This window comes from Psychrobacillus sp. FJAT-21963, from assembly GCF_001420585.1.
Lineage (GTDB): Bacteria > Bacillota > Bacilli > Bacillales_A > Planococcaceae > Psychrobacillus.
On the sequence record NZ_LJIY01000002.1, the window covers coordinates 552,865 to 757,296 of the forward strand.

The 204,432-nt window shown below is 34.4% G+C and carries 216 protein-coding genes and 6 pseudogenes (1 of these 222 only partly in view); 58 read left to right on the top strand and 164 right to left on the bottom strand.

What is annotated here, in order from left to right; all coding sequences use genetic code 11:
- Nucleotides 1–365: the final stretch of an alpha/beta fold hydrolase gene (locus AN959_RS08540; protein ID WP_056829894.1), read on the top strand. The gene continues 385 nt to the left of window position 1, outside the view; the window shows 365 of its 750 coding nt (coding positions 386–750); its start codon lies beyond the left edge, outside the window; its stop codon occupies nucleotides 363–365.
- Between the two features lie 196 nt (nucleotides 366–561).
- Entirely contained in the window at nucleotides 562–1,530 is a 969-nt protein-coding gene (locus AN959_RS08545; protein ID WP_056829896.1) for an NAD(P)-dependent alcohol dehydrogenase, read from the top strand.
- 280 nt (nucleotides 1,531–1,810) lie between these two features.
- On the opposite strand, the gene AN959_RS08550 is transcribed toward AN959_RS08545, so the two are convergent.
- On the bottom strand, nucleotides 1,811–2,095 hold the full coding sequence (locus tag AN959_RS08550) for a hypothetical protein (protein WP_056829898.1): 285 nt from the start codon (nucleotides 2,093–2,095) through the stop codon (nucleotides 1,811–1,813).
- 321 nt (nucleotides 2,096–2,416) lie between these two features.
- Nucleotides 2,417–3,289, bottom strand: coding sequence for an LppY/LpqO family protein (locus AN959_RS08555; protein WP_056830305.1), 873 nt, complete (start codon nucleotides 3,287–3,289; stop codon nucleotides 2,417–2,419).
- A 520-nt stretch (nucleotides 3,290–3,809) separates the two neighbouring features.
- On the opposite strand from AN959_RS08555, the gene AN959_RS08560 reads away from it, so the two are divergent.
- The 4 genes and pseudogenes from AN959_RS08560 to AN959_RS08570 all read left to right on the top strand — a co-directional run bounded on the left by AN959_RS08560 (nucleotide 3,810) and on the right by AN959_RS08570 (nucleotide 8,657).
- Nucleotides 3,810–4,085 carry a hypothetical protein gene (locus tag AN959_RS08560; RefSeq protein WP_056829900.1) on the top strand — a complete coding sequence of 92 codons (276 nt, stop codon included), beginning with the start codon at nucleotides 3,810–3,812 and terminating at the stop codon, nucleotides 4,083–4,085.
- 590 nt (nucleotides 4,086–4,675) lie between these two features.
- Nucleotides 4,676–4,789, top strand: a pseudogene (locus tag AN959_RS21670) (ArsR family transcriptional regulator); the annotation flags it as partial.
- Nucleotides 4,790–4,927: 138 nt separating this feature from the next.
- Entirely contained in the window at nucleotides 4,928–5,344 is a 417-nt protein-coding gene (locus AN959_RS21675; protein WP_056830307.1) for an SRPBCC domain-containing protein, read from the top strand.
- A 142-nt stretch (nucleotides 5,345–5,486) separates the two neighbouring features.
- A complete protein-coding gene (locus AN959_RS08570) occupies nucleotides 5,487–8,657 on the top strand; it encodes an ATP-binding cassette domain-containing protein (protein ID WP_056830309.1) in 3,171 nt (1,056 codons plus the stop codon).
- Between the two features lie 182 nt (nucleotides 8,658–8,839).
- Here the strand turns inward: AN959_RS08570 and AN959_RS08575 are convergent, their stop codons facing one another.
- A complete protein-coding gene (locus AN959_RS08575) occupies nucleotides 8,840–9,115 on the bottom strand; it encodes a hypothetical protein (protein ID WP_053589526.1) in 276 nt (91 codons plus the stop codon).
- A 376-nt stretch (nucleotides 9,116–9,491) separates the two neighbouring features.
- On the opposite strand from AN959_RS08575, the gene AN959_RS08580 reads away from it, so the two are divergent.
- The 9 genes from AN959_RS08580 (at nucleotide 9,492) to AN959_RS08620 (ending at nucleotide 17,301) form a co-directional block, all read left to right on the top strand.
- Nucleotides 9,492–9,836 (top strand): helix-turn-helix transcriptional regulator, encoded by a 345-nt coding sequence (locus AN959_RS08580; RefSeq protein WP_056829902.1) that lies wholly within the window; start codon nucleotides 9,492–9,494, stop codon nucleotides 9,834–9,836.
- Complete coding sequence (locus tag AN959_RS08585; protein ID WP_371256521.1) at nucleotides 9,836–11,146, top strand: arsenic transporter; 1,311 nt, start codon at nucleotides 9,836–9,838, stop codon at nucleotides 11,144–11,146. The genes AN959_RS08580 and AN959_RS08585 overlap by 1 nt, the downstream gene beginning before the upstream one ends.
- 100 nt (nucleotides 11,147–11,246) lie before the next feature.
- Nucleotides 11,247–11,666, top strand: a complete 420-nt coding sequence (gene arsC, locus AN959_RS08590) for an arsenate reductase (thioredoxin) (protein ID WP_056829906.1) — start codon at nucleotides 11,247–11,249, stop codon at nucleotides 11,664–11,666.
- Nucleotides 11,667–11,794: 128 nt separating this feature from the next.
- Nucleotides 11,795–12,478 carry a hypothetical protein gene (locus AN959_RS08595; RefSeq protein ID WP_056829909.1) on the top strand — a complete coding sequence of 228 codons (684 nt, stop codon included), beginning with the start codon at nucleotides 11,795–11,797 and terminating at the stop codon, nucleotides 12,476–12,478.
- A 217-nt stretch (nucleotides 12,479–12,695) separates the two neighbouring features.
- Nucleotides 12,696–13,733: a serine hydrolase gene (locus tag AN959_RS08600; RefSeq protein WP_056829910.1), complete on the top strand. Its 1,038-nt coding sequence runs from the start codon at nucleotides 12,696–12,698 to the stop codon at nucleotides 13,731–13,733.
- A gap of 22 nt (nucleotides 13,734–13,755) precedes the next feature.
- Complete coding sequence (locus tag AN959_RS08605) at nucleotides 13,756–14,169, top strand: GNAT family N-acetyltransferase (RefSeq protein ID WP_056829912.1); 414 nt, start codon at nucleotides 13,756–13,758, stop codon at nucleotides 14,167–14,169.
- 224 nt (nucleotides 14,170–14,393) lie between these two features.
- Nucleotides 14,394–14,969, top strand: a complete 576-nt coding sequence (locus AN959_RS08610; RefSeq protein ID WP_056829913.1) for a LysE family translocator — start codon at nucleotides 14,394–14,396, stop codon at nucleotides 14,967–14,969.
- 17 nt (nucleotides 14,970–14,986) lie between these two features.
- On the top strand, nucleotides 14,987–15,763 hold the full coding sequence (locus AN959_RS08615) for an AraC family transcriptional regulator (RefSeq protein WP_056829915.1): 777 nt from the start codon (nucleotides 14,987–14,989) through the stop codon (nucleotides 15,761–15,763).
- Nucleotides 15,764–16,239: 476 nt separating this feature from the next.
- Complete coding sequence (locus AN959_RS08620) at nucleotides 16,240–17,301, top strand: NAD(P)/FAD-dependent oxidoreductase (protein WP_056829917.1); 1,062 nt, start codon at nucleotides 16,240–16,242, stop codon at nucleotides 17,299–17,301.
- A 124-nt stretch (nucleotides 17,302–17,425) separates the two neighbouring features.
- Here the strand turns inward: AN959_RS08620 and AN959_RS08625 are convergent, their stop codons facing one another.
- On the bottom strand, nucleotides 17,426–17,935 hold the full coding sequence (locus AN959_RS08625) for a GNAT family N-acetyltransferase (RefSeq protein ID WP_156350748.1): 510 nt from the start codon (nucleotides 17,933–17,935) through the stop codon (nucleotides 17,426–17,428).
- Between the two features lie 106 nt (nucleotides 17,936–18,041).
- On the opposite strand from AN959_RS08625, the gene AN959_RS08630 reads away from it, so the two are divergent.
- From AN959_RS08630 to AN959_RS08650, 4 genes are all read left to right on the top strand, one after another.
- Nucleotides 18,042–18,488 carry a MarR family winged helix-turn-helix transcriptional regulator gene (locus AN959_RS08630; protein ID WP_056829919.1) on the top strand — a complete coding sequence of 149 codons (447 nt, stop codon included), beginning with the start codon at nucleotides 18,042–18,044 and terminating at the stop codon, nucleotides 18,486–18,488.
- Nucleotides 18,489–18,592: 104 nt separating this feature from the next.
- A complete protein-coding gene (locus AN959_RS08635) occupies nucleotides 18,593–19,972 on the top strand; it encodes an NAD(P)-binding domain-containing protein (protein ID WP_056829921.1) in 1,380 nt (459 codons plus the stop codon).
- A 12-nt stretch (nucleotides 19,973–19,984) separates the two neighbouring features.
- Nucleotides 19,985–20,209: a hypothetical protein gene (locus AN959_RS08640; protein WP_053589515.1), complete on the top strand. Its 225-nt coding sequence runs from the start codon at nucleotides 19,985–19,987 to the stop codon at nucleotides 20,207–20,209.
- A gap of 841 nt (nucleotides 20,210–21,050) precedes the next feature.
- Nucleotides 21,051–21,260, top strand: coding sequence for a hypothetical protein (locus AN959_RS08650; RefSeq protein ID WP_056829925.1), 210 nt, complete (start codon nucleotides 21,051–21,053; stop codon nucleotides 21,258–21,260).
- On the opposite strand, the gene AN959_RS08655 is transcribed toward AN959_RS08650, so the two are convergent.
- Genes AN959_RS08655 through parE form a run of 3 tightly spaced genes read right to left on the bottom strand, consistent with a single transcriptional unit; the run spans nucleotide 21,257 to nucleotide 26,850 of the window.
- Nucleotides 21,257–22,441, bottom strand: a complete 1,185-nt coding sequence (locus AN959_RS08655) for an MFS transporter (RefSeq protein ID WP_056829928.1) — start codon at nucleotides 22,439–22,441, stop codon at nucleotides 21,257–21,259. The two genes, AN959_RS08650 and AN959_RS08655, sit on opposite strands and share 4 nt — an antisense overlap.
- 9 nt (nucleotides 22,442–22,450) lie before the next feature.
- Entirely contained in the window at nucleotides 22,451–24,883 is a 2,433-nt protein-coding gene (gene parC, locus AN959_RS08660; RefSeq protein WP_056829931.1) for a DNA topoisomerase IV subunit A, read from the bottom strand.
- On the bottom strand, nucleotides 24,880–26,850 hold the full coding sequence (gene parE, locus AN959_RS08665) for a DNA topoisomerase IV subunit B (protein ID WP_056829933.1): 1,971 nt from the start codon (nucleotides 26,848–26,850) through the stop codon (nucleotides 24,880–24,882). The genes parC and parE overlap by 4 nt, the downstream gene beginning before the upstream one ends.
- A 437-nt stretch (nucleotides 26,851–27,287) precedes the next feature.
- Between parE and plsY the strand changes: the two genes are divergently transcribed.
- Nucleotides 27,288–27,893, top strand: coding sequence for a glycerol-3-phosphate 1-O-acyltransferase PlsY (plsY, locus tag AN959_RS08670; RefSeq protein ID WP_053589448.1), 606 nt, complete (start codon nucleotides 27,288–27,290; stop codon nucleotides 27,891–27,893).
- A 69-nt stretch (nucleotides 27,894–27,962) separates the two neighbouring features.
- On the top strand, nucleotides 27,963–28,256 hold the full coding sequence (locus tag AN959_RS08675; RefSeq protein WP_053589447.1) for a HesB/YadR/YfhF family protein: 294 nt from the start codon (nucleotides 27,963–27,965) through the stop codon (nucleotides 28,254–28,256).
- A 9-nt stretch (nucleotides 28,257–28,265) separates the two neighbouring features.
- Here AN959_RS08675 and AN959_RS08680 read toward each other — a convergent pair whose 3' ends face one another.
- The 13 genes from AN959_RS08680 to AN959_RS08740 form a co-directional block, all read right to left on the bottom strand.
- Nucleotides 28,266–28,568: a hypothetical protein gene (locus AN959_RS08680; RefSeq protein ID WP_056829935.1), complete on the bottom strand. Its 303-nt coding sequence runs from the start codon at nucleotides 28,566–28,568 to the stop codon at nucleotides 28,266–28,268.
- Nucleotides 28,568–28,993, bottom strand: coding sequence for a thioesterase family protein (locus AN959_RS08685; RefSeq protein ID WP_056829937.1), 426 nt, complete (start codon nucleotides 28,991–28,993; stop codon nucleotides 28,568–28,570). Before AN959_RS08685 ends, AN959_RS08680 begins: the two co-directional genes overlap by 1 nt.
- A 111-nt stretch (nucleotides 28,994–29,104) precedes the next feature.
- On the bottom strand, nucleotides 29,105–30,604 hold the full coding sequence (locus AN959_RS08690; RefSeq protein ID WP_056829939.1) for an AMP-binding protein: 1,500 nt from the start codon (nucleotides 30,602–30,604) through the stop codon (nucleotides 29,105–29,107).
- Between the two features lie 19 nt (nucleotides 30,605–30,623).
- Nucleotides 30,624–31,364, bottom strand: a complete 741-nt coding sequence (fabG, locus tag AN959_RS08695) for a 3-oxoacyl-ACP reductase FabG (protein ID WP_056829941.1) — start codon at nucleotides 31,362–31,364, stop codon at nucleotides 30,624–30,626.
- Nucleotides 31,348–32,259, bottom strand: a complete 912-nt coding sequence (locus tag AN959_RS08700; RefSeq protein WP_082460891.1) for an alpha/beta fold hydrolase — start codon at nucleotides 32,257–32,259, stop codon at nucleotides 31,348–31,350. The genes fabG and AN959_RS08700 overlap by 17 nt, the downstream gene beginning before the upstream one ends.
- Nucleotides 32,259–33,281 (bottom strand): 3-oxoacyl-ACP synthase, encoded by a 1,023-nt coding sequence (locus tag AN959_RS08705; RefSeq protein WP_056829945.1) that lies wholly within the window; start codon nucleotides 33,279–33,281, stop codon nucleotides 32,259–32,261. The genes AN959_RS08700 and AN959_RS08705 overlap by 1 nt, the downstream gene beginning before the upstream one ends.
- Nucleotides 33,278–34,291: a branched-chain amino acid ABC transporter permease gene (locus tag AN959_RS08710; RefSeq protein ID WP_053589440.1), complete on the bottom strand. Its 1,014-nt coding sequence runs from the start codon at nucleotides 34,289–34,291 to the stop codon at nucleotides 33,278–33,280. The genes AN959_RS08705 and AN959_RS08710 overlap by 4 nt, the downstream gene beginning before the upstream one ends.
- A gap of 6 nt (nucleotides 34,292–34,297) precedes the next feature.
- On the bottom strand, nucleotides 34,298–35,158 hold the full coding sequence (locus tag AN959_RS08715) for a branched-chain amino acid ABC transporter permease (protein WP_053589439.1): 861 nt from the start codon (nucleotides 35,156–35,158) through the stop codon (nucleotides 34,298–34,300).
- Between the two features lie 12 nt (nucleotides 35,159–35,170).
- On the bottom strand, nucleotides 35,171–35,878 hold the full coding sequence (locus AN959_RS08720) for an ABC transporter ATP-binding protein (protein ID WP_056829947.1): 708 nt from the start codon (nucleotides 35,876–35,878) through the stop codon (nucleotides 35,171–35,173).
- Nucleotides 35,862–36,629, bottom strand: a complete 768-nt coding sequence (locus tag AN959_RS08725; RefSeq protein ID WP_053589437.1) for an ABC transporter ATP-binding protein — start codon at nucleotides 36,627–36,629, stop codon at nucleotides 35,862–35,864. Before AN959_RS08725 ends, AN959_RS08720 begins: the two co-directional genes overlap by 17 nt.
- A 100-nt stretch (nucleotides 36,630–36,729) precedes the next feature.
- Nucleotides 36,730–37,980, bottom strand: coding sequence for a substrate-binding domain-containing protein (locus AN959_RS08730; RefSeq protein WP_053589436.1), 1,251 nt, complete (start codon nucleotides 37,978–37,980; stop codon nucleotides 36,730–36,732).
- Between the two features lie 213 nt (nucleotides 37,981–38,193).
- Nucleotides 38,194–38,805: a hypothetical protein gene (locus AN959_RS08735; RefSeq protein WP_056829949.1), complete on the bottom strand. Its 612-nt coding sequence runs from the start codon at nucleotides 38,803–38,805 to the stop codon at nucleotides 38,194–38,196.
- A 43-nt stretch (nucleotides 38,806–38,848) separates the two neighbouring features.
- On the bottom strand, nucleotides 38,849–42,058 hold the full coding sequence (locus tag AN959_RS08740) for a BTAD domain-containing putative transcriptional regulator (protein WP_056829951.1): 3,210 nt from the start codon (nucleotides 42,056–42,058) through the stop codon (nucleotides 38,849–38,851).
- Nucleotides 42,059–42,201: 143 nt separating this feature from the next.
- On the opposite strand from AN959_RS08740, the gene AN959_RS08745 reads away from it, so the two are divergent.
- Nucleotides 42,202–42,765: a GNAT family N-acetyltransferase gene (locus AN959_RS08745; RefSeq protein ID WP_056829953.1), complete on the top strand. Its 564-nt coding sequence runs from the start codon at nucleotides 42,202–42,204 to the stop codon at nucleotides 42,763–42,765.
- Between the two features lie 179 nt (nucleotides 42,766–42,944).
- Here the strand turns inward: AN959_RS08745 and acnA are convergent, their stop codons facing one another.
- Both acnA and AN959_RS08755 read right to left on the bottom strand, forming a co-directional pair.
- Entirely contained in the window at nucleotides 42,945–45,653 is a 2,709-nt protein-coding gene (gene acnA / locus AN959_RS08750) for an aconitate hydratase AcnA (RefSeq protein ID WP_053589432.1), read from the bottom strand.
- A gap of 115 nt (nucleotides 45,654–45,768) precedes the next feature.
- Nucleotides 45,769–46,272 (bottom strand): DinB family protein, encoded by a 504-nt coding sequence (locus AN959_RS08755; protein WP_056829955.1) that lies wholly within the window; start codon nucleotides 46,270–46,272, stop codon nucleotides 45,769–45,771.
- A gap of 118 nt (nucleotides 46,273–46,390) precedes the next feature.
- Between AN959_RS08755 and yfkAB the strand changes: the two genes are divergently transcribed.
- From yfkAB to AN959_RS08770, 3 genes are all read left to right on the top strand, one after another.
- Nucleotides 46,391–47,500, top strand: coding sequence for a radical SAM/CxCxxxxC motif protein YfkAB (gene yfkAB / locus AN959_RS08760; protein ID WP_056829957.1), 1,110 nt, complete (start codon nucleotides 46,391–46,393; stop codon nucleotides 47,498–47,500).
- Nucleotides 47,501–47,851: 351 nt separating this feature from the next.
- Complete coding sequence (locus AN959_RS08765) at nucleotides 47,852–48,400, top strand: cysteine hydrolase family protein (protein WP_056830313.1); 549 nt, start codon at nucleotides 47,852–47,854, stop codon at nucleotides 48,398–48,400.
- 80 nt (nucleotides 48,401–48,480) lie between these two features.
- Complete coding sequence (locus tag AN959_RS08770) at nucleotides 48,481–48,729, top strand: GlsB/YeaQ/YmgE family stress response membrane protein (RefSeq protein WP_053589429.1); 249 nt, start codon at nucleotides 48,481–48,483, stop codon at nucleotides 48,727–48,729.
- Nucleotides 48,730–48,745: 16 nt separating this feature from the next.
- Here the strand turns inward: AN959_RS08770 and AN959_RS08775 are convergent, their stop codons facing one another.
- Both AN959_RS08775 and AN959_RS08780 read right to left on the bottom strand, forming a co-directional pair.
- The gene (locus AN959_RS08775; protein ID WP_056829959.1) at nucleotides 48,746–49,441 is read right to left on the bottom strand and encodes a lytic transglycosylase domain-containing protein; all 696 of its coding nucleotides are present in this window, start codon (nucleotides 49,439–49,441) and stop codon (nucleotides 48,746–48,748) included.
- Between the two features lie 25 nt (nucleotides 49,442–49,466).
- Nucleotides 49,467–50,954, bottom strand: coding sequence for a bifunctional diguanylate cyclase/phosphodiesterase (locus tag AN959_RS08780; RefSeq protein ID WP_156316766.1), 1,488 nt, complete (start codon nucleotides 50,952–50,954; stop codon nucleotides 49,467–49,469).
- A 135-nt stretch (nucleotides 50,955–51,089) separates the two neighbouring features.
- Between AN959_RS08780 and mscL the strand changes: the two genes are divergently transcribed.
- Nucleotides 51,090–51,467 (top strand): large conductance mechanosensitive channel protein MscL, encoded by a 378-nt coding sequence (gene mscL, locus AN959_RS08785; protein WP_056829961.1) that lies wholly within the window; start codon nucleotides 51,090–51,092, stop codon nucleotides 51,465–51,467.
- Nucleotides 51,468–51,521: 54 nt separating this feature from the next.
- Here the strand turns inward: mscL and AN959_RS08790 are convergent, their stop codons facing one another.
- The 4 genes from AN959_RS08790 to AN959_RS08805 all read right to left on the bottom strand — a co-directional run bounded on the left by AN959_RS08790 (nucleotide 51,522) and on the right by AN959_RS08805 (nucleotide 53,215).
- Nucleotides 51,522–52,112 carry an SCO family protein gene (locus AN959_RS08790; protein ID WP_056829962.1) on the bottom strand — a complete coding sequence of 197 codons (591 nt, stop codon included), beginning with the start codon at nucleotides 52,110–52,112 and terminating at the stop codon, nucleotides 51,522–51,524.
- Between the two features lie 104 nt (nucleotides 52,113–52,216).
- A complete protein-coding gene (locus AN959_RS20635; RefSeq protein WP_082355352.1) occupies nucleotides 52,217–52,339 on the bottom strand; it encodes a YvrJ family protein in 123 nt (40 codons plus the stop codon).
- Nucleotides 52,340–52,765: 426 nt separating this feature from the next.
- Nucleotides 52,766–52,978, bottom strand: coding sequence for a DUF2922 domain-containing protein (locus AN959_RS08800; protein ID WP_056829966.1), 213 nt, complete (start codon nucleotides 52,976–52,978; stop codon nucleotides 52,766–52,768).
- A 21-nt stretch (nucleotides 52,979–52,999) separates the two neighbouring features.
- Nucleotides 53,000–53,215 (bottom strand): DUF1659 domain-containing protein, encoded by a 216-nt coding sequence (locus AN959_RS08805; protein ID WP_053589422.1) that lies wholly within the window; start codon nucleotides 53,213–53,215, stop codon nucleotides 53,000–53,002.
- Nucleotides 53,216–53,331: 116 nt separating this feature from the next.
- Between AN959_RS08805 and AN959_RS08810 the strand changes: the two genes are divergently transcribed.
- Nucleotides 53,332–53,787, top strand: a complete 456-nt coding sequence (locus tag AN959_RS08810; RefSeq protein ID WP_053589421.1) for a DUF2621 domain-containing protein — start codon at nucleotides 53,332–53,334, stop codon at nucleotides 53,785–53,787.
- Nucleotides 53,788–53,842: 55 nt separating this feature from the next.
- Here the strand turns inward: AN959_RS08810 and AN959_RS08815 are convergent, their stop codons facing one another.
- The 6 genes from AN959_RS08815 to AN959_RS08840 all read right to left on the bottom strand — a co-directional run bounded on the left by AN959_RS08815 (nucleotide 53,843) and on the right by AN959_RS08840 (nucleotide 59,403).
- A complete protein-coding gene (locus AN959_RS08815) occupies nucleotides 53,843–54,322 on the bottom strand; it encodes a CcdC family protein (RefSeq protein ID WP_056829968.1) in 480 nt (159 codons plus the stop codon).
- Nucleotides 54,315–54,644 carry a thioredoxin family protein gene (locus tag AN959_RS08820; RefSeq protein WP_056829970.1) on the bottom strand — a complete coding sequence of 110 codons (330 nt, stop codon included), beginning with the start codon at nucleotides 54,642–54,644 and terminating at the stop codon, nucleotides 54,315–54,317. The genes AN959_RS08815 and AN959_RS08820 overlap by 8 nt, the downstream gene beginning before the upstream one ends.
- A complete protein-coding gene (locus AN959_RS08825; protein WP_053589418.1) occupies nucleotides 54,644–55,015 on the bottom strand; it encodes a response regulator in 372 nt (123 codons plus the stop codon). Before AN959_RS08825 ends, AN959_RS08820 begins: the two co-directional genes overlap by 1 nt.
- Nucleotides 55,016–55,033: 18 nt before the next feature.
- Nucleotides 55,034–55,744, bottom strand: coding sequence for a cytochrome c biogenesis CcdA family protein (locus tag AN959_RS08830; RefSeq protein ID WP_056829972.1), 711 nt, complete (start codon nucleotides 55,742–55,744; stop codon nucleotides 55,034–55,036).
- Nucleotides 55,745–55,864: 120 nt separating this feature from the next.
- Entirely contained in the window at nucleotides 55,865–57,649 is a 1,785-nt protein-coding gene (locus AN959_RS08835; RefSeq protein ID WP_056829974.1) for an ABC transporter ATP-binding protein, read from the bottom strand.
- Nucleotides 57,646–59,403 carry an ABC transporter transmembrane domain-containing protein gene (locus tag AN959_RS08840; protein WP_056829976.1) on the bottom strand — a complete coding sequence of 586 codons (1,758 nt, stop codon included), beginning with the start codon at nucleotides 59,401–59,403 and terminating at the stop codon, nucleotides 57,646–57,648. The genes AN959_RS08835 and AN959_RS08840 overlap by 4 nt, the downstream gene beginning before the upstream one ends.
- 244 nt (nucleotides 59,404–59,647) lie before the next feature.
- On the opposite strand from AN959_RS08840, the gene serC reads away from it, so the two are divergent.
- Complete coding sequence (gene serC / locus AN959_RS08845; RefSeq protein WP_056829978.1) at nucleotides 59,648–60,745, top strand: 3-phosphoserine/phosphohydroxythreonine transaminase; 1,098 nt, start codon at nucleotides 59,648–59,650, stop codon at nucleotides 60,743–60,745.
- 50 nt (nucleotides 60,746–60,795) lie between these two features.
- Here the strand turns inward: serC and AN959_RS08850 are convergent, their stop codons facing one another.
- The gene (locus AN959_RS08850) at nucleotides 60,796–61,251 is read right to left on the bottom strand and encodes a GNAT family N-acetyltransferase (RefSeq protein WP_056829980.1); all 456 of its coding nucleotides are present in this window, start codon (nucleotides 61,249–61,251) and stop codon (nucleotides 60,796–60,798) included.
- A gap of 133 nt (nucleotides 61,252–61,384) precedes the next feature.
- Between AN959_RS08850 and guaD the strand changes: the two genes are divergently transcribed.
- Complete coding sequence (gene guaD / locus AN959_RS08855; protein ID WP_056829983.1) at nucleotides 61,385–62,752, top strand: guanine deaminase; 1,368 nt, start codon at nucleotides 61,385–61,387, stop codon at nucleotides 62,750–62,752.
- A 354-nt stretch (nucleotides 62,753–63,106) separates the two neighbouring features.
- On the opposite strand, the gene AN959_RS08860 is transcribed toward guaD, so the two are convergent.
- The 9 genes from AN959_RS08860 to AN959_RS08900 form a co-directional block, all read right to left on the bottom strand.
- The gene (locus AN959_RS08860) at nucleotides 63,107–63,415 is read right to left on the bottom strand and encodes a hypothetical protein (protein WP_056829985.1); all 309 of its coding nucleotides are present in this window, start codon (nucleotides 63,413–63,415) and stop codon (nucleotides 63,107–63,109) included.
- A gap of 392 nt (nucleotides 63,416–63,807) precedes the next feature.
- A complete protein-coding gene (locus AN959_RS08865) occupies nucleotides 63,808–64,269 on the bottom strand; it encodes a DinB family protein (RefSeq protein ID WP_253278900.1) in 462 nt (153 codons plus the stop codon).
- Between the two features lie 25 nt (nucleotides 64,270–64,294).
- Entirely contained in the window at nucleotides 64,295–64,696 is a 402-nt protein-coding gene (locus tag AN959_RS08870) for a DUF6157 family protein (RefSeq protein ID WP_056829989.1), read from the bottom strand.
- Between the two features lie 3 nt (nucleotides 64,697–64,699).
- Nucleotides 64,700–65,140, bottom strand: a complete 441-nt coding sequence (locus AN959_RS08875; protein ID WP_056829991.1) for a hypothetical protein — start codon at nucleotides 65,138–65,140, stop codon at nucleotides 64,700–64,702.
- Nucleotides 65,141–65,308: 168 nt separating this feature from the next.
- On the bottom strand, nucleotides 65,309–65,986 hold the full coding sequence (locus AN959_RS08880) for a GDSL-type esterase/lipase family protein (RefSeq protein WP_056829994.1): 678 nt from the start codon (nucleotides 65,984–65,986) through the stop codon (nucleotides 65,309–65,311).
- A 282-nt stretch (nucleotides 65,987–66,268) separates the two neighbouring features.
- Nucleotides 66,269–67,522, bottom strand: a complete 1,254-nt coding sequence (locus AN959_RS08885; protein WP_053589405.1) for a UV damage repair protein UvrX — start codon at nucleotides 67,520–67,522, stop codon at nucleotides 66,269–66,271.
- A 248-nt stretch (nucleotides 67,523–67,770) separates the two neighbouring features.
- Nucleotides 67,771–68,223, bottom strand: a complete 453-nt coding sequence (locus AN959_RS08890; protein ID WP_056829996.1) for a VOC family protein — start codon at nucleotides 68,221–68,223, stop codon at nucleotides 67,771–67,773.
- Between the two features lie 100 nt (nucleotides 68,224–68,323).
- Nucleotides 68,324–69,193 carry a GNAT family N-acetyltransferase gene (locus tag AN959_RS08895; RefSeq protein WP_053589403.1) on the bottom strand — a complete coding sequence of 290 codons (870 nt, stop codon included), beginning with the start codon at nucleotides 69,191–69,193 and terminating at the stop codon, nucleotides 68,324–68,326.
- A 150-nt stretch (nucleotides 69,194–69,343) separates the two neighbouring features.
- Nucleotides 69,344–69,883, bottom strand: coding sequence for a hypothetical protein (locus tag AN959_RS08900; protein WP_056829997.1), 540 nt, complete (start codon nucleotides 69,881–69,883; stop codon nucleotides 69,344–69,346).
- Between the two features lie 406 nt (nucleotides 69,884–70,289).
- On the opposite strand from AN959_RS08900, the gene AN959_RS08905 reads away from it, so the two are divergent.
- Entirely contained in the window at nucleotides 70,290–71,189 is a 900-nt protein-coding gene (locus AN959_RS08905) for a DMT family transporter (RefSeq protein ID WP_056829999.1), read from the top strand.
- A gap of 38 nt (nucleotides 71,190–71,227) precedes the next feature.
- Nucleotides 71,228–71,557 carry a tRNA-binding protein gene (locus AN959_RS08910; RefSeq protein WP_053589399.1) on the top strand — a complete coding sequence of 110 codons (330 nt, stop codon included), beginning with the start codon at nucleotides 71,228–71,230 and terminating at the stop codon, nucleotides 71,555–71,557.
- Between the two features lie 640 nt (nucleotides 71,558–72,197).
- Here the strand turns inward: AN959_RS08910 and AN959_RS08915 are convergent.
- The 8 genes from AN959_RS08915 to AN959_RS08950 form a co-directional block, all read right to left on the bottom strand.
- The gene (locus tag AN959_RS08915) at nucleotides 72,198–73,058 is read right to left on the bottom strand and encodes a DUF421 domain-containing protein (RefSeq protein WP_056830002.1); all 861 of its coding nucleotides are present in this window, start codon (nucleotides 73,056–73,058) and stop codon (nucleotides 72,198–72,200) included.
- A 23-nt stretch (nucleotides 73,059–73,081) separates the two neighbouring features.
- Nucleotides 73,082–73,288 (bottom strand): DUF1657 domain-containing protein, encoded by a 207-nt coding sequence (locus tag AN959_RS08920; RefSeq protein WP_056830003.1) that lies wholly within the window; start codon nucleotides 73,286–73,288, stop codon nucleotides 73,082–73,084.
- Between the two features lie 12 nt (nucleotides 73,289–73,300).
- Nucleotides 73,301–73,651: a stage V sporulation protein AE gene (spoVAE, locus tag AN959_RS08925; RefSeq protein ID WP_056830005.1), complete on the bottom strand. Its 351-nt coding sequence runs from the start codon at nucleotides 73,649–73,651 to the stop codon at nucleotides 73,301–73,303.
- Between the two features lie 2 nt (nucleotides 73,652–73,653).
- The gene (spoVAD, locus tag AN959_RS08930) at nucleotides 73,654–74,667 is read right to left on the bottom strand and encodes a stage V sporulation protein AD (protein ID WP_056830007.1); all 1,014 of its coding nucleotides are present in this window, start codon (nucleotides 74,665–74,667) and stop codon (nucleotides 73,654–73,656) included.
- Nucleotides 74,667–75,146 (bottom strand): stage V sporulation protein AC, encoded by a 480-nt coding sequence (gene spoVAC, locus AN959_RS08935; RefSeq protein WP_056830009.1) that lies wholly within the window; start codon nucleotides 75,144–75,146, stop codon nucleotides 74,667–74,669. The genes spoVAD and spoVAC overlap by 1 nt, the downstream gene beginning before the upstream one ends.
- A 20-nt stretch (nucleotides 75,147–75,166) precedes the next feature.
- Nucleotides 75,167–75,733: a YhcN/YlaJ family sporulation lipoprotein gene (locus AN959_RS08940; RefSeq protein WP_371256530.1), complete on the bottom strand. Its 567-nt coding sequence runs from the start codon at nucleotides 75,731–75,733 to the stop codon at nucleotides 75,167–75,169.
- Nucleotides 75,718–75,924 carry a DUF1657 domain-containing protein gene (locus tag AN959_RS08945; protein ID WP_053589392.1) on the bottom strand — a complete coding sequence of 69 codons (207 nt, stop codon included), beginning with the start codon at nucleotides 75,922–75,924 and terminating at the stop codon, nucleotides 75,718–75,720. The genes AN959_RS08940 and AN959_RS08945 overlap by 16 nt, the downstream gene beginning before the upstream one ends.
- Nucleotides 75,925–76,482: 558 nt before the next feature.
- Nucleotides 76,483–77,607: a hypothetical protein gene (locus AN959_RS08950; RefSeq protein ID WP_056830014.1), complete on the bottom strand. Its 1,125-nt coding sequence runs from the start codon at nucleotides 77,605–77,607 to the stop codon at nucleotides 76,483–76,485.
- A 140-nt stretch (nucleotides 77,608–77,747) separates the two neighbouring features.
- Here AN959_RS08950 and AN959_RS08955 point away from each other — a divergent pair, with 140 nt between their 5' ends.
- The gene (locus AN959_RS08955) at nucleotides 77,748–78,326 is read left to right on the top strand and encodes a hypothetical protein (protein ID WP_056830016.1); all 579 of its coding nucleotides are present in this window, start codon (nucleotides 77,748–77,750) and stop codon (nucleotides 78,324–78,326) included.
- A 92-nt stretch (nucleotides 78,327–78,418) separates the two neighbouring features.
- Here AN959_RS08955 and AN959_RS08960 read toward each other — a convergent pair whose 3' ends face one another.
- Nucleotides 78,419–78,640 carry a hypothetical protein gene (locus AN959_RS08960; protein WP_053589389.1) on the bottom strand — a complete coding sequence of 74 codons (222 nt, stop codon included), beginning with the start codon at nucleotides 78,638–78,640 and terminating at the stop codon, nucleotides 78,419–78,421.
- Nucleotides 78,641–78,835: 195 nt separating this feature from the next.
- On the opposite strand from AN959_RS08960, the gene AN959_RS08965 reads away from it, so the two are divergent.
- On the top strand, nucleotides 78,836–79,654 hold the full coding sequence (locus AN959_RS08965) for a metallophosphoesterase (RefSeq protein WP_056830018.1): 819 nt from the start codon (nucleotides 78,836–78,838) through the stop codon (nucleotides 79,652–79,654).
- Between the two features lie 299 nt (nucleotides 79,655–79,953).
- Here AN959_RS08965 and AN959_RS08970 read toward each other — a convergent pair whose 3' ends face one another.
- From AN959_RS08970 to norA, 8 genes are all read right to left on the bottom strand, one after another.
- Complete coding sequence (locus AN959_RS08970; protein ID WP_056830020.1) at nucleotides 79,954–80,142, bottom strand: DUF2975 domain-containing protein; 189 nt, start codon at nucleotides 80,140–80,142, stop codon at nucleotides 79,954–79,956.
- Nucleotides 80,143–80,333: 191 nt separating this feature from the next.
- Complete coding sequence (locus tag AN959_RS08975) at nucleotides 80,334–81,809, bottom strand: serine hydrolase (RefSeq protein ID WP_056830021.1); 1,476 nt, start codon at nucleotides 81,807–81,809, stop codon at nucleotides 80,334–80,336.
- 241 nt (nucleotides 81,810–82,050) lie between these two features.
- Nucleotides 82,051–82,809 (bottom strand): ABC transporter ATP-binding protein, encoded by a 759-nt coding sequence (locus tag AN959_RS08980; protein ID WP_056830023.1) that lies wholly within the window; start codon nucleotides 82,807–82,809, stop codon nucleotides 82,051–82,053.
- Between the two features lie 4 nt (nucleotides 82,810–82,813).
- Nucleotides 82,814–85,120 (bottom strand): ABC transporter permease, encoded by a 2,307-nt coding sequence (locus tag AN959_RS08985; RefSeq protein WP_056830026.1) that lies wholly within the window; start codon nucleotides 85,118–85,120, stop codon nucleotides 82,814–82,816.
- A 1,070-nt stretch (nucleotides 85,121–86,190) separates the two neighbouring features.
- The gene (locus AN959_RS08990; RefSeq protein WP_056830028.1) at nucleotides 86,191–87,768 is read right to left on the bottom strand and encodes a DUF4179 domain-containing protein; all 1,578 of its coding nucleotides are present in this window, start codon (nucleotides 87,766–87,768) and stop codon (nucleotides 86,191–86,193) included.
- On the bottom strand, nucleotides 87,746–88,312 hold the full coding sequence (locus AN959_RS08995; RefSeq protein WP_053589383.1) for an RNA polymerase sigma factor: 567 nt from the start codon (nucleotides 88,310–88,312) through the stop codon (nucleotides 87,746–87,748). The genes AN959_RS08990 and AN959_RS08995 overlap by 23 nt, the downstream gene beginning before the upstream one ends.
- Nucleotides 88,313–89,590: 1,278 nt before the next feature.
- A complete protein-coding gene (locus AN959_RS09005; protein ID WP_056830033.1) occupies nucleotides 89,591–90,031 on the bottom strand; it encodes an NUDIX hydrolase in 441 nt (146 codons plus the stop codon).
- Nucleotides 90,032–90,354: 323 nt separating this feature from the next.
- A complete protein-coding gene (gene norA, locus AN959_RS09010; RefSeq protein ID WP_056830035.1) occupies nucleotides 90,355–91,560 on the bottom strand; it encodes a multidrug efflux MFS transporter NorA in 1,206 nt (401 codons plus the stop codon).
- 119 nt (nucleotides 91,561–91,679) lie between these two features.
- Between norA and AN959_RS09015 the strand changes: the two genes are divergently transcribed.
- Nucleotides 91,680–92,513, top strand: a complete 834-nt coding sequence (locus AN959_RS09015) for a MerR family transcriptional regulator (RefSeq protein WP_056830037.1) — start codon at nucleotides 91,680–91,682, stop codon at nucleotides 92,511–92,513.
- Between the two features lie 122 nt (nucleotides 92,514–92,635).
- Here AN959_RS09015 and AN959_RS09020 read toward each other — a convergent pair whose 3' ends face one another.
- From AN959_RS09020 to AN959_RS09030, 3 genes are all read right to left on the bottom strand, one after another.
- Complete coding sequence (locus tag AN959_RS09020; protein WP_056830315.1) at nucleotides 92,636–93,208, bottom strand: GNAT family N-acetyltransferase; 573 nt, start codon at nucleotides 93,206–93,208, stop codon at nucleotides 92,636–92,638.
- 57 nt (nucleotides 93,209–93,265) lie between these two features.
- Complete coding sequence (locus AN959_RS09025) at nucleotides 93,266–93,715, bottom strand: GNAT family N-acetyltransferase (protein ID WP_056830039.1); 450 nt, start codon at nucleotides 93,713–93,715, stop codon at nucleotides 93,266–93,268.
- Between the two features lie 143 nt (nucleotides 93,716–93,858).
- Complete coding sequence (locus AN959_RS09030; RefSeq protein ID WP_056830040.1) at nucleotides 93,859–94,365, bottom strand: nucleoside deaminase; 507 nt, start codon at nucleotides 94,363–94,365, stop codon at nucleotides 93,859–93,861.
- 626 nt (nucleotides 94,366–94,991) lie between these two features.
- On the opposite strand from AN959_RS09030, the gene AN959_RS09040 reads away from it, so the two are divergent.
- From AN959_RS09040 to AN959_RS09050, 3 genes are all read left to right on the top strand, one after another.
- Entirely contained in the window at nucleotides 94,992–95,216 is a 225-nt protein-coding gene (locus AN959_RS09040) for a hypothetical protein (protein WP_056830043.1), read from the top strand.
- A gap of 179 nt (nucleotides 95,217–95,395) precedes the next feature.
- Entirely contained in the window at nucleotides 95,396–95,599 is a 204-nt protein-coding gene (locus AN959_RS09045; protein WP_056830045.1) for a hypothetical protein, read from the top strand.
- A 20-nt stretch (nucleotides 95,600–95,619) separates the two neighbouring features.
- Nucleotides 95,620–95,913 (top strand): spore coat protein, encoded by a 294-nt coding sequence (locus tag AN959_RS09050; protein WP_056830047.1) that lies wholly within the window; start codon nucleotides 95,620–95,622, stop codon nucleotides 95,911–95,913.
- A gap of 211 nt (nucleotides 95,914–96,124) precedes the next feature.
- Here the strand turns inward: AN959_RS09050 and AN959_RS09055 are convergent, their stop codons facing one another.
- Both AN959_RS09055 and AN959_RS09060 read right to left on the bottom strand, forming a co-directional pair.
- On the bottom strand, nucleotides 96,125–96,346 hold the full coding sequence (locus AN959_RS09055; protein ID WP_053589371.1) for a helix-turn-helix transcriptional regulator: 222 nt from the start codon (nucleotides 96,344–96,346) through the stop codon (nucleotides 96,125–96,127).
- A 10-nt stretch (nucleotides 96,347–96,356) separates the two neighbouring features.
- The gene (locus AN959_RS09060; protein ID WP_056830050.1) at nucleotides 96,357–96,839 is read right to left on the bottom strand and encodes a DUF2975 domain-containing protein; all 483 of its coding nucleotides are present in this window, start codon (nucleotides 96,837–96,839) and stop codon (nucleotides 96,357–96,359) included.
- A 220-nt stretch (nucleotides 96,840–97,059) separates the two neighbouring features.
- On the opposite strand from AN959_RS09060, the pseudogene AN959_RS09065 reads away from it, so the two are divergent.
- Both AN959_RS09065 and AN959_RS09070 read left to right on the top strand, forming a co-directional pair.
- Nucleotides 97,060–97,494: pseudogene (locus tag AN959_RS09065) on the top strand (GyrI-like domain-containing protein); the annotation flags it as partial.
- 191 nt (nucleotides 97,495–97,685) lie between these two features.
- A complete protein-coding gene (locus AN959_RS09070) occupies nucleotides 97,686–98,063 on the top strand; it encodes an SET domain-containing protein (protein ID WP_056830055.1) in 378 nt (125 codons plus the stop codon).
- 364 nt (nucleotides 98,064–98,427) lie between these two features.
- On the opposite strand, the gene AN959_RS09075 is transcribed toward AN959_RS09070, so the two are convergent.
- The 16 genes from AN959_RS09075 to AN959_RS09150 all read right to left on the bottom strand — a co-directional run bounded on the left by AN959_RS09075 (nucleotide 98,428) and on the right by AN959_RS09150 (nucleotide 111,292).
- Nucleotides 98,428–99,165: a hypothetical protein gene (locus tag AN959_RS09075; protein WP_056830057.1), complete on the bottom strand. Its 738-nt coding sequence runs from the start codon at nucleotides 99,163–99,165 to the stop codon at nucleotides 98,428–98,430.
- Nucleotides 99,166–99,368: 203 nt separating this feature from the next.
- Nucleotides 99,369–99,791, bottom strand: coding sequence for a hypothetical protein (locus AN959_RS09080; RefSeq protein ID WP_056830059.1), 423 nt, complete (start codon nucleotides 99,789–99,791; stop codon nucleotides 99,369–99,371).
- 161 nt (nucleotides 99,792–99,952) lie between these two features.
- The gene (locus AN959_RS09085; RefSeq protein WP_056830061.1) at nucleotides 99,953–100,471 is read right to left on the bottom strand and encodes an NUDIX domain-containing protein; all 519 of its coding nucleotides are present in this window, start codon (nucleotides 100,469–100,471) and stop codon (nucleotides 99,953–99,955) included.
- A gap of 492 nt (nucleotides 100,472–100,963) precedes the next feature.
- Nucleotides 100,964–101,710, bottom strand: coding sequence for a carboxylesterase (locus tag AN959_RS09090; RefSeq protein WP_253278893.1), 747 nt, complete (start codon nucleotides 101,708–101,710; stop codon nucleotides 100,964–100,966).
- A gap of 282 nt (nucleotides 101,711–101,992) precedes the next feature.
- A complete protein-coding gene (locus AN959_RS09095; protein ID WP_056830063.1) occupies nucleotides 101,993–102,181 on the bottom strand; it encodes a hypothetical protein in 189 nt (62 codons plus the stop codon).
- Between the two features lie 633 nt (nucleotides 102,182–102,814).
- Complete coding sequence (locus tag AN959_RS09100) at nucleotides 102,815–103,582, bottom strand: ABC transporter permease (RefSeq protein ID WP_056830065.1); 768 nt, start codon at nucleotides 103,580–103,582, stop codon at nucleotides 102,815–102,817.
- Between the two features lie 5 nt (nucleotides 103,583–103,587).
- Nucleotides 103,588–104,505: an ABC transporter ATP-binding protein gene (locus AN959_RS09105; protein WP_056830067.1), complete on the bottom strand. Its 918-nt coding sequence runs from the start codon at nucleotides 104,503–104,505 to the stop codon at nucleotides 103,588–103,590.
- A gap of 13 nt (nucleotides 104,506–104,518) precedes the next feature.
- Nucleotides 104,519–104,833 (bottom strand): DUF1048 domain-containing protein, encoded by a 315-nt coding sequence (locus AN959_RS09110; protein ID WP_056830069.1) that lies wholly within the window; start codon nucleotides 104,831–104,833, stop codon nucleotides 104,519–104,521.
- A complete protein-coding gene (locus AN959_RS09115) occupies nucleotides 104,826–105,155 on the bottom strand; it encodes a PadR family transcriptional regulator (protein WP_056830072.1) in 330 nt (109 codons plus the stop codon). The genes AN959_RS09110 and AN959_RS09115 overlap by 8 nt, the downstream gene beginning before the upstream one ends.
- A gap of 253 nt (nucleotides 105,156–105,408) precedes the next feature.
- Nucleotides 105,409–105,699 (bottom strand): RNA polymerase alpha subunit C-terminal domain-containing protein, encoded by a 291-nt coding sequence (locus AN959_RS09120; RefSeq protein ID WP_056830073.1) that lies wholly within the window; start codon nucleotides 105,697–105,699, stop codon nucleotides 105,409–105,411.
- Between the two features lie 297 nt (nucleotides 105,700–105,996).
- Nucleotides 105,997–106,380, bottom strand: a complete 384-nt coding sequence (locus tag AN959_RS09125; protein WP_056830075.1) for a VOC family protein — start codon at nucleotides 106,378–106,380, stop codon at nucleotides 105,997–105,999.
- Nucleotides 106,381–106,483: 103 nt separating this feature from the next.
- Nucleotides 106,484–106,762, bottom strand: a complete 279-nt coding sequence (locus AN959_RS09130; protein WP_056830077.1) for a helix-turn-helix transcriptional regulator — start codon at nucleotides 106,760–106,762, stop codon at nucleotides 106,484–106,486.
- Between the two features lie 388 nt (nucleotides 106,763–107,150).
- Complete coding sequence (locus tag AN959_RS09135) at nucleotides 107,151–108,074, bottom strand: alpha/beta hydrolase fold domain-containing protein (protein ID WP_056830079.1); 924 nt, start codon at nucleotides 108,072–108,074, stop codon at nucleotides 107,151–107,153.
- Between the two features lie 335 nt (nucleotides 108,075–108,409).
- Nucleotides 108,410–108,814 (bottom strand): GNAT family N-acetyltransferase, encoded by a 405-nt coding sequence (locus tag AN959_RS09140; protein ID WP_056830081.1) that lies wholly within the window; start codon nucleotides 108,812–108,814, stop codon nucleotides 108,410–108,412.
- A gap of 229 nt (nucleotides 108,815–109,043) precedes the next feature.
- Nucleotides 109,044–110,261, bottom strand: a complete 1,218-nt coding sequence (locus tag AN959_RS09145; RefSeq protein ID WP_056830083.1) for an MFS transporter — start codon at nucleotides 110,259–110,261, stop codon at nucleotides 109,044–109,046.
- On the bottom strand, nucleotides 110,258–111,292 hold the full coding sequence (locus AN959_RS09150; RefSeq protein ID WP_056830086.1) for a helix-turn-helix transcriptional regulator: 1,035 nt from the start codon (nucleotides 111,290–111,292) through the stop codon (nucleotides 110,258–110,260). The genes AN959_RS09145 and AN959_RS09150 overlap by 4 nt, the downstream gene beginning before the upstream one ends.
- A gap of 217 nt (nucleotides 111,293–111,509) precedes the next feature.
- Between AN959_RS09150 and AN959_RS09155 the strand changes: the two genes are divergently transcribed.
- A complete protein-coding gene (locus AN959_RS09155) occupies nucleotides 111,510–111,872 on the top strand; it encodes a VOC family protein (RefSeq protein WP_056830088.1) in 363 nt (120 codons plus the stop codon).
- Nucleotides 111,873–112,167: 295 nt separating this feature from the next.
- Here AN959_RS09155 and AN959_RS09160 read toward each other — a convergent pair whose 3' ends face one another.
- Nucleotides 112,168–112,569, bottom strand: coding sequence for a hypothetical protein (locus AN959_RS09160; protein WP_056830090.1), 402 nt, complete (start codon nucleotides 112,567–112,569; stop codon nucleotides 112,168–112,170).
- 222 nt (nucleotides 112,570–112,791) lie between these two features.
- On the opposite strand from AN959_RS09160, the gene AN959_RS09165 reads away from it, so the two are divergent.
- Nucleotides 112,792–113,304: a DUF3231 family protein gene (locus AN959_RS09165; protein WP_056830092.1), complete on the top strand. Its 513-nt coding sequence runs from the start codon at nucleotides 112,792–112,794 to the stop codon at nucleotides 113,302–113,304.
- 167 nt (nucleotides 113,305–113,471) lie between these two features.
- On the opposite strand, the gene AN959_RS09170 is transcribed toward AN959_RS09165, so the two are convergent.
- From AN959_RS09170 to AN959_RS09180, 3 genes are all read right to left on the bottom strand, one after another.
- Entirely contained in the window at nucleotides 113,472–113,873 is a 402-nt protein-coding gene (locus AN959_RS09170) for a hypothetical protein (RefSeq protein ID WP_056830094.1), read from the bottom strand.
- 1,118 nt (nucleotides 113,874–114,991) lie between these two features.
- Nucleotides 114,992–115,609, bottom strand: a complete 618-nt coding sequence (locus AN959_RS09175) for an NUDIX hydrolase (protein WP_056830096.1) — start codon at nucleotides 115,607–115,609, stop codon at nucleotides 114,992–114,994.
- Nucleotides 115,610–115,797: 188 nt separating this feature from the next.
- Entirely contained in the window at nucleotides 115,798–116,022 is a 225-nt protein-coding gene (locus tag AN959_RS09180; RefSeq protein ID WP_156350750.1) for a hypothetical protein, read from the bottom strand.
- Nucleotides 116,023–116,756: 734 nt separating this feature from the next.
- On the opposite strand from AN959_RS09180, the gene AN959_RS09185 reads away from it, so the two are divergent.
- Nucleotides 116,757–117,587: a glycerophosphodiester phosphodiesterase family protein gene (locus AN959_RS09185; RefSeq protein WP_056830101.1), complete on the top strand. Its 831-nt coding sequence runs from the start codon at nucleotides 116,757–116,759 to the stop codon at nucleotides 117,585–117,587.
- A 496-nt stretch (nucleotides 117,588–118,083) separates the two neighbouring features.
- On the opposite strand, the gene AN959_RS09190 is transcribed toward AN959_RS09185, so the two are convergent.
- The 6 genes from AN959_RS09190 to AN959_RS09225 all read right to left on the bottom strand — a co-directional run bounded on the left by AN959_RS09190 (nucleotide 118,084) and on the right by AN959_RS09225 (nucleotide 121,954).
- Nucleotides 118,084–118,596, bottom strand: a complete 513-nt coding sequence (locus tag AN959_RS09190) for a DinB family protein (RefSeq protein ID WP_056830103.1) — start codon at nucleotides 118,594–118,596, stop codon at nucleotides 118,084–118,086.
- A gap of 341 nt (nucleotides 118,597–118,937) precedes the next feature.
- A complete protein-coding gene (locus AN959_RS09195) occupies nucleotides 118,938–119,414 on the bottom strand; it encodes a hypothetical protein (RefSeq protein ID WP_056830105.1) in 477 nt (158 codons plus the stop codon).
- A 322-nt stretch (nucleotides 119,415–119,736) separates the two neighbouring features.
- Nucleotides 119,737–119,946, bottom strand: a complete 210-nt coding sequence (locus AN959_RS09205; protein WP_056830109.1) for a hypothetical protein — start codon at nucleotides 119,944–119,946, stop codon at nucleotides 119,737–119,739.
- A gap of 515 nt (nucleotides 119,947–120,461) precedes the next feature.
- Nucleotides 120,462–120,788 carry a hypothetical protein gene (locus AN959_RS09215; protein ID WP_056830113.1) on the bottom strand — a complete coding sequence of 109 codons (327 nt, stop codon included), beginning with the start codon at nucleotides 120,786–120,788 and terminating at the stop codon, nucleotides 120,462–120,464.
- Nucleotides 120,789–121,004: 216 nt separating this feature from the next.
- The gene (locus AN959_RS09220) at nucleotides 121,005–121,313 is read right to left on the bottom strand and encodes a DUF3221 domain-containing protein (protein ID WP_082460893.1); all 309 of its coding nucleotides are present in this window, start codon (nucleotides 121,311–121,313) and stop codon (nucleotides 121,005–121,007) included.
- Between the two features lie 320 nt (nucleotides 121,314–121,633).
- Nucleotides 121,634–121,954: a MazG nucleotide pyrophosphohydrolase domain-containing protein gene (locus tag AN959_RS09225; protein WP_056830116.1), complete on the bottom strand. Its 321-nt coding sequence runs from the start codon at nucleotides 121,952–121,954 to the stop codon at nucleotides 121,634–121,636.
- 92 nt (nucleotides 121,955–122,046) lie between these two features.
- On the opposite strand from AN959_RS09225, the gene AN959_RS09230 reads away from it, so the two are divergent.
- On the top strand, nucleotides 122,047–122,628 hold the full coding sequence (locus tag AN959_RS09230) for a TIGR00730 family Rossman fold protein (RefSeq protein ID WP_056830118.1): 582 nt from the start codon (nucleotides 122,047–122,049) through the stop codon (nucleotides 122,626–122,628).
- Nucleotides 122,629–123,134: 506 nt separating this feature from the next.
- Here the strand turns inward: AN959_RS09230 and AN959_RS09235 are convergent.
- A complete protein-coding gene (locus tag AN959_RS09235; protein ID WP_056830120.1) occupies nucleotides 123,135–123,572 on the bottom strand; it encodes a general stress protein in 438 nt (145 codons plus the stop codon).
- A gap of 648 nt (nucleotides 123,573–124,220) precedes the next feature.
- Nucleotides 124,221–124,781 carry a hypothetical protein gene (locus tag AN959_RS09240; protein WP_056830122.1) on the bottom strand — a complete coding sequence of 187 codons (561 nt, stop codon included), beginning with the start codon at nucleotides 124,779–124,781 and terminating at the stop codon, nucleotides 124,221–124,223.
- Between the two features lie 409 nt (nucleotides 124,782–125,190).
- Here AN959_RS09240 and AN959_RS09245 point away from each other — a divergent pair, with 409 nt between their 5' ends.
- Nucleotides 125,191–126,645, top strand: a complete 1,455-nt coding sequence (locus AN959_RS09245; RefSeq protein ID WP_056830124.1) for a sorbosone dehydrogenase family protein — start codon at nucleotides 125,191–125,193, stop codon at nucleotides 126,643–126,645.
- A gap of 405 nt (nucleotides 126,646–127,050) precedes the next feature.
- Here the strand turns inward: AN959_RS09245 and AN959_RS09250 are convergent, their stop codons facing one another.
- Nucleotides 127,051–128,418 (bottom strand): MATE family efflux transporter, encoded by a 1,368-nt coding sequence (locus AN959_RS09250; RefSeq protein WP_056830126.1) that lies wholly within the window; start codon nucleotides 128,416–128,418, stop codon nucleotides 127,051–127,053.
- Between the two features lie 207 nt (nucleotides 128,419–128,625).
- Nucleotides 128,626–129,099, bottom strand: a complete 474-nt coding sequence (locus AN959_RS09255) for a hypothetical protein (RefSeq protein WP_056830128.1) — start codon at nucleotides 129,097–129,099, stop codon at nucleotides 128,626–128,628.
- Nucleotides 129,100–129,295: 196 nt separating this feature from the next.
- Here AN959_RS09255 and AN959_RS09260 point away from each other — a divergent pair, with 196 nt between their 5' ends.
- Nucleotides 129,296–129,832 (top strand): HXXEE domain-containing protein, encoded by a 537-nt coding sequence (locus AN959_RS09260; protein ID WP_056830130.1) that lies wholly within the window; start codon nucleotides 129,296–129,298, stop codon nucleotides 129,830–129,832.
- Nucleotides 129,833–130,036: 204 nt separating this feature from the next.
- Here AN959_RS09260 and lepB read toward each other — a convergent pair whose 3' ends face one another.
- The 5 genes from lepB to AN959_RS09285 all read right to left on the bottom strand — a co-directional run bounded on the left by lepB (nucleotide 130,037) and on the right by AN959_RS09285 (nucleotide 133,895).
- Nucleotides 130,037–130,606 carry a signal peptidase I gene (gene lepB, locus AN959_RS09265; protein WP_056830132.1) on the bottom strand — a complete coding sequence of 190 codons (570 nt, stop codon included), beginning with the start codon at nucleotides 130,604–130,606 and terminating at the stop codon, nucleotides 130,037–130,039.
- 192 nt (nucleotides 130,607–130,798) lie between these two features.
- Nucleotides 130,799–131,299 carry a hypothetical protein gene (locus tag AN959_RS09270; protein ID WP_056830133.1) on the bottom strand — a complete coding sequence of 167 codons (501 nt, stop codon included), beginning with the start codon at nucleotides 131,297–131,299 and terminating at the stop codon, nucleotides 130,799–130,801.
- Between the two features lie 174 nt (nucleotides 131,300–131,473).
- Nucleotides 131,474–131,821, bottom strand: coding sequence for a hypothetical protein (locus tag AN959_RS09275; protein ID WP_056830135.1), 348 nt, complete (start codon nucleotides 131,819–131,821; stop codon nucleotides 131,474–131,476).
- A gap of 286 nt (nucleotides 131,822–132,107) precedes the next feature.
- On the bottom strand, nucleotides 132,108–132,689 hold the full coding sequence (locus tag AN959_RS09280) for a sugar O-acetyltransferase (protein WP_056830136.1): 582 nt from the start codon (nucleotides 132,687–132,689) through the stop codon (nucleotides 132,108–132,110).
- 165 nt (nucleotides 132,690–132,854) lie between these two features.
- The gene (locus AN959_RS09285; RefSeq protein WP_056830138.1) at nucleotides 132,855–133,895 is read right to left on the bottom strand and encodes an NAD(P)-dependent alcohol dehydrogenase; all 1,041 of its coding nucleotides are present in this window, start codon (nucleotides 133,893–133,895) and stop codon (nucleotides 132,855–132,857) included.
- Between the two features lie 274 nt (nucleotides 133,896–134,169).
- Between AN959_RS09285 and AN959_RS09290 the strand changes: the two genes are divergently transcribed.
- On the top strand, nucleotides 134,170–134,583 hold the full coding sequence (locus tag AN959_RS09290) for a MerR family transcriptional regulator (RefSeq protein WP_053589330.1): 414 nt from the start codon (nucleotides 134,170–134,172) through the stop codon (nucleotides 134,581–134,583).
- A gap of 358 nt (nucleotides 134,584–134,941) precedes the next feature.
- Here AN959_RS09290 and AN959_RS09295 read toward each other — a convergent pair whose 3' ends face one another.
- The 11 genes from AN959_RS09295 to AN959_RS09345 all read right to left on the bottom strand — a co-directional run bounded on the left by AN959_RS09295 (nucleotide 134,942) and on the right by AN959_RS09345 (nucleotide 143,862).
- The gene (locus AN959_RS09295) at nucleotides 134,942–135,511 is read right to left on the bottom strand and encodes a dihydrofolate reductase family protein (RefSeq protein ID WP_056830140.1); all 570 of its coding nucleotides are present in this window, start codon (nucleotides 135,509–135,511) and stop codon (nucleotides 134,942–134,944) included.
- Nucleotides 135,512–135,746: 235 nt separating this feature from the next.
- Entirely contained in the window at nucleotides 135,747–136,016 is a 270-nt protein-coding gene (locus tag AN959_RS09300) for a hypothetical protein (RefSeq protein WP_056830142.1), read from the bottom strand.
- Nucleotides 136,017–136,176: 160 nt separating this feature from the next.
- Entirely contained in the window at nucleotides 136,177–136,647 is a 471-nt protein-coding gene (locus AN959_RS09305) for a DUF3291 domain-containing protein (RefSeq protein ID WP_056830144.1), read from the bottom strand.
- 179 nt (nucleotides 136,648–136,826) lie between these two features.
- Nucleotides 136,827–137,351, bottom strand: a complete 525-nt coding sequence (locus AN959_RS09310) for a GNAT family N-acetyltransferase (protein WP_056830146.1) — start codon at nucleotides 137,349–137,351, stop codon at nucleotides 136,827–136,829.
- Between the two features lie 123 nt (nucleotides 137,352–137,474).
- Entirely contained in the window at nucleotides 137,475–138,305 is an 831-nt protein-coding gene (locus tag AN959_RS09315) for a sugar nucleotide-binding protein (RefSeq protein ID WP_056830148.1), read from the bottom strand.
- A 379-nt stretch (nucleotides 138,306–138,684) separates the two neighbouring features.
- Complete coding sequence (locus AN959_RS09320) at nucleotides 138,685–139,101, bottom strand: VOC family protein (RefSeq protein ID WP_056830150.1); 417 nt, start codon at nucleotides 139,099–139,101, stop codon at nucleotides 138,685–138,687.
- Between the two features lie 500 nt (nucleotides 139,102–139,601).
- Nucleotides 139,602–140,081, bottom strand: coding sequence for an N-acetyltransferase (locus tag AN959_RS09325; RefSeq protein WP_056830152.1), 480 nt, complete (start codon nucleotides 140,079–140,081; stop codon nucleotides 139,602–139,604).
- A 1,095-nt stretch (nucleotides 140,082–141,176) separates the two neighbouring features.
- Nucleotides 141,177–141,899, bottom strand: coding sequence for an anti-sigma factor (locus AN959_RS09330; RefSeq protein WP_056830154.1), 723 nt, complete (start codon nucleotides 141,897–141,899; stop codon nucleotides 141,177–141,179).
- Nucleotides 141,896–142,441, bottom strand: coding sequence for an RNA polymerase sigma factor (locus tag AN959_RS09335; RefSeq protein ID WP_053589320.1), 546 nt, complete (start codon nucleotides 142,439–142,441; stop codon nucleotides 141,896–141,898). The genes AN959_RS09330 and AN959_RS09335 overlap by 4 nt, the downstream gene beginning before the upstream one ends.
- A 96-nt stretch (nucleotides 142,442–142,537) precedes the next feature.
- Nucleotides 142,538–143,020, bottom strand: a complete 483-nt coding sequence (locus tag AN959_RS09340) for a hypothetical protein (RefSeq protein WP_056830156.1) — start codon at nucleotides 143,018–143,020, stop codon at nucleotides 142,538–142,540.
- A 38-nt stretch (nucleotides 143,021–143,058) separates the two neighbouring features.
- Entirely contained in the window at nucleotides 143,059–143,862 is an 804-nt protein-coding gene (locus AN959_RS09345) for an extracellular solute-binding protein (RefSeq protein WP_056830158.1), read from the bottom strand.
- Between the two features lie 766 nt (nucleotides 143,863–144,628).
- Between AN959_RS09345 and AN959_RS09350 the strand changes: the two genes are divergently transcribed.
- A complete protein-coding gene (locus tag AN959_RS09350; RefSeq protein WP_056830161.1) occupies nucleotides 144,629–146,086 on the top strand; it encodes a polysaccharide deacetylase family protein in 1,458 nt (485 codons plus the stop codon).
- Nucleotides 146,087–146,588: 502 nt separating this feature from the next.
- Here AN959_RS09350 and AN959_RS09355 read toward each other — a convergent pair.
- The gene (locus AN959_RS09355; protein WP_056830163.1) at nucleotides 146,589–146,993 is read right to left on the bottom strand and encodes a DUF1259 domain-containing protein; all 405 of its coding nucleotides are present in this window, start codon (nucleotides 146,991–146,993) and stop codon (nucleotides 146,589–146,591) included.
- Nucleotides 146,994–147,631: 638 nt separating this feature from the next.
- Between AN959_RS09355 and AN959_RS09360 the strand changes: the two genes are divergently transcribed.
- Nucleotides 147,632–149,224 (top strand): GMC family oxidoreductase, encoded by a 1,593-nt coding sequence (locus AN959_RS09360; protein WP_056830165.1) that lies wholly within the window; start codon nucleotides 147,632–147,634, stop codon nucleotides 149,222–149,224.
- Between the two features lie 377 nt (nucleotides 149,225–149,601).
- Here the strand turns inward: AN959_RS09360 and AN959_RS09365 are convergent, their stop codons facing one another.
- From AN959_RS09365 to AN959_RS09375, 3 genes are all read right to left on the bottom strand, one after another.
- Nucleotides 149,602–150,309, bottom strand: a complete 708-nt coding sequence (locus tag AN959_RS09365) for a B3/4 domain-containing protein (RefSeq protein ID WP_056830167.1) — start codon at nucleotides 150,307–150,309, stop codon at nucleotides 149,602–149,604.
- A gap of 88 nt (nucleotides 150,310–150,397) precedes the next feature.
- On the bottom strand, nucleotides 150,398–151,036 hold the full coding sequence (locus AN959_RS09370) for a LysE family translocator (protein ID WP_056830169.1): 639 nt from the start codon (nucleotides 151,034–151,036) through the stop codon (nucleotides 150,398–150,400).
- An 80-nt stretch (nucleotides 151,037–151,116) separates the two neighbouring features.
- Nucleotides 151,117–151,731: an FMN-binding negative transcriptional regulator gene (locus tag AN959_RS09375; protein ID WP_056830171.1), complete on the bottom strand. Its 615-nt coding sequence runs from the start codon at nucleotides 151,729–151,731 to the stop codon at nucleotides 151,117–151,119.
- Nucleotides 151,732–151,846: 115 nt separating this feature from the next.
- Here AN959_RS09375 and AN959_RS09380 point away from each other — a divergent pair, with 115 nt between their 5' ends.
- The gene (locus AN959_RS09380; protein ID WP_056830173.1) at nucleotides 151,847–153,226 is read left to right on the top strand and encodes a PLP-dependent aminotransferase family protein; all 1,380 of its coding nucleotides are present in this window, start codon (nucleotides 151,847–151,849) and stop codon (nucleotides 153,224–153,226) included.
- A gap of 177 nt (nucleotides 153,227–153,403) precedes the next feature.
- On the opposite strand, the pseudogene AN959_RS20645 reads toward AN959_RS09380, so the two are convergent.
- From AN959_RS20645 to AN959_RS09390, 3 genes and pseudogenes are all read right to left on the bottom strand, one after another.
- Nucleotides 153,404–153,555, bottom strand: a pseudogene (locus AN959_RS20645) (MarR family transcriptional regulator); the annotation flags it as partial.
- A gap of 14 nt (nucleotides 153,556–153,569) precedes the next feature.
- Nucleotides 153,570–154,496 (bottom strand): phosphotransferase family protein, encoded by a 927-nt coding sequence (locus tag AN959_RS09385; protein ID WP_056830175.1) that lies wholly within the window; start codon nucleotides 154,494–154,496, stop codon nucleotides 153,570–153,572.
- Nucleotides 154,497–154,638: 142 nt separating this feature from the next.
- Nucleotides 154,639–155,097 carry a hypothetical protein gene (locus AN959_RS09390; RefSeq protein ID WP_056830176.1) on the bottom strand — a complete coding sequence of 153 codons (459 nt, stop codon included), beginning with the start codon at nucleotides 155,095–155,097 and terminating at the stop codon, nucleotides 154,639–154,641.
- Between the two features lie 215 nt (nucleotides 155,098–155,312).
- Here AN959_RS09390 and AN959_RS09395 point away from each other — a divergent pair, with 215 nt between their 5' ends.
- The gene (locus AN959_RS09395; RefSeq protein ID WP_053589310.1) at nucleotides 155,313–155,504 is read left to right on the top strand and encodes a hypothetical protein; all 192 of its coding nucleotides are present in this window, start codon (nucleotides 155,313–155,315) and stop codon (nucleotides 155,502–155,504) included.
- A gap of 199 nt (nucleotides 155,505–155,703) precedes the next feature.
- Here the strand turns inward: AN959_RS09395 and AN959_RS09400 are convergent, their stop codons facing one another.
- On the bottom strand, nucleotides 155,704–156,435 hold the full coding sequence (locus AN959_RS09400; RefSeq protein ID WP_056830178.1) for a bifunctional 2-polyprenyl-6-hydroxyphenol methylase/3-demethylubiquinol 3-O-methyltransferase UbiG: 732 nt from the start codon (nucleotides 156,433–156,435) through the stop codon (nucleotides 155,704–155,706).
- Between the two features lie 50 nt (nucleotides 156,436–156,485).
- Nucleotides 156,486–157,268 carry a CPBP family intramembrane glutamic endopeptidase gene (locus tag AN959_RS09405; protein WP_056830180.1) on the bottom strand — a complete coding sequence of 261 codons (783 nt, stop codon included), beginning with the start codon at nucleotides 157,266–157,268 and terminating at the stop codon, nucleotides 156,486–156,488.
- Between the two features lie 308 nt (nucleotides 157,269–157,576).
- On the opposite strand from AN959_RS09405, the gene AN959_RS09410 reads away from it, so the two are divergent.
- Nucleotides 157,577–158,116: a GNAT family N-acetyltransferase gene (locus tag AN959_RS09410; protein ID WP_056830182.1), complete on the top strand. Its 540-nt coding sequence runs from the start codon at nucleotides 157,577–157,579 to the stop codon at nucleotides 158,114–158,116.
- Nucleotides 158,117–158,544: 428 nt separating this feature from the next.
- On the opposite strand, the gene AN959_RS09415 is transcribed toward AN959_RS09410, so the two are convergent.
- The 5 genes from AN959_RS09415 to AN959_RS09430 form a co-directional block, all read right to left on the bottom strand.
- On the bottom strand, nucleotides 158,545–158,817 hold the full coding sequence (locus AN959_RS09415; protein ID WP_253278895.1) for a GNAT family N-acetyltransferase: 273 nt from the start codon (nucleotides 158,815–158,817) through the stop codon (nucleotides 158,545–158,547).
- Nucleotides 158,818–158,830: 13 nt separating this feature from the next.
- Complete coding sequence (locus tag AN959_RS09420) at nucleotides 158,831–159,037, bottom strand: (4Fe-4S)-binding protein (protein ID WP_056830184.1); 207 nt, start codon at nucleotides 159,035–159,037, stop codon at nucleotides 158,831–158,833.
- A gap of 100 nt (nucleotides 159,038–159,137) precedes the next feature.
- Nucleotides 159,138–160,229 (bottom strand): low temperature requirement protein A, encoded by a 1,092-nt coding sequence (locus AN959_RS09425; protein WP_056830186.1) that lies wholly within the window; start codon nucleotides 160,227–160,229, stop codon nucleotides 159,138–159,140.
- A gap of 23 nt (nucleotides 160,230–160,252) precedes the next feature.
- Nucleotides 160,253–160,393 carry a hypothetical protein gene (locus AN959_RS21010; RefSeq protein ID WP_156350752.1) on the bottom strand — a complete coding sequence of 47 codons (141 nt, stop codon included), beginning with the start codon at nucleotides 160,391–160,393 and terminating at the stop codon, nucleotides 160,253–160,255.
- A gap of 188 nt (nucleotides 160,394–160,581) precedes the next feature.
- Complete coding sequence (locus AN959_RS09430; RefSeq protein ID WP_056830188.1) at nucleotides 160,582–161,184, bottom strand: GNAT family N-acetyltransferase; 603 nt, start codon at nucleotides 161,182–161,184, stop codon at nucleotides 160,582–160,584.
- 320 nt (nucleotides 161,185–161,504) lie between these two features.
- Here AN959_RS09430 and AN959_RS09435 point away from each other — a divergent pair, with 320 nt between their 5' ends.
- Together AN959_RS09435 and AN959_RS09440 are read left to right on the top strand one after the other, a co-directional pair.
- Entirely contained in the window at nucleotides 161,505–162,005 is a 501-nt protein-coding gene (locus tag AN959_RS09435) for a DinB family protein (protein WP_056830190.1), read from the top strand.
- 592 nt (nucleotides 162,006–162,597) lie between these two features.
- Nucleotides 162,598–163,254, top strand: coding sequence for a CatB-related O-acetyltransferase (locus AN959_RS09440; RefSeq protein ID WP_056830192.1), 657 nt, complete (start codon nucleotides 162,598–162,600; stop codon nucleotides 163,252–163,254).
- 762 nt (nucleotides 163,255–164,016) lie between these two features.
- Here AN959_RS09440 and AN959_RS21020 read toward each other — a convergent pair.
- The 6 genes and pseudogenes from AN959_RS21020 to AN959_RS09460 form a co-directional block, all read right to left on the bottom strand.
- The gene (locus AN959_RS21020; RefSeq protein ID WP_156350754.1) at nucleotides 164,017–164,154 is read right to left on the bottom strand and encodes a YfhE family protein; all 138 of its coding nucleotides are present in this window, start codon (nucleotides 164,152–164,154) and stop codon (nucleotides 164,017–164,019) included.
- Between the two features lie 283 nt (nucleotides 164,155–164,437).
- Nucleotides 164,438–164,675 (bottom strand): annotated as a pseudogene (locus AN959_RS21680) (hypothetical protein); the annotation flags it as partial.
- 93 nt (nucleotides 164,676–164,768) lie between these two features.
- Complete coding sequence (locus AN959_RS09445; protein ID WP_056830194.1) at nucleotides 164,769–165,383, bottom strand: N-acetyltransferase; 615 nt, start codon at nucleotides 165,381–165,383, stop codon at nucleotides 164,769–164,771.
- Between the two features lie 401 nt (nucleotides 165,384–165,784).
- Nucleotides 165,785–167,251, bottom strand: a complete 1,467-nt coding sequence (locus AN959_RS20650; protein ID WP_253278896.1) for a serine hydrolase — start codon at nucleotides 167,249–167,251, stop codon at nucleotides 165,785–165,787.
- 421 nt (nucleotides 167,252–167,672) lie between these two features.
- Complete coding sequence (locus AN959_RS09455) at nucleotides 167,673–168,197, bottom strand: GNAT family N-acetyltransferase (RefSeq protein WP_056830196.1); 525 nt, start codon at nucleotides 168,195–168,197, stop codon at nucleotides 167,673–167,675.
- A gap of 403 nt (nucleotides 168,198–168,600) precedes the next feature.
- A complete protein-coding gene (locus tag AN959_RS09460; protein ID WP_056830198.1) occupies nucleotides 168,601–169,095 on the bottom strand; it encodes a DinB family protein in 495 nt (164 codons plus the stop codon).
- 330 nt (nucleotides 169,096–169,425) lie between these two features.
- On the opposite strand from AN959_RS09460, the gene AN959_RS09465 reads away from it, so the two are divergent.
- Nucleotides 169,426–169,896: a hypothetical protein gene (locus AN959_RS09465; RefSeq protein ID WP_056830199.1), complete on the top strand. Its 471-nt coding sequence runs from the start codon at nucleotides 169,426–169,428 to the stop codon at nucleotides 169,894–169,896.
- A 177-nt stretch (nucleotides 169,897–170,073) separates the two neighbouring features.
- On the opposite strand, the gene AN959_RS21685 is transcribed toward AN959_RS09465, so the two are convergent.
- The 3 genes and pseudogenes from AN959_RS21685 to AN959_RS20660 all read right to left on the bottom strand — a co-directional run.
- Entirely contained in the window at nucleotides 170,074–170,322 is a 249-nt protein-coding gene (locus AN959_RS21685; RefSeq protein WP_253278897.1) for a DUF4367 domain-containing protein, read from the bottom strand.
- Nucleotides 170,323–170,800: 478 nt separating this feature from the next.
- Complete coding sequence (locus AN959_RS21865; RefSeq protein WP_256363918.1) at nucleotides 170,801–170,932, bottom strand: hypothetical protein; 132 nt, start codon at nucleotides 170,930–170,932, stop codon at nucleotides 170,801–170,803.
- Between the two features lie 72 nt (nucleotides 170,933–171,004).
- Nucleotides 171,005–171,219 (bottom strand): annotated as a pseudogene (locus AN959_RS20660) (GNAT family N-acetyltransferase); the annotation flags it as partial.
- Here AN959_RS20660 and AN959_RS22025 point away from each other — a divergent pair.
- The gene (locus tag AN959_RS22025) at nucleotides 171,212–171,436 is read left to right on the top strand and encodes a winged helix-turn-helix transcriptional regulator (RefSeq protein ID WP_082460901.1); all 225 of its coding nucleotides are present in this window, start codon (nucleotides 171,212–171,214) and stop codon (nucleotides 171,434–171,436) included. The pseudogene AN959_RS20660 and the gene AN959_RS22025 overlap by 8 nt on opposite strands.
- Before the next feature lie 100 nt (nucleotides 171,437–171,536).
- On the opposite strand, the gene AN959_RS09480 is transcribed toward AN959_RS22025, so the two are convergent.
- On the bottom strand, nucleotides 171,537–171,980 hold the full coding sequence (locus AN959_RS09480) for an Lrp/AsnC family transcriptional regulator (RefSeq protein WP_056830205.1): 444 nt from the start codon (nucleotides 171,978–171,980) through the stop codon (nucleotides 171,537–171,539).
- Between the two features lie 121 nt (nucleotides 171,981–172,101).
- Here AN959_RS09480 and AN959_RS09485 point away from each other — a divergent pair, with 121 nt between their 5' ends.
- Nucleotides 172,102–172,653, top strand: coding sequence for a cysteine hydrolase family protein (locus tag AN959_RS09485; protein WP_056830207.1), 552 nt, complete (start codon nucleotides 172,102–172,104; stop codon nucleotides 172,651–172,653).
- A gap of 62 nt (nucleotides 172,654–172,715) precedes the next feature.
- On the opposite strand, the gene AN959_RS09490 is transcribed toward AN959_RS09485, so the two are convergent.
- The 11 genes from AN959_RS09490 to AN959_RS09540 form a co-directional block, all read right to left on the bottom strand.
- Nucleotides 172,716–173,105, bottom strand: a complete 390-nt coding sequence (locus AN959_RS09490) for a carbonic anhydrase (protein ID WP_253278901.1) — start codon at nucleotides 173,103–173,105, stop codon at nucleotides 172,716–172,718.
- 116 nt (nucleotides 173,106–173,221) lie between these two features.
- Entirely contained in the window at nucleotides 173,222–173,851 is a 630-nt protein-coding gene (locus AN959_RS09495; RefSeq protein WP_056830209.1) for a nitrite reductase, read from the bottom strand.
- Nucleotides 173,852–173,939: 88 nt separating this feature from the next.
- The gene (locus AN959_RS09500; protein ID WP_056830211.1) at nucleotides 173,940–176,357 is read right to left on the bottom strand and encodes a heavy metal translocating P-type ATPase; all 2,418 of its coding nucleotides are present in this window, start codon (nucleotides 176,355–176,357) and stop codon (nucleotides 173,940–173,942) included.
- Between the two features lie 80 nt (nucleotides 176,358–176,437).
- Complete coding sequence (gene copZ, locus AN959_RS09505; protein WP_256363921.1) at nucleotides 176,438–176,635, bottom strand: copper chaperone CopZ; 198 nt, start codon at nucleotides 176,633–176,635, stop codon at nucleotides 176,438–176,440.
- Nucleotides 176,636–176,751: 116 nt separating this feature from the next.
- Nucleotides 176,752–177,084 (bottom strand): metal-sensitive transcriptional regulator, encoded by a 333-nt coding sequence (locus AN959_RS09510; RefSeq protein WP_056830215.1) that lies wholly within the window; start codon nucleotides 177,082–177,084, stop codon nucleotides 176,752–176,754.
- A 467-nt stretch (nucleotides 177,085–177,551) separates the two neighbouring features.
- Complete coding sequence (locus tag AN959_RS09515; RefSeq protein WP_056830217.1) at nucleotides 177,552–178,823, bottom strand: MFS transporter; 1,272 nt, start codon at nucleotides 178,821–178,823, stop codon at nucleotides 177,552–177,554.
- A 192-nt stretch (nucleotides 178,824–179,015) separates the two neighbouring features.
- Nucleotides 179,016–179,912 (bottom strand): RCC1 repeat protein, encoded by an 897-nt coding sequence (locus AN959_RS09520; RefSeq protein ID WP_056830219.1) that lies wholly within the window; start codon nucleotides 179,910–179,912, stop codon nucleotides 179,016–179,018.
- A gap of 197 nt (nucleotides 179,913–180,109) precedes the next feature.
- Nucleotides 180,110–180,340, bottom strand: coding sequence for a hypothetical protein (locus AN959_RS09525; protein WP_056830221.1), 231 nt, complete (start codon nucleotides 180,338–180,340; stop codon nucleotides 180,110–180,112).
- A 143-nt stretch (nucleotides 180,341–180,483) separates the two neighbouring features.
- Nucleotides 180,484–181,077: a DUF2441 domain-containing protein gene (locus AN959_RS09530; RefSeq protein ID WP_056830223.1), complete on the bottom strand. Its 594-nt coding sequence runs from the start codon at nucleotides 181,075–181,077 to the stop codon at nucleotides 180,484–180,486.
- 199 nt (nucleotides 181,078–181,276) lie between these two features.
- The gene (locus tag AN959_RS09535; protein ID WP_056830225.1) at nucleotides 181,277–181,636 is read right to left on the bottom strand and encodes a hypothetical protein; all 360 of its coding nucleotides are present in this window, start codon (nucleotides 181,634–181,636) and stop codon (nucleotides 181,277–181,279) included.
- A gap of 272 nt (nucleotides 181,637–181,908) precedes the next feature.
- Nucleotides 181,909–183,366, bottom strand: a complete 1,458-nt coding sequence (locus tag AN959_RS09540; RefSeq protein WP_172794348.1) for a flavin monoamine oxidase family protein — start codon at nucleotides 183,364–183,366, stop codon at nucleotides 181,909–181,911.
- A gap of 557 nt (nucleotides 183,367–183,923) precedes the next feature.
- Between AN959_RS09540 and AN959_RS09545 the strand changes: the two genes are divergently transcribed.
- Complete coding sequence (locus tag AN959_RS09545; protein ID WP_056830227.1) at nucleotides 183,924–184,418, top strand: SRPBCC domain-containing protein; 495 nt, start codon at nucleotides 183,924–183,926, stop codon at nucleotides 184,416–184,418.
- 393 nt (nucleotides 184,419–184,811) lie between these two features.
- Here AN959_RS09545 and AN959_RS21870 read toward each other — a convergent pair.
- The 9 genes and pseudogenes from AN959_RS21870 to AN959_RS09585 form a co-directional block, all read right to left on the bottom strand.
- A pseudogene (locus tag AN959_RS21870) lies at nucleotides 184,812–185,093 on the bottom strand (SMR family transporter); the annotation flags it as partial.
- 22 nt (nucleotides 185,094–185,115) lie between these two features.
- Nucleotides 185,116–185,988: a Cof-type HAD-IIB family hydrolase gene (locus tag AN959_RS09550; RefSeq protein ID WP_056830229.1), complete on the bottom strand. Its 873-nt coding sequence runs from the start codon at nucleotides 185,986–185,988 to the stop codon at nucleotides 185,116–185,118.
- Nucleotides 185,989–186,116: 128 nt separating this feature from the next.
- A complete protein-coding gene (locus AN959_RS09555) occupies nucleotides 186,117–186,899 on the bottom strand; it encodes a DeoR/GlpR family DNA-binding transcription regulator (RefSeq protein WP_056830231.1) in 783 nt (260 codons plus the stop codon).
- Between the two features lie 27 nt (nucleotides 186,900–186,926).
- Entirely contained in the window at nucleotides 186,927–187,940 is a 1,014-nt protein-coding gene (locus tag AN959_RS09560) for an ABC transporter ATP-binding protein (protein ID WP_056830233.1), read from the bottom strand.
- A complete protein-coding gene (locus AN959_RS09565) occupies nucleotides 187,940–188,794 on the bottom strand; it encodes an ABC transporter permease (RefSeq protein ID WP_056830234.1) in 855 nt (284 codons plus the stop codon). Before AN959_RS09565 ends, AN959_RS09560 begins: the two co-directional genes overlap by 1 nt.
- Nucleotides 188,791–189,645 carry an ABC transporter permease subunit gene (locus AN959_RS09570; protein WP_056830237.1) on the bottom strand — a complete coding sequence of 285 codons (855 nt, stop codon included), beginning with the start codon at nucleotides 189,643–189,645 and terminating at the stop codon, nucleotides 188,791–188,793. Before AN959_RS09570 ends, AN959_RS09565 begins: the two co-directional genes overlap by 4 nt.
- 115 nt (nucleotides 189,646–189,760) lie before the next feature.
- Complete coding sequence (locus AN959_RS09575) at nucleotides 189,761–190,594, bottom strand: alkaline phosphatase family protein (protein WP_056830239.1); 834 nt, start codon at nucleotides 190,592–190,594, stop codon at nucleotides 189,761–189,763.
- Nucleotides 190,584–191,696 (bottom strand): ABC transporter substrate-binding protein, encoded by a 1,113-nt coding sequence (locus tag AN959_RS09580; RefSeq protein ID WP_056830241.1) that lies wholly within the window; start codon nucleotides 191,694–191,696, stop codon nucleotides 190,584–190,586. Before AN959_RS09580 ends, AN959_RS09575 begins: the two co-directional genes overlap by 11 nt.
- 600 nt (nucleotides 191,697–192,296) lie before the next feature.
- On the bottom strand, nucleotides 192,297–192,842 hold the full coding sequence (locus AN959_RS09585; protein WP_056830243.1) for a GNAT family N-acetyltransferase: 546 nt from the start codon (nucleotides 192,840–192,842) through the stop codon (nucleotides 192,297–192,299).
- A 557-nt stretch (nucleotides 192,843–193,399) separates the two neighbouring features.
- On the opposite strand from AN959_RS09585, the gene AN959_RS09590 reads away from it, so the two are divergent.
- Nucleotides 193,400–194,161, top strand: coding sequence for a glycosyltransferase (locus AN959_RS09590; RefSeq protein ID WP_056830245.1), 762 nt, complete (start codon nucleotides 193,400–193,402; stop codon nucleotides 194,159–194,161).
- A 799-nt stretch (nucleotides 194,162–194,960) separates the two neighbouring features.
- On the opposite strand, the gene AN959_RS09595 is transcribed toward AN959_RS09590, so the two are convergent.
- The 8 genes from AN959_RS09595 to AN959_RS09630 all read right to left on the bottom strand — a co-directional run bounded on the left by AN959_RS09595 (nucleotide 194,961) and on the right by AN959_RS09630 (nucleotide 203,732).
- Nucleotides 194,961–196,079 carry an endospore germination permease gene (locus AN959_RS09595; RefSeq protein WP_056830247.1) on the bottom strand — a complete coding sequence of 373 codons (1,119 nt, stop codon included), beginning with the start codon at nucleotides 196,077–196,079 and terminating at the stop codon, nucleotides 194,961–194,963.
- A 33-nt stretch (nucleotides 196,080–196,112) separates the two neighbouring features.
- On the bottom strand, nucleotides 196,113–196,346 hold the full coding sequence (locus AN959_RS09600; RefSeq protein WP_056830249.1) for a hypothetical protein: 234 nt from the start codon (nucleotides 196,344–196,346) through the stop codon (nucleotides 196,113–196,115).
- Nucleotides 196,347–196,348: 2 nt separating this feature from the next.
- Nucleotides 196,349–197,533, bottom strand: a complete 1,185-nt coding sequence (locus tag AN959_RS09605; protein ID WP_056830251.1) for a Ger(x)C family spore germination protein — start codon at nucleotides 197,531–197,533, stop codon at nucleotides 196,349–196,351.
- A 3-nt stretch (nucleotides 197,534–197,536) separates the two neighbouring features.
- The gene (locus tag AN959_RS09610) at nucleotides 197,537–199,150 is read right to left on the bottom strand and encodes a spore germination protein (RefSeq protein WP_056830253.1); all 1,614 of its coding nucleotides are present in this window, start codon (nucleotides 199,148–199,150) and stop codon (nucleotides 197,537–197,539) included.
- A 1,224-nt stretch (nucleotides 199,151–200,374) separates the two neighbouring features.
- Nucleotides 200,375–201,079 carry a bifunctional 2-polyprenyl-6-hydroxyphenol methylase/3-demethylubiquinol 3-O-methyltransferase UbiG gene (locus tag AN959_RS09615; protein ID WP_056830255.1) on the bottom strand — a complete coding sequence of 235 codons (705 nt, stop codon included), beginning with the start codon at nucleotides 201,077–201,079 and terminating at the stop codon, nucleotides 200,375–200,377.
- 215 nt (nucleotides 201,080–201,294) lie between these two features.
- On the bottom strand, nucleotides 201,295–201,807 hold the full coding sequence (locus AN959_RS09620) for a GNAT family N-acetyltransferase (protein WP_082460905.1): 513 nt from the start codon (nucleotides 201,805–201,807) through the stop codon (nucleotides 201,295–201,297).
- A gap of 456 nt (nucleotides 201,808–202,263) precedes the next feature.
- Nucleotides 202,264–203,100, bottom strand: a complete 837-nt coding sequence (locus AN959_RS09625) for a DUF4037 domain-containing protein (RefSeq protein ID WP_056830257.1) — start codon at nucleotides 203,098–203,100, stop codon at nucleotides 202,264–202,266.
- A gap of 158 nt (nucleotides 203,101–203,258) precedes the next feature.
- Nucleotides 203,259–203,732: a DinB family protein gene (locus AN959_RS09630; protein ID WP_056830259.1), complete on the bottom strand. Its 474-nt coding sequence runs from the start codon at nucleotides 203,730–203,732 to the stop codon at nucleotides 203,259–203,261.
- Nucleotides 203,733–204,432 lie beyond the last annotated feature (700 nt).

Consider the following 204,432-nt stretch of genomic DNA (forward strand, 5'->3'; position numbering starts at 1 on the left):
ATCTAAGTTTAAATGAATTTCAGGGTAAGGCAATTAAAACAATAAACAAATTGTTTACAATGTTTGATTCCTTGTCCTCTTATAAACAATACAATGAAGTTAATTTTGTAAAAGATACTGTAATTCAAATACAACAAAAAGATGCTTTTCCTGAAATACCTGTATATATTATTACAGGCGGTAAGGAAAACCGAATGATACCAGAGGAAGTTCGAACAAAAAGAGTAGAACATCAATTGGAATATCTTTCATTATCTAAAAAGAGCAAACATATAGTTGCTGATAATAGCGGTCATTTTCCACAATTATCTGAGCCAAGAGTCGTTATAAACACTATAAAAGATTGTGCAAACCAATTATTATAACTAACCACAATATATAATGACCCTAAATAAATTTGTTGAAATGGTTAACTTATAGCCCTTTGTTTCAGAACTAACGTGGCAGCTTAACTGAAGAAGGAATTAATTAAATTTAGTAGAAATATTTTAATAATGACACATATATATGGCGTTCTTAATAATTGACTTAATGAAATTCAAATAAAAAGGAGGATTCCTCATGAAAGCGATGGTTTACAATAAATATGGAACAACTGATGTTCTTAAACTAAGAGAAGTAGAAGTACCTACTCCGAAGGACAATGAAGTAAAGGTAAAAGTTCATGCTGTTTCCGTGAATTCTTGGGACTGGGATCTCTTGAGAGGTAAACCATTTTTGGCTCGTATTGGGGGACTGTTAAAACCAAAATACAAAATTCTTGGAGCTGACATAGCAGGGCAGGTTGAAGAGATTGGCAGAGACGTAAAGCACTTTCATCCAGGCGATGAGGTTTTTGGGGATATCTCCTGGTGTGGTTGGGGTGGTTTTGCGGAATATGTATGTGTTCGTGAAGATGCATTGACGTTGAAACCATCCAATATGACTTTCGAAGAAGCATCAGCTATACCACAAGCAGCAGTCCTCGCATTACAGGGTCTCCGCAAAGGACAGATACAGGAAGGTCTTAAGGTTTTAATAAACGGGGCCGGTGGAGGAGTGGGTACGTTTGCATTACAAATTGCGAAATTATACGGGGCTGAAGTAACATGTGTGGACAACACTGGGAAAATGGATATGCTACGGTCTATTGGAGCAGACTATGTCATTGATTACACTCAAGAAGATTTGAAAAGGGGATGTTATGACCTTATTCTTGATGTTGTAGGATCTCGGTCGATCTTTGATTACAAGCGTTTATTAAATCCCAATGGCACTTATGTTATGGTAGGGGGTTCCTTTTCTCTAATCCTCCAAATAATTTTCCTTGGACCATTAATTTCGAAAATTGAGAAAAAGACTATGAATATTCTTGTTCATAAACCAAATAAAAATGATCAAAATTTTTTAAAGGACCTTTTTATTGCCGGAACAATAGTACCAATAATAGATAAACGATATACGTTAAGTGAGGTTGCTGAGGCTATCCAATATCTTGGAGAAGGAAAAGCCAAGGGAAAGGTCGTCATCCATATAGAACAAAAAAATTAACAAAAAAAGTAATCTTAAACACAGTACCTTGCCAACGTTATTGCGACCTCTATACTTGAAAAGGAATGAATGGCAGTATTTCGTTCCTTTGAATCATCTTAATCCTCTAGGGATTGCATCAAATCTTATTTATAGCTATTTGTACTGAATTAAGCTTTGGTAGACTTTTTTCATAGCACTAATCTAATGTATTGTGTTTCTTCAACTAACAAGTGCTTTAGTTGAAGAATTCTAATATTATAATTCTCATAAAAAACATACCCATGGTTTGGTGTGATTTTTATAAATTATTGGCAGCGACAATCTTAGTAAAAGCACTTAATTGGGACTTGCTGAATTCCACAACCTCTTCTAAACCTTCGGCATTGGGATGAATAAAGTTTTGGGTACCCAAATTTTGTCCCTCCGTATGTTTAAGGATGGCAACTACTAAATTTTCTTGCTTAGGGTCAACAATCGAGTATATTTCCCATACAACGCCAGCTATTTCCGCAACATTTTTAAAAACTAAATCAAACTCTACCTCTTGTAGAATTTTTTTTACTTGATAAATGTATAGCCCCATACCTTCTAACTCCATTCCTTTACATTTACTATATTATATTTGTCTTCAATTCATATTGTTAAATTTTTTTATAAAAGAAAAATTATTTGTATGAGTAAACCGATAGAGGTAGCAAAGTTCATACTCGTAAAACATTTTCACATCAAAAAAATTAGCAAAGTAGGATGCTTCTTTATTTAATGGCGCTTAGTTACAGGTACTTTTTTATGGTTTAATTTACTGAATAATAAAACAAACCACTTCGGAGCCAATCATCTTTAACATCAAGATGTGATGAGGCAATAAAAAAGGATCTCCCACTGGAAAATCCTAATGTCCTCATTATTTAGTATCGAAGGATACCTTCTTTGTAGTCAACACTTCTAAAGCATCTTTTACCTCTTTCGCAAATCGAATTGGTTTTTCAATTTTTACAAAATGGATATACATCAGCCTTGGATCCTCAAACAACCAATGATTATGAAAGCCGGTAACAATAATATCATGTTTCAGAAGCTCATCAATGAATGGGTTGATTTCCTCTTGAAGGATCACCGTTTCCCCACTGCAAAGAGCTCTGCCATCAGAAGATAACGATTCAAAGGCAAACATTTGTGGAATCAATAAAAATGACGTTCCTCGCCTTCCTAGAGCTCGAGGCATAATATTTGTACGAGATTTCATCACAATACAAGCGCCACCTTCAAATGTATGCATGCTGCCATCTAAAACTCGATTGAACTCCTCACAAAGCTCTTCTCCCCGTCTATCCGATGTTCTTTGATTTCTTCGGGAACCTCCAATATTGCGAGTAGTTAAGACTTTTAAGGCACTTCTTACTTTTCTAGCAAAAGATAAAGGTTCATCAAGGGATTCAAAATGCATATACATCAATCGCGGGTTTTCAAACAACCAGTGATTATGAAGGGCGGTTACAATGATTCCTTCTTCACGCAACCTCGCCATAAATGGATTCGCTTCTTCCTGGAGGAGGACAGTTTCACCAAGACACAATGCCTTTCCGTTTTCATCAAGGTTTTCAAAAGAAAATGCCTGAGGCACAAACATAAAGGAATCAGCTCTCCGGCCTAGTACAACCGGATGAATATTTGTCCGGGATTTTGTTGCAGTACAAACCCCATTAATGATAGAGGGAGCTGCCCCCAAAATTTCCGCAAATTTCTCACAAAGGTCGTCTGGACGAATATTGTTCATGTTATCCAATTGCAAACCATCTCCCAAATACAATTTTCTAGTTATTGTATTCTTGAAGTCAAATAAAGGGACTGGGCTTGAAGTCAAATAAAGGGACTGGGTATATGCCCTAAAAGAAGATTAAAATGTTCCAATTATAAATGCAGATGGTTGGAATTTTACCAAATACTTTAATTGGCAAATGGAAGTAGGTGGGATCTAATGTTTAGGAAAATAAGAATCCTTATCGCTGGGGATTCTTTTTTTAGTTTTTTACCCAATAATAGTTTTGTCACGAGATTCACAATTATTCCCACAAAAATTGCAGAGGAATTAGTAGCGCCTTGTTATCTAATAATATTTAAATCTGCTTATCTATGTAAGACCGGAATGGTTTAGTTAGCTCCAAGTAGACTTAATTTTGTAGCAGTCCAACCATCAGTAGATTCTTCTTGCTAGAGAACCAAAGTTAAAGAAAAGAACTTATGAATGAAAAGTTATTTTATANAAAGATTAAATTTAGAATCTATAGGAGGAAATTATGTTTTTTTTATTCTTTGTATTCTTTTGCATTAGTTCTATTATTTTTGGACCTATATTTTATTTTGTATCAACAGAAAAACAAAAGAGATACAATCTATTTTTCCTAGTAGTAATGATTTTTTCATTCTTAACTATTCTTGTAATAAGTCCTTTTATGCAAATAGAAGAAATACTTCTTCTTATGTTTTTATCTATACTAGTAGCTTCGGTTTCGAGCTCAGGATATTTATTTTCTAAAACAAACCCTGAAAATGAAACTAAGTTAACGACGTAGATAAGTCTAGAAGAGATAAAGACTAGTATCAGAAACAGACTTTCCAGACTTATTTAGTTCTAGTTAATATAGTATCAGCTGCAAACTATACTTACCTCACGATGGCTTTTGCTAAAGAACATCAAGGTGCATAGGCAGCTGTTTTTTTTGACTATTAAAAAAATAAATTTCTTCTTGAAAAAAATAAAAACATTTTAAAAGCCTATGCACAATCGTTAAAAAAAGAGGAGAAAGTACATTAATAAGTCTATGGATTTCATTGAAATTGAAGTAATGTACCCTTATAACCATTTTCATTATCTTTGGTGAAGTATGATTTTGTGCTTCATGGATAGTGAAAGGGGCAGAAAAAAATAATCATTTCCAAGGAATCAGACAATGTAATAGCTAGAAATTTGACATGACACCTTTTAGTGTCCTATAATAAATAAGACAACAAAAGGTGTCATATTAGGTTATTAAGAATAAAAACGGTGATAATACAGAAATACTAGTGAAAAGAAAAGGTGGGAACTATTTCTAACGAAAAAGGTCAATCGAGGGATGTCTATGATGCAATTGCCGATCCAACTAGACGAGAATTACTTCGAATGTTGGCAGATGTTGAAGAATTACCCCTACATGAGATAACGGTTCATTTTCAAATGGGTCGTACAGCAGTATCTAAGCATTTGGCTATCCTTAAAGATGCTGATCTCGTAATTACTCGAAGAGTTGGTAGAGAAACGAGGTATCGGTTAAATGCCTCTCCGTTGAAAGAAATTCAAGATTGGATATCTTTTTACGAAGGATTTTGGATACGAAGAATGGTTAAATTAAATCTTTTATTGGAAGAAAAAAATATGAAATCAGACGTATCATTAGATTTTCAATTTACAAGTTCAATTGAGCAAGTATGGAACGCTTTAACAGATTCGGATACTCTTGCGAAATGGATATGGAATAATGACTTTAAACCAATCGTAGGACATAAATTTCAATTCCGAGTGGAGCCAAATGAATGGTGGGATGGAATTGTAGATAGTGAAGTATTAGTAGTGGATGAACCTAATAAGCTTTCTTACACATGGGTTAATGCCGGTGAAAGCACTACTGTTACATGGACTTTGAAAAAAGGTTCAGATGGAATTATCCATCTACATCTCGATCAAACTGGATTTAGTGAAGCAACAAAAGCTCGTGAGGGAGCAATTGAGGGAGCTAAATATGATTGGATGAAAATGGGTGAAAAGCTCGGAAAAGTGGTATCAGAACTGTAAAAATGAATTCTTCAACAATAGGGCGCAATTCGGTAATAAGAATTGTGCCCTTTCTTATTTATCTAATTTATCGGATAACAGACGAAGATGAAGTTTTACTAATATGGCAATACTAAATTTTGAGAATGGAGATGATACCACTATGAAAGTAAATCAATTAATAGCGAACAATATTAACAAACTAGATGTAGTACTACCTGTAGATAAATCGTTAGGAATTGCTGGTTTATCTGGATCAGGTAAAACAACATTTTGTCAAACTATTGGAGAAGAATCCAAGAAGCGTCTCGTTTCCTTATTACCAAAAGCTGAATATCAATATTTGTTTCCTAACATTATGGAAACTAATTTCAGTGCTATCAAAATGGAAGAAATGCCTCTAGTACTTTTTCTCGGAAAATCATCCATTTCTTCGAATCCACGTTCAACGATAGGCACCCATACGGGCGTTTTTAAAGAGATTCGCGTGCGACTTGCTGAAGAATTTAATCTTTCTCCAGAAGTTTTTTCATTTAATAATGAATTAGGTTGGTGTCCCGCATGTAAAGGGCGAGGCACTACGAAAAATATCGAATGTAAAAAGTGTGTGGGCAAGCGTTTTAATCCAGAAGTGGAGCAACATAAGATAGAAATATTGAATCAACCACATAGTATTTCCGATATTAACAACTTAAGTATTGAAACGATTCTTTCCCTAAGAGAAGAATTACATATTAGTGAAGCAAAACAACATATTCTTCAAAATATACTCAATATGAATATTGGTTATCTAACATTAAATCGTATTATGGGTACCTTGTCAGGTGGAGAAATAACACGACTTTACTTGGCAGAATTTATGGCAACAAGTGAAAATACTGTTATTATTATTGATGAAATTTCAGTAGGTCTAGACCACCAAACACTATTGAAAATTTTAGAAGAGATTAAACAATTGGGCTACAAGAATCAGATTTGGCTAATTGACCATTCTGACACGGTACTTAACACATCGGAAGAACAATTATTCTTTGGACCTGGTAGTGGAAAATACGGTGGTAAAATTGTAGAAGAATCCCCACGCCCACAACCAATCACTTCGGTAAGAAATAAAGAAATGCCAATAGAATACTATCAATTTCAAGATCTTTACTGCCGTAATATTCAAATGAAAGAAATTCAGATTCCTAAAAATAGAATTGTCACTTTTACGGGGGAATCAGGATGTGGGAAGTCTACACTTGTTAATGAGTGTATTGCCAAAGATTTTCAGAAGCGATATCCAAAAGATAAACTCGTAATAGTTGGGCAAGATCGAAATCAATCGATTACTAGTCGGTCTACAGTTGCAACGTTTCTTGATATTAAAAGGAAACTTACAAAATATAGTGAAGATATTGATGATATTTTTCAGCGTTCGATTGAAGATATTATTGAAGAACTGCCAAAGGAAGATATTGCTCATAAACGCTTGAGCTTATTTATCAAACTTGGACTTGGTTATTTGACGTTGGAAAGAAAAACGCAGTCTTTATCGACGGGTGAATTTCAATGTGTTCATTTAGTTTCTGAGCTGTTTGCTAACTCAAGAAACCCACATACGCTCTTTATTTTTGACGAGCCTTCCAAAGGTTTATCACAAAATATTTTAAATCAATTCATTGATAGTGTAAGGGTCATTCTGCAAGATGAATCTGTCTCTATTATGATGATTGAGCATAATGCTTATATGATAGACAACTCTGATTTTATCGTTGATTTTGGGGACAGGCAGATTGCACCTGTCGAGCGTCTTGATGTTGTCAGTCATGATGATTATTATCGCGGACAAAACGGTCCAGAACAGGTTGCACCATTGCAAATTTCTTCTACACTAAATCAACCAAATGGCATAAACTTTTTAACAGAAAACCATATTGCCTATTTTAAAAATGCAGAAAACGTCTATAAGGGCGGTATATTAAAAAGCTTATCCTCCATGGCCCGTTTGATTTATGGTGAATATGAAACAGACATAATTGCACCCGTTATCGCTTTAGACTTGGAACGTCACTTATATAGTCAATATAGTTTTCTTTATGAACTTGGCGGCGTGATCAACCATATTGTAGCAGCTCATCCGACCAATAAAGATACGAGAAGCTTTGATTTCTATCATCAAGACAATCATTGCCCATGCTGTTCGGGCCGTCGAATGATTGAAAAATTTGATTTTGAAGTTGTTCTTCAGGATAAAACCGTGCCATTTTGGGATGGTCAATTACATGCAGATGTAATGGAAGTTTTAAAATTTTATCAGTTTTCAAAATTAGAATTCCTTTTTGAAGAGATTAAAAATGAGCTCGGTCAGGATATAAGTAAAAGTTATAATGACATGTCTGAAGCAGAAAAGCATACCTTTTTATACGGGTATTGGGAAAAGTCATTTTATGATAAAGAAGGCAAGACAAGAAGGACTTGGGAAGGCTTTAATTTAATCATTGGGCGTTATATATTTGTATCGAAATCGATTATTAAAGAGCATATAAAAGAATCCAAAGAGATGATTACATGTCCCGTTTGCGAAGGAACCGTATTAAACCACCATAAAAAGCTGAAATTTGACGACTCGGATATACGTGAGATTATTAACCAGCCACTTGATCAAGCGATGAAAACAGTCGGGAAGTTACAGCAACTAGAAAAATTAAAAGACATTGTCGGCGGTGATATGACTTTAAGCGATGATGTGTCCTTATTACCGAGAGAAACACAAGTCGCTCTGAAAATGCTTGAACTAGAGCTTGCAAGCTTTGCTCACTATGAAATCGTTTTACAAAATGCCCTGCCATTCTGGGACATTATTAGCGGCAATATCGAAGCAATCAGCATTAATAATCGGATTACAATCTGTGATTTTGTCAATATCACAGAAACGAGAGAAACCATCATTGATAAGTATTTCACTAATGGAAAATACAAAAAACTAACATATGTTTATGAAGCATTTGGTTACAAAAAATTAGTTACCCAAATAAATAAAATTAAAAAATGCCATCCATGTCCATTCTGCCAAGGAAAGAAAGTTATTTCAGAAGATAACCTGCATGATGGCGTCTTTAAATTAACAATTCCGTGTGTTAGTTGTTATGCAAGTGGCATCAATGATGAAGGGCGTAAAGAAATCGTCGAGGGCATAGACGTGCACACATGGCTAAATGATAAAGTAAGTGATGTTGTTGCACAAAGCTTAAATCTTGAGCCTGTTGCAGATCTACTTATTTTCAAGCGTATTCGTGAGTTAAATAAACAAGAAATAATGGCGATTTACCAGTTCTTAGAGCAAAATAATTAAAGATGTATTAAAGTAAGGCATATTTCAAATTAAAACTAGATGTCAGCTAATAATTAAAAACTCATTTGCAAAAAAAAAATTGCAAATGAGTTTTTATGCTAAAAAATGTTAATTGTATTCAATTTAAGACTATTACATAAAAAAAGCCTTGAGGTTTTTAATTACCAAAGGCTTTTTGTATTTTAGTAAAGGGTAGGAGTAGGATAACAGGCAACAGCATCTATAAATCTTGGGTCAATTCCGTAGAATTGCCAGAAGGTACCGTTCCATCTATATCCAGATACTTCACCATATTCCACACGAGTTGGGTAGAACCAGTATTGGTCCCCATTTAAAAGCCATACATACGTGTTTTGATATAAACAGTCAATTATATAGGATACTGAAGGTTTTGGTGGTATGAAAGGTGGTGGAGGGGATTGTGGTGCCATTGTTCCCTCGGGCTGGAAAAATCCCATTGTGTTTCACTCCTTTAATTTTGATTCTCAACATTATATGTTGAAAAGAAGTAAAAGGATATTTAACTGGACATGTGAATAACAAAAGAGACTTAGAATAAGATTTTTTATAAGGAAGAGCCTTCAGAATGATTATAATAGAGTTAATAGGTGAATCAAGAAACATGCCCATTTTTTCTAAAATAAAGGTAAGGCTGGGGAAATCAATCTTTAAGGATTAATCTCCCATAAGTGCTACCCATACAGGGCGCGACAGTCAATCTAATTGATAATGGTCCAAGTTCTGTTCGAAGTATAGTTGTAAATATAATATAAGCATATTATTATATAAGTAAATCGTTATATACTAATAATTACATGGAAAGGAGGTACTTTTATGGAAACATCAACGGTTGAAATAGAAAAGGCAGCGACAATATTAAAACTGTTAGGTGATAAAACAAGACTTACAATGCTTAAAATGCTTGATACTCATGATTATTGTGTATGTGAATTTGTTGAAATATTTAAGGTTAGTCAGCCTGCCATTAGTCAGCACGTACGGAAGTTAAAAGATGCTGGATTGGTACGGGAAACTAGAAGGGGTCAATGGATTATGTATTCATTGAACAAAGAAAGTGAAGTTTTTTCAATGGTTCAAAGCTTAATTCATCATCTTCCAAACCAAGATTTTAAACTACAAGAATTAGAAGCACAGGGATTACGTATCTCGTGTGATTAATGGAGGTTAGCACTTTGTCGCCAATTATTTTAGCTTCAATTATTTTCATAGTAACGCTTGTTTTCGTTATTTGGCAGCCAAAAGGTTTGAACATAGGTTGGTCTGCCTGTGGAGGAGCAGTTATTGCCTTATTAGTAGGTGTTGTAGATTTTAATGATGTAATGGAAGTAGTAGACATCACTTGGAATGCAACATTATCCTTTATTGCAATAATCCTTATATCTCTAATTTTAGACGAGATTGGATTATTTGAATGGGCAGCCTTACATATGGCAAGGGCAGCAAAAAGTAATGGTATTAAAATGTTCATTTATATAAGTATTTTAGGAGCAATTGTTGCTGCATTTTTCGCCAATGATGGAGCAGCATTAATATTAACACCAATTGTCCTAGCAATGGTTCGTAATTTGAATTTCCAAGAAAAAATGATTTTTCCATTCATTATGGCGAGTGGATTTATAGCGGATACAACATCGCTACCATTCGTGGTAAGTAACCTAGTTAACATTGTATCAGCGGATTTCTTTAATATTGGCTTCGTGGAATATGCTTCGAAAATGATTATTCCTAATATATTTTCACTGATAGCAACTATTAGTGTTTTACTATTTTATTTTAGAAAAAGCATTCCAAGGACATATGATTTATCTAAACTACGAGAACCAAAAGAAGCAATTAAAGATATAAAAATGTTTCACCTTTCATGGTATGTTCTTGCCATATTGGTTGTTGGTTACTTCAGTAGTGAATTCATCAACATTCCTGTTTCAATTGTAGCTGGAATTATAGCGATTTTCTTTATAATAATGGCAAGAAGAAGTAACGTCGTTGACACAAAAACTGTTATAAAAGGCGCTCCATGGAATATTGTGTTTTTTTCCATAGGTATGTATGTTGTCGTATACGGATTAGGAAATGCAGGACTAACGAATGCATTAGCTGGAGTAATTGAAGTGGCTGCAGAACAAGGGTTATTCGTGGCTACGATGTCAATGGGATTCATTGCTGCCTTCCTATCCTCCCTTATGAATAACATGCCAACCGTTATGATAGATGCTTTAGCAATTGTAGAAACAAATACTTCCGGAACTATTCGTGAAGCACTAATTTATGCCAATATCATTGGATCTGATTTAGGTCCAAAAATTACACCGATTGGTTCACTTGCAACATTAGTTTGGCTTCATGTTTTATCTCAAAAAGGCGTAAAAATCTCGTGGGGCACTTATTTTAAAACTGGAATTATCCTAACAATTCCAATCCTATTCCTTACACTTCTAGGTTTATATATTTCATTATTATTTTTCTAATGGAGAGAAATTGATTAACCATCTTTATACCGATAATAGCAGAACAGTAATATAATTTTGAATTTTATTTAAAGAATAGTACAAAGGAGACTACTTAGAAATGACTAAAAAAACACTTTACTTTTTATGTACAGGAAATTCATGCAGAAGCCAAATGGCAGAAGGTTGGGGGAAAAAATATTTAGGTGATGAGTGGGAAGTTCTAAGTGCGGGTATTGAAGCACATGGCTTAAATCCGAATGCTGTTAAAGCGATGAATGAGATTGGAATTGATATTTCTGATCAAACTTCAGATATCATTGATATGGAAACATTAAATAATGCGGAGTTTGTAGTTACTCTTTGCGGGGATGCTGCTGATAAATGTCCAATGACACCACCTCATGTGAAACGGGATCATTGGGGCTTTGACGACCCAGCTAAAGCTCAAGGAACTGATGAAGAAAAATGGGCTACCTTCCAACGAGTTCGTGATGAAATTGGAGAAAGAATCAAGCATTTTTCTGAAACCGGCGAATAATTTAACATTACCAAGAGAAAATTCTCTTGGTTCTCTTTTCACTAGAATCCAATATTTACTTAAACTAAAGAGCAGGTTAGTTGAATAAGAAACCAACTTAGGGAACACTAAAATGAGGTGTTGAACTAATGAAAAGATACATCATTTTTATAATGGCATTTCTTCTTGTTGTTGTTGTACCTAATAACGCAAAGGCAGAAATTGAAGGATATGATATTGTTGCAAAATCAAATAAAGAGAATATAACCTTATATGCTAAAAAAATGAATGATTTATATTATGATTTCAAATTAGATTTCAAGGGGGAGGTTTACTCTAGACCTTTTTGGATAAACGTAGCTAATAATTTTACTTATGCCCCACAAATATTTTATGAAGACATTAACAGAGATCAAAAGAAAGAGTTAATAGTCATTCTGAATCAAGGATATGGTACTGGTGTATTGCAGCAAGAAATATATGTTTATGGATATACGAACGGATTGATTGACATACTTGTTGATAACCCTATCACAATTATCAATAAAAATGTAAAAACAAAGTTAACTACTGAAATAGCTGAAATAATAGTAGGTGACAAAGTATATAAGGTTGATATAAGACCTTTAGAAGTAAAACCTACCAACTTATTTCAAGACATTTCTTTTGGAAGTTCTATTAAGTATGAAGTAATAGACCAACTCCTTACTGCTACAATCTCAGCTCAAATTTCTCCAGCTGGCTTTGTTGGTCAACTTGTAATTGTGTATGAATATCGTGAGAAAATGTATCAAGCAAAATCAATTGAATTTCAACCTTCACCCGATTTATAAGTTATTCAACTAAGGAATTCTTTTGTAAAACAAGACCATCATTTTCGATGGTCTATTTTTATGTGGAAAATATTAAGTAGATTGCAATCCAATATGAAATGTTACACTTCAACTAACGCAGCAGTATAGTTGAAGAAAAATTTATTTTACATATAGTTATAATAGAACATATATTCGTGTTATAATTTATTTCATAATACAAACAAGGGGGATAATTGTGAAATTAAAGAACATTAACATTGAAGAACGAATGAAACATTATAATGTCCCAGGATTAAGTATTACATTGCTTGAGGGCTGTAAAATTAGTGGAACAGAAAATTATGGCTTATTAGAAGTGGAAAGCAATAGAAAAGTAAATGAAGATTCTAGTTTTAGTGCGTGTTCGATTAGTAAGTTCTTAACAGGGATGCTTGCTATGAAGTTAGTAGAGGAAGGACTTTTTAATTTAGATGTCGATGTAAATGAAAGTCTTGTATCGTGGAAAGTGCCAGTAAATGATTTTACTAAAAATAAAAAAGTTACATTGAGAAACTTACTAAGTCATCAATCTGGAATTAAAGACCCTAAAGGTAGTTTTTTTGAACTGAATTCCAATATAGGGATTCCTTCGATGGTTGAAATATTTGAGGGGGAAACTCCTTACTGTAAAGTTCCTATTGCCGTGAAGTGCGATCCAGAGAGTGAATTCCACTACTCAGATGCAGGTTTTTGTATCATTCAGCAACTGATAGAAGATGTTACGGAAAAACCGTTTCATCAAGTTATGAATGAGCAAATATTTGAACCATTAGGAATGGCAAATAGCCAATTCCATACAACAATGTTAGAAATAGATAGACAAAATTTTTCTTGTGGTCATAACAAAAACGGTGAATTAGAAGAGGGGAAATATCCTATATATCCTTATCCTGCAGCATCTGGTCTATGGACAACTTCTTTGGATTTAGCTGCATTAGTTCTAGAGCTAATGAATGCTGTAAAAGGTGAAAGCAAGGTTAGCATTTCGGAAAGTTTAGCAAAGGGAATGATAACCCCACAAAGAGGTAAAAGTTGGACTGGATTAGGAGTATTTCTTGAGGGCTCTGAAAAAGAATTAGAAATTACCTCTCTCGGTTGGGGTGTGGGATTTCAATGTATGATGATGGCGTTTCCCTATTTAGGGAAAGGTGCGGTCATAATGACGAATGCAGAATTGGGTGTTCATCAATTGGAAGGTATTATAGGGGAAATATATAAATCTCTTTTGTCTTAAAAAGCGGTAATGGGGGAGAAATATGCAGATAGCCTTAGCAAATCCAACTCATATATCTGAAGTTGTGTCGTTCTTCAACGAAAATTTAGACCGCAATAACAGCGCGGTTTATTCTGAAGAGTTTTTATGTCCTCTTGGAATTAATGCAGCCATAAGAAGAAAGCAAATGATAGTGGCAATAGTAGAAGGTCAAGTAGTAGGGGCATTTCGGTTTTACCGAAAAAAAACACAAAAAAATATATCTTTATACCAATTTGCGATTAGTGAAATTTATCGCGGTCAGGGGTTATTAAAAAAATTGTTAAAAACGATAAATGATTTACCTATCATTTCACTATGTCCGACTGATTCCTATTTAAATGATTATTATTATAAATCAGGATGGTATTTACAAGAACAAAATGAGGAATTTAATATGTGGATTTTTAATGACTGAATACGGTTTTTCTTTATCTGATAAGTAGTTTAGTCATTATCATCTTCAACTTACGAGTGCTTTAGTAAAGATCATAGTGTTGCTTAGGCAACTCTTTTTTCTTATTGAACTAATGAAGTAGGTTAGTTGAAGAAGAGCCTACCTAAATTTTGCAATAATATACTATATGAAATGTAATTGTCAGATGTATCATTTATGAGAATACATTGAATGGAGTGTACCTCATGAATATTACATCTTTTTTACTATACTGTTTTATTGTAACTTTTACACCAGGACCCACTAATATCGTTATATTATCCACAGTACATAATACTGGGACAAAAAAGGCAATGGAGTATACGTATGGGGCAACTATTGCATTTTGCTTTTTACTTGTTATTTCTGCTGTGTTGAATACGATACTGGTAACAATAATACCGAAGATCTTAATTGTTATGCAAATAATCGGAAGCTTTTATATGCTATATCTTGCTTATCAAGTTTACAAAACGGATACAACAAAACCAACTGTAAACCAATCTGGTACGTTTTTGTCAGGCTTCCTTCTGCAGTTCTTAAATCCAAAGGTGGTACTATTTACAATGACTGTAATTCCTACCTATATTATGCCTTATCATGTCTCAATGACCGCTGTTACAATAAGTGTTATAGCTATAACTGTAATTGGATTTTTAGCATTTATTACATGGGTACTTTTCGGTGCATTGTTCAAGGTGTTTTTACAGAAGTATCAAAAGTTTGTTAATGTACTTATGGCATTATTTTTAGCGTATTCTGCTATAATGATTTGGATGTAGATAAAGGGGTGGATTAAATGGACAAATTTATCTATAAAAAATCGGCAGGTATTACTGCGTTGTCAGCAAGTATCACTGATTTTACGTATAAAAAGCATTCTCACAAGGAGTATGCTATAGGTGTAACATTGCGGGGTATTCAAGAGTATAACTTGGATGGCAGTTTACAATTATCCTATCAAAATGGTGTAATGCTTTTTAATCCAGAACAGGCACATGACGGAATGGCACATGATAAATCAGGGCTTGATTATGTTATGTTATATATTGAGCCACAACTTCTTTTAGAGGTTATGGAGAAAAAGGAAATAGTGCGTTTTTCCTCCCCTATTGTATATGATTATAGACTTGAACAAAGAATATTAAGTCTTTCAAGTGCAATTCTAGGCGGAAAAGATGAAGCGTTGTGCAGTGAATTACTGTTATCCCTAGCAAACAGTCTTATGCAAACAAATCTTTCTAGCTACTCTAAGAAAGATAACGCTCTAATTAGAAAAGCAAAGGAAATGCTTCATACAAACTTAGAAAAAGTGATGAAACTGGACCACATATGCAAAGAGCTTAATATATCAAAATTTCAGTTTATCAGATTTTTCAAGGCTCATACTGGAATTTCCCCTTACCAATACTTTCTTAATTGCAAGATAGAACGTGCAAAGAGGTTGATAGAGAAAAATGGTGATATTTATTCAGCAGTAGCAGAATGTGGTTTTGTTGATTTAACCCATTTAAATAAACACTTTAAAAGCGTATATGGTACAACAGCTTATGAATATATGTCACATTTCAATTGAGGCGGAGTTTTTCCTACTATCTTTAAATGTATTTCAAATATAGGGGGAAAAAATTGACTTTAAAAGTAGGTGATATTATAGCCTAGCCTTTGATATGGCATTGTTTAGAAAAGTGTTATTCAACTAATGGGTGCTTTAGTAAATAACGGACAGGGATATACAATGAGCTTGGAGATACATTTCCCAGCTCATTTCTATTAATTATAATTGTAAATACATTAAACCAATCTTTTTTACATAACAAATGTTTGCATAATACAAATAAATAAAGTATAAATATCTTAAGAGAAAAATTGATAGCATAGTTATTTTTAAATAGATATTTTAGTTCAAACCCCTTTAATAAATTAGCAAATCGGTCACCCTTCCTCTTTACACTATCAAATTATTTAAAATAACACAGTTGCTCAAATGTTAATGATTAATTCTCTTTTCTAATACTTGTAATTTACAAATAAAAAGTGGAGAGTGTTTATGTGAAAGGTATTCTAGATTCAATAGTCATTGGAGGAGGGCAAGCGGGTCTTGCTTCTGGCTATCATTTACAGATAAAAGGGTTACGATATCTAATTTTGGAAGCAGGCAATCAGGTAGGTGGTTCCTGGCCAAGTTATTACGACAGTCTTAAACTATTCTCACCGGCAGGATATTCGTCAATGCCCGGTATGAAATTCCCAGGAGAACAAGATCGTTATCCGAGAAGAGATGAGGTCGTTCGTTATTTACAAGAATACAAGAAGAAATTTCAATTGAAAGTTGAAACCAACCAGCGTGTTGAATCTGTAGAAAAAGATAGGGAAGGATTTACGATTCGTACGATGACAGGGGATACATTTCATTCACGAACTATCATTAATGCAACTGGCTCGTTTAACAATCCATTCATACCAAATATAGCTGGGCAGGAAGTGTTTAAAGGTCTAAGTCTTCATTCCTCCAAATACAAAAATTTAGAGCCATTTATAAATCAAAGAGTGGTTGTTGTGGGACGTGGTAATTCTGCTATTCAAATTGCAGTTGAGCTAGCAGAGGTGAGTCAAGTGTCCTTAGCAGTATTACGACCTGTCCAGTTTGTTAAACAACGTGTATTGGGCAAGGATTTGCATTTTTGGATTAAACTAATCGGTTTTGATACCTTTCCATTTTGGAGATTTAGAAAAACTGCACCAAGTTCAAGCGCAGTGAACGATACTGGCCAATACAAAAAGCAATTAGCTGAAGGAAAACCAGATCAACATCAAATGTTTACTTCTTTTTATGAAGATGGCGTTATCTGGCCAAACGGAATAAAAGAACCGGTTGATTCAATAATATACGCAACAGGATTCAGACCACAGTTTCCATATCTTCAAGCCATTGGAGCACTGGATGTGGAAGGAAAGCCTTCACATGTAGCGGGAATAAGCGAAGTTCCCGGTCTCTATTATGTGGGGATGGAAGGGCAACGTTCCTTTGCTTCTGCCACCTTAAGAGGGGTGGGGAAAGACGCGCAGTATGTTGTGAAAAAGTTATTGCATTATCTTGATCGTTTAAATTAAATGCAAAGTGTTCTATTCGGGAGTTATTAAACTAAAAAAAGAATCCATTTAAGTTAGCCCATAATGGATTCTTTTCTTTTAATTCAGCAGAAATTCTTACACTTTATTGGCGTGTGAAAATAACTTAATAATTTTCTTCTAATCCGACTAAATTGCTTCTTCTCTCTAATAATATATTATCTCTCCATTTACCATTTAATTTCCCTATTTTTTCTCGTATTCCTACTGCTCTAAAACCATTTTTCTTGTGTAAATAAACGCTGCTATTATTTTCCCTAAAAATTGAAGCCTGTAAGGTCCAGTAACCTTGCTCTTCAGATAGAGTAATCAAATTTTTCAAGAGGAAATTACCAACACCTTTGCCTTGTGCATTAGGATGAACATATACACTAACTTCGCCTACTCCTGCATAAGCCAAACGTTCTGAAATCGGTGTAATTTTGCACCAACCTAAAACTTTATTTTCGTCATGTGCAATTAGAGTACATTCAGGATGAGCTTTTAAGACCCATTGTTCGTAAGTGGAAGGTGCTTTGGTTTCGAATGTAGCTAAACCTGTGGAAATCCCAGCTTCATAAATATATTTAATTTCATCCCAATCATCCTTTGTAGCATTTCTAACCAAAATAGTCATGTCCGATTCCCCCAATTTAAATAATAAAAAGTATTTAATGAAATTTTAAAGTTATTTGTTGCACATTGCAAGTAAATGTTGTATATATTATATAAGAGGTGAAAACATGGAAAACAAACGTGAACTATTTCAATTGCTTACTCGTAGGTTTGGACTTCTTAATAAAAATTGTTGTTCAATCGGAGCCGTGGAAATATCATCCGTACAAAGTCACATTCTTTATGAAATAGATAAACAAACATCACCATCCATGCAACAAATTGCTGAAACGATAGCAATGGATATAACGACTTTTAGTCGACAAATCCAGACGCTCATAAAAATGGAATTAGTAAAGAAAACTCCTTCCTTAACCGACAAAAGAGTATATATTTTATCTCTTACAGTGCAAGGTAAGTTTGTGGCTACAACCATTGATGAATCGATGAATGCATATTTAGAGGAAGTATTCTCCCATATGAATGAATTTGAAAGAGAAACAGTAATTCGTTCTATTAAATTACTAAATCAAGCTATGTCCAAATCAAGCGTTTGCTGTACACCTCTACTTTAAGCAAGAGTAAGTCTTGCTTAAAAAAATATACATTACTTGCAAAATGCAATTAATAAGCAATTTAATATTTGGTAATACAACTAAAAATTTATGGAGGTAAGAGAATGAATAACATTGAACTGAAACAAGTAAACACTGGGGGATGCTGCGCACCCGCGGCAAAAACAAAGGTAGATGTAACAACATCTTCAAACAAGGAATTACCAATAGCTATTATAGGTGCTGGTCCTGTAGGTTTAGCTGCTGCTGCCCATCTAGCGAATAAAGGTGAACGGTTTATTCTACTGGAGTCAGGTGATAGTGTTGGTAGCAATATTCTAAACTGGGGACATGTGCGGTTATTTTCACCATGGCAATACAACATCGATAAGATAGCTAAAAAAACTCTAGAAAAACACCATTGGAATGCACCTGATTTAGATCAACTTCCATTTGGAAGTGAATTAGTTAACGAGTATTTGAAGCCATTAGCAAATTTACCTGAAATACACCCTTTTTTATCACTGAATACAAGAGTTGTTTCGATTAGTAAAAAAGGGTTAGATAAAATGAAGACTGCAAATCGTGAAAATTCTTCCTTTGTTATATACATTGAACAAAACGGGATGTCAAAAAGAATAGAAGCAAGGGCAGTTATAGATGCTACTGGAACTTGGTCACAACCAAATCCAATAAATGCAGATAGTATTTGGACAAAAGAAGAAAGAGAATTAAACCAACACATTTATTATGGAATTCCTGATATTAAGGGAAAGCATAAGGAAAGATACAAAGGCAAAAAAGTTGCTGTTGTAGGTGGCGGTCATTCAGCCATTAACACAATTTTAGAACTATCACAGTTAAATGATGAAGTAGAAATTACTTGGATCATGAGAAAGAAAAACGTAGAAGATGCGTACGGTGGAGAAGATAAAGACGCTCTGGAAGCAAGAGGTGAATTAGGTAGCCGTATACATCAATTAGTTGATGCTAGTCATGTAAAAGTCTATACTCCTTTCCTTATTCACCAATTAACTAAGACAAATGATGGAATCGGAATTACTGGGGAATCAGAAGGTAGTGAAGTAACAATTTCTCCGGTTGATGAAATCATTGCAAACACAGGCAGCCGTCCAGACTTTTCATTTATAAGAGAAATCAGACTTAGTATAGATTCTGCTACAGAGAGCGTTGAAGAACTTGCTCCTTTAATTGATCCTAACCTTCACAGTTGCGGAACAGTACGACCTCATGGTGAAGAGGTATTAAGACAGCCAGAAAAAGACTTCTATATAGTTGGAATGAAAAGTTATGGTCGAGCTCCAACATTCTTAATGGCTACCGGTTATGAGCAAGTTAGATCTATTGTTGCTCATCTTTCGGGTGACTTTAAATCAGCTAAAAAGGTTGAACTTGATCTACCGGAAACTGGTGTATGTAGTATTAATTTAACATCACAAATTTCTACTCAATCATGTTGCGGAATGGAAGCGTCTAAATGTTAGGGGTGAAGGTATTTGACTGTAAATAATGGGTCTAATTTGTCTAAAGAATATTTTATTTCCTATCTAAAACTGGTTATGGAAGCTAGATCTTATTCTTTAGAACAAGCAAAAACCTATATGTTCAACAACTTTTTTAAAAGTAGTAAAGAAGTGTACGGAAAAGAAAGTTACTGTAATTTTTTATTAGCTATTGAAAAATTAAAGGAAGGAAGAGTTTTACAGTCAATTCAAAGTTAAAAAGAAAGCTCTTAGATTATTAGAAGAGAAACAACACCTTTCATATTCTAGATGGGGGTGTTGTTTACATTTAACAATGGGGAAAATATACAGTCAAAATGTTTATATATTCTTTCATTACACAAACGAACGTTCGTGTAATGAAAAGGAAAGAGGGAACAAGTATATGTGAAAAATATATTCAATTTGAATTGCTTTTTATACGAGAAGGACTATTTGATAAAATTAGTGATCACCAATTAAAGATCTATACTAAGCGAAGTCGGGTATTCGTAATGCTATCGGAACATTTGAATTATATAGATGAACAAATTAAAGTTCAAATTCCACTAAAAGGAGATAATTATCTATATTTAATTTACAATAANATACGAAGTTATATTTCATTGAAGAAGTATACTTGAAACAGTGAGATATCAGAAAGAATTTTGTATCTAATATCAATTTTATTACTTAATACTACAAACAATATTTTTGTTTATATTTATTTTCATTGCATCCAATTGATCTCACTCACTAATTAAACACTAAAAGATTTTGTATAGCTTTTCATCTTAATATATTATATCTGGTCAGATTTGTTTATTTTAAAAAAAATTAAGTTCTTTTAGATTTCATTTTGTTGTTTTTAGCTTTAGTCAGTATTTTTTCCAATATCTAACTACTTATGCATGATTATTTAAACACTATTTTCTACAACAACTTGGGATTCATTGCTACCACTTCCCCATTTGCTCCATACATACTAATAGATATCATTCTTACATTCATTTTCTTGTGTTTTTGTATAAAATAATATACTCTGTTTCTTGTAAGATATAAATTTTTAAGGAGTGGTTACATGGCTAAGTCTGCAGCACATAAAAAACGTTCTCACCAACTACGTAATACTGGTAAAGATGTTACAACTTTCCGAAATGATGTTGAATTTAGTATGCACGTGCGAAAAACGAAAACAAAGAAGGAAAAATTACAACAGTATCAGAACAAATATAAAAAGCATTTCCAACAAGGTATATTACCCGATGGAAATGCTTTTTATATTGCTTAATTGAATGCTAATTTACTTTTTTTCATTTGTAGCATGAAAATACATGTTAATGAAACACTAATTAGACCAAAAACAACTACCATATATTGCAATCCGATGATATCTAAAAGTGCACCGGTTGACAATAATACTACTTGAAAAGCTACACGGTCTAACATATTTCGAAACGAAAAGAATCTTCCGTGAAACTCTTTGGGTACTTGTTTTTGAAAGATTGTCATTGCAGTGGGAAAGAAACATCCAATGGAAAAACCAAAAAGAGCAAAAGTCGTTAGAGTCAATGCAGGACTTTCAGCAAAGTATAGTAATATCTCAGAAAGTCCAATTATTATTACAAAGCTGAATAGAATATTACTTACTTTCCACTTAGATCCAATATATTTAATGACCAACGTACCTAGCATGAAGGCAAAACCTTCTACTGCATATATGGCACCTTTGATGGAAGAGGAATCTTGAATTTCACTAATATTAATGACAATTAAATTAAACGATCCCAAAAACAATAATGGAATTAAAGTTAAGATAACTGTCATAAGAACTGCAGTATTATCCTTTAACATTGGAAAAATTTCTTTAAATCCGCTTTTTACTTTCTCCCCATTTACAGTGACAGCTTCTTTCTCCTCCAATTTGAGCATACACGTAAATACCAGTAATCCAGCATATGCAACCATGGAAAAAATATATAGATATTGGATTGACCAATAGACTAAAACAAGGCCAGCAATAGCTGTACCAGCTACACGTGCAATTGTAGCAATGTTCATATGCCAACTGTTTAATTGTAACAAGTCTTTCTCATTCACTATCATTGGTAATGTAGCTTGCAATGCAGGAAAATAAAACGCAGCGGATATTTGTAAACTAATTAAGAATAAAACCATCCACCAAATAGATCCTGTTGCAATTGCTACGAACATAAATAGAACACTTAATATCCTACCTACACTAGATACTATTAACACTGTTTTTTTCTTAGATTGATCAATTATCCTCCCTGCTAGTGGGCCCATTAGTACACCGGCCAATAGACCGCCTGCGAGGATTAACGATTTATGAAAATCGGATGGTACTTTCTCTTGCATAAATTCTAGATTGCCAATGACTCCACTCCAAAGACCAAGTCCCGCAATCATTTCCCCTACTAACACAATCCAAACATTTGCATTTCTCCACATATTATTCCCTTACTCTTTCTGTTCAATTGGTTGTTTCCAAACTCGAACAAGTTGACCGTCTTTTTCTGTATCTACGATAAAGGATCCATTTGAATAGCGATCAGTTGGACGAAGTGAATTCGTTTGAACAACTTCTTGAACACCTTTTTCTGTTTCTAAAACAATTTCATCTGCTTTATTCGTCAATATAACAGCGAAAACTCTGTGAGGGTTTGACTTTAGTTCACGTAGAGTCACGATTCCTCGCTTTGCGCGTCCGCCAGATTCTATTTCTTTAAGCCCCATTTTTTTCACTGACCCACGCTGTGTTATTAATGTAATATCTTCCTGACTATCTTGAGAAATAACATTTACACTTACGACAAGATCATCATCTTTTAAGTTTATAGCCTTCACACCACCAGTTTTTACCCCTGTAATTGGTACTTCATCAAGTGAGAACCGGACAGAATAACTGTGATATGTCGTCAACAATACATCATCTGACGGAGAAACAAGTTGTGCAAGGATTAATTCATCTTCTTTTTTCAAATTCATTGTTTTTATTGGACGTGCATAACGTTGAACAACATAATCAGAAAGTAATGATCGTTTAATCTGTCCTTCCTTGGTTGCTGTAAGGACACATAGATCAAGGTCAAACGTCTCAATTCCTATTACATTAATAAGTGATTCATTTGTATCTAATGGTATTATGCTTGAGATATGTTGGCCAAGATCTTTCCAACGGATATCCGGAAGCTCATGTACAGGCTGATAGATATAGTTACCTTTGGAAGTGAAAAGAAGTAGATGATGCTGCGTGTTGATAGGCTCCTGGTACAATAAGTAATCAGACTCCTTGATAGCAAAATCTTGTCCGTTGGATGCAGTAAACGAACGCATACTCGTGCGTTTAATATAGCCATCTTTCGTGACTGTTACAATTACTTCTTCACTTGGAATTAAGACATCAAGTGTAACTTTTATCTCTTCAATTTCATCTTCAATTATTGATTTACGTGGTTCTGCAAATTGTTTTCTTACCTCTTGTAGTTCTTTTTTGATAACTTTTAAAAGAACGGTCTCACTAGCTAAAATACTCTCTAACTTTTTAACTAATGCATTCAATGACTCCTCTTCTTTTTGAAGCTCCGTAATATCCGTATTTGTTAGACGATAAAGCTGTAAGGAAACGATTGCCTCTGCTTGCGCTTCAGAAAATTCAAAGCTAGCGATTAAATTGTTTTTCGCATCACGTTTATCTTTTGATGCACGGATCGTTTTAATAACTTCATCTAAAATAGATAAAGCTTTCATTAAACCTGCAACAATATGCAGACGTTCTTTTGCTTTTTTTAAGTCAAATGCAGTACGACGGGTTACTACCTCTTTTTGATGACCAATATAAGAGTCTAATAAGAGAGGTAATGTCATCATCGTTGGTCTACGATTATGAATAGCAATCATATTGAAATTGTAGGTAACCTGTAAATCCGTATTTTTAAATAAATATTGTAGTATACCGTGGGCATCTATATCTTTCTTCATTTCAATAACAATACGCAATCCTGTACGATCTGATTCGTCTCGCACATCGGCAATGCCTTCCAAACGCTTATCGTGACGTTGTTCATCGATTTTTTTAACTAAATTGGCTTTATTCACTTCATAAGGAATTTCCGTAATGACAATTTGTTCTTTGCCACCCTTAATAGATTCAATCTCTGTTTTAGATCGAACGACAATCTTACCTTTTCCTGTTTCATAAGCTTTTTTAATCCCATCTACACCTTGAATAATCCCTCCTGTCGGGAAGTCAGGACCTTTTAAAACAGTCATTAACTCATCCACTGTTGCAGCAGGGTTTTCTATACGCATTAATACAGCATCTAATGCTTCGTGAAGTGCATGTGGTGGTATATCCGTTGCATAACCGGCTGATATTCCTGTTGAGCCGTTCACTAATAGATTTGGGAAACGTGCAGGTAATACGACTGGTTCTGTATCAGAATCGTCGAAATTTGCAATATAATCCACGGTATTTTTGTTTATATCTCTTAGTAGCTCATGAGAAATGGCAGAAAGTCTTGCTTCTGTATAACGCATTGCTGCAGGAGGATCACCATCAACAGAACCATTATTTCCATGCATTTCTACTAACATATGTCTCAGTTTCCAGTCCTGACTCATACGTACCATTGCTTCATAAACGGAACTATCACCATGTGGATGATAGTTCCCGATTACATTACCAACTGTTTTAGCAGATTTACGGAATGGTTTATCATTTGTATTTCCCTCTTGAAACATTGCAAATAATATACGACGTTGAACAGGCTTTAACCCATCTCTCGCATCTGGTAGTGCACGGTCTTGAATGATGTATTTACTATAACGTCCAAACCGATCACCGATTACTTCTTCTAGTGGTAAATTTTGATAACGTTCGGTTTGTGTCATACTAATTCATCCTCCGTGTGTAATCTATCATTTTCTAAAATATTTGAATCATCTTCTAAGCTAAAGTTTACGTTTGCTTCGATCCATTTACGACGTGGTTCTACCTTATCACCCATAAGTGTTGTAACATGCCTTTCTGCTCTTGCGCCATCTTCAATCGTCACTCGAACAAGAGTTCTAGTTTCAGGATTCATGGTAGTATCCCATAATTGGTCGGCATTCATCTCCCCAAGTCCCTTATAACGTTGGAGCATGTATCCTTTCCCAATTTTATTGGCTGCAGCTTCTAACTCTTTTTCAGTCCATGCATATTCAAAAACTTCTTTTTTTCCTATTCCTTTAAATACTTTATAAAGTGGTGGTAAAGCAATATATATCTTTCCATTTTCAATCAATGGTTTCATATAGCGGTAGAAAAAGGTTAATAACAATACTTGGATATGTGCGCCATCCGTATCAGCATCGGTCATAATCACGACTTTATCATAAGCAATATCATCGATTTGGAACTCTGCTCCAACCCCGCCTCCAATAGCATGAATGATTGTTGCAATTTCTACATTTTTCATAATATCTGCTAGGTTTGCTTTTTCTGTATTAATAACTTTACCTCGTAAAGGAAGGATTGCTTGGAATGTTCGATCTCGACCTTGTTTTGCGGATCCTCCTGCTGAATCTCCTTCGACTAAATATAGTTCATTTTTGGCAGCATTTCTCGATTGTGCTGGCGTTAACTTACCAGATAACATTTCTGAAGGTTTTCGTTTCTTTCCGTTACGAGCATCCTCACGTGCCTTTCTCGCGGCTTCACGAGCTTGTTGTGCACGAATAGCTTTTCGAATTAGAGAAGAAGCTAACTCTGAGTTTTCTTCTAATATATACTGTAGTTTTTCAGAAATGACAGCATCTACAGCGCTTCTTGCTTCACTTGTACCTAGTTTGCCTTTTGTTTGGCCTTCGAATTGTAATATATTCTCTGGGATACGAACAGATATTACTGCAGAAACTCCTTCTCGTATATCAGAACCTTCCAAGTTTTTAGCTTTCTCTTTTAACAAATTAGTTTTACGAGCATAATCATTAAATACTCTTGTTAAAGCAGCTTTTGCACCTGTTTCATGCGTTCCGCCATCTCGAGTACGGACATTGTTAACAAACGACAGAATGGTTTCTGAATAACCATCATTAAATTGAAAAGCAAATTCAACTTCTATTTCATCATGAGAGCCTTCCATATAGAAAACCGGATGTAATACATCTTTTTCTTCATTAAGATATGCTACGAATGCTTCTATTCCTGTTTCAAAGTAAAAAATATCATGAGCACCTGTTCGCTCATCGATTAGTTCTATTTTTAATCCTTTTAAAAGAAAAGCAGATTCTCTTAATCTTTCGCTTAACGTCTCGTAATTGTATTTAATGACTGAAAATATGTTAGGATCCGGCAAGAAATGAACAGAAGTTCCTGTTTCTTTAGTAGACCCTATTTGAGTCAGTGATTGTACGACTTTACCACCATTTTCAAAGCGTTGCATGAACTTTTTGCCGTCACGATGGATAATTACCTCAACATATGAAGATAATGCATTCACGACGGATGCACCTACTCCGTGGAGTCCTCCACTCGTTTTATATCCACCTTGTCCAAACTTACCACCCGCATGTAACACTGTAAAAATTACTTCTGCAGTAGGTATTCCAGTTCTATGTGTACCTGTTGGCATTCCACGCCCAAAATCACGAACAGTAATGCTTTGGTCTTCATGTATAGTTACAATTATATGGTCCCCAAAACCAGCAAGACTTTCATCTACTGCATTATCTACTATTTCGTATACTAAATGATGCAATCCTCTAGTATCTGTTGATCCGATATACATACCAGGTCTTTTCCGAACGGCTTCTAACCCTTCTAATACCTGAATATCATCATCACTATAACTTGTTAATAGTTCATCTTTACGCAAAATATGTTCCCCTCCAAAAAAAACAAAACATCCGTTCTTAACTTCTATTTAAGCCTACAAACAGATTGTCGATGTGTCAATACTTACAGTACATAGGACAGAATTTAATTGTAAATAAATTTCTAGTGTAATGCAATCTGCCATACCATAGCTTTCTCTATTAAAGCTCCTTATTCCTTCATAGTGATACAATAACTTTTTAAACAAAGTTCATAATAGCATAATAATTTAGACATTTTTTCTGCATCAATTGACTATATATTACCTAACTCTAATGTTAGCTCATTATATATAATTAATTATACCGTTATAAAGTATTTTTTGGTTAGTATTATTAAATAGATATTTACTTACTAAACATTGAAGAGAGCTTTGTGTACATGGTAAACTAAGAAAAGTTCATTATATTATTAGTTTCATAATAAAAGGAGTATGCTATGACTACATTCATTTTACTTTTACTCGCTTATCTAATTGGTTCCATCCCTTCTGGACTTTGGGTTGGAAAGTTATTTTATAATACAGATATAAGAGAGCACGGAAGCGGTAATCTAGGTGGTACAAATACTTTCCGCACACTTGGAAAAAAAGCCGGTTTAGTAGTTACAATCATGGACATATTAAAAGGAACAGCTGCAACACTTTTAGGTGCGTTACCATTTTTTGAATCTGCTAATGTACATCCTTTAATTTTAGGTATCATTGCTGTTGTAGGACATATGTTCCCTATTTTTGCGAAGTTTAAAGGTGGAAAAGCAGTTGCCACTTCAGGTGGAATATTATTGGGATATAACTGGCCTATATTTGTGCTATTAGTTGTTGGATTTTTCATTATCCTAAAATTAACTAAAATGGTTTCTCTAACGTCGATGATTCTTTCTATCATTGCGGTTTTATATGCTATTATTTATCACTATACTGTAGACCACGATTTACCATTGATTGGTATAGTACTACTTCTTGCAATTTTCATCTTTTATAGACATCGTACGAATATAAAACGAATCAAAGAAGGAACAGAACCGAAAGTCAAATGGATTTAGCAACTACGCACTTATTACCATGAGATGTAATATGCTCGAATGATTTTAAAGAAAGCTTGGTGATTACACATGAAAATATTCATCTCCACTGATGCACTAAAATGGTTCCATGACGAAATGGAAGTACAGAATGGCGACACAATTCGTTTCTATGCTCGTTATGGCGGAACTAGTCCAATAAACGAAGGGTTCTCCTTAGGAATGACAATTGATACTCCCGTAATTCCATCAGTAACTGTAACGATAGAAAATATCTTGTTTTTTATCGAGGAGAAAGATGAATGGTTTTTCAATGGTCATGATCTTTATGTAGATGTAGACACCAAGACGGAGGAATTAGCCTACTCCTATAAAAAAGCGTGACATTTATTGTCACGCTTTTTTAAACCTCTTAAGCTGTTCAAGTTGACCTTCATTTTTCATAATGTCATATTCGTGTTTACCGAATAAGTCAAAATGAGGATATCCTTCTTTGAAATCAATCCATTCTTCTTTTAAACCGTACTGCTTACCCCACTCAATTAAAATGGAAAGATTACTACAGCCTACTTTTGTAACCGTATTACAACCTGGAAAACGTTTGTCGACCCAATAATGCGTTAAAAATGCAATTTGCTCATTATGTACATTTCGTTTCCATTCATTTAATTCATCACGTGTAATTCCAAAAGCCATTAAACAAGTTCCTTTGCAATTTCAGTATATTTCGAATCCCATTGCGGATTGATTTTTTTTAGTGAAACCGGTCGGAAATTATCTTTTTTGACGATAACATGCTCGGATGTAGCTTTTGATGCAATCGTTCCATCTTTATGTAAAATCTCGTATCCATAAGTAGTACGAAGTTTTCCATGGCTCTCAATCCAGGTTCTAACTGTTACTGTCTCTCCGTATTTTACAGAAGACATATAGTTAATATTGACATTCGTTACAGGGGAGATATATCCATCTACTTCAAGGCCTGCATACGTAAATCCCAAGTCTTGAATCAATTGAGTTCGTCCAATTTCTAACCAAATAACATAATTTGCATGATAGACAACGCCCATTTGATCTGTTTCTGCATAGCGCACTTCTATTTCTTTTTCACTTATATACATCTTTCATGTCACCTCTATATATATTATACAGAAAAGTAACATAAAAAGCTGAAAAGTAAACCTATGAATGAACATAGGAAGGAGTCAGTTATCGGAATAACTGACTCCGTGTTAACAGATTTCACTTTTTTTTTCGTTACTAGCTAATTGTTGTAATTTCTTTTTGTCTATTTTGCCAACATCGGTTCGAGGAAGTTCATTTAAGATAAATATTTTTTTCGGAACTTTATAGCTTCCGAGTGATTTTTTACAATAGGTAATTATTTCAGCCTCAAAAGATACGATCGATTCTTTACAGGTGACGAAAGCAGTCACACACTCTCCCCATTTATCATCCTCTATACCAATTACTGCTGCTTCTCGTATGTTTGGATGTAAAACGAGACACTGCTCTACTTCCTGGGGATATACATTTTCTCCTCCTGAAATAATCATCTCTTTTTTTCTTCCTACGATATAATAATCACCTTCATCATCAAACATAGCCAAGTCACCTGTTTTTAACCAGCCATCTACTTTTGCTATCTTGGTTTCTTCTTCGTTGTTCCAATACTTTGTGAATACATGCTTGCCTGAGATATATAATTCTCCTATTTCATTCTCATTACATAATTCGCCAAACTCATTCATTATTTTTACTTCATTAAATTGCATGCATTTACCAACGGATCCTTTTTTGTTACTCGCTCTTTGAGGACAAATATAAAAGTTATTAGGTCCAGCTTCAGTAAGACCGTAACCTTCTTTAAAAAGAATTCCCTTCTCTTCAAATTGGTTGTAAATAGTCTTTGGACATGGAGCTCCACCTGATAAAAAAGCTTTTACAGTTGGAAATGTTGCTCTTTTAATATAATCAGTCTCTAGCATCGCTTGATACATAGTAGGAACAAATAGAGACATCGTCGTCTTGTAAGTATTTAAAGCCATAAGTGCTTCTTCAGCATTAAAACGACTACCAGTGACGACTGTGCCCCCTGCCATTAAAATTGGAATACAAAGTGCATTTAGACCTCCGGTGTGAAACATTGGCATATAGTTTAATGTACAATCCACGTCGCTTAGTCCCCAACTAACAATTGTATTAATAGCGTTCCAATTCACTGCATCAAATGAAAGGACAACCCCTTTTGGCTTTCCGGTAGTTCCACCAGTATATATGATTAACCATGGATCCGTTGAACTCCATACTGATTTAGAAGGATAAAATTCAATTCTCTCGTCTAATACCTTTGTAAGTAGCAGACAATCTACTTTTTCAAATTTGGAACATATTCCTTGATGCTCTTCATCGTGGATGACCAATACAGGTTCACAGTCATTTAATATATAATTCAGCTCTGAAACACTCAATCGAAAGTTAAGAGGAACATATAAAATCCCTTTTAATCCACAAGCAAACAGGATTGCGAATAACTCAATTCGATTTTGAGAAAGGATTACTATTCGATCGCCTTTTACATACTGCTTTTCTTGAAAATAGTGAACCCATTTAGATATATGATCTGTTAACGTTTTATAATTCCATTGCTCGCCAGAATTACTGTCGATCAAAGCGGTTTTTGTCGGAGACAGTGCTGCACGTTTATATATCCAAGCTTGTTCTGTAAACACTTTGCAACCGCTCCTTTCATTACATCATAATACCGCCATCGACGTGTAAGACGTGACCATGTACATAACTTGATTCGTCTGATGCTAAAAACAAATATGCATTCGCTATTTCTGTAGGAATGCCAAGTCGCTGTAAGGCAACAACTGATTTCATTTGGTCAATAATTTTTTCTGGCATTTTAGCTACCATAGACGTGCTTGTAAAACCTGGTGCTACTGCATTAACATTAATGCCTTTACGTCCTAATTCTTTTGCCCAAGTTTTGGTCATGCCAACAACCGCAGCTTTTGAAGCAGCATAATTAGTTTGACCGACATTTCCATAAACCCCACTAACTGAGGAAGTATTTATTATTTTTCCGTATCCTTTTTCCACTAAATGTGGAAGAACTGCCTGTGTACAATTAAAAACGCCGGTTAAATTTACATCTAGAACACGTGAGAAGTCTTCCACTGTCATTTTAGACAGCATTGCGTCTCTTGTAATACCAGCATTATTTATTAAGATATCGATTGTTCCAAAATGATCAACCGTCTGTTGTACAAGTGCTTCTACACTTTCGCGGTTTGCAACGTCCACTTGAACAAATTTAACTTCATATCCTTTTTCTATTAATTCTTTTTCTTGGTTTGTACCTGTGTTTGCATCAAAATCAGCTATCACTACCTTAGCTCCTTCTTCTGCAAATCGAAGAACTGCAGCTAAACCTATTCCATTGGCTGCTCCTGTAATTATAGCGACTTTATCTTTTAACCTCATATGCTTTCTCCTCCGTTAAAAATGTTTCGATACGATTTGTTAACTGCTCCAAATCATCGATTAATGGAGAATGACCGCAATTTACTAATGGTATATAAGTGGCATTGTCTCCTAAGTCCTTCACAATTTCTTGTGTCATTTCCTCGTTCACGACATAATCCCGATCTCCTCTTAAAATAAGTACGGGAATGGTAATATCTTTTGTTTGATTTGTGCCTTCAGTTACTCCGTTATGATATGAGCTAATATTAAATGTGTTTAATGAATGATAGACATCCGCCAAATTTCGTTGTGTCAACATATCATCCAAATAAGCTTCATAACGTTCTTTCTCCGGTTGCTTGTGAGAATATATAGCAGCATTCCATACTGCCTTCAATCCTTCTTTATTATTAGTGTCGTATAATCCTTGCATCGCTCTTGTTTTAGATGGATCATTTTCTACATCTTCAATCGTTTGAAATCTATCGTTCATGTTTGGTGTTCCATCCTCATTTGTTCCATAGAAAGGATACCCTCTTGTTGAGGCAGATGCTAACAAAACTAACTTCTCACAGTAGTCTGGATAGTCTGCAACAAACTGCATACAAATTGCTCCGCCTGTAGACCAACCTATTAAGAAGAACTTTTCTAATGATAAAAGGTCGACAACTTCCTTCAAGTCATCTGAGAAATTCTTTATACTTTGAACTCTCGTTTGGTACGTAGACTCTCCAAATCCTCTTAAATCAATTGCATATAACGTATACTTTTGATCTAATGTTTCGATTAACACATCCCAATGTTTTGAAGAGGTCATATTGCCGTGTACTAATACAATCACTTCTTCGCCACCTGGACGTAAACGATACGCAATTGTTTCTCCATTTGCTAAAGATAATTTTGGTAAACTCATCACTTTTCTCCCCCTTGCTGACCCCATCTTACTGCTACAGCCCCCCATGCATAACCAATGCCTGCGCTTACAAGAACAGCAAGATCACCATCTTTTAGCTTTCCAGCTTCTTGTGCAAGCTCTATCGAAATAATCTGATCCATTTGACCAATATGTCCATAATCGCTCAAGTAGATCGATTGTTCACTGGATAATCCTAGTTCATTTAAGACAAAATCATGAGCTGATTTTTTCATATGGAGAATAGCTAAATAGTCAATATCATTATCTGAATAACCACTTTTAAATAATGCATTACGAATGACTTTTATAAAATTTTGCATCGACTTTTGTTCAAGTCTTGCCTTCATGCCTTCAGGATCTAACACGTCTAATCTATATAATCCCTTTTGTAAATGGTCAACTGTAAGTGGTTCTTTCGTTCCGCCGACTGGTACTACTACATCTTCAGAAAAAGACCCATCTGTTATAATCTCTGACTCTAGAATAATATTTTCATGATGATCTTTTTTTAATATAATTGCTGCTCCACCCGCTCCGAGATTGAACATAAAGCGAGTTCTTTCATTTGTATAATCTATAAAGTCATTGTTTCTGTAACCACCAGCAAGTAGAACAGTATTAACGGACGAATCAGATTCCATAATATTTTTTGCTATTTTGATGGCCATAATTGTCGTCCCACAACGAAGAGCCACGTCAAATCCCCAAGCGTGATAAGCACCTATCTCTTCTTGTAGTTTAATAGCTGCAGTCCATAATGGATATTCCTTATGTTCCTCCCCAATATAAATAACTAAATCAATTGTTTTTGGATCTACAGCCCCTTTTTGTAATGCTTTTTCGGCTGCTTTGATCCCCATTGCTACTGTGTGATCTTCAGGACCGGGAATTGGTTTTTGTGTAATCCCCATTTTACTTTTTACAACGTCAATAGGTAAATTAGAAAGAGCGGCAATTTCCTCGGCTGTCATGACGTTGTCTGGAATATACACACCAGTACTGACAATTCCTACAGTCATTTTGCTTCCGCCTTTCTCTTAGTTGGATTGATCGCTACTGATACGCCGCCTTTGTTTTTTCTTTTCCAAAATGCATGTCGTATTGTACCAACAATTCCTCTTGGGAAAAATATTACTGCTAATATATAGATGATTCCAAAGAAAATAATCCATCTTTCGAAAATAGGATGCTCTTTAGCAAGGCCAGACAAGTAATGCTGAGCTAGTTCAATTACTCCTGCACCAATAATTGGACCTATTAATGTTCCTACGCCTCCAATTATAGTCATCAGGAGAGCATCAAGTGTTATATCCATTGTAAGTACACTCGTATTCACAAACCGTAGAGAAATAGCGTACAGGGAACCAGCCAAGCTTGCGACAACCCCAGCTACGACGGAAGCGATTACTTTATAATGCAATGTTTGAAATCCTAATGATTTTGTTCTCTGTTCGTTTTCACGTACAGCTATTAAGACTCTTCCTAAAGGAGATTCAACAAATCTTCTTAAGAAAAAGAATACAAGTACTAAACAAGCAAGAACAAGAAGATAAAACATCATACGATCTTTAAAGAACTCTGGTGCACGAAATGTAAATCCATCATTACCATACGTAAGTGTTCTCCATTTTTCTGCAAGTACTAAAAATAAACCTGACACTGCCATTGTAAGCATTGCAAAGAAATGGCTTTTTAATCTTAAAGTGAGTAAGCCAACCAAAAAACTGATTACGGCTGCTAAGACCATACCTACTAAGATAGACAGGAAAAATATACCCAACGTTGCTTCAAAATGATTAAGCATAATAGCAGTAGCATATGCACCCATCCCAAAGAACATTGCATGACCGAATGAGACGATCCCAGTATATCCAAGCAAAATGTCATAGCTCATAGCTAAGATAGAAAAAATAAATATTTGTGTAAGCAATATTGTCCAAGTTCTAGAGTCTGAAACAAACGGGAAAACTGTCAGAGCAGCTACCATTATTATTAATACAGCATTAGTTAATTGGAATTTTGACTTCATTTCGCATCATCCTTTCGCAGTAAACAAACCTTGTGGACGGAAAATTAATACGATTGCCATTAGCATCATATTGACCGCAAGTGATAAAGCTGGAACATAGTACGCCATGAAGCTGCCTGCAAGACCAACAAGTATTGCGGCAAGAAGAGATCCAGGAAAACTTCCCATACCACCAATGACTACGACTATAAATGCTAAAATCGCAAATTCCATACCCATTTCTGCATAAATTACCCCAGAGTAAGGAGCCATAAGTACGCCGCCCAATGCTGCAAGACCAGCTCCTACCATAAACACGTATAAGAAAACTTGTTTGATATTTATACCAAGAGCTTGAACCATTTCTTTGTTCATAACTCCTGCACGTACGATCAAACCAATTTTAGTACGCTTCAGTATAAACTGGAAAACGCCAAATACTAGAAAGCCTATCAATATGATAAATAAGCGATATTTGATAATGATGACATCGCCAACTTCCCAGCTCCCGGATAATAAAGGAGGAGTTTTTGCCGCAATTTGATTTGGTCCGAAAACAACCTTCAACATTTCTGATAAAACGATCATAAAACCTAATGTGATCAAAATTTGTTGAATGTGATTACCGTAAACGGGAGTAATAATAAGTTTCTCCGTTATAAATCCAAGCACAATACCCGTTAAAATAGCTCCTAGGATGGCAATAGTAAAACTGTCAGTTAATCCATAAAACCAGACTCCAGAGAAGGCTCCCCATGCAAATAACCCACCATGAGCAAAGTTTAAAACATCCATTAAGCCAAAGATTAACGTTAAACCAGCAGCCAATAGAAATATTAGCATCCCAGTAGCTAAGCCATTTATCAATAAATTGATGATTAGTTCCATTTTATTACCCCCTCACCCAATTCCTAAATACTTACGTTTTAGCTCTTCATTCTGTATTAACTCACTCATTTGACCAGATTGTACGGTCTCGCCATCATCTATTAGTGTGTATGTATCGCCAATTCTACTAGCCATAATAAAATTTTGTTCTACTAATATAATTGTAGTTTGTTTTTTCATTTCAATTATAGCTTCCATCACTTTTTCGATGACAACTGGTGCAAGGCCTTTAGATGGCTCATCTATTAACAGTAGTTTACTCTCGTTAACAAAAGCTCTTGCCATTGATAGCATTTGCTTTTGACCACCAGATAGATGTCCGCCTTCCTTTTTCCAATACTTCTTAAGATCTGGGAATAACTCCAGTACGTAATCCTGTCTTGCAAGTGCACTATCATCTTCTTTTCGCATAGCAACTTTGATATTTTCTTCTACCGTAAGTGCACCAAATATTCCTTGATCCTCCGGAACATATCCAATGCCATTTGAAGCAATATGATGAGTCGCATTTTTAGTTATATCTTTATCTTGAAAAACAATGGAACCTGAATTAGCAGGAGTCAATCCCATGATTGTTTTTAAAGTAGTTGTTTTTCCGGCTCCATTTCTACCTAGTAAAACACTTACTTCTCCTTCTTTGGCTACAAATGAAACACCTTGTAAAATGTGATATTGCCCTATATACGTGTGAACATTTTCTACTTTAAGCAAGATGCTCATCGTACAACCCTCCTAAATATGCATGTTGAACGGTTTCATTATTCATAATTTCTGTAGGTGTACCATCCGCTAGTAATCTACCGTTAAATAAAACCATGATAGAATCAGATAAATCCATAATCATATCCATTTTATGTTCAATCAATAAAATCGTCTTTTCACCCGTTTGTTTAATCTGTTTGATGACATCTAAAATGGCAGGTACTTCTTCTAAGGACATTCCAGCAGTTGGTTCGTCCAACAGTAATACTTCTGTATCTAAAGCAAGTAACATCGCAATTTCTAGTTTTCGTTTTTCTCCATGTGATAGTTGATTTGCAAAAGCATTTGCTTTACTAGAAAGCAAAACTATTTCTAATAGCTTTTCAGCCTGAATGTGCAAGTCTTTATATGATGTAAAATGCCGAAGAATTTGATAACGAATATTTTCTTTGGATTGAACAGCTAAACGAACATTTTCTATTACCGTTAAATTAGGAAATACATTTGTAATTTGAAAAGAACGACCAAGCCCTTTTCTTGTTCGTTGAACGGAGGAATATTTAGACATTGATTCACCTCTAAAAAACACATCTCCCTCTGTAGGGTTTAACTCACCACTCAATAAATTAAAAAAAGTAGTTTTTCCTGCACCATTTGGTCCAATAATAGACTTGAAATGTTTTGCTGGCATAGAAAAATTAACATGGTCAACAGCAGTTTGACCACCAAACTTAATGGTTAGATTCTCAGTTCTCAGTATAGGTTCCATTCCACTTAACTCCTTTCAACTGTCACTCTCCATATCATAGAGAATTCTATAATATGGAGAGTGACAGACCTAATATTATTAGGCCGTCACTCAATTTTTTTTATTTATTATTCAAAATCGGTGGTTCTGTTTCTTCTGGAGATAGCTCTCTTATTAAAACTGGAACAGGATAGTCAACACCATCTTGTTTTTCTAGTTTAATAGAGTAAAGAGATTGTAATGCTTGATGATCTTCTGGTCTGAATGTCATTGTTCCTTTTGGCGTCTCAAATGACATACCTTCCATTACCTTGATCAGCTCATTACCATCTGCATTTCCTTCAGATTTTTTCAAAGCTTCTACAATTGCGATTGCAGCAGACATTCCTCCTGGAGTAAATAAGTCAGGAACTTCACCGTTAAAACGTTTTTTGTGTTCATCTACTAACCAAGTATTAATTTCATTATCAGGAAGTGTATGATAGTAAACAGAGAAGCCTTCCATACCAACTAATGGTTCCATTACGGATAATGCAGGAATATCAGGAGCTCCTGTTGAAATTTTAATACCTTTTTCTTGTAGTTTTAAGTCAGCAATTTGATTCCAAGGAGAGTTTGCACCTGCCCACACAACAAATAAGTAGTCAGGCTTTTCTTGGATAATCTTTTGTAAGTTAGAAGTAAAGTCAGTAGCAGCTGGATCAGCATACTCTTCCAACACTACCTCTGCTCCTAATTTTTCTGCAGCCGCTTTAAATGCAGCTATTCCATCCCATCCAAATGAATAATCTGGTGCAAACGTAGCAATTTTTACTCCTGGTTTAGCGATTGCGGCAGCACCTGCTACAGCATCTTGTGAGGAGTTACGACCAGTTCTAAAAATGTATGGATTGTACTCTGAACCTGTAATACTATCAGCAACAGCTGGCTCAACGATCATAATTTTTTCATATTCTTCTGCTAGAGGAAGGACAGCTAATGTATCACCTGAGCTAGAGGATCCTACTAAGAAATCTACTTCATCTTCTTCCAAAAGCTTTGTTGCTTTTTGAACTGCTACTTCAGGTTTTGTTTCTGTGTCTTCAAAAACAACTTCGATTTTTTTGCCTGCTACTTCCATTGTTCCATCGGTAGCATATTCAAGACCTAACTCAAATCCATTTTTCGTTTGTTTACCATAAGACTCAAGAGCCCCAGTTAAAGAAGCAAGTACCCCAACTTTGATAGTACCGCCTTCTTCAGTCACTTCACTTGTAACTGGAGTTGTTTCGTCCTTTTCTTTTTCTGTTGTTGTAGTAGCTTTTTCGCTACATGCAGCACTGACAATTAGAACGAATAATAGCGTTAACAATAATCCCCATTTTTTTGTCATGTAAATCCCCCTTCAAAGCTTTTTGTAAGCGTTATCATGCTTCTGTTATAGAGTACAAAAATGTAGTTACAAATCAGTTACAAAAAAAGCAAATCAAAAGTTTCATGTAAATAAGAAATTTTCAAGATAAATAGGATTTCATAAAAAAGAACTTGGGCAATTACCCAAGTTCTTGTAACATTAAATAGAACGTATGCAAAATCTATCAAAATCTTATATTTTGTTTTCTTTAACTTGATCTAATATATTTGGTAATTCATTTATTGGCAACAAACCTTCTTCTGAATTAAACTTTTTAAATTCTATTTCTGTAATCTCCGTACCAAGAACATACTCTCCTATAACGATTTCAAGAAACTCCAATACTGCGTTACTATGTTCCACGTCTTCTCGGAACTCTTTAATATACAAAATAAGGTAGAATTCTTCATTCTCTTGATCTACCTCATACGTGAAAAAGACATCTTCACGACTAACTTCAAACCCATTAGATGAAATTGCTATATCATCGTCATTTCGCTGGTTAAATGCTATAATAGTGAATCTTTCCAACTGTGGTGCAGCTTCCACTAACCGTATCACGTCTGGGAAATTGTTAGGATTGCCATATGCGCTAATTGTCAGCTCGCGTTTTTTGTCTCTGTTATCTTCTAATTCAATCGAAAATGATAATTGGCGGTTTACCTTACTCGTCACCGCATCTAATTCTTTTAACAATTTCACAGAATGCTCGTCCCGTATCAAATATAATTCTTCTTCATGTTCCACAAACCATTCCCAAAATGCTTCAATAGGATCTTTTCTTTTAAATATATTCCGAATCAAATTAACACTCCTTTTATATGAAAGATATTTCTTTTTCTAATTTCTATTCATAATTTGTTATCATTTCGTACATTTGTATGGTAGTTTCCATGGGCTCAATGCCAAGTTCCTGTTCAAGTGTAGTAACACAACGGTCATACCATTTTACAGATTGGGAGCGGTTTTGTAATTGATAGTAAGCGTACATCAACAGCCGATATGCTTCCTCCCAAGTTCGATCTATTCGTAGGAGTTTCTCAGCCCAATAAATTGTTTTTTCGAACTCCTTTAACCTGGTACTTGTTTGTGCTAGTCGTTCTAACACTGTAATGTAGAGTTGTTGTGCATTTTCCCGATCATGCGAAATCCATTCTATTGTTGTCTTTTCTTCATACAATTGGCCTTTGTACAATTTTTCTGCTTTTAATAGTGACTCTTTAGATATCACTGGGTTATGTTCATTTAATCCTTTATCAACATAATGATGAAAATTATCGATATCGCTAGCAATCGATACATTAGGGTTCAATCGATACATCGACTGCTTGCGGACAATGAAAAAGGATTCCTCTCTTGCTAACCGATTTGGTTCAATTACTTTTAATAGAGAATTCAAGGTTACTTTAAAATCACGGTCCATGTTTTTTTCATTGCTTTCTCCCCATAATGCATGGATAATTTCTTCCTTTGGGACAAAGCGGTTTTTATTCATAAATAAATAAGCTAATAATTCTTTTGCCTTATCTCTTTGCCAGTTTCGTTCGCTTACCTCTTTATTGCTCATATAAAGAGTAAAGGGTCCAAGCAGGTGTATTGTAAGTTGATAACCTGGGTAATTACTCACTGTATTTATCTTCAATAGATTAGATACAGTATTTACATCAATTGAGTCCGGTTTTGCGATAAGCGCTTTTTGGAGGATAGGATAATGCATTTGCAAATCATATGGTCCAAAAACCGTTTTTCTCTGTAAAAAAAATACGAAATCAAAACGAACACATAAAGTTGCAAATCTTTCAGTGTAATGAATGAACACGTCTTGATTTTCTAAATGGTGATGAATAATCATTAGCCAATAGTTCGATACCATTTCACCATAAACATCCCCACTAATTACAAACAGTCGATTAGCCTCATGAACTGTTTGTAATGCTTGATGGTGTTCATTATTTTCAAAATAAACTATTGTTAAACATATCAAAATATATGCAGATAACCAATAATCATTCCCCTTGTCCGTTTCTCGGAGACCTTTTTCACCGTATGAGATCGCCTCTTGAAAGTATCCTTGTCTAGACTTTAAAATGGATAGTCCCATATAAGGTTCGGCTTTACCCCTAGAAACATTCAACTCTTCCATTCGATTCACAGCTTTCAAGTAATAAGTTTCAGGCGTTTCCGTATCAAATGGATTATCTAATATTTCTGCATGCCCTCTACGAATCCATCCTACCGCCTCAACAAAACCTGACTTTTCACGATTTCCAGTTTCAATGCCTTTTATAGCCGCTTGTTTTGCATGCTCTACTTGTCCCATTAAAGAATATATAAAGGAAAGTAAAACCTCTGTCTCTCGATGAGAATCAGGTAAACTATTTTCATCGCTTATCCTATTTTTTAATATTTTCAGTGCTTCATTTAGCATACCTGTCCGGAGCAGAATTCTAGCATCCAAATTTCCTTCTCTTAAAATAGCTGCCTCTAACTTTTCTTGTTGAACAAATGTATTTGCCTCTTTTGCTTTTCCCAAGTTTACTAGATTTTCCGCTAATAATCTCTTTAATAACAACATTTCATGCCTTGTCATATCCGTACTCATCTCAGACCATTTAACAGCTTCTTCTAAAAAAGGTTTTGCAAATGCCGGTTGAATAGTATCTAAATAGATATGCGCAATTCCAGCATTGCCTCGACTATGATACAAATGGTTATTATGTTCCTTGGCAAAGTTGATACATTTTTCATATGCTTTTTTAGCTTTTTCATAAAAAGCTCTATATCGATGACATTCACCTTCGTAATAATAAAGCTCATAGAACTCTTCTTTTCTTTCCTCAGAAAGATGTTCTTTTAACAAATCTAACAACCAATCGAATTGTCCAGATTTGATCATCATTTCCGCAAACTGAACAATCGTCTGACCTAGAAAAAAATCATCTTTTGCTTTTACCGCATGATGAATAGATTGGACTAAATTATTCTTTTTACTGTAATATGCGGCGGCTCTTTTGTGTGTTTCCACGTAAAGAGCTTGATCTTTTTGTAACCACTTTGTTTCTAAATATTGTTGGAACAAAGAATGGTATCGATAGGCGCCGGTATCGCTTAATGCTTGGATGAAAGCATGGCTACTCGCTAATCTAACGAGATTTCTTGCTTCAATCTCTCCGAAAAAAGCATGAATATCTTCTAGAGTAAAGGTTGGGAAGATACTAAAATTTAATAACGATTGCTTATCTTCTTCGTTCATCCGTAAAAATACTTCTTCGGATAAATAGGAAAATAGATCTTTTAAAGCTGGATCAAAAAGTTCTGCTATTTGTTTACTCGTCTCTGCAACTTGCATTGCAATCAAGTGAATAGCGATTGCCCAACCCTCTGTTAGTTTCATAATTTCTTCCGCTTCGTTCAATGAAATCGTTTTATCAAAATAATCCTCAAAAAATACTTGAATTTCTTCTTCACTAAACATAAAGTCTTTTTCGCTAATTTCAACTAGCTGTCCTTTTAATTTTAGCTTTAATAATATAGTCCATTTAGGTCGACTTCTGGATGCGACAACAAGATGTATATTTGGAGGAAGGAATTCTATTATTTTTTCTACTATATAATTTATTTGAAAAACATGATCAATCAGATGAAAATCGTCTAATATAATAGTAAATGGCTTATCGATTGAAACCAATTCATTGCTAAATAGTGAGTACCAACGAGTTAATTCTGCTTCTTTTGGATACATGGATATTACTTCTTTTTCTATTAGACTTACACCAAATGTAGGGATTACTTTCCGAATGCTAAGTAATAAATGTCTTAGAAAAGGAAGAATATCATCGTCTTCTTCGGTAATGGTGTACCAGGAGTATAATTCCTTTGAATCAGCATAATATTGTGCTAAAGCTGAACTTTTACCAAATCCAGCTCCACTATGTAAAAGAGATAATTTCTTATGAGAATTTGATTTTAATTTTTTTATAAGGGATGATCTTCTCATGTAAAAGGATGAGGTCATAGGAGGGGTTAATTTTGACATAATTATTGTAGTTTGTTCCATCGCTAAACCTCCATTTTCGAAGCACGTTATTTATTACTAATACTACCATATTTTTCGTTCTAATTGAATGATAATTCAGATGTCTTAGAAAATACGGAACTATGATAAAATATAATAGAGGTTTAAGGAGAGGAAGAGAATCAATGGATTTTCCAATTTTAGAAACAAAAAGATTGAAGCTTTTAGAAATAACAGATGAAAATTTAGATGATATTTTTGCAATTTTTTCTGATCGAGAAGCAATGAAATATTATGGAATGACTCCTTTTACAAATAAGGATCAGGCAAAGAAACTGATAGATTCATTTGCAAGTAATTTTAACAATAAGCGTTCACTGCGTTGGGGAATTATATTAAAAGAAAGTGGTAATTTAGTTGGCACAGTTGGATTAAACAATTTACTAATTTCAAGCAAACGTACAGAGATTGGTTACGATTTACTCCCTACCCATTGGAAGAAAGGAATTGTTTCGGAAGCAGTTCAGGCTGTAATTCAATATTGCTTTCAAGAATTAGAGCTATTTCGTATCGGTGCAGTGACATTTCCTGAAAATGAAGCTTCCTTCAAATTGTTATTAAAATTAGGTTTTCAAAAAGAAGGATTATTAAGAGGCTATTTATATCAAAATGATCAATCGAGTGATGCACTAGTTTTCTCTTTAATAAGACCTGATTGGGATAAGAGAGAAATAAAAGAAATCTTCTAATTTCGCATTTTCCGTCGTTTTCGGCGTATAAAGGACTGTATGTTTGCTACAACAGTATCGAGTAATTTTAAAGAAGAGGGTTGTGATGAACATCACGTCCCTCTTCTTTATTTTGTACTTGAATTCTTCATACAAAAAAGGACCTAATTCATTAAGAATCAGGTCCTTTACATATTATCTTACGCTTCTAACATTTTGTTACGTAGTACCATTTGAAGGATACCACCGTGACGGTAGTAGTCTACTTCTACTTCTGAATCGAAACGAGCAAGAACATTGAATTGTTTTTCAGAACCATCTTCTGCTTTTGCTGTTACTTGTAGAATATCGCGAGGTTTTACACCTTCTGCAACATTAATACTAATTTCTTCTTTGCCAGTTAAGCCAAGACTTTCAGCATTTTCACCTGGTAAGAAGTTAAGTGGTAATACACCCATCATAACTAGATTTGAACGATGTATACGTTCAAAGCTTTCAGTAATGACAGCCTTGATACCTAATAGGTTTGTTCCTTTAGCTGCCCAGTCACGGGAAGATCCCATTCCATAATCTTTTCCACCAAGTACTACTAAACCAGTATTCGATTCTTGATACTTCATTGCTGCATCATAGATAGACATGATTTCTCCTGTTGGCCAGTACGTAGTATATCCACCTTCTGTACCTGGAGCAACTTGGTTACGAATACGGATGTTCGCAAATGTTCCACGCATCATTACTTCATGGTTACCACGACGAGATCCATAAGAGTTGAAATCACGTACTTCTACGCCATTTTCACGCAAGTATTTACCTGCTGGAGTATCTTTACCAATCGCACCAGCTGGTGAAATATGGTCTGTAGTGATAGAATCACCAAATTTCGCAACAATACGAAGTCCAGCAAGAGTTTGAATATCACTTGGCTCTTTCGATAAACCTTGGAAGAATGGTGGGTTTTGAATGTAAGTTGATTTATCATCAAATGAATATAGAGACTCAGTTGAAGTTTCAATTGCATTCCAAGCTTCATTTTCATCAAATACGCGTGCATATTCTTTTTGGAATAGTTCACGAGTAACTACTTTAGAAAGAACGTCATTTACTTCTTCCGTAGAAGGCCAAATGTCAGCAAAGAATACATCGTTGCCATCTTTGTCTTTACCGAAAGAATCTTTTTGTAGATCGATATCTACTGTTCCAGCAAGTGCATATGCAACTACTAGTGGTGGTGAAGCTAAGTAGTTCGCTTTTACAAGTGGGTGAACACGTCCTTCGAAGTTACGGTTACCAGAAAGAACAGAAGTTACAAACAAATCTTCGTCAACGATTGCTTTTTCTATTTCAGGTAGTAATGGTCCAGAGTTACCGATACACGTTGTACATCCGTAACCAACTGTATTAAATCCAATTTCATCTAAGAACTTGTCTAATCCTGAATCTTGTAAATAACCAGTAACAACTTTTGAACCAGGAGCTAATGATGTTTTTACATAAGCAGGAACAGTTAAGCCTTTTTCTACCGCTTTTTTAGCAACTAATCCAGCAGCTAACATTACGTATGGGTTAGATGTATTTGTACAAGAAGTGATTGCAGCGATTGCTACAGCACCAGTTGGGATTGCTACATCTCCATCCGCAAATTTTGCAGTTGCAGTTTTGTCGAATTCTTTTTCATTCAAACCGAAACCTTGAGTACCTTGAGGAGCAACTACTGCTTCACGGTAACGAGCTTTCATATCTGATAGAGGAATCAAATCTTGTGGACGTTTTGGTCCTGAAAGGTTTGCTTCAATATCTGCCAAATTAATTTCTATAACATCTGTATATACAGGTTCTAAAGTTGGGTCAAAGAACATGTCATTTGCTTTTAAGTAAGCTTCTACTACAGCAATATGCTCTTCTTCACGACCAGTTAAACGTAAATAGTTAAGTGATTCTTCATCAATTGCGAAGTAACCACATGTTGCACCATATTCTGGAGCCATGTTTGCAATTGTAGCACGGTCAGCAAGTGGTAACTTAGATACCCCTGGTCCGAAGAATTCTACAAATTTACCTACTACACCACGTTGACGCAATACTTGTGTTACTTTAAGTGCTAAGTCAGTAGCAGTTGTTCCGTTTGGAAGATCGCCGGTTAATTTAACACCGATAACCTCTGGAATTGGGAAGTATGATGGTTGACCAAGCATACCTGCTTCTGCTTCAATTCCACCAACACCCCATCCTAATACACCAAGACCATTAATCATTGTTGTATGTGAGTCAGTACCAACTACTGAATCTGGGAATGTTTCTAAAGTGCCATCTGTATTTTCATTCACGTGTACGATTGGAGCTAAATACTCTAAATTTACTTGGTGAACGATACCAGTAGCTGGTGGAACAGCGCGGAAATTATCGTATGATGTTTGAGCCCATTTTAAGAAGTTATAACGCTCAGCGTTACGTTCGAACTCAAGATCCATATTTGCTTTTAATGCAGTTGATGTACCATATTTGTCTACTTGTACAGAATGGTCAATTACAAGATCGACTGGAATAGCAGGGTTAATTTTATCTGGATTTCCACCCATTTCATTCATAGCTGAACGTAATGAAGCTAAATCTACTACTACTGGTACGCCAGTAAAGTCTTGTAGTACAACACGGGAAGGTTTAAAAGGAACTTCTGCCTCTGTGTCCGCATCTTTACCCCATTTTGCTAATTGGTTTACATGATCTTCTTTAATAACATATCCATCATATTGTCGCAAAACTGATTCTAATAATACTTTAATTGAATAAGGAAGGCGTGATACTTTTGCGATACCAGCTTCTTCGATTGCAGCTAGACGGTAGTAGTTATACTCTTTACCATTTAGCGAAAAAGAAGCGCGGCTGTTGTGTAGGTTACTATTTGCCATTATTATTCCTCCTAATGTCTATTGAGAAGACTCTATCTAGTGACTTTTCTCCACTCCCTATCATACTCGAATAAAGTCTATAAGTAAATTACATTAAAATTATTATAAGTGATAATTATTCCTTATGACCTTTTATTTTTTCAATCGTTTTTTCTAATTGTCTTAAATGTCTTTTTTCATGATATCCTACAAAGGAAAACCATTGAACTAACGGTAATTGTCCAAATATAGGATGTTTTAATGATTTGTTATTAAGTGTTTCCTTATCGGAAGATTCATATACAGAGAGAAGTTCCATCCGAGCGGTATGAAGAGTGGTTTTCATCTCTTCAATAGTTTGGAATTCAGTAGACGGCACAATATAGGTCGGTGCTTTAGCTTTGATAATACGTAATGTTGTAAGTTGTATTGGCTTTCTTCTTGCCTTCGGGCTTTTGGGATTAGCTAATTGATACGTAATACCATCCTTAATAACATTCTCAAGCTTTATTAAGTGTTCAAAGATTTCTTTTGGTGACCATGCATCTGGTTCGGGCTTTTGATTGAATTGTTCATCATTTAAAAGTTCTAACTGTTTGAATAAAGCCGCTCTAATTTTATTATTCTTTTCTATAAACATTCGATTCCTCCAAACTTATTTATTCATTTTTTATATACCCTTCCTGATTAACAAACAATCCAACATTTTCTTTTGAACAAAAATATGAGAGAATAATCCATTAGAAAGGAAGTTTTTTATGATTGCTTTAAAAGAAATGACACCAATTAACGATCCGTGGGAAGCTTATCGAGACATCGAAGAACACGGAAATCTTACATTATCCAATATAGAGTTTACTACTACACACCTGTGTAACATGCGTTGTGCACATTGTGCAGTTGGGTACACTTTACAAACAAAGGACCCTCTTGCTCTTCCGTTTGATTTGATTTTACAACGACTAGAAGAGATTCCACACTTGAAAACGATTAGTATTACTGGTGGAGAACCGATGCTATCTAAGAAGTCTGTGACTCAATATGTTTTGCCACTACTAAAGTATGCACATAGTCGTGGCGTTCGTACACAGATTAACTCCAATCTAACACTTGAACCTGAAAGATACTTGTTAATCGCTCCTTATTTAGATGTACTACATATCTCTCATAACTGGGGAACCATAGATGAATTTGTCGAAACCGGCTTTGCAATGATGGAGAAAAAGCCTACATATGAGCAACGTGCACGACTTTTTCAACGAATGATTGATAATAGTAGAATGCTTTCTGAAGCTGGGGTTATGGTTTCTGCCGAAACAATGCTGAACAAAAAAACTCTTCCATATTTAGAACATATTCATCGACAAATCGTAGATGAGATGAAATGTGCTCGTCATGAAATACATCCTATGTATCCTTCCGATTTTGCTAGTTCCTTAACTTCACTTACATTGGAAGAAACACACGAGGCTATAGAGAAAATTTTAGGCTTCCGAGATGAGAACGTTTGGATGCTGTTTGGAACATTACCATTTTATCCATGTAGTAAAACGGAAAGAAGCCTGCACTTGCTTAATCGTTTAAATAATAGTAAAAATGTATCCGTACGAAATGATCCGGATGGTAGATCAAGATTAAATGTTAATATCTTCTCTGGTGAGGTTATTGTGACGGACTTTGGTGATGCACCGCAGCTTGGTAACATCCTAACGGACACCCTTCCGTCTATATTTGAAAAATGGATGGCTTCCCCACTTTCCAAAACTCTTAATTGTCATTGTCCTGCAGTAAAATGTTTGGGCCCTAATATACTAGTAAAAAATATGTATTATAAAGAAGATACATTTGTAAGTGGGTCAGTAAAATAAACATAGAGAAACCGAACGTTAAGTTAGCGTTCGGTTTCTTTCAATACAATTAGTTTACATAATAAAATTATTTTTCACTCTAAACTGTTGACTTAGTTTTAATGAATGGAAAAAAATTCGACAGCAAGGTCTAATAAAAATATAGTGTGAAGAATCACAAACGATATTGCTTGTTTATTCAACTTTTTTGTCATTTGTCTATCCATATTTTCCACTCCCCTTTTTGCAATTATAATATGCATCATTCAAAAAAGCAAAATATTTAGAACTTTCCATTTTAATTTTTTCATAGCTTTATTATTTTATATTATTNATTCATAATAAGAAGAAATGGAAGGGAGTTGTTTAATGTTGAAAAAAGCTTTAATTGTTGTGGATTATACAGTTGATTTCGTGGCAGATAACGGAGCATTAACATGTGGAAAACCTGGACAATTAATAGAGGATTCAATTGTACAGTTAACGAAAGAGTTTATAGTAAATAATGAGTTAGTTGTTTTTCCTGTTGATCTGCATGAAGAAAATGATCCTTATCATCCTGAGTCAAAACTTTTTCCAGCCCATAATATTCTTAATTCGCCAGGTCGTGAATTATACGGAAAGTTAAATTTAGTATATGAAGATAACAAAGAGAAAATAATTTGGTTGGATAAAACACGTTACAGCTCATTTGCAGGTACTAATTTACATCAGATTTTAACAGAACGTAATATAGAAGAGATCCACATAGTAGGAGTTTGTACAGATATTTGTGTTCTTCACACGGCAGTTGACGCTTACAATTTAGGCTTTAGAATTGTCATTCACGAAAATGCTGTAGCAAGCTTCAATGAACAGGGACATGACTGGGCTCTAGGTCATTTTGCAAACTCTCTTGGTGCATTAGTATTAAAAAAATAATCGCTTGATGTTTAGGTCTTCTCATTTATGGATATATAAAGAGTGTTACCATATCAACATTCTTAAAGGAGATGAAATAAATGGGATTTATATTATATCTAATTATTGGTGGTATCATCGGATGGCTAGCAGGATTAATTTTAGGTAAAGATATTCCAGGTGGTATTATCGGTAATATTATTGCGGGTATTATCGGAGCTTGGATTGGTGGGCTAATATTCCCAGACATGGGTCCAGTTATATGGGATATGGCAATCATTCCAGCTTTAATCGGAGCTATCATTTTAGTTGCAATACTTAGTCTTATTTTAAAAGCTATGCGAAAATAATAAAAAGGATGGGTTGTTATAACCCATCCTTTTTATTTTCTTTTTTTATAGAAGCAGCTTGAATTTCGTCTAACTGACTTTCATATAAATTATAAAAATGTAGAACATCCTCAACATATTTATCACTTCTGTTATAATTGAAAATCGCTTTTTCAATTTCCCCATCTGCAGCCCCACTAGCTGCTAAATAATTTGCAGCACTAAAAATTGCATCTTCCATATCATATGGATCTGCCTTACCATCCCCATTTGCATCTACTCCGTAGCCACCATACTTAGCGATTATATCTGGGTTCACTTTATCCTTGTCTGGTATATCCCCTTTCCCTAAGCCTTCACAACTAGGATGAGACCAACCGACAAAGGTACAAGGCATAAATTGTAAATGTCCTTCTGCTCCAACAGGAGAAAGCAATGGATCCATTGTGGAGAATTTCGTTTCAATACGATGATGAGCAGCTAAAAGTGTCCAGGGTACACCATACAGCTCTTCAGCCTTTTTATAGATGGATATATATTCTTTGGGAACGTCTAGTTTATTCTTACCTGTGGAAACAGATTGAACGGATTGTGCCCATTCCTGTATAGCAGGGATTCTTTGAAGTTCTTGCCAACCGATGATTGCTAAAATATAAATAGTAATTGTGCAAGGTAGAAGTAATATTATCATCCATATTTTAGCCTTATAGGATATATTCTTTTTTTGTTTCATTGCTTTTTTTCACCTATCCCATGAATTACTTTTTATATTCTGCTAGCAGATGTTTTAGTGAAAGTGGTTTATTAAAATAATATCCTTGAAGATAGTGACACTTCAAATCATTCAAGTTAGTAACCTGGAACAGATCCTCGACACCCTCTGCCAAAATTTTTAAGTTTAAATTATGTGCTAACGAGATAATGGATTGTACGATTGCTTTAGTCTTTGGTTTATGAATTGCTTGAGTAAAGCTCTGATCAATTTTAATAATATCTACCGGCAATAGTTCCAAGTATTTGAAGGAAGAATAGCCTGTCCCAAAATCATCTATTGCTATTTGAAATCCAATTCTTTTTAACTCTTGTAATGATTTTAACACAAAATCAGTATACTCCATGATAATTGATTCGGTTATTTCTAAAACTATTTTATTCGGATGTATATTGGTTTCTTCTAGTATTTTCTTCGTTCGCTTAATATAATCTTTTTGATAGAATTGACGGGCAGATACATTAATGCTAAACAACATTTCCTTCCCTATCTCCTTTTCTATGATAGGGATGCTTCTACATGTTTCTCGTAAAACAAAGTCACCAATTTTAATAATATGTCCACTCTTTTCTGCAACTGGTATGAATTCTCCGGGAGAGATTATTTTATCTTCGTGCTTCCAACGGACAAGTGCTTCAACTCCAATTATTTCATTTGTTTTAGAAGCAATTTGTGGCTGAAAGTTTAAGTACAGTTCCCCTTTATCTAATGCGTTATGTAAGCCCTCTTCTAGGTATAATTCTTTGTTTGCTAAGTCGGACATTTCTTTCCGGTAAGGTACGTGTTTAAGCCCACCATTTTTTTTAGCTTCGTCAGCTGCGAGCTCTGCAAACCGTAATAATTCAGAAGCATTTCTTGAGTCAATTGGACAATGAACAGATCCAACACTTATCGAACTTACGATCTCTTTCCCATATATAAATAGTGGATTTGTGGAATCTATTAAAAGAGTTTCGACAAATTTTACAACTTCATCATAGGAACGATTTCTTAATATTATAACAAATTCGTCTGCTCCCCATCTTGCTACCATACCTGAAGAAACAACATATTTATTATTCCTTAAACGGTTTGATATATCCATCAGGACTAAATCCCCACTATCATAACCATGTAAATCATTTATCATTTTGAACCGATCAAAATCAACGAATAACAGATGAAATGTTTCTTTTTTCGATATTAAATTATGTAAAGTAGCTTGTAACGATCCTCTATTTTGTAAGCCTGTCAAATCGTCTACAAATTCTTTCAATAAAAGATCCTGCTGAATCTTCCACGATTGCTTCATCAAATATAAAAGTAAAAGAGCGCTTATACCTATGTAAATAAATGATTTAATGATAGAAATTGTTTTCCCATTAGGAAAGTATTTAAATAATAATGAATCTGAAAACAAAATCCAAAGTACACTAGTAATGGTATAAATAATAACTATTTGAAAAGATATTTTTCGATATGTCTTTTTATACAATCTGTGGAACACCACCCATCTAACTTCCTAGAAAAACAATAGCATAAATTGACTATAAACAATAGTCTATAAATTTAAAAAGTAGCTATACAAGAGAATTGTTTTTTTGTAGTCTGATAAATGGAGGTGTTTACTATGTGGCAGGACTTTAAGAAGTTTGCATTTAAAGGGAACGTGTTAGATTTAGCTATTGCGGTAGTAATAGGAGGAGCGTTTGGTAAAATTGTCTCTTCATTAGTTGAAAATATCATTACGCCTGTAATCGAGTTACTATTATTCGAAGCAGATTTTTCATCGTTAGAGTACAAAGGAATTTTTTATGGAAAATTTATTCAGTCTGTATTTGATTTCTTTGTGATTGCATTTTCTATTTTCTTGTTTGTTCGATTATTGTCAAAATTTAATCGTAAAGAAGACGTAGCAGAAGCTGTGGAAGAAGCTCCACCAGTTGATGCAAAAGAAGTATTGCTTAAAGAAATTAGAGATTTATTGAAAAAGCAAAACAATGTTTAAAAAAGTAACAAAAATGCCTAACCAAGAAATTATTTCGTGGTTAGGCATTGTATTTTATTTTCCATCTTCAATAAGCGTTTCAACATCAATAACGATTTCTTCTTTTGGTACATCAGTTGACCCATTATAGTTTTTTACAACTACACCGTTTTGATCCACTAAATAAAATGATACCCCATGAATTACTTGATCTGTATTGGGATCGTCTTTTACTAATGTTTTAAAATTATCAGCTGCAAATTTTGAGATATCCTCTTGTTTATAGCCCGTTAAAAGTTGCCATTTACTGTCGTCTGCTACATCATAGTTCCCTAAATACTCTTGAAGTTTTTCTGGTGTATCGACTTCCGGATCTACACTAAAAGCTACGATGTTATAATCTTCTATTCCTTTGTCAACTAACATCTGCTGAATATCACTCATATTATATGTCATAGGAGGACACACTGTTTCACAATTCGTAAAGATAAATGTTGCCAGCCATACTTTTCCTTTTAAATCATTCAAAGAAACATTTTCATTGTGTTGGTTCGTATAATTGAAATCTTGTACTTCCCAATTTGTTTGGGCTTCAAAGTTTCCACTACTACCACATCCTACGAGTACCACTACAGAAATGATAATAACAGCTATAAATTTCTTCATTTATGAGACCTCTCTTTTCTATTCATAGCCTTATCTTAACGAAACAAATATGTTCATTCAACTACTATGTCTCGTGTATTTCAACAGTTTTGTGACTAGAGTACTCATTTTAATGATAACAGTACAATTTTGATTTCTTCTAGTTTCCCTTCTACTCGGTGCATTAAATAAAATGACACGAAAATTGGAAAGCCTACATCTTGAATCAATGAAAACCACTGTTCCATAGTATCACTTCCTTTTTTAAAAAGACTCTCCTTGAAGGAGAGTCTCAGTCTGTAGACAAACTCAATTTTGAGTTCATAGAGTTGTATATTAAATTCGGCAAGGACCCCCACTTCGCTTTCCGTGGCTTGGCTTCATCCTCCTAGGCCAACACGATGTTGGTCATCAATCGTTGCCGCAAAAGTTCTTTTGCGACGAGCTTTGCGCAGGAGCAGGATGCGGCGAACTTAGATTGCCTTCCCCTCAACTGTGGGGTATCCAGCTTAAACTGTTCCCACAGGGGTCTTCGTGCTGGTCCTTGCCTTATAAACAATTCCTAATAGATATCTACTATCTTTATTTTAATTGGATTAAGCAACCTGTTTTGATAGATTTTTTTATTCATTGTCGTCAATCTGAGACTCTCCAAGAAGGAGAGTCTCGGAATCTTAGATAATTTGTGTGACGTTTCGCTCAACTACTTTTGCGCTTTTCACAGCAGAAACTGGTCTTCCTGCAACATGAAACACATTGCTCGCTATGATAGCTGCCATACCTGCCTCAATTTCTGCTTCCGTTAATGTGTCCTTTGGATTATCTACTGTAACCATTAACAATTTTCCGTTTTCTGTTTCAAATTGAAGTTGTAATGTTTTTGCCATTCCATTTCCTCCTTATTAATGTTAGATTATATTGGATGTTTCTACTTTTTCAGCTCCAATATAGGGGCTGTTCGAAAAGCTTGCTAGTGTGATAGCAACAGTGTCTAATCCATTCGCTGTAGCTGCTGCTAGTATATTTCGATAGGATTTAGACTTTGTCTTCATCTTCCCGTCACCTGTTAACCCTCCTTCAAATGTTAACTTCAGTACTGCTTGTTTGTATTCAAGATTCGCCATGTGTATCACCTCCTTTCAACAAGTAGATAGAGTCTTTTTAAAAGAAAGGATACATAGAGAGTGAAATTTTTTGGGGAACATCTTATACTTAATATAGAAAAACGAGGTGAATAGATTTGTTACAGGGTTGGTTTTTGTGGTTTATATTATTTTGGGTAGTAGTTTTAGTTACTTTAATGGCAATTGGTGGATTCTTTATGTTTCGTAAATTCTTAAAGGCTTTACCTAAAGACGACGGTAAATCTGACTTAGACTGGGAAGAATATTATGTTGATAAAACCATTCATCTATGGAATGAAGATCAAAAGGAACTCTTAAATGAATTAGTTAGTCCAGTCCCAGATCTCTTTAGACCCGTTGCTAAACAGAAAATTGCTGGTAAAATTGGTCAGCTGGCCCTTGAAGAAAAAGCTACTTCCATTTCGCGTGAATTACTAATCAGGGGCTACATTATAGCAACACCTAAAAGGGATCATAAATTTCTAAGAAAAAAATTAGCGGAATTAAATATTGACGTTACTCCGTATACTAAATTTTTTGAGCTATCTGAAGTAAGTCCAAAGAAACGATAAAAAAGCGAGCGGCCCTTTATGAGAGCCCCTCGCTTTTTAACTTTTAAACAAAAGATTATGCTTTTTGTAGTTTTCGAAATTGTAAATACATAGCAATTCTCCAAGGAACAATCATACCAAAGGCTAAAATCCAAAACATACCGCTAAGTTCCCCCACATCAATCGAAGAACTTAAAATTAGCTTACCAACCAAACGGACTATTAGTAAACCAATCAAAATGAATATAAATGCTTTAGATTGCTTTAAGTAGATTTCACCATCTCTTTTTTCAAACTTAGAAGTCCAAATTAAAACAGAAGAAAACACGATTCCTACTGCGAGTGCTTCGATTATTTCCATCCCTGATACTCGAAAGAATGGAAAAACAAACATCAGAGCACCAGTGGACATAAACAATGGTGGTAGCAATATTTTTTTAACACTTGCGGGCTTTTTTGCTGCCTTTGCACGTATTGTTGTTACCAATATTCCCATACCTAGAGCTATCACGGTAGAAACAATAATCATTATATTTGGTGAAATTTTTTCAATCATGATAATTCTCCATATCATTTAGTTCTTTTAATATTCTACGAACATCATCTGTTTTTACAAACCTTGCATATCGTTGATATTCCTTTTTGTTCTTATAAAATAATACGACAGGAGCAGTATACAAAGATAACTGTCCTGCCATTTCTGGTACTTCTGCTGCATTAACTACATAAAAAGGGATTTCCACTTCTTTTTGCAAATTTTCTATTTGGGGATATAATCCTTCACAAACAGAACAATTAGTTGTTTTCACAAACAGTAACAGTGCAGATTCCTTCTCAACAACTTCCAACCAATGATGGTAGCTATTAATAAGTTTCATCAATTTTCATTCCAGCTAGTTACATTCTGCAATACTTGAACGATTTGATCGGGATTAAATGGTTTTGTAATGAAATCCTTTGCCCCATTTTCAATTGCTTCCACAATTAGTTTTTGTTGACCTAGTGCAGTGACCATGACAATTTTTGCATCTGGATACTCTGTTACAATAGCTTTAACTGCCTCAATTCCAGTCATTCCTGGCATTGTAATATCCATTGTCACTACATCAGGCAATAATTGTCGATACAATTCTACTGCTTCATTTCCATTAGATGCTTCTCCAATTACTTCAAACTGTTGATTTTCTAGCATTCTCTTGATAGTTGCACGCATGAAAACGGCATCGTCGACTACTAATACTGTTGGCATCGTCAGGCCTCCCTCACTTTAAAATCCAGTAAAGTCACCAAAAAACGGACTTAAAAGTCGAATAATATAAGTTAATCCATCAAAAAATAATAATATTCCTAGAGCAATCATGAAAAATCCGCCAATTTTCACGATTAAATTACTATTCTTACGAATCCAATTAAGTCGTGTAATAAAGAAAGATAACACGAAAAATGGAATAGCGAATCCTAGGACGTAGGCTAACATATACCAAACTCCTGCGTCAGGATTTGATCCCGCCATTAAGAGAACCGCAGCTAATATTGGACCGGTACAGGGTTGCCACCCTGCAGCAAAAGCCATACCAATCAATGTAGTTCCAAAATACCCGGAGGGACGGTTTTTAAACTGTAATCTTTTTTCTTTCATCAAAAACTCTGGCTTAAAAACACCAATTACTATTAAACCAAAAATAACAATAAAAATAGCACCGACTTGGCGTATTAAATCATCATATTGAATGAAAAATGTCCCTACTAACGAAGTTGCAAAACCTAATGCGATAAAAATAATGGAAAAACCTAATAAGAAGAATAAAGTATGTAGCATCCCTCTTCTTTGCATCAATTTCTTATCTGTTTTTATTTCTTCCAATGACATTCCAGTTATATAAGATAAAAATGCTGGATACAAAGGCAATGTACAAGGAGAAATAAAACTTAAAAACCCTGCACCAAAGGCCAAAAATAAATTAATATCGGTACTCACGGCTGTCTTCCTTTCCGAGTTACTCTCCCTATCGTACCAAATTTCATTCACTTTTACTCTACTAATGCTTGTGACAGCTTTTTGACTATTTTATATCTCGTTATTTAAAATGATTGGTAATTACCTTATGGCTTCAACAACGCCATTCTGAAGCAGATACATTTTATGATACAAACCTTTTTCGTTCAAGAGTTCTTGATGTGTACCTCGTTCCACAATTTCTCCGTGATGTAGTACTAGTATTAATTCTGCATCTTGAATCGTACTTAATCGATGGGCGATGGCTATTGTAGTTCTACCTTTACGCATCTTCTCTAAGCTACTTTGGATTGCCACTTCAGTTTCTGTGTCTATATTTGCTGTTGCTTCATCCAAAACTAAAATTTTCGGATTTGTAGCAATTGTACGTGCGAATGCCACCAATTGTCTTTGTCCGCTAGAGAATGTAGAACCTCTTTCTGTCACTTTTTGTTTATATGAAAACGGCAGCTTTTCAATAAAGTTGTTAGCTTGCACAAATTCTGCTGCTGCCTTAACTTCCTCTTCAGACATATCTTTATCATGTAATCGGATGTTACTTTCAATATCACCATAAAACAAAAACGGATCTTGAAGCACAAGGCCTACTTTTTCTCGGATTTCTTCTGTTTTAAAATCCTTAACTGAATGCCCGTCTATTTTAATATCACCTTGTTCAAACTCATAAAAACGCATTAGTAAGTTGATAATGGAGCTTTTTCCACTTCCCGTATGCCCTACTAGAGCTACTGTTTGACCAGGTTCTGCTGTGAAGGAGATATTTTTTAACACATCCGTTTTACCATCGTATGAAAACGTTACATGTTGAAATTCAATTTTTCCTTCTTCAATTTTAGCTTTTGCATTATCCTTTTGAGCAGGGGCTAAATCTTTCTCGTCTAGCAAAGTGAACACTCTGGATGCCGCAACGATTGCTTGTTGAAATATCGAAAGACGTTGCATTACTTGATTGATTGGTTCAAAGAATCGATCTATATAAGTTACAAAAGCATAAATTACCCCTACTTCTACGAAATTGTTCATAGAAGTTATCCCAAAGTAGCTTAATACCATAATAATGGCTAAGGCGTACACTAAATCGATCGCAGGACGAAGAAGAATACTATCTAACTTAATATTACGTTTTCCTGCATTCCAGTGTGAGTCATTAATATCATTAAATTCATCCTGTAAACGGTCTTCTTGTCTGAAAGCTTGAATCATAGTCATACCTTGTAAAGATTCTGCAAGCTTTGCATTTAATTGACTCAGTCTTTCACGTAAATCCTGATAAACGACAGAGCTGTACTTTCTATATGTTCGAATGATTACAAACATTATAGGTAATAAAATCGTTGCGAACAATGCTAATTTTACATTCAATATAAACATAGCAATATAAACACCAACTATTAAAAACCCACTTTGAAGGAAGCCTACTAATACGCTGACAAACATATCTTTGATAGCTTCTGTATCATTTGTTACACGTGACACAATACTTCCGGCTGGCGTTTTGTCAAAGTAACGCATCCCCAACTTATGCACTTTAGAAAACACATCAATTCGCATTTGTTGAATAATTTTCAGTGCAATTTCTTGGAATTTTAAAAGTTGGAAATAACTAATGATTACATTCCCGATTTGTATAAATATATAACCTAGTGCTAATCCCACTAGAGGTCCAGTTGGAAAACTTTTAGGTGTTAAATAATTGTCCATAAATACCTTGATTAAATATGGTCCCAATATATCTCCTGTTACAGTTAATACTAGTAAAAATAAAGCTATACATACTGCTTTCGTATGTGGTTTTAAGTATGTTAATAATCTTTTTAAAATCATCCATTGGTCTTTTCCGGTTAGCTGTGGCTGCTTCTCGTTCATTGTAACTCACCACCCTTTTCAACTAAAGATTCTAGTTGCTGTAATTGATACATTTCATAATACATTCCTTTTAAGTCCATCAATTGGTCATGAGAGCCTTTTTCAATAATAGTTCCTTCACTCATTACAATAATTTGATGGGCATGTTGAATAGCACTTAAACGATGAGAAGTTATAATAGTAGTTTCATCCGTTCGTTTTTCTTTTAATGCCTCTAAAATAGCTTCCTCTGTTCGCGCATCAACTGCAGATAAGGAATCATCTAAAATGAGGAGCTCTGGTTCCATCAGTAATGCCCGAGCAATCGAAATACGTTGCTTTTGACCTCCAGATAAAGAAACCCCACGTTCTCCAACGATTGTTTTATAGCCATCTGTGAATTGCAATATATCCTCATGAATATATGCTAGCTTCGCCGCTTCTTCCACCTGTTCACTTGTTGCGCTAGCATTTGCAAAGGCTATATTCCCAGCAACTGTTGTGGAGAATAAAAAATGATCTTGTGGTACATATCCAATCGCTTCACGTAAGCTTTTTTTCTTATACGCATCAATGGAATGATTACCATAGATAATTTCACCTTGATAACCTTCAAACTCTCTCATTAATAGCTTTAATATAGCAGTCTTTCCAGAACCAGTTTTTCCAACAATCCCTAACGTTTCACCACGTTTTAAAGTAAAATGAACATCATGTAAGGCAACTCGATCATCTTCTGGAAATTTGAATTCCTCTAGATCAAATTGTAAATCTCCTTCAGGTTTTTGATCTAAAGCTCCTTCTTTATCATCAATCTCTATTTTTTCGTCAAGCAAATTCTTAATTCGATCATAGGAGGCACTACCTCGCTCGACAATGTTAAATAGCCATCCAAATGCTAACATTGGCCATACTAGTAGTCCTAAATAGGATGTAAAAGCAAATAAGTCACCAATAGTCATTTCATCAGCAAGGATGAAACGAGTACCGAATATAATAGATAAGAAGAAACATGCTCCTACTATAAGTGATATTGTAGGGTCAAATAAGGAATCTACCTTTGCAACACGAATATTTTTTTCTACTACTTCTTGGGACAATTGAACAAATTCTTCCGTATCTTCTTTCTCTTGCCCAAATGTTTTTATAACTTTAGCACCTGAAATACTTTCCTGTGCTTTATCATTTAAATCGGAAAATGCTTCCTGTGCATAACGAAAACGTTGGTGTAAAAGCTTGCCATAATAACTTGTTAAAATGGCCATAAGAGGAAGCGGTAAAAGTGCAATAATCGTTAGTTTCCAGTTAATCGTAAATGCCATGGCTGCAATAACAAATCCACCTGTTGTAATAGAATCTACTAGAGTCAATACGCCTGCACCTGCAGTCTGTTGTACTGCTGACAAGTCATTCGTTGCATGGGCCATTAAATCCCCAACACGTTTTTTTTGATAGAACGATGGAGACATTCTCGTAAAATGATGAAAAAGATTCCTTCTTAGCAATCTTGCCAAATAGATGGCTGATCCGAAAATCATAATACGCCAATAATAACGCAAAATATACATCCCTGTAGCAGCAAGTGCAAGTATACCGAGCCATTTTACTAAAAATGCTGTAGTTAATGTTCCTTTACTTATTTCATCTACTACATATCCAATTATTTTTGGCGGTAGTAGCTGGAGAAAAGCAACAAACATCAGCATTAGAATTCCTATTAAATACTGCTTTTTCCTTTCTTTAAAAAACCATCCTAAATCTAAAAAAACCCTCACAATTTTTCCCCCATATTTACATATTAAGACTTTACTAGTTTAGCAAATGTTTGAACATTGGGAAAGGTACGAAAACAAAATTATTCGGATTCTGAAATAACTATACCTATTGTTGCGGAAATAAATTTATTGTTAACACTTTATTCACTTTTTTAAAAAAATTTTGCTACTTTAGCTAACTAAAGCTACAAAACAGTATATACTTTTAACATGAAAAAATTTATATCGACAAGGAGTGTTTCATTTGAATCAAACTAATACACGTGCTTTTAATTTTAACGCAGGGCCTTCTGCACTTCCGTTAGAGGTACTAGAAAAAGCACAAAGAGAACTGATTAATTTCCGTGGTACAGGAATGTCCATAATGGAAATGAGTCATCGTAGTTCAACATTCGAGGAAATACATAATGGTGCAATTGCCCGATTGAAAAAACTTTTTTCTGTTCCAGATGATTATGAAGTACTTTTCTTGCAAGGTGGAGCAAGCTTACAATTCTCTATGATCCCAATGAATTTTCTTAATGCTGGACAAAAAGCTGGTTATATTATGACTGGTTCTTGGTCAGAGAAAGCATTTAAAGAGGCAAAATTGTTTGGAGAACCTTATCAGGTTGCAAGTACAAAAGAAAACAAGTATCGGAACATTCCTTCATTACAAGATATGCAATATGATTCAGATGCTGCTTATGTACATTTAACTTCAAATAACACAATTTATGGTACAGGCTGGTTTGACTTCCCAGATACTGGGGATGTTCCTTTAATTGCGGATATGTCTAGTGATATTATGTCTAAACCTGTTGATGTAAGTAAATTTAGTATGATTTATGCTGGTGCACAGAAAAATCTTGGTCCATCTGGTGTAACTGTTGTTATTATCCGCAAAGATTTTCTTGAAACTGCAAACACAGAAATTCCAACTATGCTAAAGTACAGTACATTTGTTGAGAACAATTCTTTATATAATACACCCCCTACATTCGGTATTTATATGTTAGGAGAAGTGTTGAATTGGATGGAAGAAAAAGGTGGACTAACAGAAATCGCCAAACTAAATGAGGAAAAAGCAAAAGTTATCTACGATGTTATTGATCATAGCAATGGTTTTTATACTGGACATGCTTCTCCTGAAAGCCGTTCTCTTATGAACATCACTTTCCGAGTAGCTGATGAAGAACTGGAAAAGCAGTTTTTAGTGGAAGCAAAAGAGGCAGGTTTTGTAGGCTTAAATGGACATCGATCTGTAGGTGGCTGCCGTGCATCTACTTATAACGCTGTTCCTTTAGAAGCATGCCAAGCACTAAGCAATTTCATGGTTGAATTTCAAAACAAACATCAGTAAAAAAAGAAGAAGCCCTTGCCGTTAAAAACACTTGGCAAGGGCTTCTTCTTTTATCTATGACCTTCTTTTCTTGCTTGTATATATCCATAATATGCACAAGTTCCGTTTTGAGAGATATCTTTCACTTCAAACCCACACTTTTCGTAGAATTTAAAGTTGTTGGAAGAAGTATGAGCAAACCAATCACCGTGAGGCAATTTCTGTACACATAGTTCCACTAGCTTTTTACCGATACCTGTCCCGCGATATTCAGATAATACAACTAAATCTAATATGTTTGCCACCATTATTTGATCCGAAATAACTCGAATCATTGCTATCATTTTATTCTCCTTCCATACAGTAAATGCCCAGGTAGAATTATTGAATATTAATGAGAATTTTTCTTTCTGCCAATCTGGAGTATTTCTCGCCCATCCAGCATCTTCAAAAAGTTGTTCTACATATTGTGCCGGTACCCCCTCGGTACCTTCTCTAATTATTAAGCCGTTAAAGTATAAATACATTACACAGCACCCCCATGTTTGTAAATAGTATTCGGTACTCAGGTAACTATCTCCTCTTTAAATAGACTAATTATTTTTTATCCTCTATAATAACAACTGTAATTATAAAAATACGAACAATAAGGTGTAATTTATGGAAAAATATACGCAAATATTTCAAGGAACTGCTTTTTCAAGTAAGTCATCAAAAGAAGTCCAAATTTTAAAAGATTATCTTTTCTGCATTAATTCGAACGGAATGATTGAAAGGATAATTGCTCCAGATGACACGGATTATGTAACCTTACTGGAGACTTATCATGACAGTGAAAATTTTCACCGTTTAGCCGATGGACAATATCTTTTACCCGGATTTATTGATCTTCATGTACACGCACCCCAATGGGCTCAAGCTGGAACAGCATTAGACATTCCACTCTATGATTGGCTTAACACATATACTTTCCCTCTAGAATCTAAATTCTCTGATTTAGCATTTGCAAAAAATGTATACGATGAAGTAGTAAACACGCTTTTAGCAAACGGAACAACTACTGCACTTTATTTTGCAACTGTTCATAAGGAAGCGAGCCTCTTGCTAGCTGAAATCTGTGCCGAAAAAGGTCAGCGAGGTCTAGTTGGAAAAGTAGTAATGGATTCTCAAGAAGAAAATCCTGATTTCTATCGAGATACTGACACTCAGACCGCATTAGAAGACACAGAGGAATTTATCCTTGCAGTGAAAGAGTTAGCAAAATCTACTAAACAAGGTGTCTATCCTGTAGTTACGCCACGCTTTATTCCTAGCTGTACAGACGATGCCTTAAAAGGTTTGGGAGAATTAGCTGCTAAATATGATACATATATTCAGTCGCATTGCAGTGAAAGTGATTGGGAACATGAGTATGTACAAAATCGTTTTCAGAAGAATGACGCGTTTGCTTTAAATGATTTCGGGCTTCTACGCGAAAAATCTGTGATGGCTCATTGTAATTTTTTAAATGATGCGGATGCAGAGTTATTTGCAGAAACGGGAACGGCTGTCAGCCACTGCCCCGTTTCCAATGCTTACTTTGCAAATAGCGTCATACCAATCGCTCATTTGCATTCTAAAGGTGTTGAGATTGGGTTAGGATCGGATATTTCCGGTGGATTTTCACCTAGTCTTTTCGATAATGCTAGACAAGCTGTTATATCATCCAGAATGTTAGAGGATGGTGTGAATACGTCATTACCTGCAGATGAACGCGGTGTGTCAAATTCACGGATTACCATTAATGAGGCGTTTTACTTCGCAACTGCTGGTGGTGGGGAAAGTTTAAGCTTACCAATTGGTCGTTTAGAAGAAAACTATGCATGGGATGTACAAATCATTGATACTCTTTTACCATCCGCAAGACTACCTATTTTTAATTCGAATGAGGACTTAAACGATGTCTTCCAAAAAATAATGTATTTAGTTCGCCCAGAAAACATTCGAGAAGTTTGGGTCCAAGGTGAAAAAGTTCATTCTCATACGTAATGATAATTAGACGAAAGAGTATGTTTCATAACATGCTCTCAGACTGTAGAAAAACTCTTAGGATTTTGAGTTTCTCTATAGTCTTTTTTTTTAAAGTTTGATAAATAGAATTGGGATTTCCGCTCCTGGCGGACGCGTTCCGCGGGCGGGGGCCGAGCTGCTTCCTTCGCAAGGCTCAGTCCAGGGTCTCGACTGTCCCGCTTTTCCCGCTGGAGTCGCCGCCTCCGCTCCAATCAATCTATTGAATAATTACCTAATGAAATATTATATAAGTTAAGATTTCTCTAGGCAAAATCGAAAGGTATTGAGAGGATGAAACCTCGAAGCCTTTTATTGACAAGCTGAGAGCATGCTTTACAACATGCTCTTTTTATATCTTGTCATAAAAATAATTAAATTAAGAAAAGCTAATACTAGTATGACAAAAAACATGTAAAAAGAAATAGGATCTCCGGCTAAATTATACTCATCTACAATATATCCACTTGAATAAAGCGTTATAGCAGAGACGGATGTACAAATGAACGTTATACTTACAACTGAAAATAGGTTCACTATGTTTTTATTTAGAAAAATAACTCCGAATAATAATACGAGTAAAATGATAATGAAACCGATAAATACTGGTCTTAAATATATAAACTCTGGAAATTGATACTCCAATAAAATCGACTCCTTAACACTGTCTGCTGTTATAAATCAAATAAATAGTAGGAACCAACTATACACAACGATAGTGTATAAAAGATGTATTTGTTCATTTCTTTATTTAAATTCGGTATAGAATGAATTATTTTAACTAATGCGCCTGCGAACAAACCTACTAAGATTGCATCAAAGATAATAGGCATTCTATAAACGTGTTCATCTATCAATCTAAAGAGTATGATAGAAAAAGCTACAGATACTCCACTGAGAAAGACTTTAAGTTCATATTGATATCTCCATATTCTTTATGCGGTCACAAATAGTTTTATATGGACAGAAATTTATCTATCCGGTCATATTTTTTCTTATCCGGACAGAAAACTTTTTTTACGGTCACAAGTACATATTTATTTTTTGCATTCTAGATAAATTCTTTTAATTGCTTCCATGTGGAGTGCTTCATGATAAAAGCTGAACAGAAAGGTTTCTCCAAGGGTATGAAATTTGATGCCGGCTTTGTTCGTAAATGGTTCTGGCAGCTCTTTATCGAAATTTCCTTGTAGAGCTTTTTTTACTCTGGATTTTTGTTCTGTTAATACTATCGAAATTTCCTCTAGAGTAGGTGGAGTCTGTTCCCAATCATCGGGCTTTGTTCCTGCACTAAATAGCTCTTCATATTCATTTGGAACGCTCATCTTTTCACCCAAAACACCATAAACGAGTTTTTCTTGGATATATGCAATGTGACCGAAATTCCAACGAATATTATTATTAAAACCTTTTGGTACTATATCCGCAATCTCTTCTGGTATCGTTTTAATTGACTTCTCTGTTATTGTTCGTACGGTTTCCATATGATGAAATATCATTTGTTCCAATTCAAGTCCTCCCTCTTTATTTACGCTTAGATCGCATTCCTTTTAAAATCGTGGTTTCATCCGAATGAAGAAATTGATGATATGGTCTACTATTCATTTCGTAGATGGAGACTTTTCCTTCTTCATTATAGTGAATTCCCCATCCATATTTTTTAACTAATGGAGAGGCTCTAAAGCATGCTTTAGGTTTGGAGAAAAATTGTTCGCGAAGTTCGTCTAGCTGGTCTGATTCAATCTCATTTTTTATGACATAAGTTTGAAATTGCACATCGTCTTGCGTGTATTTATAAGGATTATTGTAGATTAATTCATACTCAATTGAAGCAATAGTTGCTTTTTCTTTTCTCGACATCGGTATGACGGCAGATTCCACTGGTGAGTCTTCAGATATTAGGATAAAAGTGTTTTTGTAGCTCACTTTCTATCCCTCCTTTGCATTTTCCTGTCTCTTCGCAAAATCTCCACTTTCTACATTAAATAAGTATGTGCCACCGTTTGTTTCGATAATATAGTGCTCAATCGTTTTTTTAACTTCTTTTCCTTTACCCACTTCTTCACCAGTTTCGCTCTCTATTTTAGCTATTGCATCTTTGTACGTATAAGTAGGTAATTCCATATAAAATAAAATAGTTAAGCTTATTAGTCCTATTGTATAAATCGCGAGTAAATGCTTGAAAGCTTTTTGTAGTCGATCTTGTTTAATATAAAATGTATTCATACTTCCAATAATCCCTATAGCTAGTGTGCTCACTGCGCTTCTCGCGGTTTCATCAACAAATATATACTTTCTTGCGATGAGGAACATGTATAGCGACAGTAATATGTAAACGAAATTCATAAGATATAGACTTTTCATTTTCATTCGCTTATTCTCCCTTTATATTTAATTCCACATATAGGAGAGAATACCCTTCCAAAATAGGAAAGTTGAAGTCCGTATCTTAAAACAAAAAAATCGAACGCATGTAAACGTTCGATCATTTCGAATATCCGGCTCTAAAGCTGAATCAGATTTGGTTGAAATAATAAATTATTTTTTGATGGCATCGTATACCATATTGGCAATTGCTTTTGCTCCGTCTGCATTTGGATGGATTCCGTCTATTCTAAACCATTCTGGATGGTTCTTTGTTATATCATTAATATCAATTACTTGTAATCCAAGCTCTTTTCCTAATTCCCGTACAGCTTCAGCTGCTTCATGGACCATATCCTTTTGAATATTAAACTCCATTGGGCCTTCTGTTTTTCCATCAACATAAAAGGGAGTTGCTGGTGTATTGAGATAGACAACGGGTTTTGATTTTAACTGAGTATAGGACTGCACAAGCTCTTTATATTGCTTTTTAAATTCCTCTTTACTCACCCAGTTTTGTACTTTTGAATCATTCGTCCCAAACATAATTACAACGATATCCGGCAAGTAATTTAAACTGTCCTGAAAATTTTTTTCATTCACATATGGCTTGTCGCCAGTGCTCATCGCAGTCCTGCCGCTGTAACCAAAGTTTTCCACACTATAACTGGTACCAAGCAGGGTTTGCAATTCGGCAGGGTACCCATATCCATAAGTAATGCTATCGCCCACACAGGCAACACGGATTGTTGAAGCACTCATTGAAGTCGCTTGAAAGCCTTCTAAGCATACGAGCATAACCAAAATAATTGACGTAATTAATAATCTTTTCCTATTTTTTTGATTTATCAAAAGTATTTTCTCCTAGTATTAAATATCTCTTTATCTATATATTTTTATTATCGGCATAGGTTGGACATATTTCATGGGATTTATCAATATAAATTTTTTAGATATGTCAGAGAAAATCTATGCAAAAAATCTAGATTAATTTAACAAAATTCGGTCTCATTATTGGTTTAACAACAGTTGTCATCACAATGTCATACCTACTCGAAAAAAACATAACGTTGTCCTTTAGGAATTACGTCATGTTTTCGTTTGGGGTCAAAAATGTTCGATTGGTTCTCGCTTCTACTTCTTATGCCCACCAAGCAAACCAGCACGTTTCAACGCTGTTCCTGCTTCTGTATAGGATACAGCGCGTAGAATTGCAGTGGAGCCGTATTTGCTTCGCAGCAAATCCATTGTTTTTCCTAACTTTCGTTCCTTCCACTTTCCCTCTTCAAACAAACTGAGCTGCATCGAATATTCCGGCTCTAAATTGGTAATAGAAATCGCCAGCCTACGAACAGGACGATGATCATAAAACTCATCAAAAATCTGTTCGCATACTTTATATATTTTCATCGTGGCATTTGTCGGTTCTTCTATCGAGCGAGAACGATTAAATCCCCCTCCAAATGAATCCTTACTGTATCCGACTTGAAGATGGATGGTTCTTCCTGCCATGTTCGCTTCTCTGGCGCGTCTAGCGACATCCTCACACATTTCTAAAATCACTGCCATCACTTCTTTTTTTGTACAGTAATCACGATACAATACTTGGCCTTTCCCGTAACTGATTTGTCCATTCACTAAAGGAGCGCCAAGCTCGGACAAGTCAATTCCCCACGCATGATGGTAAAGTTGGTTGCCCATGACACCAAATTTTGCTTCTAATGTAGCGAGAGAAGTTTGCGCTAACTGCCCAACTGTAAAAATCCCCATATTATTCAATGTCTTTTCTAAACGAGAACCAATTCCCCACATCTCACTTAAAGGAGTAACGGGCCATAATTTTTTTTGCACATCCTCATACGTCCACTCCGCGAAACCTGTCTTTTTTGCTTCTAAGTCTAGCGCAAGCTTTGCCATCAGCATGTTTGGTCCCATCCCAACAGCGCACGGCAATTGAAACTGACTGTACATGCCGTCTTGGATTCGCTTAATTGTTTTTTCGATTGGACCCCAAAGCTTTTCGGTACCGCCTAAATCAGCAAAACACTCATCGATACTATACACATGAATTGCTTCATTCGGAACATACTGATTTAAATAGCGAACGATTTCAACGGAAACTCGAACAAAAAATTCCATCTTCGGCTCAATTAAATGAATAGACGGATGATCTGGAACTTCAAATAGCCGTGTTCCTGTTTTCACACCAAATTTTTTCTTCATCATAGGAGATGCTGCGAGTACAATACTTCCCTTATGCTCCATATTACCAATCACCGCAATGGGTGTATTCATCACATCCAGCCCCGCATCGGCCGCCGCACAGCTCGCAAAGAAACTCCGCATATCAATACATATTATTTTCCGACTTTCTAACCCTTCATACATATTATTTACTCCTCTCATAAGGAACATCCGTTCTCATATTATATGCCGAACGAACGTTCTTATTCAATGGTAAATAATAGGTTTTACTTTATATCCACCTTTACATCCTCTTCAATCCAAGATGGATAAAATTTAGTTCTCATTTAACTTATCCAAAACCTTGTAATCAAGTTAAATTAATTTAGCAGTTCTTATTGAACGAAAGCATCCGTTAGTTGTTAGTTGAAGAAAGTTTTCTGCTGTGACTCCTATCGTTTCAGCCATTCTTCAAATGTCATCATCTTAAAATCTTCTTGAAAATCTAATCTAATTGGAGTGATGAACTCAATTGAATTACCATCTGGATCATCAAAATAAATCGCAGCATGTGCATGAGGATTATTAGGTAATACAAGTGGTTGACGATGTTCATCAAAGCCAAATGAAGAACGAATACCTATTCCTTTTTCACTCAACCATTTCTTAGCGAAGATGATATCCTCTTTCTCTACTCGAAACGCGATATGACGTATCGAAGGATGATAAGGTATCTCAACTTTATCGCTTTCCCATAAACCAAGCCAACTTTCACCTTTTGCAATCCAGAAAAAAGCTAGTTTATCTTGTTTATAGGCTATATCTAATCCTAAATTTTGATAAAATAAAATCGAATTTTCTAAGTTACTTACTGGTAAGTGTGCTTCATATAAACCTTTTATCAAAGTAACACCTCTTTTAAAATACTATATTGATCTTCTTCAACTAAGCAGCACGATGATTTTCTACTAAAGCAGCTGTTTGTTGAATAAGGTATTTCTGTCCTTACCCAAAGATTTGGGCAGCAATAGCAAATAACTCCTTATTCCTGTATGGCATATTAACAGAGTTTTTTATCATAATGGGCGGTTCACTAACTTTTATAAATCCACTTTTCTGCAAGAAAAACATTAACTCCTTATTACTGGAAGGTACATCAATCCTTAACTTTCCTTGATGATTAAGAGCTAACTCATCGACTATTAAAGCTGCGGTTTGGGGATTCGGTGCTACAATAGGTCCCAATATTAGATTTATTGGTCCTAATATAGACAATCCATATCCAATAATTTTCCCCTTTTGATTTCTAACGACCAAACATAGCTTTGATTGTTCTATCCGGTTAAGAAGAAATTTTCTTCTCTTATCACCAAACGCAGCCGAATCTAATTCAACAATTTCATTAAAATCATTCTCACTGTATTTCCCTAAGGTTATTTCTTGATTAATAGACATTTTAGTCTGAATATAACTATCACTTAAATACTTATGTACATAGTCAACAGTAATAAAACCCAAGTTTTCATATAGGGGTTTCCCATCTTCAGTTGAAATTAACATTATAGAGGTATCTTTAGAGACACTGTCTATACATTTCTGAGTAGCTTTTTTTCCTAAGCCTAAACCTCTATATTCTTTATTAACGATAACCATACCAATGGAAGCTAAATCAGTATCATAAGATATTATTGCGGCACTCGAGACAATTTTCCCCTCAGCATTTTTATGTCCGAATATTTTCCCAGATGACATAACAGTACTAATTTCATGTTCATCATAATCCCAGTTAACTGATGCAGAAAGTTCTATTAACCCTAATACGTCATATTCATCAAATTGCACTAATTCTAATACTGATTTGTTGTCTGTATGCATTAGAACACCCCCTATATTGGTTCTTTTCTTTATTTTACTTTATTTTACTTTAATTTATTGAACTAATCCTGCCCTGTTAGTCCAATAAGAAGAATGAGTTGCATAAGCAACGCATGATCCTTAACTAAGTACCCGTTAGTTGAATAAGAGTTATTCGCTATGGATTTCAAAACAAAAATAACCAAATGCCAAATCCTTTTCTGAAAGTTCCAAATCCACTTTCGCGTAATCAAATAAACAGGGTAATAGCACATCTAAATAATTTCGGTATTTATCTAGTGAGGCTTTAAATGATTCTGAATCATCGTATCTACATATCGGGGTTAGTATTTTGCCCCTATCATATTCTTCAAGTGTCACAGATGTAGCATCCATGTCTAAGGATTCTAAAATACGATCTTCTGCATCTTGTTCATTAAACTGTTCCATGCATTCTACAAAGAACATGTATTGATCAAATTCACGCTGTAAGTTTACCTTTTCGTTCACATAAAATGGAGTGATTCTGATATATTCAGTTGTTGTGTTTGCTTCAATTAATTTATCAATAAGAGTATTTAAATCTGTAATAGTTGGATAAAGTCTATATTTTCTATTACGGTAAACGGTATGTTCATAGACAATTCCGTTGATTATACCTTCCTTTTTTTCTAGTATGATCTTGTCACCTCCTGTTTTAATATATGGCATTGGATTCTAGATTTTGAACTAACCTGCCACGTTAGTTTAAGTGTAACATTTCACACTTGATCACCGAAATTTGTATTGGACATAAAAATAGACCATCGAATTAATGTTCTTATTTAACTAAAGGACCAGTTAGCACCATAATAATATTGGCATTGCACTTCGTTAGGCAAAATAGATTTTCTAATATTATTAATTTTCAACCTCCTATTATATTTTAATTAGGATAGTTATTTGCTAAAATAAATGCGTTACTTAATATTAAAAAGGAGTGAAAAATCTTGTTTTTAGCACCTTTATTCGAAAACGATGTACCAGTAGTACTCTCCCGCTTCTAATGGAGAGAAAATTATAATACTACTTCTCTCCGTTAGGGCATATCTAGCCTAAAATAAAACGGAGGGTAAAAATGAAAAATACACTTATTGGTTCTTTATATTTAATATTAGCTTCGAGTATCTGGGGAGGTATGTATGTTGTCGTTAAAATATTAGTGGCAGTCATACCACCATTAGAACTTGTATGGATGCGTTATTTAATAGCACTAGTGGCACTAGTCATAATTGGACTGGTGACTAGACAAAATTGGAGAATTAAAAGACGTCACTTTGGCATTATAATTGCTATTTCTATAATAGGGTACGTCATTTCCATTGTTACTCAAGAAACAGGTACAATGCTTTCTACTGCACAAATGGGTGCTATTATAACTTCTACAACACCAGCATTTATGGTTTTGTTTGCTAGTTTAATACTTAAAGAACGTTTAACTTTAAAGAAGGCTATTTCAGTTAGTTTAGCCACTATTGGTGTGATTACCATTGTTGGAATTGATGATATTAATATGTCTAGCATGCTTGGTGGAGTATCACTTATAATAGCAGCATTAACATGGGCGTTAATGTCTGTACTCATAAAACGTCTACCTAGTGATTATTCACAAATTGTCGTTACGACCTATGCTACTTTAATTGCTTTTGTTGTTTTAACTCCTTTTGTTATAACAAAACTACCACAAATTGATATAAACGATTTAACTAATCCAACCATTTTGGGAGGATTAATTTATTTGGGTGTAGTATCGACATCTATTGCATTTCTATTATGGAATCGTGGATTACAAATGCTAAATGCCTCCAGTGGTGGAGTTTTCTTTTTCGTTCAACCCGTTGTTGGAACATTCTTAGGATGGTTAATACTAGGTGAAACGATTAGTATAACCTTTTGGATAGGCTCTGTTTTAATTCTCTTAGGGGTCTTAATAGTTATTAAAGATAGACATGAAGAACAAAACTCGTTATCTCAATAAATAATGCGAAAACAAATTACAGGAGGCATGGCATTACTATGGCAACTTTCGACGATTTTCAAAAGCTAGATATGCGTGTTGGAGAAATTACCAAAGCAGAAGCATTCCCTAAAGCAAGAAAACCAGCATATAAACTGTGGGTTGACTTTGGAGAAGAGATAGGGATTAAACAAAGTAGTGCTCAAATAACAGATTGTTATGATTTGGATGAACTAATTGGTAAACAAGTATTAGGAGTGGTTAACTTTCCTCCTATGAAAGTTGCTGGTTTTAGTTCTGAGGTTTTAGTGATGGGAGTATATGCAGAACAGGGTGTTGTTCTTATAGAACCACAACAAAAAGTAAAGAAAGGAGACCGATTAGGATAAGGTCTGTTATGAGCATAGCTTAAAAATTTCACCTAAAATTAAAGTCAAAAAACACAAGTGGTATCCTATTTCCACTTGTGTTTTTTATTTTACAAGTCAATGTTTCACTAAACTGCTTAGTGAGATCAATAAGAAAAAGTTCCCCTTACAGGCAGCCACTTGTTCAACTAAAGCCACCCCTAGGTTACTTCCCCCTAGACAGCCTTTGTTTGATAAAACCTCAGTAGTATCGTTTCTAGCATGTTTGTCTAAACTGATAAAGCCAACATCAAGATATATTGGGAAAGCCTAAATTTGTTTGATTATTTTTTGGTACTACAATACTTTATGGCTAGGTTGGTTAAGCTAAATTAAGAAGGATTGGTAATCATATGTTAAATCTTTATCCAACTACAATAGAAAATTTAGCAGTATTAGTAACCTGCCTCATTTGCATTCTAATTTTTTATATCATTATCAGACCAAAATTTAAGTATAGTAATTTCATTCTAATTATATTAATCGCATTTACTTCCGTATTGGCCATAATAATTTATCTAAACTTATAGAAGTTCACTATTTTGTTCGAAATTTCTCGCTTGTTTGGGTTCATCTCCTTCATAAGAACTTGCTAAATAAGGTCAACCCTAATATGGTAGATTTAACTCTTTAAGATATGGGTAACTTTATCAATAGCATTTTGTAGTAATTCACTGTTTTTTACATATAACTTCTTGGCATCCTTATTTTCTGTTGAAAGCGCAAATAATTCTAAGTCCGCTTGGCATTTTTTCATTGTGGCAAGAATTAATGGCCTTTCTTGAGGAGATGGAACTTGTAGCTTATCATCAAAGACATCTACCGTTAATTCCCCATAGGAGTTTACTTGCCCTACAAAAACATTTTCAATAGTGACCCCTAGTTTTTCAAGTTCGGTCTTTAACCATCCCCGATTATACCCAATGGTAGAAAGGGGTTCATCCAGAATCTTGCCATCCATAATAACAGTCTGTGGCTCCTTAATTGAAGCTACTTTAATGTTTAAATCCTTTGCTGTTAAAGGTTGATTTTCTTTCTTCAACAGGACAGATAGCTCTCCAGTTGCCTCTAATACTGCATATTCCACATCAGAAACCTGAAAGACATCCTTCTTACGAAGTAATTCTAACATTTCATCCACTGTATATCTTTCCTTTTTTAAATTTTCTTCCATAATCTTGCCATCTTTGATGAATATAGTCCCTTTGCCTTCAGTAAAATCGCGAAACTTTTTGCTTTTCAAAGAAACGATACCACCTAAAAACGGTAAAATAGAAACGATTACAATCGCTACGAAGCCTAAAAACATGTTTTGTTCTAATCCCATAATAACTTCTGCTGCTATGCTTCCTATGGTTATTCCAGTAACATATTCAAAAAATGAAAGTTGGGAAATTTGTTTTTTACCTAGCATCTTCGTAACGAAAAACAGAAAAATCACAAACGTTAACGATCGAACTATGACATCAAGCCATTCAGGCATAATATAAAAGACCTCCTTTATTTTTAAAATCCTTTATATTGAAATTCTTCACTTTCCAATTCTCCAACTCTTTTTTTTAAATCCTCAACTACCTCGGACACTGTCATCATCGTTTGATGTATGGTTTGTTTGGATTCGTAATCTTGTGTCCGTTCCGCTAAATGGGAGAGACTAGCTTCTACTCCTTTAAGACTGGCTAGGCATTTTTTTACATCTGAAACAACGGTCATCTTTCATTCTCCTTATCCCTTTGGTTTAAAAATAAGCGCACCCAACATACCGAAAATAATCGCAGATGAAATTCCTGAACTTGTCACTTCAAACATCCCTGTTAGTACACCAACTAAACCGTGTTTTTCACCTTCTTGCATAGCACCGTGTACCAGAGAATTACCGAAGCTTGTAATAGGCACCGATGCTCCTGCGCCAGCAAAATCAATCAACGGTTCATATAAACCTACCCCATCTAAAATAGCACCAATCACTACAAGGGTACTTAATGTATGTGCCGGAGTAAGTTTAAACACATCAAACATAATTTGTCCAATTACACAAATAAATCCACCAACAACAAAAGCCCAAAAAAAGATCATATCTATTCTTCACCCCCGTATTCGATCGATACCGCATGTGCGATACAAGGAATCGTTTCATTTTGCTGAAAGGACAGGGGAGATAACAAAGCACCTGTAGCTACTACTAACATTCTTTTAAATTCACCTTTTCTCATTCTATTTAATAAATGGCCATAAACTACTGTCGCTGAGCAACCTGCACCACTTGCTCCCGCCAAAATTGGTTGTCCTTCTCGATAAATCATAAGACCACAATCTTGGTATTGTTCTTCTACAATGGGGATGCCATGCTTTTTGAATAAATCAAAGGATGCTTCCTGGCCTATTCTACCGAGGTCACCTGTTACAATTAAATCGTAATAAGAAGGATCAATGTTTCGTTCCTTTAAATGCGCCTCAATTGTATCTACCGCAGCTGGAGCCATAGCCCCTCCCATATTAAAAGGATCAGTCAACCCCATATCAATTACACGGCCTATCGTAGCAGAAGTGACACGGGGTCCTTCTCCTGAAGAGCTTAATAAAGCCGCCCCGGCACCTGTTACCGTCCATTGTGAAGTAGGTGGTTTTTGTCCACCATATTCAGTTGGGTATCGAAACTGTTTTTCAACGGCAGTGTTATGGCTTGAAGCCCCTGTTAATAAATATTTAGCGCCATTTGTGTTAATAATATAAGCACCTAGAGCTAAGCCTTCCATAGATGTCGAACAAGCACCAAACAAACCAAAATAAGGTGCTCCAATAGTTCGACTTGCAAAACTCGTTGGGGTAATTTGATTAATCAGATCACCAGCGAGAAGAAATTGTACCTGTTCCTTTTGGATTCCTCCTTTTTCTAGTGCTTTTTGACAAGCTTCTTCAAAAAGAATTTTATGTGCTTTTTCATATGAATCTTGAGCCAGCCATAAATCCGAATGCAGAAGGTCAAAATCGTCTGCTATAGCTCCATCTGCCTCAAATGGTCCACCAACTGTTCCAGTGGAAATAATGACAGGTTTATGATCAAAGATCCATGTACGATGACCCGCTAACATTACAAACCACCCCACTGTATTAACATTGTTTTAATCAAAGCAATAACAAATGCAGAAAATACGCCAAATACAATTACGGAACCAGCAAGTTTAAACATATTGCCCCCTACACCTAACACAAATCCCTCTGTTCGATGTTCAATTGCAGCAGAAATAATCGCGTTACCAAATCCAGTAACTGGAACAGCTGAACCAGCTCCACCGAATTGGGCGATTCTATCATAAACACCAAATCCAGTTAGAAGCATGGCAATAAATATTAATGTTCCAACTGTTGGATTTGCTGCGGTTTGATCTGTAAAATCAAAGAAATATATATAGAATGTTTGAATAAGCTGCCCGATAAGGCAAATAAATCCACCAGTAAAAAATGCCTTTATACAATTTCGAATTACAGGTCTTTTTATTTCGTGTTGCTTTTGAAGTTCTTGATATTCCTGTTGTACTGGTGTCAATTGTTTCTTTTTATTATTCGACATGGGAGCAAGCCCCCCTTCCTCTACGATTGTTCCTTCATGAGACTTTTGATTTTTTTTATATCTTTTTCTAGCTTCTTCATACTCAAGTTATTCTTTAGAAGTTTCTGTTCCAATTTATCAAGTTCAAAATACATTTTTTGATCAGAAGAAACCAAGACTTTATAATCTGGATGCATTTTTTCCAGATCTGATTTTAAGTTCTTCTCAATCTTTTTTAATTGGAAACGATCAAATTGTTTCACTTTTATGGCCACTAATAACTCTTTATCAGAATTCACAGCTTTTACATCTGATATTTCCTCTTCTGTGCTGATATTTTCTTTTACTTGATTAGCGACCGATTGACTGATTGGATTAGTTACTTTCACGAGTGAATCATTAAAATCCTCATTAGTATCAGCAAATTGTTTCTGATTTCCGTTACAACCAGAGCATAATCCAATAACCATTAATATTAAAATAGCAACTTTCAATTTTGTTGTTTTGGAAATCATGATTTCACCTCTATATTTTATGCATAATTTTCGAGACAAAAAGTTGAGGTAACCAACCTTTTGTCTCTCAATATTAATTATTCCTGTTTGTATTGAGGTTCTTCTTGTAGTATTTGTTGAAGTCGAGGTTCAATACTATCTACAATAGATTGGGTTTGTGTAGCAGCATCTTGGTAAAGCGACTTCGCTTGTTGATTTTCTGTACTTAGAGCAAATGTTTCAAAGCTTGCCTGAGCACTTTTCAATTCTGCTATAACTGTCTTAATGTCATTGACTACTGTCATGATTAACACCACCTTTTGTCTTTTGAATTCTAAATTCTATTAAAATAAAATGTATTCATTTCCAATTATTAATTGTCAATTGGAACAATCGCTATTTTACCCTTTTAATTACCAGTTTATACTTCTAGTTAATAAACCTTCTAAATCCTTAAAAGTTCAATTAATCAGCACTTAATACTAGTAATTCACTTGTTGTCTGTTGAATCAATGTTGTATTAAACCTCATTTATTTATTTTTTCTTTAGGGAATCTTTACGATAAATAAAAAAAATCTATTTTGAAATTTCAAAATAGATTCCTTCCTATAGTTCAAATTTTTCTTTCTTCCATAATCCATATTTTTTCGTTATTACTAGATAATTTCACTTGCTTTTCTTTTCTATTCTTTACTCACAAAAAAATTGTTGATTTCGATAAAGTTTGAATAAAAGTATCGGATTATTCCTGTATCCGTTAGTCAAATAAGAATTAGTCAACACCTTTAATTGACCAGCCTCTTCTCTATTTCAGGATAAGGTGGTTACTTCCCTCATCCCATGATATTTAGCGATAACCACGTTATTTACCTATGTTGTTCTCAGCTAATAGCTTTTCAATGAAGAGAGAAACTTTCTCTTTTGATAAATGTTGATGATAAGTATTTAATTGTTGATTCAGCAATTTCTGAAGCTTGTCGCAATGTAATACCTTTAGTATTTTTTCCTCAAAATTAGGGGTGTCTCGCCAGCACTCCAAGTGATACACGAGACCCCACTTTTTTAAATTTTGTAAATTAATTTCTTCCTGACCAGGCAATTCATGATAAATAAAGATAGGAATTCTTTTAAATAAGCATTCGCTTATCGTCACGCCTCCCGGCTTCGTAATGATTGCGTCAACCCTATCGTACAAATTGTTCATTTCTTCTTTCGATGAAATATAAGGTACAGCATTAATGAACGGATTATTCAATTGTTTAATCCAATTATACAATTTATTATTTTCCCCACAAAGTACCGTATAATTAATTTTTCCTGAAGGTTGAAGGGTTTCAACAAAGGTTTTTATTAAACCTATACCAAGATTACCTCCAGATATTAATATCGAAAATTTATCTTTTTGATGAAGTACTTTATCCTGCTCCTTATATCGAGGATGAATCGGAATCCCTGTAACAAGAATATGATCAGACTTGACTCCGCGCTCAATTAAAACTTCTTTTATTTCTTTGGTGGGTACAAAATGGTAGTCGATACATTCCATTCCCCATATTTGATTTATGAAATAATCGGTATAGACATTAATAACTGGTACAGATATACTCCCTTTTTGTTTTAAATGGTTTAACAAATAAGAAGGTAATGCATGTGTACAAATGATAAGTTGCGGATTTTTTTCTTTAATCAATTTTTCCATCCAATAGAGGAACAACCATTCATAAAAATAAAAACGTTTTGCCTCATATTCATTTTTATATGCAGATTTCTTATATAACCAGCTGTAAAAGTTGGGAAAGAGATAAATCCATTTCAAATAAAATTTCGATATGAATCTTTCAACATTTCCGTAACTGTACGACAATATGTCGATTTTTTCACATTCAAATAAGTCATTAATCTCCTGAAGTGAATCTATTATTCCATTTACTACTTGGTGATGACCAGATGACATTTGCAAGAAGGGCATAAATAATATCCGTTTCATACATGCATCCACCTGTCTTTTTGTGTAGTATGTTCCCCATTCACTAATATATCCAGCTATTTTTTATTAATATTAGAGTGAGAAATGGTTAATCTAAACAGGATAGTAACTTCTAAATGCAAGGAGGAATGTAAACAATAATGAAAAAATTCATAATACAAATATGGGGAATGTTTGACCAGGTTTACTTATTTTGTACTCGTTTAAAATGTCTAGAAAAAATTAGCACGAATTTTAATATTTTCCGTGTTCGGTTAACGCGTTATAAAGGACGTGAAGTAGTTCTTTCTGACGGAACTTCAATTAAAAAAAATGACCTTCTTATTAAGATTCATCTCCATAACGTCCGTATATTAGAAGAAATGAAAAACAAGGACGAAAATTTTAAAAAATCCCTTTATCTTTATAAGAAAGTTCAGGAATCTTTACCTGATCTTGCATTATATATTATCCATCATAAAAATAATCAACAAATAAAAGGAATCATTGGTATTACAATGATTAATAAAGGGTTTAGGCGTTTAGGGTTTGAATCTGTTTCATTTTCTAGTCTTTCGTATTTATGGTATAAACGGATTGCTCTTTACCCAATCCACTACCTTTCAAATTCTAAACACTCTTCTAAAAGTAACAAGACCCCTTATCCTCATTACTTGTTTATGTCAAAAGATATGATATATAAAAAATATGGTAAAACATCTAAGGTTATTGCTTCTTGAAGAATAAAAGCCTATAGGCCTGCCTAATATTATAGGCATAGCTTATAGGTAATTTAAAAAAAAAGAGAATTTCTATATCTTTTTACAACAAATTAGAAGCCTTGCTGCTTTGGTAGTTTATCGGTTAAAGGGTTATTTGCCATCCCTTGTAATGGCTGCGTCGCTTGTTGCAATGGTTTAGTCATTTGCTGTAGGTTCTGTAAATTTAATTTGTTCGGCATATTTTGAGTAAATTGTTTAAAGGTACCATTTCGCATCCCTCGAACTACACCAAAAATAGCAACCCCGATTGCACCCCAAGTAAGAAACCTCATTACAATCTTCCTCCTTTCTTTTAAATATATTTTTGAACCCACTTAGTATCGGTAATCAATTTGCTATTATGCTTAGTATTATTATCCTTCATTTTGTTTCATCATAAACATAACTGGTTGTGTATCCATAAATTAAAGCTAACAATCTTCTCACTTCTCCTATATTATTTTCCAAGAGGGGGAATTTACTAGTTAATTTTGTTTTCGTTTTTCATTGTAACTATCCTGTCTTTTTTATTTTATAAAGGCTATAAAAATACCAAGCTAGTATTATTTAATAATGTGTTTATTAATTCCAATGTGAATACACAGGTAGACAGAAATCCATTTCGTGTATTACATATTTCAGATATGCATCTTGAAAACATTTCCATTTCACCTTCGCACCTTTATTCTATTCTAGAAGATCAGTCAATTGATCTGATTGCTTTAACGGGAGATTTTTTAGATCGTAAACGTACTATCCCTAAACTATTACCATATTTAAAAGTTTTAAATGAATTGAATCCAAAACACGGAACTTATGCAGTGTTTGGAAACCACGATTATGTTTTAAGACATCCAGATTTCATTAAATTAAAGCAAGTTTTAGATCAGAATGGATGTAAAACGTTGATAAATGAAAATGATGTGCTATGGAATAATGGGAAGAAAATTAACATTATTGGAATAGATGATTTCTCTACAAATAGGAGTAACGTGGATAAATCATACGAAGGACTGACGGATGGATACAATCTTGTATTAACTCATGATCCGAACATAGTACTTAGCATGGAAGATGTTCCTTATGATTATTTACTATCTGGTCATTTTCATGGGGGGCAAATTCATTGGCCGAAACCGTATCATCTTATAAAAATGGGGAAACTAGTTCGCTTAAATATGATAAAAGGATTGCATAGTCATCAGGGAAAATCATTTTATATTAGCGAAGGATTAGGACAAACTGGCGTTAATATACGTTTTGGAAGTCGCCCTGAAATTTCTCTACATCATTTAACACTAATATAGCTTTGAAATAAATTTTGAGATAACGATATTAACCTTGATATACAAACAAATGCTTCTGTCATAATAGCAAGAACTATATTCTTGAAATTTCAATCATAATTAAAAAAGACCAAATTTACACTTACCCCTGTGTCAAGTAGACAGTTCTAAAGAGACTATGAGCCATCGAGATTCGATATTCTATCGGAGCTCGGTGGCTCAGTCGTTATTGGAACCGTTTATAGTTATAGTAGTAAATATTATTCTCAACAGTTTGAATCAATTCTTTTTCTGTTTTAAAATCAGTTAGATAATCCACCTCAGACTATTAAGTCATTCACTGATTTTATGTCGATTGCTTCTTGTAAAAGTTTTTGAAGAGCAGTAGCAAAGATCCCCATCACCATTGAAGTAAAAATGAGTATTAATCCCAAGCTTATAAAACCTGTTATGTCTTCACCTTCACCTGAAACTAATATAACTCCAAATATAATTCCTACTACTATCACGGTGATTATAGTGATATCATTTTCATTTTAAAAAAATAATAAAAAAGCATTCCTCTTTACAAAGAAATGCTTTATAAAACTAAAAAACTATTCTATTTATAAACTTATTCAACTAACCTGCCCCGGTAGTTGAATAAGAAATGGCGATACCCGTTATAGTAGTACCTCCTGTATTCACGATTTTAGAGAGCTTATGCATCCAAAGTATTTTTCTTTAATGTTAGTGTTACTTTACCTAATTTAACGACTCCTACAATTAAAAGGAACAAAGGTATTAAAAATAACAGGTGCCCTATTCCAGGAGCAAATAAAGTCACCGTAGACAATGGGCCAAATAATTTAGGGAATCCAATTAAAATAATCAACGGCAGCAGCCAGATAAATACTAATATAATCAACCTATTTAGAATCTTACGTAATGTCGTTACTTTTCTATTTTTAGGTTTAAAGATTCTGTAAGATGACCAAACAATTAAAGCGATGAATGCGAGTAAAATCAAATCAATAATTATATATTTCATAAATGGATTACTATCAGAAATAGAAAGATCTTCATTATGTACCAGCTTGTTTATTCCACTTACGATGGCATCATATTCATTAAGATTAAAATAATCCATGGAATTGATTTGTAGGCTGATGCCGTACTCACCATCTAACAGAACTTTTGAATATGTGTTTTCTGTCCATCCATTATGGGAAATTCCTTCATTATTCACTTCCCAGCCCATCGCATAGTAGGTATCATTTCCTGTGAAAGATGATGGATGATGCATTGTGTTCATGGCATTCGATGATAAAATACTATTTCCTTTAAATTCACCCTGATTCAGTTGTGCGATCATATAATTTGCCATATCTTCCGCACTGGAAATAATGTAACCAGAAGGAACATTGCCCTCATGGTTTAACTGCTCTGTCGGCACTTTTATGCCGAATATTGTTTGATATCCGTTCGCAATTATATTGTTTATATCATCTTTAGGATCAGTGAAGCTATTGCTCATTTCAAGTGGTTTGAATATATATTTATTTATGTAGTCCTTATACGATGTATTCGTCACTTCCTCGACGACTAAACCTAAAATGCTATAATTCAAATTCGAATATTGATATTGCTCCCCAACAGGGTATGTCAATTCTATATTTACCAAGCTTTGTATATGTTCTTTTAATGTTTGATCTCCTTGTGAAATAGCAACTTGACCATCATATGTAGAAAAACCGCTTGTTTGATTCAATAAGTGTTGAATGGTGATTTTTTTAGATTCCTCTTTATCTGCAATTTGAAACCAAGGTATATAAGATTGCACGGGATCTTCTAATCTAATTTTTCCTTGTTCTACTAACTGCATAATGGCAAGCGCTGTAAAGGATTTAGTAACTGACCCAATAACAATTGGCGTTTGCGGTGTTATATTTGTTCCATTTGCAAAACCATACCCTTGTAAGTATTCAACTTGATCTCCCTTTACGATAGCCAAAGAAGCACCAGGAAGGTCCAGTCTCTCGATTTCATTGGTCATAAATTCATCGATATCAGAAATATCTAGATTACCATTTGTAGACTCATCTTCGTTTGCAAATACAACTCCGCTAATGTTTGTCATTAGCAATAATATGGTGATTACTAACATTTTAATAATTATAAATTGTTTTTTTGGCATAATTTAAAAATTCCTTTTATATGTAGTTTTTTATAAGACCTTGTCTCTCTCCCCCGTTAGTAATCGATGAAGCGCAATAATCAGCGCTTCACCACAGAGAATGAAAATTGTTTGAGGAGTCCATACAAGTAGTCCACCGAAATCCATAGAATTATTAATGTACGCTCTCCTCTTTTTTAACGATGGAGCAGGGTATACTTAATTGTTGTTTTTTTTCTTTTCTTTTCTTGAAGAAATTAAATCATATTCCTACTTCTCTCATTTTAACTGTAACTTCATCAACTCTATTTTCAATTTCCTTCCCGTCAAACTTCGGAAGCTTCAACTCGCTCACGATTTTTCCGTCACGCATAAACATAATACGATCTGTCCGTGCTGCAACTTTTGCGTCATGAGTTACAAGCATAAGCGCGGTTCCGTCCGAGTTGATTTCAGAAAATATGTCCATAATCTCCTCCGAAGATTTAGAGTTGAGCGCGCCAGTAGGTTCGTCACCGAAGATGATTTTCGGATTGTTCATAAGCGCTCGGCATATTCCTGCACGCTGAAGCTGACCTCCCGAAACCTGTGTAATATCGCGCTTTTCAAGATCTCCAATGCCTACCCTTTGCATTAGCATTCTTGCCTTCTTAGATATTTTTGGTGCGTTTTTTCTGTTGTTTCGCATTGACGGAAGAATAATGTTATCGAGTATATTTAGATTTTTCAGCATAGTAGGCTGCTGAAATATAAATCCCATTTTTATTCTACGTATTTCTGAAAGCTCTTTCTCCCCGACCTCCGTTAGATCCATGCCATCAAAAACGACCTTTCCGCCGTCTACGCTGTCCATTCCACTCAAAGCAAACATCAGTGTAGATTTTCCCGATCCCGAAGGACCCATAACTGCAACGAATTCACCCTCATTTATATCAACGGACACTCCGTCGAGAACATTTCGCTGTTCATCGTCCACGCCAAAAGATTTCACAATGTGATCACCGATAATAATCTTATTCATATGCCTACTCCTTTATATTGTCAGAAATTTTTATTTGCCCCGCACCTGATGTTCCCAACACTGTAGCGATAAGCACCGCGACTATCATCATCAGCGGACTTAGCAAATACGCTGTAAGCGGATTAACTGTAAAATTAAATGTTGACGCTCCAAACGAAGCAATAAGCGCGCCGGCAAGGACCTCTCCGAGAGTGTTCGCGAGAAGCGTACCCAGAATAATTCCGACAATCAGAACGAAAACGGAACGAGAAACATACTGTGTCTTAATGTCCGAGTTTGTAAAACTGAGCGCTTTCATGACAACAATGGAATATCTGTCCTTTGCAATAAGCATTTTCATGAACAACAGTGTAACTAGTACTGTAATAATCAGTGCAACGGCAATTGCTGCGTAGGAAGCCATTTTAACGGAACTTATTGTCGAGCCTAGGGTCTGAGAAACAAATTCATCAATGTCGGAAGTCTTTGCAAAATCGAATTTGTCCGAATATCCTAAAACCTTGCTTTCGACAAGAGATTTATCCGAAAGTTCAACACAGACGATGGTCCACATGACGCTCGCCGAATTGTCGGTGAATACAGCCTTTGCGGTTTTGCCGCCGTTGGTGACATCCGAATATATTCCGCTTACCGTGAGATTTTTCTCCTTCCCTTCAATCACCAGCGTCATGACCTCGCCGACCTTTTTGCCCAGATCATCGGCGTTTATAGACGAAAGAGAGATTTCGTTTTCTGCAACAGGAGCTCTGCCCTCAGAATACTCTATAGGAAATACCGAATGGTCACCAAGTTCAACTTTTATATTTTCCTCTGACCCGTTACTCGTTTTTACTTTGAATGTCTTAGTTGTCATAACAGCATATTTCGAAACGGTACTGTCGCTGTTGATTGTCTTCACAATTTCATCGCTTTTGTCAGTTATATTGGTCTGTATGCGCAGATCGTAGTTTCCAATTCCCATATATTGAATGAAGCTTTTTTCAGAAATCGTGTTGTAAAGGTTCTGCGGAACAATAATTATAAATGCTGAAATCACCAGTACTACAAGCATTGTGGCGTAAAGTCTTTTTCTTGCGAAGACATCCTTGATTCCGAGAAAAATATTCGTACTAAACAGTCTGTTTTTATTTAAGGAAAAACGCTTAGCGCCAGCCTTTTTTTCCTGGGAAGTACCAAAGCGTATAGCTTCTGCAACGGAGATTTTCTTAAAACGTTTCAGCACTCCATTTACATAAGCAATAATTGCAAGAAATACAACTAGTATTCCAATGATTCCTAAAACTATTGCAAAAGAAGAATTTTCGCTTTCGCCCATAAAAAGCCGTATATTTTCAAGAAGAATGCCTTGAAACATAAGCGAAAGAACAAAACCAAGGATACTACCTGCCGCCGCAATAGCTGCATATTTTGCAAGATATATCTTCTTTATGTCGGAAAGATGAAGCCCAATTGCTTTCATAACGCCAATTTCACGGTAGTCATCTTCAATTTTTGCTAGGAGCGTAAAACGAATGCTCATAAATGCGATGGCAACGACAAGTGCGCTTACAAGAAGGATAACCGCAATCATCATCCCGTCTGAAATGGCGTTCATCGTTTTGAAAAGTGTATATGTAACTGTTGGTCCGTTCGCTTCAAGTCCAGCGGAAGCATAAGCTGTTTCAAATTCACTTATCGCCGAGAAATCCTTTAATCTAAACTCAATCAGATACTCGATACTTCCAAGGTCTTTAATTTCCGCGAAATCATTGATGCTTACAAGAAATCGCTTTGACGCGGAGAGCGAGGAATTCATAGTGGAATCACGGAGAAATCCCGCAACGGTAAATTCCTTCCCGCTTATTACCGCTTTGTCACCTACCTTTGTGGTTTTGTCCCTCATATAACTTATTGGAACATAAATTTCACCGTCGGAAACGTTGATGATGTTACTATTAAGATCAAGAAGATAATCGAATTTTTCGTTTTGTATGCTTAAGCCGTTATCCTGAACACTATTCGCAAGTGAATTATTGCCCAATATAATTTGCGTACTGTCTATGTTGAGAAATTCAACCACCTGATAATCATCGACATTGCTGTTTTGCTCAGCGAATGATGCAAGCCGATCAGTATCAATTTCACCCGAATGCATCTGCATAAAATGAGGAGTCTTAGCATTTTTCATAAGTGTATCTAGCGAACCCGAAAGATTGACGACGAGTATCGCCGCGAGCGAAACAAGCATAGCCGCAGCAGCAACAAATATCATTGTTGTCAACGTTATCGCTTTGCTCTTTAAAATGTCATTGCCTATTATTCTGTTATACATAAGTCACCTCCGTATTAGGTTTTCTTTCATAATATAAATCTAACAGATAACTAAAAAATTATAGTACATCTCAAGACTGAGATTTTATGCATCTTAAGGTTGAAAATATTTCCCAAATAATTGTCCTTTTCAACAAAAAAGAGCATTATTCCTCATCGGGTTAAAGCTCCTATTAGTCAAAGAATATTATTCATAATTATATTAATCCCTCAAAATTTACTTTCAGAACTACATTCTCCTTTTAATTTGTACATAAGGAAGATGACAAAAAGTCAATCTACTATTTTATTATTCAAGCTTCTCGATTGTTACATTACATATTTGGTAACTGACCCAATAACAATTGGCCAAATGTTTGTCATTAGCATTAATATGGTGATTACTACCATATTAACGATCACAAATTGTTTTTTTTGCATAATTATAATTTTCCTTTTATATGTAGTTTTTTAATAAGACCTTGTAATCTGTCTTTTTTAAAGTAAATTTTCATTTTTATACATAGATTCCCCTCCTGTTCCCTTTGTATAGAGCTTGAATAACACGTTAATTATACAGTTTAATAAAACAGGGAATTAATAAGAATTTGTAAAGATTTCCTGTTAGCCAACCATGAAACCCAAAATCAGCGCTTCTTTATCAATACTTCCTTGGACATTTACACTTTCAGTTTTTACTCAACTATAACTGTCATATATGTTTTTTCGATAAAAAGTACGTTACCAATCACTTGTTGTTTTACTCTTGAGGGAATTCGTGACATACTCCCGTTGGCTTAAATATTGTATATCCAACATTTGATTTATTTTTATTATTCTTCATTTTTCACCTTAACAATTTTGTTAAATAATGTACTTCATTTATTATTTCTTATTACTTATATTTCCGTTCAATAAGAAAAAGAGTTGCCGAAGCAACCCCCAAGACTTTAAACTAAAGTGCCCTGTTAATTGAAGAAGATTGTAGTCATTATTGTTTGCAATCCCGCATATAAAAAAGCGACTACTTTATACAAAATTTGTTGACGAAGACACTTTCTTCTTTATTTTCTATCCTATAGGCTTATTATTTTATTCATATAACGGAACTCTCCATTTTTCCTCTAGCTCATTATAGCTAGTTGCAGTAAGCAAATGTAAAGACATTTCCTCTGGGATTTCATCTAAACCATTAGTTTTGAAATAGATGGATCGCATGTTACTTTCTTTTCCCTTTGTTGTAGTTTCATTATCAATTCTAAAAGATTTTCCAGTATCGTCCCTCAACACCCATATACCAAGTTCCGCTGCTCCGCTTTCTTTATTCACCTCCATTTCAATTTCAAAAAAAGTCGGTTCACTTGTATTAGCTGCACTCTGTAATTCTGCTTTTTTTATTGTTACTCCATTTCCCATATATTTAAATGAAACAGGATTTTCCTTTATTTTATTTGGATTGAACTTAACAGAAAAATCAGTGGGAACTACTTTATAGACACCATCCAATACAAAAGTGAGTTTACTGTCAATTTTATCTGGTACAAAAGCTTCCTTCCAAGCTGTATGACCTAATTTTCCTTTTCCTCGTGCAGAACTAATGATTAGTTTTTCGTCCATTGCTTCCTCCTGATTAAAAGGTGAAAATTTCAGAATAACTTCCTTTTCTTCATTTTCTATATGATATTTTATAGATGTTCCAAAAGTATTGAACTCAGTTACGTCAAATCCAAACTGTTCTTTTAATGATTGAAAATTATCCTCTACTTTTACTTGCTCTGATGATTCATAAGAAGTTTCATACAACAATGTATTAGAAGTGGGAGCGTACTGTATTTCCTTTAGATTAATTGCTACTCCATTAATATTTTGGGTAGCATTATTTAGAATTACATTTTCAGTTTTATCACTGTTATCTGTTAATTCAACTGGTATCTCTAACTCCCATTTTCCCTGTTTGCCGTTTAACTCGACAAGATGAAAATTGATAGTTACTTTTTCTAATCCAGGTTCATCACTAATAAACACTTGAAAGGAATTATAATCTAACCCTCTATCCATTCTGTAACCCATGGAGTAGGTGTACTCACCATTATAACCATTAACTGAAATTCGGTTACCTTTGTTTGATTCATTTATGTTTGGTCTTTCTGCTACACCATCTTCATTAATAACTTGTAAAGATAATGCCACTCGTGATGAATCTACAATTATATCTTCTACTTTAAATGTAAGATCCTGATCTGATACTTCCAAATTAACCCTTTCGCTCAACCCTTCATCTGATGCCATCTTTAGTCCTTCATCTACCTGTTTTGTACTAAACATGCCTTCTATTAACTGAGCAAAGCTAGGGCTTAATGTAGCAGTCAAACCTAAAGCTAACACAATGCTAGCTGCTAATAGAAATATACGATTCCAGATTTGTTTTTTTCCTCGTACATCTTTCTGTTTGTATGGTTCCAGTTGTTCCAAAACAAGTGATGCAAAATCATCCGGTAATGTTGGTGATTGTAAATTTTCTTTTAAAAATTGTTGTTCCTCTTTAAAGAGTTGAACAATACTTGTACATGTATCACAAGTGTTTATATGTGTAAGTATTTGAGAATGTTCTTGTTGTGTTAGTAGGTTATCAGCGTACTGGGAAAGTTTATCTACCTTCGGACAGTTCATAAAAATAGCCTCCTTCCCGATTTACCGTTTCTCTCATTTTTTTCTTTGCTCGATGAAGTTTATTACGAACCCCTGAAAGTGGTACTTCAACCAGTTCACTTATTTCTTCATAGCTTAATTCATTTACATATCGTAATAGAATGATCATTCTTTCATCCTCTGGAAGAGTTGAGATCAATCGTTCTAACTGTCTACTTTTTTCCTTTTTCAATAAAATAACTTCTGGATGAATAGAATCTACAACTCTTTCTTCGTCTATTTCTACTTGTTTCATTTGGTAGCTTTTCTTTCTGAACTCATCCATACAATGGTTGATAGTCACCCGGTAAATCCAACTCGAAAAAGAACCCTTATTATCATACTTCCCAAGCTGGTGATATACTTTAATAAATGATTCTTGAACCAAGTCTTGAGCAATTTGCGGATTTTTGGTCATCCGTAAAATAGTCGCATATAGCAAGTTTTTGTATTTATTTATAATGTGAGTATAAGCCTGCTTGTTGCCAGTTAATACTTCTTGAATCCACTGCAGCTCTTCTTCCATATGAACCTCCTTGTAAAACGATTATGCGCATATCTCGTTTCTTTCTCTCTTCACTAATAACGAGTTATATAGTTAAATAATTTCATGTTCTTGTAAAATTTTCAAAAAAAGCTGAAATCGATAGGTTGAATTCCTAAAAAAAAATCGTTCATTTAATGTGAACGATCTTTTTTCTTATCTTTAACTAGGCAACCGTTAGTTGAACAAGATTGGTAACTTATCAGCTTATAAACTATTCAATTCCTCAAACCATTTAAGAAGCCATTCTTGTGGCAAGGCAACTTGAGATAAGTCTAATGTTTGCAATACTTTATCTGAATATGTATTGATTAAATATAAATTTTACTACCTATTTTATCATAATTATTCAACTAACTTTCCCAGGTAGTCCAAAAGAAAAAGAGTTGCCTAAACAATCCACTATCCTCAACTAAAGCACCCGTTAGTTTAAGTGTTAGTTTCACAAACATCCTCATTTTATTGATTTTATTTTATGATGAATAAATCTNTCTCTATTTATATTTCCTTTTAATATCACTTTTCCATTTTGTTTAATAAAATCATTTAAAGTAATTTTATTATTACAGATAAAATGAACATCTTCTGGAGTTAGTAGTAGAAGTCCATTAGTTTCTGAAGAGGGATTTGGTTCATTTTCAGAGTAGGAAAGATACATTATTGATAAAGATTCCTGCTCATTTCCTTTAACTAAAATTGGAGCTATTTCCTCGCCTAACCGTATTATGGAAGGCTTATTTCCCCACTCACTCATATGATAAGTTATTGGAGAATTTATTGGAGTTATTTTCATTGAAGCCTCTTCAAAAACTTCACGCCTAGCTGTCTCTAATGCGGTTTCTTCAAATTCTTTATGCCCACCAAGTCTAACTACTCCAAGGTTATCTGCCTCTTCTGTAGGACCAACCTGAAAAATAAACAGCCCCCGATATAAAACGTAAGCACCCGACGTTTTTACATTTTGATTAATATTAATGTCACTGACTCCCCTAAAATAATTTAATGTTTATTAATTGATAAGACTCCTAATCCTCAATGTTTATATTCTATTCTCGTTTTTTATTTCCTCTTTCACTAACCTGCTGCGTTAGTTTAAGTGTAACATTTCACAATGAAACACCGAGATCTCCTTGTTATTTTGAACGTAAAAATAGACCATCTTATGATGGTCTTGTTTAACTAAAGCACCCGTTAGCTCAATAACAATGGCCTTATTCCTTTTGAAGTAAAGCTCCCGCTAGTTAAATAAGAGAATGCCAACTACAATACAACTGTTTCATTAGTGCTTACTAATTTATCCGCAAGTTTTATATTTTCCTTTAAATAAATAGGTATAGTTGAATTCTCAAGAATTTGCTTGGTTGTCATCCAAAAAACACTGTCAACTTCATCAGGACTCTTAGCAAAGGCTTCTCCAGATTCGTGGTCACATAAAAAGACGATATCTACAACACTTATACCCGCGTCTGTAACAAAGGAAGAACTATTAACATATCTAAGGTTTGAAACCTCTACTCCAATTTCTTCAGCAATTTCCCTTTTAAGTGTTCTTTCTAAAACATCTGTTGAGTTTCCTTCGTTTTCTACCTTACCTCCAACAAGAGATAGTGAACCTCCTGCGTGTTCTTCTTTTTCGCTACGTTTTATTAAGAGCCATTTTTCATTTTTGTATATTGCACCTTCAACATTTACGATAAACATATTCTTACCTCCAAAAAAGAATCTTATGGTTATTTTCTACACAACAAAAGAATTCTCCTGTATTAATTGTTCAGTTATTACCCCAACGGCATTACGTTACCGTTCCTTACTCATTTCTAAAGTCGTATGAATCATCAATAGCGAGTAATAGTTTTAACTTACTAACCGACGTCGTTAGTTCAATAACGATATTGTTGAACTAACCTGCCTATTAGTTCTATAAGTTCAACACAAATAGAGGCTTTCCCTTCTTGGATCAACACAAAGTTAGTAATCTGCGTACTTATTAATCTATTGGATTCAATAATTTACTGCTTCTGAATTTAAATTACCTTTTTCTCTAAATCGAGGATATTAATTTCCCCTTCTTTTGAATCATTTGCACTTTTCCAGAACAATGTTAGAACTATCCCGAGAGCTAGTATTACAGTCGCAAAATAGTAAGGATAGTTAATATTTATATCAAATAACATCCCCCCTAAAATTGGACCACAAATGTTCGCTAAACTTGTAAACATAGAGTTCATTCCACCAACGAAACCTTGTTCATTCCCTGCGATATTCGAAAGATATGAAGTAACAGCTGGTCTAAATAAATCGAATCCTACAAAAACAATAAATGTAACAAGTAAAATGGAAAAATAGGAATGAACTACAGTCATTAAAAAGACAAGTAAGGCTGATAATATTAAGCTGTAACGAATCAGTTTAATTTCTCCCCAAATTCTTGTTAGTCTATCAAATAATATGACTTGAGATGCTGCACCAAAAATTGCACCACCTGTGATAACAATTGCGATATCCGATGGTTTAAATTGAAATTTGTGGTCCACAAATAAACTAAAGAATGATTCAAAAGCTGCTAATCCAAACGAGGCAATAAAAATTAAAATAAATGCTAAGAAATATTTTGGTGCAATTATACGTTTGAAGCCCTTCTTACCTTCTAATACTTGTTCATTACTTTCTTTTGTACGATTTGGCTCAGATAATAAAATTATAGAGAGTATAGCAGCAATTGTACCAAGTGCTCCGGCAAAGAAGAACGGTATCCGTGTTCCAAATTCCGCTAAAAATCCACCAATACCTGGGCCAATAATAAATCCTGTACTAATTGCAGCTGACATATAACCGAGTGCCTTTGGGCGAGTATCCAAATTTGTAATATCAGCAATAAAAGCCGTAACAGCTGGCATTATAAATGCAGCACCAATACCACCTAAAATACGAGAAATAAATAACACTTCGATTTCTTTACCGAGACCGAATAAAAATTCGGAGATGCCGAAAATAAACAAACCAATTACAATCATAATTTTCCTACCCAATTTATCTACTGCTTTCCCTGCAAATGGTGAAACAATTAATTGAGCAATTGCAAACGCCGCTGTTAAATAACCAATTGTTGTTCCAGTTATGCCTAATTCATTCATTAGCGTAGGTAAGACTGGAATTACTAAACCAATTCCCAAAAAGGCGATAAATAAATTCATTAATAATAATCCTAAGGTGACTTTATGTGTTTTCATTTTCTATATTCTCCTTAACATACTAATTGCTGTAAACTAACTTGTATGGTTTCATTTGTTTACAATTTTTATCCTAGTGTATATAGTAGCTATATAGTCAAGGGTGGTGTTGTAAAAAAATGAATAAAAAGAATGGAAAATATTTAACTACAGGTGAATTTGCAAAGCTTTGTAAAGTAAACAAACAGACACTCTTTTATTACGATCAAATCGGTCTTTTTTCTCCGGTATTGAAAAGTGAAAAAGGATATCGATATTATTCAATTCGCCAATTAGAACTATTCTTTGTTATTGATTTATTAAAGGATCTTGGTATGTCGCTAATTGAAATTCAACATTACACGCAAAATAAAACACCTGAAAGTTTTTTATCCTTAATGTATCAAAAAAAGGAAGAGATAGTTAAAAAGCGTCAGGAGATTGAGACGAAGGAAAAAATTATCGAGGCAAAAATCGCTTTAATGGAAGAAGCAGCACACATAGATTTTCATCAAATTACACTTGAACAATTACCTGATGTAACACTTTATATAAGCAGAAATATTGAAAATATAACTGATGAAGAATTTGTAGAGGTTTTTTCAGATTTTATTAACGAATTGAACGAATCACATCTTGATACAGGATATCCAATAGGCAGTATAACGAAACGAGAGCATGTATTAAAGGGAGAATTTACTAATTATAGCTATTTATATATTGAACAACCAAATCCACAGGAAGGACATCCTTATTTTCGAACTGTTAAGGGTGATTTTCTTATTGGATATCATATTGGGGATGAGAAAACAATACATAAAACATATAAGCTACTTTTTTCAGAGATGGAAGCTTTAAATTTAACCTTAGGAGATTATATTTTTGAAGAGTACATTTATGATACTGTAGTAAAGAATCATAAAGAACATTTCGTCACCAAAATTATGATAAAAGTCGATAAGATAGAGAATTAATTGTATCTTTAAATAACCTCTCATAAAACTTCGTAAATGAGTTTGAGAAATTGATACATATTATATTCCATATGTGAAACAAAAAAGCCAACTTAAATGTTGGCTTTACTCGTTATATTAACCTAGTGACTATTAATATTTTTCCAGTCTTCTTTGGTAAGAGTGTAATGATAATGCGTTTGGTCTTCAATTTCGATATCTCCATTAAAACGAAAACCGCATTTTTGACTAACTTTACTTGAGCTTACATTGCGAGGCAGAAAAACTGTATTAAGTTGTTCTACATCTGTATTCTCAAACAAATATGTAATCAATCCTTTTACTGCTTTCGTTATGTATCCACGATTTCTGTAATGTTTTGAAATAGCATAAGCAATTTCTCGGTTTGGTTCTTTTAGTTCTTCTTTAATACCTGTATTGCAGAAACCTATAAATTCGCCAGTTTCTTTTAAAACAATTCCCAATTTCAAATAATTTTGACTACCTATATTAGGTACAGCTAACAAAAACTCCTTATTAGATGGTATTTCATAATTTGAAACCCAGTTCAATCGTTGTTCCCTTGTTGAACGCCAATCAGGCAAAAATTCATACACTTCAGGTTGTGAGGTAATTTCATAAATGCTTTCTACATCTTCAATTCTAAACTCTCTCAGAAATATTTCACCACAGTCAATTGTAAATAAATTGTTCATATCCATCCCTTATCTTCCCCCCTCTCCTAAAATTCATTAAGCACCCAATTACACCATTTATTTGGATATCCATTCATATTGAATATCTGGTAAATTTTCTTCATTTTCGTGTCCTCTACCTATGATTTCAAATCCATGTTTTTCATAAAATCGTTGTGCATTTACATTTACTTCAAATGTGTATAATGTTAATCTTCCACTTGATTGTGCTTTTACTCGATCTAGTAATGTATGACCTATGCCGATTCCTTGATAATCTATGTGAATATATAGTTGGCTTATTTCTCTTTCATTATAGGCAATCATTCCAACTACTTCTTCATCAATTATCGCTATATCTACTTGATACTGTTCGGATAATATATGATTTAAAAAATACACGTGATTTTCAAAGCTGTGAATTTCTTTCTGATTAACAGCCTGTTCCTTACTATCTCGCCACATATCCACTGTCTGCTTAGCGTATTTGGGTGTATAATGAGTAATTATTATTTTGTGTTGGTTCACTAAAAACCACCTCAAGTCTATTTAATTATGTTATTTTCCTGTTAGCTATTCGATGCATATTAACTGTTGCAAGTTTTATAGCTTTATAAAATTCATTCCTAGTTTATTTCACAAACCTGCGCAAATAGTTGAGTAAGTTTTTTCTATTTTAATGCATTTCGTAAGTTTATAACATTATTTGGATTAACTGCCCATTCAATCATAAGCTCTTTTTGCCTATACTTTAAGTCTTCATATGGTTGTTCAATCATTTCTACTATACTAAACCTTTCATCGAAGACCTTAGATTCTTTTATTTTTCTATAGCCACCAAATCCTAAGTCGTCATTTATTATCCAAACTACTCTTTTTATATTTGCAAATAAAATCCCACCCGTACACATAGGACAAGGCTCTAACGAAGTGTATATGGTGAATTTCTCTCTTTTTATTTTTGCGTTAAATATTGCTTGTCCTGCATTTTTTATAGCATCAATTTCCGCGTGGGCAGTTGCATCTTTTGCTGGATGTACTCTATTTCGTCCTCTTGAAATTAAGTTGAAGTTTTCATCAACAATTACTGCTCCTACTGGGTATGTATTTTCCATTAATGCTTGCTCTGCCTCTTCCAACGCCATTTCTAAAAAAAGTCTATCTTTATCAGTATTCATAAATTTCCCCTAACTCCAATATTGGATTTATGTTTTTTTTATTCTTCAACAATAATGCTCTTTTGGTTTTTGGAGAATTTGAATGAAATTCAAACTTCCAACCAATAATTCATTATCATAAGCTTTAAAAGTACATAAATTATTCTTGTTGTTTAAGCCACTAAAGAAATGATGACATGTGAAATCATCATCCCACCCAAATCGACAATAACTCTTTGATAACCTCAATATAGAATTTTTAAACTCACAATCACTTCTAAACATTGCGTCACCTACATTAATAATTCTATACATTTATTAAACTAACCTGCCTCTTTAGTTCATAAAATAAAAAATTCAAATTCTCAATTGATACAAGAAACAATAAAAGATGGAATGAAAGTTCAATTTCACACCATCTCTTCTCTTCTTAATAAAGACGAGTATCAAATGAAAATAGTTTGCACAAAAAACAATTATAGACACTTGATAATCTTTTTTTATGAATACACTCTAAATCAACTAAATCTCCCGTTAATTTAAGTGCATTTCTACACAACAGTTGATTAGTAATGTAAAAATTAAGGTACACATCGAATTATTATCCGTTTTTGTTACATGCTATTAAGAAATTAAGGGGTGAAAAAATGAAAAAAGATGAGTTTTTAAAGATGGAAACAGCTGAAGCAAATATTGAATTGGATGAAATAAAGAATAAGGACAATAAAATTACCTCTAAAAAGGGAGTTAGCTCCACAACTGAGGCGAACATTGCCATCCAAGAAGACTTCTATGATGATAGCCATGAGGAAGTACTCTTAACATACATGCATAGTAACACTCCAGTTATTAAAATCAATGGGAAAGATTAAACAATTAAAAACTAGTTACATGTAATAAGTACTGTTGAAATGTTTCGGTTTGTACCAATTTCACAATTAATTAAAACAAATTTATAAACGAGTAAACAAAAGATATTCTTATAAAGGATAAAATAGCTCCATACAAACAATACTAACTTTACATTATTGTGTTTGGGAGATGAAACAAGATGACCGTCCTAACAAAGAAAGAATTGGCATTTATTGAAGATGAAATACGTTCAGAAGTGATAATCGCAAAAACGATGAACTGGTGTGCAACACAATGCAAAGACCAAGAGCTAAGTAAAACACTGGAGGAGATGGCAGAAAAACACCAGTTAAAAATTGCCGACCTTTCCCAATATTTTAACCAAACTAACAATATTCAATAACTGCAAAAGGTGGGGTTCAAATGCCAAATAATATTGCGGAACGCGGTTTAACAGACCGTGAAATACTTCAGCTTTGTCTAGAACTGGAGAAAGGACGCTGCCGAAGCATCAGCAATACCATGTTAGAGACTGCACATCAGCAGCTACGGGAAATTTATGAACAATGTTTTGAAAATGCGAGCTCAAACCATTATCAGCTTTTTGAGATCATGAGTAAGAATGGCTGGTATAAGACCGAGCTTGCTTCTACGGAGCAGGTTGGCAATGTACAGGAACTTATGCAAAATAACCTGCATCCAGATGACCGGTTGTAGAAAATAGAAAATACCTAAAAGCGTACATTTAAATGTACGCTTTACATATGACAAAAAGAGGTGCTAATGCTAATAGCAAAATTCAATGCCACATTATTAGAAATTTAGGATCATGCATGAATTTAATGAATGGATTGGACTAAACCCTCCATTAGTCCAATAAGAAAAAGAGTTGCCGAAGCAACTCATCCTCAATGTATAAATTACTGTATTATTCTTGAGCGTCTTCCTCACCAAGGTATTCCAAAAGATCTCCAGGCTGACATTCTAAAGCCTTACATATTGCCTCTAAAGTTGATAATCGAATCGCTTTTGCCTTTCCATTTTTCAATATAGAAAGGTTAGCCATTGTTATTCCAACCCTCTCTGAAAGTTCTGTTACGCTCATTTTCCTTTTGGCCAGCATCACATCAATATTGATTATAATTGGCATGTTATTCACCTCAGACTGTTAAATCATTTTCAGATTTTATATTAATAGCTTCTTGTAATAGCCTTTGGAGAACGGCAGCAAAGACTGCAATTACAATTGAAGCAAAAATTATGACCATTCCAATTAGTATGATTCCTGGAGCGTCGTCTCTCTCAGCCACGAGATAGAAGAGTGGCATGCCTACTGCAAATATAGTACTGATTGCAATTGCACAGTATTTTATATTCTTTAGAGCTCTTACAGATAATTCCGAGAAAGCTTTATTCTTGTCAATATAGCTTAAAAGTTTAAAAGCTTGATACAGAGCAAAGTAAAAAGGTATTGCAGCTGCATACAAATCGATAAAAACAAGATATTTCAAATAAGCTATATCTGGATACAATTCTGCTGCAAAATTTGCTATCTCAGGTACCAAAAATATGCATAGAGCAAGAATAGGTATACCCATAAGAATAACAGCTATCTTTAAAAAGAGTGTTGATCCACTTTTCATAAAAAGCACCTCACTTATTTATTTTCATTTTGATTTTATCACAGCATTTATCGTTTTACAATAAAATGTTATTGATAATAATTATTTTTTTATTGATTTGTAAACATTTTCTTAATTATAGACACGATATGTAACATACCTCCATGTACAAGTTATAGTTGAAGAATGAAATTATTATTTTAAAATATATCCAAAAATCTTAAAGAAATAATATGTATAAACACTTCCCAACTATCGCATCGCTTATATGCGACGAATTGGTCAATACGGTCCTGCAAATATGGAAGTAATGGAGAAGTTAAAAAAATGGGCAACGGAGGAAAATCTTCTTGAGACTGCAATTCTTCTTGCAATTCCGCAAGATAACCCTGAAACAACTGTTCCGGAAGACTGTAGATTTGATGCTTGTATTGTGATTTCAAAGGATTATCAACTAGATGATTCAATTTGTGAAGGTGAACTTTCTGGTGGAAAATACCTTATTTACGAAGTGAAACATACAGCAGACGAAATTCAAAAAGCATATACCGATATTTTTCATACTCTAACAAATAATAATGAATACGAAATTGAAAACAAACCTATTTTGGAAAGATACACGGCTGAGATGATCAATAGCTCTTATTGCGAAATATGTGTACCTGTAAAAATATGATATTTTATCATATATAGAAGAACAAGTGGATTATAGCTCCTACTTCTTCTTCTTCTTCTTTCATAAATCTGCCCAGTAAGTTGAATTAATTCTCCAAATAAAAGGCGTTGAAAAAACAAAAAAAGAGGTACAAAGAACAAATTAATGTTAAAGTTAGAAAGTAAATTTTAAAAGTGAGTAGGAGAACAAACATGATAGAGGTAAAAACATCTCCAATAAGTGATGGAGAATTCAACAGAGGAGTATTTGCTACATGTGATATAAAAAAAGGAATGTTATTACATGAAGCACCTGTTATTTCATATCCAAACGAGCAGCATCAATTCATTGAACAAACCTTACTCGCGGATTACGCTTTTGAGTATGGGACAAATAAATCTGCTATCCTTTTAGGTTATGGAATGTTATTTAACCATTCTTATGAACCTAATGCAACATATGAGATTAATTTTGAAAATCAAACATTTGATTTCTATGCTTATAAAGATATTAAAGCAGGTGAAGAAGTTCTAATCAATTATAATGGCGACGTTGATGACAAAGAACAATTGTGGTTTGATCAGGAATAAAAAGACATAGCCATTCTTGACGATTTCCCTTCCGAATTTACAAATTTTCAATACAAAAAGAAGCCATTTTGAAAGAAGTATATTCAAAATGGCTTCTTTTAATTTTTTAATTAATATTCCGTTTTATAAAAAAGTTCCAACACATATTGTGTTCCTTCTTACCCACTAGTTCGTACTTTCTATTCCAGATAGCTTTTTTTATTCGCATTTGCTTTATTATTTAAATTGATCCATCATACACACCTAAAGTCGTATGAATTACCCCCCCGAATAATAAATAAGCTTCCACTAAACTGCTTCCTTTGTTTTCTAACGAAAGCACCCCGTTAGTTTAACAAGAAAACACCTATCCTCAATACAAAGATTAGTTCTCTGATATTAATCGTACAAATTCAGCATTACTCGGCAGAGAGTCCGATTCAGGAACTTCATTATAAGAATAATTTTTAAAAACCCCTACTATTTCTAGTTGACCATCCTCAGGTAAAGTCTCTAATTTATCGCCCAATGATTTTCTTAAATCTTCATTGTTTGTAATTTCAAAAAAGATACTTCCTTTTTCAAATTGCCATAATGTGTGTGGCATGGTCTCTAAATTCTCTTTGACTATAAAGGAATACTCTCTTTCACCACTCACATCATGTATGATGGAGCCTTTGACTTTAAATTCACCAGTGAAATTTATAGAGTAACCTGTTGCGTCATTAATTGACTCACTCTTTACATCTGAAACGATTAAATCGGCGATTTGGTTACCCGTTTTTACTTGATCAGGAGAAAAGATACTCAAAGCATCGGCGATGGTACGATTACCCGATCTGGAGAATCCTAGTACATTCTGATAACGATTAATTATTTCTTTTTGCTTTTCATTGTCGATCTTTAATGAAGTTATTTCACTAGTTAATTGTTCTTTTTTTCTAGATGCTTCCAAGCTAGCTATTTTCAAATCTAATTCTAATCCCTCTTTAACTACTGATAACTTTGCATTTTCTTGCTTTAATTGTTCATTTTCTTGTTTTAAATCATACCCAGACCCGTTATTAGAACATCCACTCATGATCATTATAGAGATTATGATCATCGTATAAAAATAGCTCACAGACACCCTCCCAGTTTTAACTACTCGTAATTTTTCATTATCAAATCGTATAACTCGTTAGTTCCATAAAAAAGTACCAGTTCCAACTTTAAGTAAAGTATGCCTTAAAACACCTTCACTTTGATCAAATAATTTACATATATTAACTTATTCAACACCATCCACACATAAACCTTCTTATTCCACTAATCTGCCCCGTTAGCTCAATAAGAAATAGGGCTTTTTAAGTGACTAAACTCGAAGTCTTCCTTCATTTCAACCAAATAAAAATAATCCTCTTTAATAACAATAGAGATAATAGTATCTCCTTTTTTAAAAAAGTGGACGTGCCCCATTTGTTCTTTTTCCAACTCTTCCCAACCCCAATTTTTAATTTCTTCAAAATATTCATTTGGCGGATAAAGTCCTTGTTCTCCTCCAAAATTCTCTAAACTATATTTTTCGCCTTTTTTAATTTTAGGATTATCAAATTGTGCTTTACTTGATTCCGCATTTGCTGGAACAGGAATATCTTCATTTATTTCTGCTATTTTATAACTGCCACTTTCATCAGGGGAAGATGAACAACCGACCAACCACAATAACAATAGGCATATTGTATATAATCCAACTTTTCTTAAGTTCATAAAATCCCTCCTCAAGACAATATTTAAATTGAGTTTCCTGATCGAACTAACCTGTCCATTCAGTTGAAGAATAAAAAAGGCTTTACTCCTTCTGGAAGTAAAGCACCCATTAGCACAGTAAGCGATCTTATACAGAATATTCGCTTCACTGTTTCTGAAATCTATAAGCTTAATATATTTTTGAGTTTCTTTAAAACAAAGATTTCACGTTTTACCCAACCGTTCTTTTCAATATCAAAGCTATTAATAATTTTTTCATTTTGCTCAATTGCATCATGAAGGGAAACCCATTCTGGTCTAAACTCCTGTGCGGACTCATATTCATCCAATTGTTGAGCAATTCTTTTATCGTTTATTAATTCACAAAGATAGTAGTGTGAAGTCATTTGGAATAAAGCGTTATTGTCATATTCGTCTAATTTCCTTTCAATAACTGACCCCAGCTTGTCTTTAATTATACAGTTAATATACCCAGTTTCTTCTGCCACTTCACGAATGAGACACTCCGAATGGCTTTCATTACCTTCAACCCCGCCGCCAGGAAATTTATAATCCCCTTTATTCGAATGAACTAAAAGGATTTTATTTTTATGAAATATAATAGCTCTTATAGCTTCTCTGTAATTTACCTTAATATCCCCTTGAACGTGTTGTACTTCTATCACCTTATTAAAAATCATTATCCCTCCTAGGTGTTTCTATTCTTTATACTTGTACTTCAATAAAATAATCAATTAATCCTTTAATTACTTAGAACATTTATTTAAAATTCAATATTCTTCTTTCACTAACTTGCCCCGTTAGTTTAAGTGCATTTTTTCACAATCTTCATCATAGTATAATATCCAAAAAAACGCCTCTATAAAAAACTATAGTGATCTGACCCTATAAAGTTTGATCAAAAATACCAAAAACCAATATTTTACGATAAATAAAAAGTATCCATTTTGATAAAAGATTGATCAAAATGGATACTTATCTAACAGATTTAAGTTCCGGTTATATTAAAAAGTATGATTCTTTTCTATCTATGTTTGCTCCACAATTGGTCTCAATTGTAGAAGAAAATAAGGTGCTTTTATACAAGAACCACTCATTCTAAATACCGTTAGTTGAATAAGGAAACAGCAATACTCCTTTCTGAAGTTAAACTACTGTTAGTTGAAGATTCATTAAAACCACCAAGTTAAATCATTTAAGAATGTTAGAATATCTTTGTTCACGTCGTTAATGTCCGTTCCTAAGGTCATTAAATGTTTAGAGTTCGGATACCCCTTCATTGTTTTTCGATTCGTCGCAACGCTTTGAAAAATTACCTCTGCACTCTCTTTATACAATGGTTCATCTAATTCACCATATAATATACGAATTGGCGAGTTTAATAGTGCTAATTTATTCATCGTTAGATCAATTAGCTGTTGGAATTCATTTAATGAATCGATAGGCATATTTTGAAGATGTATCATTTCTAAATTTATTTGTTCTTCATTTTTCCCTTCAAGTTGTTTATATCCTTTTGCATAATGAAAGACACGCTTTTGTAGAAAAGTAGCTTCCCGATGTATTGGCACTGACATTGTCACAACACCATTTATCTCCAACTCTTGACCAACTTTTAATGCAAACACACCACCAAGAGAAAGACCAATCACAGCTATTTTTTCAAAACCTTCATCCTTCAACAACTGGTAACCGTTTAGTACATCTTGCCACCAATCTGACGGTCTATATGTGAGAAGTTCTTCAGGTGTTAAACCATGCCCACTGTATAATGGTGCATAGCAAGAATAATTGTTCTCTTGCAAATACTTCGCTAACTTTTTCATATCATTCGTATTGCTTGTAAACGAATGTAATAGTAAAACGGCTTTCTCTCCACCTTTATAGAAAAAAGGCTTAGGGGGTACTAGTTTCATCATTATTTTGAATACCTCACTAATATATTCTTAGACTTTAATTAAATAGCTGAACTTCGAATTTTTATAATTCCTTTAAAGTATAACATCCATTCGTTATTAACTAACCTGCTGCGTTAGTTTAAGTGTACATTTCACATATGTTCATCGAAATATACTTGATATTTTTAATCATTAAATTAGAGCATATAATTGATGTTCCTCTTTAACTAAAGCACCCGTTTGTTTAAGAACATTTCTTCAAAAAAATGAACTACTTCCCTCTAAAACTATTCCCAAAAACTTCTAAATTTTACTAAACCACCAACCAATTAGAAAAATACTCGCTACCCCCCAAGCTGTGGTTCCCACTATCCAGCAAACTATGGATTCGGTAGTTGAACTTTTCTTACTTTCCATATTTCTTTTGATAAAAACGAGAACAACAAATCCGATTATGATGAAACCAACAGTTACCCAAAGTAATAAATCCATTTTCTATCCCTCTTTTTTTGTGAATTACTCTCCTATCCTGCTACGTAATTTAAGTAAATCCATTCGCTATTTCTATTATATTTTAAACATAAATATCCAATTACCTTCTTTAACTGAGTTAGACGTTTGATATGAACGATTGTTTCAAGTATTTTATTGAACTAACCTGCTGCTTTAGTTGAATAAGAAAAAGAGCTGTATAAACAGCTCAATACGGTTAATCGATATGACAATGCTGCATTTAAATACTCTTATACTACAACTTTAAATTCATAAAGGGGTACTTGTGATTACTCATTCTTTTTTACCCTCACTTTATAATCTTCATTAATATTCTTCCTAAAAAAATTAAGAGCCTTATGTTAGGCTCTATCTTATGTAGTTAATACATAGGAAAGTATTGAAGCTGGCATTATGAAATCGGAATTCCTCTATTTAGTGTTGTTTGAAAGTGTGGAGCATTTTAAAATCGAATTAGAAAAGTATATTATTTCAAAAACTATTAAACGGCCATAGCCCTATGGAAAATAGAACTAAAGCCGGTTAGATCACTTTTATTATTTCCACTATATTTTTTGCTGTTTCGATACTAAATATTTATAATAGTAACGACTAATTTGCAGCAATGACTCTTTAGACTCTTCCATAAACCTTTAATCCAAAAATATATGAAATCAATATTATTAACACCATCCAACCGAACGACAGCCAAAGATCATTCCCAACAGCCTGCGAGTCTAATAGATTTCTAATGGTCTGAATAATCGGTGTCATTGGTTGATTTTCCGCAAATATTCGAACTACCTTTGGCATTCCTTCGACAGGTACAAATGCAGAACTGACAAACAGTAGCATCAATAAGATATAAGAAAAAGAACTAGCTCCTTCTATACTTCCCGCAGCTAAACCAAAAGGAACTGAAATCCATGTTAATGCAAGAGAAAAAAGAACAATCAACAACGCTACAAGTAACCATTCTAAAAATGTTGCATCACTTCTAAATCCAGCTATAAATCCTACTATCAAAACAACTAGAATTGAAACTATCATAAAGATAACTGACGCAACCACCTGACCACCTAATACGGATGACTTTGCGATAGGCATTGACTTAAACCGATCGAACATCCCTGATGTTTTATCCAAATTAATTCGTAACGAAGTGTAAGCAGAGCCAGTGGCAATCGTCATTAATAGGATTCCAGGAAGGATATAGTTAATATACTCATCCTCGGTTACGCCTGGAATTTGGATGGCTCCACCAAATATAAAAACCATACCCAATAACATCATAACAGGCATCGCAACAACGGTAATAAGCGTGTCGACACTACGTATATTATGTTTAATGATCCGATTTGCAAGCGTTAATGTGTCACTTAAATTTTGAAAAACATTCATAATTTTCATCCTTTCGTAAGTTTCATAAATACATCATCAAGAGTTGGAGTAATCATTTTGAACATCTTGAGATCAATTTTTTCAGTTGTTAGGGTATTCAATACGTTCAAGGTCGTTTTGATTTCTTCATCTAAATCTATGGAAATCTCACAATCTGCTCTTTTGATAGGAGAATAAGATACCAAAAGTTTTAAAGCCCTTTCAGTATCTTGAAGATTATTAAATACAAGAAGTAATTTATCTGCTCCTGCCAAACGTTTCATTTCATCTGGAGTGCCATTGGCAACAATTTCACCTTCACGTAAAAAACCGATTTGGTCAGCTAAATAGTCTGCTTCCTCTAAATATTGCGTCGTTATTAAAATGGTTTTCCCTTGGGACTTCATTTCTTTAATCGTATTCCAAAGCTCCTGCCTGCTTTTCAGGTCCAATCCAGTAGTAGGTTCATCCAGAAAAATGATTTCTGGATCCCCAACTAAACTCATGGCTAAGTCAAGACGTCGACGCATTCCTCCTGAATAAGTAGAGACAGCTTTATCTTTCGCTTCTGTCAAATCAAATTTATCTAACAGGCCCTCGGCAACCTTTTTCGGATTGAGCTTATGTCGCAATTTTGCAATTAGGTGCAGATTTTCATATCCAGTAAGCACACCGTCAACAGTGGTATTTTGAGAACTAAAACTAAATAGCTTTTGTGCTGCCACCGGATTGTCAGCAACATCAATATCTTTAATTGTTACCTTTCCACCATCACTATTTAATAGTCCTGTAACAATTTTTAATAGGGTGCTTTTCCCGGCTCCATTTGCCCCTAATAAGGCATAAATCGAGCCAGCCTTAACCGTAATATTGACATTTCTTAAAACTTCATTCCCTTTATAACTCTTTTTAGTATTTTTGATTTCTAGGGCGATTGTACTCATGACTATCTCTCCTTTATTTCATAGAATCCCTTAATTTTTTTCTCATTTTGTCCATCCATGTTTCTTCTGGAAATTCTGCTAATAAGGAGTCCGCAAATTCAGCGATATCATTTCCGACTACATCTCGCACACTTAAGCCATCCGTAACACTGTTCTCGAACATCTCTAAAATATTGCGTAAAAGCTCTAGCATGCTTCCTCCCTTTGCAAAATTCCACATATAACTTTCAATAGCTTTCATTGCTTTTCTGTATTCTTCCGGTAATTCATTTACTCTTTTTTGGTATGCACGAAATTCTCGTTTTTCTTGGATCATCTTCTTAAACATTTCTTTGCTCCTTTATTTCATTCATTTTTTCCTCTAAAAATGTCCAACGTTGCCAAAACTCCTTTAATTCTTCCTCCCCTTTAGCATTTAGCTTGTAGAATTTTCTCGCAGGTCCAAGTTCAGATTTCTTCTTCTCAATCTCTACGAGCCCTTTTTTCTCAATTCGAACAAGAATGGTATAGACAGTTCCTTCCACAATATCCTCAAAACCCAAATCATTTAGGTACTTTGTTATTTCATAGCCATAGGTTTCTCCAGCATGAATCTTTTGAAGCACCACTCCTTCAAGAACACCTTTAAGCATTTCAGTTAAATCCTTCATATATCCTCCTAATACTCTACTTAGTAATACTGAGTACTACTATATAGTATTACAAAGTAGTTGATTGTGTCAAACCCATTTTTATTTTTATTTACTTCTTTTATGAATCCTTGGTAGAAAAGAGGATGAAGAACTATTGAAACAAAAAGACTGGACCCATATTGGATCCAGCCTAAGTTAAGATTACTTTTTTTTTGTTGTTCAACTGAAGCACCCGTTTGTTAAGTAAAGTACGTCACGTATTTTAAATTATTTATTCTTTAAATGATAACCCTTCTCCTTCTAATGAAGTTCTCATAATAGGTAAGGAAGCTGGTCCAATACCATGAATTTTTAAAATTTCTTTTTCAGTGTACTTGGATAGTTCTTGCAAAGTGTTAATCCCTTCGTGAACCAATGCATTTTTTGCAGGTGAACTAAGTTTCGAAAGGAAGCCACTTTTAGGCTTATTCTCTTTATCACAGGTTGGGCAACTTGGACATTCACTACTTTTGTAATACTTATGTCCCTTTTCACAAACCCTTAAACTTTTTTCTACTGTCAAAATTATTCCTCCAAACAAATTTTGTAACAAACTTTAACATATTATTTTTTGTATATTAGTTATACAATCTCGACAAAAACTATGCATGTCCCTAATTTAAGTGAAGTCATTCACAATGTTACATTTCTATTGTAGTATGATAACATTGTCATTTATTTTTAAACTTTAAACATGTATAACCCCGTCCCAAAATTAGGACAGGGTTAGCATAAAAATGTTTAATTTTGATAAAAAACATCAACGTACTTAAAACTTACCAATAAAGTCGTTCAGAATATAGATTATTTCGTCATAAAGTTACTGCTGAATTATCTGAATAAGGTTGCCGCATGTATCGTCGAAGACAGCTATTGTGAATTCGCCCATTTTTGTCGGCTCCATAGTAAACTTCACGCCACTTTCCATTAATCGTTTGTACTCTGCGTGAATATCTGCAACGCCAAACATTGTAACTGGGATGCCTTCAGCGAATAACTTCTTTTGATACTCTTTTGCGGCTGGATGGTTATTCGGTTCAAGTAAAAGCTCGGTACCTTTTTGATCCTCGGAAGAAACAAGCGTTATCCACCTAAATTCTCCTGTGGGAACGTCATGCTTTTTTACAAATCCCAGTGTTTCTGAATAAAATGCTAGTGCCTTATCTTGGTCTTCTACGAATATACTGGTAACAATGATTTTCATAATGTTTTTGCCTCCTTTGATAGTTGCGACGTATGGGACTCTGCTAACAATCTGGCAACAAGCAGAAAAAACCATACATTCTTCAGAAATATTTTATATAAAATTACTCTATCCATCCTTTCAGCAAATTTTTAAGTGGTTCGTTGTTGAAGATAAGCACACGATATTTACCCTTTCGTTTTGATTTTACGAGCCCTGCATCTTCTAATACAGAAAGATGTTTAGCTATCGCCTGTCGCGAAATGGAAAGGTCGTGCTTCGTAATAAGACGTACCGTTAGTTCATACAAGGTCTGCTCGTTGCGTTCGGAAAGTTCGTCTAATATTAGCCGTCGAGTCGAGTCGCCAAGTGCTTTGAATATAGCTTCGTTGTCCCAATTCATATATCTAGTATAAGCAACTCTACGGTTGCTCGTCAAGCATATGCAATATTAACATGTGAAAGTCCAATAATTGTAGTTGTGCCATTATATAAATTGGAATTTAATAAAAAAGTGCATTAATCCTCATTAGATCAACACACTAGTTAAATTTATAAGCAACTTGTACGTTTTTTTATTTTTAACACGTTTCTTATTGAACTAACCTGCGGCTTTAGTTCAATAAGAAAAAGAGCCATCTTACCAGCCCAATGTTCTTTCTCTAAAGCACCCTTTAGCCATTCATGCAACACAAAATCGCGCTTCACCACAGAGAATGAAAATGGTTATGAGGTGTCAATGCTGATAATCCACCGAAATCCATAAGATTATTAATGTACGCTCTCCTCAATTAGTTATTAATAATCTCAATAATTTTTTGTTGAGCATCTTTAGCTTCAGGGATTGGCATTACAACAAACACATGATTCATTTTTGGATATACAAATGTATTGATTTCAATTCCTTGCTCTGTTAGTTTTTCATCAAGTTTCATAGCATCTGGATATAAACCTTCGTGTGTTCCAATAAAATGAGTGATTTTCCCAAGTCCTTTAAAGTTACCATAGATTGGACTAATTAATGGGTCATCTATGTTCTTATCAGCTGCCCACATCTTTGTAATCACTTCCATTCCTCCAATAGCCAACATTGGGTCCTTTTTTTCATATTCAGGTATTAGAGGGTTATCAAGCCCCATATCAACACATGCAGATAACAAAATGATATCTTTTGGTTGAGGTATATTATTCGTCTTTAAGAGATGTGCCAAACCAAGTGATATATTTCCTCCTGCCGAATCCCCCATGATGGTCAGTTGTTTAGGATTTTCAACGGTTCCAAGGATTTCTTTATATAGGTTTAAGAGTTTTGGGTAGGTGTGCTGATAATTAAAATTAGGTACTTTAGGATAAATAGGAGCAATAATTTTTGCATTTAATGATTGAGCCATTTTATCCATGAACCTCCAGTGAAAAATTAAAGGTTGATTAGTCCATGCACCTCCATGTATATAGAGAATCACTTTTTGTTTCAAAGATTTTTGGTCATTTAATGTAAAAACCTTTATGTCCTCAATTACTTGCTCCTTAATATCGCTGGCAAATTTAGCATTCCCTATAACATATGGCTTAATATTTTCAGTTCCCCTTTGTTTTACGAACTGCGAGGTATGTTCAATAGTGGAAAAACCCTTTTTTGTATTTCGCAAAGTTAGATATTTTTCAAAAAGATAACTTTGTATAGAACGTTTTTTGCTATAAATTTGTAAACTCATTTTTATATCCCCTTTTTTATTGCTGATTCTGTTCAGTTTATGAAAAAACGTAAATAGTTACTTATCTTTTCATCAGAAATTAATAATAGATTTGAAAGCATGTTTTGAATAGAACGTAGTATTCCAATCTTCTTTTCAAGTTGTAATTCACAACACCCTTTAAAACAACAAACCTAATATTTTTTACATTTATTAACTTATTCAATAACATTTCAAAATACTCCTTTTAACTAAACTGCCTCTTTAGTTCAATAAGAAAAAAGAGCTGCCTAAGCAACCCATGATCATTAACTTAAACATCCTTTAGTTAAATCAAGAAATCAAATTAAATCTATCTATTTTTTTTTTTTTGACATTCCGATAGTAAATTTCCTAAACCCAAAAGTTTCATAATATGGTTCTAAACTTTCCACACACATTAATTGAGGAATTACCCGATTTTGCTCACAATATTGAATTATTCGATTCACCATTTCCTTGCCGATTCCTTCTGACTGATAGCTTGGTAGAACACACAATCCACAAACTAATCCAGTTATTACACCGTCTGAAATAACACGTCCCATACCGACTAATTGTTTTTCATCAAATGCGTAAATCGCATACCAACTTTGATTGCACATTCGCTCCAAATCATTACTTGTTAATTTAAGTGAATTCCATCCTAAAGATTCATATAAGGTTAGTAATTGCTCAAAGTTATTAGGGGGTTCTATCGTGTAATTTATAGATTTTCCCATATAATTACCTCCTGATTTTTGTTATATTATCATCAACACATATTGTATAAATGTTTCTCATGCTTCTCCAACTTGTTTTTTGTACTGATGTTCTTCTAATAAACCACTCCTCATGAGAATAGTTTTTAGCTATATTTCCCCATATAGCAAATGCTTCTTCATCTTTTCAAAAGGTTCAACCAAAAGAGCGTAAAACATTAAGAACGCTCTTTTAATATAAAGCTGATTGTTATTTCTCCTTTACACGAATAAAAAATTTATTTAAGTGGTTAACTGAACTAATTAAGAAAAACATGGCAGGAAGTACAATTGATAAACCGATAATGAGGTACATGCTCCGAGTGCTAATATCGAAAAAAGCTGATGAAGCAAATAATATCCCAACAGGCATAGATACTCTAAATATAAAAAGACGAACAGCACTTAGTTGAGTTAAACGATTACGAGGAGCTTCTTGTTGGAAAATGGCGGCACTTTGTGCATTAAAAATAGGAAATAATAGTCCTCCCATTAATTCACATAACCAAGCGAATTGAATTGTTTGTACAAAGAATAAAAGAATAAACGATAATCCTCCACCAAGTAATCCTAGGTACATAACCGATGGAGTTTTGGGTATTTTTAAAAGTAGTACCGTACCTAAAATATAACCCACAGGAAAAGCACCTTTAAATATTGCATATTGCCATGGTTGGCCACCAAGTTCCCCTTGTATAAAGGGTATGCTTAAAACCATCGTAGCTCCTACAGCAAATTGAACTGTTGATGATAGTATAGTTAGTCTAAGCAGAATGGGAAAACTAAAGAAAACTCTGTATCCCTCTTTTAGTTCTTCCCACCAAAACTTTTTTGACCATGTTGCCATTTTATTAATACTCATAACAGGCATTCTGGAAAGTGAGATAAAACTTATCAAAAACATGAGAGAAGACACTAAATAGATATATTGCATCGGAATAATCAAAAGTAATAAAGATGTAATTCCTGGAGCGATAATACTCATAAGTCTGAGTGTAGTGTCCAACAAACCGTTTGCTTCAACAAGTTCATCTTCTTTACATATTTCAGGAATTAAAGAAAAGGAAAGGGTTGCGTATATCGGTTGCATCAAACCCAACACACATTGGAGCAAAACCAACCCAATCATTATTCCAATTTCTGAACCAATCAGATACCCCGCAAGAGGAATTAAGTATGCTCCAGCTCGTACCAGCTGAATATTTCGAAGCATTTTTTCTTTCACAACATGATTCAAGAAAGGTGCACTTATACTTTGTAATAGAAGAGATGGAATAAAATAAATTAACCAAATAGTTGCCATCCATTCTTTGGATCCCGTAAGTTCATACAGGAGTAACCCATTTATAATCCCGCCTGCAGCACCACCAAATTCAGATACAATTTGACCAATCCATAGTGCTTGGAAAGATTTTGAAAACTTTCTCATTGATATTCTCCAAGAAATTTACTAAGGTGTCCAGAGAAAGCATTAATGTGAGTTTTATTGATGGTGTAAATTCCTTTGTTTACTTGAACAAATTTGGCTGCTTTCAATAAGGAAAGCTGATGGTGAATGGTTGTTTTAGAAACATTGAATTGTATACTTAAATCTTGTAAAGAAGATGCACCTTTCGTCAATTGGTAAAGTATCTTCAGTCGTACTTCATCACCTAATGCTTTATGTCCACGAATCAATTCCATAGGAGGAATGCCTGGTTCCAAAAAATACTCTTCCTTCAAGGGATAAAAAAATAACTTCGTCTCAGGTGTTCGTACTGTTAAAGTCCAGGGACGATAGGACACTTGAGGAATAAGCTTTACCGTCCAAACTGATGGTTCAGGAAAATATTCAACTCCGCCGGTAATCATTTCAATGGCCTCAATTGGTTTTGTTTTATCTATAGAATGATATTGTTTCCCTTCAAACTCTATTGCTCGATTCCACTTTGTCCACTCGTCAAACTTCGATATCCAATCAAACCATTCGTTCAGTACGTTAATAAAATTCTCAATAAGTTCACTTTGCGAATACCGTTCAAGATTAAGAACATATCCTTCTAAATAATCGTGACCCTTAAAATAGGACGCATATTCCTTAAAGTTGCCGCCTTGATCTATCTTATTAATCAGTTCCTTTCGAATAATTTCACTCTTGCGGTCTTTATAGGGCAGTAGTGTTCCATAAAACTCTCTTCTATCCATATTTAACATCTTGTTAGAAAATTCCTCTATCGTTTGTGCTGAACACTTGTCTTGCAACAAGATTAAGCTGTACCAGAAATTAGTCTTTTGGATTTCCTTTAATGATTCTTTAAGTGTATTTGGCATAGTTGATGACTCCCACCTTTGATCTAAATCAAAAGTGTGCCTAATTTGACCATGGGTGTAACCAGCAATCCCAAGGATAGTTTCCCAAACAGGAGATGTTTCTACTATTATTGACACTGATTCAGGTTCATCTAAATTTACATACTTCAATTAAGTACCCCCAATTAGATTATTAGTCGACTTAATTTAAACAATACATATTTCGAATACAAAATTCAATATTTTTCGAATCAATATTCAAATTTTTTTCTTGTATTAACCTGACCCGTTAGTTTAATGAAAAACAAAGAGAAAATGTTATTTTAAAAAAGGATAATTATTAATAGTGTAGAATATAGCTAATAATACCGAAAATAGGAGGACTAATATGAAAAATCAAGTTTGTGTTATAAGCATTTACGTGCCAAATTTAATCAAAGCAATTGACTTTTATACGAATACTTTAGGTTTTGAATTAAACAAACAGTATGGTCCGAAGATTGTATCACTAGTACATGAAGAGTTACCACTTGTTTTAGAAGAGAAAAATAATGCAACCTATAATCAAGATATTTCTGGAGTTGTATTAGGATTGCGAACGGAAGATATTTATGAAAAAGTTAAATTCTTAAAAGAGAAAGAAGTAAATTTTATTATAGATGAACCAACTAATTGTCCTCCGGGAAAATATATTAGTTTTAGAGACCCCTTCGGAAATATTTTAGAATACCTTCAATTTGAAAATTTGTAACAAGTATAATAAGTTCAACATAATTGTTGGACTTTTTTAGTCTTCTTTCTAACTAACCTTTTGCTTTAGTTTAACTAGAAAACAGAGCCATCTTATAGGTATTTTCTATTTCTTCTTTTGGTAAAGTCATTAAAATTTGATTACTCTTTTCTCTATTCAACATTTAACACTCTTGCCATTCCCCAAGAATTTATTTTTCTTTCATTACACTTTTAAACAACTACTTAATGGAACACTGAAAAATAGACTATCAAATGATGGTCATGTTTAACTAAAGCACCACGTTAGTAATAAATCATTCATTTATTAAGGTAAAATCTTCGCTTTTTCCATTCCATTCTACTTTTATTACTAACTCATCTTTTATACTTGTAGATGGGCTATTAGAAATCGGTAGATCTCTTTGATATATGCCCTCTATATTTAAAGAAGCATTATTCTCACCAAAATCTATTACTCCGTTACTCTTTGTTTCAACATAGTAAGTAAAAGTTTCAATATCCTGTTTGTTATATCCTTTGTAGTTAATCTGAATTTGATATGTTTCGTCGCCGTTAGTTTGATTAACAGATACTTTGGAGGACCAATTTTCACCATCGCCAACAAAAACTAAATCGTTCTTATTTGTCTGGCATGCAAACAATAATAGGATTACCAAAAATAAAGTTGCTAAAGTTAACTTTTTGACAGATATCACTTCCCATTATCAACTGGTTTTGTAAAAATTACCCTAATACCTTTATTTAACTATTCTTTCAGTTGTTTAAGACCATCATGTAAAAGGTATTTTTTGTTTTAGAAACATTTTAGTCGAACTGGGATTTAAGTATTGATTCTAAACCCTATATGAATACTTTTCTAATTTACACACATAATATTTTTGAATGAAAAATTATTATGAATGATAGGGAGTGCAATAATGGGAGTTCTAAGCGGTAACCCAAAAGATGAACCGTTACATTACGGTGAAGTATTTGCTTTATGGACTAATTTATCTACAAACAACGGTTTAATCGCTGCATATCAAACCTTTGCTAATCACACAGGTGATAAAGATTTAGTAAAGATTATTGAAGAATCGATTCAATGTATGAAAGACGAAAATAAACAAGTTGAAGTAATATTAAAAATTAATGGAATTGGACTACCACCTGCACCACCTGAACGGCCAGTTGCAAGACTAGAAGACATTCCTGCTGGTGCACGATTTAATGATCCTGAAATAAGTGCTGCACTATCAATGGATTGTGCCACAGGTTTAGTCGCATGCAGTAAGGCAATGGGTCAGTGTATTAGAGAAGATATTGCTTTAATGTATGGCCAATTCCATTTAAGCAAAGCCCAATTAGGAGCAAAGCTATTACGATTAAACAAAGATAAAGGTTGGCTTATTCCTCCACCACTACACTTAAAGTTTCCAGATAAAGAATAATAATTTTTTGGGCAATCTTATTTTGATTGCCCTTTTATGTTTGATTCACAATACGTGTTAAGTGTGAAAAAAACTCACTTTCTCCTATTTAATTAAACTGCCACTTTAGTTGAATAAGGCATTTTAGATGTTGCTTTAAAAATAAAGTTTGATTAATATACTCAAAATTAGTTAACTTTCAAGTTAATTTTTTCTTCATATTCGCCTGTACTAGTTCGCCATTTAATTTCTATATAAGCATGATTTAACGATATAATTGCGTCATCTATAACTCTTGGAGGATTATTACCTACGCTCGTCCCAAAATCTATAGCGGTTTGATTTTCTTGAGGTTTTCTTTCCCCACTACGTTCGCCTTCGTCAGTAACTAACGAATAAGTGACATATAGAAGTTCTTCATCTCCTGTATATTCAATTCCTCCTCTCTGATAGAGTTCCTCCTCAGTTACTTCATATATGTAATGTACTTTCCATAAGTCCCCTTCACCAGTAGCTTTAATAGTTTCTTGATTAGAATAGCAAGCTGTTAAAAGCAATATTGTAAGTAATAAAGTGAGTAAATTTCTCAACATAACTCCCCCTCTCCCCAAATCTAATATTGAATTATTTCTATATAATATCTATTTCAACACGCATCTAAACAATACCTCTTCACTAACCTTGCTTTAGTTGAAGAATAAAAAAGCCTTTACTCCTTCTTGAAATAAAGCTCCGGTAGTTAAATTAGGAGAAACATTATTATGCCTTTTATAAAACACAATCTTCTATTCAAATTTATCATCTAATTTCGATTTTATTTCTTCTAATAATTTATACTGCTTATCTTGTTTCTCTAAAATCCTATCTGTTAATTTTTCTAACGTTTTTGTAATAGACCATAAAAAAATCCATAAAAATAGAATAACTCCTAAGGCATCTATAATAAGCACCACCCTTTGCTTTTTACTTAAAACTGATTAGCTAATTCAATGTATTTGATCAACTAAACTGCCTGTTGAATAAGTTCAACAAAAAGAGCATAAATTCTGCTGGCGTATTTATACACATCTTCCAATCATTTTCAATAATTCATCTTAATACTAACCGTTCTTTTGAAAGATCCACTAATAACCCTTCATCTATGCTTTCTTATTAAACTTAACTGCCCCGTTAGTGAAGTAATCGATCCTAGAAAAAAGTATTATTTATCTCTATCATTACTTTGACTATCCTTTATCGTTTTTGCCATAGCAAAAAAAACAATTATTATTAATATAGTACAGAATACAATTATAGATGACATATACTTATCACCTCTCTCATTTTTGAGTATTCTTTGTATTATTTTACCATATAAATAAAAACTTGTTAAACTAAACTTCTACGTTAGTTTAAGCGTAACTTTTAACAATAAATCGCCGAAAACCACTTGATTTTTTGGACGTAAAAATAGACCATCGAATTGATGGTCTTGTTCAACTAAAGCAACCGTTACTTTAAGTACATTTATTCACAATCTTTATATTGATAAAATAATTCTTATCTCTAAGAAACCTTAGAGGTTAGATGATTTTAATCAAACGTTAAAACACATTATCAATCTTTTTATAAATGAACAAACTATATAATAAATAATCACTCTTTTTTACAAAGCTACACTATGAATCCACACTTTAAATAACAGATTCTAAACAAAATATCTTTAGTGTCAATCAAATATCGTTTCTTTTTCAGGGTTCCTCAAATATTCGAAGAGGGTTTTAATTTGTGATTCAGTATTCCTATTAGTAGAAAGCTGCGGTAAATTGTGTTCCGAAAAAAAATTAATATTATTCGTCTCCGTACCCAGAGTAGGTTTCCCTCCAATAATTTCACACATTATAAATATCTTATAATAATGATAAGCTTCTGGAGGATGAGAGTGTTTATTTTTATCCAATAATGCAATTAATCTAATCGGTATTACATCAAAACCAGATTCCTCTTTTATTTCCTTCACAACATTCTCAGAGGGAGATAGCCCTATATCGCAAAATCCACCTGGTAAAGCCCATTTATTATCAATATTTTCTTTTACCATTAAGATCTGATTATTTTTAAAAACCACACCACGAACATCAACTTTTGGAGTTTGGTAACCAGTTTCATTTGTAAATAAACCCCTTAATTTATCCATATCAAGTTCAGTATGTTCTGCCATAATTTCTATACTAATTTTTCGTAATTCTTCATAACGTTCAATATCATAAATATCTTTAGAAAAGGCCAATCCGGACTGGGACAAAGCCTGAATTCTTTTTGCCCACTCTAACCATTGTTTACTCATTTAGACACCTACTTTGAAGGAGATTTTAAATTCTTTTATTCTTTTTATTGACCATTTTAACGACTTTTAGTAGCGTCTATTATAACATTTCTTATTGAACTAACCTGCCCCTTTAGTTCAATAAGAAAGGAGCAGTCTAATACCGCTCTTTGATTTTCAACTAAAGCATCCGGTGGTTGAATTAGATTTTATTCCCTCGAGCTTTTAAATAAATACATTCCAACCGAACCAAATACACTAGTTACAGCAATTACAGTGACAGCAAAGATAACTTCTGAAGTTGAATGAGGTCTATTAGTCAATAATCCAAACCAGAGTAGCTCAATAAATAATATAAGCCCCCATAATATGAAGAATGCTTTCAATATATCGTGCTTCAAACTATCATCATCCCCCAAAAAATAATAATCCATCTTCAACTAACCTGCCGCGTTTGTTCAATAAGAAAAAAAGTCACCCGTATGTAAGAATACATCATTCAAATCTAATCAACTAAAATAGCACCATCAGAAATTGTTATAAAGTTTGCATTAAAACCGATTATACAGATTCAGAAAGCTATTATTTTCTATTACAGTTTTTTCTTCAGCTATTGTTACAGAATTTTCATTGTTTCCTAACACTAAGGTAAAAGTCGATATACCAATAAGAAGTGCCATGGCAAGGATACTATACATGTAAGTTCTTTTTTTTCATAAGCCAACTCCTTTCACCAAGTCTTTTAATAATAATTTCTTTTATCCATTACTGTTTCGATTTTCCATTCCATAATTCCTGCTAATTGAACTAAACTGCTATGTTAGTTGAAGTAGGAATGTTTGTACTTTTTTTAAGCGCTATTTTGAACTATAAGTGTTATAAACTCCCAATTTCTCAATCCTTAACATAAGAAATTGGACTTTTATCGTTACTTCAGAAAAGCACCCGTTTTTTGAAATACAAGAGTTAATCAAGTGTTTTGGTAAAATATAGAAATATAGTGCACTTATTCTACTGATTCCTCTAGTAGATTTGTAAAAAAACGTAAGGAAAAAGGTCAAATTTCGTTAACACAAACTTCATTAATCTATAAATATATCTACATATTAGTTTAACATCCATTTTCTAAAATAAATTTGAAAGATATTTTAGATAGGAGATGGAGAAGATGAGCAAAAAATTATTAATAGGTACAGGAGTGGCTTTATCGTTAATATTCAGCCCATTCAGTCAGGCGTTTGCAGTAGAACAAACAGTAGGTGAAAGAAAACAAGTTGAAAATGTAGCACACCGTGGTGCAACAGGTTATGCTCCTGAAAATACGATTGCTGCTTTTGATCTAGCAGTTGATATGAAAGCCGATTATATTGAAATCGATGTGCAAAGAAGTAAAGATGGTAAATTAGTATTGATTCATGATACAACAGTTGATCGTACAACAGATGGAACGGGAAAAGTAGGAGATTTAACATTTGAACAGCTTAGAAGTCTTGATGCAGGTAGTTGGAAAGGGGAACAATTTGTAGGAGAACCTATCCCAACATTTGAAGAGATTCTTGATCGCTACCATGGAAAAATTGGAATTTTAATAGAATTAAAGGCTCCAGAGCTTTACCCTGGTATTGAAGAACAATTAGCAGAAGTATTAAAAGAACGAAATCTCGATAAACCACAAAATGAAAAAATCATTATTCAATCTTTTAACTTTGAATCAGTGAAAAGAGTGGACCAGCTTCTTCCTCAAGTTCCAGTCGGTGTATTAACTTCTAACCGTGCAGATACAACATTGGAAGCTTTACAAGAATTTTCAACATATGCGGATTGGTTTAACCCAAGTTATGGAATTGTGACAGAAGAAGTAGTGAATCAAGTTCACTCTCAAGGAATGCAAATTGGTTCATGGACAGTACGTAGTCAAGAAGCAGCAGACTTCTTATTCGAAATGGGCGTTGACGCGATCATTTCTGATTATCCGGATTATGTAGATCCTAGAAACTAATATTACTGTAAAATAGTTTAAGAAAAGGGGTATTTGCTACTCCTTTTTTTGTTTGGATTTTTGTTGTTGGTTTTTTGATAATGGTTATCAGAGGTTATTGGATAATGATTTAAATGACTTGAGATTATGAAGTTCTGTACTTAAACTTACTTTAAGTATTAACTCTCACAATCTCTCCTAAACTTTAAGGTAGAGTTGTTATTTGTGTATCTAATTAATTAACGTTCCTCATAACATATAGGGTGATATAGACTAAACCTGCTTCGTTAGTTCAATAAGAAATAAGAGCAGCGTAGGCAGCTTAACGATTTTAGACTATAGCACCCTGAAATTTTAATCTATACCCCCTTCAACTAACCTGCTGCGTTAGTTGAAAATGAAAAATGCCCTACTCCCTCTGGACGTAAAGCACCCGTTACTATAAATATATTATTTTACATAACTAAAAAATTATTTTTCCCTCTATTTAAACAGGAATCTGTTGTTAATCATAAGTTTAGTGCCTTGCATCTAAAAGTAATTTTATTTCTATTATTTGTTCTGTGTGTCGCTGTTCATGTAAATGTATCTGTTCAATCCATTGGTCAAGTGGTAATTCACCTAAGGCAGGATGCTTAAATGACTTTTCCTCCAATATCGATTTATCCTCTATTGTATTAAGGAAAGTCAAAAATTTTTTTCTCGAATCGTTTAACAAATCAAGGATTGACTGAACTTCAAATGGTTCTACATCTGGATCAACGATTTCGGGAGCGTTAAACTTTTTCGTTCGATCCAATATAAGATGAACGTTTTTACGTTCTGTCTGTGTATTATCAACCTTTTTTAATCCCCATTCTATAGCCTTTATTGTTGCCTGTTCCACTAAAAATAAGTGATGACAAACTTGTGCTATACTCCACATATCCATACCAAGCCTACCATTAAATTGAGAATAACTTAATGAAGTAATCTCCTTTACTAAGTTATTTCTCGTTTCATACAGTTTGTCATTTACTAAATTAATCATGAAATTCTCCCTTCACCAGAAAGTAAATATCTAGGTTCCTATTCTATTTATATTCTCCATGACGAGAAGTATTCTTTGAGTATTATTTTACTATCCTGCTTTCGTTAATATTTTCCTTCTCAAAAGCAACTTCTTCGTTACTTACATAAAAAAAGTCATCGATTGTAGAAACACACCTTTCTCATAATAAGGAGCGGTTAACCACTCTTCAATATCACATATATAACCAAAGAATTCTTCTTGTAGTGACTCCTCCATTGAAAATTGGTATAACCCATTAATTCACTGCTTCGTTAGTTCGATTAGTATTCGACAGGGTTTCAACGCTATAGATCTTTCTTTTATTTCGGAGTTTTTTTCGAAACTATAAAAGGTTGAGTCCTTAAAACTTCTTTTCCATTTTCTGAGACAATAACTCGCACTTCTTTACCATCTATAATTCTTAATGGGTTCTTCATTGAAACATATAGTTCTCCTTGCTCATTAGGCTGAAATAAAGTTCCCCCAACCATAGTTCCAAATCGTATCTCTACATTTTCTTCAGGTCCAAAAACAACTCCTCCATTATTAGCTCCTCCAAGTGAAATTTCATAGTTTGAAGTTGGTTTTAATCCTTTTGCTAATACAATTACATCAATAATTCCATCATCAATCGTACTGTCATCGATTGCCTCAAATGCAACAGTTACTCTACCTGTTCCATCTTCAAAGGGTATATCTTCTGCCATATAAGCTCCGACTTCTGTAATACTTGCTCCATTTGAGCATCCAGTTAATAACAGTCCAAAAACTAACAAATTGATAATAAAACTACGCATAAGTATCCCCCAATATTGATTAATACACTTTATTCCTCTTGTCAGTAGAATTCCTTTTTAAACTAACCTGCACCGTTAGTACAATAAGGATTGTAATTAGTTGTATTTAAAAATGCTAATGAAATAATCTTCTTCGGGAAAATCACCTAAATACTCGAACCTATTATTCAAATAGTAACCTTTTAACTTCTCATTTCCAGCCCAACAGTCTAAATAAATAGTCTTCATTCCCTCAATTGCAAAAGAACGGGTAAAGTCCGTTATTACTGATCCATAATTATTACCTTGGTATTCTGGTAGAAGGGCAATTTGAAACAAATAATTACTTTTTTATACAAAAAGTACCAACTATTTCCTCATCTAAGAATAATACATACGCATAATTATTCTTTATTTCGCTAATAATTTTATTTACATCCCAAGGATAATCCCACTGGCAAATCCCTTTTTGTTGCAAAGCCAACGTGGCCTTATTTAATACATTCACCAATTGTTGCCGATCGTTTGACGTGGCTAATCTTATTTTTATCAATTTTTATTCCTTTCATCTACATTATCACGTAAACCACTCGTTAGTTGAATAAGAACGGTAATTCAACTAACCCTCCCATTAGTTTAAGTTTCGGGTTTTGTTTTAGAATACAGATATCCAATCCACGAAACCGAAGATACGATAATAGATAATATCAACAATAATTGTAGCTGTACTATTACCATAAAGGGACTTATTACCAGAATAGTTAAGAACGACAAAATCAATACTACAAGTAAAAATTGATTGCATCTCTTTCTTTTTTCAATGGGAATAAAATAAAATATAGGATAAAAAATAATTGCGCTAATCAACATAACAACGAATATTATGACTAAATAAAACATAATTTTCCCCCTGTTTATATTCCTATTAATAAAAATGGATTATTTTTCATTAATTGTAACATTCTATCCGCCCTAATGCTCTTTTCTTATTCAACTAAACTACCTCGTTAGTTAAAAGAAAAAAGAGTTGCCAGAGCAACCCATGTTCTTACTTAAGCCTCCATTAATTTAAGAAGTAATTACTTTTCCAGAGTTTGAAAATTTAAAGATTCCTATTATCAAACAAAACATACTAAATGTCCAAATGATTCCTGCAACCCCTATTTGAAATGAATTTTCTTCAGATGCCATTACGTGTTCATAATCAAAAGAAATAGCCTTTAAGAAAAAATATACTGCAACTGAGAATAATATTAGATGCAATAGTGTCCAGACATATGCAGAACTATTATTTTTCTTTTGTAACCAAAGTAACAATAAAGTTAAAATTGCAATCCCCATTACAACAGAAAAGCCTCCAATTAACAGTTCGAAAACACCTTCTTCTAATGGCATAAGAAACCCCTCTTTCAGATATTTTTAATATTGGTACTTATATTTACTTAAACAAACTTATTGAACTATCCTGCTGTGTTAGTTGAAGAGTAACATTTATCAATGGATCGTCGAAACCAAATTGATGTTTGGGACATTTAAATAGGCCATCGAAATAATGGTCTTGTTTAACTAAAACACCCGTTAGTTGAACAAGAAATTTTTAATTTTTTATCTCTATTTTTTTTGCTCCAGCTTGAGAAGGATATGATTCATTAATACCACCTCAACCCATACATCCACTTTGTGACCTATCTTTAAGCTACTTGTATCTTTATAACTTAGGAAGATAAGTGAAATCCTTTCATTATCCAACTCCTGAATTTCGCCAATTGTTTTATCTTTAATTTCTTCATATTTTTCCGAAGGAATTTCTTTAGCAACCAATATTCTTCCTTCTTCAACTTCTAGTATATAACCTTCTATTTTTAAATACTCTTCTGTCGATGTAGCTTCATTTTCTGTACATCCAGTTATTATATTAATTTTATACCATCCTTATTCAACTAACCTGCCCGTTAGTTTAAGTGTAACATTTCAAAATGGATTTCTGAGATCTACTTGAAGTTTTAATAAAAATAAGACCATCGCAATGATGGTCTTGTTGAACTAACTTTAATTCACCTATAAACCAAAAATCTCTTTTATAAATTTTCCCATCGTTCAGAGTAGGACGGTGTTGAAATAAAATTGTTTAAATATTGATGTAAAATACTTCATGGCACTTAAAAATATAGCAATAAAGTCGTTTAAGTCCAAAGGTTCTTCAACAATTGCGCCCTATTTTTGAAATAATGCTTATTAACCTAATCATTAGAATAACGTTCTAATAGTTTCTTTTTATGTGACTGAAACACTTCGTCTAGAGGGATATTGTACTTGTTTGCAATCACAATTAAATTACCTAATACATCCCCTAATTCTTCAGTTAATTCCTGTTTATTTTCCTCATAAGAACCCTGAACTTCATCGGGTCTATCCCTACCAATCTCAAGGGCTCTTATAGCTCGTGCAACTTCTCCCGTTTCTTCTGCTAGAAAGCCAATACGAATAAAAATGTCTAACTCAGACCAGCCCCTACTTTCATAATAATCCTTTACCCATTGTTGAAATTCAGTGACATTCATTTTATCTAACCTCCAATTTCAATATTTTAAGTTTAACAAATAAATGAAAGTTTTATATAATCTTTAATGGTGATTATTTAGGAGGCGATATATTGAAAAAATTAGCCGTATTTTGTGGATCGAGTAATGGAGCATCTGATGTCTATATAGAAGGTGCAAAAAAACTTGGTAAAGAACTAGCTAAACGAAATATTGCACTTGTTTATGGTGGAGCGAGTGTTGGAATTATGGGTGCTGTTGCAGATTCACTTTTAGAAGAAGGAGGATATGTAATAGGTGTTATGCCAAGTTTTCTAGAAAATAGAGAGATTTCCCATAAGAACTTATCAGAGTTGATCATCGTAGATTCTATGCATGAGAGAAAAGCAAAAATGGCAGATTTGGCAGATGGATTTATAGTTTTACCTGGTGGGCCAGGAACTTTGGAAGAGTTCTTTGAAATTTTTACGTGGGCTCAATTAGGACTTCATCAAAAACCATGTGGTCTATTAAATATTAATCATTATTATGATCCTCTTATCGCTTTATTTAATCATATGTCAGAGGAACAGTTTTTACATAAAAAGTACCTTACTATGGCATTAGTCGATAATGAACCAAAAGGAATACTTGATAAATTTAATATATATGAACCACCAACAGTAAAAACTTACATTACTGAAAAACAGATCTAATAGACCAAAACGGATTAAGGTTAATTAAACTTAATCTGTTATTTCTTAAACTGACGCTCCTTTAGAGCAAAAAAAAGCCACCAATTTGGCAGCTTAATCTTCAACTCAAGCGCCCTAGATTTGACTGCGGTTATACCTCGGAAGATTTAAGTGTACTTAGTCCTTATACTTTTGAGCCAATTTTTCCAATAAATTTTGTGCTAACTGATTTTTTTCTTGACATGATACTTCCCTCCATTGCGTTGTATCAGCAATTGAAAAGCATCTAAACAAAAAAAGTTCCTATGTTTGTACAAAACTCGTACAAATATAGGAACTCACTAATTTTTCTTATGCCCTCGGCAGAATTCAAACGAACTTCTTTAGAACCGGAATCTCTCGCGCTATCCATTGTAGTCCATCATGTGTCAATTCCCGAGTAAAACTATTACATCAAGTGATTTAGAGACTTTTAGCTAAAATCACTGCGTGTTATTTATGCAAACATCGGACCATCTAATACGCCATCACTCTTTAGGATGAAGAAATACCAGGATTTTACCATCCTGAGCGTCTTTAGAATAGCGTTCAGCTTCATCATCTGGGACTCCAATTTCCATAAGAGCATGCTTTAATCCGCCAGCACCAGAGCTGGCCCCTACGACTGCTCCTCCAATTGTTGTAATAATGGGACCTGCAGTCAACACAGCACCAAATCCGGGAATCAATACAGTGGATAACCCTGCTATCACGCCAGCTATACCAATTGCTCCTCCAGTTACAGCTCCAGCAATGGCTCCATCCTTAGTGGAGGGTTTTACTTCCTGTGTGATTTCCGATAGTTCTTTTGTATTTTTAGCAATAACTGAAATTTCCTCAGTTGTATAGCCTTTCTCTTTTAAGTCTTCAACAACTTCAGCCGCTTGTTGTTCATTTTCGTATACGCCAACAACATGATTCTTCATTAAAAATTACCTCCTATTTGCTTCAGCTATGTATTCTTTACCCGTTCTTTAGTTTTACTAGACACATTTCACCTTCAAGCTTCATTCATTTTAGAATTCCCTCCTATCTTGCGGTTCCCGGAATATTGTTTACAAACACATGCACTTATTTAAAAATAGAAAAAGATCTCCTTCCCTCTCCGTAGAGGAGTTTAAAACAATTAAGAGATAATTAGCATAATGATAGGAACAAGTTCGGAAAAGTCCATTCCTCTAATTTATAGTTGTCTTTATAATATTATTATCCTCAAAACCCTAATAAGCAGATTATTGGAATCAATAAAATCAGCAACATACTAGAGGGCTCTTTTTCTTTCAAGTCCCTGAACATCTTTCAAACAGGAATGCTGCCACGATAGCCATCCATGCTTTGGACGTAAAAATAGACCATCGAAATGATGGTCTTGTTTAACTAAAGCACCCGTTAGTTTAATAAGAAAAGAGACGCTTGTTAAACAATCGCTCCCGTTAACGGAATTGTGAAAAGCATCTTAATATGAGTATACTTTTAACAAGAAATCCTTTTGTGACTAACATCTTAGCAAACTATATGAACCTTACGAAGATATAACGCATTTCTTATCATAACAATGCGCCCAATTTTCTTACCTATTTTTCCCCCATCAATTTATACCATTTCTTAAAAATAAACCTGCTTAATTCAACCCAAACCCAGCTATATGCAAAAGAAAAAATGTAAATAAACCCCATAACCTTTAATGAAAGAGATGTACTAGCGATAGGTCCTAAAACAGGGAAATGGACAATATATAGAAGAAAACAAATTCCACTCATTAATAATACAGACGTAAAAACTATAATGTAAATTCGTCTTTTTAAAATAAGAAGAGCTATTCCAATTCCTAAACCTACTATCCCTGTTGTAAACGGGAAAACAAAAGATTCGCTAGGTTGAATCAGAGTCAGTAAAAAAAACGTTAAAACGTAACTTTGAAGTCCAAAGGGGATTGATATAATAGTACAAATCAAGATAGGGAGAGTGGCAAAAGGACTGATTAAATAACCAATCCCTGGGAGAAAGTTTCCGGTTGACTGCAGGATAGCTGCAAGTGCTGAAAAAATGGCGGCTAATACGAGCTTTTTAGAATAAGAAAACGTTTTAAAATAATGGTGGAGCTTGTATGATTCATGTGATAAAACGCTAAACAATTCATGAGTTCCCCCTTCTCTTCTTACAACACATAAGCTTTATCCTTTTCGGTACAAAAGAAACTTCACACAAATCGCATTTATATATCCAATAGCCATCATTACATCACTTATACCTACTAATATCACTAAAAAAGAATAGAAAAATAATCATATTTCGAGTGGTAATTCAGAGTATACAGCAGTCATTTCAATTGAATACAACTACTCAGTTCCTCCATATTGGATTCAGGTTTTAGTTAAGACGATATCCATACTATTTATTGACTGAAGACAAAGAAGAGATTGTTCTATATATGTTTATATTATTAAGTATATTCCCGAAATTTCCCGGGGCCTAGTTTGATACTAATAGAACAGTTCTAATCATATTCTTATAAAAAAACAATAAGAAGGAGCATCAAGTTAATTGTTAAATGTAAAGGTTAGTTTACGACCCATGGTAAGTAAAATAAATTTACCCACTGTTTTAAAAACAGCAATACTTCCGGGTGACTCAATTGAAAGATTATTTATTGCAACCCAGGTAGGAGAGATCTTTTACATTGGAAACGGAGTTATAAGGACTTTTTTAGATATTCGCCCGCGAATCATAAAACTAGGGGTTTCTGGTGGTGGATATGATGAACGAGGATTGATAGGGCTAGCGTTTCATCCCGAATTTCATTATAACGGTCTGTTTTATCTTCATTATTCTGTAGCTGGTACACAAGGTCCAAGTGCTCTTCCTAATTCAGAAGCTGCAGGACGAGGCCAAGATGGTCTTCCTGAATTTTTTCAGCCTAATCCATGTGACCCCAGAACCTTAAACCTAAAGTGGATTAATAGAGAAACTCAATTTGATCATATTGATACTGTTGAGGAATGGATTTTACAATCGAATGGTCAACCTCAAAAACGGCGGGCATTACTTAATTTAAGAAGACCATTTTTTAATCATAATGGTGTCAATAGCTTAAACTTTTCACCTGAAACAGGAAAACTTGTTTTAACAACCGGAGATGGTGGATCAGGCTATGATCCATTTAATTTAAGTCAGGATGATATGGAAATCGCGGGTAAAATAATTGAAATTGATGTAGCTAATAATACATTTATCGGTAATCCACCCGTAGTCACACGTTTTAATGAACTTCCCGTACCTATTCAGGAAACACTAACGGTAATTGCAAAAGGGGTTCGTAATATACCTGGTATTTCATTTCATAGGTTTTATAATCAGTATATCAAATATGTGGGAAATGTCGGCCAGGATTTAGTAGAGTCGATTTTTTCATTCGTTCATTATAAACCAATACCGCTTACTCAACTTATTCAAGCTTCTTTAATGAAATCTGAAACTGAAAAAGAAGGATTTATTAACTTTGGCTGGCGAGGATGGGAAGGTACTTTTCCTACTTCGATTATAAGGGGCTGCTCTGCCAATCCGACTTTGGAAGAGAAAACAATTGCTTATTACAATGATACAGTAAAAAATTCATTCAGGCGTCTTCAACCTTTAACTAGTTATTTTCATAAAGATCCACGACCCGATAAGTTTGGAGGAACTGCACTTACAGGAGTGCAAGCCTATTTGGGGAATGGAATCCCCGATTTAACGGGCAGCGTTGTGTTTACCGATTTTGCCCGGGATGAAGGATCTCAACCACCGGTTAGAGGGGTTTTAGCTTATACTAGGGTAAGAACAGATGGTAAACCAAATGATTTTAGTGTTATTCAAACCGATTATAATTTTGGTTCTCAATCAGCTTATTATGTTAGCTTAGGAACGAATCTGGATCAAACTAGACTATATTTAGGGGTTTATGGCTCTATGAATGTGACTGATTTTAACCAAGGTACTGTTTTTGAAATTGTTCCATGATTCATAACTATAAAATTCGACTTAATACCAGATAAATCTCTTTCCTAGATTTAATTGAACCGAAATTTAAAACAAGATTTAGGGATATATGGAATTACGATAATGATTAACCATCCATTTGTCTCTCCCATAATTGCTCCCAGTACCCACCACGAACCATTAAGCCTAATAGAAGAGATTTAAAGACATATGTTGAAAATAACTAAGTTTTAAAGTTCCTCTTTAACCCTTATATAACCATGAATATAAGAATCCATTTTGAAAAAAGATTGTTCAAAATGGATTCTTTCGTTGTGATTTAGTATTCATTCTCCATAAAAAAACTTGTTTTTTATTGTTCCTTCTTCAACTAAAGCTCCCGTTAGTTGAAGAAGAAATTAATTAACTTGATCTCTAGAATGAACATCATAAAAGTTGTTTGTTCCATTTTTCCTTTGTGTAAAAGTTTTTAAATCTAAAAAACAAGAATATAGCCCGAACTAACAAGTCAATGGCTATAGATAACCAGACCCCTGCTATTCCCATTTCAAGTTGGATTCCTAAAATATATACTCCTAACACACGGATAAACCACATTCCAATCGCAGTACTATACATCGGACTTTTTGTGTCTCCCATCCCTTGTAATGCACCAGCTAATATTAAACCTACTGCTAAAGCAGGTTGTGCAAAAGCATCTATTCTAAGTGCTGTTACAACCATATCAGTAGCTACCTTATCATTCGTGAACCATGTGGCCATCCATGGAGATAGGAAGAATAAAAATAACCCTCCAAAAGACATTATTATGATTCCGATCCACGTTGTTAATAAACCAAACTGGTAAGCTTCCTTATGACGATTTGCCCCAATACTCTGCCCAACTAAAGTCGTTGCCGCTATTGCCAGACCATAACCAGGCATATATGAAAACATTTCTATATTACCTGCTATCAAATGAGCAGCATACGTTTCAGTCCCGATTCGAACGATGAGTCCAAAGTATAGCACCTGTCCTAACCGCATAATAAGTCGTTCAGCAGCAGCAGGAGTAGATAAATTTAAAATTGGAGATATATATTGAGTATCTTTGAATGTATTCTCAAAAAGAGAGAAACTGAGTTTTGATTTTCTTATGGAACGATATAAGGCAATTGTCCCTAATATCCGTACTATAACTGTTGCGATCGCTGCCCCTGCCACACCTAAGCCAGAGAAATTTAAAATGCCAAATATTAAGACATAATCTAAGCCAATATGGATGACGTTAATCCAAACACTTACTTTCATAGGAGTTTTCGTATCCCCGGCAGCCCTAAGAATGCTTCCAAAGATAAACATGAGTGAAATGAAAACAGAAGGTACAGCTACAATACGGAAATAGGTTATACCATCTTTTAGTACTTGTGGGTCTGCACCCATAATCTTTAGAAGTGGTTCTGCAAAAAAGTAAGAAATTATTCCAAATAAGATTCCGCTGATTATTGAAATCCATGTAGATTGTTTTGCAATTGACTTAGCCTTAGCAAAATCTCCAGAACCTACACTTCGTGCGATGAGAGAAGAAGTCCCTACACCAATTGCCATGAAGATAGCTATATAAACCGCAATAATAGTGTTTGCAATACCAACAGCTGTAACTTCATTCAATCCTAACCGAGCAACAAAAAGTGTATCCACGAAACCAACCACAGTCTGCAATACATTTTCGATTATCGCTGGAATAGCTAAAGATAAAATAATCCATACCTTCTGTTTGGTTGATTGATCTTGAACCGTGCCATTTGAGGACATTTGCCGTCACTTCCTTAATAAATTTAAAAAGAATAATAGAAATATAGCTTTTAGGGACTGTTTATCAGAGTCTTTTCCCAACTATCCTGCCTTGTTAGTTATTTTAGCTATTTCTCATTTGCATTTCTTTTTAATGGAATCAACCTGCTGCGTTTGTTCAACTAAAGCACCTGTTAGTTGAATAAGGTCATTTCTTTTTGCGTAGTTCTAATCCCAATAATTAAAGATAATGTCTCCAATTATTTCAGGCTTCAAATAAGCTATTTGTTTCAATTCATCACTATTAAATTCATTGTCATTTTGTACAATTCTCTTTTTAGAATCTAACCTTAGTATTACAGGTGCATTCAGTTCCTTTGTATCCAGAACATTATAGAAAGGGCTAAACTGTTTAAATAACTCAGGTTCATCAATAAAAATAATCTTTCCATATTCCACATCAATAGCAAAAGCCATAAATGGATAATGTACATTAAGTAATATATGCAAATGTTTATTAAAAATTTTAGCTTCAACATCAAAAAAATTAGCGGTTACCTGTGGTTCTTTAAAATCCAACACATCTCCACCAATACTGCTAATAATACTAAAACATTTCTGTTTAAATTGTTTTTCATCAATTGTTGGTAGTTTATTATGTTCTGCACTATAAAATCCAGTTACTCCATTAGGAAGCTTCATTAAGTAACCTCCGTCATTTAAATTTTTTATAGCCTATATTCTCTATTCCCTATTGAACTAACCTGCCCCGTTAGTTGAAGAAGGAACTTTTTCAATTGCAATTTTAATATATAACTACATAATTAAAGATTGGTATAATAGTTATAAAATTTCATATTTTAAACTAAGTCTAAATATGAATGAAAGAGGTAGAAGTATGGATCTATGGATAAATGTTCAAACTCTTATTTGGTTGTTTCCTATTTTATTTATTTTTCATGACTTCGAAGAAATTATAATGGTAGAAAATTGGCTAAATAAGAATAGACACGAAGTTTATAAAAGATTACCCAAAAAATTAGCCGAACGAGTAGTTAAACAATTTTCCATGTCCACTGCACAATTTGCTTTTGCAGTATTAATTATATTTTTATTTGTTAGCATTTCTACAATTATGGCCAATCAATACTTAACTCACGGAGCATTTGCTAATATCTATCTTTTTACAGCAGTAACATTAACTTTTTTCATCCATGCATTTACCCATATTGGACAAGCAATATTTTTCCGTTCCATAACTCCAGGAGCCATAACGTCGTTAATAATCATTCTTCCATACAGTTTAATGTTATATAAAGCTTTGTTAGTAAATGAAGTCATAACGTGGAAGATTATTATTATAAGTCTACCTTTTGGTTTTTTTATAATTCCTCTTGTTTTATTTGCTCATTGGTTAGGGAAAAAAGTTATATAAAANATAAAATATATAATCATTATAAATTGAATTAATTTTTAAAAGTCACCTTAGATGGTTTTTAAATTTAGAAAAATTTGATTGCTAAAATCTACTTTTTGTTTTGGGGGTAAAAATAGACCATCAAAATGATGGTCTTGTTTCACTAAAGTACCCGTTAGTTGAACTTGAACATCAACTAACTTATTTCATTTACAATTCACTTTATCTTTTTATCATCTTTAAATTATCTAGAGGTAAAAATACAGTTTTTGCGGTACCCAATATTTTATCCTTCGAAACAAATCCAACACTCGGATCTCTGCTATCTGTGCTGTTACGACGATTATCTCCTAGTACAAAAAAGTATCCATCTGGCACAGTTAATTCACCTAAATATTCTTCTAATGTAAAGTCTCCTGTAAGTGTACCATTGTCTATCAAAGCTTTTTTATATTCCTCTAAGTAGGGTTCTTCGTACCTCTCACCGTTAATAAAAAGTTCATCGTTTTCATAAGCGATGTGGTCACCAGGAATACCAATAATACGTTTGATATAATTAGTATCTTCTTTTGCTTCAAATACAATCACATCAAATCTTTCATACTCCATCAATTTTGGTCCAATTTTATCCACTACTACTCTGTCACCATTTTCAAATGTGGGCATCATAGAAGCACCGTCAACTACAATAGGTGTAAATAGGAAAAATCGAATACCACATGCAAATAAAATAGCAATTCCTATTGTTTTTGCCCATTCCAATAATTCATTTTTTTCTTTTGCTTTTTTCACGCTCAACACCTCTTTCTCTTTTAAACAATTAGCATTTACTTGAATAACTCATCAAATTAGCTTATTCTACCTCCCTTTAATAATACCTGCTAGTTAAACTAAACTGCTGCGTTAGTTCAATATTAAAAAATGAGCTGTCTAAAGCAACTCGTGTTCTTCAGTTAAAGCACCCATTAGTAGAATAAGACCTTCTTAATCGTTATTAAACTCTTTTAAATCCGCTATTTTGTATTGTTTTTCTTCTTGTTCATTATTATTGTCAGTCCACGAAACTGTAAGCTTTGCATCACTAAACGCTTTCTTAATATCCTCTTCAGATAATCCTTTTGCGTAATAAACAAGTTTATATTGATATTCCGCAAAGTTTTGAGATGCATTATCTTGTGATGAAGCACTTCCATACCAATAACGGTCAATTTCATCTATGCTATTTAGCGTTTTTCTCCAATCTTCAAAACTCTCAATTTGTCGATTAGTCACAGCATCTGTGTGTTTCATATTAAATGTATATTCAAGTACCTTAAAATCTTCTTGTTTTGGTTCAATTAAATCTTTAGTGGCACCAACTTTACTGTATTCATCACCACTGATTGAAGAAACTTTTACTTCAATTTCTATTAAAGGTTCTTCATTATTACAGGCTGTTAATAATAGAAAAAAGAAACATACGAATAACAAACTTAATTTTTTCATACTTACACCCCCTCAAATACATCTATTTCAGTATTATTTTATTTAACTATTCGACATAAAAAAACAATACCTAATGATGGTCTTGTTTAACTTAAAGCACCCGTTAGTTGAATAAGAAAAGTGAAGCTTATTCCACAATTTCGCCTGATTCAGGAATAAATTATCGCTGCATAATTAGAGAATTAAGTGGTGTGTCGCTCCGATAATAAACATACAAAAGCCGATTAATGAAAGTAATATCCCCAAGTAGAAAGGCCAAGGATTATCTTCTTTTTCTTTATCAAAAGTAAATAGGGTCACTATGCAAAAGATAAGAGTAATAACGGGAATAAAGCCGTATTGCGGTCCGAAAGTGAATGCAATTCCACCCAAAATCAATCCTATAAGCCCATAGGGATTTTGAGTTGAAACTCTGTGTATGTATTCTTCTTCTTTATAGGATAGATCTTCCATTTTATCTCCCCATAAATCGATTTCTTTCATTCTGTTTAGGAATTCAATTATTTTTTTAAATGTTTTCATACATTGCCCCTAACTGCACCGATAGTTGATCACAATTTATACAACACTCTTAAACTAACCTACTTCTTTACTTGAATACGTTTGAAACGAATCGAGGTTCCATTTTTAAATTAATTTTCCATTTGCTTGTTAAACTAAACTGCTTCGTTAGTTCAATAAGAAAAAGAGTTGCCTAAGCAACCCATGTTCTTTAACTATAGCACCTGTTAGAGTTACCCCTGACGTAACTTCTTAAGGAACATTATTTGAAACAGATTTTATTAATCAAAAATACTAAAAACTAAATTTAGTTATCACCTTTATTAATTTCTTTTAATACTTTCGCAGGTACTCCTGCAACAACCACATTTTCTGGAACATCCTTAGTAACCACTGCTCCTGCAGCCACAACAGAATTGTCCCCTATTGTAACACCCGGTAGAATTGTTGCGTTTGAACCAACCCATACATTTTCGCCAATTATAACTGATGAGGGATATGTTGTGTTTCTTGTTTCTAATGATAACCCATGATTAAGTGTAGCAATCGTGACATTCATACCTAACATTGATCCATTTCCAATACTAATTCCACCTCTATCTTGGAAAGAACACCCTGTATTAAAAAAGACATTTTTTCCAATCGTGATATTTTTACCGAAGTCTGTATAAAATGGAGGGAAACACATAAAAGTGGAATCAACTTGGTTACTTGTCAGTTCGCTAAAAATCTCCACTATTTCTTCTTTGGAATGATATGATGTATTCAATTTCATAGTAATCCTTTGGGCTTCATAACTACACTTGGTTAAAAGAACGTGAAGTTCCTTATCCTCACCTGAAATTGGATTGCCTTTCTTACAAAAAACTATAAAATCTTTCATGTCCATTATTAAAAACCACCTATCTTTATTTTCAAAGCAATTTAACACTAAAAATTGTTTGGTTATCTTTTGACTTATTCCAACCTTGAAGCAACTAATATAAAAGGATGTCCCAAAGTAATACTTTTAGAACATCCTCGTGAATAAAGAAAAATTATTAATTTACGCAAATTACATTGTGCTGATGTCAATAACGAATCGATACTTCACATCGGAAGCTAATAAGCGTTCGTATGCGTAGTCGATTTGATCGGCCGAAATAACCTCAATTTGAGGAACAATGTTATGCTTTGCACAGAAGTCTAACATTTCCTGAGTCTCGCGGATTCCTCCGATCATCGAACCAGCAAAGGAACGGCGATGACCGATTAAGTTAATGACGCTTAGTGATAACGGTTCAGCAGGAGCACCCACGTTTACTAACGTGCCATCAAGATTTAGCATTCCTAAATAAGCATCCAAGTTAATCTTTGCACTTACAGTATTAATAATTAAGTCAAAAGTTCCAGAAAGTTTCTCGAATGTTTCTGGCTCATTTGTTGCATAGTAACTGTCAGCACCTAATTTCTGACCATCGTCTTTTTTCTTCATTGTCTGAGAAAGCACAGTGACGTCTGCACCCATAGCATGTGCAATTTGAACAGCCATATGGCCAAGACCGCCCAAACCAACAACCGCTACTTTTTTACCTGGACCAGCCCCCCAGTGATTTAGCGGTGAATATGTCGTAATACCTGCACAAAGTAATGGAGCTGCAGCGTCTAGTTTAATACTATCAGGAATTCTGAGCACAAAATCTTCCTGTACAACAATGTGTGTAGAATAGCCCCCTTGAGTAGGTTCGCCGTATTTATCAACACCAGCGTATGTTTGGATATTTCCTTTGAGACAGTATTGTTCTTCTCCTTTTTTGCAGTTCTCACATTTACCACAGGAGTCAACCATACATCCGACCCCTACCCGGTCACCAACCTTGTACTTTGTGACCTCTGCACCAATATCTGTGACGATTCCCGCAATCTCATGTCCAGGTACGAGTGGATAGTTTACGGGGCCCCATTCACCATGAGCAGTATGGATGTCGGAATGGCATATGCCTGCATATTTAATTTCGATCAGAACATCATGCAAATCAAGATCACGTCGTTGAATTTCAGCCGCTCTAAAGGGTTTGTCCGGACCGTCAACAGCTCGCGCTTTAGCAGTTATCATAAGTAAAACCTCCTACGAATTTTATATTAACCAAGAGAATGGGCTTGTACTGTTTATTAATGCATAATGGATAATAATGTTCCATTCATTCATTTATCCCACCCAATTTCCCTTGCAACACTATGTTAATTCCTATAGTTAACTCTAGGTCAAGTGATTAATATAATTTTCTACTTCCCTATATGGTGTCTTTGACATCCCGCATATACCATGATAAGATGCCCACATAACCTATAGTTAACTCGAAGTCTATCTACAAAAAAGGAGATTAATGATGAAGACCTATTCTATTAGTGAAGTTGCAAACGAACTGAATCTTACAGTTTATACCTTGCGTTACTACGACAAAGAGGGACTTATGCCTTTTGTAGAACGTACACCTAGCGGAATTAGAGTTTTTAAAGAATCCGATATTGACGCCTTAAAAATAATTGAATGTTTAAAAGCCACAGGAATGCCTATTAAGGAAATTAAACAATTCATTGATTGGTGTTCTGATGGGGATTCTACATTGCAACAAAGATCTAACATGTTTTTAGAACGAAAAGCGATTGTAGAAGCACAAATGGAAGAACTAAAAAAAACAATGGAAGTCATCGAGCATAAATGCTTATATTACAGGACTGCATTAGATGCCGGAACGGAAGATATTCATATAAAAAAGATTGAAATTACTACAAACAATTAACAGAATCACCTGCAATTCACAAGTGTAGATATCAGGGAGTATTTTTATTTTACTGCTTCCTAATTTATATACTTCCTACTTACAACTTTTTTAAGATACGATGATACTTCTTACGTAAAGTATCCTTCTTCTTGAGTGGACTCTAAAGTTTGTATCTCATTTACATATTTTTTTTAATTAATCCTAATTCAACTAAACTGCTGCGTTAGTTTAAGTGTAACATTTCACACTGGATCGACTACATCTACTTGATGTTCTGAGTATAAAACAAGACCATCGATATGATGGTCTTGTTTAACTAAAGCACCCGTTAACTGTGCAAGAATGTTTCCTTGAATTATGCATAATATGCTAATAATTACTTCTCATTACGATGATAGCAGAGTTGAACAACTCCAGAGGAAAACGTTTTTGTATTAACCAATATTAGATTCAACCTCTGGTTTATATCACTGAATAGAGGGTTTCCTTTTCCCAAAATTACGGGATGAACAGATAATCTAAATTCATCAATAAGCCCTAAATTTATAAAAGTCGTAATAAGACTCGCTCCGCCATAAAGCCAAATGTCTTTCCCTGGTCTATTCTTTAATTTATTTACTTCTTCAAAAATATTATCATTTATAAATATTGCTTTATTATCAGTCTTTTTTTGCGTTCTAGATAATACATATTTCCCTTTACTATGAACTGATTTCCAAATTTCTTTTTCAGTATTAGAAACCTCATTCTCTGGAGTGTATTGTCCCCATAAATCATAGCTTTTTCTTCCATATAAAATAGTATCAATCTGATTTAAGAAATTAATGAACCCCATATCAGAGTCCATGATGCACCAGTCAACTTCCCCATTTTTCCCTTCAATAAATCCATCTAAAGTAACCGCTAAATCTAAAATTATTCTTCTTTGATTTCCGTTATTGGACATAGTTTTCCCTCCTTTATATTGTTTTTCTGCCAGACTTGCTTCATATGTCAGACCTTAGTTATCAGCGTAAAGTTCTAATGTATTTAACTAACCTGCTGCGTTATTTTAAGTGTAACATTTCACACCGGATTGCCGAAATATACTTGATGTTCTGGGTATAAAAATAGACCATCGAAATGATGGTCTTGTTTAACTAAAGCACTCGTTAGTTTACTAAGAGTTTTATTTATTACTTTCACTTAATATCGTTTTTGAAAAGACCTGCAATGATTGTGATAATTCCACCTAACAATATTATAAAATAAAAAAGCATTAAAGTTGCTGTTCCTTCTAATCCTTGAAGCACTTTAGTTTCATGTAACAAAGGTAAAGATAACGGATACGTTAAAACCGATAATATCAAGACAATTCCAGTTATTATTCTATTTTTCTTATTCCTTGTAGTTAGGTATAAAGATAAACAAACAATTGCAAGTGCTAGTATTATAAAAATTGCTAATATCATTTTATAAAACCTCCTTCTTATAAACATATTTTACCACTTAAATGAAAAACCTTGTTGAACTAACCTGCTTCGTTAGTTGAACAAGGATAATACGCATTATGTTCCAGATGTGAAACAAAGATTGTTAACGTAGTTTGTTAAACTAAAGGACACCGTTACTTTAAGTGGTTCTAATCAAGAACGTCTCCCCTTTTTCATCAAATGTATGCTTAAAATCAAATGCAAAAGGTGTGGGACCATGCTGAATATAATAGTTGTATCTCTTGAATGCTTCCTCCCAAGAGACATCCGTCATCTTTTCTGTCCACCAAACTACATATGAAAGATGTTTTTCTGGATATGTCTCAATCCATCTGTTTCTATCTCGTACTGCTTGCAAATGCTTGCCTGAATAGGAAAAGCGATATAAGGATTGAAGGTCTCTCCATACTGTTAGTGTAAGAATGGGAGATCCATTACCCTTTATGGTTTCTTCAGAGATAGTGACTCCCTCAGGTGAAAAAGCCTCTATTAGTCCTGATCTATTTGCCTGACGATATACTTCATTTCCAACTTGAAAAAATTCACGAGAGGCAGGGTGATCATAAGGGTGGTAAAGCCTACCAATAGTATAAATTGAAACTAATGCCATAAAGAGCCCTCCATCAATAGTCTTTACCAATATATATTCAAATTGTAAGTAAAAAATCCTTCTTCTACTAACCTGATTCGTTAGATGAAAAAGGATATACATATTATGTACCGAATCTGAACCAAAGATTTTTGGCTTAGCTTGTTAAACTAAAGCACCCGTTAGTTGAAGAAGAATAATTAAAATATATTCCTAATATCTTCCCAACCATATACAAGTTCGGAAAATTTCTTTCCTCCAATCTCCACTTCAACAGTATCTATTTTTCTACGTCCAAGTGATTCATAAATCAGACGAGAAATATTATCTTTTAAGACAAGAACAAGCATAGAGTTTAATCCCATTCCTTTAATTTCATCTATGACTGGTTTAACAAGGGAAATTCCAATACCTTTACCTTGATACTCTTTTGAGATATAGATAGCGTATATCTCTCCATCGTACCCATTATATTTGCTGCTTCTTACTTTACCGCCTTTAGAAAAACCTAGTATTATTCCCCCATGGCTTTCTGCTACAAAAACACCTCCATTGGGAATGGAGTTGGTCCACATTTTTTCACGGCTTTCATACGAAAGACTACTTAAATATTCATCAGAAACTATGTTGGCATATGTTGTTTTCCAACTGTTGACATGTACTTTAGCTATTCCTTCCGCATCGCTTAAAATTGCTTTTCTAATTTTAATAAACCCGTTATCCATTTGTTTCACCCCTCCACATTAACAATAGGAGCTATGTCCTGACCAGCCTTGTTCTACTAAAGCACGATGTTAGTTGAATAACAATCACCTTGTCCTTTCAATCTCAAAAAAAACAATACTTAGTCAAACTGTGCGAAAATTGGTTTTAAGCAATTGGTGAGCTTTTTGTGTATTTAGAGACGTATCAAGAGATAGATAAGGGGCATCTTCTTTAGATTTTATAGTTGGGCGGAGAAGACTATTATTCCATCCAAGTTGTTCCAATCTCTTTTTATAAAACGTATAGTAGCTTTCTTTATGTATGGGTCCAGCATGCAAAATTCCATTAAATTTTATATTAGTCAATTCAATAATCATACTTGATAAATCATTAACATTTACAAAAGTTTTATACACATTTGTCCATGCATCAAATGACTGATTCTCTTTTATTTTCTCGATTATTTGTATGGTTCGTTTTTCAATACCTTGATCCCCATTATTACCATATAGTGGGCCAGTACGAAGAATCACGTGATTTGGATGTTTATTGAGAATTAGGTTTTCTCCAGTATATTTACCGTTCACATAATCAGCTAGGGCTGCTTCTTTAGGCAAGGTACCAATTCGGTCCCTTTCTTTGTAACCACCAATTCCTTCAACAAAAACCGCATCCGTTGATAGAAATATAAGTTTTGTTGCACTCTCTATTTCTGATAATAAATTTTCGAGCCCTAAATTAATTAATTTGGTTTCTTCTTCAGAACTCATAAGTGACCATATAACTACTTCTGGATTTATTTTTCTAATGGCACTTCTTATTGATTGTTTGTTTGTAACATCTACTTGCATAATATTAGAGTTCTCATGTTGAAAACGTGAGGTGCCAAACACTGTTAGATTTTTGTTCTCTGAAGCCAGTTGGAATAAATTCGAGCCCAAAAAGCCAGTTGCTCCTAATATAAGTATTCTCATAAATCTTTCCTTTTTTAGTTTATTTTATTATGTATTCTCCACAACTTAATTGTTTTCCTTCTTGAACTAACCTGCTGCGTTAGTTTAAGTGTAACATTTCACAATGGATTTCTTAGATCTACTTGATGTTTTGGATAAAGAAATAGACCATCAAACTGATGGTCTTGTTTAACTAAAGCACCCGTCTTTTACTAATATTATCTCTTCAAGCCTTTTCAACTTTTCATATTTCTTGTGCTTTTTTTCTCCAGAATAGTAGTTGAATACCGTTGTGGTAAGCATAACATAAATCGAAACAGCTGCCACTGCACAGATAATTGGTACTCACCACAGTACAACTTGCCAAGCCGCGGTGAACTTTGGAAACTGACGGTGAGGGTCATCCTTTTCTGGTCGAACCCAGAACATCCAAATAGTGCTGATTATACATAATGCCTAGGATGTTTCCAAAGGGATCGACCACGGAAGCAGTGATGAACCCCTCGCCGCGCTCTGTGGGTGCCTCGTACTCTTTCGCTCCCATAGACAACAGCTTCTTGAAAATTGCTGTTACATCGTCGACGTGCCAGTACACTACAGCACCTGCCGGTCCGGTCGCTGAACTCTCGGGCGCGTAGCGGCTATCGATTAAGCCCAGCTCATGCTGGTAGTCGCCGAGGCGAAACTCGGCATAACCAGGACGTTCGAAGTATGGTTCGATGCTCAATAGCTCAGCGTACCACCTCTTTGCCGCTACTAGATCATCCGTCCAAAAACTGACTGTGGTGAGTCCTCGTAATGTCTGTGTATTACTCATAATCGATTTCCTCCTTAATGTTGTATATACGTCCAGATGCTAAACTAAATAACATCTTCTGATTAACTTCGATTTACTTACGAATAATCCCTTCTCTTATTCAAGAAAATGGTCCGATTGTTGAATATGAGCTAATAAAGATTCTTCAACTAAACTGCTGCGTAAGCTCAAAAAGAACTTCAAAAAAAGTGCATTAATCCTTTTTGGATCAACGCACCCGTTAGTTGAATTAGAACATTTATCTTTTCCTTAAAGAATTGTACTATTTGGGGCCGATGGATGCACAATTAATTAAGTTAGCAAACACGTTTCTAAAAGGAAAGTATTACCTAGTATTTAATGACCTTTTAATTCTCATATAATGCAGACTAAATCACAACGAATGAATCCATTTAATCAATCTTTATTTAAAATTTATGGTAATTAGCTAACCGTTTTTCTATATGTATAATGGATAAATTTGGTGAAAATGCAGTTATTTTTAGTTATGGTGTTATACATTATTTTATTGATAGTCTCATGATAATTTCTTCGCCGATACGTCCTATTTGTCTCTCATTTGTATCTTCAAATCCTACTTTTAAATATAGTTTTTGAGCTGGAATATTATCTATATCTACCACTAATACAATTTCATCACATTCAGGGAATTCAGATTTAACAAAATCAATCAGTAATGACATCCCTTGTTTAGCGTAGCCTTTTCCTTGCTCTGTATTATTAATTGATAGTGCAGTTAATAACAAAGCGTTCAGATTAGTGGAGTATTTCTTAACTCGTTCATTTGAATTTAGAAGAAAGAAACCAACAGGTGTTTTATCACTTAAAATAACAATACGATACTGGCCTTCTGTAACTTCCCCAAATTTGTTTGGTAATGCAGAAAATTGTTTTTGTTCTTCTGTAAGTACAAAAGAGTTCAATACTATCATATGCTCACTAGAAAAATGCTTAAGTTCAACACCGCCAAAATTTTTCATATTATAATTCCCCATTCATTTTTTCTATATCCTACCACTATTAATGTAGTGATTATATCATTAAAGATAATTTATTTAACTATCCTTGTTCAACTAACCTGCCGCGTTAGTTGAAGTACAACTCTCTCTTCACAAACTAATATTTATCTCTCAAGATATTTAATAATCCAACGCTAAATATTGAAGTACCAATTATCATAAATGAAGGTATGAACCCATTTAATATAGGAACATATTCTCCAGTTAAGTTTTCATTAGAATACACTACATTAATTGAGAAATATCCTAAAGGTATGCTTAAGATTATTACGATTAGCCCCAACATAAAATACCACACTTGCTTCTTCACTAACTATTTCCCCATTAATAAGTTCTACAATAAGAGAGTTAATCCCTTCCAGAGTCAACGCTCATATTTGTTTCATAAGTTTATTTATAACCCCCTTATTAATGTTCAACTCGTTAGAAAACAACTTTAATTTCATTTATTCCTTCTTGTTTGAACGAGTCTCAGTCGCTTTTGCGTTAATCCTTCTTACTATAACTTGAATGGTGAACCAAAACGCCCGAAATCCTTATGCATCAAGGATTTCGGGCATTCCATATAATTCAGGTTATTTCCGTTAACTATGACATCATGAGATCGTTGGGACAGAAACTATAGACATCTATTTAGAGTAAGTATTCGCAAGAGAAAATCATGCTATTCATCGTTGGAAACCGAAGTTGTTTGGAGATTATATATAATAGAAGAGATTTAAAAACATATGTTGAAAATAACTTAATTTAAAAGTTCCTCTTGAACCCTTATATAACCATAAAATATAAGAATCCATTTTACAACAGACTGTTCAAAATGGATTCTTACGTTGTGATTTAGTATTCATTTTCATAAAAAAGCATTATTACATTATTGTTCCTTCTTCAACTATTGAATCTTAGCCATCCATGAAGCGCAAAATCAGCGCTTCACCACAGAGAATAAAAATGGTTAGAGGAGTCAATATTAGTAGTCCACCAAAATCAATAGACTTATTAATGTACGTTCTCCTCTTTTTGACCACTTTAAATGTCGACTTATAAAAATGTTTGATTCTATGAACCGGCTATTTTTTCTCCCCTTGGCTGGTTGCTGTTGGCGTCCGGTTCGACGGTGATGCCAATTTGATCAAAAGTCTGCCCTTTTGCGAGCTGGTAGGTCAGTATACCGGATCCGTTTTCGTCCGGCTTGAATATGCCACTATTTTCCCTCATGCCGTTTTTCAGCAGCCAAACCTGGTAAACCTGTGAACCTTCGACGCCGGGTAATTCGTGAACCTGTATCACCAAATTTTTCTCTGATCCCTGCTGGACAATATATGCGATGCCGTTTGTTCCCGGGTGGCTTTGATTGGCTGCTTTTAAGGGAATGGCCGTTAAAATCTCAATGGGTATATTTTCAGCATGGCGATTTTTTTCCTGTATATTAGCTATTCCAAAGCCAATAATGACGAGCAACAAGACGGCCACGATACTGGTTGAAACTGGAGTGAAATGGTTTTTGAGCATTATAGCAAGCTTGCTCATCTTAGCCTTGGATGTTTCCATACCGCTTTTCGTTTTGTGATCAAAAACAAACCCCAGCACCTCGCCTTTTAACGATTCAGGCACCTCAATTTCGGTATAATCATACGGCAAAGCATTCCATGCTTGAGACAATTCCTGATATTCTTTCTTACACTCCGTACAATTCTTTAAATGTTCAACAAAGGCCATGCATTCGCTCTCCTTGAGCTCATTTGCTATATATGGAATTAAATGGTCGCAATCCCTTCTCATTTTATATCCTCCAATTTCAGATGCTTCCTCAATCCTTTAAGAGCTTGGTGCAGCCTGCTTTTAATCGTACCGAGCGGCTCTTGTTCGAGTTTGGCGATCTCTGAAAGAGAATACCCTTTCCAATAAAGCAAATCGATTAATTTTCTTTGTGCCGTCGGCAATTTGTTTTTCGCCATCTCAATTTCATTTGTATTTACTCGTCGCTCGTTTGCATTGGCAAGGTCGGCGATCTCTTCATGTTCCTCTTGATAGTGCTGCGTATACCTCTTCTCTTTACGGTGGTAGTCAATGCAAATATTGCGAGTAATCGTGAGGAGCCAATTTACAAAGCTGCCTTGAGCGGGATCGTAATGGCTGTTTGTTGTCCATAGCCTCAAAAAGACTAACTGAATAATCTCTTTCGTCTTATCCTCATTCCCATTACAAAACTTCATAACGAAGCCGTAAACAAGTTTTATGTATCTATCATAAAGCTCCTCTAATGCGTGACCATGTTTTTCTTTTACCAATCTCATTAATTCCGCATCATAATTTTCTTTCATGTGACACTCCCTGCTAATGGATAAAAATATATTGCCATTATACTATATTAAAAGTAAGGATGGGAACGACCGCGACTGATCGTTCCCTGGGCAAGCTTATTCAAATTCTGTTTCGCTGTTTACGATAAACCATACATCTTTTACTCCTTGTCCGTTTACATCCCCTTCTTGCTGGTCTTTTGCAAAATAATATAGAGGAAAGCCTTTGTAAGTGACCTGCTTCACCCCTTTGTCTTCTCTTGTGATCGTATCGAAATCCTTTTTGTCAAAACCTTCCGGGACGGCGAAATCCTCCTGTGTAAATGCCGGCCAGTTTGCCAGGCAGTCTCCGCTACAATTGCTTTTTCCTGCTTCGTCCTTTTTAAAGTAATACAGGGCCCTTCCCTGTGGATCCGCCAAATACTCTCCAGCTTTCTCATTCTCCAAAAGCTGAAGGCTGTCAGCCGGGACTTGCTCCGATTGTTCCGTTTGGGCTTGATTGGGTTGATTCGTCTCTGTTTTTTCCTCAGTGCTTTTTCCGCAGGCAGCCAAAGCAAAAATAATCGAAAGTATCGTGAGCGTAAAAATTACTTTTTTCATGTATGTTCCTCCCAGTTTTTAAGATTTAAGGCTCGCTCTTACTTCCAACCCCATTTTTGAAAGATTTGATGTGATTCTTCCGTTCTTAAATAATCAATAAATTGCTGTGCCTCTTTTTTCTGATCGGTGATTTTCGTCAGGGCGATCGGCGTTCCACGATAGAGTTTATCTTCTTCGGGCAGTTCGACCAGGTCGGTTACATCATTGAGCCGATAATGCCACGATTCATAGGTAATCCAGGCGTCTAGACTGGAATTCGATTTCCATCGTTCAATGGCTTCGGCACTCGACTTTACAGAAAGGTTAATATTTTGGGAAATGCCTTCGATTAGCCCTTTTCTGCCTGCCAGGTCTTCCCACAGGCCAAGCTGGCCAGCCCCATTCACATCGAGTATTTTTACTCCATTTTTCGTTAAATCCTCCAGGCTTTCAATCTTTTTAGGATTTCCTTTCCTCACCAATATTCCTACAGCACGAGGGTAAAGTTCCGTACGTGATTTAGTGTCGATCATTTCGGGGTGGTTAAAGATGAAGTCCTGCAGCATATACTCGGAGCCACCGAAAATAATATCTGCATCTTGTTTTGCCTGGCTGATCCAATTGCCCTCAGGTCCGGCTGTTACTTCTACCTTGATTCCCGTTCCTGCTGAAAAATGTTCAGCAGCTTCCTTGATCGGTCCAAGTGGTCCTCCTGGTCCGTACACCCGAATGACATAATCACTTTGGCTGGAATTTGGTGTCGACTGGGACGCCGTCTTACGGTCCATTTTTGCATAGGTAGACAATCCGGTAGCCGTAATGACAAAGAGCAGTAAAGCTGATAGAAACACGGTCTTCTTCATGATTCTCACTCCATTTCATACATGTTTTTTTAACGGTACTATCAAAGGTAACGAAGGGAAGCTGTAAACGGTTTGATTATATTGCAAAATAGTTAGAAAGTTTCATATATTTATTGGAAATTAGTATGGTGAAGAATAAATAAAAGTTTACCGTCGCAGGTAACCACTTTTTACTACAATGTCTCTGAACATCATTTATTGATGGACAAGACACTAGGTGGGTATACCCTGAATATTATTGGGAAGAGAAATAAACGTCGCTTAGTTCCAATAAAAGAAGAAGTTGTAGAAAGCATAAAAATGTTTCGTTTTGCCAGAGGTATCCCCTCTTTAGTAACGGGGAAAAGACACTTTCTTCAATACACTTTTTGTTTTTAAGCTGTATTAGACAACAATTAGTTTAAAATTAATTTCTGTTAATTAGTTCCGGATATGAAAGCAGTATTATGCGGAATGACCGATATGAAAGAGCAGAAATGGAATGCTAAACTCCTCGTCAAGGACTAATCAAAGCAAATATTATTAACAGATTTACAGTCTACTTTCACTCTACGAAAGTTAAGTTATTAGTAAAAATTCTGATAGACTACGTTCTTGAGATGAAATAAATATGAAAACTGAACATTAATTTTCTAGAAGTTATTTTTATAGCAAACTTTTTTATCAATCCAAGCGTCTAATAGTATGATACGTATTCGCGAAACGTAAAAGTGAGATACCACAATAACAGAATTACAGTTAATGAAAGAAAGGAGAATCCCAGTTTATGACCAAATCCCGTAACAAACAACGGGGACCTTGGATTGATGTTGCCTGTATCGGTATAATTGCTCTTCTGAGTATAAGCCTCATCTTCCTCAGTTACTCAACAAAGAGCAATGCAAAACAAACCACCAACAACAGAAATGCCCCTGAAATAACAAAAGAAGAATCGGCTTTTCCTGGAATACTTATTAAAACGGAGGTATCAAATGACGAATATTCTCCTTACTCAATACAATATCCACAAAGCAAAGTAGAATCATTTAATGTACAGATTAAAAAATACATAGATGAACAACTTGATACTTATTTAATCGCCATGCAAGAAAATAAACGGATCGGTAGTAAGACTCCCGGAGAATTGAACATCGCCTTTGAAATATTTCCACATACATCAGGGTCTTATTCGTTTGTAATGATTACAGGAACGTATTTAGGGGGTGCGAATGGTTATACAAATTTTAAAACGATTCATTTCCACACAGAGTCTGAAGAAATTATAAAGGTTGATGATTTATTTGGACATGACGAATCTAAACTTGCAAAACTTTCATCACTAGTACGAGATAGCATTAAGAATGACCCAAGCTTGAAAGATAGAGTGCTAGAAGAAGAAATGATGCTAGCTACCGAACCGAAATGGAGTAACTTTGAGAAGTTTGCGTTAATAGAAGATACACTTGTTTTGTATTTTGACGAGTATGAAATAGCTAGTGGTGCAGCAGGCGCACCGATTATTGCTGTCCCACTTGCAGAGCTAACTGAACAACTAGTTGCACCTTATAAACCCGATAACTCAGTTGAATTATTACCGAAACCGCCTGTTGAAGAAGGTTCTGAGGATATTGAAGAAGATAACAATAGCAGCGAGACTGAAACTCCAGTTGACATACAAATTGGAAATGCTAAAACGAAGCAAGTAGCCCTAACTTTTGATGATGGGCCAGACCCAAAAGTCACTCCCAAAATTCTCGCAACTTTAGCAAAGTACGATGCTAAAGCAACATTCTTTATGCTCGGGAGCAGAGTAGAATTCTATCCAGAAATCGCAAACGATGTGTTGGAAGCTGGCCATGAGCTGGGCAACCACACTTGGACTCATGCAAACTTAACGAATATGGCATCGGAGGAAATAACGGAGGAAGTTTCAAGAACAAATAACATTATCGAACAAGCCACTGGCCAAGCACCTACTGTTTTTCGTCCACCCTACGGTGCTTTTAATGATGACATGTTGAACATTTTGAGCTTACCAGTTATTTTATGGGATGTTGATACGCTTGATTGGAAACACCGTGATGCTTCTCAATTATTAGCATCTGTGAAAAGTAGTGTTCATGACGGAAGCACCGTTTTAATGCACGATATTCATTTATCTACTGCGGAAGGGTTAGAAAATGTGCTTGCATTTTTGAAAAGTGAAGGATATATATTTGTTACTGTTTCAGAACTTGATGAGTGATAGAAAGAGTGACTTGAAAGCAAGGCTTTTGGGCCTCTCTTTTACGTCCGTAGTTCAGATGAACATTATGATTATACTTATTGACTTATTGGAAGTCTTACTACCATTTGGAGAGTATTTATAGATAGAAGAGATTTAAAGACATATGTTGAAAATAACTAAATACTATACTTCCTCTTTAACCCTTATATAACGATAAAATATAAGAATTCATTTTGAAAACAGATTATTCAAAATGGATTCTTTCGTTTTGATCTTCAGTTTCATAAAAAAGCTTGATTATTTTGTTGTTCCTTCTTTAACTACTGTCTTATTAAATTCTTTTGACCCGTTTTTAGTATTGCTTAATGTAGTTCATTCTTTGTCTTTAATATAGTTTCCAATATAAAGGATTTGATCTAAGTAGTAACAACATGAGTGACTACCACCATTAGGTTCACCCATTAGTTTTATACATATAAAAAAGAACGCTCCGATTGGAACGCTCTTTAATTTATTGAAATCATTTTTTTAATACTCTAAATGCTTCCCGAACTTTCCTTGCAAATTCAAGGGGGGGTTCGACAGATTCAAAGTGCATATACATTGCCCGTGGTTCCTCAAACAACCAATGATTGTGGACTGCAGTAACGATGATATTTCTCTTTCTCAACTCTGTGAGCAATGGGTTAATCTCCTCTTGTAACAGCACGGTTTCCCCAAGGTTTAGTGCGTTACCCCGACTGTCCAAATCTTCAAAAGAAAAAAATTGTGGAATCACTAAAGGTGACCTTGTTCTTCTTCCAAGAATAGTAAATCGAATATTTCTAAATTTTTGTACAAGACAAGCTCCGTTAACTATACTACTACTTCCTCCAAGGATTCGTCCAAATTCTCCACATAAGTCTCCTCTCGACTCTAATCTCATTTTGTCCCTCCTTTCTATTAATAGTCTTTGTTCTATATTATTGTATGAAACTATATTAATAGAGATAGAGACAAACGTGGAACTATAAAAGTTTATGAATATTGCTATTAGGCGAAAGGAGTTTCTAATCGATTAGTTAAATTCGTTTTGCTAGTCTGAAATACCATTTAATTCTTGAAACATTTCCTTTTGAGCTTGTTCAAATATTTTTTAAATCTTTCATTTCCTTTTCCTACTTTAATTAGTTTGTTCACAATTTGTTCCAAATTTATAACAATAAAGCTAACTTAACGCCGGTTTAACTTATTGTACTAACTTGTAACGTTAGTTTAATAATAAAATAGAGCTGACTATAGCAACCGTTGTTCATTAACTAAAGCACCCGGTACCTTAAGTGCATTTCTTTACAGACTTTATTGTTTATTGCACGACGAAAAAGCGACACCTTATTAAGTATCGGCCCCCTAATAATATTTTGGTGTCTGTTTAATTTATAATTTATAGTTATATTTGATAAATTAGATTATCTTCACCCACTTCTTCCCCTTNTTATATTTGATAAATTAGATTATCTTCACCCACTTCTTCCCCTTCGATTATTCATAAGATAAATAAATGAAAAAAAAGGGGAATGAAAAATGAACTCGAACCAGTCAAAAAAATTTTTTGATTATATTGTTGTAGGAACTGGACCCGCTGGTGCTGTTATAGCTAAGACACTCACGGATGACAAAAAAACTTCTGTTTTAGTATTGGAAGCAGGAGAAAATAATGATCGAGATAGACCAATTAGAGATTCCAGGTTTGCTCTTGAACTGGAAGAGGAATTCTTTCCACAATATTTTTGGCAAGGAGAAGGCGTTCCCCAAGAATTTGTGGATGATAGAACGTTCGAATGGACAACCGGCCGGCTTTCTGGCGGTGGATCTTCCATTAATGGAGAACAATATGTCAGACCCACACCTGCTGTTTTAAGAGAATGGGAAAGACTTTTAGGTTCATTGTGGTCACCCGAACAAGCAATTCAAAGCTTTAAACAGTTAGAAGACTATCATGGCAAAACGAATAATCCAGACGTTCATGGCTTTAATGGACGTTTAAATATCAGGCAAGCTCCTGCTAAACCGCCAAGCGTGACAAAAAAATTGGTTTCAGCGATAGTAAAGGCAACAGGCTTTAAAAAAATTCTTGATTATAATGATCCCCAAACCCCAATTGGCCCTTTTTACCGCTGGCAATTATTTCAAAAAACGAATGGTGAGCGTGAAAGTGCATCCACTGCATTTTTATCCTCCAATAATATGACTCCAGATGGAATTGGCGTAAATGGACGGAAATTAAGAGTTTTTTATAAATCCAATGCCCTCCGTATTCTCTTCGAGAGAAAAAGGGCAATTGGAATTGAATTTCTAAAAGAGGGACAAAAGGTACAAGCATTTGCCCGTAAAAAAGTGATTATTTCAGCAGGAATCAACAGCGCCCACCTTCTAATGCTATCCGGAATTGGCCCTTCCAGAGATTTAAAACAGGCTGGCATATCAGTCGTTTTTGATAATCCGAATGTAGGGGAATATTTAACGAATCACACGTTGAATACCGCAACCTTTACGATGAATCAAAAGGATATTCCTGAGCTTCAAAACGACCCGTTTGCCCTCTATACTGGTGGAGCCTTTTTGCCGCACCCACTTTCAGGAAATGGCACTCGCCGAAGAGCGGTGCAACTAATAGGAATTGTGGCAGAGGGGCAATTAAATATTGCGATAATATGTTTACAACCCAAAAGCCGAGGTTCCATTAAAATACAAAACAATGATCCTTTGAAAATTGTACTGGCCGATGAAGGATTTTTTGAAAACGATGATGACCTACAAGCCATTAAAGCAATATATCGAACGTATATTAAAGATATTGCCGAAAAGCTTTCAAAGCTCGACCCAACTTACCAGCTTATAAATCCAACACTTGAAACCATAAATGATGATGAACTTCTTGAAGACTTCATTAAAGAAAACTTCGGTCATAATCACCATCAACAAAGTTCATTGCGGATGGCACCAATAAATAAGGGAGGTGTAGTGGATCGTTTTGGCAGAGTGCATGGAGTAAATAATTTAATCGTTGCGGATGCACAGATCATTCCCTTTACGGTAGATGGCAATACCTCTGCCCCTGCATTTCTAATTGGATATACCATTGCCAAACAATTATTAAATGAAAATTTTAATTGAACACTCTATATTTATGAATGAACTCAATTATTAGTTTTAAAAAAAGGCTTTTGTCCCCTGCCAATTGTCTATTTTCAGTTATTCTGTGATTTACATTACTTGTTTTGTTGGTCTAATGATAACTTCATTCCACGACTTGTTTGAAAGTTTGGATAGTATATATAATAGTAGAGATTTAAAGACATATGTTGAAAATAACTAAATTTAAAAGTTCCTCTTTAACCCTTATATAATCATAAAATATAAGAATCCATTTTGAAAATAGATTGTTCAAGATGGATTCTTTCGTTGTGATTTAGTATTCAGTTTCATAAAAAAGCTTGATTAATTTGTTGTTCCTTCTTCAACTAAAGCACCCGTTAGTTTAAATAAAAATCTCAACAAACTGTAATTTCTCTATTATTAATATCTAATACCTCAATCTTCACGGTACCACCAAGATAATGTGAAACCAAATCAGCCAAACCGTTAAGCGCCATATGAAACTCATCGTTTCTTGTTTCATCTATTGATTCAATACAGAGGAATGCATTTTTAGTATTTTCTGTTAACATCGTTCTCTGAGCTTCACGCCAATTCCAGCATCTGCATATTGCACCGTCATCATCTTTATAAATAATTTCACCTTCATATGGAGAAGCATTTTCATCATTTCCCAATGGGGTAAACGGTTCATTTCCATTTGCCTGTGTTAGCCTAATATCACCTACAAAAGTATTGATATCTTCTCCACCACATGGAAACCCATGACGCAATGAAATTGAATTATAGATGTCAACAAGCGGGTTTATTGTTCCGATATGATTGTCATTCTTCACTCTTTTTAATAAGGCTTCGATGGAACACCTTGCCCCTTTCTTTGTCTTGAATTTCTGAAATGCTTCTCGCCAAACGGATATGACTGGATTACTACTGAATTCCTCCTGACTAAGAAATTTATGTGCTTCTTTCTCTGCCTCTAGCAGCATCATTTCGTAAATTTCTACATCCCTTATTGAATTATCAATCCCCTGGCAAATAACGGTTCCTATTTTTGCATGAGGGAATAACTTCCAAAAACCTTCTTCAATGATAAATTTAGGCATAAAAATATCACTCCATTATATTTTACTTAATTTCTTGGTATAATCGCTATTTATTGTGTCACAATTTGATACATTTAACATAACACTCTTATATTTTGGAGGGGCTCGCAAAGGCGCAGATTACTCCTAGAACAATATACAGATAACTAGTTATTCGACTCTGTAACTTTGAACTCACTTTACTACCTAAAATTCGCTTACTAATACTTGCTGCAAGAACTGCATACAGACCATCACAAATAAAAGCCAAGACTAGAAATATAGTTCCTAAAAGCAAAAATTGTACAGGGACTGATCCAGCCGAAGGTGATATGAATTGCGGAAAGAAGGCTAAAAAATAGAGTGCTGTCTTAGGGTTCATTATCTCTACGAGCGCAGATTGGTAAAAAATCTTTAATAATTTTTGGCTAGGGGCTTTTGGAATTTCTGAAGTCGTTTTATCAGGTCTAGAAAATAAAGTCTTACACCCCAGATAGATAAGATAAGCAGCACCCAAGTATTTCACTATACTAAAGGCTGTTTCTGATGTCATAAGGATCGCAGAAACTCCAATTGCTCCAGCTAAAACGTGAACCGAACCACCAAGAGATACACCAAGAACTGATACCAGACCTGCTTTCTTTCCTTGTTCTATACTTCTTGCCATAATATATAACACAGCTGGTCCGGGTATTATTAACACTGTAGCAGCAGCAATTACAAATAGCCAAATAGTTGAAAAATCCATAAGATGCATCTCCTTGTTTTACTTTTGCACACGAGTTGAAAATGTTTAGGTTATACATAATGTTTTTTTCTCATTTCCCCCTATTTTTTATTTTTTTTCATCGCTTCTGCCAATTGATGAGAATTCAGGTCTTCCTCCTTCTGTAGTTGACCAATGATGTTGCCGTAATCCTCCTCATTTCGATTCTGGCTTAATTTATAAGCGGCTTGAACTTCTTGTACTTTAATCTTAAATCCTACAATACCTTTAAGTTCCCTTTCCAATAGCTGAGGCGAAAGCTTATCCCATAAAATTGGATTTTTCCGATGTTTTTCATATTTTTCTAGTAACATAACCAGGTCTTGCTTTAACTCTTCTTGCTCTAAAATAACCGGTTTGCCATATACATGGACGGCTTGATAATTCCATGTCGGGACATTTTCATGACCATACCATGAAGAAGAAATATACGCATCCGGTCCTTGGTACATAACAAGTGCGTTCTCACACGTCTCGAATGTTCTCCATTGAGGATTCCCATAGGCCATATGTCCAGTGATATAAAATTCATCGCCTTTTTTTCTAAACTCCAAAGGTATATGAGTGGCAATTGGTTTCCCTTGTTTTGTTGTGACGATGGTTCCAAAAGAGTTTGCTTGAATAAACTCTTTGACTTCATCCATGTCCGTGACTTTAAAATATTTAGGAATAAACATGTTTGAACAACTCCTTTATTGGTTTTATAAATTTTCGATATAAGTATCCTACTATACAAACTGACATCTAAAAAGGTACAATTACAAACAAATAAACATGTCAAGGTGGTTGTAAATGAAAAATACTATTTTTGTTTTGAATGATGAATCCCCCAAATACAAGCAAATATACGAGCAGTTTAAGTCTTTTATTGAGCGTGGCGACATACATCCTAATGACCCATTGCCATCCATTCGACAACTTGCAGAGTCCCTTCAAGTCAGCCGCAATACGACATTGATGGCATATGAGCAGCTTGTAGCGGAAGGCTATATCCGCGGAGAAGGGAGAAAAGGGTATTTTGTAAATGAATTAGAGCCGGTTTTATTTCAAGATACCTTCATCCCACCTGATAAAAAGCATAAAGAGGCGGTAACGCGTGACGAAATTGATTTCAGAGCAGGGGCCGTGGATCAAACCAATTTTCCCCTGAAAATTTGGAGAAGAATATCAAATCAAGTTTTAACATTACGGGAAAGTTTTCTATACGGGGAACCCTTTGGTGAAGTATGCTTGCGTGAGCAAATCGCCGCTTATTTATTCCAATCTCGTGGAGTGAAAACAGATCCAAATGCGATTATAATCGGCAGTAGTACCCAACAAATGTTAATTCATCTTGGACAAATCTTGAAGGATGATATTGCTGGAATTATTATAGAGGATCCGGGTTATGATGGAGCTATGGAAGCTTTTCGATTTCATCGTTTCACGATTGAGACTTTACCAGTTTATGAGACAGGGGCTAATTTTTCAAAATTAGAAAAATTGAGGTCAAGGTTAATCTATGTAACCCCCTCCCATCAAAGTCCACTAGGTGTAAGTATGTCTATCCAGCAAAGACAAATGCTTATTCATTGGGCTAATAACAAAAATGGATATATTATAGAAGACGATTATGATAGTGAATTTCGCTATACTCAACAACCATTTCCAGCACTTGCATCCATTGATTCAAAGAGAGTCATTTACCTAGGGAATTTCTCAAAGTCCTTTCTTCCAGGAATCCGCATAAGTTATATGGTATTGCCCCAGTTAGTATTAAATCTTTATAAAAATCAATTTCTTCATTTTGAGAGTACTACTTCACTCCTAAGCCAGCTTACAATGGCTAAATTTATGGAAGAGGGAGAATGGAATCGCCATATTAAACGAATGCGGCTTGTGTATAAGCGAAAAATGCAGTGCTTAGTTTCAGAATTAAAAAAACACTTCAAACAAAGTATATCCATTATTGGGGAACAGTCTGGTTTGTACGTTTTAGTTAAGGTACATCTAAATCGTTCAGAAGAATGGTTAATCGAGCGTGCTTCCATTTATGGGGTTAAAGTGTATCCTACCTCCATCTATTTCATAAAAAACCATCCTGCAGAAGCAATTATTAAACTTGGATTCAGTAATCTTACCTGTGATGAAATTCAAGAAGGCGTGAAGCTTTTAAAAGAGGCGTGGGCATAAAAACACCCCTTCGTCGTTAGTTGAGTCTAACGATTGAGGGGTGTTCCAATTGAAAGATGTCTAATTTCAGCGTTCCTGTAACCAGGACTTTTTTATTTTTTCCCATAACAATTTACTTAAAAAAGTTGTTCCTATAGATAATCAATAATTTTTCTTGTGTCCCTTTTTTACAAATCCTCAGTCTTTTTCTATATTTTTTCTTACTTTTTGAAGAAGATTAATAATGGTTTCTACTTCTCTTTCGGAAAATCCCTCTAATGCAACGATGTTGGAATAATCTTGGCTCTCTTTATAAAAGGAAAAACATTTTTCCCTTTCTCTGTTCTAAAAGTTTGGAGAGTATTTACGGCCATCCTTTGTGGTTTGTATTCATTTCACACTGAATGAGCTCTACTGCTTCTTCAAACATCTCTCTATCATTTCTTTTTAGTCCTGCTAATAATAGTGTCACGTTATCAGCTATTAGGAAAAAAGAGAGCTTTTCGAACTTATCTTGAGCGTTTTCTTCCTCTCTCAATTCCATCACTTTTTTAGTAAATGTTTCTCCACACTCTTCTAACAAATATAAATATTCATAATCAGGGTCACCAATCTTCATGTCACCAAAATCGATAATTCCAGCTATTTCTTGCCTCTTTAGATCAAATAATAAATGGTCCATCGATAAATCAGCATGAATAAGCTTAGGTGAATATCTGAAATTGTTTTTATCTTCTAGGTATGTTTCGAATCGAAAAGCAATATATGTTTGCATATCATGATTGATTTTAGGAAAGGCTTTTTCCTTCACCTCGTTGAAAGTCTCTAAGTAATATTGATAGAAATTCGTTTCAGGTATATTTAAATTCTTCGCCTTTTCAACACAGAATGAACTGATCTGTTCCATAAACTCGGCGATTTGATGGGCGATTTTGCTCTTTGTTTCTGTTGGTAATGAGCAAAAAAGTTGTTCATCCATAGGCTCTCCTGGCAATAATCTGTAACCGACAAAGGGATAACCATTATCTTGTTTCCCACAATATATAAATTCCGGTATCTTTAGAAAAATATGTTTTTTTATGCTTGGTAACGCATTTATTTCTTTTTCTGTATCAATAGCTCCTTCTTTTTCCTTTGGAAATCGAAATACTATCTCATGATTGATCAGATAGGCACGACTCATCCAGCCCTCACCAAGTTGCATTATATGATTAATTTTCAAGTTCTTAAAATTAATCATAATCATTTTTTTAACCCACTCTAACTCAGCATACTCGATACTGTTATCCATCCTATTTTGTCTCCTTTACTAGTATGGGGACTTCTTAGTATGACCCTACATACCGAACAATTTTGTTTAAGTAAACGAGAAAATAAAAAACGGCCATACCCTTGTCGTATAAGGGTTTTTGAACAAGGAAATTCCAAACTAATTAATTTAGCAACATTACTAAAGCTTTTTCAATATCTTCCTCTAAGTTATTTTTCGATAAGTCATATAAAGTACCAGAACCTTTTAAATAACCTCCGAAGTAATACCATAAGCATATGGTCTCAGCATAAATGTCTTCATTTAACTTTTGCCCATCGTAATCGATTGCTATTTGAGAACGGTATTCTTTTACAAGACATTTCTCAGAAGTTGAATCTTCAATTTCATCCCCATCAATATCCCTACTAATCCATATACTAAGATTCGTTTTACCTTGGTTTTCGAATACTTTTGCGTATTTTCTTTGAAGAACCATAGTCAGTTCTTCTCCTAACTTCTCTAATTCAACTATATTCTTTGTTAACTCTTCGTTTATCGTACTTACTGGTATTAAAACATACCTATCATCAATATTATTTTGTTCATCATATTTAAATAACTTTTTATATTTATCGAACAAGCTTTTCCCACCCATCTTAAGTAAGAGGTATATCAGTTTTGGACTTTTTTCTTTAACTAAAGCACCCGTTAGTTAAACAAGCACCTTCTCTTCTATTACAAATTATGTTCGTAGAGTGCCTTACTCCTATTTAAATAATTTCAACTGAAAATACAATCAAATTGTGTATAATAGTAATTGAATGAAAATTCCGATAAAAGTAAAGGGGGAAATTTATGAATATTTTAAGCGGAACTTTATCCTTATCAATATCTTTTATTTTATATATCTATTTGTACGGTCTAAAAGCTGATTACTCAGTTAAATACAATTCAGGCTTTTTCTTTTTCCCAACAATATTGTTAGCGATTGCACTAGGCTGTTTTGGATATGAATATTTTCAATACTACAAACGAAAATTTAGTTAATTAAATTTAAAGTATCTACTTTACCTAGATAAAAAATTGTTATTCGATGAAGCAATCATAAGAGTTCAATTCTCTTTTATTGTTTCGTTTTTTGTGTCAAATACGGCATAAAAACTCTCCTACTCTTATTCAACTAAACTGCCGCGTTAGTCGAATAAGAAAAACGACCCTACATGGCGAAGGGACGTATAATAAACATTTACTTTTCTGCTGAGATTATTAAGAACATAGGTCTACGGAGTTCATCTTTCATTTCAGGAATACTCTTTAACATTTCTTCAGAAGGAATTGGTTCCTTGACTATCCTTACAATAAAACCAGCATTAATTATGTCATTGATATAAGTTGAAAATGTATGATGATATTTTATAACGTTTTCAGTTAGGAATGTTGTTTCACGCAATCCTTCCGATTGGTAATTGTCAACTGCCCAATGCAGACGATTCCCTTTGTCATCATAATACCAATCTTGTTCGTTCCGAGAAGTGAAAATTGGATGTTCAACTGAAAAAACAAAAGAACCTCCAGGCTTAAGGCAATTATAGACCTTTTTACAGATTGCTTCAAACGACTTAATATAGTGAAAAGCCAATGAACTGATGACAACATCAAATTGAGAGTCTGAAAAATTAATGTCTTCAATCGACATTATAATATATGTAATTAAAGAATCATTCGTCATTTCACGAGCTTTTTGAAGCATTTTTTCAGATATATCTACTCCAATAACAGACCTTGCTTGCTGTTCACGAGCATAACGGCAATGCCAACCGAAACCGCATCCCAAATCAAGTACACTTTTATTTACTAGTTCTGGTAATAGTTCTTTTAATACGTGCCATTCTCCCGCACCTTCAAGTCCTTTGACTGAACGTGGCATTTTTTCATATGCAGAAAAGAAATTCACATCATCATATTTGTTTTGCTTCATAATTTATTCAACTCCTAAATATTAATATAGCCTCCTAAAACAATTCGTCGTTAATTTCCAATCACTCCACTGAATACCATAAGGAAATTTAGAAGGATATGCCAGATGATGGCCGGAATGATGCTATTTGATTTGATAGTTACAACAGCATAAAAGAATCCACCAAATGCAAAGCCGATGCAGATAGGCCATGGAAAACCAAGTGAGTAATGCTGCAATCCAAATCCCAAACTGGTGATTATAACAGCCCATTTCTCACCTAACTGCTCTGTAAACCTGCTCAGCAGTACCCCACGCCATACCAGTTCTTCAAGGATTGCATTGGAGAATGAGAAAATAATGGCAACCCAAAAAACTTCCATGATAAAATTCCATCCATTCATGATAATGAACGGCAACATGACAGCAATGTTAATCAGGAAGGCAATTGGAAGGAAAACTTTTATCTTAACATGATGGAATCCGGTCCAGATAAATGGGAATATAATAATTCCGTTCCAATCTGGCCTCTTTAGATAGTTTATAAATGGAACCTTTATATATAAGGAATAAGTGAATAATGGAATTAGGATAAAAACCAAGGAAAGCCGATTGAGGAAGATATCCATTTCCGATGTTTCTACGCCTGGCACCGCAAAATCCTTGGCGAATAAATAGATGATAAAACCAAGTCCGAAAAGTATGGTCGTCACAATAAACAGCTTGCCCGACTTTTCCACTATAAAATATATAAAGAGTACAATGGTTGCCCAAACGATCAATAACGTGTAATTCCCTGTTTGAAGTAAAACCAACAGTACTGCAAATAGGAATAAAAAGACGATGTTCTTCATTATGTCTTTGCTAATAATCTCACCCCCATTCCGATTTTTCCTACATTCGGAATTCCATATATACTAACTAGTTCGACACTCTTCTAAAAAACTCCTATTTATTCAACTCATTAGCAGGACATTAAAAAGAAAAACAAGCTTCCTATTCAGCTCAATAATCTTTACTAAAACACGCAAAGTTGAATCAGCACCTTTTATTTTATTACACATTATGATCGTACTGTGTACAATCTTCTAACTAAAATCTCAATCTTCCCTCCTGCATGATATAATTTTATAGGTTCCATACATATAGAATGGAAGATTAGATGTCCAAAAATTTTAATGTATACATACGACCGCTTATCCTCTCAGATGCTGTCGAATTACTAAGTTTAGAAAAGAGAAATCGAGCTTTTTTTGAAAACTATTCTATAACTCATCCAGAAAATTACTGGACTTTAGAAACTCACAAAGAATTAATTGAAAAATGGGAACAAAATACAAAAAAAGAAACTGAATATCGGTTCGGAATTTTTAAAATTAACGCTGATATTCTTATAGGTACTATCGGTTTATTTCAAGTTCTCCGTGGACCTCGTGAAAGTGCGCTTTTGGGCTATTCCTTAGACCAAGAACATAATGGCAAAGGTTATACTACCGAAGCTGCCAATTTAGTTGTTAATTATGCTTTCGAAATTCTAAACTTACATCGAATTGAAGCTGGAGTGATGCCAGATAACATAGGTTCCATTCGAGTATTAGAAAAAGCTGGTTTCCATAAAGAAGGAATAGCTAAGAAAAACGTTAAAATTAATGGGGCTTGGGAAGATCATCAGATGTTAGCTATAATAAATCCGAATGACTAACCTTGTAATTCATACTAATTATTAGACAATCTCTATCTCCACTCATTTAAATTATGAGTGGAGATAGAGATTGTTCATGACGTATTTTATGTTAAATGCGATATAAAAACTCCGATTCTCTTCTTCAACTAACCTGCTGCGTTTGTTTAAATGTAACATTTCACAATGGATCGCCTAAATCTACTTGATGTTTTGAAAGTAAAAATAGACCATCAAAAATGGTCTATTTTTACTAAAGCACCGTTGAACGCTAAATGCATAGGTACACCTAAATTCATTTGTGTAATTCCATTTTAAGCTGATCATTTGGATGGCTTACCACCTGAGAAATCATGTTAGTCGTGCCATAGTACCAACTTTTTATAAAATTGCTTCTAAATAAAATAAAGCAGAGAAGTAACTTAGTATACTTATCTGCTTTACAGTCTTTACCCTAATAACTTTTGATATTCTGGATTCTTATCAAACTCAGCTTTTGCAAAAGGACATAGCGGAGTCACATGTAATTTTTCTTTTTTTGCATATTCAACAGCTGCTTTTACTAATTGTTGTCCTACATTCTGTCCTCTTAAATGCTCTGCTACGTGCGTATGATCTAATATAATTCGAGTTTCCCCTGCACGAACAAAATGTACTTCTGCTTCGCTATTTTTCTCATCACCAATATAAAATGACTGACTACCTTGTTTAATTTGCAGCAACCTTATTCCCTCCTTACATATTATATTTTAATGCACCGCTTGGACATCTATTAATTACTTCGGCTACTTTTTTAGCATCTACTTTATCAAGAGAAATCCACGGCCTAGCTTTTACATTAAAAACTTCTGGTAATCCTTTAACACATTCAGCAGCGTGTTTACAAATTTCTCCATCGAAATAAACTGTAATATTTTCTCCTTTGTACTCCCGGTAGCTCATTTTTATCACACCTCATTTTTTCTTCATTTTATAGTAAACTACCAATCAAATCAATTTAAGATAATATGAAATTACGTTCAAATAAAGTTTACTGATTTCATTAAAAAGTTGTTAACTTAGCATAGATAACAAAAAATACAACTAATTCTCCCATAATAATAATATTAGGTACTGTAATGATTAAATTAATAAGGAGAAATCCAACTAAAATACCTAAAAATAACCCTAAATGATATACTTTTAATCGTTGTTTCTTATGTCTATATTGATGAAAAACAAATGAAGTTGATAAAAAGTAGAGTAATACCGATCCAAAAACGAAAAATAAAATAAAATAATAATTAACCTCATGCACAAACAGTAATCTGATCGACGCTGCAATCATGCTTAAAGACATTAAAATGAATAAATGACCATAAATAATCATTTGACCCGCTGTTTTTTTAGATTTATCGACTTTCTTTTCTAAATTATCGAAGTACTGCCACCACATTGATATGATTAAAACAAACGCAACTATAGTAAATAAAATGGAATTCCAATCTCCTTGTTTCGGTTGGATTACAGCAAGCGTACTAACTAGAGTTTCACCGAAGAGAATGATAGTAAATAAACCAAATCGCTCTAATAAATGAGCTGTATTTGTAGGCACCTTCACTAATCGCTTCCGTCCAATAATTGGAATTAATATATCCACAAAGATACCTGTATACAATATAAGATACCTAATCCATGAGTCAAAAAAGACGGAGCACAATGAAATAATAATGCCAACCCAAAAGTATTTTCCAAAAAAGAGTGCTGCTTTCTTTCTAGTCCCTACTTCTGTCCGTTGTACAACAAGATATTGAATTGCAATTAATGCCCTTAGTCCAATATAACCTATTAGAAAGGATTTATAATACGAATCAAAATCTACCGACAAACTCGCAATCATTACTAGCGCAAAGAACATTTGTAGAATTAAAAATATACGGTGATGAAATAAATCTTCCCCGAATCGATTGATAAACATTGTTTGTCCTACCCAAGCCCACCAAATGGGTATAAAAATCAATACAAACTTTAATAGATAGTCTGAATGGATATATCCATTTTCAACATGAAGCAAAACATGAGTTACAGTAGCAATAGCTGCTACAATTAGCAAATCATAAAATAGCTCTAACCAAGTGACCTTTTTTTCTTCCATTTTGCGCCAATTCCTCCACTATCTTAATTGGTAATTATTTTATGTTCAAAATAAGAAGTACCACTTTGACTGCATCGAACAGGTCTGTATGCTGGCCAAAGAGATATAAATATTTTATTCCAGTTAAATTGTGATTTACATTTCACACAGTTTTGTAACCCCATATAGATCCCCTCCCTTATTTAAATTTACTATAAAACTCAAGATACTTATTGTACTATACTGCGCCTTAATTTAAGTGTAACATTTCACAATGGATTTCTGAGATTCGCTTAATATATTAGATAAAAAATAGACCATCAAAATGATGGTCTTGTTCAACTAAAGCATCCGTTAGTTTAAGTGCATTCTTTCACAATGTGTTTCTCATGCTTTTTTCTATTATCACTTGTTTTACTTTTCTCCAATCATCATCTGTAATTGAGTATATTACTGCATTTCTAATATATCCGTTTTCAAGAATTCTTTCTTTTCTTAAGATACCTTCTTTAATAGCTCCTAAACGTTCGATTGCTTTTTGAGAACGGACATTTCTCTCATCTGTTTTAAATTGTACTCTTATCATCTTTAATTCCTCAAAACAATATTTTAGTAGTAGATACTTACACTCTGAATTGGCAAAAGTCCCTAAAAAGTTTCTTGCATACCAAGTTGCACCTATTTCACATGACTTCTGACTTATGTTAATTTCGTAAATACTTGTTGTTCCAATAATTTCATTAGTTTCTTTTAAAACAACAACAAACGGTAATGCCTTCATTTGATTGCGAAGTTGAATTTTTTTGGACACATGTTTTTCCATTTCAGTTACCGATTTAATTTCACCAAACATATATGTCCAAACTTCAGGGTAGCTAATAGAAAATAAATATCTTGCATTCTCTTGTTGTAAAGGTCTGAGTATGATGCTTTCACTCTCTAAGACAGGTGGTTCTATAAACAATAACTGACTCAAATAGGTTCTCTCCTTAATTAAAACAATTTTTCACTAAAATATTCTCTTAATACATCTATTTCAACAAAGATTATAACGATTCCTTCCTCAACTAAACTGCCCCGTCAGTTAAACAAGCGCCTTCTCTTCTATTACACATTTTTATCATAGTGTACAGTAAAAGAAACAGTTTACTTAATTATTGTTCACGAAAAATAAAGTTGTACCGTTTTGTAAAAGTTAAACTGTTTGTAAAAAAGATAAACATAATATGCTCAAGGGGAAAGTATAATTGAATTAAGATTCATAGAAATAAAACTACAAATACTAGGAGGATTTTTATGTTCCAAAGCTTAGACCATTTTTTGAAATCTTGGGAGTTCGAAGCTAGTTCTACACAGAAACTACTAAATATTCTAACTGATGAATCACTTAAACAGGAAATAACTTCACAAAATTGGAGTTTAGGACGTATTGCTTGGCATACCGTTACAGCTATTCATATTATTACTTCCAATACAAACTTAACGTTCGAAGCACCAACTAACGATTTTCCCGTTCCTACTTCGGCTCAATTTATAGCAGAAAACTATTACCAATCCAGTAATGCATTTGTAAAAGCATTAAAAACTCAATGGACTGACCATACATTGAAAGAACGAATTGAATTTATAGGTCAACAAATGCCAAATGGTTCACTATTATTGTTTTTGATTCAACATCAAAACCACCATCGAGGACAAATGACTGTTCTTATGCGACAGGCAGGATTAACTGTTCCAGGCATTTATGGTCCGTCAAAAGAGGAATGGGCAAAGTTTGGTATGAATGCCCCGCAGTAATAGTAAACGGATCCGTTTTAGTAGTCTGTAATTCTATTAATTCATTATGTAGTTGCTTCTTTGAGACGGAACTATGAAGTATAAATCTCAATTCAATTGTTGATAATGCCTATACACTGAACCGAAAGCAGTCTGGGAAGCACTATTGACTATACACCAGTCTAGGTTCTGTATTCTTCGCAACATGGTCGTACAGTCTAGCAACGATCTTTGGCATGATATAGATTCCTTTTTTATCTAATTCTATTTCGCCTATACCCCAACCCAAGAGGTCAGGACTTTCTACCAATCGGAAAGTCTTTATTATTTTTGAGAGGGTTTATTATTTAAATATTTACCTTGATAATGGTGATATATCCAATTGCCACAAAATTGTTTATCTTAAATGCAATTTCAAAAATGTATTTCACTTTATGGTCGCACTGTGCAGTAAGGTTTGACGAACAGATGATTCATTTGTTACAATCTCCCTATTAAATAGGAAAAGGATGAGGACGATGGTTCGTCGTTTGAAACGGTTTAAGAATGTTGCTACGGCATTAAGCTTCTAAGTAAAAAAATAATTTATACTACTTAGAAGCGAGGGAAAAAAATGAAACAACATCGATTTAACCACTGGTCTGAAATTAAGTATTTAAAAGATATTGTCACCAACCCAATGATTGAAGTAGGAGAATACTCCTACTACTCTGGTTATTACGATAATCATGATTTTGAAGATGGGTGCGTTAGATACTTATGGGGAGATGAAAAATCTAGAAAGTTATTTAACCCAATCGAAGACAATGGTTGGCATTTAGATAAGTTGATTATAGGAAATTACGTATGCATTGCAAGTGGTGTAATTATATTAATGGGTGGAAATCACAATCATCATTCTGAATGGATTACCGTCTATCCTTTTATGGAGCAAATTGAAACTTCTTACGAACCAAAAGGGGATACAATAATCGAAAATGATGCCTGGATTGGTATGAATGCAATGATTATGCCCGGTGTGACAATAGGTGAAGGTGCAATTGTTGCGGCTGGATCAGTTGTTTCGAAAGATGTCCCACCATATACGATAGTAGGAGGCAACCCTGCTAAAGAGATAAAGAAACGATTTACAGACAAAGAAATCGAAAAGTTGAAAGAAATGCGTTGGTTCGATTGGGAACGTGAGAAAATTGAACGAGCTAGTCATATCTTGTCCAGTTCATCTATTAACCATTTATACGACTTTTATCAAAGGGAAATTAAACAATAACGGATTAATTTTAAATCATCACATTGAAATAAATAAGAATAAGTTTAATCATAGTCTCTTCTTAATAGCTAATTAAGAAGAGACTATTTTTAAAGTAAAAACTCAACTCTATACAGTGCTACTCCATTAATAATCCCAGAGGACATTAATGCTGCCTGTGCATAATCCTCAGGGACTAACATGACTGCATATAATGTTGCAACTACTGAACCTCTTTCATTAGATAATGTAAATTCTGACAAGATAGATCGAAGAATGTTCTACACTTTCTTCAACTAACCTGCTGCGTTAGTTCATAATCACTCCGTATATTAAAGCTGTAAAAATTTATGTGCGAAAACTATATTAAAAAGCCTTATCGATATATTAGAATTAGAAACAGCTTTAAATCTACCTACAAAACGTCTGTTATAGTTCCTATGTTTATATAATATCCGATATCTAGTTTTTCAATTTCTACTACTTCACCTTCGTATAGCTACATAGATCATATTTTTAGGAATTACTAAACGCCTTGACTCATCTCCTAAATGTGAAAGTATACAAAAAATCATCATTTTTGTTAAAAACTTTTTTATTATTACAACTTAACAAAAAAATGATATATAAAAGTGACCATCTCATTTGGGAGAAGGTCACTTTTTTCGATTAGATTCAAATTTTTTTTGATATACGTAATCGAATCGTACTGTTTTATTCATCTTAAACACGTGTCTCCTTATTTGTTAAAAAGTGAACTCCGTGTATGGCCTATTAATGTGTTTACTTTTTATTTTGTTTTTTCTTAATTGTCTCTTTGTCAGCACGATTAAATTCTTTTTGATATAAAACTTCTTGCATTGAAGACAACCCATTATCCTTCATTGTGAACTGCTCATGTGGTTGCTTACGGTTTTTCATCGTGAACACTCCTTTCGTATTTAATCTTTTTAGTTTTACCTTTGTAACCAATGATATTCGATTGAAAAGAAATTAAATTTGTTAAAATTTTATTATGATTACTTGTGCTATCCATTGAATCGTGGTTGTTCCTTTAGTAAGTGTAATTCTTATCTTGTCATTAAAAAATACATAACAAGGACTATTAAGCACAACATACACTTATTCAACAATCGAGCCCTTTCGATAATATCTTCTATTTAGCAAATACAGTTTATTTGATTTATAACAAAGAATTTGTTAGCGGAATAAATGACCAAGCGAACCCCTCGTTAATGCGAAGGGTGTTTCAAATAGGAAAGAAAACCAAAAAGATGTTCCAGTCTGATCCCATAAACCAGGTGTAAAATAAAGTTCTTTCGGATTAATGAGCACCTTAGGGTCAATGATATCTGTCAAATAAAATACGATTAACAGTGGTATATAACTTATCGCCAATTCAAAAACGTATTCGCATACCTTTTATATCTAGTAGCTTTTGAATTAGTTGCCGTTCTCAGTGCTTCAAATTGTTCTTTTATTCTAGGCAAGAACTCTCGCTCTTTTTCGCTCTATCACCTAGCGGAAAATCATCCTTATTTTTTCCCATATTTCAAAGACAAAAAATTATTGATTCCAATTTTTTTCGCTACCTTTTGCGGAATAGCCTTCCGTTTATACTCCTCAAAACCCATTTTTTTATATAAATTCATTGCTGGAGTATTCGTATCCGCAACTTCTTCAATAACGTAATTGTTGTACGTTGTATTTTCGAGGATATGCTGGATTATTTGAGATGCTACGCCCTGTCCTCTGAATTCAGGAGCTGTTCCAACAAATTCAATCGAGCCTGTATTGGGAGGGGAATTTTCAAAAGGGACTTCAAATTCCTTTTTTAAAAAGATCCCGGCCATGCTTCCCTTGAAGAAGCCTAAGTGCTTTCTCAGCTCTTTTTTATTTAATCTTACCGATGATGTTTTCCCGTCCGTACATGCCGTCACTCCTGCAACTTTATCATTTACTATGGCTATATAAAATTGATCTAATACAAACATGTGGGAAAAAGCCTTTGCAATGATGTTTTTATCTTTGGAAAAAAAAACAAGCCATTGACTGGAGCCTTCCGCAAAAATTTCAGACATTTGCGTCCTTATATCTAAATCAACTTCATCGGCTTTTACAATTAGAAACTTATTACCTCCAGATTTCATATTGCATTTTCCTTTCATTTTTAATGAATTTATTTTCAATATAAATTCATACGACACATCGTCAAATTATATTCAACAATCTGGCCCTTTAATTAAATAATACAGCTGGAATTTAAGGGGCAAAGAAAAAACCTATATTAATACAGGGTTTTATCAAACTTTGTTTTGAACTGTGATAGTTTCTCCTTTGTTAGAACATCCTGTAATCGTTACAAAGCTAATGTAAACAAAACATAAAGTAACCTTTGTACCATCATATTATCCCTCTTTATTATTTTAACGTTAATTCTCTATTAAGTTTCTTTTTCCACTAAACTGCCCCGTTAGTTCAATAAGAAAAAAGAGTTGCCTAAGCAACCCTATGATTCTACTAAAGCACGCATTACTTTAAGTGTAATTCTTCACAATCTTCCATTTCTAATTAATCTTATTCGATAATAGATTCTCAAAATTGTGAGTACCAATCCAATCATGAAAATAATCGCCAATAAGAACATCGCAGCTGGCCAAAGACCGAATGCATCTAATGTGGTGGAACTGTTATTTTTTAATGTTGGAAGAATAAATAATAACCATCCTATACCAACGACAGGTATCAATTGCGGTATTAAACGTAGAAAGAACCTCCAAGCTGGATACTGGTTACGTTTATCCGTCCATTTTTTACTTCTTCGTATACCTCTGATTCCTAATATCAAGTAAATCAATGTGATAGCACCAAGTGATAAATCGATCATTTTAGGAATTGAAGATTTTATTTCAGGTTCTTTTCCTTCTGTCAATTGAATAACTCCAGAACTGATCTCATATGCATGTTCGAATGTAGTGGTGAAACTATTCAGTAAAACGGCAACCGAATAGCCGCTACTTGGAACGATATCTTGCTGGGATTGAAAAGTAGAGATTGAACCGCTATGAGAAATACGAGCCGGCTTAATATTGGAAGAGCTTAAAGACCAACCAAGTCCATATTTTTCAGCCTCAGATTGTGGTGAATAGGACTCTTTTAGTAACTCTTGTGATAGTAATTGTTCTCCTTTTTCATTTTTCCCGTCGTTCGTATGCATAGCTAACCATTTCCCCATATCACTAGCAGTCGTAAAAATACTCCCTGAACCACTGAACATTTTTTCAAGCTCCGTCCATGGCATTGCCGTACCATATAACGTGACATATCCTCTAGGTATATCTAAATATTTTGTAATATCCCCAGAGTTAACTACTGAGAGGGAATCATTCATTCCGAGCGGTGAGAACACATTTTGTGTTAGGTAGTCATTAAACTCCATCCCACTAATTTCTTCTACTAAATAAGCTAATGTCCAGTAGTTTGCATTACTATATAAATACTTTTCTCCAGGGTTGGATTGTAGTTTCCAATCATGAAGACGTCCTACACCTTCTTTTAAGGTATTCGCTGGTGCTACAATGGTAGGATTCGGTAGACCAGATGTATGACTCAACAAGTGACGTACTGTCACCTGTTCCCACCTTTTATCATTTAGTTTTAATTCAGGAAGATAATTTACTATAGAATGATCCAATTTAATTTTTCCTTTATCAACCAATTGTAAAACTGCAAATGCAGTAAATGGCTTCGAACCAGAAGCAATACCAATAATAGACTTCGCTGTCAGTGGATCTCCGTCAGAATCATGCCCAAAACCTTTTTCATATAATGTCTTCCCATCCTTTATGACTACAATAGCTGCACCAGGCAATCCGTTTTTCACCATATAATTCGTAACATACTCGTCAACTTTCGCTGTATCGAACATTTCATCAGCCTGTGCTGGTAAAGGAACAAACAATAGAGGAATCGAAATAATTAACATCAATAAAATAATTACACTTTTGTTTTTAGACACATTATTTACCCCTTTCTTCATTAATTTTTTATTACGCTACTGTCTTCCATTCGCAAATGATCGACAATTCGCCCTCATTTAAGAAGATGATGGAGAAAATGACACAGGAATTGAAAACGAAGCAAACGATGAGGAAGAGAAAATAGAGGAAGATGATGTAAAAGATGAGGATGAAGAAATGCAGGATGAGGGTTCAATAAACGATTCAGCGGATGATGCAAACGATTAAACGAAAGCACTTTTCACTGTACAACTTTACTAGTTTTTATTGAACTAACCTGCTTACTTTAGTTCAATAAGAAAAAAGGCTTTTCTCCTTCTTGAAGTAAAGCACCCATTAGTTTAAATGCATTTCTTCACAAGCAAAAATGCTGCCTTATATAGTAGTACTCCGTTTGATAAAAAGGTTGGACGAAAAAGGTTAAATCAGTTTATACATAAGTATATCATCAACATATAAGTCATCGCTAAACTTAACTTCTTTAATTTTACGTCCTTCTTCAACAAATCCCATACTTTTGTACAATTCGATAGCTCGTTGATTTGTTGATAATACACCTAAACTAACTTTCTCTATTAAAATGTTATGTTCCGCCCAGTTTAAAAGTTCTTTAATAAGCAGTTTACCAATGCCTTGATTGCGGTACTCTTTTTTCACCATTGTCGTAAAAGAACCAGTGTGAGAAAGCCTTTTAGTACTTTTTGAGAGAAAAACGATCAAACCAACAATCTGCCCTTTGCTTTCCGCCACAATTAGCTTTTCTCTTTCATTCTCTAAGATTTTCTCAATCCAGTTTCTTATTTGCTGCGATGTTTCTTCATACTCTTCTATTACCGAAATCATAAACTCACTTTCTGAAAGAACTTCCTTTTGAAGTTCTAACACAGCTTCTGCATCATTTATGTTTCCTTTTCTTAGGGATACTTGGTTATTTCTCTTCGTCATCTTTATTCCTCCTAACCTTTGAATATCTTATAATAATTCTACAAATTGAAGTAAACCCCTTCTAACCTAAACTACTTCGTTAGTTCAATATGAAAAAAGTGTTGCTTAAGCAACCCATGTTCTTTAACTAAAGCCTCCACTAATTTAAGAAGAAATTACTTTTCCAGAGTTTGAAAATTTAAAGATTCCTATTATCCCATACTAAAAGTCCAAGTAATTCCAGCAACCTCTATTTGAAATGAATTTTCTTCAAATTCCATTACGTGTTCATAATCAAAGGCTTTGTTAAGTAGTATTGTTGTTTTTCAGGTATAAAATATGGGAACGTCCTATTTTGACGTTCCCGATCTTATTCCATTAAAGATCCCTATAATGGAATAACTGTAAATCTAAGGTAGCTTTTTTAGAAACTGCGTTTCCGTGGCCAAGCTCCTTGCATTTTACTTAGGAATACAATTTGCCCAATATGATATGCGTCGTGTAATGCTAAACTCTTCAGTTCAAGCACTAATGAATTATCTTCTCCTGGGATCTGTCTATACAAATCTTCATGTTCTGATTTTGCTAGTACTTTTCCAAGTTCACGATGAACATGAAAGTATTCTTGTTTTGTTTCCTTCCAATTTTCTATCGTCTCAGTTGGTAATCGAAATGTAGATTGATTATTTTCTGCTTGTGGTTCATTCGCTGTTTCACCAAGAAATCGCATCAGAAATCTCTTTTCATAGAAAAGTAAATGACAAACTAATTCCCAAATGGAATTCATTGCCCCATCAGCTGGTTTCCAAATTGCCTGTTCAAAAGTAATATCCTCTAGCACTTTTTCAAGTGGTGGAAACCAGTCTTCTTCATCTAAGCAGCTTGCCCATTGTTGTAACAAAAGTGTCTTTACATCCATTTTCTATTCCCTCCTATTTAATATCTCCCTTTATATATACTAATTCGATCTACTTAAGTAAACTCCTTCTTAAACTAAACTGCTTCGTTAGATCAATAAGAAAAAGATACCCTTACAGGCAGCTACTTGTTTAACTAAAGCACCCGTTTTTTTGAACAAGTAACTTCTCTTATTTACACATTATGCTGGATATGATACCTAACAGATAAAAACAATCTTTCCCATTTGTGCTAAAATCCTCTAAAGTGCGAATAAAATAATAATAATAATATTGTACAATTGTTATTTTANACAATTGTTATTTTACCTATTATATAAGGAGGTAGATTAATGAATAAAGAAAAACTAACTGTTTGGGAACCTATCAAAACAAAGGATAATCAGTTTAGCAGATTATATAATGAACTAGTTTTTTTTGAAATGCACTATCAAAAAGATTTTGTACTTGTTTTTGAAGATACAGACCATTCAAAGAAATATATTTTTACTTACGATTACAATAAATCCCAAAAATATGCAATCATCACTTTTCGTTTATTTGATGAAATGACAAGACCAGATATTGAAGAACTAATATCAAAAGTAGGTAAAGAAAGAGAAGAAGAAGGACTAAGTAAACTCACTTATGAACCTAATTTTTATAAAGTGGAAAACTCTAGTTTTTTATCTTGGTATGACAATATTTTTCCCGCTAGAGCTAGTCTACAACCCAAAGCTGAACATCATTTATATATTACTTCAGACTATATAATTGATGTGCTGAGTGAGTACGACCCAACAGTCGCAGTAGAATTTCAATAATAGTGAGAATTAAATTTTTCTCACTATCCCCCTTATTTTCTTCAACTAAATTGCTGCGTTAGTTTAAGTGTAACATTTCACAATTGATCTCCGAAGTCTTCTTGATGTATTGGAAATAAAAATAGACCATCGAAATGATGGCCTTGTTTAACTAAAGCACCAGTTAGTTGAAGAATGTTATTTCATTGACCTTGCAATTTCTAACGTTTGTTCTTTCGATAATCTGGAACTATTCATTTCTACAGAGGTACCATCTTGAACCCAATTAAGTAAGCCACCAGTGATGGTGTCTCCATTTTTATCAACTTCGCCACTTTCTTCCCACTCCTGAAAATAACCTTTGTTTCCACTTATATTAACTTTCTGACGATAAGGAAAATCGTCATCGGATAATCGAAATCCTTTTCTCAAATCAATAGCGTCCATCAACTTTGTGTCCTTGCTGTCCATATAATGTAGCATTATCCAAGGGGATGTTTTGGTATCTAATGTCCAATCACCAGGATTCCTTTTTGGAGTTAAAACGGTAAAGTCAACTTCTTTCTGTATTTCGGATATAGTTTTGCTATTGTGATTATACTTTATTTCTTTAGCCATAATTATTATTGGGTAACAATTTAGAAGGATTAGAACAATTACTAAACGTATCAATTTTCTACTTCAATTCTTTTCGAAACTTCAGGTATTAGTATTTCCTACTTTTCACTTTTTTTAAACAATCCTACTTTTTAGTTCAAAAAGATAAAAGGCTTTACTCCTTCTTGAAGTAAAGCACCCGTTAGTTGAAGAAGAAAGCTACGTCAATAACATTGTTCTTGATTTGGATCAAACGTTCTTGTCATCTTTCGGATAACGGATTACCGTTCGAAGTGTGTCCGCCGATAGGAAATTCTGTATTATTTATTCATTTACTGGTTTTCCGTCTAGGAGGAGCACAGCAAGCATTAACTTGAATGGTTTTTACTGATACATGCTCACCTTTTGACTGAAGCCATCTTTTCACTTTTGCATCTAACTCTACATGCATCAATATCACTCTCATTCACCTTATCTTTAGTTTAATAAGAAAAAAGGCTTAAAGTAAAGCACTCGTTAGTTGAAGTAAAAATTACTTAAACGGAAACTCATATCCTATATAGTTAAATACATTTCTGAATCCTATATTTTCTGCAAATGCAATAAATAGCTTGTTTGATTCCATACACTCCCAATACGGAACAATATTATTATCCAAACAATCTTTACAAAAGATAGAGCTATTTTTTGGGCTAACTTTTTTCCTGGATGCCCTTCTAAAGTGTGTTTCTGGTAATGTATGCAATGCTTTTCCAAGCAAAACATAATTTTCGATACTAAGCGTTATTTCATTTGTTTTCGTAGAGTACATATTTCCATCAACATCAATAAAATTGCCTATATCGAAATTGTGGATGAAATCATTAAAAGCCTGCTCCCCGTCGAATATAGCCTTACTGAAAAGGGGCAAACTCTCTGGCCTATTATTCAGGAAATGTGCCAATGGGGAGAACATAATAATTGAAAGATCCTTTGTCTCTATGCAAAAAAGGTATAATACCTCAGTACGAGGAATTATACCTTTTTTGCTGTTTTTTAATCTTATAGAAAAGTAAATCACTTTTTTATCGTGGAGCAGTCAATGGATTCTGTAGTTTGACCTCTTTTATGGATAGATGTACAGTATAATTCCCATATTCAAGAATTTTATCCAGAAAAGGATTCAATTGCTCTTGTGAGTTAACTTTTATTTTTAAATGATAACAGCCTTCTCCCGATACGCGGTGAACTTCCACTACCTCATTTCGTTCATTCATAAATCGTATAAACGAATCATGGTTTGCAGTTTTCATGTAAATAATGATAAACGCTGTATAAGTAAGTCCTAATTTCATTTCATCAACTATTAAAGAGTAAGCTTTAATGACACCACTTTCCTCCAGTTTTTTTATACGATTCCCTACTGCTTGTCCCGTCATATGAATTTGTTCACCTAAGTCTTTCCATTGAATACGTGAATTTTCGGATAGTAACCGAAGAATCTGAAAATCAATATTATCAAGTTCCATAATAAATTCCTTTCACCATGAATTTTTTTGAGATAAAAGTGTTTCGTCAACTTATCGATAAAAATCAATATACGATCTATGATTATAGTGTAACAAAATACTTTAAATGAGGTGGAGAATAATGAGCACAGCTCTAATTATTGTAGATATTCAAAATGACTATTTCCCAAATGGAAAGATGGAATTAAGCAACCCTGAAAAAGCGGCCGCTAATGCTGCGAAAGTGCTTGAATCGTTTAGAAAGAACAACAAAGATAACATTTTTCATGTTCAACATATCGCAGGTGATCCAGCATTAGGATTCTTCCTTCCGGATACTGAGGGGGCTGAAATACATGAAACTGTACAACCATTGGAAACCGAAAGCATTATCATCAAACATTTCCCTAACAGCTTTTTAAAGACAGAATTAGAAAGCAAATTAAGAGAAAATGGCGTAACTAAAGTAGTAGTTGTAGGTATGATGACACATATGTGTATTGATGCAACAGTCAGAGCGGCAGTGGATCTAGGCTTTGAGACGACACTTATTGAAGATGCATGTGCAACACGAGACTTGTCTTTTGAAGGTAAGGTCGTTCCAGCTGAACAAGTTCATTATGCGTTTGTCGGTGCGCTTAACGGTATGTATTGCGCTGTAGAATCGACCGAAGATTTCCTACAAAATAACTAACAAATCATAAAGAACATTTTAATGTAAAAGGCTGTCCAGATGCTTTTTTTTCTGGACAGTCTTTATTCATTACGCTTTATTTTGTTTTCGATATAAGCATTCCCATCTGATAAAAGATCCAAATAACCTGTTTTTGGTTCCATGACAAGACCATGTACAGGAATTGTTATACCACGTTCTTTCATATGCTCAATCATGCTATCCGGATCCACTGCGCTCATACCACAATCGTTGTGACCGACAATGAACACTTCCTCTGCTTTTAGCTCATATAGCGCAACGAGTATACTGCGCATAATACTACCAAATGGATGGTTTACTATTGCCCCAGAACTTTTCACAATTTTCACATCACCATTACATAGATTCATCGACTTTGGTAAAAGTTCGACAAGGCGTGAATCCATACAAGATAATACAACTAGCTTTTTATTCGGATATTTTGTTGTGATGTAGGGCTCATACCCTTAACCATTAAATTCTAAAATATCTTTTAGGGAAGACATATTATACCCCCTTATTTCTAATCATGTGTCTGATACTTGTGTTGCAATACAAAACCCTATCCCTATCTAGCTACTTCATTTTTCAAGTTTTCAAATCCAAAACGATTAATAAATTTTATGAACGTTTCCCTCTTCTTGCCTTGTTCAGCATAGATGTGAATGATTTTTTCGACAACTTTATACAGCTGTTCAGGCATTAGCTGCTCCATCAATAAAGTACCTATTTGAGCGTCCTTTCCTTTTGCTTTTCCACCAATGTATAAGTCATATCCGTTTTTTACTTTCATGATGCCGATATCATTTATGAGCGGTTCACCACATCCTATAGGACATCCAGTGTAAGCTGGGCGAAGTGTGAAAGGAACAGGTTTTCCTGCTATTCGCTTGTTTAGTTCAATGGCTACAGGCATTCCTTCTTCTTCTGAGCCTTTACAAAAATTGCAGGTCCTTAAGCTTTTCACAAAATTTCCTACTGGATAACAGGACAATCCTACTTCCTTAAATTTCTCTTCCACTAATTTCAGCTTACTTTCAGGTATCTCGATGTAAAGTTGTTGAAATGTAGTCAACTCCAGTTCATGACTATCGCTCATATACTCCACAATTACAGCCAATTGTTTTGCATTTAGTTTTGCTCCAAATGAAATGCCACCATTTACAGCAAGTTTAATCTTTTTATCGATTTGGTTCATTACCATTCTCACCCTTACCCTTCATTGAATTTATTATATGTAATCTATAGAGCAAACAATGTAGTTTACTCTATAGTCAACAGTAATTTTACTTATCTAATTTCACACGTTGTAAACGTAAAGCGTTCAGTACAACTGACACAGAACTAAATGCCATCGCTGCACCTGCAACCCAAGGAGCAAGTAACCCGATTGCTGCAATCGGTATACCAAGTGTATTATAGCCAAATGCCCAGAATAAGTTTTGTTTAATGTTGCGCATTGTTTTACGACTCATAATGATCGCATCGGCAATACTATTCAAATCTCCACGAATTAGTGTCACATCAGCGGCTTCCATCGCTACGTCAGTTCCTGTACCAATGGCCATCCCAATATTGGCTGTCGCAAGGGCTGGGGCATCATTGATACCGTCACCGACCATCGCTACTTTTCTACCGGCCGCTTGCAGTTTCTTCACTTCTTCTGCTTTACCTTCAGGTAGAACCTCAGCAATGACTGCGTCAACGCCTACTTCTTTTCCTATGGCTTGTGCTGTTCGCTCATTATCACCAGTCATCATGATGACTTTGATACCCATCTCTTTTAAACGACGTATGGCTTCCGCTGATGTGTCTTTTATTGTATCCGCTACAGCAACTAGCCCTGCATATTGCCCATTAATACCAGCTAGCATCGCGGTTTTACCGTCGCTCTCCAATTTCTCCATTGCCGGGAGAACTGCTGTAATATCGATGCCGTATTGCTGCATGAGTTTGCGTGTACCTATAACAACTGCTTGACCTGAAACGGTTGCTTGCACACCATAACCCGGGATTGCTTCGAAAAATTGAACGTTACCAAGTTCGATGCCTTTTTCTTGAATACCTTCAACGATTGCTTGTGCTAATGGGTGTTCAGATTGTTTCTCAGCCGCACCAATTAAAGATAAGATTTTTTCTTCCACTTGACCAATTGCTAGCACAACGTCTGTTAAAACAGGTTTACCATGTGTAACAGTACCTGTTTTATCAACTACAACCGTGTCAATACTTTGTGTCTGCTCTAAGTGCTCTCCACCTTTGAATAAAATACCGAATTCAGCTGCACGACCAGAGCCTGCCATAATGGACGTTGGCGTAGCCAGACCTAGAGCACATGGACATGCAATTACAAGTATCGTAATTAACACTTCAAGTGCTGGTGTAAATTCACCTGGTTGTACCCATAAAATCCAAACAAGGAAGGCAATAATGGCGATCCCTACAACGATTGGAACAAAAATACCTGAAATTTGGTCTGCTAAACGTTGAATCGGTGCTTTAGAACCTTGCGCATCTTCTACGACTTTAATGATTTGTGCTAACGCAGTATCGCGACCAACTTTTGTTGCTTTCATTTTAATAAAACCGTTTTTATTAATCGTTGAACCGAATAACACGTCACCATGCTTTTTATCAACCGGAAGACTTTCCCCTGTCAACATCGATTCATCAACAGCTGTATTTCCTTCTAATACTTCACCGTCAACCGGGATTTTTTCACCTGGTTTCACTAAAATCGTGTCACCAATGACGACTTCTTCTAATGGAATTTCTTTTTCAACACTGTCACGCACGACAATCGCTGTTTTCGCTTGTAAGCCCATTAATTTTTTTATCGCTTCCGATGAACGACCTTTTGCTTTTACCTCAAATAACTTACCTAAAATAATGAGTGTAATCAGTACTGCACTTGTTTCAAAGTAAAGATGCGCATCATGATGGGAACCAGCTGTGACAATCGCTTGGTACACACTGTAGAAGTAAGCTGCAGATGTACCCATAACAACTAGTACGTCCATATTGGCACTGCCATTTCGTAATGCCTTGTAAGCACCAACATAGAACTGTTTTCCGACAATGAATTGGACAGGTGTTGCAAGTGCCATTTGTAGCCATGGATTCATTAAGATATCCGGTAGGTAAAGGAACGATGTAAATGAAAAATGTGCAACCATCGTCCAAAGTAATGGTAAAGATAAAATCGCCGAAATAATGAATTTACGTTTTTGGTCTTTAATTGCTTTTTCACGGTGATCGACCCGTTCTTTGTCATCTTTCTTTTGGTGTGCACCATAGCCTAGTTTCTCCACTTTCGCAATCATGTCTGAAATCGCTACCTCAGACGGGTTAAACTCAATTGTTGCTTTTTCTAATGCTAAGTTGACGTTCGCATTTGCGATTCCATCCATTTTATTTAACCCTTTTTCAATACGTATCGCACATGCTGCACACGTCATACCCGTAATATCAAACTCTGCTTTTTGTTTCAGTACGCCGTAGCCAAGTGCTTCGATTTTCTTTTCAAAATCGGCAGCACTCAGTTTAGACGGGTCATATTTAATCGAAGACTTTTCAAGTGCTAGATTGACATTTGCTTGTTCGACACCATCCATTTTATTTAACCCTTTTTCAATACGTATCGCACACGCAGTGCATGTCATCCCTGTAATTTGCAGATTAGCTTCTTTGACTTCTTTACTCATGTTACTTCCACCTCTTCCATACCACTTGGGGGTATATTTTTTTGAAAATAATAGAGTGCTAAAGAAGCACTCAATCAATTTTATTCGATCTCATAACCTTGATCTTCAATCGTTTCTTTAATTTTATCAAGTGACACTTTCACTTCATCAAATACTACATCTACTTGAGCTTCCGTTAAGTTTACCTTTACTTGTTCAACTCCTGCTAATTGACCAACACTTCCCTCAATAGCATTCACACAATGTCCACATGACATTCCATGTACCTTTAATGTTATATCTTTTCATGTTTTCTCTCTCCTTTAATTGAAGTATTTTAATCCAGACTTGTTATACGATATAGGGGTATAAATACTTTAAAATTTTTTTTATTTTTTATCGTGCTATTTCGTTTTTATTTTTTCATTAGCTTTTGAATCGTCACAACTAATTCGTCTAATACCTCTTCATCACCTTCTGAAAGTCGATCTACCACACAACCTTTTAGATGACCTTCCAAAAGGATTTTGGCTACGCTATTTAAAGCAGATTGTGTCGCAGACAGTTGTGTGATTACATCGTCACAGTAAACGTCTTTGTCTATCATTCCCTTTATACCTCTAATTTGACCTTCAATACGATTTAATCGAGTTGTTAAATCCTTTTTTACACGTTCTGGATGATGACTTTTTCGACAAGACACTACAATCTCTGTATGGCAAGCTGCTTCTTTCACTGTGTTTTCCATCAGCTCAACCTCCTAACTTGATTTTATATTACCATACCCCGGTGTGGTATGTAAAGTGCAAAGTAGAAAAGTATACGTCACATTTAAATTCAATCATTAAAAATTTTAAAAAGTCTAGTTTTGCTTATTCACCTAACCTGCTGCGTTAGTTTAAGTGTAACATTTCACAATGAATCGCCGAAATCCACTTGAAGTTTTAAACGTAAAAACAGACCATCGAAATGATGGTCTCATTTAGCTAAAGCACCCGTTAGTTGAAGAAGCATTCTGGCTATAAATATCGAATAAAAGCGTCTTATCTCTTTCACTTAAACTAAAAAAATTTTTCAATAACTGTTTTATCATATGTTTCATAATAATAGTGAATACGTTGTTCACTTCATCTTCACTGGAAGAAAAATAAAAGCCTTGCTATACTTTTTCGTAACAAGGCTTTTACTGTTGTCTCATTTTTTATTTAGACTTTATCATGCTTTGCCTCTTCGCGACCAAATTATAATAGGTATGAGAACTAAGGATAAAAGTCCCCCACTTAAAGACAATGTAGCATAACTTGTATTAGCTACTACCATTCCCGAAAGAGCACCACCTGAAGCACCTGCTAATGCAATAAAAACATCAAGTGTTCCTTGAGTTTTCGCACGTGTTGAAGGCTCTGTAGAATCAACAATTAGAGCAGTTCCACTAATTAAGCCAAAGTTCCATCCCAATCCAAGTAAAGAAAGAGCAAGTACTAATAGAACCATTGAATCGCTTGGTGCGAATGCTGCTAATAAACCAGCGAATAACAATGTAATCCCAGAGGCTATGCTCATAGTTGTTCGACCTACTTTATCTACAAGGATTCCTGTGATAAGTGAGGGAAGATACATTGCACCTATGTGAAAACCAATAACAATTCCAATTTCATTTAGACCATGTCCATGGTGTTTCATATGTACCGGTGTCATAGTCATAATTGCAACCATTACAATTTGGGTAAGAACCATAACCGTGGCACCAATCATTAGACCTCTTCTATTTATTGCTTTATCAACAGAATCCCTTTTATTTACAGGCTCATATTCTTGTTTATAGGCTGCTATCCTGTTTGCAATGTCTAACGGGTCGGGACGCAACATAATTAAAAGAACAAGACCTGCTAAGATAAATGCAGTAGCTGATAATATGAATGGACCTGCAAGTGGCGGAACACCTATGAAACTAGCAAATTCACCCATAACTTCTACTAGGTTTGGGCCGGCAACAGCCCCGAATGTTGTCATAACCATCGTAGTACTAATAGCTGTTGCTCGTTGTTTTTTGTTTGCTAAATCTGTTCCCGCATAACGAGCTTGTAAATTTGTCGCAGTTCCTGCACCATAGATCAGTAGAGAAGCAAATAATAAAATGACACTATTCATCAAGGCAGCAATCACAACTCCAATTGCACCAAGTCCACCTACAATAAAACCTATTGATAAACCTGTACGGCGTCCATATCGTTGTGAAATTTTCCCAACAATTAAAGCAGCTCCTGCTGAACCTAAAGTAAATAAAGCTGCCGGCACTCCTGCATAAGCATCAGTTCCAAGCATTTGTTGAGCCAACAGGGCACCTACTGTAACTCCTGCTGCAAGCCCTGCACCACCGAAGATTTGTGATAAACTTACAACGAACAACACACGTCTATACAAGCTCTTTAATTTTTCTGGTGAATCTATATAACTCTCAATTGAATCTTGTGCTTTACCAGACACTTATTAACACCTTCTTCTATTTATTTTTATTAAACTAAACTGCTGCGTTATTTCAATAAGAAAAAGCCACCCTTTCAGGCAGCCACTTGTTTAACTAAAGCACCCGTTAGCTAAAGAAGAAATTTTACCTTTTATGTTTAATCATTTTTTGGATTTATTAGTTGCAGGAACTGTATCCTTTTTACCCGAAAACTAATTGTTGGGTAGTTGGATACCTCGCCAGCCGCTTACATCGCATTGGCCATATTCATTATCACCCACAGCAACCACTGTGCCGTCCGATTTAAGCCCGACGGTATGGGCACAACCCGCCGCAATTGCCACAATATCGCGCCAATCACTTACATTACATTGGCCATACTCATTCCAACCCACAGCCGCCACAGTACCGTCCGATTTAAGGCCGATAGTATGATTACTACCCACTGCTATCGCCACAATATCGCACCAGTCGTTTACATTGCATTGGTCATGCTTATTCCAACCCACAGCCATCACCGTGCCGTCCGATTTAAGACCGATTGTATGAAGATAACCCGCCGCGACCGCCACAATATCGCACCAACCGCTTACATTGCATTGGCGATACCGATTATTACCTACAGCCGTCACCGTGCCGTCCAATTTAAGCCCGATGGTATGCCAGTCACCCGCCGCGACCGCAACAATATCATGCCAGCCGTTTACATTGCATTCAACTTCATTATTTCGGCCCACTGCTACTACCATGCCATCCGATTTAAGCCCAATGGTACGACGCCAACCTGCCGCAACCTCTACAATATCACGCCAGTCGTTTACGTCGCATTGGTCATGCTTATTCCAACCCACAGCCGCCACCGTGCCGTCCGATTTAAGACCGATTGTATGAGCATTACCCGTGTTCGTTGCCATATGAACATTACCAGCCACGACCGCCACAATATCGCGCCAACCGCTTATATCACATTGGCCATATTTATTATCACCCACAGCCATCACCGTGCCGTCAGATTTAAGCCCAACGGTATGACGACTCCCCGCCGTTATGGTATCTTTTGGCCACCGTTTCAATTTTAACACCTCTTCTTTGGGTAAAATGTAATCCATGTTTTACCTCCTTGAAAACAAGACCTATTTTATTATTGTATCACTTTTGCTTGTTATACTAACCTGCCCCGTTAGTTTAAGTGTACCATTTCACAATGGATTTCTGAGATCTACTTGATGTTTTGGATAAAAAAATAGACCATCGGAAAGATGGTCTTGTTTAACTAAAGCACCCGTTAGTTGAAAAACGTCATACATTAATTTTCTTTTTCTTTATTGTCTCTCTCTTTTATATATCTTCCGTACACCTCTTTCACCCTGTCATTGCTATTGGCTGGTACTACTTGTTTATGAATCTCATTAATTAAAATAAACGACCTGAAAATGACTCCGACAATAATTGCACATAAGATATAGATTCCAATAGAACCGAGGAGAACCAAGATACCTAAAAGACCAGCTAATAGAATGGATAACAATAACTTCACAAAACTCCCCCTTAATCTGCCTACCTGTATTCCACAAAGAGCCATCTAGCAGCTCAATGATCTTTAACTAAATCACCCGTTAGCTAAATAAGATTGCACCTGTATCTCGAAAGAAAACAATCTTTTACTAACAAATATTTATTTTAATCTGTGAAATCTTCAATAACTTCAACCACTTCTATTTTCCCGTCAATTATGAGTTCAGGAAGCTCGTTTTTCACATTACCCTGCCAATATTCTCTAGCTTGTTCAATTTTTTGAGAGAATGGAACCCCATCTTCCTTTGGTAAAAGGTTTCCATCACCCTCAAAAGAATTTCCAATAACTCGAAGTTTAACAATCTGCAAAACCTTCCGATTATATGAATCAAATAATTCTTTCCATTTCAATACGTCTTCATAGTTTTTTGTAGCGTATAAACAAGACATTCTTGAAGGGTATTCAGGATATTCTTGTAGTCTGACCATTTCTACTATCACTTCTCTGATAGCTCTTATTGTTTGGTCTGCATATTTAATAGCTACATCGGCATTTTCTTTATTCAAGTACAATCCTTCTTTTGAATAATGTTCTTGTAAAATCCGAAAAAAATCTTCTCCTTTAGAATTCAATTGTTCTCTTTCAAAAAAGAAGCTATATAAAGTATTTCTTTGGCTCTTGTCAAAGCTAATTATTTGACCCAGACTCATTTTATTCCTAGTAACAATGTGATAAACATACAGCTCATTATCTTTCATAGTCTATCTCCTATCTGTCTTCACCTAAATTAATTCGTACCAAAACAAGGGTTCCTAGTTCAACTAACCTGTTGCGTTAGTTTTAGTGTAACATTTCACAATGGATTTCTGAGATTTACTTGATGTTTAAGATAAAAAAATAGACAATTGAAATGATGGTCTTGTCTAAACTAAAGCACCAGTTATCACAATAATAATCTTAACTAATCCAAGTCATTTTCACTTCTTTGGATTCCCATTTATTATCTTTATAATGAACTTTAACTTCTACTCCAACTGTCCCTAAACCTGAACGATACATGGAACCCTCAAAAAAGATTTCATTGTTGGACTTAAAATCAACTTTTTCTATTCTAAGAAGTACGCCATCCAAACGCATCGTATCTGAATATCCCTTTTCTTTCAGTTGTTCAAGAGTAGCGTCCACTACTTTAACTTTATATTTTTCCTTAAAGTAACTTAAGATTTCTTCAGTATCACTTTCATCTGCGTCCTCGAAATTACTCATATCGATTGCTATATATTCCATATCACTACTTAATGCTTCATCCTGTTCCATTATAGAGTCCTATGCAACACAAAGTCTGATTTTGCGAAGTCGCATTTTATGGAGAATAAAAAGAATCCATATTGAAAAAAGTTTGATCAAAATGGATTCTTCTCTTTCACATTGAATTAAAATTTTATAAAAAAGTTTGATCAAAATTCAAGGAAATGTTAACTTAAAATAAAGTCTTCAGACCCATAGAAAAGCGTTCCTGGCTGTACCAAGAACGCAATCGTTAAGTATGCAAAATATAATAATTTCCCTTACTCCAAGTAATATTTCTTTCAAGGCAAGCTATTGACTTCATGTCCTACACGTATTCCAGACTCAATTGCACCTTGTATCCAACCGTGTGGCAGTGCAGTGTGTTCCCCAGCAAAGTGTACCCTTCCTTCGGGAGTGCCGAGGTAAGGAAAAAGTTCTGTTTCTTGTTCTGGTTTGAACAACGTGAAAGCCCCACCTGAATATGGATTCTGAGCCCAACTGTAAGAAGCTCCTGTTATAAATTCATCATATACTTGTTCTCCATGGATGGTAGCCAAGTTCTTTAAGGCTTGTTGAATCCGATTTTCTTCACTCAAGCTGTCCCACGGAATGGCATCATCCTCCCACGTATAGCTAGCTAAAATTACGCCCGACTCGTTCTTTCCAATTCCATGGCTTGGATAATAACTAAATCGGATGGGTAAATCAGAAACCGTTTGACCACCTTTTATCCCTTCATCTTCCCAAAATCTACTTTTAAACTGAAGGCCAATCTTTGTAGAAGTCACATAATGAAGTTCTCTAATCGCTTTCCACTTGTTATGGGAAAAAGAATCATGGGGTTCAACATCAACGAATTGCAAGATCGAGAAAGGAATGGTCAAGATGCAAATGTCACATGTCATTTCAGTGGGTTTTAACGACTCTGTATTCTTAGTATGAAGTGTAACTTGGTTATTATATTGAACAATTTTGGTCATCTGTTGCCCATAAATAATATTTTCTTTTAATTGTTGGAGAAATGCTTGTGGGAGTTGGTCATTTCCTCCAGTAATCTCATAGAAACTGATATTAGGATTGAAAAGAATCATAAATTCACGTAATAGATCCAGGAATGCGAGTTCAGACAAGCCCTCGATTGCAAGTAGTACCTTAATCATTTCAATTGCACCAGGAGATAAAGTCACCCCATTAGGGTTATATCTTAAAAACTCATCCATTGAGAATCTATCATATTCTTTTATTACCCAACTCCAATTTTCCAACGGATTTAGATTGATAAAGTCTATAACCGGTTGAAGTATTGGTTGAATCAACTCCACAGCTGTTTTTCCCTTTTCGTTAGGGGCAACTGGGTAGCCAAGGATATCAGGAGTCTGTTTATACAGATATTGGCGTGTTTTGATCCCATTCACATAGATCAGGTCGTTAGGCGTACTGTTAATAAAAGAATTTACTGGTAAGCGGAATTTTTTTATGTATTCCAAAGTCAAATAATGATGATTTGGAATACGCATTGCCCCTGCTTCCATGTATTGCCCATTGATAAAAGGGGATCGTTTTGTGTAGACACGTCCTCCTACTCTTTTAGAAGCTTCAAGGATAACTACGTTATGTCCGGCTTCCTTTAACAATGAGGCAGCGACCAATCCTGACATACCTGCGCCGACAATGAGAATTTTTTTGGGATTTTGTGTTTTTTTTAGTCCATGTTGAATTGTCCAAATCATTTGATCGGGTGACACAGGAGGAAACATGTTAGTCACACTCTTTCTCCTTAGTTTGTATTGTAAGCCATCCTTTACGAGACTTACTTTCATCCTATTCATACTAGGCTTATCCTATGTGTAAGATAATACAAGGAGGCAGGTAAAGTCATGAATTCATCGGTTTGGTCCCTTATAACCAAATGGAAAAATAAGGAAGATTCTTATTGAAGATGATATACCAAAGTTATTGTAAGTAGAAAAAACCTTGGAAATTCGAATATTACATACTCAAAATTTTCAGGTTATAAGAAAGTCAAAAAAAGAAAAATCCCAAATTAAATTACAATACATGATTTTTGATCAAACATTTTTATAAACGATCAAACTCTTTTACAAATGGTTATATAATAATTATCGTTGCTCTCCATTAGTTCACCTTCATTCTTTACCTTCTTAATATAATGATAACAGCCCGTCCCCTTGTTGAACTAAACTGTCCCGTTAGTTAATTAACAAACTAAAATATATATCAGAATATTCTTTATCTAGTTTTCGATTAGTGATACGATATTAAATGTTAAATATATCTAAAAGGGGAGATTTTTTTGAAAACCACTTCTAATGAAAAAGCTGTTACTAATGAAGTTACAATTAATGCACCTTTAAATTTGGTTTGGTATGCGTGGACAATATCTGAACGAGTTTCAGAGTGGTTCGCTAGTGAAACGGTAGTAATAGCTAAAGAAGGGGGAGCATATGAACTATATTTCGTTCCAGGAAATAAAACTGGTATGAATACTAAAGGTTGCAAGATAATTAAACTTGTTGATGAAAAAGAGCTAGTGTTCACTTGGAAGGGACCAGACCAGTTTAAAGATATAATGAATAATGAAAATGAACTAACAATAGTAAATGTTAGTTTTGAATCAGTTAATGAAAACTCTACAAAAGTCTGTATACACCATACAGGATTTAAGGATGATGAAAGTTGGACAGATGCATTTCAATGGCATCAAATGGCTTGGTCTGGCGTTCTTAGTAGCTTAAAGTCTGTTCTTGAAAAGGGCGAAGGTAATTTATGTTGTCAACCTGTAAAATAAGTACCTTACAAAACCGTCTATTTTTTATGAATAGATGGTTTTTGTTTACTTAAATATATCGCCTTTTAACGAAAGAAGAAAACTCTCTTATTCCACTAAACTGCTTAATTAGCACACTTGATCACCGAATTTTACTTTGTTTTGGACATAAAAACAGACCATCGAATTGATGGTCTTGCTTAACTAAAGCACCCTTTAGTTGAAGAAGAAAACGCCTATTCCACAATCGCGCCCATTTGCTGAACAAGAAAAAATCCTGTATATCAGAGAAATTTTTATCGAACTTTTCACCAAAATCATAACAGAGATTTCTACAGAGTACTTGATGGATCAGGTTACTAGATTATGTTATCGAAAGAATCAATACAGTGATAAATAACGAAATTATATCTGTTAGAGGTAGGTTTCATCTGAAATCACCTCATGTGTATAGATAAATTGCCTAATCATTTCATTTAAATTATTAGCCGCTTTTGTAGGGATCTGATGCTTTGTATGATTAATGAACTTTAATTCCTTACATGGCAATTTTTCATGCAATAACCCAGTTCCTACTGTTCCCACCGTTCCCAATCCAGTAAAAATGGTAACCAGTTCCAAGGGAATTGAATGTAAAGCTTTTGAAAGTAAAAAGTAACTAAAGAGTATAATAACTACCGTTACTATATTTTGTCGCTCTCTTCTTTGGTATTGGCACTTATTTTTGAAATACGAAGTTCTCTATATATCGATAAATCGCATAAGCTACCCCATTCTCGTCATTTTTAAGGGTTGTCGTTGTACAAACAGTTTTTATGCCATCTTTCGCATTTCCCATCGCTACGCTATATCCAACTTTCGAGAACATGGATAAATCATTGATGCTATCCCCGATTGCCATAGACTGATCTAAGGAGCCATTCATCAAGATAGCCAATTTTTCAAGGGCGATTCCTTTTGAAGCTCTTATACTAGTAATTTCAATGTTATGATCAGCAGACGAAACAACCATCAACTCATCAAACTTTCTGAATTGGTTCCATGCTTCCTCTAACTTCTTTTTATCAAAAGAACATGCTAAAATGTTATAGAATTCTTCCTCTTGTTTTAAGATATCATGATAGCTTTCAACTAAAACATATCCAAACTGATCAAATTGCCTTTCCGCTACTTCAAGTAATTCTTTCATATGTGTATTCAACTCTGTGTTTTTCAAACTATTAATCTCATTATGGAAATGTTCTCTTCCCTTTTTAAGAGTATTAATGGCTTTATCAGTAAACACTTCGTAATAATAATTCCGTTCATCTAACCATTGGAGAATAGATTGGACACAATCTTTTGTTAACGTTATAGAAGAAATGCACTTTCCGCTTTTTGAATGAATGGTTGCGCCATTTGTCCCGATTACAAATGTGGAAATCCCGGCTTTTTCACAAATTATTTGAACGTCAAAATAAGCCCGGCCCGTTGAAATAACTACTTCAAAGCCTCTATCTTGGGCATATTGAATCGCCTTTATATTTTCTTCACTAATTTCATTCTTGTTGTTTAATAATGTTCCGTCTAAATCTATCGCAATGAAACGCATGTTATATAGCTCCTTTTCTCATTCTAGCTATTAAATTATCTTTCTAGCTTTTTTTCGTATTATCAATAAAAAGCTAATCAAAAAAGAGAACTCACCCTTCCATCTCGATATTTCCTTTTATAGATTGCCTATGCTTGATTCCAATTGATTTCCTCAAATTTTGAATGATTTCTCCATTCCTCTGGAAATGGTTGTTCGCAGACAATCACATCGACTTTTTCTAGAGGACAAACTTTACAAAAAGTGTCTACACCAATTTTAGAGTAATCCGTTAGTAATATAACTTGCTTTGATACCTCTACCATCTTGCGTGAAACTAATGTTTCATGTAAATGATAATTACTAACCCCACTTTGAATGGAAACACCCCCAGCTGAAATAAACGCTTTATCAATATTAAATTGATTTAACATTTGTTCAGTGAGACCGCCGCTAATAGATTGATGCTTTGGATCAATTTGTCCTCCTAATAATAGAACTTGTCCTGTAAACTTATTTTGATTGAGCTTTTCGGTTAACACAGATGACACAGGAAGAGAATTGGTTAAAATCGTAATGTCTTTTTTATTTTCAATACACTGCGCAAATTCAAGCATGGTTGTCCCTACATCGATGGCAATCACATCTCCGTTAGAAATGTGTTCTACTGCTTTTTCACCAACCTTGACTTTCGCTTCTTTATTCACCGTTGTACGCTGTGTAAATGGAGGCTCCTCAAATTCAAAGACTGTTTTAATCGCTCCACCGTAAACCCTTTTTAAAAGTCCCTTTTCCTCTAATATCATCAAATCACGTCGAATCGTTTCCTCTGAAACATTAAATTGATCAACTAATTCCATCACTTTTACTTTTCCTATTTTGTTAAGTTCTTTTAAAATTTCATTTTTTCTTTCTTCTGGAAAAACAGACATATTTCTTCCCCCTTGATCATTAATTATTTATAAAATAATGCAATCTTTCTTTGGTACAAGAATATGAACACATGCTCCTTGCTCGAACATATTCCCTCTGTGGTGAAGATAGTCTACAAGGAAAGCGGACTTCTCTGTTTCTACTTCATATCTTAAAACATTCCCTATCATGGAAACATCTTTAATAAACCCTTTAATTACCCAGTTCTCTTGTAAATCTAAGCTATCCTCACCAATAGAAACTAATTGTAAAACTTCAGGACGAATTGCGACTTCATTCCCTTTTATTTCTGTACTGTGAACAAGTTTACGGAAAACTTCCAAATTACAAACATTATAATTTCCGATAAATTTAGCAACAAATGTATTGATTGGAGAAGTATAAATTTCTGAAGGGGAACCGGATTGTACAACTTGTCCTTTATTCATGACAAAGATTCGATCAGACATCGTCATTGCTTCTTCCTGATCATGAGTAACAAAAATAGTTGTAATATCTAATTCTTTCTGTATTCTCTTTAATTCTTTTTGCAAACTTTTTCTAATTTTCGCATCCAATGCACTTAACGGCTCATCCAAAAGCAGTACTTTCGGCTCCATGACAAGTGCACGGGCAAGAGCAACCCTCTGCTGTTGCCCACCAGATAACTGATGAGGATAAGACTCTTCTTTTCCTATTAAATCAACCATATCAATCATCTTTTTCACTCTTGATTTAATATTTTTTTCCTTCTTCATTTTAAGGCCGTACGCGATATTGTCAAAAACGTTCATATTCGGGAAAAGTGCATAAGACTGAAATACCATACCGACTTCACGCTGACGCGGTGATAAATTAGTAATATCTTTTCCATCAATTAAGATTCTTCCTAAATCTACGTCTTCAAGCCCCGCAATGGAACGTAATAATGTACTTTTCCCGCATCCACTTTGCCCAAGAAGTGTAGCAAATTCTCCTTTTTTTAATATGAAAGAAATGTCATTTAAAACGACTTGATTTTCATACCCTTTAGTTACTTGATCAATAGTTACATAGCTCATTATTTGTCACCTTCTAAAGTAGTATTTTTATGAAATGAAAGAATTCTCTTCTTATTTGACACGAGAGGTTTTTGTTCGTTTCTAAACGTAAGTTTTAATACAGTCCCCGTTAAAAGCAAAATCACTGAATAATAAGTAATAACAATTGCACTCGTTAAGTGACCACTGCTATTCAGTTTGTCGGCAAGATAAATTTGAATGGTTTCAAATCGGCCCCCGACAAGCAAATTTGCAAAAGCAAACTCACTAAATAAAAGAGCGACTGATAACAAGGTAGAAACTAAAATGCCAGATATAATATTTGGAAACACCACCGTGCGAAACGCCTGGAATTTTGTAGCACCGAGTAGTTCAGCTGCATCAACAAGTTGCACAGCATTAAGCGTACGAAGACTGTTACGAATACCTTGATACATAAATGGCAGAATCGTTATGAAATAAGCACCGATTAAAATCCAAGGTGTTCCGGCAATTTGAATTGGTCCATCTGAATATATCTTGATTAATCCAACAGCTCCAACAATGGGAGGAATTCCGTAAGGAAGCATAGCTGCTGCTTGAAGTAATCCTTCCCATTTACTGAAATATACCGTGACGATAAAGATAGTCGGAAGCATAATAACAACACTAAGCCCTACTGACGTGACAATTAAAAACAGCGTGCGCTGAAAAGCATCATAAAACCGTTCATCTTGAAATAATTCAATATACCATTTTATTGTATAACTCTCAGGTAAAATGGTATGATCCCATTTACCGGCAATCGAGAATAAAAATGTCCCTACAAGAGGAATTAATAAATAAATAACTAATAAACCAACTATCACTTTATGAAAAGTCAATGAATATTTCATCGTAAATCCCTCCTAATGCGACGCATCATTCGTCCATTGAACCACATCGCCCCTATCATAGTCGCTGCTAGAAGAACTCCCAACGCACTACCTAACTGAGGCTTTAGTGCAACGTCACTAGCAACTAGAGAGGCAATTTGCAATGATAATAAGTTATAGTTGCTGCCGACTAATGCATAGGCTGTAGCGTAAGCTCCCATCGCATTAGCAAACAAAATACTGAATGTACCTACAATACTAGGTAAAAGAACTGGAATCCCAATGTGAAGCCAAAATGATACTGTTGACCCTCCTAATAATGAAGAGGCTTCTTTCCATTGTTTCTTAATTCCTTGAAATGACGGGTAGATGAGCATAACAGCAAGCGGAATTTGAAAATATACATAAACAAGAATGAGGCCTGTCCATGAATATAAATTAAAATCCGCAAACACATCCCAACCAATCTTAGAAAAAAGCAACGTAAACAACCCATTGTTTCCAAGTAAAATAATATATGAAAATGAAAGGGGAATCCCCTCAAAGTTCGAGGTCATATTGGTAATCATTAGTAAGCGATTTTGTATTTTTTGTGAGAACTTTGTAAGCGAATAAGCTGCAGTGACTGCTATAATCACAGAAGTTACAGCAGAAAATAAGGAAATGACAAGGCTATTTTTAATGGCTTGTAAATAAAATTCACTCTTAAATATGGTAATATATTGATTTATCGTAACTTGAATTCCATCGTCTGCATAAAAACTATTTTTAATCATTGCCACTAATGGGCCTAATTCAAATCCAACCACAAACATAATAAATGGCAGTAAAAGAGCTAATAAATATATTTTTTGTTTTTTGATTTTTCGCAAGACTTCTCGCTCCTCTATGTTCTCTAACAATTTGGGAATTGGTCTAACAATACGTTTGTTAAACCAATTCCAATCCACCTACAATTTTCATTTTAATGTTGAATCGTTTATTTTTTTAAAGAGTAATTTTTCCTTTCAGACCTGGCAATTGATATGAAATCATTTTATTGGACGGCTCAATATTTAAAAGTTCACAAACGAGCGGTGCAAAAGATAATTGCGGAACCACTTCACTGTAAACGCCAGGCTCGACTTTTGGACTAATGATAAAGAGTGGTACATCACGCTCACCATCAGTTATGCCGCCATGGTTGCCATATTCACTCATGCCATGATCAGATGTAATTAAAATGTGGTAACCTTCTTGAATCCAAATTGGCAAAAGTTGTGCCAACAAGCTTCCCATTTTTAAGATTTGTTCACGATATTCTTTCGATTCCGAACCGAAATTTTCTCCTTTTACATCTACACCGAGCGGATGAATATATAAAAAGTGTGGGTCATACTTTCTACGCAAAGCTTCTGCATCCATTAACACATGACTGTCTGGGTAGTCATCATCCCAATAAAATTTTCCATGTTGAATCGTCTTAGTCTCATCCTCTTGCTCACGATCTTCAATAAAATGGAATGGCGCGCGATTATAAAGTTCGCTTACCCAGTAGTAAGATACCGTTCCGTTTCTTAAGCCGTTTTCTTTCGTAAGATGAAAAAGACTTTTCTCAGTAGATAAGCGAACGGCTTGATTGGACGTAATTCCATTCACTGATGCCGGTGTACCCGTTAGTAACACTTCATATAATGGACGGGAAAGACTTGGAAGTTCCGACTTCACTTTGTAAAGTGCTGCCTGATTTGTTTCAACTAGATGTTGAATAAATCCAAGAGCCTCACATGCCTTATCATATCTCATACCATCAACAACAATTGCTATTACTTTATTTGACATGGACTAACACCTCTTCTTGCCAAAGCTGAGGTAAATTTTTTGCTGTTTCTTCCCAAGCTTTGTAATCTTCAATTGGTTTTGCATTTTTGTACTGTACTTCTGGAACCATTTTTTCAGCTACTTCTTTCGGAAGTTCTACATCGCGAATTGGACGGGCAAATCCTTTAGCTAAGTTAATTTGTCCTTCATCGCTTAAGATATATTCTCTAGTTGCCATCGCCGCATGCGGATGTTTTGCATATTTATTAATAATAGTTGCGTAGCCGCTTACGACTGAACCTTCACTTGGAATGGCTACTTCAAATTGATCACGGTTTATTTGGTCAGCGTAACCAAGAGCATTGAAATCCCAAACTAGTGCAACTTCCACTTCCCCTTTTTCTATGTTAGCCGGTTTGGCATCCGTTAAGCTAAGGCGACCTTGCTTGGCAAGCTTAGCAAAGTAGTCAATTCCTGGTTGGAGATTTGTTTCATCACCGCCGTAAGCGATAGAGGCAGCAAGAACGGCCATTTGGTTCTGTGTACCACGCTGAACATCTCCAACTGTTACTTTATAATCTCCTTTTAATATGTCATCCCAAGATTTTGGCGGGTTATCTACTAATTCTTTATTAGTAAAGAATGCAATCGTTCCTTGGTAGCCAACAACCCAATCTCCGTTGTCATCTTTTGCCCAGTCAGGTACCTCGTCCCAATAGGAAGTTTTATATGGCATCGTTAATTCTTTTTGTTCCGCGATTGGCCCAAATGAAATCCCTACATCGCCGATATCAGCTGTTGCATTCTCTCCTTCAGATTCCATTTTGGCAATCTCTTCGGCACTGGATAAATCTGTATCATTGTGTTCCAGTGTATATTTTTTCATCACTTCATTCCAAGTTTCCCCCCAGTTAGCCCATGAATCAGGCATACCGACACTATTAATTGTCCCCTCTTCTTTTGCCTTTGTTTCAATTTCTTTCAGGGTTAACGTATTTGGATCCTTAATAACTGGAGCAGCCTCCTCTTTAGTAGCTCCACAAGCAGCTAATCCTAGTACACTCACTCCTAACATCAAAACTTGAATAGACTTGTAACAATTCTTCTTGAATTTGTAATTCATAAAAAGTGCCTCCATTTAGTGTGGGATTTTTAACGTTTATTACTGTTTGTTACGGTTTAATCATAATCAGTGAATTTTAATCCCACATTAATCCGATGTTAAGGTTTTGTAAATCAGTTCTTTATTTGTCCAATTCATCATCTTTTATTTTTATAATTGGGTCCCTGTAGTAAAACATATAATTAATCTCATATTTTTTGTTTCCGTAAGGACGTTGCTTTAGGAGTGACAAAAACGAACGTTTTTGTTAACTGTAGGGGTGATCAAATTTTGTCTAGATAACCCGAATAATGAGTGTAACAACAATATTATTAGTAACAATATTTATCAAGAATGGTTTTTGGTACAAGATTTGATAGAGGTGAGGATGCACATGAAGTTTAGCCACATACGTGTTTCTACCTCAGGTAAAAATAAAAAACAGCCAAAACCTTGTTATATAAGGCTTTAAACTGTTTTATAAATATGGTTATTTGCGATAATCTAATTTTATTGCTACGTACTTTTCTTGAAGTAGTGGTGGTAAAATTTTTAAAAATGTACAAGGCAGTCTCGCACACTGTGTTTCGTTAACATAATATTATATGAAGTGAAATGAGCTTAAACATCTAAGCTGTTGATGATACCTAATATTTGATGATCTGTCCATTTGCCATTAATCTTTAGATTTTCTTTAGCTATACCTTCTTTTTTAAACCCTACTTTTTCTAATACCCGAATAGATGCTATGTTGTCAGGCATAGCTCCTGCTTCAATTCTATGTAATTTTAATTCTTTAAAAGCAAAGTCTACAACAAGTTGAAGAGCTTCTGTTGTATAGCCCTTTCCATTATACTCCTTATCTAAAATAAATCCCGTATAACAGCTTTGAAGGTCTCCCCTAGCAATTTGAGTTAATGAAATGTCTCCTATAAGTTTATCAGTTGCTTTTAAAAAGATTCCAAAGGCATATAATTGCCCTTCATCTGTCTTTTTTAATGCCTGTTCAATGCGTATTTTTTGATGTTCTTCTGTATAAATCGCTTCTGGGAGTAATGGGCTAACTCGTTGAAAAAATTCGCGATTTCTAGTATGTAAGTTAGCTAACTCGCTGGCATCAGAAGTTTTGTAAAATCGAAGATAAATTTGTTGTCCTACTAGCTTCATAAAACCCCTCCAATATCTTTTTACTACCATTTTATTCTAATTAGGCAAAAGTATGACTTGAACCCTCCCTCGTTTCTTTTGATTTTGCTTTTCCACCCTTATTTTTTGTTTTTAATGGTTTTGGCAACTTTTTTACAGCATCCTTCCTTCATTAACCTTCCCCTTTAGTAAATTAAGAAAAAAGAGCCGCATTAGCAGCTATACGATCTTTCACTAAAGCTCACCCGTTAGTTTAATAAGAAAACAACTTAATTCTTTTTCTTTTCCCAAATCTTCTTATATAAAGAGATGAGAGAATATAAAACCAATAGTGATAGTTACCCAAAGCAAAAAAAATTNTAAGAAGTATTTTCTAATTTTACTTTGGAAAAATTCTCCATATAAATAGTACCATAATAGCCCAAATTGGTAAGATTAAAAATAATTCTCGTTGTGATGAAGTCAGATGCACTTTGAATATATTGTTACAAAATAGACATACAAACCAAAATTCAGAATAATGTGTATATGATACACTGAATTTATAAGGACCAATTTACTAGAAAGAGGGATTTTATATGTCCGAAAGCAAACGATTTATAAAAGATGTTCCTGATGACGATGTAAAATTTTCCATTATAATACCTGCGCACAATGAAGAAAAGTACTTAGGGAAATGCCTAGAATCAATTGCAATGGCCGCACAACCATATAAAAATCAAGTTGAAGTGATCGTTGTGCTAAATCGTTGTACGGATAAAACAGAGGAAATTGCAAAGTCCTACAATTGCGTGACATTGGAAAATTACGATAAGAATTTATCCAAAATTAGAAATGCAGGCGCTTCACTAGCAAAAGGTGAAATCCTGATTACAATTGATGCTGATACTCGAATGACAGAACATTTGTTATCTGTGGTTGAAAAGCATTTAGCATCCAATCAATACATTGGGGGAGGCGTGAATGGAAATTTCGAAAGAATGTCCATAGGTATAGTGGTTTCTACCATGCTACTAATTGTTCCCTTACTGTTCAAGTATGGTTTTATCTCTGTAGGAATTTTTTGGTGCTATAAAAAAGATTTTCAGGCAATTAAAGGTTTTAACGAGAATATGCTAATGGCAGAAGATGCTGATTTTGCAAAGCGATTAAAACAATGGGGTAAGAAAAATGGTAAAAAATATGGAACGATTAAGAATGGAATGATTACTTCGTGCAGAAGATTTGACCATTATGGGGACTGGGTTTTACTTAAACGACCTGCTATGATTTTAGCTTATATCAAGGGCACTAATCACAAGGCTGCTAATGAAGCCTATTATGAAGATCAAGCAAGATGATAATGAAGTAAACTCAATTGCTTATATTCCAGATAATAATTCTCAGCTTGAAGGCAAGATAACGCAAACAAAAAGCAGATAATAAAACAGACGACAATTAAAGTTGTCTGTTTTTTATTGTGTACATTTTTTTATCTTCCTTCGTCTGATATTCGGTGTATTATTTTTTATCTCGTTTTTTATCTTTTGTCATTCCTTTCCTCCTTAATCCAGTAGTTTTAAGTTGTATTTTTGCACATATTTCATTTTCTCCTCTAATCTTCTTATTGAACTAACCTGCTGAGTTAGTTCAATAAGAAAAAGGAGTTACCAAAGCAACCCTATGATTTTGAACTAAAGCACCTGGTAGTTCAGAACAACCTTTACAAACTATCCCATATTCTATTAACTTCTAACAGGTTGGTATTATCAAAAGGAATGCCTAGTTCGCATCCGTTTTAGTAGTCTATATTTCTAATAATTCATCATATAATTGCTGCTTTGCGACGGTTCTGTATTCTTCGCATCATAGATGTACGTCTAGTATGATAGTGATTGTAAAGTGTTATTGAGTTTTCAAATGCTGCTTGTATATCCATATATTCAATTACAACAACAAAGATTCTTCAACTCACTTTCTCTTATTTAAGTAAAGCACCCGTTCACAAAATGGCATAGTTGAAATTGTCCTAAACCACTCTTGAAAAGTTTTCCTTTCTTTGTTTCTATTCCAAGTGATCTACATTCTCTATGTATTATAGAGGTTATTTCTGTATGTTTTTAGCCAAATAGGATTTCTGTAGATTTTCAAAATAATAATCTATTCGTTTATTTCTATTTCCTTCTTTTTCGTTCTTTTTCGTATTGCATATACGACTATCATCAATAGAGGTAAAAAAAGTCCGATTGATAATGATAAGGAATTACCCGTTGTATCGTCCCAATGTTTTTGGTACATGATATTAGGATAAATCACAAGTGAAAGGACAACAGCAATCATGCCTAAAGGTAATGTTAAAGGGCGGTAATCTTTCAAATTCAGAATCTGTGCCATCCCTAAAACGGAAGCGTAAAAATAAAGGGTCGTTTTAAAATAGAGGGTGATAAGCCAAAGTGAAGCCATTAATCCCTCAATACGCTGTACAAAATTCCCGATATTTATCTTTTTGGTCAATTCGTAGCTTGGATATATCTCTCCTGCAGTTTTCTCGGCACCAAATACAGTGACACTCAAAAATGTAATAACGATGATGACGATGCCACCTATTAGGTTTCCAAGTAAAAAAGATTTTTTAACTTGTTTCATTTTGTTAATAAAGGAAGGAAAAATCATTAAGAGAACAACAGCATCAACTGAAGATACTACGACATAAAAAATGGATGATTGAACGATCTTTTTTGTCCCCATCTCATATACAGGCTGTATGTTTTCAAACTTCATTTCAGGTGAAATAAACACTACTAAAATGAAAAAAATGACGAAGAAAACGACAATTAAGATTTCTGCAGTACGAGCAAAGGTTTCTAATCCAAGACGGACTCCCATCACCACAATCCCCGCCATAAGAATATTAAGGACAACCATTGGAGTACTTGGCATCATATGGATGTTTATGAATAGCCCAAAATAATACAAAAGTTCTGAAGCAAAAAGAAGAGACATGAGCACAAACAAAGTAGAAAAGGCTTTACCTATCCATTTCCCAAATAGTTTTTCAAGGAGTTGGACATAGGTGAGGTGAGGGAACCAAAAAGCTATAGTGATGAGTAGCCATATGACCAATAACCCTATTCCCGTCCCAAATATAGCAGCAAGCCAGGCATCTTGCTTCGCGTTAGTTGCTAATGCTGATGGTACAGTTAAGATGCTCGTACCAATCGTAAATAAAATAACTAAAACTAGAAATTGATACGAATTTATTTTAACGTCTTGCATCATTTCATATCATACCTTCCCCTATACACTGTTCTTTTATTTCAACAAATTAGAAATAACGTTATCAAGCGGTTTAAAAATAATAGTGAGTAAATCTAGTGGATTTGGAATAGTTTTTTCTAATGCAAGTGTAATTCCTAGACCTACCCCAATTGCAAGAAGAATTGAAAACACAAGGAACTCTTTTTTATATTTTTTTTCCAATAGAGGTGGAACTTCAATCCACAGAATGGCTGCTGCAATTAGGAGTATTCCTATACTTTTTATCATGATTATTTAACCTCTTCTAAGAATGAATTACCTACTGTACCCGTATGCACAAGTTTTACGTCTACTTTAACATTCGCTGTCATCTCAGGGAATTCCTCATCCCACTGCTCTTTGAACTTTTTCCATTCTTTCGGATTAGATCGATGAATGGCGTCACCAAATCCAAATATGTCTGACTTATATTGTTTTTGTACCGTTTCAATGGTCGATTTAATGAGCTCTTCCATCTTTTTTTGAGTATTCTTCTCTAGCTCAACAATTGTTTGTGGGTCATTAAGATTAATTTGACACTCTACTTCCCCAACATTTCCTTTTACTTTAATATTGACATCCACTACAGGCTTACCTTTGTTTATATTGCCTTTTATTTTAGAATCGAATTGAATAATCTCTAAAGTGGCTTTCCCCTCTTCAGAACAAGATATAGCTGTTACAGTATTTTGCACTTCGTTGACGATGGCATTATACCCTCTGGCTTCTCGTTCAGTTAACCACCCCACCAGTTTATCTTTTTTAAACACCGCTAACTCATCATATTCAATTCGCGCAGGAGGAGTAATCGATTCCACATTCTGTTTGCTTGATCCCTTTTTTTGTTCCCCTGTTACTAGAATCCCTGTTAATACGGCTTCCTTTCCATCGCTTGTAAGATAGCCTATAAACTCATCTAATAAAATGCCGTTCGTTGCAGCCCAGAAAGCTTCTGACGTTTTTAGAGTGTTAAACATTTTATTGGCGGGTATATTTTCTATCGTTGTTGTGACATTCAGTACTTCCTCTGCGGTCATATCCTTAGCAATAACAACATAGAAATCAGATCGAAGTTCCCAATCTCTTGACAGAAAATCTAAGGATTCGGCTATACCTTCTTCAGCTAAATCCTCACCAAGCACAAGCGTTCGAAGATGTCCAGGATATATTTTTCGAGGCGAGATCTTTGTAATTTTTCGCAAGGCTTCATATACCGTTTCTCCGTTCGCCTGAAACAGGGTGACTGGTGAACGCCCAGTACTTGTTTTCGTGGATATTTCCGAAGGTACAACCACTTGAGCAGTTACTTGGTATTCATCTTCTACTTTATCGATTCCTATTGCCAACGTAATGCCAAGCTCATTTAATTCCCTCCTGTCCCAACACCCCGTGAGAAAGAAGCTGAGAATCAGGAGAACAAACATGCACCTTTTCATCGTTTATACCCCTTCATACTCATTATTTTTTGGTGGCTCTGGTCTTGCAGAGGTTGAATCTTGCTGCCTAACGATATTTTGTTGATTGATTAGACGAGGTCGAGTAAACATTTTCCATTTAGGCAAGCGAATAAACATATCCTCTTGATCGGAAAGATTAAATGGAGCTACTGGAGACATATAGGGCACTCCAAAAGAACGCAAGCTACATAAATGCAGAAGTAGAGCAATTAAACCAATCGTTATTCCTACTAAACCAAAAGAAGCAGCTATTGCCATAAACCCAAAGCGTAGTATTCTGACAGAGATAGCTAAGTCGTAAGTTGGAGAAACGAAACTAGAAATGGCGGTTATTGAAACCACGATTACCATCGCAGCAGAAATAATGCCTGCTTCAACCGCTGCAGTTCCAATTACAAATGCCCCTACAATAGACATGGCGGAACCGATGCTTCGTGGCATTCTTAATCCTGCTTCACGCAAGATTTCAAAAGTGACTTCCATTATGATTGCTTCAACAAATGCCGGAAATGGGACACCTTCTCGTTGGGCTGCCAGACTAATAAGGAGTGCAGGTGGTAGCATTACATGATTATAAGTTGTGACCGCAATAAAGAATGCAGGTGCAAGCAATGCAATCGCGAATGCAAAAAATCGAAGGAGTCGAATTAGACTCGCAATATCCGCACGTTGATAGTAGTCTTCCGAAGATTGAAAAAATTGAATGAATAATGCTGGAACAATTAGAACAAATGGTGTTCCATCTACCAAAATGGCTATTCTTCCTTCCAATAATGCTGCAGCAACTACATCCGAACGTTCCGTATTGAAAATGGTTGGAAAAGGTGAATATGGTGCATCCTGAATCAATTCCTCGATATTTCCACTTTCAAGAATCCCATCAATATCAATTTTATCCAAACGCATACGGACTTCTTTCACTATTTTGTCGTTTGCAATTCCGTTAATATACATCATGGCAACATTCGTTTTCGTGCGTTTTCCAATAACTTTTGATTCCATCCAAAGATTTGGGTCTTTCAGTCTTCTACGAATTAATGCGGTATTTACACGCAAATTTTCAGAGAATCCTTCGCGGGGTCCTCTTACTACCACCTGGGCTGTTGCTTCCGTAACTCCACGCTCAACCCAATGCTTATTGGAAATGATTAAACCTTGGGCATATCCATCGATTAAAATAATCGTATCCCCAGATAAAAGCCCAGTAAAAAGCACTTCAAAATCAGTTAGTTCTTTAATTTCTCCTACTGTCATTGCAAAATCTTTTAATACGCTAATAAGATTTTGTTCAGGAGATAGTTTTTTCTGTAATTCGGTCCCTTTGATATCGAGCATGAGCGTTTCCAAAATGAAATTTTGTAGTGAGTTTGAATCGGTTAATCCATCTGTATAGATAATACCGGCTTTAATAGTTTCTTCTTTTCCGATTCGAATTTCTCGAATGATAATATCCGAGCTGCTTCCAAGGGAATCTTTTATTCTCTGTATATTTTCTTGAAGATTTGCTTTTAATTCGTTTCTTGAACTTGCATTCATCATTTGGCTAGTTGAATTAGAATGTATTTTAGAATTAGTTTTCTTTCTAAAAAAGCTCATACACTACCTCGTTTACTATTTGTTTTTTTGCGTACTTATATAATTTTGTTTATTACTTTGCCAATTAGGAAAATATCGCCTGATCTGTTAACTTTTCTATTAAGCAAGTTGAGGAGTTATAGATTCTCATTTTCCTTAGCATGAGGAAACTCCTTTTAAATAAAAAGTCTGAAAACACATATAATTTGTTTTAATTTGTTAAATCATACTACATTTAATAAATAGGAAGATGTTTTCGACAAAACTTCTAAATAAGGGACAAAAAAAGCGAATGAACAATGCATTTATCAAATCTACCTATGAATAAAAATACTGTAGTGATCAAAAAAGTTTTTGTCGACACCGTACATCCAAGTGCAACACTTTCCTCTCAAAGATTAGTGACAATAGTTTTGACAATAATAAACTTGGAATGTAATTCATGACAATTAAACTTATTTTGTCAATTTGACTTGGAAATTTCTAATAGTCTACTATCAATAATTAACGTACAAATTTTTAGCTAGATTTACTACTAGCACATCAAAATAGTGATACAGTGATTCTACCGTATTATTATCCGCTTAATGTAACTTGTTAATAGTCACGAACAGTTCAATAGATGTATTGATAACATTCAATTGTTCTCTGACAACAATTTCCTGCAATCCTCATTTGTTGAAATACTGTATCTAGTGCCGAGATAATATTTAAGTTATCTCTCTTCGTATCATGATATTTAGAAGGTAATACTATTACATCACTACTTACTGCAAATACACCATGTTTCTACTTATAGACATAAAAAATCCTCCTAATTCATTGTCGGAATTAGAAGGTCTTATGATTAAAGTTCATTTATAATACGCTAATTATCTAAAAGAGCTGTTAAGCAACCTCATGACCTTGAACTAAATCACTCGTTAGTTCAATAAGCATATCGGTTAATATTATGTATCACTAATTTTTATTTTATAAACCATATACCTTTCTTTTTAGATCTATATAAATTTCATGGTGATTGAACCCGTACCTTTACTATATTTTACTGTCGTATATGCACCACATCAGCATCTAGAATAACAGGAATATTAAAACTTTCAAAAACATCCTTCAAGGAATCGTTTAGTGTAAAATCACCTATATCTTTATATTCACTCGTCCGTCCGAAAAGCACGCCCTAAAATTACAGCCTCTAGTTGTTAAAGACCATCATGCAAAAGGTCTTTTTTGTTTTAGGACAAATTAATATTTTTGAAATAGAGCAGTCATCAAGTCAGGTACACCAAAAACCTTATTCGGTTGTTTTATTTCCTTCATTTTTCTTATTTCAATTTCCTTGAAATCCTTAAAGATGGATCTTAACTTTTCGTCCGTATAACCTAATCCACCTTTTAGGCTACGCAATCTATAAACTTCCCAATCCGAAATACCAGCCCCGCCAAACTCCCCACCTTGAACAAAACAAGTAATTGCAAAGAAACCATTTGGTTTTAAAGCCTTTTTCACTAAATCTATGTAACTCATTCTTCTATGAGGAGCAATATGGTGCAAGCAACCTGAATCATAAACAATGTCATATGTCCCCTCTGCAATGTCTAACTCAAAGATATTTTCATTGATGAAGTTTACACTTACACTTTTTTCATTAGCTCGTTCTTCTGCCCATTTAAGTGACTCTTGGGATAAATCTACTGCATCAACAGTGCAACCTTTTTCAGCAAAATATATTGCGTTCCTACCAGGACCACAACCAAGTTCAAGGACTTTCCCTGGAATAAACAGTTTTTTTTCAAAATAACTCACTAAATTTTCATCAGGAAAATTAGCAAAAAAGGGAACACCCTTTTCACGGTCTGAATAAAATGTATCCCAAAACTGAGTCGGCTCTCTCAATAAAGAATCTAACATTTTCAATAAATCTTCATAGTCATAAATAGTTTCTTTCAAAAATTATTCCTTCTTTCAATTAAAATATCTTCTATTTAATTCTACCAAATTTTACATGAACGCTTGTTTCGAGAGTATTAAAAACAACATATTAATTTTAAATGGAAACCAGCCCACAATTTCTCTTTTTATACCTCTCAGNTTAAAACTTTTTAACATTTTCTTTCTTAAACTAACCTGCTGCGTTAGTTCAATAAGAAAAGAGCTGTCTTAGCCTATAAAGATAACTTATATTGTATTAGTTGGTTTTCCATTCCTAAATATTCTTCAACGCCAATCCTACTTATCTCTATAAATCCTATTCTTTCAAGCATTTTTCTGGAACGAATATTTGCATCGTGGGTTTCTGCTTTAAAAACAATAATACCTAATTTCTTAAACGCAAAGTCCATCATACATAGAAGAGAATTAGACCCAATTCCTTTTCCCCATAATGTACTCTCGCCAATAGCAATACCTAATTCAGCTGTATTATCTTTAATACAGGCTAAATCTGCATAACCAACTAACCTTTCTTCCAATTCTATTCCCATTCGAATAAAATCTTCAGATTCATCACTTATACAATAAAACCACCATTTATATAATTCTTCTTCACTTCTATTTTTCTCCCATCCATTTGCTGAACAAAAAGCGTCATCCTTACTCCAATTTAAAACAATCCTATAGTCATCTATGCTTAAAGGTCTAATTTTTATGGTATATGGTATGTTATTTTTATTATTCAATCTTCTATCCCCTAATAGTTTTCTTTAATCAACTAACCTGCTTCTTTAGTTCAATAAGAAAAAAGGCTTTACTCCTTCTTGAAGTAAAGCACCCGTTAGTTGAACAAGGATTGGTCATTTTATTTCTTCCTCAAAAGAATAGCTGATTTGACACCTAAATAAGCAACTATTAAAATTAGTATATTTTTTATTCCATAGTCTCCTGTAATAACCCCCAATATCCCCCAAGAAACTATCAAACCTAAAAGAAACAAAAAGATTGATTTCAATATATTTTCCTCCGTTTGAGTGTACAATTTTTTACATGTCCTTCTTAAACTAAACTGCCCCGTTAGTTTAAGTGTAACATTTCACAAACAATCGTCGAAAACTACTTGATAATCTAAAGATAAAAATAGACCATCAAAATGATGGTCTTGTTTAACTAAAGCATCCGTTAGCTTAACAAGGTTTCTATTATATTTCATTTTTGGGTCTCAAAAATAACAATTTATCAAGAACTAAAGATAAATCTATTTGAGGAAGTTCACGTTGTATTAGTTTGTACATTTCTTCAATTATTACTTCTAATTCTCTTATAGAAACCTTTGGGTCATCAAGAAAAATAGAATCTAAGCGATTTGATATATTTTTAGGAGCGATTTCCATTGAACTAAGTGTATGTTTTTGCCACTTAAAGGCTGGATGGTGTACGAATTGACGGTTTAAACCGAATAATACGCCCATCAAATTGGTTTGAACGGCTACCATTACTTTATAAAGCATTAACCAATCTTTACGCTCAAGTAAAGCCTCACGATTAGTCCATCTGTTTCCTAAAAATATATTCTCCTTTACCATAGCCACACTTAATTCATAAGGGTATTCACTTACTCTCTCCTTCATACTATTAATAACTAAATCACCGCTAAGGGTAACTCCATTAAAAACAGTAGCTACAATACATTGCTTAGCTAAATCTGTATCATAAGATATAATTACATCACCTATAACTTTGTTAATTGTATCTGTTAGAAAATTGCTTATTTCTAATTTTACACCCTTAGTTATGTAAGTTTCTGACCATTCCTCTTCTTCATATGGATGAAAATCTATAATATTACCATTTAAATCTACAATTGGACCCTTCCTTTCCTCGTCAGTGGGAACTCCTTTCCAAAAAACAAATAGTTCAATATCCGAATATTCATCATGCCAATTTCGTGATACGGATCCTCCTAATAAAACGGCTTCAACCTTTGGATTTCGCTCATATATATTTGCTATGTCTGAAGCTATTATTTTTAAATCCACATAACCTCTCCCTTTCGGAAATCTTTTTTGCTTCTTCCACTAACCTGCTGCATTAGTAGAAGAAGAAAAGAGCCACCCATGTAGCCCTCTTCAAGTAAAGCACCCTTTAATTAAAGAAGGCACTAGCGCAACTTTTATTTATTCATCTTCTCCTACATCTATTTCCAGCTATTTTGCAACTTTCGGATATAAATTATCTGACCAATGTGATATGCGTTATGAGTTGACACATTACCGAGAACTTCCCACCATTTCACATTTCCAGAAAAACCGTTAACTTCACTCTCAACTTTTTCTTCATATAATAACTCTTGCCAAAGTAAAAGCACCTCTAATAGTTGTTTTTTTAAGTCTGCAAATGTATGATTTTCAGGAATTATAAAGCTGTTATTATTATTTCCTATGGAAGGGACAGCATCAACGTGAGATTTTTGATACCTTGTTTGCCATGTTTGATTCCAATATAGTAGATGCTGCACAATTTCAGCAATGCTATTACTTTCCTTGTTTGGCTTCCAAAATGCTTGTTCCTCAGACAATCTTTTTACTGAATCTGAAAACGGACGGTACCAACTAGGGTCATTCGCATTTGCTAACAACTGATCTGATAAAACATCTTTTGCATGAACCATAACCAACACTCCTAAATAAATATACTTTTTCTCTAAACAATTACATCTTATTATATTCTGCCTAGCATATTGATTTTCCTGTTCTTATTGAACTAACCTGCTGCGTTAGTTCAATAAGAAAAAGCTACCCATACAGGCAGCCCATTGTTTAACTAAAGCTCCCGTTAGTTCAATAAGCAATTTATTTCTTATGAACTTTTACATAAACACATCTAAAAACCAAACGTCATCCTCTCCTATGCAAAAAATTAAGGAGATCCTTGAAAGGAAAATATTTAGAATGAGTTGCTCTTGTATTGCTTTGATTACTGTTGTTTATGTACTGTTTAGCGTTGCAATAATTAGTCCCCTAGTCTTTTGGAAAAATAAAAAGGCGTCCTTAATGGACGCCGTTATAATTGATAAGCTGATAAACCTTGCCAAATGAAAGGGACTGCCTGACCACTGACAGTCCCCAAATGTATGTTTTAAAAGAAAACGAAAAATGACAAACCACTTTTAACGTTTGCTTTCAAATTATACTATTCGGATACCTACAAAATTGATATAGAGTTTTACCCAATATTATAAAAAATCTTTTTTTATGAAGATTTTCCACTAACACTATGCAGCGTAGTATATCTAACAATCTTCACAATTTCCATAGAAAGAAGCTGATTTTTATAAATCAGCTTCTTTCTCATTTCTAACAACTTATATT

Coding starts and splice junctions, on each gene's coding strand:
- AN959_RS08775 (WP_056829959.1), bottom strand. CDS start 49,441: ATGAAACAAAAAAAGAATATATCCTATAAGGCTAAAATATGGATGATA.
- AN959_RS09100 (WP_056830065.1), bottom strand. CDS start 103,582: ATGAATGTTTTTCAAAATTTAAGTGACACATTAACGCTTGCAAATCGG.
- AN959_RS09485 (WP_056830207.1), top strand. CDS start 172,102: ATGAGCACAGCTCTAATTATTGTAGATATTCAAAATGACTATTTCCCA.
- AN959_RS09425 (WP_056830186.1), bottom strand. CDS start 160,229: ATGGAAGAAAAAAAGGTCACTTGGTTAGAGCTATTTTATGATTTGCTA.
- AN959_RS09280 (WP_056830136.1), bottom strand. CDS start 132,689: ATGGACATGAAAGATTTTATAGTTTTTTGTAAGAAAGGCAATCCAATT.
- AN959_RS08900 (WP_056829997.1), bottom strand. CDS start 69,883: ATGCCATATATTAAAACAGGAGGTGACAAGATCATACTAGAAAAAAAG.
- AN959_RS09070 (WP_056830055.1), top strand. CDS start 97,686: ATGATAGAGGTAAAAACATCTCCAATAAGTGATGGAGAATTCAACAGA.
- AN959_RS09370 (WP_056830169.1), bottom strand. CDS start 151,036: ATGGATTTTTCAACTATTTGGCTATTTGTAATTGCTGCTGCTACAGTG.
- AN959_RS09030 (WP_056830040.1), bottom strand. CDS start 94,365: ATGAATACTGATAAAGATAGACTTTTTTTAGAAATGGCGTTGGAAGAG.
- AN959_RS09595 (WP_056830247.1), bottom strand. CDS start 196,079: ATGATGCAAGACGTTAAAATAAATTCGTATCAATTTCTAGTTTTAGTT.
- AN959_RS09335 (WP_053589320.1), bottom strand. CDS start 142,441: ATGAAAGAAAATTATGATGCGGAATTAATGAGATTGGTAAAAGAAAAA.
- AN959_RS09405 (WP_056830180.1), bottom strand. CDS start 157,268: ATGAAGAACATCGTCTTTTTATTCCTATTTGCAGTACTGTTGGTTTTA.
- AN959_RS09255 (WP_056830128.1), bottom strand. CDS start 129,099: ATGAAGCTTCCTAATGGAGTAACTGGATTTTATAGTGCAGAACATAAT.
- AN959_RS08990 (WP_056830028.1), bottom strand. CDS start 87,768: ATGAACTGTCCGAAGGTAGATAAACTTTCCCAGTACGCTGATAACCTA.
- AN959_RS09555 (WP_056830231.1), bottom strand. CDS start 186,899: ATGTCTGTTTTTCCAGAAGAAAGAAAAAATGAAATTTTAAAAGAACTT.
- AN959_RS08745 (WP_056829953.1), top strand. CDS start 42,202: ATGGATTTTCCAATTTTAGAAACAAAAAGATTGAAGCTTTTAGAAATA.
- AN959_RS09115 (WP_056830072.1), bottom strand. CDS start 105,155: ATGAAGGATTTAACTGAAATGCTTAAAGGTGTTCTTGAAGGAGTGGTG.
- AN959_RS09235 (WP_056830120.1), bottom strand. CDS start 123,572: ATGAAGAATCATGTTGTTGGCGTATACGAAAATGAACAACAAGCGGCT.
- AN959_RS09610 (WP_056830253.1), bottom strand. CDS start 199,150: ATGAGCTTTTTTAGAAAGAAAACTAATTCTAAAATACATTCTAATTCA.
- AN959_RS09480 (WP_056830205.1), bottom strand. CDS start 171,980: ATGGAACTTGATAATATTGATTTTCAGATTCTTCGGTTACTATCCGAA.
- guaD (WP_056829983.1), top strand. CDS start 61,385: ATGGAAAAATATACGCAAATATTTCAAGGAACTGCTTTTTCAAGTAAG.
- AN959_RS08790 (WP_056829962.1), bottom strand. CDS start 52,112: ATGAAGAAATTTATAGCTGTTATTATCATTTCTGTAGTGGTACTCGTA.
- AN959_RS09590 (WP_056830245.1), top strand. CDS start 193,400: ATGTCCGAAAGCAAACGATTTATAAAAGATGTTCCTGATGACGATGTA.
- AN959_RS09005 (WP_056830033.1), bottom strand. CDS start 90,031: ATGTTTATCGTAAATGTTGAAGGTGCAATATACAAAAATGAAAAATGG.
- AN959_RS08985 (WP_056830026.1), bottom strand. CDS start 85,120: ATGTATAACAGAATAATAGGCAATGACATTTTAAAGAGCAAAGCGATA.
- AN959_RS08895 (WP_053589403.1), bottom strand. CDS start 69,193: ATGCATACAGACAACAAATCAGTATTAGAATTAGTGCAATTTGATGAA.
- AN959_RS08700 (WP_082460891.1), bottom strand. CDS start 32,259: ATGAGTTTACCAAAATTATCTTTAGCAAATGGAGAAACAATTGCGTAT.
- AN959_RS22025 (WP_082460901.1), top strand. CDS start 171,212: ATGCAATGCTTTTCCAAGCAAAACATAATTTTCGATACTAAGCGTTAT.
- AN959_RS09090 (WP_253278893.1), bottom strand. CDS start 101,710: ATGATGAAACTAGTACCCCCTAAGCCTTTTTTCTATAAAGGTGGAGAG.
- norA (WP_056830035.1), bottom strand. CDS start 91,560: ATGAAAACACATAAAGTCACCTTAGGATTATTATTAATGAATTTATTT.
- AN959_RS21685 (WP_253278897.1), bottom strand. CDS start 170,322: ATGGACGCTATTGATTTGAGAAAAGGATTTCGATTATCCGATGACGAT.
- AN959_RS21020 (WP_156350754.1), bottom strand. CDS start 164,154: ATGAAAAACCGTAAGCAACCACATGAGCAGTTCACAATGAAGGATAAT.
- AN959_RS09455 (WP_056830196.1), bottom strand. CDS start 168,197: ATGACGAAGAGAAATAACCAAGTATCCCTAAGAAAAGGAAACATAAAT.
- AN959_RS09385 (WP_056830175.1), bottom strand. CDS start 154,496: ATGGATAACAGTATCGAGTATGCTGAGTTAGAGTGGGTTAAAAAAATG.
- AN959_RS08920 (WP_056830003.1), bottom strand. CDS start 73,288: ATGACCGTTGTTTCAGATGTAAAAAAATGCCTAGCCAGTCTTAAAGGA.
- AN959_RS09145 (WP_056830083.1), bottom strand. CDS start 110,261: ATGAGAAAGTTTTCAAAATCTTTCCAAGCACTATGGATTGGTCAAATT.
- AN959_RS09520 (WP_056830219.1), bottom strand. CDS start 179,912: ATGGATTACATTTTACCCAAAGAAGAGGTGTTAAAATTGAAACGGTGG.
- AN959_RS09135 (WP_056830079.1), bottom strand. CDS start 108,074: ATGAGTTTACAAATTTATAGCAAAAAACGTTCTATACAAAGTTATCTT.
- AN959_RS08615 (WP_056829915.1), top strand. CDS start 14,987: ATGGACAAATTTATCTATAAAAAATCGGCAGGTATTACTGCGTTGTCA.
- AN959_RS09420 (WP_056830184.1), bottom strand. CDS start 159,037: ATGAGCTACCGGGAGTACAAAGGAGAAAATATTACAGTTTATTTCGAT.
- AN959_RS08725 (WP_053589437.1), bottom strand. CDS start 36,629: ATGGAACCTATACTGAGAACTGAGAATCTAACCATTAAGTTTGGTGGT.
- AN959_RS08720 (WP_056829947.1), bottom strand. CDS start 35,878: ATGAGCATCTTGCTTAAAGTAGAAAATGTTCACACGTATATAGGGCAA.
- AN959_RS08550 (WP_056829898.1), bottom strand. CDS start 2,095: ATGGGGCTATACATTTATCAAGTAAAAAAAATTCTACAAGAGGTAGAG.
- AN959_RS08715 (WP_053589439.1), bottom strand. CDS start 35,158: ATGGAACTAATCATCAATTTATTGATAAATGGCTTAGCTACTGGGATG.
- AN959_RS08580 (WP_056829902.1), top strand. CDS start 9,492: ATGGAAACATCAACGGTTGAAATAGAAAAGGCAGCGACAATATTAAAA.
- AN959_RS09080 (WP_056830059.1), bottom strand. CDS start 99,791: ATGAACTTAAGAAAAGTTGGATTATATACAATATGCCTATTGTTATTG.
- AN959_RS09290 (WP_053589330.1), top strand. CDS start 134,170: ATGAAGACCTATTCTATTAGTGAAGTTGCAAACGAACTGAATCTTACA.
- AN959_RS08635 (WP_056829921.1), top strand. CDS start 18,593: ATGAATAACATTGAACTGAAACAAGTAAACACTGGGGGATGCTGCGCA.
- AN959_RS08825 (WP_053589418.1), bottom strand. CDS start 55,015: ATGCCAACAGTATTAGTAGTCGACGATGCCGTTTTCATGCGTGCAACT.
- AN959_RS09300 (WP_056830142.1), bottom strand. CDS start 136,016: ATGATATTAGCAATTTTTATAATACTAGCACTTGCAATTGTTTGTTTA.
- AN959_RS08680 (WP_056829935.1), bottom strand. CDS start 28,568: ATGGCTTTTGGAATTACACGTGATGAATTAAATGAATGGAAACGAAAT.
- AN959_RS08625 (WP_156350748.1), bottom strand. CDS start 17,935: ATGACTATTTTGGTTAGAAATGCTACAAAGGATGATTGGGATGAAATT.
- AN959_RS08705 (WP_056829945.1), bottom strand. CDS start 33,281: ATGACTGTAGGAATTGTCAGTACTGGTGTGTATATTCCAGACAACGTC.
- AN959_RS09345 (WP_056830158.1), bottom strand. CDS start 143,862: ATGAAGAAGACCGTGTTTCTATCAGCTTTACTGCTCTTTGTCATTACG.
- AN959_RS09400 (WP_056830178.1), bottom strand. CDS start 156,435: ATGAAGCAAAACAAATATGATGATGTGAATTTCTTTTCTGCATATGAA.
- AN959_RS08875 (WP_056829991.1), bottom strand. CDS start 65,140: ATGAAAATGAAAAGTCTATATCTTATGAATTTCGTTTACATATTACTG.
- AN959_RS09020 (WP_056830315.1), bottom strand. CDS start 93,208: ATGAACAATTTATTTACAATTGACTGTGGTGAAATATTTCTGAGAGAG.
- AN959_RS08820 (WP_056829970.1), bottom strand. CDS start 54,644: ATGAAACTTATTAATAGCTACCATCATTGGTTGGAAGTTGTTGAGAAG.
- AN959_RS09410 (WP_056830182.1), top strand. CDS start 157,577: ATGTCCAAAAATTTTAATGTATACATACGACCGCTTATCCTCTCAGAT.
- AN959_RS09510 (WP_056830215.1), bottom strand. CDS start 177,084: ATGGAAAACACAGTGAAAGAAGCAGCTTGCCATACAGAGATTGTAGTG.
- AN959_RS09050 (WP_056830047.1), top strand. CDS start 95,620: ATGCCAAATAATATTGCGGAACGCGGTTTAACAGACCGTGAAATACTT.
- AN959_RS09445 (WP_056830194.1), bottom strand. CDS start 165,383: ATGAAATCTGGAGGTAATAAGTTTCTAATTGTAAAAGCCGATGAAGTT.
- AN959_RS09295 (WP_056830140.1), bottom strand. CDS start 135,511: ATGTCCAATAACGGAAATCAAAGAAGAATAATTTTAGATTTAGCGGTT.
- AN959_RS09340 (WP_056830156.1), bottom strand. CDS start 143,020: ATGAAAAAAGTAATTTTTACGCTCACGATACTTTCGATTATTTTTGCT.
- AN959_RS09190 (WP_056830103.1), bottom strand. CDS start 118,596: ATGATTAATTTAGTAAATGACAAACTGTATGAAACGAGAAATAACTTA.
- AN959_RS08595 (WP_056829909.1), top strand. CDS start 11,795: ATGAAAAGATACATCATTTTTATAATGGCATTTCTTCTTGTTGTTGTT.
- AN959_RS09270 (WP_056830133.1), bottom strand. CDS start 131,299: ATGAAAAAATTAAGTTTGTTATTCGTATGTTTCTTTTTTCTATTATTA.
- AN959_RS21675 (WP_056830307.1), top strand. CDS start 4,928: ATGAAATCAGACGTATCATTAGATTTTCAATTTACAAGTTCAATTGAG.
- AN959_RS09045 (WP_056830045.1), top strand. CDS start 95,396: ATGACCGTCCTAACAAAGAAAGAATTGGCATTTATTGAAGATGAAATA.
- AN959_RS09015 (WP_056830037.1), top strand. CDS start 91,680: ATGAATAAAAAGAATGGAAAATATTTAACTACAGGTGAATTTGCAAAG.
- AN959_RS08955 (WP_056830016.1), top strand. CDS start 77,748: ATGAAAAAATTCATAATACAAATATGGGGAATGTTTGACCAGGTTTAC.
- acnA (WP_053589432.1), bottom strand. CDS start 45,653: ATGGCAAATAGTAACCTACACAACAGCCGCGCTTCTTTTTCGCTAAAT.
- AN959_RS08865 (WP_253278900.1), bottom strand. CDS start 64,269: ATGATATTTCATCATATGGAAACCGTACGAACAATAACAGAGAAGTCA.
- AN959_RS09315 (WP_056830148.1), bottom strand. CDS start 138,305: ATGAGAATACTTATATTAGGAGCAACTGGCTTTTTGGGCTCGAATTTA.
- AN959_RS08945 (WP_053589392.1), bottom strand. CDS start 75,924: ATGACAGTAGTCAATGACATTAAGACAGTTATAGCAGAATTGAAAAGT.
- AN959_RS08805 (WP_053589422.1), bottom strand. CDS start 53,215: ATGGCGAATCTTGAATACAAACAAGCAGTACTGAAGTTAACATTTGAA.
- AN959_RS09330 (WP_056830154.1), bottom strand. CDS start 141,899: ATGAGAAGGGATTGCGACCATTTAATTCCATATATAGCAAATGAGCTC.
- AN959_RS09215 (WP_056830113.1), bottom strand. CDS start 120,788: ATGCCATTAGAAGAAGGTGTTTTCGAACTGTTAATTGGAGGCTTTTCT.
- yfkAB (WP_056829957.1), top strand. CDS start 46,391: ATGATTGCTTTAAAAGAAATGACACCAATTAACGATCCGTGGGAAGCT.
- AN959_RS08800 (WP_056829966.1), bottom strand. CDS start 52,978: ATGGCAAAAACATTACAACTTCAATTTGAAACAGAAAACGGAAAATTG.
- AN959_RS08710 (WP_053589440.1), bottom strand. CDS start 34,291: ATGAAGTCAAAATTCCAATTAACTAATGCTGTATTAATAATAATGGTA.
- AN959_RS09360 (WP_056830165.1), top strand. CDS start 147,632: ATGAACTCGAACCAGTCAAAAAAATTTTTTGATTATATTGTTGTAGGA.
- AN959_RS09630 (WP_056830259.1), bottom strand. CDS start 203,732: ATGGTTCATGCAAAAGATGTTTTATCAGATCAGTTGTTAGCAAATGCG.
- arsC (WP_056829906.1), top strand. CDS start 11,247: ATGACTAAAAAAACACTTTACTTTTTATGTACAGGAAATTCATGCAGA.
- AN959_RS08605 (WP_056829912.1), top strand. CDS start 13,756: ATGCAGATAGCCTTAGCAAATCCAACTCATATATCTGAAGTTGTGTCG.
- AN959_RS20635 (WP_082355352.1), bottom strand. CDS start 52,339: ATGGAACAGTGGTTTTCATTGATTCAAGATGTAGGCTTTCCAATTTTC.
- AN959_RS09040 (WP_056830043.1), top strand. CDS start 94,992: ATGAAAAAAGATGAGTTTTTAAAGATGGAAACAGCTGAAGCAAATATT.
- AN959_RS09105 (WP_056830067.1), bottom strand. CDS start 104,505: ATGAGTACAATCGCCCTAGAAATCAAAAATACTAAAAAGAGTTATAAA.
- AN959_RS09575 (WP_056830239.1), bottom strand. CDS start 190,594: ATGTCAAATAAAGTAATAGCAATTGTTGTTGATGGTATGAGATATGAT.
- mscL (WP_056829961.1), top strand. CDS start 51,090: ATGTGGCAGGACTTTAAGAAGTTTGCATTTAAAGGGAACGTGTTAGAT.
- AN959_RS09155 (WP_056830088.1), top strand. CDS start 111,510: ATGAAAAATCAAGTTTGTGTTATAAGCATTTACGTGCCAAATTTAATC.
- AN959_RS09185 (WP_056830101.1), top strand. CDS start 116,757: ATGAGCAAAAAATTATTAATAGGTACAGGAGTGGCTTTATCGTTAATA.
- AN959_RS09285 (WP_056830138.1), bottom strand. CDS start 133,895: ATGATAACTGCTAAAGCGCGAGCTGTTGACGGTCCGGACAAACCCTTT.
- AN959_RS09440 (WP_056830192.1), top strand. CDS start 162,598: ATGAAACAACATCGATTTAACCACTGGTCTGAAATTAAGTATTTAAAA.
- AN959_RS08910 (WP_053589399.1), top strand. CDS start 71,228: ATGGCAACTTTCGACGATTTTCAAAAGCTAGATATGCGTGTTGGAGAA.
- AN959_RS08885 (WP_053589405.1), bottom strand. CDS start 67,522: ATGTATGAAGGGTTAGAAAGTCGGAAAATAATATGTATTGATATGCGG.
- AN959_RS08815 (WP_056829968.1), bottom strand. CDS start 54,322: ATGATTGAAAAAATTTCACCAAATATAATGATTATTGTTTCTACCGTG.
- AN959_RS08740 (WP_056829951.1), bottom strand. CDS start 42,058: ATGGAACAAACTACAATAATTATGTCAAAATTAACCCCTCCTATGACC.
- AN959_RS08610 (WP_056829913.1), top strand. CDS start 14,394: ATGAATATTACATCTTTTTTACTATACTGTTTTATTGTAACTTTTACA.
- AN959_RS09175 (WP_056830096.1), bottom strand. CDS start 115,609: ATGAGTAAACAATGGTTAGAGTGGGCAAAAAGAATTCAGGCTTTGTCC.
- spoVAD (WP_056830007.1), bottom strand. CDS start 74,667: ATGTTAGCGGGTCATCGTACATGGATCTTTGATCATAAACCTGTCATT.
- AN959_RS08560 (WP_056829900.1), top strand. CDS start 3,810: ATGTTTTTTTTATTCTTTGTATTCTTTTGCATTAGTTCTATTATTTTT.
- AN959_RS09550 (WP_056830229.1), bottom strand. CDS start 185,988: ATGCGTTTCATTGCGATAGATTTAGACGGAACATTATTAAACAACAAG.
- spoVAE (WP_056830005.1), bottom strand. CDS start 73,651: ATGATCTTTTTTTGGGCTTTTGTTGTTGGTGGATTTATTTGTGTAATT.
- AN959_RS09460 (WP_056830198.1), bottom strand. CDS start 169,095: ATGGATGTAAAGACACTTTTGTTACAACAATGGGCAAGCTGCTTAGAT.
- AN959_RS08685 (WP_056829937.1), bottom strand. CDS start 28,993: ATGTATATAAGTGAAAAAGAAATAGAAGTGCGCTATGCAGAAACAGAT.
- AN959_RS09140 (WP_056830081.1), bottom strand. CDS start 108,814: ATGGGAAAATCTATAAATTACACGATAGAACCCCCTAATAACTTTGAG.
- AN959_RS09225 (WP_056830116.1), bottom strand. CDS start 121,954: ATGAATGTCACTGAATTTCAACAATGGGTAAAGGATTATTATGAAAGT.
- AN959_RS09365 (WP_056830167.1), bottom strand. CDS start 150,309: ATGCCTAAATTTATCATTGAAGAAGGTTTTTGGAAGTTATTCCCTCAT.
- AN959_RS08905 (WP_056829999.1), top strand. CDS start 70,290: ATGAAAAATACACTTATTGGTTCTTTATATTTAATATTAGCTTCGAGT.
- AN959_RS08980 (WP_056830023.1), bottom strand. CDS start 82,809: ATGAATAAGATTATTATCGGTGATCACATTGTGAAATCTTTTGGCGTG.
- AN959_RS09180 (WP_156350750.1), bottom strand. CDS start 116,022: ATGGATTATTATTTTTTGGGGGATGATGATAGTTTGAAGCACGATATA.
- AN959_RS09125 (WP_056830075.1), bottom strand. CDS start 106,380: ATGAAAATCATTGTTACCAGTATATTCGTAGAAGACCAAGATAAGGCA.
- AN959_RS09260 (WP_056830130.1), top strand. CDS start 129,296: ATGGATCTATGGATAAATGTTCAAACTCTTATTTGGTTGTTTCCTATT.
- AN959_RS08555 (WP_056830305.1), bottom strand. CDS start 3,289: ATGAACAATATTCGTCCAGACGACCTTTGTGAGAAATTTGCGGAAATT.
- AN959_RS09530 (WP_056830223.1), bottom strand. CDS start 181,077: ATGAAAGATAATGAGCTGTATGTTTATCACATTGTTACTAGGAATAAA.
- AN959_RS09540 (WP_172794348.1), bottom strand. CDS start 183,366: ATGTTTCCTCCTGTGTCACCCGATCAAATGATTTGGACAATTCAACAT.
- AN959_RS09580 (WP_056830241.1), bottom strand. CDS start 191,696: ATGAATTACAAATTCAAGAAGAATTGTTACAAGTCTATTCAAGTTTTG.
- AN959_RS09320 (WP_056830150.1), bottom strand. CDS start 139,101: ATGAGTAATACACAGACATTACGAGGACTCACCACAGTCAGTTTTTGG.
- AN959_RS09055 (WP_053589371.1), bottom strand. CDS start 96,346: ATGCCAATTATAATCAATATTGATGTGATGCTGGCCAAAAGGAAAATG.
- AN959_RS09560 (WP_056830233.1), bottom strand. CDS start 187,940: ATGAGCTATGTAACTATTGATCAAGTAACTAAAGGGTATGAAAATCAA.
- AN959_RS21010 (WP_156350752.1), bottom strand. CDS start 160,393: ATGGGGTTACAAAACTGTGTGAAATGTAAATCACAATTTAACTGGAAT.
- spoVAC (WP_056830009.1), bottom strand. CDS start 75,146: ATGTCGAATAATAAAAAGAAACAATTGACACCAGTACAACAGGAATAT.
- AN959_RS09500 (WP_056830211.1), bottom strand. CDS start 176,357: ATGAGTAAAGAAGTCAAAGAAGCTAATCTGCAAATTACAGGGATGACA.
- AN959_RS09465 (WP_056830199.1), top strand. CDS start 169,426: ATGAATAAAGAAAAACTAACTGTTTGGGAACCTATCAAAACAAAGGAT.
- AN959_RS09305 (WP_056830144.1), bottom strand. CDS start 136,647: ATGGCATTAGTTTCAATTTATACTATTGGTAGGCTTTACCACCCTTAT.
- AN959_RS08975 (WP_056830021.1), bottom strand. CDS start 81,809: ATGCCAAAAAAACAATTTATAATTATTAAAATGTTAGTAATCACCATA.
- AN959_RS09495 (WP_056830209.1), bottom strand. CDS start 173,851: ATGAACCAAATCGATAAAAAGATTAAACTTGCTGTAAATGGTGGCATT.
- AN959_RS08960 (WP_053589389.1), bottom strand. CDS start 78,640: ATGAGGTTTCTTACTTGGGGTGCAATCGGGGTTGCTATTTTTGGTGTA.
- AN959_RS09130 (WP_056830077.1), bottom strand. CDS start 106,762: ATGAATTGGGACAACGAAGCTATATTCAAAGCACTTGGCGACTCGACT.
- AN959_RS09250 (WP_056830126.1), bottom strand. CDS start 128,418: ATGTCCTCAAATGGCACGGTTCAAGATCAATCAACCAAACAGAAGGTA.
- AN959_RS09585 (WP_056830243.1), bottom strand. CDS start 192,842: ATGAAGCTAGTAGGACAACAAATTTATCTTCGATTTTACAAAACTTCT.
- AN959_RS08570 (WP_056830309.1), top strand. CDS start 5,487: ATGAAAGTAAATCAATTAATAGCGAACAATATTAACAAACTAGATGTA.
- AN959_RS09325 (WP_056830152.1), bottom strand. CDS start 140,081: ATGAAAAATTTTGGCGGTGTTGAACTTAAGCATTTTTCTAGTGAGCAT.
- AN959_RS09195 (WP_056830105.1), bottom strand. CDS start 119,414: ATGCGTAGTTTTATTATCAATTTGTTAGTTTTTGGACTGTTATTAACT.
- AN959_RS09060 (WP_056830050.1), bottom strand. CDS start 96,839: ATGAAAAGTGGATCAACACTCTTTTTAAAGATAGCTGTTATTCTTATG.
- parC (WP_056829931.1), bottom strand. CDS start 24,883: ATGACACAAACCGAACGTTATCAAAATTTACCACTAGAAGAAGTAATC.
- AN959_RS08675 (WP_053589447.1), top strand. CDS start 27,963: ATGAAAATATTCATCTCCACTGATGCACTAAAATGGTTCCATGACGAA.
- AN959_RS08995 (WP_053589383.1), bottom strand. CDS start 88,312: ATGGAAGAAGAGCTGCAGTGGATTCAAGAAGTATTAACTGGCAACAAG.
- AN959_RS09435 (WP_056830190.1), top strand. CDS start 161,505: ATGTTCCAAAGCTTAGACCATTTTTTGAAATCTTGGGAGTTCGAAGCT.
- AN959_RS08770 (WP_053589429.1), top strand. CDS start 48,481: ATGGGATTTATATTATATCTAATTATTGGTGGTATCATCGGATGGCTA.
- AN959_RS09095 (WP_056830063.1), bottom strand. CDS start 102,181: ATGGATTTATTACTTTGGGTAACTGTTGGTTTCATCATAATCGGATTT.
- AN959_RS08730 (WP_053589436.1), bottom strand. CDS start 37,980: ATGACAAAAAAATGGGGATTATTGTTAACGCTATTATTCGTTCTAATT.
- AN959_RS08950 (WP_056830014.1), bottom strand. CDS start 77,607: ATGAAACGGATATTATTTATGCCCTTCTTGCAAATGTCATCTGGTCAT.
- AN959_RS09165 (WP_056830092.1), top strand. CDS start 112,792: ATGGGAGTTCTAAGCGGTAACCCAAAAGATGAACCGTTACATTACGGT.
- AN959_RS09085 (WP_056830061.1), bottom strand. CDS start 100,471: ATGATTTTTAATAAGGTGATAGAAGTACAACACGTTCAAGGGGATATT.
- AN959_RS08755 (WP_056829955.1), bottom strand. CDS start 46,272: ATGTTTATAGAAAAGAATAATAAAATTAGAGCGGCTTTATTCAAACAG.
- AN959_RS09600 (WP_056830249.1), bottom strand. CDS start 196,346: ATGATAAAAAGTATAGGAATACTCCTAATTGCAGCAGCCATTCTGTGG.
- AN959_RS08575 (WP_053589526.1), bottom strand. CDS start 9,115: ATGGGATTTTTCCAGCCCGAGGGAACAATGGCACCACAATCCCCTCCA.
- fabG (WP_056829941.1), bottom strand. CDS start 31,364: ATGAGGTTAAAAGATAAAGTCGCTATAATTACAGGAGCAGCCAATGGA.
- plsY (WP_053589448.1), top strand. CDS start 27,288: ATGACTACATTCATTTTACTTTTACTCGCTTATCTAATTGGTTCCATC.
- AN959_RS09275 (WP_056830135.1), bottom strand. CDS start 131,821: ATGAAAACATTTAAAAAAATAATTGAATTCCTAAACAGAATGAAAGAA.
- AN959_RS08915 (WP_056830002.1), bottom strand. CDS start 73,058: ATGCCTGAATGGCTTGATGTCATAGTTCGATCGTTAACGTTTGTGATT.
- AN959_RS09565 (WP_056830234.1), bottom strand. CDS start 188,794: ATGAAATATTCATTGACTTTTCATAAAGTGATAGTTGGTTTATTAGTT.
- AN959_RS09380 (WP_056830173.1), top strand. CDS start 151,847: ATGAAAAATACTATTTTTGTTTTGAATGATGAATCCCCCAAATACAAG.
- AN959_RS08655 (WP_056829928.1), bottom strand. CDS start 22,441: ATGTGGAGAAATGCAAATGTTTGGATTGTGTTAGTAGGGGAAATGATT.
- AN959_RS09375 (WP_056830171.1), bottom strand. CDS start 151,731: ATGTTTATTCCTAAATATTTTAAAGTCACGGACATGGATGAAGTCAAA.
- AN959_RS09350 (WP_056830161.1), top strand. CDS start 144,629: ATGACCAAATCCCGTAACAAACAACGGGGACCTTGGATTGATGTTGCC.
- AN959_RS08630 (WP_056829919.1), top strand. CDS start 18,042: ATGGAAAACAAACGTGAACTATTTCAATTGCTTACTCGTAGGTTTGGA.
- AN959_RS08585 (WP_371256521.1), top strand. CDS start 9,836: ATGGAGGTTAGCACTTTGTCGCCAATTATTTTAGCTTCAATTATTTTC.
- AN959_RS08835 (WP_056829974.1), bottom strand. CDS start 57,649: ATGAACGAGAAGCAGCCACAGCTAACCGGAAAAGACCAATGGATGATT.
- AN959_RS08650 (WP_056829925.1), top strand. CDS start 21,051: ATGGCTAAGTCTGCAGCACATAAAAAACGTTCTCACCAACTACGTAAT.
- AN959_RS09605 (WP_056830251.1), bottom strand. CDS start 197,533: ATGAAAAGGTGCATGTTTGTTCTCCTGATTCTCAGCTTCTTTCTCACG.
- AN959_RS09110 (WP_056830069.1), bottom strand. CDS start 104,833: ATGTTTAAGAAGATGATCCAAGAAAAACGAGAATTTCGTGCATACCAA.
- AN959_RS08545 (WP_056829896.1), top strand. CDS start 562: ATGAAAGCGATGGTTTACAATAAATATGGAACAACTGATGTTCTTAAA.
- AN959_RS09355 (WP_056830163.1), bottom strand. CDS start 146,993: ATGAGATTAGAGTCGAGAGGAGACTTATGTGGAGAATTTGGACGAATC.
- AN959_RS09535 (WP_056830225.1), bottom strand. CDS start 181,636: ATGGAACAGGATGAAGCATTAAGTAGTGATATGGAATATATAGCAATC.
- AN959_RS09310 (WP_056830146.1), bottom strand. CDS start 137,351: ATGGATAACGGGTTTATTAAAATTAGAAAAGCAATTTTAAGCGATGCG.
- AN959_RS08850 (WP_056829980.1), bottom strand. CDS start 61,251: ATGTATTTATACTTTAACGGCTTAATAATTAGAGAAGGTACCGAGGGG.
- AN959_RS09395 (WP_053589310.1), top strand. CDS start 155,313: ATGAATATTTTAAGCGGAACTTTATCCTTATCAATATCTTTTATTTTA.